The following is a 213,124-nucleotide window of genomic DNA, read 5'->3' on the forward strand; positions in this document are numbered from 1 at the left end:
ACCGCACCCCCCTCCACCGGGGACAACCGCACCCGCAGAGCAGAAGCCCCGGTCGCGTACAGGGACACCCCCTCCCACGAGAACGGCAGCCCACCCCGGGCCTCCTCGCCGAGCGGAACGAAGGAGGTCGCGTGGAGCGCCGCGTCCAGCAGCGCGGGATGCAGGCCGAAGGCGTCGGCCTCGGCCTCGTCGGTCCCGGGCAACGCGACCTCCGCGTACACCTCTCCGTCGCGCCGCCAGACCGCCCGCAGTCCCCGGAAGACCGGGCCGTACGCGAAGCCGTCCTCGGCCAGCCGGTCGTAGAGGCCGTCGATGGTGACCGGCTCGGCGCCGGGTGGCGGCCACTCGGCGGTGGCGGAGCCGGTGTGTCCGTGGGGTGTCTCCGCGGTGGTGAGTACGCCCGTGGCGTGCCGGGTCCACGGTGTGTCGTCGCCGTCCTCGGGCCGCGCGTAGACGTTGACCGTACGGCGGCCGGAGCCGTCCGGGTTGCCGATCCACAACTGGACCTGGATTCCGCCCTGTTCGGGAAGGACCAGCGGCGCGGCCAGGGTCAGTTCCTCGACGCGGTCGCAGCCGACCTCGTCGCCCGCCCTGATCGCCAGCTCCAGGAACGCGGTGCCGGGCAGCAGTGTCGTACCGCGTACGGTGTGGTCGGCCAGCCACGGGTGGGTCCGGAGCGACAACCGGCCGGTGAGCAGGGCGCCTTCGGAGTCGGCCAGGGAGACGGCGGCGGAGAGCAGCGGGTGGTGTGCCGCGCCGAGCCCGGCGGCGCGCAGCTCCGCGGGCTGGCCCTGGGCACCCTTGGGCCAGTACCTGCGGCGCTGGAAGGCGTAGGTGGGGAGGTCGACGCGGTGGGCGCCCGTACCGGCGAAGTAGCCGTCCCAGCGCACGGGGACGCCCCGGACGTGCAGTCCCGCCAGGGCGGTGGTGAGGGTGTGGACCTCCGGGCGGCCGGCCCGCAGAGCAGGCAGCACAACGGCGTCCGCACAGCCCTCGGCGGGCGCCGGGCCCGATGCGTCCGCCGGCGCCGCGGCCTCGATGGTCGGCGCGGACAGGGCCGCGTCGGGGCCGAGTTCGAGGAAGGTGGTGACGCCGTGCCCGGCCAGCCAGCCGATGCCGTCCGCGTACCGTACGGTCCTGCGGACATGGTCCACCCAGTAGTCGGCGGAGGTGACCCGGTCGACCGTCACGGGCTCGCCGGTGACATTGGAGACGAGCGGTGTCAGCGGGGCCTGGAGGGTGAGGCCCGCCACCACCTCGCGGAACGCGTCGAGCATCGGTCCCATGAGCGGCGAGTGGAAGGCGTGGGAGACCCGCAGCCGCTTCGTCCTGTGTCCCTCGCTCTCCAGCCGGGCCGCGATCCGGGCGACCGCGCTCTCCTCGCCCGCGAGGACGAGGGCGGAGGGGCCGTTGACGGCGGCGACCGCCACCGTGTCCGGGGCGTCGGCGAGCAGCGGTGCGACCTCGTCCTCCGTCGCCTGTACGGCGAACATGGCGCCGCCCGGGGGAAGTTCCCGCATCAGCTTGGCGCGGGCCGCGACCAGGGTGCACGCGTCGGCCAGCGACAGCACCCCCGCCACATGGGCGGCGGCGATCTCGCCGATGGAGTGGCCGGTCAGATAGTCCGGCTTGACGCCCCAGGACTCCACCAGCCGGTACAGCGCGACCTCCACGGCGAACAACGCGGGCTGGGCGTAGCCCGTGTCGTTGAGCGCTTCGGGGTCCTCGCCCCACATCACTTCGCGCAGGGGTCGGTCGAGCAGGGGGTCGAGGGCGGCGGTCGTCTCGTCCAGGGCACGGGCGAACTCCGGGAACCTGTGGTGGAGTTCGCGTCCCATGCCCAGGCGCTGGGAGCCCTGGCCGCTGAACAGGAAGGCGAGTTTCCCGTGCTCGGCCGAGGTTCCCCGGGTGGTGCCGAGCACCCGGTCGACGGTGTCGCCGCCCAGGCCGGAACCACCCGGGCCCGAAGCGTCCAAGCCCGAAGCATCCAAGCCCGAAGCGTCCAAGCCCGAAGCACCCGGATCGGAAGCCTCCTGCTCCGAAGCGTCCGCACACAGCGGGGCGAGCGCGGCGAGCGCGCTCGCCCGGTCGGTGGCCAGGAGGACCGCGCGGTGTTCGAAGCCCGTGCGGGTGGTGGCCAGGGAGTACGCCGTGTGGAGGACGGCGGCCGTGGGGTCGCTCTCCAGCGCGGACCGCAGTGCGGCGGCCTGTGCGCGCAGGGCCTGCGGGGTCCGGCCGGACAGCGCCAGCGGCACCACACCGGGCTCCGTCTCCACCGTACCGACGGGTGCCTCGGCACTCGTGTCGGGGGCCTGTTCGACGATGGTGTGCGCGTTGGTACCGCTGATGCCGAAGGAGGAGACGGCCGCGCGCCGGGGCGCTCCCGTCTCGGGCCACGCGGAGTTCTCGCGCAGAATCCGGACCTCGCCGCGTGTCCAGTCCACGTGCGAGGAGGGTTCGTCGGCCAGCAGGGTGCGCGGGAGTACCCCGTGGCGCATCGCCATGACCATCTTGATGACACCGGCCACACCGGCGGCGGCCTGGGTGTGGCTGATGTTCGACTTGACCGAGCCCAGCAGCAGCGGCCGGTCCGCGTCGCGGCCCTGTCCGTACGTCGCGAGCAGCGCCTGTGCCTCGACGGGGTCGCCGAGCACCGTGCCCGTACCGTGCGCCTCGACCACGTCGATCTCGGCGGCGGACAGCCGGGAGTTGATCAGGGCCTGCTGGATGACTTCCTGCTGCGAGGGGCCGTTCGGCGCGGTCAGGCCGTTCGACGCGCCGTCCTGGTTGACGGCGGAGCCACGTACCACCGCCAGGATCTCGTGCCCGTTGCGCTGGGCGTCCGAGAGGCGTTCCAGTACGAGGATGCCGACGCCCTCCGCCCAGCCGGTGCCGTCCGCGGTGTCGCCGAAGGAGCGGCAGCGGCCGTCCGCGGAGAGCCCGCCCTGCCGGCTGAACTCGACGAAGGTGCCGGGGCTCGACATGACGGTGACGCCGCCGGCCAGCGCGAGGGAGCACTCGCCCGCGCGCAGTGCCTGGGTGGCGAGGTGCACAGCGACCAGGGAGGACGAGCAGGCGGTGTCGATGGTGACGGCGGGGCCGACCGTACCGAAGGTGTAGGAGACACGTCCCGACAGGACGCTGCCGGTGTTGCCGGTGAGCTGGAAGCCCTCGGCACCGTCGGCGGGTCCGACGCGGTAGTCCTGGGCCATCGCGCCCAGGAACACACCGGTCTGGCTGCCCTTGACGGAGGCCGGGTCGATCCCGGCGCGTTCGAACGCCTCCCAGGCGGATTCGAGGACGACGCGCTGCTGCGGATCCATCGCGACGGCTTCGCGCGGTGAGATGCCGAAGAAGTCGGCGTCGAAGTCGGGGGCTTCGTGCAGGAAGCCCCCGGAGGTGGTGGTGGACGCGGCGAGCGCCTCGGTGTCCCAGCCCCGGTCGGCGGGGAACTCCGTGATGCCGTTCCCGCCGGCCTCGACCATACGCCAGAGGTCTTCGGGGCTGCTGATGCCGCCGGGGTAGCGGCAGGTCATGCCGATGATGGCGATCGGCTCCCGGGCCGCTGTCTCCAGCTCGTTCACCCGCCGCCGGGTCCGCCGGAGATCGGCGGTGGCAAGCTTGAGGTAGTCCCGGAGCTTCTGTTCGTTGTCCATCTCAACTCAACCCATCTCGACAGCCAGCGGCAGAACTTGAATCACTCGGGATATCTCGCGCTCGCCGTGCAATGCGAAAATCAGAAAGCCATACGGCTTCTCCACCGATGGCTTCTCAGCCGATGAAGAGAAGCCATCAGGCAAGTGTGGAACGGGACGCGGCGGTAATCACCTAGTTTCCGACGGCCCTTGGGCCCTTCACCAGCCGGAGGCCAGCAGCAGATCGCCGTATTCGTGTTCACGGGACACCTGCTTGAGGTCGGCGTCGACCATCATCCGCATGAGCGCCTCGAAGTCGACGGTGGGCCGCCAGCCGAGCCGGGAGCGGATACGGTGGCTGTCCGCGCAGAGGATCTCCACCTCGGCGGGGCGGACCAGAGCGGGATCCACGACAACATGCTCCTGCCAGTCGAGCCCGACATGGTCGAAGGCGATCCGCACCGCGTCCCGTACGGAGTGCATGGAGCCGCTGCCCACCACGTAATCGTCCGGCTCGTCGGGCTGGAGCATCAGATGCATGGCACGCACATAGTCGCCGGCGAACCCCCAGTCGCGTACGGCGGCGAGGTTGCCCAGATGCAGCTTGTCCTGGTGCCCGAGCTTGATCCGGGCGACGGCCAGGGAGATCTTCCGGGTCACGAACTCCGAGCCCCGGCGCGGGGATTCATGGTTGAAGAGCATCCCGGACACGGCGTACATCCCGAAGGACTCGCGGTAGTTGCGGGTGATGAAATGGCCGTACGCCTTGGCCGCCCCGTACGGGCTGCGCGGGTGGAAGAGCGTCGTCTCGCGCTGCGGGGTCTCGGCCGCCTTGCCGAACATCTCGGAGGACGACGCCTGGTAGAACCGGATCTGGCCGTGGCCGTCGTGGTGCTGCGAGGAGTTCAGCCCGCTCACCCGCCGGATCGCCTCCAGGACCCGGAGCACGCCCATACCGTTGACCTCGGTGACCAGTTCGGCCTGCTGCCACGACATCGGTACGAACGAGACGGCGCCCAGGTTGTAGACCTCGTCCGGCTGCACCTCGTCGATGGCGGCGACCAGGCTGCCCTGGTCCATGAGGTCGCCGTCGACGAAGGAGAGCGCCGAGGCGAGCCGGCTGACCCTCGACTTGCGCGGGTTCGCCTGTCCTCGGATCAGTCCCCACACCTGGTATCCCTCGGACAGGAGATGCTCGGCCAGATAAGAACCGTCCTGCCCGGTAATTCCGGTGATCAGCGCACGCTTGGTCATACCAAACCCCTTCTCGGCCATGGAGACATCGGCACACTCGCAAGCCGCCGACCACGCCGTCAAGAAATCCCGGGGTTACTAGGGGATTTCCTGGGCACGGACACTTTCCACCACCACGAGAGGCGTGAAGACTAGTAATTTTCGGGGACGCCAAGCGGTTTACTCGGTGCGCCGACATCAAGGTCGGCTCTGTCAACCGGAGTGTCTTTTCCGTGCTGTTCGGATTTCTGCGTACGCATGTACGCCCGTACCGCCGAGCCACCGCCCTGCTGATCCTCCTCCAAGTGGTGCAGATCCTGGGCACACTGCTGCTGCCGACGCTCGGCGCCGCGCTGATCGACAACGGTGTGGTGGCCCGCGACAGCGGTTACGTCGGGCGGATCGGGACGGTCATGATCGCCGTCGCCCTCGTACAGGTCGCCTCGGCGGTCGGCGCGGTGGCGCTGGCCGCCCGTACCGCGATGGCGATGGGCCGCGACATCCGCTCCGCCGTCTTCCGCGGCGTACTGGGCTTCTCCGCGCGCGAGTTGGGCCGGTTCGGTACGCCGACCCTGCTGACCCGTACGGTCAACGACGTCCAGCAGGTGCAGACCCTCGCGCAGTCGGGCTTCGGCATCGCGGTGGCGGCGCCCCTGATGTGTCTGGGCAGTGTGGTCCTGGCCTTGCAGCAGGACGTTCCGCTGGCACTGATCCTGGTGCTCCTCGTCCTGTCCGTCTCCGTCTCCTTCGGCCTTCTGCTGGCCCGGATGGGCGTGCTCTACGAGCGGATGCAGACCCATCTCGACCGGCTGGGCAAGCTGTTGCGCGAGCGGATCACGGGGGTGCGCGTGGTGCGTTCCTTCGTCAGGGACGCGTACGAGCGCGAGCGGTTCGTCCGCACCAACGACGAACTCCTCCAGGTCTCGCAGCGCGTGGGCCGGCTGATCGCGACCATGCTCCCCATGGTGCTGCTCCTCATGAACGGCTTCATGATCGTCATCCTGTGGGCGGGCGCCCACCGCATCGACGGCGGCACCATGCGGATCGGCGCGCTCAGCGCGTTCCTCAGCTATCTGTCGCTCATCCTGATGTCGGTCGTGATGGTCGCGTTCGTGTTCCTCGCGGTCCCCCGTGCCACGGTCTGCGCCGGACGGCTCCAGGCGGTCCTGGCCACCCCGGCCGGGGTGGCTCCGCCCCTGGAGCCGGTGCGGCCGGACCCCGCCGACACCGGGCGGATCGAGCTGCGCGCGGCGGAGTTCCGCTATCCGGGCGCCGAGAAACCCGTACTCCAGGAGATCGATCTGACCGTTGACCCCGGCGAGAACGTGGCGATCCTCGGCTCCACCGGGAGCGGCAAGACCACCCTGCTCAATCTCGTGCTGCGGCTGGCCGACGCCACCGCCGGGAGCGTGCGCGTCAGCGGGGTCGACGTGCGGGAGCTGGCCCCTGACACGCTCAGCGGGACCGTGGGCTTCGTACCGCAGAAGCCGTATCTGTTCTCCGGGACCGTCGCGACCAATCTGCGCTTCGGGAAACCCGACGCCACCGACGAGGAGCTGTGGCAGGCCCTGCGGACCGCTCAGGCCGCGGAGTTCGTCGAGCGGCTGCCCGGCGCCCTGGACGCCCCGATCGCCCAGGGCGGTACGAATGTCTCGGGCGGCCAGCGCCAGCGCCTCGCCATCGCGCGCACCCTGCTGCGCCGGCCCGCCGTCTACCTCTTCGACGACTGCTTCTCCGCGCTCGACTACGCCACGGACGCGGCCCTGCGCACCGCGCTGGCCCCCGAGACCGCGCGGGCGACGGTGCTGACCGTCGCCCAGCGGGTCGACACGGTGCGGTCCGCCGACCGGGTCGTGGTCCTCGACGGCGGCCGGATCATCGGCATCGGCACCCACGACGAGCTGCTGCGCTCCCACCCCACCTACCGAGAGATCGCCTTCTCCCAGCTCACCGAGGAGGAAGCCACCCATGGTCCCGCCGCCCGTCAGTGACCCGACGACCACCATCGAAGCCGTCCGCACCACCGGAGGCGCCGGCCCCTCCGGAGCCGAGCAGCCCCCGCCCCCCGGGCCCGGCCGCCGGCTGCTCGGGCTGCTCCGGCCGCACCGGCCCCGTATCGCCCTGGCGCTCGTCATGGGCATCGGCGGGATCGTGCTCACCTCCTGCGGACCACTGCTCCTCGGCAGGGCCACGGACCTGGTCGCCGAGGGGATCCTCGGGGGCCCCGCCGGCTCCCCCGCCCCGGGCGTCGACTTCGGCCGGGTCGGCCGGGTGCTGCTGCTCCTGCTCGCGCTGTATGTCCTGGCCTCGCTGTTCATGCTCGTACAGGGGCGTCTGACAGCCGATGTCGTACAGAAGGTGGTCTTCGGCCTGCGGCAGAAGGCGGCGGACAAGCTCGCCCGGCTGCCGCTGCGCTACTTCGACCGGCACCCCGCGGGCGAGGTGCTCAGCCGGACGACCAACGATGTCGACAATCTCCAGCAGACCGTGCAGCAGACCCTCGCCGAGCTGATCACCTCGGTCTTCTCCCTCCTGGTCATGCTGATCCTGATGCTGGTGATCTCGCCCTCACTGGCCCTGATCATGCTGGTGAGCGTGCCGCTGTCGGCCGTCCTCGCGGCGTGGATCAGCAAACGCGCCCACCCCCGCTACGCGGACCAGTGGGCCGCCACCGGCGCGCTCAACGCGCAGGTCGAGGAGGTCTACACGGCCCACTCGCTGGTCCGGGGCTTCGGCAGGCGCGACCTGGCCGAGCAGCGGTTCGACACGCACAACGAGGCGGTGTTCCGGGCGGGCGCCAAGGCCCAGTTCGCCTCCGGCACCATCGAGCCCGCCATGATGTTCATCGCCAACCTCGGCTATGTCGTGGTGGCGGTGGCCGGCGCGTGGAAGGTCATCGGCGGCACCCTGACCCTCGGGGAGGTACAGGCGTTCATCCTCTACTCCCGGCAGTTCAGCCAGCCGATCGTGCAGGTCGCGAGCGTGGCCGGGCGGCTCCAGTCCGGACTGGCCTCCGCCGCGCGGGTCTTCGCCCTCCTCGACGAGGAGGAGCAGACCCCCGACCCGGTGCGCCCCGCCGCCGCGCGACGCGCCATCGGCCGGGTCCGGTTCGACCGGGTCTCCTTCCGCTACACCCCCGAGACCCCGCTGATCGAGAAGCTGTCGCTCGTCGTGGAGCCGGGCAGCACGGTGGCGATCGTCGGCCCGACCGGTGCGGGGAAGACCACCCTGGGCAATCTCCTCATGCGCTTCTACGAGGTGGACGAGGGCCATATCCTCCTCGACGGGGTCGACATCGCGACGATGACCCGTGCCGAACTGCGCGGCCAGTTCGGCCTGGTCCTCCAGGACACCTGGCTGTTCGGTGGCACGATCGCCGAGAACATCGCGTACGGGCACGCCGGTGCGACCCGCGCGGAGATCGTCGACGCGGCCCGCGCCACCTGTGTGGACCGCTTCATCCGCACCCTGCCGGACGGCTACGACACCGTGCTGGACGACGGGGCGGCGGGCGTCAGCGCGGGTGAGAAACAGCTCATCACGGTCGCCAGGGCCTTTCTCGCCCAACCCGCGGTGCTGGTGCTCGACGAGGCGACGAGCGCGGTCGACACCCGTACGGAAGTGCTGATCCAGCGCGCGATGAACACCCTGCGCACGGGCAGGACCAGCTTTGTCATCGCGCACCGGCTCTCCACCGTCCGGGACGCCGACGTCATCCTCGTCATGGAGTCCGGCCGAATCACCGAGAGCGGCACCCACGACGAGTTGATCCGGCGGCGCGGCGCCTACGCGCGGCTGCATGCGGCCCGTACGGGATCTTCACCGGTATCAGAACTGTCGCCGCCGGCTTCCGCGTAACCTCGAAGAGTGAACCCGCCGGGCTCCCGGACCGGTGTTCGAGCCCGAGCAGAAGGACGGAACTGTGCCAGAAGGAAAACTCCTCGCCGTCAGCGATCTGCATGTCGTCTATGACGAGAACCGGCTGATAGCCGAGGAGCTGCGCCCCGAGTCGGACGACGACTGGTTGATCGTCGCCGGCGATGTCGCCGAGAAGTTCGCCGATGTCGAATGGGCGCTGCGGCTGCTCAGCGGACGGTTCTCCAAGGTCATCTGGGCCCCCGGCAACCATGAGCTGTGGACCCATCCGCAGGATCCGTGCGATCTGCGCGGTGAGAAACGCTATCTCCACCTGGTCGAGCTGTGCCGCGCGTTGGGCATCTCCACCCCCGAGGACCCGTACCCCGTGTGGCGCGGCGCCGGGGGTCCGGTGGTGGTGGCTCCGCTGTTCGTCCTGTACGACTACTCGTTCCGCGCGCCCGGCACCACCACCACGGTGGAGTCGCTGCGGGTGGCGCACGAGGCGGGCATCGTCTGCTCGGACGAGTACTTCCTGCACCCGGACCCCTTCCCGGGGCGGGACGCCTGGTGCTGGTCCCGGGTCGAGGAGACCGAGCGCCGGCTGTCCGCCGTCGACCCGTCCCTCCGTACGGTCCTGGTCAATCACTTCCCACTGGTACGGGACCCCACCCGCATCCTGCACTACCCGGAGTTCGCCCAGTGGTGCGGCACGGAGCTGACCGCCGACTGGCATGTGCGCTTCCGCGCCGCCTCGGTGGTCTACGGGCATCTGCACATCCCCCGGGTGACCTGGCACGACGGGGTGCGCTTCGAGGAGGTCTCGGTCGGCTATCCGCGCGAGTGGCGCCAGCGGCCACCACGGGTGCCGCTGCGTCAGGTCCTGCCCCAGCCCGCCGGGGAGGTCCGATGATCGCCGGAATCCTGCCCGCCTCGGTGGAGGTCGAGGCGGCGTACGAGGACTTCGCGCCGGAACCGTCCGAGACGCTGTTCCCGCAGGAGCGGGAGCATGTGGCGAAGGCGGTCGCCAAGCGGCAGCGCGAGTTCACGACCGTACGGTTCCTGGCGCGGCGCGCGCTGCTGCGGCTCGGGCAGCAGCCCGTTCCGCTGCTGCCCAACCGGCGGGGGGCTCCGCAGTGGCCGACGGGGATCGTCGGCAGCATGACGCACTGCGACGGCTACCGGGCCGCGGTGGTGGGCCGGTCGTCGGGGACGGCTGCGGTGGGTATCGACGCCGAGCCGGACGCGCCGCTTCCGGAGGGGGTGCAGGACTCCATCGCGCTGCCGTACGAGACGGATCGGCTCAAGGCGCTGCGGGAGTCCCATCCCGAGGTGAGCTGGGACCGGCTGCTCTTCAGCGCCAAGGAGAGTGTGTTCAAGGTCTGGTATCCGCTCACCGGGCGGGAACTGGACTTCTCCGAGGCGGAGATCGATATCGATCCGGTCGGCGGGACCTTCCGTGCCCGGCTGCTGGTGCCGGGGCCGCTGGTCGGTGGCCGGTCCGTCGGTGAATTCTCCGGCCGGTGGATCGCGGAGCGCGGACTGGTGGCCACCGCCATCCATATTCCGGCGCCGTCCTCCTCTCCCACCGCCCTCTCTCCCACCCTTTAACCCGAACAACGATACGAACAATAAAAATTACTTTCTGACGATTCATCGGCCGTCCGGACGCCATGCCGCAGTGAAGCTTGAGCAGAAGATCGATTAATCCTATGGTTGCCACGGCATCAGCGGGACCGATCTGCGCATGGATTGAGATGACCATGGTTCAGGTTTCCATTGTCGTACCGTGTTTCAACGAGAACGAGGTGGTCGGGTCCTTTCACACCGCCCTGGTGTCCGCACTCGAACCGACCCGGCGGACTTTCGAGATCTGCTACGTGGACGACGGCAGCGTCGACGGCACCAGACGCCGACTGGGCGCACTCGCCGACGCCGATCCCCGGGTCCGGTTCACCTCCTTCAGCCGTAACTTCGGCAAGGAGGCGGCCATGCTCGCCGGGCTGCGCATGGCCCGGGGTGACGCGGTCGTGCTCATGGACGCCGATCTCCAGCACCCTCCCGACCTGGTCCCCCGCATGCTGGAGCTGCACCGGCACGGCTACGACCAGGTCGTGGCCCAGCGCGACCGCGCGGGCGAGAGCGCCCTGCGGACCGCTCTCAGCACGGTCTACTACCGGCTGGTGCGCCGCTGTATGGAGGTTCAGGTCGTCGACGGCGCGGGCGATTTCCGGCTGCTGTCCCGGCGCGCGGTGGAGAGTGTGCTGTCGCTACCCGAGAGCAATCGTTTCTCCAAGGGAATCTTCTCGTGGATCGGCTTCGACACCGCCAGCTTCACCTATCGCAATGTCCAGCGGGCCGCCGGACATTCCAAATGGGGCGGCCGGAATCTGCTCAACTACGGGATCGACGGCCTGCTCTCCTTCAACAGCCGTCCGCTGCGGCTGGCGATCCACACCGGGCTGTGGCTTTTCCTCTCCGCGCTCTGCTACGCCCTGTGGATCATCGCGAATGTGGCGCTGAACGGGGTCGACGCGCCCGGCTACACCACACTGATGACCGCCGTCGTGGCACTGAGCGGAATCCAGCTCGCCACGCTCGGAATCATCGGGGAGTACGTCGGACGGATCTACCACGAGGCGAAACGCCGTCCGCACTATGTGGTCCGGGAGACGGACGAATCCCGGGGACGGTTCGAACACATCGCGAAAGGCAGTGGTGCACATGGCCACGGGCACACCGAGCGTCACCGCACCGAGACCGCCGGACGGCACTTCCCGGCCCTCTGACACGGATTCCACGGGTGCCCTCGGGAGCAGGGCGCCCGCGTGGACGAGGTACGGGGCGCCCGCCCTCGCGCTGCTGCCGCTCTCGCTGCTGGTCATGGCCGCGTGGCTCGGCCGTCATGTGCGGCCCGGCGCGGACGAGTGGTGCTTCCTGCCACAGGTCCGTGACCACGGGATCGCCGGGCTGATCGGGAAGTTCTACTTCCAGGACAACGGACGGCTCGGCAACGGGGTGCTGGTCGGGCTGTACGCGAAGTTCGGAGTGGCGGGCCACCAGTGGTTCGGGCCGGTCAGCGCCGTGGTGACGCTGGGGGTGCTGTGGGCCGTGATCGTCCTGGTGCTGCGCGCGGCCGGGCGGACGGCGCCGCGCGGGATCCCGCTGCTCGTGGCGGCGATGGCGACGGCGGTCTTCCTGCTCGCGACCGTCAACACGTACAAGACGTTCTACTGGCCGGGCTCCTCCGTCTCGCACACCCTGGCCCCGGTGCTGGCGTGCGCGGGGGCGATCCCGCTGCTGCGCGTCCGGTCCTCCCGCGCCGCCCGGCGGACCGCGGCGGGGATCGCCCTGGCCACGGGGGTCTTCATGGGCACGCTCTCGGAGGAGACATCGGTCGTCGCGCTGGTGGTCCTCGCGGCCCTGCTGATCAGCGGACGGGCCCTGTTCACCCCGGAGGTACGGTCGTACGCGCGCGTCTGGTGTCTGACCGGCGCGGCGGGGATCGTGGTGGGCACCGTCGTCCTGCTCACCTCGCCGGGATCGCTCGGCCGGCGCGACCGGTACGGCGCGCAGACCGCCTCACTGTTCGCGCCGGAGTCGCTGGGGGGGTCCCTGACCGGCTTTCTGGACATCCTGGGGACGGTCCTCACCAGCTGGAGCTGTCCGGGCGCGGCCGCGGCCGGGCTGCTGCTGGGGCTGCTCGTCCGGGAGCGGGGCGGGCGGGCGCCGGTGCTCCTGCCGGTCGGGCCGGGCCGTCTGCTGCTGGGGGGCGCCCTCACCTTCCTCGTCGCGGGATATCTCTGCACGCTCATCACCTTTCCGCTCTTCGGCCAGGGGGTGTCCCGGGCGTCCCGGACCTGGAACGACTACCTGCTGCTGTATGTCCTGCTGCTGGTGGGCGCGGGTGCCCTGCTGGGGCGCGCGCTGCGGTCGCGCGGGTGGTACGCCGGGGCCTCGACCGTACTCGGCGCGGCGGTGTGCGCCGCCGTGTGCGGGGGGCTGGCCGGGCCGCTCGGCGGGCTGGGGCAGGAGATGCGGGTGCGGGCGGAGCGGTGGGACCGCCAGGACCAGCGGCTGCGGGAGGGGGCCGCGCGGGGTGCGCGGGTCCTGCCGTACCAGCCACTGTCGGTCAGCGGGATGGGGGAGCCGTTCGGTGGAAAAGCTCACAGAGCGTGGCCGGCGAAGTGTGTCGCCGACTACTACCGGCTGGAGAAGATCACCTACGCGAAGCAGCTGCCCTGACCGGTGTTTTTCCCGTGTTCAATACAGCAATGCGACGCTTATCGACGGTCGTTTATACGGCCTCGGCAGGAAAATCCGGGTTCCCGGCCGGGAGTTCTTGTGGGATGCTGGGGTATCCGCATTTCCCCTTCTTCCCCCCGAGGCATTATGCGCTGCGTCATCGCCCGCTTCCCCTTCGAGCTGGTCAAGAGCGAGGTGCAGCAGTCGATGAAGGGCATCAAGCCCGAGCCCATCACCGGTGAGTCCGTGGTCATCGGCCGTCGGAGCTACCCGGTCAAGCAGGTGGGGGAAGTGATCACCCGCCAGGACCGCCGTGACTTCACCGCCTTCGAGATCACCAGGGCGCTGACCCGGCTCGGCTTCACCGTCCACGCCGTGCCCGCGCCGGTCGAGCCCGTGGCGCTCAGCCCGCTCGAAACCGCGTCGGCGCTGCTCGGGCCCGTCGCGCAGGACTGAGACTGAGTACGACAAGGGGCCCCGGTACCGATCGGTACCGGGGCCCCTTGTCGTACAGCCGTCGCTTACGCGGCGCTGCCGCGCGGCGCCTGGCGCTGTGCGGTGCCACTGCCGGTACGGGGCCCGGAGGAGCGGCGGGCGCCGGTGGAGCGGCCCCGGCCGCGCGACGGGGAGCCGCCGCGCTTGGCGCGCTCGGTGACCGGCGCGCTGATGGTGACGGGGACGCCCGAGGGGGCCTGGGCACCGGTGATACGGCTCAGCTCGGCCTCACCGGAGCGGACCTGGGTGGTCTGCGGGGTGATGCCCGCGTCGGCCATCAGCCGGGTCATCTCGCGGCGCTGGTTGGGCAGGACCAGGGTGACGACGCTGCCGGACTCGCCGGCGCGGGCGGTGCGTCCGCCGCGGTGCAGATAGTCCTTGTGGTCGCTGGGCGGGTCGACGTTGACGACCAGGTCAAGGTTGTCGATGTGGATACCGCGGGCCGCGACATTGGTGGCGACCAGCACCGTGACATGCCCGGTCTTGAACTGGGCGAGGGTGCGGGTGCGCTGGGGCTGGGACTTGCCGCCGTGCAGCGCGGCGGCGCGTACCCCGCTGTTCAGCAGGTGCTCGGTGAGCCGGTCGACCGCGTGCTTGGTGTCCAGGAACATCAGTACGCGGCCGTCGCGGGCCGCGATCTCGGTGGTCGTGGCGTACTTGTCGGCGCCGTGCACGTGCAGCACGTGGTGCTCCATCGTGGTGACCGCGCCGGCGGACGGGTCGACGGAGTGGACGACCGGGTCATGCAGATAGCGGCGGACCAGCAGGTCGACATTGCGGTCGAGGGTGGCCGAGAACAGCATCCGCTGGCCGTCGGTGCGCACCTGGTCGAGCAGGGCGGTGACCTGGGGCATGAAGCCCATGTCGGCCATCTGGTCGGCCTCGTCGAGGACGGTGATGGACACCTGGTCGAGCCGGCAGTCGCCGCGCTCGATGAGGTCCTTGAGGCGTCCGGGGGTGGCGACGACGATCTCGGCGCCGCCGCGCAGCGCGCCGGCCTGCCTGCCGATCGACATGCCGCCGACGACGGTGGCGAGCCGCAGCCGCAGCGAGCGGGCGTACGGGGTGAGCGCGTCGGTGACCTGCTGGGCCAGTTCCCGGGTCGGGACAAGGACCAGTGCGAGCGGCTGGCGCGGCTGGGCGCGCTGACCGGCGGTGCGGACGAGCATGGCCAGGCCGAAGGCGAGGGTCTTGCCGGAGCCGGTGCGGCCCCGGCCGAGAACGTCACGGCCGGCCAGCGAGTTCGGCAGCGTGGCCGCCTGGATCGGGAACGGGTCCTTGACGCCCAGACCGGTGAGCGTCTCCAGCAGTTCGGCGGGCATGTCCAGTTCGGCGAAGGAGGTGACCGCGGGCAGTCCCGGGGTGAGTGTCACCGGGAGCGCGAACTCCCCCTTCAGCGCGGCGGGGCGCCGACCGCCGCCGTAGCCACCGGAGCGGCCCGGAGCACCGGAGCGGCCGGGGGCTCCCGAGCCGAAGCGGGCGCCTCGTCCGGAACCGGCGGAACCGGTGGAGCCGCCACCCGTGCGGGTGCGGGAGTAGCGGTCATTCGTACGGGGTGTGCGGTTCATTCAGAACCTTTCTCGATGGGCACGTATCGAGAATTCCTGGCAGGAAGAACCGCACAAAGAATCGCAAGAACGAGCCGGTGGAATTACTGGGGACCGGACTGCCCGGCCGGACGGCGCGTGGAAAGCCGTCGGGGTGGGTTCGGTCCTGCGAAAAAAGCAACGAGCTGGGGCCCGCATCTCACGGTGCGGACCCCAGCTGCGTACAACGCTCAAGCGTCAGGCGGGAACGATGTTCTCCGCCTGCGGGCCCTTCTGGCCCTGCGTGACGTCGAAGTTCACCTTCTGGCCTTCCTGCAGCTCGCGGAAGCCCTGGGCGGCGATGTTCGAGTAGTGGGCGAAGACGTCAGCGCCGCCACCGTCCTGCTCGATGAAGCCGAAACCCTTTTCCGCGTTGAACCACTTGACGGTGCCACTGGCCATGATGATCTCCTTCGGGGCAATGCCCGGAGGTACCGCACTGTGCGGGACCCCACGTCGCCGCGATGATTACCCCGTCCGGAAAAACCCGGAAATACAAAAGCGCACCCACCGGCACATAAAGCCGGTAAGAGCACTTGAAGTCTTTGGGAACCACAACTGCAACTGAGATCAACAGTAGCACGGTACGAGCGGCGGGGTACGGCGGGCAATATCACCCCGTCCGGCGCACCACAAATATTCACCGCGTTTTGATCTTAGTTCCGTGTCGGTGGCCATGAATATTCCGGGCCGCCACCCGGACGGTGCCCGTTCCCGGGCCGCCCGGCCGACGCGCGCGTACGGTCGGGAGTCATGTGCTGGAGCGCGACGGCCGACCTGCTGGCGGGGGCCGCGATCACCACGGTCGGTGCCCTGTGCGTGGCCGGTGCGCGCCGGGTCCGGGAGCTGCCGCTCGCCGCGCTGCCGCTGCTCCTGGGCGCCCACCAGCTCGTCGAGTCGGCCGTCTGGCGGGCCGGCGGGGGCGCGGGCCCGGCGACCCTGGCCTGGGCCGTCATCGCGCTGCCGCTGCTGGCCGTGTGGGTGCCGTTCGCCGTGCTGCTCGCCGCGCCGGTGCCCGCGCGGCGCAGGCTGGTGCCGTCCGCCGTGGCCGGGGTGGTCACCGCCGCGTTCCTCTCGTACTGTCTCGCCGGCCGGACGGTGACGGCCGAGGTCCGCGGTCACACCATGGGCTATGTCGTCGATCTGCCGTACGCGCCGCTGGTCGTCGTGGGATATCTCATCGCCACGGTCGGCGCCCTGCTGCTGGGCGGCGACCGGCAGGTGCGGCTGCTGGGTGTGGCGGTCGCGGCCGGGGCGGCGTTCTGCGCGGCGCTGTGGCGGCTGGAATACGTCTCCACCTGGTGCGCGCTGGCCGCGGTGGCCTCCGTACTGCTGCTGCGCAGGGTACGCGGACCCGGGTGGTACGGGCCCGTGGACGGTTCTCCCGGCAGGTGAACAGGGAGGCGGACCTGCCCGTATCTCTGGGCGAGCCCCGTACCGGTGACGCGCGGCACTCCCCCGCCGGAGTTCCGCCCGAGACTCAGAGGATCAGCCCATGAACGACCGTAACAACGCTCCCCTGCACGCCCTGCCGGACGGGGAGGCCGAACTCCGGCTGGTGGTCCGGCTGGCATGGGAGGACGTGGCCGCGCTGGGGCAGGAGGCCAGTCGGCTGGCCGCGCAGGTCAAGCGTCCCGTCACCCTCGACGAGGCCGCGAGTCACCGGCTGCGCACCCGGTCCTCGGGCCACGCCAAGCCCGTACAGGACTGGCCCGTCGCGGCGGCGCCCACCGTGTCGTCGATCACGGCGCGCACCCCCGGCGAGCATGCCCGGCAGGCGATCGAGAAGATCACCGCGTCCGACGCGCCGCAGGCCCCGGTCCAGCCGGCCGTTCCCGCGCCCATACAGGTGCAGACGGCGGCCCAGCCCAGGCCGTGACCCGCGGGCACCGGTCGCCTCCGGGGTCCGGTCCGACATGCGGGCGCGGGGCCGGTGGGCGAGACTCGCGGGGATGGACAGGGACGACGACGACGCGTATCTGCCGATCGCCGAGCACGGGCTGATCGGTGATCTGCGGACGGCCGCGCTGGTGGGGACGGATGGCCGGATCGACTGGTTCTGCGCGCCCCGGTTCGACTCCCCCAGCGTCTTCGGGTCCCTGCTGGACGCCCGGCGCGGCGGCTTCTGGGAGATCGCGCCGGTGTCGGGGCCCGCGACCCGCAACCAGTTCTACTTTCCCGATACGAACATCCTGATCACCCGGATCCTCACCGACGAGGGCATCGTGGAGGTCCAGGACTTCATGCCGGTCGTACGGCAGCGGGATCCCGGGCACCGGCAGCGGCTGGTGCGGCGGGTGACCGGGGTGCGCGGGCGGATGCGGCTGGCGACACGGGTCGCGCCACGGCTGGACTACGGCCGCGAACAGCACCGGACGGCGCGGATGCCGGACGGCGTACGGTTCACCGGCACCGCCCTCACCCTGTCGCTGCGCTCCTCGGTCGAGCTGGAGCTCGACGGCGCCGACGCCCACGCGGAGTTCGAGCTGACCGGTGGCGAGTCGGTGCTCTTCGACCTGGAGACCGATACGGAGCCGGACACGGCCGCCCCGGGCTCGTGCGCGGTCGACGCGGCCGCCGCCGAGGAACTGTTCGAGGCCACCGTGGCCTTCTGGCGCGGCTGGCTGAGCCAGTCCACCTACACGGGCCGCTGGCGCGAGATGGTCCACCGCTCGGCGCTGACGCTCAAGCTGCTGACGCACGAGCCGACCGGCGCGATCGTCGCCGCGCCGACGCTCGGGCTGCCCGAGCGGGTCGGCGGCGGGCGCAACTGGGACTACCGGTACGTGTGGATCCGGGACGCGGCGTTCTCCCTGTACGCGCTGTTGCGGCTGGGCTTCACCCAGGAGGCGCAGGCGTTCATCGGCTGGCTGACCGAGCGGCTGCGTACCGCGACCGTCTGCGACACCGGGCCGCTGCGCGTCGTGTACTCGATCGACGGGAACGCGCACCTGCCCGAGGAGGTGCTCGGGCATCTGGAGGGGTACCGGGGCTCGCGTCCGGTGCGTACCGGCAATGACGCCAGCGGCCAGCGCCAGCTGGACATCTACGGCGAACTGATCGACTCGGTCTATCTGTTCAACAAGTACGGCGCCGGTATCTCGCACGACAGCTGGACCGATCTGTGCGCCATCCTGGAGTGGCTGCTGGAGAACTGGGACAGCCGGGACGAGTCCATCTGGGAGACCAGGGCCGGACAGCAGCACCACACCTATTCGCGGCTGATGTGCTGGGTCGCGGTGGAGCGCATGATCCGGATGGCGCGGCTGCGCGGGCTGCCGGGGGATCTGGGGCGCTGGACCGCGGCCCGCGACACCATCTACCACCAGATCATGGCGCGCGGCTGGGATCCCGGGACGCGTACCTTCGTCCAGCGGCTCTCGGCGGACTCCGACGGGCCGCCGGAGTCCATTCTCGACGCCTCGCTGCTGCTGATGCCGATGGTCAAGTTCCTCTCGCCGGTCGACCCCCGGTTCCGGTCCACGGTGGATGCCATCGGGGACCGGCTCGTGGTGGACAGCCTGGTGTTCCGGTACGACCAGGAGGAGGCCCCGGACGGGCTGGAGGGCGCCGAGGGGACGTTCTCCATCTGCTCGTTCTGGTGGGTCGAGGCGCTGGCCCGTACCGGTGAGGTGGAACAGGCGCGGCTCGCGCTGGAGAAGATGTTCACCTACGCCAACCACGTCGGTCTGTACGCCGAGCAGATCGGGCTGACCGGTGAGCACCTGGGCAACTTCCCGCAGGCGTTCACCCATCTCGCCCTGATCAGCTCGGCGATCAATCTCGACCGGGCGATGGGCTGACCGGGCGTCTCCCCCGGCCCCTCCCGAGTTCCACCCCCGGCGCCTCCCCGGGCGTCGACATGCGGGGTGGCGCGGCCGGGTGTTGCATGGCTACGGGACGGCTGGTCCCTCGTGCGGACGGGAGCGGAGCGGGCTCATGGAGACGTCTTTCCCTGTGATGTACGGGGTCCCGTGCTGGGTGGGGCTGATGGCGCGCGATCTGCGGGCGGCCCAGTCCTTCTACTCCGCCGTTCTCGGCTGGACCTACCGCCCCACCGAGCTGGGCCCGGAGTTCTCCGTCGCGCTCGCCGGGCGGCGGGCGGCCGCCGGGATCGGTGCGCTGGCGTCGAGCCTCCAGACGGCGGTCGCCTGGACGCCGTACTTCTCCGTCGCCGACGCCGACACGACCGCCGCGCGGGTCAGGGAGCGGGGCGCCACCGTCGCCGTGGGGCCGATCGCCATGCACCCGGGCCGTGCCACGCTCGCCGCAGATCCGGACGGCGCGGTATTCGGGTTCTGGGAGGGCAGGACGGTGCCGGGCTGGTCCGTGGGGCGGGGCGGCGCGCCCGCGCGGCTGGAGCTGCGGACCCGGGACGCGTTCGCCGCGGCCATCTTCTACGCGGAGGTCCTCACCTGGGGCGCGCAGGAGGCCGGCAGTTGCGAGGTGCGTTACGAGAACGGTTCCGTGCTGGTGCGCGATGCCACGCACACGGTCGCCGCGCTGCACGGCGGAGCGGTCGAGAGCGCGCCCGATCCACAGGTCAGGCCCCGCTGGCGGGTGTACTTCCGGGTGGCGGACGTGGACGCGGCGGCCGGTGCGGCGGCGGAGGCGGGAGGGGTCGTGGTGTCCGCCCCGGCCGGTCCGGCCGCCGGGCGGGAGGCCACGCTCCGGGATCCGGACGGCGGTCTCTTCGCCGTGACCGACGGCTGACGGCCGACGGCTGGTGGCGGTGTCCGCCGCCCCCCGATGCGCCAACAGGGTCCCCGGATAACGCACATGAGCCCTGACCGGGGGAAAGTCGCCATCCGTGACCGGGATGTGACGTGAGGACAGGCGCAGCGGATATACGATCCTCCGACAACGTCTGGCGATAAGGTAGTTCACCCCATGATCCAACCGCCTGGCCGCGATGGCGGCGCCCCGCCCTGTCGTTCAGCATTCCGGCGTCTGCCGGCCACACCGGTCCCGTACCACCTTCGCTCCCCGTGACAGCAGCCGGGTGAGATCAGTCTGACCACTTTTCAGCCAACTCGAAGGTTTCCCATGGCCCGTTCCTCCGCGCCCGCTCTCCCTCCCCCCGGGTCTCCGTGGCGCTGGCCCCTGGTACTGGTGGCGGTTCCCGTCGCGTTCGTCTCGGCGGTGGTGTCCCTCGCGTTCCAGCACACCGCGGCAGCCGTGATCTGCGGCGTCGTCGCCCTGCCGGTGCTGGTCGCACTGGTGGGGCTGCGCCGGCGCCAGTCGGGCGCCGAGGGGGAAGTGGCGCGACTCCGCGCCGAGTTGGCGGACCGGGAGGCCGAGACCGTACAGCGTCTGGCCGCTCTGGAGGCCGATTCCGTACGGCGTGAGGAGTACTGGCGCGATGAGGTGACGGAGCGGCTGACGCGCCAGGCGGAGCGGGTGCGGGCCGAGACCGAGCACCTCGTCGAGGAGCGGCTGCCCGCCGCGCTGGCCAGGACGGAGATCCCCGCGCCGCCGGACCGCCCGGACAGCGGTGACCTGCCGGACCCCTCGGTCACCGAGTGGTTCGACCGGCTGCTGACCGAGGTCTCCGGGGCGGTCGCGCACCGCGAGGAGTCGCAGCGGCTGGCGCTGGTGGAGCTGGCGAGCCGGGTGCAGACCTCGGCGCACCGGATCCAGGCGGCGGTGACCGGTCTCGCGGACCGCCACCCCGGCGATTCCGAGCTGCTGGAGACCACCATGCGGGTGGATCACGCGGCGACACAGCAGGCCCGGCACGCGCAGAGCCTCAAGGTGCTGTGCGGCGAGTGGCCCGGCCAGCAGTGGCAGAAGCCGCTGGCGATGGTCGATGTGGTCCGGGCCGCTTCGGGGCGGATCGTGGCGTTCAAACGGATCGAGGTCACCGGGGATCCGAACGTCGGGGTCGCGCCCTCGGTCGTCGAGCCGCTGATCCATCTGCTGGCGGAGCTGCTGGCCAACGCGACGGAGTACTCGCCGCCGCGCACCGGGGTGCCGGTGACCGTCCGTACGGTGCAGCGCGGCGCGGTCATCGAGGTGGACGACGGCGGTCTCGGGATGGACGAGTACCGGATGGCCCAGGTCCGCCCGATCGCCTCCGGGTGCCGGCTCCTGGGGGTCGGCGAGGTCGGGGAGATCCCGCAGACCGGTCTCGCGGTCGTGGGCCGGTTCGCCGACCGGCACGGCTTCCAGGTCGATCTGGGGCCCTCCCCGTACGGCGGTGTCCGCGCGGTGGTGCTGGTGCCCACGGAGTCGCTGGAAACCCTTGCCCCTGCGGGCAGTTCGGTCCCGGCCCCGCCCGCGTCCGGGGCTCCACGGCGCCCCGCCGCGCCGGTGGCGGCTTCGCCGGGTCCCGCCCCTTCCGTACCCACTCCGCCCGTATCCGCCCCCTCCGTACCCACCGCTGGCGAAACGGTACTTCCGGGTGCTTCCGGACCCGGCGACGCGGCGGAGCCCCAGCGGTCGCCCGCCCGTCGGCTGCCGCAGCGCCGGTCGCGACGCGACGCATACGCACCCGCGGTCGAGGCGGCTCCGACCGCCATCACACCGCCGGGCACACCGGAGCAAGCCGGTGACTGGATGGAGCAGTTCTTCGAGGGCGGCGTGTCCCTGCCGCCCCCGGGCTCCGTCCCGCACAAGGGCCAGGACGGCCCTTCATCCCCCACCACCGATTCACCGGAAGGACTGGTCTGAGTATGAGTTACGTGGAGAACCCCGAGCAGCGAAGCTGGATGATCGCCGAGGTCACGGCCGTACCGGGGGTGAGAGACGTGATCGTCTTCAGCGCGGACGGGCTGCTGCTGGCCAGCTCCGACGGGATGGACCGGGACTCGGCCGACCGGCTGTCGGCGAACTGTTCGGGGCTCCAGTCCCTCGCCCGCAGCCTGGGCAAGGAGTTCGGTGAGGACGGCGGGGCCGTGCACCAGCAGATGGTGGAGTTCAACGGCGGGTTCCTCTTCATGCGCAGCGCCCATGGTGCCCATCTCGCGGTGGTGACCGGGCCGGTGGTGGATCCGAAGCTGGTCGCGCGGCAGATGCAGGCGCAGGTCATGAAGATCGGCGCCGGGAATCTGAGCAGTCCGCCCCGGCAGGAATCCGCGCGGTGAGCACGCGGGAAACCCCGTCCGCCGGCGGGGAGTTCACGGACAGCGCGTTGCGCCCGTATGTGATCACGAAGGGGCGCTCCCGGCCGAGCCGTAACACGGTCGGTGTGGAGACCCTGCTCATCGTGGCCGATCCTCCGCGCGAACTGCCGGTCGTCGCCACCCGCGAGGAACGCGCCCTCGTGCGGATGTGCGAACAACTGCTGTCCTTGGTGGAGGCGGCCGCCCATCTCGGGCTGCCGGTGAGTCTGGTGAAGGTGCTGGCGTCCGATCTCGTCGACAGCGGCCATCTGTCCGCGCGTTCCGGCGTTCCCCAGGCGGTTCTGCCCGCATCGCAACTGCTCAAGGAGGTATTGGATGGTCTCCGTCGGCTCCGCTGACCGCTATCTGCCCGACACGGTCCAGCAGGCCGTCAAGATCCTCGTCGTGGGCGCGTTCGGCGTCGGCAAGACCACTCTGGTCGGTTCCGTCAGCGAGATCGAACCGCTGCGTACCGAGGAGGTGATGACCGAGGCGAGCGTCGGGGTGGACGATCTGGCCGGGATGGGCACCAAGACGACCACCACCGTCGCCATGGACTTCGGCCGGATCACCCTCAACCCCCGGCTGGTGCTCTATCTGTTCGGCGCGCCGGGGCAGCGGAGATTCTGGGACCTGTGGGACGGGCTGGCGGAGGGCGCGCTCGGTGTGCTCGTCATCGTCGACACCCGCAGACTGGAGGACAGCTTCGACGTACTGGAGCAACTGGAGCTGCGGGGGCTGCCGTTCGCGGTCGCCATCAACCAGTTCCCGGACAGCGACCAGTACACCGTGGACGAACTGCGCTCCTCGCTCGACCTGTTGCCCCAGACCCCTGTGGTGATGTGCGACGCGCGGAAGCGCCTCCCCTCGATGGAGGCGCTGATCGGTCTGGTCGAGTACGTGTCGTCCGCGAGCGCCGCACGGGCCAAGGAGACCGCGTCATGAACGGGCCCGCCACCTGCCCCCTGCGCTCCGCGCACTCCGGTACGGGTACGGAGCCGCCCGCGCTCTCGGCCGTGACCAGCTCCGCCGACCCCGGGGCGGTCTACCGGGAGCTGCGGGAGAAGCGGGGCAGTGTCGCGCGGGTGGAGCTGGAGCCCGGGGTGTTCGCCTGGCTGGTGATGGGCTACCGGGAGCTGCTGGCGGTCACCCGGCAGGAGCGGCTCTTCTCGCGGGACTCCCGCAACTGGCACGACCTCAACGACGGGGTGGTTCCGCCGCATTCGGAGCTGCTGCGGATGATGTCCTGGCGCGCCAATGTCGTCGGGGCGGACGGTCCCGAGCACCGCAGACTGCGCGCGCCGCTCGACGAGGGGATCGCGGGGATCGATCAGCGCGGGACGCGGCTGCGGGTCGGGGCGGTGTGCACGGAGCTGATCGAGGACCTCGCCGGGCGGGGGCGGGCCGATCTGGTGAACGAGTACGCCCTGATCGTGCCGATGCTGGCCCTCGCGTCGCTGTTCGGGATGGACGACCAGGAGGGCCGGGAGCTGCGGAACGCCCTGGAGGCGCTGTCCGCGTTGTTCAGCGACACCGGTGACGCGGCGGTGGGCCGCCGTCACTTCGAGCAGATCCTCCTCGACACCCTGCGTGCGCGGGAGCGCGCGCCCGCCGACGATCTGACGACGGCGTTCCTCCGCCATCCGAACCTCGAGAGCGAGACGGAGCGGGTCCAGTCGATGGCGGCGATGATCATGGCGGGGAACGAGTCGATCGCCGCCTGGATCGCTCACACCCTGCGGCTGATGCTCACGGACGCGCGGTTCGCCGCGCAGGTGCACGGCGGCAGGCTCGGGGTGGACGACGCCCTCGACGAGGCGCTGTGGCGCGATCCGCCGATGAGCAACATGCCGGCCCGGTTCGCACGGCGCGACACCGAGCTGGGCGGCCAAACGATCCGGCGCGGCGACGTGCTGATCCTGGGAATCGCCGCCGCCCACGACGATCCGGCGGTCCGGCCCGACGACAGCGTGGAGGGTCTGGGCAACCGGGCTCATCTGGCCTTCTCGGCCGGTCCGCACGCGTGTCCGGCGCGGGTGCCCGCACGGCTGATCACCCGTACCGCGGTGAACACCGTCCTGCATCTGCTGCCGGACATGAAGCTCACCGTCCCGGCCGGTGACCTGGTCTGGCGGCCCTCTCCGTGGGCGCGGATCCCGGTCGCGCTGCCCGTGGAGTTCTCCACGGCGGGGATCCCTCGGGCCCCGGCCCGCCACTGACCCGCCGCGGGCGACGTCCGCCGGGTGATCTCTCCGGGCGACCGGAGAGGCCGCCCGGCGGGCTCTCAGAGCCGGCCGGCCTCGACGATCCGCCGCAGGAACCGCTGGGTGCGTTCCTGCTGCGGGTCGCCGAAGATCCGCTCGGGCGTGCCGCGTTCCAGCACCACCCCGGCGTCCAGGAAGCACACCTGGTCGGCGACCTCGCGGGCGAAGCCCATCTCGTGGGTGGCCAGCACCATCGTCATGCCGTCGGCCTTGAGGTCCCGTACGACCGACAGCACCTCGCCGACCAGTTCGGGGTCGAGCGCCGCGGTGATCTCGTCGAGGAGCAGCAGCCGGGGGCGGACCGCGAGGGCCCGTACGATCGCGACGCGCTGCTGCTGTCCGCCGCTGAGCCGGTCCGGGTACTCCCCCGCCTTGTCGCCGAGACCGAGCCTGACCAGCAGCTCATGGGCCTGGGTCTCGGCCTCCTCGCGCGGGACGCCGAGGACCCGGCGCGGCGCGAGGGTGATGTTGTGCAGGACCGTCATATGCGGGAAGAGGTTGTACGACTGGAACACGACCCCGATCCGGCGGCGTATCGCGTCCGGGTCGGCGCGCGGGTCGGTGATCTCCTCGCCGTCCAGGAAGATCGCCCCGTCGTCGATCTCCTCCAGCAGGTTCGCGCAGCGCAGCAGGGTCGACTTGCCGGAGCCCGAGGCACCGATCAGCGCGGTGACGGTGTGCGGGGGCACATCGAGGGTGACATCGCGGAGAACGACCCTGTCCCGGCCGTAGGTCTTGCGTACGGCCTCCAGACGCAGCACGGGCGTGTCGGCGGCGGTCATACCGTTCCTCCCTGGGCGCGCCTGCGGTCGGTCCTGGCCGTGACCCAGTCGGTGAAGCGGGTCATCGGGATCGTCAGGGCGACGAAGACGAGGCCCGCGACCACGTACGGCGTGTAGTTGAAGTACTTCCCGGCCATGATCTGCGCCGCGTACACCGCGTCGACCGCTCCCGCGATGGAGACGAGGCCGGTGTCCTTCTGGAGCGAGACGAGGTCGTTGAGGAGCGGCGGCACCACGCGCCGTACTGCCTGCGGCAGGACGACGTACCGCAGCGTCCGCGCGTTCGACAGCCCGAGCGATCTGGCCGCCGCCCGCTGGGACGGGTGGACGGATTCGATGCCGGCCCGGAAGACCTCGGCGACATAGGCGGAGTAGGTCAGCACCAGCGCCGTGCCGCCGAGCAGTACGGGGTCGGTGGTGACCCCTTCCAGCCGGAGCGCGGGCACCCCGAAGACGACCATCAGCAGACAGATGATCAGGGGCAGTCCCCGGAAGAAGTCGATGTACGCCGTGGCCAGCAGCCGCAGGGGGAAGAAGACCGGGCCGCGCAGGGTGCGGGCGACGGCGAGCAGCAGCCCGAGGACCAGGACGCAGACACCGCAGACCGCCAGCAGCCGCAGGTTGAGCAGCAGCCCGTCGAGGACCAGGGGCAGCGCCTTCCGGGCGTACTCGGCGCTGAAGAACGTCTCCTGCGTGCGCTGCCAGCCGGGCGAGCCGGTGATGACGAGGAAGAGGACGCCGCCCGTCACCAGGGTGGAGAGCGCGGCGACAGCGGTGGCGCGGCGGGCTCGGGCGCGTTTGTGGCGCTCGCGCTCGATCCGGCGCGCCGACGGGGTGTAGCCGTCGTCGGTGCCGGGCTTCTCCAGCCGTACGGTTTCGGCGGTCATCGCAGCACCGGGGCGTCGACGGCCTCGGACAGCCACCGCTTCTCCAGGGCGGCGAGGGTGCCGTCCTTGCGCAGTCCGTCGACGGCCCGGGTGACGCAGGAGGTCAGCGCGCTGCCCTTGTCGAGGACGAGCCCGAACTGCTCGGCGTCGGCCGCGCCGTTCTCGAACTGGCCGACGACCTTCGCGTCGGTGAGCTCGGCCGAGGTGATGTAGAAGGCGGTGGGCAGATCGACGACGATCGCGTCGACCTGGCCGTTGCTCAGCGCGGACTTGGCGAAGTCGTTCTTCTGGAAGACGGCGGGCTGCCGGGTGGGCTTGATCAGGTCGTTGACCGTGTCGAGGCTGGTGGTGGAGACCTGGGCGCCGAGCTTGGCGCCCTTGAGGTCCGCGAGGGTCTTCGCCTTGGCGTACGGGGAGCTCTTCAGCGCGACGACGGCCTGGCGGACGTCGTAGTAGCCGGAGGAGAAGTCCACGGCCTGCTTGCGCGCGTCGCTGATGGAGATCTGGTTGAGGTCGAAGTCGAAGTTCTTCCTGCCGGGCGCGAAGGAGTTGTTGAACGGTACGGTCTGCCAGACGACCTGGTCCTTCCCGTAGCCGAGGGCCTTGGCGACGGCGTACGCGACAGCCGATTCGAAGCCCTTGCCGTTCGCCGGATCGTCGTCCTGGAACCAGGGCGCGTAGGCCGGTTTGTCGGTACCGACCGTCAGCTTCCCCTTCACCTGGGTGGACAGCCCGCCGGGGTCGCAGGTGCGCGCGGAGGCGGAGGCGCCGTCGGACGACGACGTGGTCTCCTGGGGGGCGCACCCGGTGGCGGCGGCGAGGGTGAGGACGAAGAGCGCGGGGAGAAGGCTCCGGACGGTGTTTCGCATGGCGGGAGAGTGACATCGAGAAGGGGTATTTGTCGAGATCAGAGCGTTGCGATCAGATGAATTCAGCTGATTTTGGACAGCGGTGCGCCCGCTGCCGTACGGCGGCGCCGGTGTCGGGGGCGGGTACGCGGCACCCGCCGTACGGCGGATCATCCCCGCCGTACGGCGCTGCCGGAAGGGCGGTCCCGTGAGGAACATGGAGATATCGGCTCACGGAGACATGACCGCGACACAAGGAGACCCCATGACCACCAGCGCGTCCTTCGAGAACCCTGTCGGCCCGCCCGTCCCCTTCGACCCTGAGCTGGCCGCGGCGCTCGGTGTCGTCCTGGGGCAGCTCGGGACCGCCCTGGAGCTGGACGACCTTCCGGCCGCGAGGGAGGCGGGGCCTCGTGTGCCCGACGACGAGCTGCGACGGGACGGCGCGTTCGACGTCGAGGAGCGTACGGTGCCGGGGCCGGCCGGCGAACCGGATATCTCCCTGCTGATCTGCCGTCCGGCCGGGGTCACCGGAACGCTGCCCGCCGTCTACCACATCCACGGCGGCGGAATGATCCTGGGGGACAACCGGACCGGGATCGAGGGGGTACTGGACTGGGCGCTGGAGCTGAACCTGGTCGTGGTGTCGGTGGAGTACCGGCTGGCCCCGGAGCATCCGTACCCCGCGGGGGTCGAGGACGCGTACGCGGGACTGGTCTGGACCGAGGCGCACGCCGGGGAGCTGGGGATCGATCCCGGCCGGATCGTGGTCGCGGGCGGCAGCGCGGGCGGTGGGCTGGCCGCCGGGGTGGCCCTGCTGGCCCGGGACCGGAAGGGCCCGGAGCTGCTGGGGCAGATACTGCGCTGCCCGATGCTCGACGACCGCAATGACACCCCGTCCAGCCTTCAGATGGCAGGGCTCGGGGTGTGGGACCGGGCGGCGAATCACCTGGGGTGGACGGCTCTGCTGGGTGAGGCGCGCGGCGGCCCGGACGTCCCGGTGTACGCGGCTCCGGCCCGTGCCACGGATCTGTCGGGACTGCCTCCGGCGTTCATCGACGTCGGCTCGGCCGAGACATTCCGGGACGAGGACGTGGCGTACGCGACCCGGCTGTGGCAGGCGGGCGGCCGGGCTGAGCTGCATGTATGGCCGGGCGGTTTCCACGGTTTCGACATGATGGCGCCGCAGGCCGCGCTCTCGCAGGACTCCCGGCAGGCCCCGCTGCGGTGGCTGCGCAGGCTGCTGGGAAGCTGATCCCGGCTTGGCACCGGCGCCCCCGGGCAGCAGGATGGAGGGGTGAAGGAGCTGGCGGGAAAACTCGCGGCGCTCGACCCCGACGCGAGCGCGGCGCTCCGGGTGATCGCCTACTTCGACCGGCTGGTCGAGGACCGGGCCACCCTGGAGGCACTGGTGCGCGGCGCGGCGGTGCTGTCGGGCGCTCCCGCCCGGCTGGTGGACGAGGAACGCGGCGTACGGATCCGGGTCACCCCCGACGGGGTACGGGCCGACGGCGCCGGGCCCGCCGAGGACGGGTGGATGTCGGCGCCGCTCGCGCCGGGCGGTCCCCCGGCGGTGTGGCTGGAGGGCGCGGGGCCGCCCGACGGGGTGCGCGCGATGGTGCTGGAGCGGACCGCCGCCGCCGCTCGGCTGGCCCTCGACCGGACCCGGGGCCGGGCGCCGGCGGGCGGCGCCGATCCGGCCTCGGTGGAGGTGCTGCTGGATCCGGGTGCCCCGGAGCACGCCCGGCGCCGGGCGGCCGGACGGCTCGGGCTCCGGGACACCTCTCTGGCCCGCGCGGTGGCACGGGCCGGCCGCCCGCCCTCGATCGAGGCGGTCCCCGCGTCGGGGGCCCTCCTGTTGCCGGACGGCGGTCCGCGCGCCGGGGTGGGGCCCGCCGTACCCGTACGGGAGCTGCCCGCGTCATGGGCGGCGGCCCGTACCGCCCTGCGGTTCACCGGCGAGGCGACCGAGCGCGACCCCGGCCCCCGGACGGTGTACGCGGACCAGTTGGGCGGGCTGGCCCTGCTGGCCGACGCGGTCGGTCCCGGGACGGAGCCGATCGCCGATGTCACCACGCTGGAACGGGCCTTCACGGCGGCGCCCTGGGCCGGGATCACCCTCCACACGGTGGCTTTCGCCCCGAGCCTGCGGGCGGCGGCCACCGAGCTGAACCTGCACCACTCGACACTCCAGGACCGGCTGTCCCAGGCGGAACACTGGCTCGGCTGGCCCGTACACGACCCCTACGGGCGGCTGCGCCTGCAACTGGCGCTCGTGGCGCGGCGCCTCCACCACGACAGGCCCTAGGGTCCTTTCCGGCAGATCCCGCCCGGCGCCGGTGCCCCTCCCGGCAACCTTTGCCCCGTCGCGCAGCCCATCACGCCCTCCCCCGGCCACCTCACCCGGACTCCGTCCGGGAGTACCCCCGGAGGCGCCCCCACGCGGCGTTGGCCAGAAGCGCTGGTAGCCCTGCCCCATAGCCTGAGGGCATGGGAGGCGCCCCCACCGAGGGCTCCCGGCCGCCTTGCGATCGCACGCACCGGACAACGCTCCTCACCGGGCAGACATCGCCGGTCACGGCGCTAGGGTGACGACGGTGTTCACCCCTCAGGGCCCGACCCTTCGCGAACTCGCCGTGCAGGCGCTCTCCTCCGTCGAGCACGGCTATGACCTGCTGGCGCCGAAATTCGACCGGACGCCGTTCCGGACGCCCGGCCCGCTGCTGGACGAGGTGGTGCGTGTCCTCGAACCGCTCGGGCCGTTCCGTACCGGGCTCGACATCTGCTGCGGGACCGGCGCCGGGGCGGGGGCGTTGCGGCGGCTGTGTACGGAGCGGGTCGTGGGGGTCGACTTCAGCGCGGGCATGCTCGCCGCCGCCGGGGACACGGCGTCCGGCGGGCCCGGCGCCCCGGCGGTGGAGTGGGTACGGGCCGACGCGCGCGCCCTGCCGTTCGCGCCGGCCTTCGATCTGGCGGTGAGTTTCGGGGCGTTCGGGCATTTCCTGCCCGCCGAGCGGCCCGCGCTCTTCGCCCGCGCGTACGCGGCGCTGCGCCCCGGCGGGCTGTTCGCCTTCCCGCTGCCGGCCCCGCCCCCGGTCGGCTCGGCGCTCTACTGGGGGCTGTGGGGCTTCGACACGGCGATGCGGGTGCGCAACGCGCTGTGGCGTCCGCGATTCGTCATGTACTACCGCACGTTCCGGCTGCCGGAGGTGTCGGCCGAGCTGACCCGGGCGGGGTTCACCGTGGAGCTTCTCCCGCTGACCGGTCTCGGCCGGCTCCCCGACGGCGGCCCGCGCTGCGCCCTGGTGGTGGCGCGCAAGGTGTGACCCGGGCCGGCGGTGCCCCGTCAGTCGTGTCCGCGCCGGAAGAAGCGGTCCATCATGGCGTTGCGGAAGACACCTTCGGGGTCGAGCCTCGCCGTCAGCGCCTCGAAGTCGGCGTAGCGCCCGTACACCTCCCTGACCCGGTCTGGGCCCATCGTGAACACCTTTCCCCAGTGCGGTCTGGCCCCGAACGGCGCCAGCGCCTCCTCGACGGCGGCGAGGACCGGGGTCACGGCGGCGAGGTCCGGGATCCAGGTGAAGTGGAAGGCCACCGAGTCCCGTCCGTACGCGGGGCTGAGCCACTGCGCGTCGGCCGCGACGGTCCGGATCTCCCCGATCTGGAGGACCGGTGCGATCCGCTCCCTGATCCGGGCGAGCGCGTCGAAGGCCGCGAGGCCGTCCTCCCCGGCCACGAAGTACTCGCTCTGGAGCTCCTCGCCGCTGCTGGGGGTGAACTCGGCCCGGAAGTGCGGCAGCCGCTCGTGCCACGGCCCGGGAACACCACCTTGCTCGGTGCAGTTGCGGGGGTCCATACCGGGTACGGGATGGCGAGGGCCGTCCGCCCGTACGGCGCCGTGCCAGCCGGCGGGCGCCTCGCCGGGCCGGGAACCGGGCTCCGGCCAGGGGGCGGCGTCACCGACGCGCTGCTTGAGCCACACATCCAGGGTGTCGGCGCGCCAGCCGGTGAACAGGCTCACGCTGTAGGCGGCGGAGAGCAGCTCGCCGAACCGCTCGCGCAGCGCGCCGTACGGCAGCCCCTCGTACACCCACTGCCGGATCGTGTACGCCGGGACGAGGTCGAGGGTCAGCCGGGTGACGATGCCCGCCGCGCCGAGCGAGACCACCGCTCCGCCGAAGTCCGGGGTGCCGCGTTCGAGGACCAGCGATCCGCCGTCCGCGGTGACGAGTTCCAGCGCGCGGACCGCCGAGGCGATGGTGCCGTTGCCGGTCCCCGATCCGTGGGTCCCGGTGGCGCAGGCCCCGGCGACGGAGATGTGCGGGAGCGAGCCCAGGTTGTGCAGGGCCAGCCCCGCCCGGTCCACCTCCGCGGTGAACTCGGCGAACCGCAGGCCCGCGCCGACCGTGACCGTGGCCGCGTCCCGGTCGACCTCGACCGTCCTGGGCAGTCCGGCGACCGAGACCAGATCGCCGTGCGTGTCCGCGATCGTGTTGAACGAGTGGCCGCTGCCGAGCGCCCGCACCGAGCCGCTGCCCGCGACGATCTCCCGCAACCGCTCGACGGACGACGGGGTGTGCGTACGGGCCGCGCCGAAGGTGATGTTGCCCGCCCAGTTCCTCACCACCGGGGGTATCGGCTCGCTGCGGGGGGCATCGGTCCGTCCGGGCGTGTGGGGCACGGAGAACTCCTTCGCGGGATCGGGGCGTGCTGACCATGCCCGTACACGCTCTTCCTATCAGGACTCCGACCCGCGCGGGGAACCGTCCGCCATCAGCTCCCCGACCCGCCGCAGCGCCTCGCGGACATTGGCCTCGGCGGTGGCCCCCGCCGCCCCGGCCGGGGTCATCCAGCGCAGTGGCGCGTCGGGCCGCTCCGGCCGGGCCGCGTCCGGTGCGGCCGTGGCCAGGACGAAGCGCAGGTCGGCGTGTTCGTGCGCGGGTTCGCCGCCGCCCGCGGGGACCGGCACGATCACCACCTGTACGGGAGGGACCGGGCCCGCCGAGCCGCCGGGGTGGGGGACCAGATCGGTGAGGCCGGTCTCCTCCCGGGCCTCCCGCAGCGCCACCTCCAGCGGATCGCTCTCCCCCGGGTCGCCGTGGCCGCCGACCTGGAGCCAGGTCCGCATCCGGGGGTGCCACCGCATCAGCACCCGGCCGCTGCCGGGGTGTGTGATCAGTGCGGAGGCGGTCACATGCAGCGGGGTGGAGCGCAGCCACGGATCATCGGTGGTACGGGCCAGTTCCTCGATCCGGAAGATATCGGCGGCCTCGGCCGCGTCCTGGCTCCGGTACCGGGACAGTGTTTCCACGATCGGTCTGCCTGCTGCCCGCATGCGTTTCTCCGTACATGTCGTACACATCGTCACAGGGATGGCGCGCGGTCGCCGCGCGGCACTCGGGAGCGTACGGATCACGGCCTCCGGTGTCCTCCGGGTTTCCGGTGGCGGTGGCCTGTGTGCCGGTGTGCATGGCCGGGCGGTCGGTTGCCGGTGCCCGCGCGACAGTGGGTGAGGCCCTGCGCATAGCATCGGTGACCGCATGGATATCACTTGGTGGGGATGGGTCGCGCTCGCCGCGGCGGCGACGCTCGTCGGCTTCTCGAAGACCGCGGTGAGCGGGGCGAACACGGTCAGTCTGGCGGTGTTCGCCGCCGTGCTGCCCGCGCGCGGGTCGACGGGCGTACTACTGCCGATTCTGATCGCCGGCGATGTGGTCGCCGTCTACACCTACCGGCGGCACGCCCACTGGCCGACCCTGTGGCGGCTGTTCCCGGCGGTCGCGGCGGGGGTGGTGGCGGGCGCGGTGTTCCTGCTGTGGGCCGACGACACCGCGGTCCGTACGTCGATCGGCGCGATCCTGCTGCTGATGGCCGGGGTCACCGTGTGGCGGCGGCGCGGCGAGACCCGGGCGAAGGCCCCGGACACGCCGGAGAAGTCCCACGGGGACGCCGACGACATGGACTCGGGGTCACCGGCCGGACGGCTCAAGGCCCGCTCGTACGGGGTGCTCGGCGGGTTCACCACGATGGTCGCCAACGCGGGCGGGCCCGTCATGTCGCTGTATCTGCTCTCGGCGGGCTTCCGGAAGCTCGGCTTCCTCGGTACGTCCGCGTGGTTCTTCCTGATCGTCAACACCACCAAGCTGCCCTTCAGCGTGGGGCTCGGGCTGATCGACGGCCCGTCCCTGCTGCTGGACGCCTCGCTGGTGCTCTTCGTCATCCCCGGCGCCCTCATCGGCAGGGCCTGTGTGAACCGGATCAACCAACGGCTCTTCGAGCAACTGGTGATCGGGGCGACCGTACTCGGCGGACTTCAACTGCTGTTGCGCTGAACGGGTGCGATCGGCCGGGGAGCGCAACCGGTGGGCGCGTTCCTGAGTCATCCCGGCTGACCGTCCGACTGACCGAAACGGGGAACCACCATGCGTATCCGTCGTGCTCTCGCCGTCCCGGGCGCCGCCGTCCTCACCACGCTCCTGGCCGCCTCCGGTGCCCGGGCGGCCGTCGCCGCGCCCGCCGTCTGCGCCGAGGGCTCGGTCCGGGTGACCGCGTCGGCGGGCGCCACCGCCCATGTCATCCGGATCCGGGTCACCAACGAGAGCCGCGCCGCCTGCGTCGTCGACCGGATCCCGGCCGTCACCTTCGGGACCCTGGACGGCTCGGCCCGGCCCGTCCCGCCGTCGCGGTCCGCGCCGTACCGGCTCGCCGCCGGGGGCTCCGGATACGCGGCGGTCCGCACCCTCGACCCGGCGGCGGAGCAGTCCCGTACCGTCGCGGACGTGTACGTCGCGGGCGACCCGTCGCACCGCGGCACCCGGTTCATCGCGGCCTCGGTGGGAGCGCCCCGGGGCGTCCGGGTCTGGGACCCGGTCACCACGCTGTGGCAGCCCACCCGCGCGGCGGCGGACGCGGCGCTCGATCGCGCCACCCGCTGACCGGGACCGGCGGGCGCGCCGTGGCCGAAGATCGCCGCCCGGGGAAAGAAGATCGCGGCCCGGCGGAGTAGAGACACCCGACAGCGGCAATACGTACGGGCAGGACGTGTCTGACGAGGGCGGAGTGAGCGTGCTGCGGGACAAAAGGGACTCACTATCGGTGGCCGGGGCTCCATGCTGGGTGACGCTTCTCTCGCGTGAACTGCCCGCGTCCCAGGCGTTCTACGGCGATGTGCTGGGCTGGACCTACCGGCCCACCGGGCTGGGGGACGACTTTCGTGTCGCGCTCGCGGGCGGGCTGCCGGTCGCGGGCATAGGGGCGCCGGCCACCTCGCTCCAGGTCGCCGTCGCGTGGACGCCGTACTTCGCGGTGAGCGATGTGGACGAGGCCGCGGCCCGGATCAGGGAGCGCGGCGCGACCGTGGCGGTCGGCCCGCTCGCCTTCCACATGGGCCGGGCGGCGCTGGCCACGGACCCGGACGGCGCGGCCTTCGGGATCTGGGAGGGCCCCGTGCCCTCCGAGTGGGCGGTGGGGCGCGGGGCCGCGCCCGCCTGGCTGGAGCTGCGGACCCGCGACACCGACGACGCGGCGCGGTTCTACAGCCAGGTCCTCGGCTGGGCGCCCGAGACGGCGGACGGTTTCACCCTCGTCCGCGAGGAGGGTCACGCGGTGCTGCGGCAGGACGACCACACGGTCGCCAGGATCCGGGACGGCGCCGTACCGGCCGCGGCCGATCCCCGGCTCAGGCCCCGGTGGCATGTGTACTTCCGGGTGCCGGAGGTGGCGGACTCCGTCGCCGCGGCTCTGAACAGCGGCGGAGCCCTTGCCTCTCCGCGGGACGTGCCCGACCCTCGGGAGGCCGCTCTCCAGGAGGCGACGCTGCGCGATCCGGACGGCGCGCTGTTCACCGTGACGGCGGGCTGATCCGCTCACCGGCGCGACGGGTCCGTGTCAGGCGGCACGCTCCGGGGGGATCCCCTCGACCTCGAAGACGACCTCGTCCTCGTAACACCACCACCATGCCTCGCCCGGTTCGTACGAACGGATGAGGGGGTGCCCGGACGCCTTGTGGTGCGCGGTCGCGTGCTTGTTCCTGGACGAGTCGCAGCAGCCGATGTGCCCGCAGGTCTGGCACTCCCGCAGATGCACCCAGGTGTCGCCGAGCGCGACACATTCCGGACAGCTGTCCTGGCTGTCCGGGGTGACCTGCTCGACATCCGCGAGATGACTACAGATGAGCCCGCCGATCCCCGGTTCGCTGTTCGCCATCACGCCACCCGTCCGACCGCACAGGTCACCATCGATCAGTCGCCCCTTTTTTCACCGTACGACCCGTCCCGCGCCACCGCCAGCAGGAGGGGACCGGCAGGGGACCCGACCGCGCCTTGGCGGCGGTCCGATATCGGATAAGCCTGGATATTCCGGCCCGCACGGAGGCCGGACGGGGAGCGGGGGCACAGAGTGTTTTTTCGCGCGCGCGAAGCTGCGCCTTCCAGAAGTTCGACGACGAGGCGGACTTCAGGACGGTCGAGGTCCCGGGCGGTACGCAGTACACCGTGCTGACCTTCTCGCCGGCCAAGACCATCGGCGGCAACGCCACCACCAGTGAGGTACCGGCCGACGCATTCCCGTCCTGACGGCCGGCCTCCCGTTCCGGCAGCTCAGCGGGGGCTCCGCGCGTGGTCCACGGTCCGCGCGCGGAGCGCCGCGGAGAACTCCTCGGCCCGCGTCAGCCGGGCCCGCAGATCCGCGATGTGCTCCTCGGTGGCCCGCTCGAACGCGCCGACGCGCTCCAGGAGCGCGTTCCGCTCCCCCGGCTCCGGGGGGTCGTGGGCGTCGAGCCGGTCGGTGGCGGTGAGCAGCGCGTGGATCTCGTCCAGCGAGAATTCCAGCGCCCTCATCCGGCGGACGAACATCAGCCGGGCCGCGTCCGACTCGGTGTAGAGGCCGAGGCCGCCCTGGCTGCGGGCGGAGGGCGTGACGAGTCCGGCCTGTTCGTACTGGCGGACGGCGCCCAGGGACAGCTCCGTACGGGCGGCCACCTCGCCGATGCGCATGTGATGGGAGTACACGTGGGGGACTTCCCTTCCGCTCCGGGCGCGGATGCCGCCGCCGCGGACGGCACCGCGCTCTGCTCTGGCGTCAGGCTAGGTACCCCGGAGGCCGGAGCGGGCACGCCGCACCGGTACCGGCCCGGACACTCCCCCCGTGTGGACGCGGCCATACGGGACCGCCACTGTCAGGGCTTGTAGACCTTGCCCGGCTCCGGGGCGCCCGGCGCCAGCAGCCCGGAGACGGTGACGAAGGTGTAGCCGCGCTTCTTCGGTCCGTCGATGATGCCGGGGACGGTGCCGTCGTAGATGTCGTGCAGCAGGATGATGCCGTCGCGGCCGGACCGGTCGAGTACGCGCTTCTCGATCAGGGCGGAGTCGGTCGTCGAGCAGTCCTTGCGGTGGCGCTCCACCGGACCCGGGCGAGGCCGAGTTCCCGGCTCACCCCGGCGACCTGGTCGTCGGTACGTCCCTGGGGCGGGCGCGTCAGCGTGGGCCTGTGTCCGGTGATCCTCTCCCGTGGCGCCTTGGGTGCGGGTCGGTTCCTCGCGGATGCCGTCGTCGTCGAGTGTTCGACGGCATGGCGGAGTTCCCCCTCGTTGCGGTGGGCCGTGCCGTACGGTCCAGGGCGCGTCCCGAACCATACATATGGCGTATACATGCGTTTTATAGCGGAACGGGGCACGCTACGGCCGGGAACGCGCGGCGCCGCCCCGCCGTTCCCGTACGGGGTCTCCCGCCCGGGTTCCCCCGACACCGCCGCCCGGAGGACGACATGACGCAGCGGTCCGGCGGCTTCGAGCCGGCCACCGGCGACGGCCCGCCGTCCGCCGCCCCGCCCGGGGAGCGGGCCGCCGAGGTGCTGGTCGCGTTCGAGGGGCTGCTCGGGATCCGGCGCCTCACCCACACCGGGCCGGGCGATCCGGCGGCCGGGCCCGCGCCCTGGGAGCGGCACAGTCCGGTGCGGGCCGTCGCGCTGGCGCTGGAGGCGGCCGGTCTGGCGGCCTCGGCGGTGGACGGCTCGGGCGAGCGGGTCGCCACCGGGTTCCGGGTGGCCCCCGGGGAGCGGCCCGCGACCGTACGGGTGGAGTGGCTCGGCCCGCGCGGCGGGGGCGCCGCCCAGGGGAGGAGTCCGCGCTGGCCGAGTGCGCCGCCGCGCTGACCCGGCTCGGCTGGGAGGCCCTGCTGTACCGGGGGCCGCGGCGGCGGCGCTTCCTGGAGGTCGAACCGGGCCCCGTGTGAGGGCCCGGCCGGTCAGGGGTAGCTGACGAGAGGGGCCACGCTGGTGGCCGCGTCCGACGGGCCGCCCCTGTCGTTGATCACATGCCGGATGGCGCCGACGCCGCCGCCCAGGGACACGGTCACCAGGCTGCGGAAGCGCACTCCGTCCCGCTTCGGCGCTTCGAACGCGCGGTCGGCGACGACCTTCTTGTCGACGTTGAAGAAGCAGTAGCTGCCGAGGCCGACGGCCTGATGGTCCGTCACGGAACCGGCGACCTTGTAGGCGGGGTAGCCCCGGGTACGTCCGTTCATCCACGCCTTCTGGCCCGGCGGGTCGTACGGCATCTCGTTCTGGTAGAAGTATGTCCGGCCGCCGTTGGCGTTCCAGACGGTCTGGTGCTTCTGGTAGTGCTCGACGAACAGTCCGTACATCGTGACATCGGCGCCGTTCACGACCAGTCCGGTGTCCGCCGTGTTGGTCTTCCAGCCGACGCCCTCCCCGTGGTCGGCACGCCAGAGCCACAGATGGTCGCCGATCACATCGCGGCTGTTGACGACCAGGCTGGTGGCCGCCCGGCCCGCTCCCGCGCCGCCGATACGGAAGAACACGTCGTGCAGCGAGGTGGGGTCGGCGGTGTGGCGTGCCGTGGAGCCGTCGGGCCCGACCGTCATCAGGCGGCGGGAGGTGACCGTACCCGCGTCGATGAGCAGTCCGGCGATCTTCACCCCGTCCACGTCGGCGACCGTCATGGCGGTGACGCCGTTGTCCGGGATCAGGGTGGCGAGTCCGAGGCCGAGGACGACGGTGCCGGGGCGGGTGACCTTCAGGGTCTCGTCCAGGTGATGGACGCCGGGGGTGACGAGCAGGTGTTTGCCCGCCGCGAGCGCGGTGTTCATCTCCCGGGCCGTCGCGCCGGGCCTGACGATATGGAACCGGTCCAGCGGGACGGAGTCCCCGGCGGGGGCGGTGCCCGACCAGGTCGTTCCCAACGAGTGGTCCCGCAGCGCGGGGACGAACACCTGGTAGGCGCCGGCGTCGTCCACGTACAGGAAGGGCTTCTCGCGGACGCGCGGGGTCCGGGCGACGGTGGTGTGGGGCGGGGCGGGGAAGCTGTCCGGGGGCGCGTTGCGGACGCCGACGAAGACCATGTTCCAACTGCCGCCGTCCCACTTCGACCATTCGGTGTTGCGGGACAGCCACTGCTGCTGCGTACCGGAGACCACCGTGCCGTCGATCTTCGAGTCGGCCATGAAGCCGCCGCTGGCCCAGCCGCCGTCGTCCAGCGCGAGATCGCCGCGCACATGCATCCGGCGGTACGGAGCGGCCTGCGAGACCGCCCACCGGTCGGTGCCGGTGGTGGGGGTGACGGAGAGGTTCTCGGCGCCGCGCCAGAAGTTCTGGGTGGCGTTCTGCGGCGGAAACCAGTCGGCCTCGACATGGACGGCGCCGCGGATGTGGACGTCGTCCGGGGAGAGCCCGAGGCCGGCGACCTGGGTGTAGAAGCCGACGTTGACATCGGCGTCGTAGGTGCCGGGCCGGAAGAGGAAGGCCGTGCGCCCCTGGCCGAACTGGTCGGTCTCCTGCTTGCGGAAGGTGGCGTCCAGCCGGGCCTGGATGGTGGCGGCGGGCATCGACGGGTCGAAGACGACCACGTTCGGGCCGAGATCCGGGGTGCCCGGGGGCGGCGGCGGGGTGGCGGAGGCCTCCGTTCCGTGGCGGGCCTCGCGCTCCGGCGGGTCGGCGGGCGGCGCGCAGGACGCGCAGAGGACGGCGGTCAGCAGCAGGACGACCGGGGCGAGACGGCGGCGGAGCCGGGGACGAGGGGCTCCGCCGCCGTACGCGAAGCCGCTCGGAAGGCGCGCAGAGCCGTACGGGAAGCCGTGGGGGAAACCGCGGGGGAACAGGTTCATGAGGTCTCCTTGCCCGGTCGGGCGGCGGATCGCGCGAAGTCTCGGACGAAGTCCCACTTCTGCCGGGTCCTCCATGGGATACCTTGACCTGCACATGACCGTCATGACGCGTTCACACGGATGTGCCTTCTCCGTGGAAGGCTCCCGCTGAATCGTTTCTTCACGACCACCACAGCGCCACCCCCCACTCTGCGGCCGTGCGCCACGGTGGTCCCCCCGGAGAGGACAGCTCCCCCATGTCCCGTCGCCAACGTCCCGTCGGACGCCTGCTGATGGCCCTCGGCGCCACCGTCGCCGTACTCGCCACCACCGCGGCGGCAGCGCCGGCCGGCGCGCCGTCCGAGACCTCGGTCGCCGCCGCGCCCGCGACTTCCACCGCGGCCGTCGCCGCACTTGACGACACGTACTACCAGAGCGCCCTCGGCAAGAGCGGCACCGCGCTCAAGTCCGCCCTCCACACGATCATCAAGGACCAGTCCACGGTGACCTACGCCCAGGTCTGGGACGCGCTGAAGAACACGGACCAGGACCCCGCGAACTCCTCGAACGTGCTCCTGCTCTACACCGGCCGGTCCCAGTCGAAGTCGAGCAACGGCGGTAACACGGGCAACTGGAACCGCGAGCATGTCTGGCCCCAGTCCCACGGCGACTTCGGCACCGCGGCCGGCCCCGGCACCGACCTGCACCACCTGCGCCCGGAGGACGTCACGGTCAACTCCATACGCGGGAACAAGGACTTCGACAAGGGCGGCAGCGCCGTCTCCGGCGCGCCGGGCAACTTCACCGACTCCGACTCCTTCGAGCCGCGCGACGCGGTCAAGGGCGATGTCGCGCGGATGATCCTCTACATGGCGGTCCGGTACGAGGGCGGCGACTCCTGGGCCGATCTGGAGCCCAACGAGAAGGTCAGCAACGGCTCCAGCCCGGCGGTGGGCAAGCTCTCCGTACTGAAGCAGTGGAACGAGCAGGACCCGCCGGACACCTTCGAGAAGCGCCGCAACGACATCATCGACAGCCAGTACCAGCACAACCGGAACCCCTTCATCGACCACCCCGAGTGGGTCGAGTCGATCTGGTGACCCCGGCGGCGCCGCTGCCGTGAGTCGACTTCCTGGACATGTGTCTATACTTCATGGACACATGTCCAGTTCTGTTGTCCGACGACTCACGAGGTGTTCCGCTCATGCAGACAGTCGCCCACGTCCTGGTCGGCCTGCTGGCCGCGCTCCACGTCTACATCCTGGTGCTGGAGATGTTCCTGTGGGAGCGCGCGCCCGGCCGCAAGTTCTCCGGATTCGACGCGGAGATGGCCCGTAGGACAGCCGGCCTCGCCGCCAACCAGGGCCTCTACAACGGCTTCCTGGCCGCCGGAATGATCTGGGGCCTGATCGCCGCCGATCCGACCGGGTACCGGGTGCAGATCTTCTTCGCGGGCTGTGTGGTCGTCGCCGGGGTGTACGGCGGGATCACCGCGAACCGGCGCATCCTGCTTGCCCAGGCACTGCCCGGCGCGCTCACCCTGGCGGCAGTCCTGGCGGCGGGATGACCTCCGCCGTACCGGCGGGCGATCCCCGTACGGCCAGGACGCGGGCCCGGCTGCGGCAGGCGCTGTTCGACGAGTGCGCGGAGCGTCCGTTCGAGGAGGTCGGGGTCGCGGCCCTGGTGCGCCGGGCCGGGATGGGCCGGGCCACCTTCTATCTGCACTACCCCGATCTCCAGGCGCTGGCCGTCGACGCCTGCGCGGAGGTGGTCAGGGACGCGGTGGACGCCCTGCACGCCTGGCGGGGCATCCCCGATCCACTCGTACCACCCCCCTCGCTCCCGGCATTCTTCACCGGACTCGTCCCGCACACCGCGCTCTACCGGACACTGCTGCGCCCGGGGGGCAGCGGCCCGCTGGGCGAGCTGCTCCACCGCGAACTGCGCGAGTACAGCCGCGCCGAACGCGCCCTGGCCGGGGCCCCCGCACCCGAGCTGATCGCCTCCGCCGTGGCCGCTACCTTCACCGGGGTACTGGCCGACTGGCTGCACGGGCTGATCGAGGACACCCCGGAGTCCATCGCGGTCCGGGTCTGGCGGCTGCTGGTGGGACTGCACCGGATGCCCGTCACCTGAGCGGGTGACACAAACACCGTACGCCGCGCGGGCGTTCGACGGACCCGCACAAGCGCGGGTTTCCCCCACAGCCTGCGGCATATGCCAGAAGCACCACCGGATCGAGTGTTGCCAAACGTCTTACGGGTGTGGCACGCCTGTGCCACAGTCGTAACCGGTCCACCCTTCAGCCACAGGCAGCGCCGCGCCCGTAACGGAGTACGAGATGTCGTCCCCCCTGTTCGCGGACCGTCCCGCCCCGCAGCATTCCGAGCGGGGGACAGTGGACGCCCTGATCAGCCAGACCCGTCGGCTGCGCGGGGAGCTGGCAGCGGTCCGCCGGGACGCCTCCGTCGCCGAGGACGACGCCCTGTGGCGCTGGCAGCGCGCGCTCCGCGATCTGGCGGTCCATCAACTGGACGACCTCGGCAGCCACCTGGACCAGCTCAAGGCTGGACGGCCCGTCGGCTCCGTACCGGACGTCACCGGGGGAACAGCGCAGGACGGAGGCCCCCGTCCACTGCCCGGCCGGGTCGGCAGCTCCGAGTGGAACCTCCTCACCGACGAGGTGAGCTGGTCCGCCGAGATGTACGAGATCCTCGGGCGGCCCGTGGCGCGCGGCCCGATGACACTGGACGAGCTGCCGTCGCTGGTCTTCGCCGAGGACTCCGCGCTGTTCACCGCGATGGTGACGGACTGCCTGATCGACGGGAAACCCATCGACGGCGAGATCCGTATCGTCAGGGCCGACGGCCAGGTGCGTACCGTACAACTGCGGGCCGAGCCGGTCCTCGACGCCGACGGCTGCACCGCCTCCATGTGGGCGGTGCTGCGCGATGTCAGCGCCCTGCGCCGCGGTGAGCGCGCGGTGCTCGCCTCCCGGGACTCGCTCAGCCACCGGCAGCAGGCCGCCCGCACCGAGCACCGGTTCGCGCGGGAGCTCCAGGACGCGGTCCTGCCGTCGTGGCGCCGCTCGTTGCGGCTGTCGCTGAGCGGCCCGGCCGCGCTGGAGCTGGCCGCGTCCCGGCTGCCGTCCGAGCCCCACCCGCTGACCGGCGGCGACTGGTGCGACGCGCTCGGACTGCCCGGCGGCGAGGCGCTGCTGGCCATCGGCGATCTGACCGGCCACGGTGTGGTGGCGGCCTCCTCCCTGGCGATGCTGCTGGGCGCGGTGCGCGGGATGGGGATGGCCGGCATCGGCCCGGGGCCGCTGCTGGGCCATCTCAACCAGCTGGTGGACAGCTCGGAGCAGCCCGTGCTGGGCAGCGCGCTCTGCGCCCGCTACGACCCGATGACGGGGATGTTCGCCTGGGCACAGGCGGGACACCCCGCCCCGCTGCTGTTCCGCGACGGGACGGGGCGCGCGCTGACACCGCCGGACGGTGTCCTGCTCGGAGCGACCTCGGGGGCCGTGTACGAACAGGCCGAGGTCCGGCTGCGCCCCGGTGATCTGCTGGTGCTGCACACCGACGGACCGGCGCGTCCCACCGACGCCACCGGGACGGGGGCGTGGCGGGACCGGCTTCTCGCGCTGGCGCCCCGGCTGGCCGGGACCCGTAGCGCGCGGGAGTGTGCCACGACGGTCGTCGAGGAGTTCGGCCGGTCCGAACGTACCGATGACGCCTGTGTGATGGTCGCCAGGATCGGCGGCTGAGGCCGGGGACGGAGCGCGGCGGCCCGATCCGTCCGGAGACCGGCGGTACGGCGTCAGATGTCGGTCTTCCCCGCCCTCTTGTTCTTGCCGGGGCTGTTCGGCATGGCCAGCCGGATCTCCTCGCGCAGCTCCTTGATCCTCGGGTGCTCCGCGTACCGGTCGGTGAGCCGGTACATCTCCTTGAGCCGGTCCCAGGTGCGGTGCGAGGAGGTCTCCCCCATCGACACCAGCGCCCGCCGCGCGTAGCGGTCGGCCTGTTCGGGGTCGTCCGCGATGAAGCAGGCGGAGGCCAGCGAGATGTAGTCGAAGATCTTGGAGCGTTGCTGGAGCCCTCCGTCGCGCAGCTCCAGCGCCCTCTTGGCATGGCTCTGCGCGAGGGCCGCCGCCGCCGGGTCCCGTTCGGCGAGGGTGCGGTAGGCCAGCGCCTGCATGCCGTGCAGATCCGCCTCGTTGAACATCTGCATCCAGGAGGGCGGCGGGACATCACCCTTGTCCGCCACGAAGAGGTCCTCCGCCTCGCCCAGGGTGCGGCGCATGGCCTGGCCGCGCCCCATGGACGCCTGGGCCCATGCCTCGATCGTGCGCAGCATGGCGCGGGTCCGGGGGAGGTTCTCCTCGCCCGATCCCGACGCGGCGAGCTTCATCAGATCGAGCGCCTCGCCGGGCCGGCCCAGATGGATCATCTGCCGGGCCGCTCTGGACAGGGCTTCGCCCGCGCGGGGCCGGTCGCCGCCCTCCCGCGCGGCGTGGGTGGCGATGACGAAGTACTTCTGGGCCGTGGGTTCGAGGCCGACGTCGTGGGACATCCACCCCGCTAGTACGGCGAGATTGGCGGCGACGCCCCACAGGCGCCGCTGGAGATGGTCGGGGTGACGGTAGGCGAGCATGCCGCCCACCTCGTTGAGCTGGCCCACCACCGCCTTGCGCTGGAGTCCGCCGCCCCGGGCGGCGTCCCAGGCGCGGAACACCTCGACGGAGTGCTCCAGCGCCTCGATCTCCTGCGATCCGATGGGCGCGGCTTCGTAGAGGTCGTACCCGGCGGGTTCCATGTCGAGGGGATCGCCGAGGTGTGGGGCGTCGGACGAGAGTGCGGGGTCGGAGTGCAGCCAGTCGTGCATGGCGCTGGTGAGTACTGAGCCTGTGGTGAGCGCGGCACCCGCGCCCACCAAGCCGCGGCGGTTGAGCATGAGGTCCATTCCCGTGAATTCGGTGAGGACCGCTGCCGTCCGGTCGGGTGCCCAGGGGAGGGCGTCGGGGTTGTCCGCGCTACCGGCTGCCCGTCGTTTCCCCGCGCGACCGTTCCGTACGAACCCGAGGTCCTCGATGGTCACGACACGACCGAGCCGCTCGGTGAACAGGGCTGCCAGCACTCTCGGCACGGGATCGCGCGGGGTCTCCCCCATGTCTATCCAGCGCCTCACCCGCGAGGTGTCGGTGGCCAGCTGCGGGTGGCCCATGGCCGCCGCCTGCCGGTTCACCAGCCGCGCGAGTTCTCCCTTGGACCAGCCGGCCAGGCCGAACAGATCCGACAGGCGGGTATTGGGTTCCCCGCTCACATCAAGCCCCCAGGTTCTCGGCTGAGTTGACAGTAGCCCTCGGTCAGATGCGTGGCGACTATTCGCCAGGGTTCGCCAGGGTCCGCCAGATGGTGTGCCACCCGCTCGCCGGTGTCGGGTAGGAACGCGCCACCCCGGCCCGGCAGCCGGACGTACTCCCCAGGGTGCTCCCGCATCTGCCGGGGCGGGTGGCGCACGTAACTCGTCGGCGCACGAAGGGATCCGTACCGCCCATGTACACAGCATCGTCCTCCGTGTCGGCCCCGCCCCGCTCGCGTACGGTCACTCCCGGCAGCGGGCCGTACCTCGACCCCACCCACGCGGGGCGGACCCGGCTCCGGACGGGGACGGTCGCCGGACCGCTCAGCGGGAGACTCGACTTGTCCGGTCCCCAGGGCGCTCAGCTGCGGATGGCGATCACCGCGGTGCACCGGATCTGCCCGGAGTTCAAGCCGGTGCAGGTGCTGCGGCGCAGCGGCCGTTCCGTCCTGCTCGTCGGTTCCACCGGGCGTACCACCGCGGTCGCCAAGTGTCTGCTGGACCACTCGTCGGTCTGGACCGAGCGGTTCCGGCACGAAATAGCTGTCTACCGCGCGTTCGTCCGGCACCGCCCGCCCGTGCGGGTGCCCCGGCTGATCGCGGCGGACCCGGAGAGCTGTGCGCTGGTGATCGAGCGGATGCCCGGCAGGGCTGCGGCGCTGACCCGTCATCCGGTGCAGGCTCCGCCGCGTACGGACGTACGGACCGCGCTCGGCGCCATCGCCAGGCTGAACACCTGGCGGCCGCCGGCCGGGCTGTTCGACAAGCCGCTCGACTACGCGTCCCGGATCACGCACTATCACGAGCTGGGGCTCTTCACCGACCGGGATCTGGGGGACCTCCAGAAGCTGCTGCACGGTCTGGCCGGTGCCCGCCAGGGCGTGGGCCAGTTCTGTCACGGTGACGCCCTGCTCTCCAACATCCTGCTGTCACCGGCCGGTCCGGTGCTCGTCGACTGGGAGCACGCGGGCTGGTATCTGCCCGGGTACGACCTGGCGACGCTCTGGACGGTGCTCGGCGACGCCCCGGCGGCGCGGCGGCGGATCAGCCAGCTCGCCGCGGAGAACGGTCCGGCGGCGCGGGACGCGTTCCTGGTCAATCTGATGCTCATCCTGACCCGGGAGATCCGGATGTACGAGACGGCGGTGCAGCGCGCGCTGCGGGAGGGGCCGTCGTCCGGGGCCGTGCCGTCGGCCCCGGTCGCGGGGGGCGGTCTGTCGACGGGTGAGGAGCAGCGGCTGCTGCTGCGCCGGCTGCACGACGACTGCGCGATGGCGCGGCGTGCGGTACGGGCGGCGGTCGGTACGCGCTGACCGGGGCGCGGGGTGCCCCGGTCGCCGGAACCATTCGTTCCTTTACTCCTCGTCACCCGTGTTGACGTGCGAAATTCCCTCTGTGGCGCCTGATTGACGGATCGTTCGGCAGCCGGTACCTCTGGAGACGATCCGGCCCGTCAGGTACGTCCCACGCACTACCCGTCACTGGAGGCTGCATTGCGAGAGCCCGTGCGAGAGCCCGTCCCCCCACGTCCGGGACTCCGTCGTCGCGCCCTCGGGTCCGGGGTGTTCGTCGCGTCCGCCGCCCTGCTGCTGCCGCTGGTCTCGGCGGGGCCCTCCGCCACCGCCGAGCGGCCCGGCCCCGGCTCCCTCCAGCGCGAGTTCGCCGCGGCGTCCGCCCGGTACGGGGTGCCGCAGAGTGTGCTGCTGGGCGTGTCGTACCTCCAGTCGCGCTGGGACACGCACGACGGCGCGCCGAGCGTCACCGGCGGCTACGGTCCGATGCATCTGACGGACGCCGAGGCCGCGCTCGCGCGGGCGGCCGGCCCCGAGCAGCACCACTCGGACGGATCGGAGGACGCGCGCGGTGACTCCTCCCGCCCGGCCGTCCGGCCCGTCCCCGGGACGGCCGGGTCCGCGAGGCCGCCGGAGAACTCCGAGCCGCCCGCCCGGCTGCGGACCCTGCACCGCGCCGCCGCGCTGACCGGGCTGGCCCCCGAGGAGCTGCGGCGGAGCCCCGGCGCCAATGTCCGGGGCGGCGCCGCGCTGCTGGCGGCGGCCCAGCGGGAGCTGGGCAAGCCGCTGAGCGCCGACCCCGCCGACTGGTACGGGGCGGTCGCCCTGTTCTCCGGGGCGGGCGACCCCTCGGCCGGCTCGGGGTACGCCAATGAGGTGTACGAGGTGATCCGGGCCGGCGAGCGGCGTACCACGGACAGCGGCCAGCGGGTGGTCCTGCGCGCGGTGCCCGGTCTGCCGCGTACCGACAGGACCGTACGGCCGGGAGCGCGCGCGGCGGGGACCGAGTGTCCCGCCACCGTCTCCTGCCAGTGGGCCCCCGCGGCGTACGAGCGGTTCGGCGAGGGCGACTACGGCAATCACGACCTGGCCGACCGGCCGCGTTCCCAGTCGGTCGACTACATCGTCATCCACGACGTCGAGGGGTACTGGGACGGCGCCCTCAGCCTGATCAAGGACCCGGAGTATGTGTCGTGGCACTACACGCTGCGCTCCTCCGACGGGCAGATCGCCCAGCACGTACGGACCAAGGACGTCGCCTGGCACGCCGGGAACTGGTACATCAACTCCACGTCCGTCGGGCTGGAGCACGAGGGCTTCCTCGCCGCGCCGGACGCCTGGTACACGGAGGCGATGTACCGCGCGTCCGCGCGGCTGGTGGTGTATCTGGCGGAGAAGTACGGTGTCCCGCTGGACCGGCAGCACATCCTGGGCCATGACACCGTGCCGGGGACGACCACGGCGACGGTCCCCGGGATGCACACCGACCCCGGCCCCTACTGGGACTGGGCACACTACTTCGAGCTGCTGGGCCGGCCGTTCGCGCCGGACGCGGGAGCGGACGCGCGGGTGGTGACGATCCGGCCCGACTACGCGTCGAACCAGCCGGTGTACACCGGGTGCGGGACCACCGGGCAGCTCTGCGCCGCGCACGGTTCGGGCGCGGTACGGCTGCACACCGCGCCGGACGCGAACGCGCCGCTGGTGAAGGACATCGGGCTGCGTCCGGGCGGCGACGAGTCCACCACCGGCGTCAATGACCTGGGCGCCCGCGCCACCACCGGCCAGCGGTACGCGGTCGCCGGACGCGAGGGCGACTGGACGGCGCTCTGGTACCTCGGCCAGAAGGCGTGGTTCCACAACCCGGCCGCGCGCCCCACCGCGGTGGGCACCCGGGCCGCGGTACTGACACCGAGGGCCGGGCTGACGGAGATCCCGGTGTACGGGCGGGCCTATCCGGAGGCGGCCGCGTACCCGGCGGGGGTGCCGGTCCAGACTGTCTCCGCACTGCCGTACAAGGTGCTCGCGGGCCAGCGTTACACGGTGGGCCGCCAGGTGCCGGGGGAGTACTTCTACGCGCCGACGTTCGAGACCTCGGGCCACCGGATGGTGCGGGGTACGGAGGCGTACTACGAAATCCAGTACGGGCACCGGATCGCCTTTGTGAAGGCGTCCGATGCCGAGGTACGTCCGGCGGACTGACCGCCGGGCCGGGGGAACCGGGCGTCATCGGCCACGGGGGTGCCGATGACGCCCGGCGCACACCGTTCGCGTACTCGGCGACACGAGCCTTCCGGGGCCGAACTCCCGGCGGTGCGGGGCGGCTTGACGGGGACACGCGACAGTGACGGGCGCGGCGGCGAACCTCCGCCCGCGCACCGCCGCCCGCGCATCGTCCTCGTGGGTCAGCCCTGCTGGAACAGCTCCGCCGGCAGCGGCTTCAGCAGTGCGTAGAGATCGTCCGTGATCGGCCGGTCCCAGCTGGCGATGGTGACCAGGACCTGGTCACTGCGGTCGAACTGGACACAGGAGATCCGGCTCTCGGAGAGCTTCAGCCGCCGGACGATCAGCAGGTTGTCGCCCTGCATCACCGGCATGTCCTCGCTGCCGACGACCTCGACCGGCTCCTCGTTCTCCAGCGCCAGCAGCAGCTGCGCCACCTCGAACGGGATCTGCCCCTCCGTCAGCTCACGGGCGGGTGAGCCCTCCGGGAGATTACCGATGACCATCGCGGGGCCCCGGCCGCCGAACAGGTCGTACCGGAGGAAGACACCCTGGCAGCTGCCGTCGGGCGCGGGCAGCAGCCCGGCGCCGAGATTGCCGGGCCAGTCACCCGGGTCCATGGCCAGGACATCGAAGTCCGGGCCCGCGGGTGTGGCGGCGCTGCGGCGGCGGAGAAAGGACATCCCACCATGGTACGTGTTCGCGCCACTCCACCGGAGCCGGGTGGACGTCAACGCACCGGTCGGGGGCACGCCATGGCGAGGTTTCCGTTCGCCGGGCCCGTGGTGTTCGTGGTGTCGGCCGCACGGAGGGGGGTACGGATCGCACGGGCTCCTCCGGTACGTACCGGAGGAGCCCGGCCCGCGCGGGGCGGGCCGTGTCAGGTGAGGTCGAACTCCCCGGCACGCGCGTCGATCACGAACGCCCGCCACTCGGCCGGGCTGAAGATCAGCGACGGGCTCTCCGGCCTGCCGCTGTTGCGCATGGCGATGAAGCCCTCGACAAAGGCGATCTGGACATCACCCGTCCCCCGGCTGCTCGACCGCCAGTCCGCGGTGCTCAGATCGAGTTCCGGCTTGTCCCAGCCCGTATGCGGCCTCTGGGTGGTGATGCTCTCGGCCATCTCCAGCTCCTCCCACTGCGCGTCGTCCCGGGCCAGCCTATCCACCGCCACCGGTCCCGGACAGGCCACACCCCGGCCCGCCCGGGGCGTAACCGGTCGGATCGGACGGGATGGAGCCGGACCGGGTCACGCCGCGCAGACGGAACGCAGCGAGCGGCCCAGCGCGGCCGTGTGGACGAGGTCCAGGTGCTCCTCGTTCCGTACCCGGGCCGCCGAGAGCAGCAGCGTGCCCTCGCAGTGGGACGCGGACCGCTCCTGCGCCGAGTCGGCGATCGCCCGTACGAGCGAGTCGTTGACGCGATTGATCTCGACGCGCACCACGGCCAGATCCGGCTTCTCCGTCGGAGCCTTCGCCGGATCGGCGTCCCAGCGGCGGTGCAGCGCCCGCTGGACGTCCTTGTTGGCCTCGATCTGGTCACGGAAGATCCGTACCGTCGCCGCCGGATCGGCTCCGAGTTCGTCCGCCTGCCGCGCGACCGTGTCGAGGACCTGCTGCTCGCGGGCGGGATCGTCGATGGGGCCGGCCGTGCCCCACTTCGCCGCCGCGACCAGATCGGCGATGGCCAGCCGCTGCGCGGACAGCTCCGCGACGGGCAGGAGGCCGTTGTACGAACCGAGGCCGTCGTACGAACCGACGGGGGCGGGTGCGGCGGTCGCCGCGGCGGCGCCGGGGCCGCCCAGGAGCGCGAGTGCGGCGGCGCTCGCCGCGAGCCAGGGGCGGACGGACCGGGACGGGCGCGCGGAACCGGGGCGCGGGGAACTCTGCTTCATGAAAACTCCTGAGGGGGGTGAAATCATTGATCTTACAAACCCCCGCTCACCCCGCCGGGAGCGCGGTCGGCAGCGCTCCCGCACCGTGATTCGTCCGCCCGCCCCTACGGGCTGATGGCGAGGAAGACGAACGCGGCGAAGATCCCCAGATGGACCCCGCCCTGGAGCAGGGTGGCGCGGCCGGGGGCGACGGTCAGGGCGCCGACCACCACGGTGAGGGCGAGCAGCACCATATGGGTGGCGTCCAGTCCGAGCACCAGCGGCCCGTCCAGCCAGATGGTGGCGAGCGCGATGGCCGGGATCGTCAGCCCGATGCTCGCCATGGCGGAGCCGAGCGCCAGATTGAGGCTCGTCTGGACCCGCTCGCGGCGCGCCGAACGTACGGCGGCGAGGGTCTCCGGCAGCAGCACCAGCAGCGCGATGACCACCCCGACGACCGCCTGTGGCAGTCCCGCCGAGTCCACCCCCGACTCGATGGTGGGCGAGACCGCCTTCGCGTCCCCGACGACGGCGACCAGCGCCACGAGGAGCATCACCATGCTGAGGACGGTCGCGCGCCGGGTGGGCAGCGGTGCGTGCGAGTCGGTCTCGCGGACCTCGCCGTCCTGCGTGACGGGCAGGAAGTAATCGCGGTGGCGCACGGTCTGTACGGCGACGAACAGCCCGTACAGAGCGAGCGAGGCGACGGCGGCGAAGCCCAGCTGTGCCGGCGAGAACTGCGGGCCCGGTTCGCTGGTGGTGAAGGTCGGGATGACCAGGGTGAGGGTGGCCAGCGTGGTCACATTGGCCAGCGCGGCGCCCGTGCCCTCGGCGTTGAACACGGCGACCCTGCTGCGCAACGCGCCGACCAGCAGACACAGACCAACGATCCCGTTGCAGGTGATCATGACGGCGGCGAAGACGGTGTCGCGGGCGAGGGTGGCGGTCTTGCCGCCGCCGTCGATCATGAGGGTGACGATGAGCGCCACCTCGATGACCGTGACCGCCACGGCGAGGATGAGCGCGCCGTACGGGTCGCCCACCCGGTGGGCGACGACCTCGGCGTGGTGGACGGCCGCGAGCACCGCGCCCGCCAGACAGAGCGCGACCAGACCGACGGCGAAGCCGGGCAGTTCCCGCCCCCAGCTGAGGATCAGGGCGACCAGCGCGAGCAGCGGCACCACCACGGTCCACTGCGCCAGCAGTGACCGGACGCTGATGCTCGGGCTCATGCGGCCCACGCTGCCAGAGGTGGCACGGACGCGCGCGGCGGGCTGCGCCGGACGGCCCGCCGGGGTCCCGTCCCTGATGCGCTCTCCGTCGCGCTGTGGTACGGAGGGGCATCGACGGCACTTCCCGGAGGAGGCTTCGCCATGACGGAGGACGCGGAGGAGACGGCCGGGGGCGCTTCCGGGGATGTCGCGGGGAGCGCCGCCGTGCCGTTCGCGGTTTCCCCCGCCCGCGCGGCGGCGGGAGCGGGGGCGGGGGCGGCGGCTTCGGGCGGGACGGTCCTGCGGCACGGCTCCGCCGCCCGCGCGGGGCTGCTCGCGGACCAGCTGGAGCGGCTGGCCGACGACGCGGCGGCCTTCCTCGGCCCGTCCCCGGTCCACCCCTGGTACGCGGGCGCCGTGCTGCTCGCCGGGCGCGGCGGGACCGTGGCCCTGCACCGGGCGATCGGCCACGCCCTGCGCTACGCGGCGTACGACGAGAGGACCGGCGCCGGGGTGGAGCTGGAGGCGGGGCGGCGGGTCGCGATGACCGAGGACACGGTCTTCGATCTCGCCTCCGTCTCGAAGCTGTTCACCTCGGTCCTCACGGTCCAGCAGATCGAGCGGGGCGCGCTGGAGCTGGAGGCGCGGGTCGCGGCGTACCTCCCGGAGTTCGGTGGGGGCGGGAAGGGCGCGGTCACCGTACGCCAGCTGCTGACCCACACCTCCGGTCTGCGCGCCTGGCTCCCGCTGTACCGGGAACCGACGCGCGAGGCCATGGTGCGGCGGCTGTGGGACGAGGCTCCGGCCCAGCCGCCCGGCACGGCCTATCTCTACTCGGACCTCAATCCGATCGTGCTTCAGCTGCTCCTGGAGAGGATCACCGGTCGCACTCTGGATGTCCTGCTCCACGACGAGATCACCGCTCCGCTCGGGATGCACCGCACTCGCTACAACCCGCCCGCCTCCTGGCGGCCCCTGATCGCCGCCACCGAGGACGCCCGCCCGCCGTGGTCCGGGCTCGACCGGGGGCTCGTGCGGGGCGAGGTCCATGACGAGAACGCGTACGCCCTGGGCGGGGTCGCGGGCCACGCCGGGGTCTTCTCCCGCGCCTGGGACCTGGCGATCCTCGCCCGTACGCTGCTCAACGGCGGAGTGTACGGCGGGACGCGGATCCTGGGCGCCCGGTCCGTGGAGCTGCTGTTCACCGATTTCAACACGGCCTTCCCCGGTGACGCCCATGGCCTCGGCTTCGAGCTGGACCAACGCTGGTACATGGGCGCGATGGCCGCTCCGGGCACGGCGGGCCACACCGGGTTCACCGGCACCGGTCTCGTCCTGGACCCGACGACCGACTCGTTCCTGATCGTCCTCGGCAACTCCGTCCATCCGGTACGGAGCTGGCGCTCGGGCAGCGCGCCCCGGGTGGCGGCGGCCGACCGGATGGCGCGCGCCGTCCCGGTCACCCCGGAGCATGGCCGGGCCGCCTGGTACTCCGGTATGGCGAGCGCGACGACGGCCACGCTCACGCTGCCCGAGGTCACCGTCGGCCCCGGTCCTGCCCGGCTGTGCTGTTCCCTGTGGTGGGACACCGAGCCGGACGCCGACACACTGTTCCTGGAAGTGCCGGAGGGCGACGGGTGGCGGCCGCTGCCCTTCACGACCGTACGCTCCGGGCAGGAGCCGCGCGTCCATCCGGACGGTGCGGTGACGGGCCGGTCGGGGCGGGTCTGGCACCGGCTGACCGCCGACCTCCCCGCCCTCCCCGGCGGCGGGGTGCGGCCGCGCTGGCGGTACACGACGGACCAACGGTACGTCGGGCGGGGCGTGTACGTGGACCGGCCCCGGATCGAGACCGGCGGCCGTACGGTCTTCGACGCGGCGCGGCCCGGGGACGCGGCGCGGATCGAGGCGGTGGGCTGGACCCTGTCGGCGGACTGACCCGCCGGACGGGCCGGGACCGGCCCCGCGCTCACCGTCCCAGCGCCGCCATCGCCGCGTTGTGGCCCGGCACACCGCTGACCCCGCCTCCCCGGACGGCGCCCGCGCCGCAGAGCAGCACATTGGCGTGCGCGGTCTCCACGCCCCAGCGGGCGGTGCCCTCCTGCGCGTAGGGGAACGCCAGATCGCGGTGGAAGATATGGCCGCCGGGCATCCGCAGTTCGCGTTCGAGGTCGAGCGGGGACTTCGCCTCGATACAGGGCCGGCCGTCCGCGTCGAGCGCCAGACAGTCCGCGATCGGTTCGGCCAGCCGGTCGTCCAGCTCCGCGAGAGTCGCGGCGAGCAGCTGGGTGCGTACGGTGTCGTGGTCGTCCGCGAACAGCCGCGCGGGGGTGTGGAGTCCGAACAGGGTCAGGGTGTGACAGCCCCGCTCGGCCAGTTCCGGGCCGAGGATCGACGGGTCGGTCAGCGTGTGGCAGTAGATCTCCGAGGGCGGCGCGGACGGCGGGCGGCCCTCGGCGGCCTCCCGGTAGGCGGTGGCGAGCTGGCCGTAGCTCTCGGCGACATGGAACGTACCGGCGAAGGCGTCCCGGGCGTCGACCGACCGGTCGCGCAGCCGGGGCAGCCGGCTCAGCACCATGTTGACCTTGAGCTGGGCGCCTTCCGCGGGGGCCGGGGGCGGGTCGCCGAGGAGGGCGGCGAGGGTCTGGGGCGACGCGTTCACCAGGACCTGGCGGGCCGTCACCGTACCCTCGCTCTCCGCCGTGCGGAACGTGACCTCGGCGTGCGCGCCGTCGGTCTCGATCCGGACCGCCTCATGGCCGGTGACGATCTCCGCGCCCGCCTCCCGCGCGGCCCGTGCCAGCTCGTCGGTGAGGGCGCCCATACCGCCGACCGGTACGTCCCAGTCCCCGGTGCCGCCGCCGATCACGTGGTGGAGGAAGCAGCGGTTCTGGACGAGCGAGGGGTCGTGGGCGTCGGCGAAGGTGCCGATCAGAGCGTCGGTCAGCACCACTCCGCGGACCAGGTCGTGGTGGAAGCGGTCCTCGATGGCGACGCCGATGGGCTCCTCGAAGAGGCTCCGCCAGGCGGTGTCGTCGTCGACGCGCGCCCGCAGCTCCTCCCGGGTGGGCAGCGGCTCGGTGAGGGTGGGGAAGACGCGCCGGGCGACCCGTCCCGTCATCCCGTAGAAGTCCTCCCAGGCCGCGTACTCCCGCCCCGAGCCGGTCAGCGCGGCGAAGGAGTCGCGCGTACGCCCGGCACCGACCAGCAGCCCGCCGTTCCCCGAGGGGGTGTACGAGGACACGGTCCGTCTGCGTACGGTGAAGCGGAGTCCCAGCTCGCTCACGATCTTCGGCGGCAGCAGGGACACCAGGTACGAGTAGCGGGAGAGCCGGGCGTCGAGCCCCGCGAAGGGGCGCCCCGAGACGGCCGCGCCGCCGGTGTCGCCGAGCCGTTCCAGTACGAGGACGGAGCGCCCGGCGCGGGCGAGATAGGCGGCGGCGACCAGACCGTTGTGGCCGCCGCCCACGATGACGGCGTCGTACGCGGTGTGTGCGGGCATGGTTCCTGGGTAGCACGCGGATGATCGCGCGGCCAGGGGGACGGCCCCGCCCCCGCCGGTCAGCGGATCCGGGCGCCGTGGTGCTGGCTCAGCGCCGACACCTGGCGGTACAGCTGTGCGGCCTCGGCTCCCCTGCCGAGCTGTTCGAGACAGTGGGCCTCGTCGTTACGGCTGGCCAGGGCGTCCGGATGGGTGGGGCCGAGGACCCGGGCGCGGGCGTCGGCGACGGTGCGGTAGACGGCGAGCGCCTCCGGCCAGCGGCCGAGCCAGCCGAGGCCCACGGCGATCTCCCGGCGGCTGACCAGGGTGTCGGGGTGGTCGGGGCCGAGAACCTGTTCCCGTGCGCCGCAGACGTCATGGGCCTCGGCGAGGGCCTCCTCCCAGCGGGCGAGGCGGCCGAGGTTGACGCCGTAGCCGTGGCGGGCGCGCAGGGTCTCGGGGTGGAGCGGGCCATGGGCGCGGGCGCGGTCCTCGACGAGGCCGCGGTACAGCTCCAGGGCCTCCGCGCTGCGGTCGAGGCGGCCGAGGCTGATGCCGACCTCGTAGCGGGCGGCCAGGGTGTCGGGGTGGTCGGCGCCCAGCGCGCGGGCGCGGGCGTCGGCGACGGCGCGGTAGACGGCGAGCGCCTCCGGCCAGCGGCCGAGCTGGCCCAGCGCGTAGGCCACCTCGTACTGGCTGACCAGCGTGTCGGGGTGGTCGGCGCCGAGGACCGAGGCGCGGGCGGTGGCGACCTCGTGGACCAGCCGGTGGGCGTCCTCCAGCCGGCCGAGGCGGCTCAGGTTGTGGGCGAGGTTGTGACGACAGCGCAGGGTGTCGGGGTGGTCGGGGCCCATGGTGCGCTCGCGGGAGGCGAGGACGGCGGCGAACACCTCGTGGGCCTCGAAGTGCCGACCGAGCTGGCCCAGGACATAGGCCGTCTCCTGCCGGGCGGCGAGCGTGTCGGGATGGTCCGCGCCCAGGGTACGGGTCCGCCCCTCGGCGACCCGGGTGAACTCGCGCAGCGCGTCGTCGGTCCGGCCCGTCCTGCTCAGGGTGAGGCCGACCTCGTAACGGCTGCCGAGGGTGTCGGGGTGGTCGGGGCCGAGGACCCGCTCGCGTTCGGCGGCGACCGCCCGGTGCACCTCCCCCGCCTCCTGCCAGTGGCCGAGCCGGCCCAGGCGCAGACCGTCGTTGTGCCGGTGGGCGAGGGCGGCGAGCTGCTCGGGCTGCGCGGCGGGCCGGACGATGAGCGCGTGCGTCCCCGCTGCGTACGGCCCGGCCGCGTACATCCCCGCCGTGTACGTCCCGGCGGGCGCCCCCGCGACGGGCGGTCCGGTGAGGGCGCGCGGAGCGGGCGGTCCCATGAGCGCGCGCGGGCCCACCGGACCGGTCCAGCCGCCGGTCAGGCCCGCCGCCGGGTCGGGCGGGGTGGGCCGCAGCACGGACACGCCGACCGCCTTGTGACCGGTGGTCATGGACCGGGTCCAGGACGGCAGCAGCAGGTCGTCCGAGCGCAGCACCCCGAAACCCGGCCCCGCCGGCAGCGCGAGCCGGCCGCCGCCCGAGCGCGCGGCGGCGATACGGCGGCGCAGCTCGCCCGCGTCGGCGGGCCGGTCCTCGACGTCCTTGGCGAGCAGGTCGAGGACGATCCGGTCGAAGAACCCGGGCAGCTCGGGGCGGTGCGTGCTCGGCGGCTCGGGGATGGTGTCGCGGTGGCCGACCAGCACCGACCAGGCGTCCTCCAGATCGAACGGCGGGGCTCCGGTGGCGATCTCGTACAGCACACAGCCCAGCGAGTACAGATCGCTGCGGTGGTCGACGGACAGACCGCCGGAGATCTGCTCGGGCGACATGTAGTGCGGGGTGCCCATGGCGATGCCGGTGGTGGTGAGCCGTGAGGTGAACCCGATGTCGTGGCCGAGGCGCGCGATGCCGAAGTCGCAGATCTTCACCGTGCCGTCGTGGAGCCGCATGATGTTGGCGGGCTTCAGATCGCGGTGGACGATGCCCTGTTCATGGGTGTACGCGAGGGCCTCCGCGACCTGCGCGGCGATATCGACGACATCGGGCACCGGCAGCGGGCGCTGGCCGATCCGGCCGTCGGGTCCCGGGCCCGCGTCCGGGTCCTCCAGCAGCTGGCTGAGGTTGCGTCCGTCGAGCAGCTCCATGACGAGATAGAGCAGCCCGTCGTACTCGCCGAAGTCGTGGACGACGGTGACACCCCGGTGTTGGAGGGCGGCCGCGACCCGCGCCTCGCGGCGGAACCGCTCGCGCATGATCCGGGTGAAGGAGAGGTCCTGCTGCGGGCCCACCGGTTTGAGGCATTTGACCGCGACCTGCCGGCCGAGGGATTCGTCGCGGGCCCGCCAGACTTCGCCCATCCCGCCGCGCCCGACCAGATCGAGCAGCCGGTAGCGGCCTTGGATCAGCCTGGTGTCCGCCATCGCCCGCTGTCGCCCCCGTCACCTCGCTGCGCCCTCCCCGGCCCGTCCAGTATGGCCGCCCCGCCGGGGAGTGTGTACGGGGAGGGACGGGTGTCGGGCCCGAGTCGTGCCATCGCCCGCTTGATATGTTTCGGCGGAAGCTGCCAGCGGACCCCGGAGGGGATGCGGCGCAGCACCTTGCCGACGGCGGTGAACCGCCGCGTCACGGTGTCGGGCGCGGGCGCGGACCGGCCGTACAGCTCGTGGGCGTAGCCCGGCAGCGACGCGTAGGCGAGCGCGGCGGCCCGCCCCCACAGCAGGGCGCGGGCCGGCACGAGCGGGGCGGGCACCGGTGGCCTGCGCAGGAACGCCTCGATGTCCCGGGCCTCGGGGCCACAGGCCAGCTCGGCCCGACCCGGGTGAAGTAGGCGGCCAGCTCCGCGGCGGTGGCGGGGGTCCGCGCCGGGTCGAGGCCGACCAGCCGGGCGCTCTCGCGGTGTTCGGTCACATAGCGGTCGGCCTGGGCGTCGCTCATCGGGATGCCGGACCGGCGCAGGACGTGGAGGTACGAGTCGACCTCGGCGCAGTGCACCCGGAGCAGCAGCGCGGGTTCGCCGACGGCGTAGCGCTCGCCGGTCACGGGGTCGGTGGCGCCGAGCCGACGGTGTATGCCCCGGACCCGGGCGCCGGCCCGTTCGGCGGCCTCGGTGGTGCCGTAGGTGAGGGTGCCCACGAATCCGGCCGTACGGCGCAGCCGCCCCCAGGTGTCGGCGCGGACGTCGCTGTTCTGGGTCACCCCGCGCAGGGTGCGGGGGTGCAGCGCCCGGAGATAGAGGCCACGGATGCCCGCGATCCACATCATGGGGTCGCTGTGCAGCTGCCAGGTCACCGAATCGGGCCCGAAGAGCCCGGGGTCGGGGGCGGTGCCGCTGTCGCTCATGGGCACAGGCCAACCGGGGCCGTGGCGCGCCCGGCGCGCGAACCCAGGCCGGGCGGCGGACGATGGATACATGCTGCTGGCACCGCTCGCCCATGTCTCCCGGGAGGTCGCCGCGACGTCCGCGCGGTCCCGGAAGGTCTCCCTGCTGGCCGGGCTCTTCCGTACCGCCGGTCCCGAGGATGTTCCGGTGGTCATCCCCTATCTGGCCGGGCGGCTGCCGCAGGGGCGGATCGGGGTGGGCTGGAACGCGCTGAAGGACCCGCCCCCGGCGGCGGACCGGTCCACGCTGACCGTGCACCGGGTCGACGACACGTTCACCGCGCTCGCGGCCGTCGCGGGCCCCGGGGCGCTGAAGGAGCGCAGACGGCTGGTGCGGGAGCTGCTGGGCGCGGCGACCGAGGAGGAGCAGCGGTTCCTGGTGGGGCTGATCTCGGGCGAGGTGCGCCAGGGCGCGCTGGACGCGGTGGCCGTGGAGGCGCTGGCCGAGACCTCGGGGGCGCGCGCGGACGCGGTGCGCCGGGCGGTGATGCTGGCGGGCTCGTTGCAGCGGGTGGCGGAGCGGCTGCTGGCCGTGGGGCCGCCGGTGCTGGAGGAGTTCCTGCTGACGGTGGGGCGGCCCGTACAGCCGATGCTCGCGCAGAGCGCGACGGATGTCGCGGAGGCGATCGAACGGCTCGGGGCGTGCGCCGTGGAGGAGAAGCTCGACGGTATCCGGGTGCAGGTGCATCGGGAGGGGACGGAGGTACGGGTCTTCACGCGCGCGCTCGACGACATCACGGAGCGGCTGCCGGAGGTGGTGGCCGCCGCGCGCGGGCTGGACGGTGACCTGTTCGTCCTGGACGGGGAGGTCGTCGCGCTGGACGTGGCGGGCCGGCCGCGTCCGTTCCAGGAGACCGCGGGCCGGGTCGGGTCGCACGCCCCGGGGAAGGACGCGGTGCCGCTGTCGGCCGTCTTCTTCGACATCCTCGCGGTCGGCGGCGAGGATCTGCTCGATCTGCCGTGCGCGGACCGGCACGAGGCGCTGGCGCGGCTGGTGCCCGAGCCGATGCGGGTGCGGCGGATCGTCGTCACGGACGGGGAGTCCGCGGCCGCCGAGGCGTTCTGGCGCGCCGCGCTGGACCGGGGGCACGAGGGGGTGGTGGTCAAGGCGCTCGACACGCCGTACAGCGCGGGCCGCCGGGGTGCGGGCTGGCTGAAGGTCAAGCCGGTGCACACGCTGGACCTGGTGGTGCTGGCCGCCGAGTGGGGGCACGGCAGGCGTACCGGCCTGCTCTCGAACCTGCATCTGGGCGCGCGGCGGGACGACGGCTCGTTCGCGATGCTCGGGAAGACCTTCAAGGGGCTGACGGACGCGACGCTGGAGTGGCAGACGGAGCGGCTGCGGGAGCTGGCGGTACGGGACGACGGCTTCACCGTGACCGTACGGCCCGAGCTGGTGGTGGAGATCGCCTACGACGGGCTCCAGCGGTCGTCCCGCTACCCGGCGGGGGTGACGCTGCGCTTCGCCCGGGTGGTGCGTTACCGGGAGGAGAAGCGGGCCGAGGAGGCGGACACGGTCGCGGCGGTGCTGGCGGCGCACGGCAGGGGCGGCCGGGAGGAGGGGGAGCGGGGCTGAGGGGCGCCGCTCGTTCGTCAACGTAGGAACACGGTTCGTCAACGTAAGACCACGAGAGAACGGGCGCGCGGAAACGGTGCCGCCCGCCTGGTTCGCGGCGGGGCGGCACCGTTTCCGCGGTCCCGGGGTACGGGTGCGCTACGGCAGCTGCTCCTCGATGGCGGCGCGGCCCCTCTCGGCCAGTCGCCGCCGGGCCCAGTCCATGCTCTGTGGGGTGACGTCACGGCCGGAGGCCAGCACCAGGTCCTCGGCCGTCACCCCGTCGTAGGCGCCGGTGTGCAGCAGCCGGTCGGGGGTCACGCCCTCGTGGTCCGGCCGTGCAGCGGGCTCTGCGTTCATGCCGCCTCCTCGTTCGTCCGTGTCGCCATTCTCATGCCCCGGGGCCCCGGCCGCATTCCGGAGAACGGGCCTACAGCGGGCCCGGTGCCGGGCGGGGCCGGGCGGTGGACTGGCGGCCCAGGAGTTCGGCGAGGCCCCGACGGGTGGCGGCCAGGACGACCCGGTCGCGGGGGTGCAGCACATAGCCGGGGTGCAGGTCCCAGACGAGCCCGTCCGGGCGGCGGGACGCGTGGTCCTGCCGGGTGTCCGACAGATCGGGGCGCCGCTCCCCCGGGTCCGCGGTGTCCAGCGCGATGATCCGCCAGGCGCCGGGCCGGAACACCTCCGCGACCGTCCGCCCCTCCAGCCGGGGGTGGCCCGCCACATCGATGACGGCGACCAGCAGGACCTTGCGCTCGACCGGGATCGCGCCGAGGATCTGGCGCCCCATCATGGCGATGGCGAAGGCCGGCGCGGCCAGGGTCGACACGCTGCGGCTGCGGGTGAGCGCCTCGGGGTGGGCGGCGCGCAGGGTGCGGTAGACGGCGGTGGCGAAGTCGTCGTCGTACAGCCGCAGCGCCACCCGCAGATCGGGGGCGACGGAGCGCGCGTACAGCGTGGCCTCCAGGTTGGTGGTGTCGACGCTGGTGAGGGCGAGCAGGGCGCCGGCCCGTTCGATCTTGGCGGCCTCCAGCACGCCCTCCTGGGTCACGTCGCCGAGGACGACCGGTACGCGCAGGCTGCGCGCGAGCGCGATGCCCCGCGCCTCGGGGTCCTCCTCGACGCACACGACGGGGATGGACAGTTCGCGGAGCCGGACCAGGACCCGGGTACCGATCTTGCCGAGTCCGAGCAGGACGACATGGCCGGAGAGGCCGCGCGGCGGGCGGCGCAGCGCGGAGGCGGCGCGGAAGGTGCCGAGTGCCTCCAGGACGGCCGCGAGCAGTACGGGCAGGAGCAGCAGCCCCGTGATCATGGCGAGGAGCTGGAGGATCTGGCGTCCGGCGCGTGCTCCCTCGGCGGCCTCGCCGATGGCGAAGAGGTCGAGCAGGGTGAGGTAGGTGGCGCGTACCGGTCCGGCGTCGGTGACGATCATGGAGGCGACGGCCAGCGCGCACACGGCGGCCAGGATGCCCGCGAACGACCAGCGCAGCCTCCGGGAGAAGAGCGAGGCCAGCGGGGCGCCCCGGGCCGAGAGCCGGCGCGTCGGCAGGTCGGGACCCGCGTGGGAGACCGCTTCCAGGACCACGGTGCCGCGTCCGGTGGCGGCGGCGGCGCTCGCGTCGTCGGGCAGCAGCCGCGGTCCCTCCTGCCCGCTGTTGTCGGAGCCCTCGGCGCCCGCCGGGTCCTGGGAGGTGGCGGAGAGCAGCGCGAGGGTGCACAGGCCGGGGTCGGCGACCTCGCCGGGTCCCGGCGGGTTGCGTTCGACGGCCCGCAGCAGCAGGCCGTCCGCCCTGACCACCTTGCTGGTGCCCGCGACGGCGGTGGCGGCCAGTGCGGGGGCGGCCGTGTCGGCGTCGGAGAGGACGGTGGTGGTGGCGTCGAGGGCGGCGCGGTCGAGGCCGGGGAGGGCGACTGCCGCCGCCTGGTCGAGCAGCTCCTCCAGGTGCTGGCCGAGCTTGCGGTTGTAGAGCCGGATGACCAGCCGCAGCTGGGGGTTGAGCCGGCGGGCGGCGAGCGCGGCCCGGATATTGGTCTCGTCGTCGTCGTGGACGAGGGCGAGTGCGGCGGCCTCCGTCACCCCGGCGTCCACGAGCACGTCCTCGTCGAGCTCGGCCGTCTCCAGGACCCGTGGCCCGTCCGCTCGCCCGCCCGGGTCCCCGACCGGATCGGGGAGCGTCGCGGCCGTACGGGCCATGGCGGCCGACATCCGGCCGAAGAAGGCGGTGGCCCTGCCGAGACCGGCGACCGGGGTGGGCGGCCGGCGGGCCGCGCGTACGGGCGGGACGACCAGCATGACCTGTTCGCCGTAGACGTCGCGCAGCTCGCCCGCCAGCCGGTGGGCCAGCGTGTCATCGCCGCAGACGATCATGTGGCCTGCGGGAAAGCCGCGTTGTACCTGGTGAGGAAGTGTGGACACGACAACAGTGTTACGGAAGGGGCGGGCGGAAGCGATAGGCCACCCGGCCCGCACCAGGTGCCACGGAAATCGGACAGGGCGTCAACCGCCGCCGCCGGAACGGGATCCGCCGCGCCATCGGGGGCCGGGCCGGCAGCGGAAAGCCCTCCGGTCGGCGCGGGTGCCGGCCGGAGGGCTTGGGGGGTCAGCGCTTGACGGCCCGCAGGATGACGAACTTCGGATCGCTCGTCACGGTCTCGCAGTTGCCGAAGAGCCGCCGCAGCTTGACGTGGTACCCGAGGTGCCGGTTGCCGACGACCCACAGCTCGCCGCCGGTCCGCAGCGCCGCGCGCGACCCGGTGAACATGCGCCACGCCGTCGCGTCGGTCGTCGCCTGGTGGGTGTGGAACGGCGGATTGTTCAGTACGAGGTCGACCGTGCCCGCGGCGACCTCCGTCAGGCTGTCGCCGAGGACGAACTCCGCCGCCGTGTCCGTGTCGATGTTCTTGCGGAAGGTGGCCTCGGCCGAGGCCACCGCCGAGAACGACTCGTCGATGAAGGTCACCCTGGCCGCCGGGTTGTCCAGCGCCACCGCCGTACCGACGACCCCGTTGCCGCAGCCGAGGTCGACCACGTGCTCGGCGCCCCGGCTCCGCGGCAGATGCCTGAGCAGGAACCGCGTACCGATGTCGAGCCGCTCCGCGCAGAAGATCCCCGCGTGGTTGACGACGGTACGTCCCGACATGGAACCGATCCCGTCGGGCAGCGCGTAGCTGTGCGGCCAGGGGCCGGCCGTCCTGGTCCGTCCGGCGGCGGGCCTGCAGAAGATCAGCCGGGCCTTCCTGACCGCGAGCGAGGTGGTGGTCGGGCCGAGGATCTGCTCGAACAGTTTCAGGGTCGAGGTGTGGATCTCGGTGACCCGCCCGGTGGCGATGACGACGGTCTCCGGACGGATCGCCGGGGCCAGCCGGTGCAGCTGGTCCTCCAGCAGCGCGAGGCTCCGGGGGACGCGGATCAGCAGGACGTCGACGCGCTCCGGCGGGGTGTCCCGGGCGGAGAGCAGCCGTACGGCGCCGGGGTCCGCGCCGGAGCGGCGGAGATTGGCGCGGGTCGCCTGCTGGGTCAGATACGAGTCGGTGATCTGTGTCAGGGGGGCGCCGCCGAGCTGTCCGAGCCTGCGGGCCGCCACCGCCGTGGTCAGCGCGCCCCACCGGTCGCCCACGACGACGACGGTGCCCGACAGGTCGACGGGCTCCGCGTCGATTCCTCCGAGGTGCCGCAGCAGGTAGTCGTCGGCGGCGTCCCACGCGCGCAGCGTCTCGCGGGGATGCTCGGGGAATCGGGTGAGGCCGAAGTCGCCCCAGGGTGTCGTCAAACGGTTCATCGTGTACTCAGGCTAACCGCCCCGGCGCCCGGCGGACGCCGCGATGCCTGCTCAGGGTGGTGATCCGGCGTCCGGCCGCGCCTCCCTGCGGGCCCGTTCGAGCGCCTCGCGGGCCTGGCCGACGGTGAGGACGGCGGCGAATTCCGTACGGGCGATCTCCAGGACCACGTCGGCGTCGGCCGGGGGGTGCGGATGGTCGCGCAGCGCGATGTCCGCGGCGGCCCGCGCCAGCAGATCGTCGTCCGGGGACGCCCCGGGCCGGGACATGGTCCGCAGGACCTGGTGCCAGAGTCCGGTCATCGCGTCATTCCCCTTCGTCTCCGTCCGCCTCGTCCGCCTCGTCCGCTCCGTCCGCCTCGTCCACTCCGTCCGCTCCGTCCACTCCGTCCGCTCCGTCGGTCCGGCCCGCCGCGGACGCTTTACCGGCGGGGGCGCCGGAGTCCTCCGGGGCGACGCCGAAGACCGCGAGGATGTGGTGGATCACCTCGTCGGCGAGTGCCTGCCGGGAGAACGAGGTGCTGTTACGGGACCAGTGGGCCACCAGTTCGTTGGTGGCCCCGATGAGGCCGACCATGGCGAGGGTGTGGTCGCGCGGCGCGGCCTCGCCCCGCGCCACCGCCCGCTCGGCCTCGCCCGCCAGGAAGTCGCTCCACAGGCTGCGCCAGAGCAACCGGTGCTCCTCCACCGCGCGCCCGGCGCCGATGACCTCGACGAAGGCCAGCCGGGTCCCCGCGGGATCGACGGTGACCGCCTCCACATAGGCGTGGGCGAGGGCGCCGATCCGGGCGCGGGCGCCGGCGGACTCCAGCGCGGGATCGCTGAGCACCGTCAGCGCCGCTTCCATCCCGGCGCGCGCGACATCGTTGTGGAGGGCGATCAGCAGGGCCTCCCGGCCATCGAACTCCTCGTAGAAGGCGCGGATGGAGACCCGGGCGGTGGCGCAGATCCGCTCGATGGAGGTGGCCGGATAGCCCCGGGTGGTGAACAGCTCGGTGGCGGTGGCGAGCAGCCGCTCCCGACGCTGTGCCCTGCGGTCCTGGCCGGTGGATGCCTGCGGGACGGCCGTGCGGGTCGTCGGCGTGTCTGCGGTTTTACGGCCCGGATCCATTCGGCCTCCCGGAATCGCCCTGTGAACGCGCGGTGTTGTCACTGGTGAGGGCGCTTATCGAGGATGCCACGCGGAACCGGCCGACACGCCCCGTTCCCCAAATGCCTTCCCGGCTCCCGGCTTCCCGTCTTCCTCACCTCTTCCTCGCCTCTTCCCCGGTTTCCCGGTGGCTTCTTCCCCCGGTTTCCCGGTGAATAGCTCCCCGTCGGGGAGGATGATCGTACTGGCGACTCGACTCCGTACAGCGAAGGACCTTCCATGACCGTTCGTCCGCCCCTGCCGCCCTTCACGCTCGACACCGCGCGGCAGAAGGTCCAGGCCGCCGAGGACGCGTGGAACACCCGCGATCCGCTGAAGGTCTCGCTCGCCTACACCCGCGATTCGCGCTGGCGCAATCGCGACACCTTCGTCACCGGCCGGGACGCCATCGTCGAGTTGCTCACCCGCAAGTGGGAACGCGAGCGGGGGTACGCGCTGCGCAAGGAGCTGTGGGCCTTCGACGACGACCGCATCGCGGTGCGTTTCCAGTACGAGAGCCATGACCCGGCCGGGCAGTGGTGGCGTTCGTACGGCAACGAGCTGTGGGAATTCGACGAGCACGGTCTGATGGCCCGTCGTGAGGCCAGCATCAACGATGTCCCCATCGAGGAGGCCGAACGCCGGATCCTCGGCCCACGCCCCTTCTCGGAACACGGGGTTCCGTTCCCCCTCGCGTGAACCACCGCGATCCACCGCCGGAACCGATGGAGGGCTTTGATGGGCGACCTGGTGACCGAGCGGCTCCTGCTGCATCCGCTGACCGTGCGGGAGGCCGAGCGGGTGACGGCCGGTGAGCCCGGCGCCGGGGACCGGTGGGCGCCCGGCTATCCCACGGAGGGGGACATCGTGGGGACCAGACGGTTTCTGACCACCTGTTCGATCACCGGGGATCCGCGGCCGTTCGGCCCGTACGAGATCCGCCGCCGCGAGGACGGCTGTGCGATCGGCGGCCTCGGCTTCCACGGCCCGCCGGACGACGATCTCGGGGTCACGATCGGCTACGGCCTGATCCCCTCGGCGTACGGCAGGGGCTACGCCTCCGAGGCGCTCCGCGCGCTGCTGCGCTTCGCCCGGGAGCACGGTGTCGCCTCGGTACGGGGCGACACGGACCAGGACAACACCGCGTCCCAGCGGGTGATGACGGCCGTGGGCATGCGGCTCGTCGCCGAGCACGAGCGGCTGAGGTACTACCGGATCGAGTGGAGCGACGACGACGGTACGGCGGACCCCGTCCCCCGGAGCTGAGTCCGCCCGCCCCCGCTCCCGCTCCGGACAGCCGGCGGGCCGGTCCGTCGGCCCGCCGCTGTCCGTACCGCGTCGCTCCTGCCGCCCGCGCCTAGCCCCGGCGCGGGGTGGGGGTACGGCGACGGGTCGGCGGCCGGTCGAAAAGGCTCTCCATCGTGGGCTCGTCCTCCCCTTCGCCCTCGGCCGGCGGCGGCAGTTCGACGGTGTAGCGGGGTTCGAGGAAGATGCCGTGGTGCTGCGGACGCGCGGTGGGCGCGTCCGCCGCGGTCTGTCCCCGCGTCGGATCCTGGCGGGAAGATGAGGAAGGCATGCACAACCGTTCGGAGAGTCGAGCGGCCGCGCGGCCCGAATGCCGATCGACCCGCTGCAAAGGTGTTTACCTCATCATTCCCCGTCCTGCACAACCCTGGGCGGCCGGACCCCCGCGCGGCATGCCCGCCGCACCACCCGGCGGGGGCGCCACTCGCCCACACGGCCCTGCCGGAACGGCCCGCGCGGTCCGATCGGGCCGCGCGCGGGAAGGGACGTTCCGTGCGTGATGTCCCCGAGTCGGTCAGGGCCCCGGTGGCCGAGCTGGTACGGCGTGGCCGGGCGCCCGCCGCCGTACAGGCGCTGCGCGCGACCGCCGCCGCGACCATCTCCTACGTGGTCGCGCTCCGGCTGAGCAGCGCGGCCGAGCCGCTCACCGCGCCACTGACCGCGCTGCTCGTCGTACAGGTCACTCTCTTCTCCACCCTCACCACCGGCATCCGCAGGGTGAACGCCGTGGTCACGGGGGTGTTGATGGCCAGCGCCTTCAGTGTGCTGGTCGGGCTGACCTGGTGGAGCCTGGGGCTGATCATCCTGGCCTCGCTGGTCGTCGGCCGTCTCGTCCGGGCGGGTGAGTTCGTGGCCGAGGTCGCGATCAGCGCGATGCTCGTCCTCGGGGTGACCCAGGTGGCGTCCACCGCCTGGGACCGGGTGCTGGAGACCCTGATCGGCGCGGTGGTGGGGCTGCTGTTCAACTTCCTGCTCGCGCCGCCCGTATGGGTCGGCACCGCGGGCCGGTCCGTCGAGGACCTCGCGCGCCGGATGCGTCAGCTGCTGCTGCGGATGGGGGAAGGGCTGACCGACCCCATCCCGGTGGAGCGCGCGGCCTCGCGGCTGCACGAGGCGCGCCGGCTCGACGACGACATCGGCGAGGTGGACGCGGCGCTGCGGCAGGCGGAGGACAGCGTCCGGTTCAACCCCCGGGTGAAGGAGGGGCCGCTGCACCGGGTGGTGCTGCGGACGGGGCTGGACACCCTGGAGATCTGCACGGTGGTGCTGCGGGTGCTCGCGCGGACCCTCACCGATCTGGCGAAGGAGCGTACGGGGGAGCCGCTGTTCACCCCGGAGCTGGGAACCGCGCTGGAGGATCTGCTCGCGCGGGTCGCCGATGCCGTCGTGAGTTTCGCGGTGCTGGTGGCCGCCGAGGTGAGCAGCAACGCGGAGACGGCGGAGAGGCGACTGGCCGAGGATCTGGCGGCGGCGCTCGTGAGCCGGGACCGGCTGGCGGGGCTGCTGTTGGAGGGGGTACGGCGCCATCCCCGCCAGTGGCAGCTGCACGGCGCGCTGCTGGCGGAGATCGACCGGATTCTCGACGAGCTGGACATGGAGCGCCGCGCCGGAAGGCTGCTGGAGGAACTCGACCGCGCCGCCCGCGAACAGCGCGAGCGCCACCCCCGGACGGCCGCGTTCCGGCAGTGGGCGCGGCGGGCGCTGCCGCGTCGGCAGCGGCGGTGAGCGGCGGCGCGTACCGGCCAACTCGCTGGCCGGAAGCGCTTGTTCCGGGGCCGGAGAGAGAGTTGAGACCCATTGTTGATGAAATCTTTACCTGAGATCGGACGGCCGGTCGCATATTCCGGCGAAGAAGCGGACGCTCAGCGACTTATCCCCCGTCACCACAGGCCCCATCAGCGGGAACGGCGTGATCGCGCCATCGGACGCGAAGCGACCGGGACCGCCGCTTTCGCCCTCTTCGCGAAGAGGGCGAACCGTCGCCCGCCGCCCGCGCGGTCCCACCCGGCGTACGGAGAGCGCGAGTTGGACGGCCCGGGTACAAGGCGGCGCGCCGATGGCGATACTGTGCGCGCGCGCCGCCATCGTGGGCGGCGCGTTACCCCGGAGGATTTTTCGTGACCCAATTCAGCAGATCGTGGCGGCGCAGAGGCGCGCTCATAACGATCGCGACGGCGGGTGCGCTCACCGTCGGCCTGTCGGCCGCTCCGGCCTTCGCCCACACGCCCACCTGGTCGGTGACGTGTGACGAGGTCAGTCTCGACCTGACCCGTTACGGCTACAGCGACCAGAACACGGTGACGGTCACCGTGGACGGCAAGGACCTCCTGCCGACCGAGAACTTCAGGAACAACTTCAAGAAGACTCTCGACCTGCCGGAGCACAACACCGAGCTGACCGTCCGCCTCATCCTGAAGGCGGCCGACGGCGACCGCTTCTCGAAGGACGAGACCAAGACCGCTCCCGTCTGCGAGGGCACCCCGCCCCCGGCGGAGGAGACGACTCCCCCGCCTGCCGAGGAGACGACTCCGCCGCCCGCGGAGGAGACCACTCCCCCCGCCGAGGAGACCACCCCTCCGGCCGAGGAGACCACGCCTCCCACCTCCGGGGAGAGCACGCCGCCCGCCGAGGAGACCACGCCGCCCGCCCCCAAGGACGACGAGAGCACCGAGCCTCCGGCCCCCTCGGACCAGCCGAGTTCGCCCGGCGACCTGGCCGAGACCGGTTCCTCCAGCGCCACTCCGATGATCGCCGGAGCCGCCGCTGTCGTCCTGGTCGCCGGAGCCGGCATCATGTGGGCCGCGCGCAAGCGCCGCTCCGTCCAGAACTGAACGACCGTTCCCCGCACCACCCCGCCGCCACGACCGGAACAGCCGTGACCAGGCTCGCCCACCACGTCCCGTCCGCCGCGCCACGCCGTCCGCCTGTCGGGAGCGGGGCACGCGGCGGCGCCCCTCCGGTCGGGGCCGGCCCCGACGACCCGCGCGACACCCGGTACGGCCGGTAGTACCCCGGCCCCGCCCCTCGTCCGCGCTCCTCGGCCGTGTGAGGCCCCGCAGCCACCGTCTGCGGGGCCTCATCACGTTCCGGCGAGATGCATCGGCACCCTTCGCACCGGACAATGAGGGTGATTCCGTCCGGCCGCCGACACGCTGGGGGTGCCCATGGATCCGGTGGAGGCACTCGACAGGATCGCCTTCCTGCTGGAGCGCTCACGGGCCGAGACCTATCGGGTACGGGCCTTTCGCACCGCCTCCGAGGCCGTGGCGGGCCTGGCGCCCGACGAGGTCGTACGGCGCGCCCGCGCGGGCACCCTCGGCCGGGTGCGCGGGATCGGCCCGAGGACTTCACAGGTGGTGGAGGCCGTGGTGGCGGGCTCCGTACCGGAGTATCTGGAGCGGCTGGAGCGGACGGCGGCCGAGCCGCTCGCCGAGCGGGGGCACGCGCTGCGCCGGGCGCTGCGCGGCGACTGCCATCTGCACTCCGACTGGTCGGACGGCGGCAGTCCGATCGAGATGATGGGCCGGACCGCGGCCGCGCTCGGGCACGAATGGGCGGTGCTGACCGACCACTCCCCCCGGCTCACCGTGGCCCGCGGGCTGACGGCGGAGCGGCTGCGCGAGCAGCTCGACGTGGTCGCGGAACTCAACACGCGGTGGGCGCCGTTCCAGCTGCTCACCGGGATCGAGTGCGACATCCTGCCGGACGGGACGCTGGACCAGGACCCCGCGCTGCTCGACCGGCTCGATCTGGTGGTGGCGTCCGTCCACTCGAAGTTGCGGATGGACGCCCGCGCCATGACCCGCCGGATGATCGCCGCCGTACGCGACCCGCTGACCGATGTCCTCGGGCACTGCACCGGACGGCTGGTGACCGCGCGCCGGGACACCGGGCGGGGGCGGCGGAGCGCTGGTACGGACGGCACCCGGCCCGAGTCGGAGTTCGACGCGGCCGCGGTGTTCGACGCCTGCGCCGAATCCGGTACGGCCGTGGAGATCAACAGCAGGCCCGAACGCCTCGACCCGCCGCGCCGGCTGCTGCGGCTGGCGGTGGCCGCCGAGGTCTTCTTCGCCGTCGACACCGACGCCCACGCGCCCGGTCAGCTCGACTGGCAGCTCCTGGGCTGCGCACGGGCCGAGGAGTGCGAGGTCCCGGCCGGGCGGGTCGTCAATACCTGGACGGCGGAGCAGCTGCGGGAGTGGACCCGGACCCGGCAGGCGCCGGACGCGAGCTGAGACCGTCGTACAGAAGCGCGGGTCACAGGCTCCAGGACAGCGTGCCGTCCGCGCCCACGAGGACGGCGAGGACGACCAGATCGGCCGCTCCGAGGAACAGCCCCAGCAGGGCGCGCCCCCGGCGCGCGGTCCCGCGCCACAGGGCGAGGGCCGCCAGCACCAGGGCCAGGGGGCCCAGCAGGAGGTTCATCACGAGCAGGCCGAGGAGCCCGAGAACGAAGGAGGCGACGGCCATGCCGTCGGCGTCCCGGGCGGGAGCGGATACGCGCGCGGACAGGGAGGCGGGAGCGGTGAGCGGCACGGGGTGCGGACTCCTTTCCGGCGGGGAGGTCAGCGGCGCCGGGCACGCGCCCGGCGCTCCCGGGCGGCGAACACGAGCAGCCAGCAGCCGATGAGGGTGGCGGCGATCAGGCTGACGGGGGCCGGGACCTGCGCCACCGTGCCCAGCAGCACGCCCATCAGCAGCAGGGCGGCGACGAGGAAGACCATCGGACGCGCCTCCTTGCGGGTCGTACGGAAACGATTTCGCGAGAACGGTTGTGCACTGAATCCGCAGCCGCAGTCTACGGTTCCGCACACCGGCGAACAGTTGTTTACTGAATGGCATGAGTCACACCCGGGGAATCCGTCAGGCGCAGAAACAGAAGACCCGTCGGGCCCTGCTGGACGCGGCCCTGCGCCTCCTGGCCGACCAGGGCCTCAGCAGCCTCGGGCTCCGCGAGGTGACCCGCGCCGTGGGCGTGACACCGACCGCCTTCTACCGGCACTTCCGGGACACCGCCGACCTCGGGACCGCCCTGGTCGAGGAGGCGCTCGGCAGCCTGCACGGCATGATCGGCGGCACGTTCGAAGAGGCGGCCGACAGCGACGAACGCATCGACCGCGCCGTCGAGGTGATACGGCGCCAGGTCCGCGCGTACCCCGCCCATGTCCGGTTCGTCTCGCGGGAGCGGCACGGCGGGGTACGGCAGGTACGGGAGGCCATCGCCGCCCAGCTGCGCCGCTTCTCCACCGAGGTGGCGACGGCGCTCGGCGCCCAGCCCGCGTCGGCGGGCTGGAGCGGGGACGATCTGCGGATGCTGGCCGATGTCTATGTCGACCACCTGGTGATGACCGCGTCGGCGTTCCTCGACGCCGCCGAGGAGGGGCCGGACGCCGAGGAGCGCGTGGCGTTCACGGCCCGCCGCCAGCTGCGGCTGATCGCCCTCGGCCGCCGTCACTGGCTCGACTGACGCCCGGCCGCTCTCAGCCATACGCCGGCGGCAGCCGCAGATGCGCCAGGTCCTCGGGGACCGGTCCTTCGGGGCGCAGCAGCGGCGCCGCCTCGCCGTCGGCCGCCGTGGCGGGCGCGTCGGTGAGCCGGAAGCGCTCGCGCAGCCGGGTGTAGAAGTCGGTGGGCCCCATCCTGACCAGGCGCAGCCGGTGCCTGGCCCCGTACACCGCGACCCAGTCGCCGGGCTCCAGCACCCCGCGCAGCTGGCCGTCGACGCTGAGCGCGACCTCCCCGGAGTGGGTCAGGACCCGGAGCGCGACCGGCTCGTCGGGGGCTGCCACGACCGTACGGTCGAAGGTCATGTGGGGGGCCACCGGGGTGAAGACCACGGCGTCCATGTGCGGGGAGAGGACGGGTCCGCCGGCCGCGAAGCTGTAGGCGGTGGAGCCGGTCGGGGTGGCGACGATGAGCGCGTCCGCCGAGTACGCCGCGAGCAGCCGTCCCGCGACATAGACCCCCAGATTGACCTGGTGGTCCCGGGCGAGCTTCTCCAGTACGACATCGTTGACGGCGGTGACATCGAGCGCCACGCCCCAGTCCGCTCCGGCGGCGGCGCCCGGCAGGACATGGGGCGGCGGCAGGACCGGTCCCCGGCCGTGGCTCAGCAGGGGCTCCACCCCGGGAGGCAGGGTCGGCGGCCTGGACGCCCGCATGGTCAGGGTCATGCGCTCCTCGATGGTGGCGCGGCCCTCGTCGACGGTGTCCAGCGCCCGGGTGACCTCCCCGGCGGGGACCTCGGTCAGGAAGCCCACCCGCCCCAGGTCGACCCCGAGCACGGCGGCGGCGCTCTTGGCGGCGATCCGGGCCCCGCGCAGAAACGTCCCGTCGCCGCCGAGGGTGACGACGAGGTCGGGGTTGCCCGCCGCCGATGCCTCCTCCTGTCCGCCGTGCCGGGGCGTGTGCCCCTCCCAGACATCGATCTCCGTGCAGGGAACGCCGTGCGCGTCGCACCAGCCACGCACCGCGCGGGCCGCCTCGACAGCGGCGGGGCGGCCCCGGTGCACCACCAGACCGATACGTCTCACCGTCATGATCACGCTCCGTGCGACAAGGACCGGACGGGGACCGGCGCGGTGCTCGAGCCGGCCTGCTCAAGCACTGCCAGGATGACCGGGAAAGGCATCCGGCCGCACTCCCACCGCCGTGCCCACCCCGCTTCCTGTTCACTCGAATGGCGGATACTCGCGGCGCGGCGCCGACCTGCGTGAAGGCGGTTCGGGCAGGGGTTCGCGGCACTGCCGGGACGGTGTGGGGGCATCTCTTCCGGTTGCCCCCGGACCCGTACGGATGCGCGATGGGATGGTGCGCGCCTGACCGTGAGGGGCCTGATCCCGCAGACGCGCTTCCCCCACGCGAGGAGTGATCGCTGATGTCAGCCGATGGCGTGTTCGACAACCCCAGCAGTCTGAACGGCAGAAGCGTGTACGACCAGGACGGCGACAAGATAGGCAACGTCGGAGAGGTCTATGTGGGCGACCGCTCGGGCCGCCCCGAGTGGGTCACCGTGAAGACCGGCCTGTTCGGCATGAAGGAAAGCCTCGTACCGCTCACCGGAGCCCGTCGCGCCGGCGAGGACATCCATGTCCCGTACGCCAAGGAGACCGTCAAGGAAGCACCGCGCCTGGACGCCGACGAGCATCTCGACCCGGGCCAGGAGAAGCAGCTCTACCACCACTACGGACTGACCGCTGCGGGCGGGATCGCCGCCGCCGGCATGGGTACGGCGGCGGGCACCCGCACCGGCACGGCGGCCGGCACCGGGATGAGCACCGGCCGCGCCGCCGCCGCGCCCGAGGCGCGTACGGGACGGCCCATGGCCGGTGTCCGCGGCTCGATGCCCACCGAGGGCAAGGAGGGCTACGAGGAACTCATCCGGTCCGAGGAGCAGCTGCACATCACCACCGAGGAGCGCGAGGTCGGCCACGCCCGGCTGCGCAAGGTGGTCGTGACCGAGAACGTGACCACCTCCGTGCCGCTCAGCCACGAGGAGGTCCGCGTCGTCCACGAGGCGATCTCCCCGGAGGACCGGGCGAACATCCGCGGCTCCCGTATCGGTGAGGCGCAGACCGAGGTGACGCTCCACGCCGAGCAGCCGGTCATCAGCAAGGAGTCCGTGCCCGTCGAGCGTGTCCGCATGGAGCGCGAGAAGGTGACGGAGCAGAAGGAGGTCACCGCCGAGGTCCGCAAGGAGCAGATCGAGTACGACACCGACCAGACCCAGGGCAAGGGGTTCGGCGGCAAGCGCGGCCCCGGTCACTGACCCGGCCCGCACCACAGGCGCCCCCGCCCACCACGCGTGAATGTGTGGCCGGCGGGGGCCGCCTGTCATCAGCGGACGGTGAGGGTCCCCTTCATGAAGGGGTGGATGGAGCAGAGGTACGGGTAGTCACCGGCCTTGGCCGGTGCGGTGAAGGTGACCGTCGCGCCGGGGTCGACGGTGCCGGTGTCGAATGCCTTGCCGGCCGTGGCGGTCACGGTGTGCGCGACGCTGTCCTTGTTGGTCACGGTGACCTTCGTACCGGGGTCGACGGTGAGGCGCGCGGGCGTGAAGGTGAAGTTGTCGATGGTGACCAGGGCCTGTCCGGCCGGTGCGGAGGGGGACATGGGGGCCGAGGAGGCCGGGGCGGGCGGGGTGCCGGCCGAGCCGCCGCCGTCACCGCTGCCGGAACAGCCGGCGAGGGTGATCAGGCAGACGGCGACGAGAGCGGCGGCCCGGCGGACAGGACCGGTGCCGCGCGACGAGAGCCTCAAAGCGGGGCCGGATCAGTAGCTGGGCGTCGGGCTGGGGCTGAGACTCGGCGGCGGGGTGGTGACCGCCTTGCCGTCGGCACCGACGACGTACCACTTGGCGCCGTACGCCTTCACATCCTGGCCATGGGTCTCCCCGGCCTTGAGATCCTTCTTGAAGGTGTACAGCGGGTGGCCGTCGTAGGTGACCTGCTCGGTGCCGTCGGCGCGGGTGATCGTGGCGAGCCAGGACGCCTTGACCGGGCCGGTGCCCGCCTCCGGCTTGTGGTGGACGGTCAGCGGGACCCAGACCTTCGCGCAGTCGCCCGTACAGGCCGACGTGTACTTCTTGGTGGTCGGGTCGAGCTTGTCGGCGGCGAAGAGGTAGAGGGTCCGGTCCTTGTGGTTGACCAGGATCTCCCCGTACATCCCGACCATCTTCGCGGACACCTTGCCCGCGTCGGCGGCGGGCGAGGACGCGGCCATGGGCGGGGACATGCTCGGGGAGGCGGAGGCCGCCGCCAGGTCGGCGGACACGTCCTCCTTGGTCGCCGAGGACCCGCTGCCGCTGCCGCTGCATCCGGCGACCACGGCGGCGCCCAGCGCGGCCGCGGCCAGCGCGGAAACGGTCCTGGTGTTGATCCTCATGAAGACTCCTCAGCTCAGAGCAGCCGCCCCACGGGCAGCACGGCGCCCGCCCGATCGCGGCCGCAGACCCACTACACGACAGGGGCAGGGGCCGGACCAGCTGACAGGGCCGTACGACGTACCGGGGGTAGCGAGAACGGCGGTACGAACGGCGGCCGGGTGTCCGGGAGGGCGCGCCCGCGGTGGGCCGGCCGGGTGAGGTAGCCTCGTGGACAGCGAAGGGGAGTAGCCCCGCGAACCGGTCGTCGACACACTGGAACCCCCGGGTTCCCGGTGGCCGGGCCTGTCCTGGTGACGGGTGGGCGAGACCTTCGGTCAGGCATGAAACGTGTCCGCGGTCCCGCGGGCGCACCCTCGTGCCGGGCCGAGTGGTCCTCCCGGCGCCTGATGGTGCTTCGCGAAGATCCGGGTCCGGCCCCCAGAGAAAGCCACCCGGAATGTCTCTCGACCCCCTGGCGATCCTCACCGCCTTCGGTCTCATCTTCCTCGCCGAACTGCCCGACAAGACCATGTTCGCGTCGCTCGCCATGGGAACGCGGATGCGTCCGCTCTACGTCTGGTTCGGTACCTCGACCGCGTTCCTCGTCCATGTCGCCATCGCCGTCGGCGCGGGCGGTCTCCTCGGGCTGCTGCCCGACTGGATCGTCAAGCTGGTCTCCGCGCTCCTCTTCGCCTTCGGCGCCTTCATGCTGCTGCGCGGCGGGAGCGACGATACGGACGAGGAGACCCCGGCCAGGACCGTCACCGGCTTCTGGCCGGTCTACTCCACCGCCTTCATGGCCGTGTTCATCAGCGAGTGGGGCGATCTGACCCAGATCACCACCGCGAATCTCGCCGCGAGCAACGGTGCCTGGTCGACCGCCATCGGTTCGGCCGCCGCGCTGATGTCCGTCTCCGCGCTGGCCCTGCTCGCCGGGCGGTTCATCGCCACCCGGGTCCCGCTGAAGACGGTCCAGCGCATCGGCGGGCTGTGCATGCTGGGGCTGGCCGTCTGGACGGTGACCGAGATCTTCGTGTGACGGACAGACCCGTGGCCCACGCCGCGCGGGCGGGGGCCACGGGTGGGGGGGTACGGCGTCAGCCGGTGGCCGGAATGTGCTTCTTGAGTACGGTCAGGACGTCACGGGCCGCCGTGGGGCCGGTGTTCAGATAGAAGACGTCGTCGTCGACCGCGACCGCGGTCCCGCCCGCGACGGCGGAGAGCGTCGGCCAGAGCGGCGCCCGGGTCAGCGCGGTCGCCCCGGTGCCGGCGCCCTGGACCCCGTAGAAGATCCAGTCGGCGTCGGCCCGGTCCAGCCGCTCGTTGCTGATGTCCTCGGAGATGTCGTCGAACCGCTGGCTCCCGGGCCTGCCGAGTCCGGCGTCCTCGGCGATGCCGCCGGTGAACGAGGGCACCCCGAAGATCCGCAGCCGGTCGCCGTTCAGCCGCAGGAACGACACGGTGACCGGCTTGTCGACCGTCCTGCCCCACGCGGCCGCGTCGGCGTGGAAGCCGTCGAGGATCTTTTGCGCCCGCGCGGTCCTGCCCAGGGCGTCCGCGACGAGCAGGAAGTCCTGCTTCCAGTAGAGGCCGGTGCCCTGGGTGGCGACGGTGGGGGCGATGGCGGTCAGCGCGGTGTAGAGGCTCTTGGCGTTCTTGCCCGCGATGTTCATCAGGATCAGATCGGGCTCGATATTGGCGATGGCCTCGATGTCCGGGGCGACCCGGGAGCCCACGTCGGCGACCTTCGCCAGCGCGGCGGCGTCCTTCGGATAGTCGTCCTTCAAGTACTGGGGTATGAGCTCGTCGGCGCCCTCGCCCCGGGTCGATCCCGCCGGGACCGTACCGAGGGTGAGCAGCGCGTCGGCCTGGCCGGTGGAGATGACCACGACCTTCTTGGGTTCGGCCGTGAGGACGGTCTTCCCCTCGAAGTGGCCGACTGTACGGGGGAACGTGCCGTCCGGTCGGCCACTGCCCATGCCCTGGGGCACGGTGCGGGGCGCGGTGGGCGCCGAGGCGTTCGACGCGGTCGTGGGTTCGGCGCTCGTGCCGTCGGCGGCGGGGCCCGACGAGCCCGAGCCGGTGGAACAGCCACTGAGCAGCAGGGCGCCGGCCACGACGGCGCCGCTGACGAGACGGGTGAGAGGGAGATCACTGAAGCGGTACACGTCGTTTAGCTTAGGCTTCCCTAAGTGTTGATGAGTAGGTATGCCGGTCATGCGATGGATCACACATCCGGAGGGACTGATTCCGATCAGCCGTCACGGGCCGTCGGGTCCCGGGGCGGTGGACCGAGGGGCGGGGTCGGGCGGGCCGTGGCGCTGGCGGTCTGTCTGGCCGTGGTCGTCGTTCTCGTCCTGGTCAGCCTGGGAGTGGGCGCACGGAGCGTCCCGCTGGGGACCGTGTGGCAGGTGCTGTTCCACGACGACGGCAGCGCGGACGCGATCATCGTCCGGCAGCTGCGGCTGCCCCGTACCGTTCTGGCGGTCGCGGTCGGAGCCGCGCTGGCTCTCTCCGGTGTGGTGATGCAGGCCATCACCCGCAATCCGCTGGCCGAGCCGGGGCTGGTGGGCGTCAACGCCGGGGCCTCGTTCGCGGTGGTGGTCGCGATCTCCGTGTTCGGGGTCACGACCGTGTCCGGCTACATCTGGTTCGCCTTCGGCGGGGCCGTACTGGCCGCGCTGGCCGTCTACTCGCTGACCAGCGGCGCGACCCGGAGCAGCCATCACACCCGGCTCGTGCTGGCGGGCGCGGCGCTGGCGGCGAGTCTGGGCGCCTGCACCGGCGTCCTCACCCTGTTCGACACCGCCGCCTTCGACTCGTACCGCTTCTGGGTGGTGGGTTCGCTGGAGAACCGGGGGACGCAGGCCCTCGTCGCCGCCGTGCCCTTCGTCGTCGCCGGGGCGCTGATCGCGCTCGCCCTCGGTCCGGCGCTCAACGCGCTGGCGCTGGGCGACGAGACGGGCGCGGCGCTCGGGCTGAGGGTGGCGTGGGTGCGGGCGGCCGGGTTCCTGTCGATCATGCTGCTGTGCGGGGCCTCGACCGCCGCCGCCGGGCCGATCGGCTTTGTCGGGCTGGTCGTGCCGCACGCGCTGCGGCTGCTGCTCGGCCCCGATCTGCGGTGGCTGCTGGTCTTCTCGCTGCCCGGCGGCGCCGCCCTGCTGCTGGTCAGCGATATCGCGGGCCGGGTGGTCGTCCCGCCGGGCGAGCTGGAGGCCGGGATCGTCACCGCGTTCATCGGGGCCCCGGTGCTGCTGTGGCTGGTCGTCCGGCGCGCGGAGGTCCGGGCATGAGCGCCCCGCCGCGTACCGCCGCGCCGGCCGGGGTCCTGCGGCTGCCGGGCGGGATCACGGTCCGTCACTCGGGCCGGGCCGCCGCCGTGGCGGCCGTACTGCTGCTGGGGTGCGCGGTGGTGTGGACGGTCACCGTGTTCACCGGTACGTACCGGATCGACGCGGCACGGGTCGCCGAGGCGCTGTTCACCGGGGGCGGTTCGGACACCGACCGGTTCATCGTCCTCGGCCAGCGGCTGCCGCGGGTCTGCGCCGCGCTGCTCGTCGGGGCGGCCCTCGGGCTGTCCGGGGCGCTGTTCCAGAGCCTGTCGCGCAACCCCCTCGGCAGCCCGGACGTCATCGGCTTCACCACCGGGTCCACCAGCGGCGCGCTCGTGGTGATCCTGGCGGGCGGCGGCGCGGCCGGGATCGGCGTCGGCGCGGGGTCGGTGCTCGGCGGTCTGCTGACGGCCACGGCCGTGTACGGGTTCACCGCGTCGCGCGGTGTCTCCGGCGGGCGGCTCGTCCTCGCGGGCATCGCGGTGGGCGCCATGCTGGCCTCGGTCAACGACTATCTGATCACCCGGGCCGATCTGGAGTCCGCCGAGGCGGCCAAGGCGTGGACGTTCGGCAGCCTCAACGCCGTCTCCTGGCCGCAGGTGACGCCGCTGGCGCTCGCCCTGCCCGTACTCGCCGTGGCGGCGGTGGTCGTGGGCAGGCCGCTGCGGCTGATGGAGATGGGCGACGACACCGCGGGCGCCCTCGGGGTGGACGTCCCGCGCGTCCGGGCGGCCACACTGCTGCTCGGGGTCGCCCTGGCCGGTACGGCCATCGCCGTCGCGGGCCCGATCGGCTTCCTCGCGCTGGCCGCCCCCCAGCTGGCCCGCAGGATCACCCGGTCCCCCGGCCCCCCGATCGCCTCGGCCCTGCTGACGGGCGCGCTGATCCTGGCCACGGCGGATCTGCTGGCGCAGCGGCTGCTGGCCCCCTTCCAGATCCCGGTGGGACTGGTCACCGGGGCACTGGGCGGGCTGTATCTGCTGTGGCTGCTGTCACGGGAGAAGGACCGGAGCTGACGCCCCGTCGGCGGTGTGTTCGGATGGCCCCATGCGACGGTCGGCGGACAGCGGGAGGCGCGCCCCCGGGGCGCGGGGGCCCCGCTTCCGCCGCTCGTGCTCGGTGTGATCGCCGGTCTGCCGGCGATGCACGGCATGGCGCGGACCGAGCGGGCCGAAGGGTCCCACCGGGGCGCCAAGGAGATGGCAGACGCCATCATCACGTCCGGACCGACGAGATCGCCCGGATGAGGGCGCTGCTCGGCTCGTAACACGTCCGTACGCGGCAGACGCGCCGCCCGGGAGCCTGCCGGAGCCGTTCCAGCAGGCCCCCCAGCCCCCGGCGCCCCGACCCGCGAGGGTCAGACGACCGGGATGAGCAGCTCGGGCCGGTCCCACATGACGGCAGGCGGACTGGCGGCACGGGTGCCGGTCCGCCGGGCGCCCACGCTCCGGTAGAAGCCCTCGGCCGGCGGGTGCGCGATCACCGGGACGGCGTCGAGACCGGCCTCGCGCGCCCGGTCCCGCATGTGCGCGACGAGCAGTCGGCCGATGCCGAGCCCCTGGGCGTCGTCGGCGACGAACATCAGGTCGAGTTCGGGCGGATCGAGGACCAGGGAGTAGAAACCGAGCCGCCGCCCGTCCGCCCCCACAGCGACGTGGACCTCATGGGTCTCGATGTAGTCGGGCCCCACCCGGTACCCGGCGACCATCGGGGCGTACGGCCCCTCATAGGCGCGTGCCCCCCTGACCAGCGCGGTGAGCCGCTTGGCATCCCCGGCCACGGCCCGCCGTACCGCTATGCCCCTCTCCGCACCCGTAAGTCTCGATCTCATACGGTGAGTATTACCCACCCTCCCGGGCCGCCCGCAACCCCCGATCCCCCCGGGGCGGGTGCGGCCACCGGGACGACGGCAGCTCCCTGGCACGGCCGACCGGCGAGAAGACCAGGATCAACCCGGCGAGCGGCACCCCGGCGGTGGCGACCCACATCGCGGCACGTGGACCGAGCGCGGCCCCCAGAGCGCCGCCGAGCAGTGCGCCGAGGGGGATCGTCCCGTAGTTGAGGAAGGCGGCGCTCGCGGTGAGCCGTCCCAGCAGTTCCGGTGGGCAGTAGCTCTGCTGAAAGCCCGTCTTGATGACATTGCCGGCCACGACACCCGCCGAGACGCAGAAGCCGCCCACCGCGTAGCACAGAACACCCGCGCCGTCGGTGGTCAGCGGGATGAGCAGGGCGAAGGCGGGCAGGCCCAGCTCAAAGAAGAGGGTCGCGTGGGCCGTCCCCGTCCGGGCGGCGACCCGGCGCGCGGCGAAGGCCCCGACGATGCCGCCCGCACCGGCCGTGGCGATCAGGCCGCCGACCGCGCCGGGCGTCAGCCCGACATCCCGGACCAGAAAGACCACCTGGATCGACTGGTAGCCCATGAGCGCCAGGTTGGAGGCCGCCCCGAAGAGCGTCAGCGTACGGAGCCAGGGGTCGTCCGCGACCAGCCGCAGCCCCTCCCGCACCTCGGCTCCCAGCGCGCGGGGGCGGCGGACGGCGGGGTCGGTACGCGGCTCGCGGTACCGGATGCCCAGCAGACAGAGCAGCGAGAGGAGAAAGGTCAGGGCGTGGACGAACATGCCGTTGACCGCGCCCGCCAGCTGCGCGATCAGCCCGCCCGAGCCGAGCCCGGCGATCTGCGCGGCGGAGGCGCTGCCATGGAGCTTGGCGTTGCCCTCGGCCTGGTCCTCGGGGCCCAGGAGCGAAGGGAGATAGACGGTGTAGGCGGTCTGGAAGAAGACCGCCGCCGTGCCGGTCAGCAGGGCGACGGCCAGCAGCAGACCGATGCTCAGCCCACCCGCCCACGCGGCGACCGGGACCGAGGCGTACAGCACGAGGGAGACGGCGGCGGCGCTCAGCATGACCGGACGGCACGGCAGCCGGTCCACCCAGACCCCGGCCGGAAGCCCGATGACCAGCCAGGGCAGCCAGCCCGCGGCGGCCAGCAGACCGGCTTCGAAGGGGCTCGCCCGCAGCTGGGAGACCGCGATCAGCGGCATCGCCACCCCGGTGATCGACGCACCGAACTTGCCCGCGGTCTCGCCGCACCAGAGCAGCCGGAAGTCACGGTGGCGGCACAGCAGTCCGCCGCGTATCCCCCCGCTCATGAGCGGTCGCGCTCATGGCGGGGGAACGACTGGAGCTGTACGACGACGGGGAGTGCCCCGGCGTCGGATCCGGCGTCGGGCGCCGGGGTGTGGCGGGCGATGACCTCCATCAGCTCCTGGTTGAGGGCTTCGAGCTGGGAAGGCGTCAGCCGCAGCTCGCTCCAGTCACTGATGGTGCCCGCGGCGCGCCACTCGTCCCCCCAGTCGTCGTTGACGTAGTCCATGACGCGATGGAACTGCTGGGTCACCACTTCGTGGGTGAAGACCGCGACGGCTCCCCTGGTATCGGGGTTGTCACGGAAGTCCCGGGTGTTCAGCTCGTTCCTGGCCCCGGCCGCCCGCCACCAACGCTCACGCCGGGTGCCGCGGCCGGTCTCCTCCTCGATGAAGCCGTGCTCGGCGAGCTGCCGCAGATGCCAGCTGACGGTGCCGGTGTTCTGCCCGAGGCGTTCGGCCAGTCCGGTGGAGGTGGCGGGGCCGTCGAGTCTGAGCAGTTCGAGGATGCGCATCCGCAGGGGGTGGGCCAGTCCGCGCAGGCTGTGCGCGTCGAGGCGGCGGACGGGAGGCGGGACATGCTCGGGTTCGTCAGGGGACATACCCGCACCCTACAATTACAGAGAACCCTCTGCAAAGGGTTCTCTGTAATTACGTTCCGCCGGTTCCCGGTCAGTCCTCCGTCCGCTCCGTACGGTCGTGGCGGACCGTCAGCGGTTCGAAGGTGATGCGGGTCGTCGATCCGTCGTCCGCCCAGCGCACCTCGACGCTGTTCCCCGCCGTGTTCACCTCGGTCACCGCGGCGGACAGCGGGGCCGTTCCGGGGTGGGTCGTGAGGGTGGCGAGGGCCGCGAAGAGGGTGGTGCCCTCGGCTTCGCCGGTCAGTCGGGGGACGTGGGCCCAGCGGGTGAAGGCCGTGCCCTGAGGGGCGCGTTGTTGGTCCTGGGTGTGCCAGCCGTGCAGGCCGTACAGCTCGGAACGTACGGTGTCGTCGGGGCCGGTCGCCCAGCCGGTCTGGCGGATCCGTGTGCCGGGCGGGGCGCCGGTCACTCGGTGGGCGCGCAGTTCGTATCCGCCCCGGGCCACGGTGACGCTCTCGACCCGCAGGCCCGGCACCATCGGCGGGCCCGACGGGAAGACCGGCCGGTGCCAGGAGGCGGCCCAGCCCCAGCCGTCGCCGTGTCCGGCGCCGAGCGGGCGGATCCGGCGCCGGCCGCTGGGGACGCCCGCGATCTCGACGGCGAGATGGTTGTCGGGGACGTTGGCCACCGCGGTGGGGCCAGTGGCGGTGGAGTAGGAGTGGCGGCTGTAGTGCGGGTCGTCCCCCACCTCGGCCTCGCCCTCGTGCGGGCGGAGGTGGTCGCTGCCGTGGTTGTGCAGCCGTACGATCCCGTCCGCCGCGGTGGACTGCACCAGCAGCCCCGGCGCGGGCAGGGCGAGCACCCGGTCGGGGCCCTCACTGGGGGCCGGTTCCTCGGTGGCCGTCCACAGCGGATGGTCCCCGGGCGCGAGCAGCGCGACGAACGCCTTGGCCGCCCAGTACGGCGAGGCGGGGCCCGAGTAGTGCTGGAGGGTCGCGGCGTGGGGGCCGTGCCAGCCGAGGCTGAGCAGGCCGTCCTCGCCGGTCGCGCCCCGGTCGAGGAAGTAGCGCAGGGAGCCGCTGACCAGCCGCCGTGAGACACCCGGGGCCAGCGGGGTATGTCCGGTGACGGCGCCGAGCGCCACTGCCGCGCCCGCCGCGAAGCGGTAGGACAGCGAGCGCCCGAAGTGGATCGGCGCACCGTCCGCGCCGAACAGCAGGGAGAAGCCCTCCAGGTGCTCGCGCAGCCGGGCGCCGTAGTGCGCGGACAGCGCGGTGTCGCCCGCCAGATGGGTGTGGAGTACGGGGTAGAGGTGCAGGGCCCAGCCGTTGTAGTGGTCGAAGGCACGGCTGTCGCCGTCCGCGTACCAGCCGTCGCCCCGGTACCAGCCCTCCAGCAGGGCGAGCGCCCGGTCCTTGGCGCGTGCCGTCTGCGCGTCGCCCCGGCCCACCGACTCCAGGAATCCGGCCACGGAGTAGGGGAACAGATACCAGTTGTTGGGCGCGGGCGTGTGCCGCAGCGTGCCCCGCAGCCACTCCTCGGCGCGGTCCTGTACACCGGGGTCGAGCCGGTCCCAGAGCCAGGGCGCGGTCAGCCGCAGTCCGAGGGCGACGGACGCGGACTCGACCATCGGCTGGCCCTGTACGTGGTGGTCGAGGATCAGCGGCCAGGACTCGGTGTCGTCGCGGCCCGGGGTGCGGGTGCCGACGGCGAGGCCGTCCGCGTACCGGTCGAGCCAGCCGTGCGGGTCCGCGCCGCCCGCGCCCGCCACCCGGAAGGCAGCGGCGAGGAACGTACGGGCGTACCCCTCCAGGCCGTCCGAGCGCACCCCCGATCCCGAGGGCCGGCCCGGCAGGTCGAGGAGGGCGCGGCCGGGGGTGGCCCACCGCCAGGCGGCGCCGAGCAGTCCGTCGGCGGCGGCCTCCCAGTGGGCCCGGGTGTAGCCGGTGCGCGGGCTCAGCGCCCGGTCGTCGGCGGGGAGCGGGAAGCCTGCGGAAGATACGGTCATACGAGGAAGGCCAGCCTTTCGCCGCTCCGGTGGGGGACACCGGGAATCCTGATCGGCCGATCGGTACTGGTCAAGAGACCGCTCAGAACCGCTCAGAAGAAGATCGAAGCGGTCAGACGCTCAGGTTTCCGCGGGTGTTTCCGCGGGTGTTTCCGCGGGTGTTTGGTGGGTGTTTGGTGGGCTGAGGACCCACCGAGACCTCCGGCTCGGCGGCGTGCGACTGGCTCGGGTGAGCGCTTCGAGCCCGCGGCGCAGCGATCGGCCCGGCTCCGACGGGACCGGCTGAACGGATGAACGTCCGGCTCCGTAATCTCTCGGTACGTACACGACCCACCCGAGCGAGACCGAAGGACAACCCGGTGACGGCCTACCGCCCCCTTGCCGCACGCACGACCAAGCTCCTCGCAGCCGGGCTGCTGTCCTCCTTGCTCCTCGGCTGCTCGAACGACCCGGGCGGTACGGAGAGCGAGGCGCGCCCCACGGCGTCGGCGTCCGGCGCCGCCCCGCTCGCTCCCCCGAACGTCGAGATGATCGCCACCCTGACGGGCTGCGAGGCCACCGTCCGTATCGAGGCGAAGGAACTGCGCGAGGGGGTCTGCACCACCCCGAGCGGCAAGTGGATCGTGACGACGTTCCCCGCCGAGAAGTACAAGCTGACCTGGCTGGACACCGCGGCGATGTACGGCGGCACGTATCTGGTCGGCACCCAGTGGGTCATCGCGGGCAAGGTGGAGGTGCTCAAGACGCTGCGCGGGAAGGTCGGGGGCGAGTTGCAGAAGCTGCGCGACATGAACACGCCCGTGAGCCCGAGCGCCGGCTGATTTCTCCTTCCCCTTCCCCTTCCTCTTCCCCTTCCCCTTGCCCTCTCTCCTTCCCCGCGGTTCGATGGCCCGGCGGCCCGGTGGCCCCGGGCGATGTTTGTCGTGCGAGGCCGTTGACCTCCTCGTACCACGCACTTACCGTTTCGGCGTTCGGAATCACAGATGGCGTTCGATATCTCGGACGCGCGCCTCCGCCCACCGGAAAGGGATCCTGCATGAGCCGCAGTGACGTCCCCAGCCGCAGAGTCGTGCTGAAGGGAGCGCTGGCAGCGGGTGCACTCACCGCGATGCCCGGCGCCGCCCTGGCCGCCTCCCCGGCCGGTCCCCCCACTGCCCGTCCCGGTTCCACGTACCGCAATCCACTGGTCGAGCAGCGCGCCGACCCGTTCGTCCACCGTCACACCGACGGCCATTACTACTTCACGGCCACCGCGCCGGAGTACGACCGGATCATCCTGCGCCGCTCCCGCACCCTGCGGGGGCTGGCGACCGCCGAGGAGTCGGTGATCTGGACCAAACACACCAGCGGTGACATGGGCGCGCACATCTGGGCGCCCGAGATCCATCACATCGACGGGAAGTGGTACATCTACTTCGCCGCGGGCCGCACCGACGACGTGTGGAAGATACGCATCTGGGTGCTGGAGAACGAGAGCCCGGACCCCTTCCGGGGCACCTGGACGGAGAAGGGGCAGCTCACCACCGCGTGGGACACCTTCTCCCTCGACGCCACCACCTTCACCCACCGCGGCACCCGCTATCTCTCCTGGGCGCAGCACGAGCCCGGTATGGACAACAACACCGCGGTCTTCCTCTCCGCGATGGCGAATCCCTGGACCCTGAAGGGTCCTCAGGTCCGGCTCACCACACCGGAGTTCGACTGGGAGCTGATCGGCTTCAAGGTCAACGAGGGACCGGCCGTCATCAAGCGCAACGGCCGGATCTTCCTGTCGTACTCGGCGAGCGCCACCGATCACCACTACTGCATGGGGCTGCTGACCGCCGACGCCCGCGCCGATCTGCTCGACCCCGCCTCCTGGCACAAATCCACCGTGCCGGTGTTCGCCGGCGACGAGACGACCGGGCAGTACGGTCCCGGCCACAACTCCTTCACCGTGGCCGAGGACGGGCGGACCGATGTGCTCGTCTATCACGCCCGGCAGTACAAGGAGATCACCGGCGATCCCCTGAACGACCCCAACCGGCACACCCGTATCCAGAAGCTGGGCTGGAAGCGGGACGGTACACCGGACTTCGGTGTGCCCGTGGCCGATGGACCGATCCGGTGGCTGCCCGAATCCCCGGGCTCCGCCGCTCACTTCACCACATCGAGGGAGGGCGTCTGATCATGCGCCGGATACACACACTGCTGCTCGCGTTCTGTGTCGCTCTCGCGGCCCTGTTCCTGCCCGGGGGTGCCGCCGTGGCCGTTCCCCGGCCGGCCGGGTCCGCGCCCACCGAGGAGCTCGGGCCGGTCACCCTCACCAATGGCGGCCAGTTCACCGACACCACGGGCGCGCTGGTGCACGCCCATGGCGGCGGGGTCATCCAGGTCGGCTCCTACTACTACTGGTTCGGTGAGAACCGCAACGCGGACAACACCTTCCGCTATGTCTCCGCGTACCGTTCCACCGACCTCAAGACCTGGGAGTTCCGCAGGCATGTCCTGACCCAGGCCACCGATCCCGAGCTGGCCTCCGCCAATATCGAACGCCCGAAGGTGATCTACAACCGGGCGACCGGCCGGTTCGTGATGTGGATGCACAAGGAGACCGCGACGGACTACAGCCAGGCGCGCGCCGCCGTGGCCACCTCCTCGACGATCGACGGCGACTACAGCTGGAAGGGCAGCTTCCGGCCGCTCGACACCCATATGTCGCGTGACATCACACTGTTCACCGACACCGACGGCACCGGTTACATGGTGTCGGCCGCCCGGGAGAACTACGACCTCCAGATCTACCGCCTCACCGCCGACTACACCGCCATCGACAGCCTGGTCGCCAACCCCTGGCCCGGTGGCCATCGCGAGGCCCCGGCGCTGTTCAAGCGCAACGGTGTGTATTTCATGCTGACCTCCGGCGCCACCGGCTGGAACCCCAACCAGCAGCAGTACGCGACCGCCACCTCGCTCGCCGGGCCCTGGAGCGCGATGCGCAATGTGGGCGACTCGACGGTATACGGTTCCCAGACCGCGTACGTCCTGCCGATCCAGGGCGCGTCGGCCACCTCGTACCTCTACATGGGCGACCGGTGGGGGAACTCCTTCGGCCAGAAGGTCAACGACTCGCGCTATGTCTGGCTGCCGCTGGCCTTCCCGACGAGCACCTCGATGACCATGGAGTGGTACCCGGAGATCACCATCGACACCGCCGCCGGTACGGTGACGGGGTCGGGCGGCCCGTACGAGACGCTCACCGCCCGGCACAGCGGCAAGTGTGCCGATATCCCCAGCCAGTCGATCATCGAGGGCGCTCCGCTCGCGCAGTACACCTGCAACGGGGGCGGCAACCAGAAGTTCTGGTTCAAGAACACCGGTGACGGCTATGTCCGGTTGATGGCGCGGCACAGTTCGCTCTGTCTGACCGAGACCGCCGCCGAGGTCCAGCAGCAGAGCTGCGGGAGCGCGCCCGAGCAGCAGTGGCGGGTCACCCCCCTCGCCGGCGGGTACCTCACACTGACCGCCCGCGCGAGCGGCGAGTGCCTCGATGTGTCCGGCGCGTCCACCGCCGACTCGGCCAGGGTCATCACCCACGCCTGTGGCGGTGGCACCAACCAGCAGTGGACCCGCACCGGCTGACCCGGCGTCCGGACCGGTACGGAAACCTCGGCGAAATCTCCGGGAATTCCGTGCCGGTCCGGTGACAACCTTTCCCGCACGGGCGGCGACTGGAGGGCACAGGGGCTTGAATCCCCCCACCCTCTGGAGGAACTTTCCGTGCGGTCTAGAGTCGATTCGTACGCAACACATCCGGGACGCCGCCCGGAATCGCGCGGGTCCGGCCCCCGCGCCTGGACGCTGCCGGCCGTACTCGCACCGGCCTGCGCGCTCCTCACCGGTCTGCTCGTCCCGGCGCCGAGCATGGCGGCGGACATGGCGCCGGGCACCGAACGGGTCTCCGTCGCCGCCCAGTTGGAGCGGCTCGACCGGGGCCTGGTCAGTGTGCACACCGGCAATGACAACCTGGTGAGCTGGCGCTGGCTGGCCACCGACGCGGACAGTGTCACCTTCAATCTCTACCGGGGCTCGGTCAAGGTCAACACCGCCCCGATCACCACCACCAACTATCTCCACAAGGACGCGCCCAACTCGGCGGACTACACCGTGCGCGCCGTGGTCAACGGTACGGAACAGGCGGCGTCCCCCAGCGCCACGCAGTTCCGTTCCGGCTATCTCGATGTGCCGATCTCGGTCCCCGCGGGCGGTTCGGACTACACGTACGAGGCGAACGACGCCTCCGTCGGCGACCTCGACGGGGACGGCGACCTCGACATCGTCCTGAAGTGGCAGCCCACCAACGCCAAGGACAACTCGCAGTCCGGTGTCACGGGCAACACCATCGTGGACGGCTACACCCTTCAGGGCCAGCGGCTGTGGCGGATCGATCTGGGCCGCAACATCCGCTCCGGCGCCCACTACACCCAGTTCCAGGTCTTCGACTACGACGGCGACGGCAGGGCCGAGGTCGCCATGAAGACCGCGGACGGTACGGTCGACGGCACCGGCCGGGTGATCGGCAGCGCCTCCGCCGATCACCGCAACTCCTCCGGATACGTACTCGACGGACCCGAGTTCCTGACCGTGTTCGACGGCCGGACGGGTGCCGCGCGCTCCACGGTCGACTATGTCCCGCCGCGCGGCACCGTCTCGTCCTGGGGCGATTCCTACGGCAACCGGGTGGACCGCTTCCTGGCCGGGACCGCCTATCTGGACGGCAACAAGCCCTCGCTGATCATGGCGCGCGGCTACTACACCCGTACGGTGATCTCCGCCTGGGACTTCGCCGGCGGGACGCTCACCCGCCGGTGGACGTTCGACACCAACAGCTCCACCAACACCGGCAAGGGCTACGACGGCCAGGGCAACCACGCGCTGACCATCGGTGATGTGGACGCCGACGGCAGGGACGAGATCGTCTACGGTTCGATGGCCGTGGACGACAACGGCTCCGGGTTGTGGACCACCCGCAACGGCCACGGCGACGCCGCCCACCTCGGTGACCTCGACCCGTCCCGTCCGGGGCTGGAGTACTTCAAGGTGGACGAGGACTCGTCGAAGCCGTCGTCGTACTTCGCCGACGCCCGGACCGGTCAGGTGCTGTGGCAGACACCGGCGTCCGGTGACAACGGCCGCGGTGTGGCCGGGGACATCTGGGCGGGCAGCGCCGGCGCCGAGATGTGGTCGGCTGCGGACGGTTCGCTGCGCGGCCCGAGCGGCGCCGCGATCGGACGCAAGCCGTCCTCGATCAACTTCCTGGCCTGGTGGGACGGCGATCCGGTACGTGAGCTGCTGGACGGCACCCGGATCGACAAGTACGGCACCTCCTCCGACAGCCGGTTGCTGACCGCCTCCGGGGTGCACTCCAACAACGGCACGAAGGCGACCCCCGCGCTCTCCGGCGACATCCTCGGCGACTGGCGCGAGGAAGTCGTCTGGCCCACCGCCGACAACACCGCGCTGCGGATCTACTCCACACCGCACCTCACCGACCGGAAGATCACCACACTCCTGCACGACCGGCAGTACCGCACAGCGCTGGCCTGGCAGAACACCGCGTACAACCAGCCGCCGCATCCCAGTTTCTTCCTCGGCGACAACATGCCCACGCCGCCGAGGCCGGCCATCACCACCCCGTAACACACGCACATCCCCGCCCGTACGTCCTTCCCCTCACAAGGAGTGTTCCGGCATGCCCGAACAGCAGGACAGGCAACTCGGCAGCAGGAAGCGGCGGGTGATCACCGGAGGTATCGGTGCCCTCGCCCTGACGCTCAGTACGATCGCCACGGGTCTGACACTGCCTACCGCCGCGGCCGCCACCTGGCCGTCGTCGAACGGCAGTGAGGCGGTGACCGCGACCAAGAGCGTCAGCGGTTCCGTCGACGGAGGCATGAAGCGCTACTACGGCTCCGGTGCCCTCGGCACCGGCGGCCAGAACGAGGACCAGGACCCGCTCTTCAAGCTCGCCGACGGCGCGACGCTGAAGAACGTCATCATCGGCGCCCCCGCGGCCGACGGTATCCACTGCTCCGGTAGCTGCACACTCCAGAACGTGTGGTGGGAGGATGTCGGCGAGGACGCGGCCACCTTCCGCGGCAGCGGCAAGACGTTCCATGTCATCGGCGGGGGCGCGCGCAAAGCCGCGGACAAGATCTTCCAGTTCAACGGCGGCGGCACACTGAACATCTCCAACTTCGCCGGCCAGGACTTCAAGACCTTCGTCCGCTCGTGCGGCAACTGCTCCACGCAGTACAAGCGCACGATCAATGTGACCAATACGGAGATCACCGCGCCCGGCACGGTGATCGGAGGGATCAACACCAACTACGGCGACTCCCTGACCCTGCGGGGGATCACCATCATCGGGGACAGCAGCAAGAAGATCGTGCCGTGCCAGAAGTACATCGGCAACAACACCGGGGCCGAGCCGTCGAAGAACGGCTCCAACGCGGACGGTACGTACTGCAAGTACGCGTCCTCGGACCTCACCTACCGGTAGGCCCGCCGGCCTTCCCCGACCGCCGGGGCTTCCGGCGCACCCCGGCAACGGGTGCGCCGGGAGCCCCGGAGCCGGTCTGGGCGGTGGGGCGCGGTGGGGTTATTCGGCGGAAGTCCTGAGGATCCTCCGCGGATTGGGTTTATCTTTACGAGACGACAACCGGCCATACGTTCGAAGTGCCTGTTTCCGTGGGGCGGACCCGCACGCCTGGTCAGCCGTCCTCGCCCAGGGGCGAGGACCACCGAGGGCGCCCGTTCCGCGTGGCGTCCGGGTAACGGGCTCTTCGTACCGTCATGAGCCGAGTGACCGTCCACGAAGGAGCGCCGCCCGTGACCGCACCGAATCCGCAGGCCGGCCGTACCGAGCGGGTGCGCACCGTCTGCTCGTACTGCGGTGTCGGCTGCGGGATCGTGCTCGATGTCGCGACGGGGGCCGACGGCCGGCGCGAGGTGCTGAAGGCGTCCGGGGACAAGGAGCATCCCGTCAACGCGGGTCGGCTGTGCACCAAGGGGGCCACCGGCGCCGAGCTGCTCGCGGCGCCGGGACGGCTCACCCACGCCGTCGTACGGGAGGGGCGTGGCGCCACGCCCGTCCCGCTCGCCATGGACGCGGCGATCGAGGAGACCGCCGGGCGGCTGCGCGCGATCCTCGACACACACGGCCCGGACGCCCTCGCCCTCTATGTGTCGGGGCAGATGAGCCTGGAAGCGCAGTACCTCGCCAACAAACTGGCGAAGGGCTTCGTACGCACCAACCAGATCGAGTCCAACTCCCGGCTGTGCATGGCCAGCGCGGGCAGCGGCTACAAGCTGTCGCTCGGTGCGGACGGCCCGCCCGGCTCGTACGAGGACTTCGAACACGCCGATGTGTTCCTCGTCATCGGCTCCAACATGGCCGACTGCCACCCGATCCTCTTCCTGCGGATGATGGAACGCGTCAAGGCGGGCGCGAAGCTGATCGTCGTCGATCCGCGGCGCACCGCCACCGCGGCCAAGGCCGATCTCTTCCTCCCCGTCGGACCGGGCACGGATCTCGCGCTGCTCAACGGAGTGCTGGCGCTGCTGGTCGACAACGGCCGCACCGACCCGGAGTTCATCGCCGAACACACCGAGGGCTGGGAGGCGATGCCCGGCTTCCTCCAGGAGTACTCCCCCGCCCGGGTCGCGGAGATCACCGGCCTCCCGGAGGCGGACCTCCGGCGCGCCGCCGAGTGGATCGGCGGCGCCGACAACTGGATGAGCTGCTGGACGATGGGGCTGAACCAGTCCACCCACGGCACCTGGAACACCAACGCGCTGGTCAATCTGCATCTGGCCACCGGCGCGATCTGCCGCCCCGGCAGCGGCCCCTTCTCCCTGACCGGACAGCCCAACGCGATGGGCGGCCGCGAGATGGGCTACATGGGCCCCGGGCTGCCCGGCCAGCGCTCGGTGCTGGTGGCCGAGGAGCGGGCGTTCACCGAGGACCTCTGGGGGGTCGCGCCCGGGACCGTACGGGAGGACGGGTTCGGCAAGGGCACCGTGGAGATGTTCCGGCGGATGGCCGACGGCGAGATCAAGGCGTGCTGGATCATCTGCACCAACCCCGTCGCCTCGGTGGCCAACCGCAGGACCGTCATCGAGGGGCTGGCGGCGGCGGAGCTCGTCATCACCCAGGACGTCTTCGCCGAGACCGAGACCAACGCGTACGCCGACATCACCCTGCCGGCCGCCCTGTGGGCCGAGTCCGAGGGCGTGGTCATCAACTCGGAGCGCGGGCTCACCCTCGGCAGGCGCGCCGTCGACCCGCCCGGCGAGGCCTGGCCGGACTGGCGGATCATCGCGCGGATCGCCTGCGCGATGGGGTACGGGGACGCCTTCGGCTATGACAGCGCCGAGGAGATCTTCGAGGAGATCAGGCGCGCCTGGAACCCGAAGACCGGCTACGACCTGCGCGGGGTGAGTTACGAGCGGCTGCGGCGCGGCCCCGTGCAGTGGCCCAGCGCGCACGAGGACGGGCCCGACCGCAACCCGGTCCGCTACCTCAACGACGGGATCAGCCGGACCGCGGTGGTACGGGAGGACGGCAGCCGCCCCCGGCTGGTGTTCCCCACCGCCTCGGGGCGCGCCGTGTTCTTCGCCCGCCCCCACCTGCCCGCCGCAGAACTGCCCGACGACGACTTCCCGTACGTCCTGAACACCGGCCGCCTCCCGCACCAGTGGCACACCCTCACCAAGACCGGCAAGGTCGCCAAGCTCAACCGGCTCAACCCCGGCCCCTTCGTGGAGATCCATCCCGAGGACGCGCGGGCGCTGTCCATCGCGGAGGGCGACTCCGTCGAGGTGGCCTCGCGGCGGGGGCGGGCCGTGCTGCCCGCCGTGGTGACGGACCGGGTGCGGCCCGGGGACTGTTTCGCACCGTTCCACTGGAACGATCTGTTCGGCGAGTACACCTGTGTCAACGCGGTCACCCATGACGCGGTCGACCCGCTCTCGTTCCAGCCCGGCTTCAAGAGCTGCGCGGTGTCACTGACGGGGCTCGGCGCGGTGGTGGGAAACGGTGTGCGGGCAGGCGACATGGTGGGAAACGGTGTGCGAGCAAGCGACGCGGCGGCAGGCGGTGCCCTGGGCAGCGACGCGATGGCGCGGGCCGCCGGGGTCTTCGGGATCACCGGCACCGCCCCGCCGGTCCTCACCTCCGAGGAGCGCCGCTGTCTGTCGGGCTTCCTCACCGGGCTGGCGGCGGGCGGCGCCGGTACGCCCGTACTGCCGGAGCACGCGCCCTTCGCGCCCGAGCGCGCCCTGTGGGTCAACGGCGCGCCGGCCGGGATGTTCTCGCGCGACGGGCACCCCGCCCGTACCACCGCCGCGCCCGGCCGTGAGGTCGTCGTCCTGTGGGCCTCGCAGACCGGGAACGCCGAGGAGGTCGCGGCCCTGGCCGCCGAGCGGCTGGCCGACGACGGGCGGCCGGCGCGGCTGGCCTCCATGGACGACAGCCCGCCCGACACCCTGCCGCGCACCGCCGATCTGCTCCTGGTCACCAGCACCTTCGGCGACGGCGACGCCCCCGACAACGGCTCGCACTTCTGGGCGGCCCTCGGCGCGCCCGACGCCCCCCGGCTGGAGGGCGTGCGGTACGCCGTACTCGCCCTGGGCGACTCCTCGTACGACGACTTCTGCGGCCACGGGCGCAGGCTCGACGAGCGGCTCGACGAGCTGGGCGCGCGCAGGCTGGTGGCGCGCACCGACTGCGAACCGGAGTACGAGCGGCCCGCCGGGCAGTGGCTGGACCGGTTGCTCGGCGCGCTCGCCGCCCCCATGGAGCCGGTGGCCGCGCCTGCCCCTGCCCCGGTCACACGGGCCGCGCCGGTGCGTACCACACCATCGCAGGCAGTGTCCGCCGTCGCCCGGCTCACCGGGAACCGGCTGCTGAGCCGGGCGGGCGCCACCAAGGAGGTGCGCGAGTTCACCTTCGACACCCGTGACAGTGGGACGCCCCTCGACTACCGGGCCGGGGACGCGCTCGGCGTACAGCCGCTCAACTGCCCTGATCTCGTCGCGGAGTGGCTGTCCGTCACCGGCCTCGACGCCGACTCCGCCGTCACCGTCACCGGCGGTCCGCGGTCCGCTCCGGTGGAGGTGGCGTTCGGTGAGGCGCTGCTCCGCCATCTGGACATCGCGCGGATCACCCCGGCGCTGCTCCGGCTGGTCGCGGACCGCGCCCAGGACGACCGTACGCTCAAGAAGCTGCTGCGCCCGGACAACAAGGGCGAGCTGGCGCAGTGGACCTGGGGCAGGCAGGCCGTGGATGTCATCGCCGAGTACGCGGTCCACGCCACCGCCGCCGAATGGACGGCCGCGCTGGCCCGGCTGCGGCCCCGGCTCTACTCGATATCCTCCAGCCCGCTGACCGACCCGGCGCTGATCCGGCTCACGGTCTCCGTTGTCCGGTACGACAACCACCACGGCCGTCCGCGCAAGGGCGTCGCCTCCGCCTTTCTCGCCGACGCCGCCCCGGGCAGCCCGGTGCCGGTGCGCGTCCAGCGCTCGGCACACTTCCGGCCGCCGGCCGATCCCACCGTCCCCATGGTGATGGTGGGGCCCGGCACCGGGGTCGCGCCGTTCCTCGGCTTCCTCCAGGAGCGGCGCGCCCTCGGCCACCGGGGAGCCAACTGGCTGTTCTTCGGCGAACGGCGCCGGGCCACCGACTTCTACTACCGCGAGGAGCTGGAGGAGCTGCGCCGTGGCTCCGCGCTGGCCCGACTGGACACCGCCTTCTCCCGCGACCAGCACGCCAAGGTCCATGTCCAGGACCGGATGCGCGAGCACGGCGGACGGCTCTGGTCCTGGCTCCAGGACGGCGCCCACTTCTATGTCTGCGGCGACGCCTCCCGGATGGCCAAGGACGTCGACCGCGCACTGCGCGAGATCGCCGTGGCACACGGCGATCTCGACGAGGACGCGGCAGCCGCGTACGTCGAACAGCTCGCCGCCGACAAGCGCTATGTCCGCGACGTGTACTGAAAGGGTGTGCGGTCTCAGCGGACCAGCCGGTCCTTGAGGAGCCCGCGTCCGCGCAGTTCGCCGAGGACCAGGGAGGCGAACTCGGTGGCTCCGCGTACCGAGGTGTGGGTGTTGTCGCGCTTCTCGTCGTAGAGGAAGAGCGCCTTGGACGCCTCGGGTCCCAGCTCCTCGACCCGCTGTCTGGTCAGGGCGGTGAGATCGATGAGCGGGATTTTCAACTCGGCTGCCAGCGACCGCATTTCGGCCGGGAGGTCCACCCCGAGACCGTTGACGTGGAGGGCGGTGCCGTTGTCGAGCGTACCGTCCGCGTTGAACCAGCGACGGACGATCGGGGTGACGAGGACCGGCTCGCCGCCCCGGGCCCGCACCCGCTCGGCCATCGCCGTCAGGTGGGCGCGGTAGACATCGGCCGGGGTCGTCTTGTCGTTGTGCGCGAGCTGGAAGAGCACCGGATCTCCCCGGCGCACCCGGGATTCCACGGCGGCGAAGAGCGCCGGGTTGTCCAGAAAGGACTGCGAACCCTCACCCGAATCACTGTAGTTGGCGACCGACACACCGCTCTTCAGGAACTGCGGCAGCTCCTGTCCCCAGCCGGTGTAGGGCTCGCCCGCCTGGTCGCACACCGTCGAGTCCCCGGCCAGGAAGAGCTGGGGTGTGCGCGGCGCGGGGGTCACCCGTACCCCCGCGAGCAGCGGCGCCGGACCGTCGAACCGCAGATCGAGGCCGGGGCTGCCGCTCGGCCCGGTCGGCTCGCCCTCCGGTTCGCGTACGTTCACGGTGAAGCCGCGCCGCACCAACTGCCCGGCCTCCGTAGCGGTTTGGGCGAGCATTGTCCGGCGGGTCTCGGCCGAGATCCCGGTGGAGCCTGCCGTCCGCCCGCCGAGGAGCACCGAGACCTCGTACGTACCCGGCGGGACGTCGAAGTGGCAGACCACCGGGGAGGTCCCGGCACAGCGGCCGGGCGCGGTGTGTGCCCACGCCGGTACCGCGGACAGCCCGGCCAGCGCCGTGAGGGCCGCCAGCAGCGCGGCGGTGCGCCCGCCGGGGATCACGAGGGCATCCTGTCGCCGACCAGGGCGAGGTTCTGGATGGCGGCGAGGCCGAAGAGCGCGGTCTCGTTGCTGTTGATGCGGAGGTTCTCGTAGCCGGGTTCGAGGACGGTGGGGCCTTCGAGCGGCTTCTTGTCCCAGACCATGGCGGCGGTGAAGGCGTCGCTGTTGTAGAACTTGTCCCAGGCGCGGGCAGCCAGCCCGGCGTCACCCAACTGGGCTGCCGCGTAGGCGTCCTGGCGGGAGTGGCCCTGGAAGAGCAGCAGGCTGCCGAAGTGGGATCCGTACCGGGCCGCCTGTTCGGTCCTGGTGGCGTTGAAGTAGCGGCAGTAGTCCAGCCAGGCTTCCTTGAACGCCGGCATGTCGACCAGATCGATCACCTCGGCGCACATCTCGACCAGCCCGAACATCGACGAGAGATGGGAAACACTGACAACGGGCGTGTCGGCGACCGCGAACCTCCCGGTGTCGAGGTCGTAGAGGCCGGAGCCCTGGACGAACCCGTTGGGCTGGGCGGCGATGGTCTCCATGGTGGAGCGCAGCCGGGCCTCGGCCTTGGCGGCCTTGGGGCCGTTGCGCTCCCACTCGGTGAGCCAGGCGGCGGCGAGTCCGCTCCAGTCGGTGCCGAAGCCGATGGACAGGGCGTTGCGGTCGGGTTCGTACGGCTCGGTACGGATCTTGCGCAGGGGGTCGAGGGCGAGGAAGGTCTCGTCCGAGTCCACGAGGGCGTGCATGAGATCGCCCACGCGTTCGTCCGCCGTGAGGTAGTAGTACGGCCGCCGGTAGACGGCGGTGGAGATGCGCTGCTGCTTGGCGCTGTCGGCGTAGTGCTGTACGCCGTGCCGGGTGCCGAGCCCGGCCCATTTGCCGAGGTGGTAGACATCGACCTCGCCGGTGTGCCGGGTCAGGGCCTCGGCGAAGCGGAAGATGTCGGCGCGGCCGGAGCGCAGATAGGCGTACCAGAGCCAGAGGTCGGGCGAGAGTTCGGAGTTGTCCCAGGCGTAGCCGCCGACGTCGTACCGCCACTGATGGCGGTCCTCGTCGTAGGTGTGCATGAAGTCGCCGTAGTCCCAGAAGCCGTACCAACGGCGCTGCTCCACCTGGTCCTTGTAGTACGTGAAGAGGAAGTCGAGCTGGTCCTCGATCTTCGCCTTGGCGGGGACGGAGCGGTCGACGGGTGCGAACAGTCCGCCGAACACCCCTGCCCGGTAGAGGGTTTCGGGGGCAGCGGCGAGCTGCGGCGGAGTGCGGACGGCCTCGGACTGGGCGACCAGCTCGTCGGCGGTGGGGGTGGCCCCGTTGGCCCAGAACATCAGCTCGCTGGTGCGCGCGATGCCGTACGGGGTGCCGAAGCCGGGCTCGTGGTCCTCATAGGTGATGTTGAGGCCCTCCAGCTGCTGCGGGAAGGTGTCCTGGCCCATGCCGTCATGGTAGAAGCGCAGGTCCATCGGCTGGGACTCGGGCGACCAGAGCCAGAGGGTGACCTCGGCCTCGTCGCCCGCGGCGCCGCGGATGTCGAGCTGGGCGGGGTGTTTGTGCCAGAAGTCGCGCAGCCCGAAGGAGAGTCCGCCGCCGACCCCGCCGACATAGCCGAAGCCGTTCGCACGGCCGCCGCCGCCCGCGGTGATCCAGCCGTGTCCCGGCTTGGTGCGCTTGCGCAGGGTGAAGCCGTCGGCGGAGAGCTGGGCCAGTGTGTAATCGCCCCACGTGGGAATGTACTGGAGCCGGGTGGTGACCCGCTGGTCCCAGGTAGCGGGGTCGGGCAGCTTCTCGCCCTTGACCTGCGCGGTGCGGACGGCGGCGCCCGGGTCGCGGCGCAGTCCCGTGATGCCCTTGACCGCCTCGGTGAGGAAGCCCTTGCCCTCGCCGGCGATACGGATGTGGCGGTCGTACGCCTCGTCGCGCATCGGTACGGTGAAGCGGACCCCGAGGCCACGGATGAAGTCGCCCTTGTTCCTGCCGGGGGTCTGCTCCCCGTCGTAGACGATGGTGTGCACCATACGGAAGGACTCGGCGTCGGCGTAGAAGTAGAGCCGGACGGTGAAGGGGACCCAACGGCGGCTCCCCCGGCGGTGTTTGCCGTCGAGGCGCACCACCGCGCGTACGGGGCCGTCCTGTTCGACCTTGGCGCCGCCGATCTCCCCGTCGAACCGTTCCCACTTGGCGGTGGCGTGTTCGCCGTCGTCGAGTTCGCCCTGGCGGAGCAGGACGAGACGGCCGTCGGTGGCGATCCTGGTGGCGCCCCGGGTGACGGATTCGACGAGCCTGTTGCCGTCCTTGCCGATCACCACCTTGATGACGCCGGTGTCGACGGTGATCCTGCGCTGGTTCTGGGTGACGGTGACCTTCCTGCCGGGGGTGGCGGGGGCGCCCGCGACCAGGCTGAACCGCTCGGCCCCGGCAACCTGCGCGCCGACCGCGTGGGCGGTCCACTTGAGTGTGCCGTCCGGCCAGTAGGCGGTGGGCCAGGTCTGTACGGGGACGGCCGCGCCGTCCGCGGTGGCCAGGGCGAAGGCCGTACCGGCGGCGTGTACGCCCTGCGGCCAGGGCACCCCGAAGGTGGAGCCGGGCGCGGCTCCCAGTCCGTCGTCCTCCAGCCAGCCGACGGAGACGGGTTCACCGGCCGCGGCGGCCCTGGCCTCCGCCGCCCGGGCGGTGTCCCGGCCGAGCGCCCAGCTGAACTGTGTGGTGGCGCCGGCGACCGCGGCCACTTTGAGCAGAGACCTGCGAGGGATCGGAGACATCGAGTTCCTTTCATGCGCATGACACGCAATGGGTACGGATGCGGGAAGGGCCTCGCGCGCGGCGGCGGGGTCCCACCGGGGCGGTTCAGTGGTGCCGGTAGCGCCGGTCGACGGCGAGCGCGCCCGCCGCGACCACCCCGAGCGCGGGAGCGGCGAGCGGCGCGGCGAACCACGCCGAGGCCGGCACCACGGCCAGTCCGCAGACCAGCAGCAGGGACCCGGCGGGGTCCCGTACGGTACGGCGGGCCGCGGCCCGCAGCAGCGCGCGCCAGGAGGCCCCGGGCCGCCAGCTCGCGGCGGCCCGCACCCCGGCGACGAGCACACCGAGCATGGCCGACACCCCGACCGCGCCGACGAACGCGCCGCCGGGCAGCCCGGCCCGTACCACCGTCAGATCGGCCCACAGCAGCCAGAGCGCCGCCCACCCGGCCAGTCCGACCAGCCAGCCACGCCGGGCGGCCGACCGCCAGTCCGCGGCGAACTCCCGCCAGGTGGCGGCCTCGTGGGCCAGCACCCGGCGCAGATGCGCGGAGCCCGCGGCGAACGCGGCGGGCAGGGTGAGCAGCGGCAGCGCGGCCAGCGCGATCCACACTCCGGTGAGCAGAGACTCGGCGAAGACGGTGAAGCCCCGCAGGACGGCGGACTCCCGCCGGGGGGCCGTGCCGATGGTGTCCGTCGCCCTCGTGGTCGCGCTCATACCGGGGTCAGCCCTTCAGTCCCGAGGTGGCCATGCCGTCGATCAGATACCGCTGGAAGGCGAGGAAGAAGAGCAGGACGGGCAGCAGGGCGATCAGCGACATCGCGATCATCCCGCCGTAGTTGGCCACCCCGTCCTGGTCGACGAACATCTTCAGCCCGAGGGAGACGGTGTACTTCTCCGGCTCGTTGAGATAGATCAGCGGGCCCATGAAGTCGTTCCAGGCGTTGATGAACGTGAAGATCGCGCTGGTGATCAGCGCGGGCCGGCCCAGCGGCAGCACGATCGACCAGTAGATCCGCAGATGCCCACAGCCGTCCAGCCGCGCGGCCTCGTCCAGTTCCTTCGGCAGGTTCCGCATGAACTGCATCATCAGGAAGACGAAGAACGCGTCCACCGCCAGATACTTGCCCAGCAGCAGCGGTGTGTAGGTGTTGATCAGACCGAGCTTCTGGAACAGCACGTACTGCGGGATCAGCAGGACGTGGTACGGGAGCAGCAGGGTGCCGATCATCAGTGTGAAGAGCAGGTCGCGCCCCGCGAACCTGATCCGGGCGAAGGCGTAGGCCGCCAGCGAACAGGAGATCAGCACACCGACGACCGAACCGAGCGCCAGTACCGTGGAGTTGACGAAGAAGGTGGAGATCGGAATGTCCGCGATGCCCTCGGCGAGCCGGCTGTAGTTCTCGACGATCGGGGCGGTCGGGAACAGGTCCAGACTGCCGACGATGTCGTCGTTGGGTTTGAACGAACCGCCGATCACCCATACCACCGGGTACAGCACGATCGCGAGGACCGCGAGGGACCCGAGGTGCCAGGCGAGTGAACCCGCACCGTAACGGCGGAACGCCGCCATCTGCCCCTGACTGCTCACCGGGCGGCCTCCTCGTAGTGCACCCAGCGTTTCTGGGACCAGAACAGCACCGCGGTCACCAGTCCGACCGCGAGCAGCAGCATCCAGGCCATGGCAGAGGCGAGACCCATCCGGCTGTTCTCGAAGCCCTGGACATAGAGATAACAGGTGTAGACAAGTGTGGCGTCGGCCGGACCGCAGGTGCCCCCGGCGCCGCCGAGGATGTAGGCCGAGCCGAAGATCTGGAAGGAGTGGATGGTCTCCAGCAGCACATTGAAGAACAGCACCGGGGAGATCATCGGCAGCGTGATGCTCCAGAACCGGCGCAGCGGTCCCGCGCCGTCGACCTCCGCCGCCTCGTACAGCGAGCGCGGGACCTGCTTCAGACCGGCGAGGAAGATCACCATGGGGGCGCCGAACTGCCAGACGGTGAGCGCCACCAGGCTGTAGACGATCATGTCGGGATCGCCGGTCCAGCCGCCGGCCGGCAGCCCGAGGAACCGCTGCGCGCGGTCGACGACGGCGTCGTCCGAGAAGATCGCCTTCCAGACGATGGCGATGGAGACACTCGCGCCGATCAGCGACGGCGCGTAGAACGCGGCCCGGTAGAAGGCCTGTCCCCGACGCTTCTGGCTGAGCAGCAGCGCCACCCCGAGCGCCGCCGCCAGCTTGAGCGGGGTGCCGATCACCACGTACCACAGGGTCACCGAGACGGAGTGGCGCCAGCGGGCGTCGCCGAACATCTCGGTGAAGTTGTCCAGCCCGATCCACTTCGGCGGATCGAAGAGGTCGTAGTCCGTGAAGGCGAAGTAGAGGGACGCGACCATGGGTCCCGCCGTGAGCAGCAGAAACCCCGCGATCCAGGGGGACATGAAGAGATAACCGGCCAGGTTCTCCCGGCGGCCCGACCGCTGGGCGGCGGGGCGTCCGGAGCGGCCCTGGCCGGGCCGTGGCGTCGAGTCACCGGGGAGGGGCTCGGCCGCGGCGGTCCGGCCGGGTGCCACCGTGGATCCCATCAGAAGCCGATGGCCGTCTTCGACTCGGTGAAGAACTGCTTCACCGAGTCGTCCACCGACCGCTTGCCCAGGGCGAGTTCCTCGGCGAGCCGGAGGAACGCGGACTCGGCGATGTCGGCGCCGGAGGGGTGCGGGGTGATGGGCTCCAGGACACCGGTGTCGACGAGTTGCTTCTCGTACGCGGCGATCTTCCGGTTGACCTCATCGGTGGGTTTGAATGCCTCGTACTGCGCTGTGGTCGTGGGCACTCCACGGTCGTAGCCCATGATCTTGGCGACTTCGGGGTCGTGCACCATGAAGTCGATGAACTGGGCTACTTCCTTGGGGTGTTCGGTCCTCCGGGAGCCGCTGAGCATCAGCGAGCCCAGATACTGGCCCGTCTTCCCGCCGTCCGTGGTGGGGATCGGCGCGAGGCCGTAGGTGCTCTTCCCCTCCGAGGTGTAGCGCACGGTGAAGTTGTCCCAGGTGAACTCGGAGCCCGCCAGTTCGGCGGCGAGCGCCGACTTGGGCTTGATCTGCGCGACCTTCTTCGGGTCCGAGGAGAGGCCCGACTTCACACCCTCGTACCCCTTGGTCCACCACTGCTCCAGGTCGGCCTCGGTGAATCCGAGCCCCTTCTCGGTGAAGAACGCCTTGCCCTGCTGGCGGAGGTAGAGGTCGTAGAGGTACATGACCCCGTAGTAACCGCTGTCACCCGCCCGGCCCTGGGTGTCGCGGATCTTCTTCATCGCGGCGTGGAAGTCGTCCCATGTCCAGCCGGGTTCCGGGGTGATGCCCGCCTTCCTGAACACGGCCTCGTCGATGACCAGGGCCATCGAGTTGCTGCCGACGGGGACGCCGAGGAGTTTTCCGTCGATCTCCCCGAACGTGTCGAGGCCGGCCCGGAAGTCGTCCATGCCGAGGTTGCCCGCCTCGACCTGTGCGCCGAGGTCGAGCAGGACGTTCTTCTCGTCGTACTTGCGCAGGAAGCCGATCGCGTTCTGGAAGACATCCGGTGGATTGCCGCCGGATGCCTGGGTGTTGAACTTCTTCCAGAAGTCCAGATAGGGCTGGAAATCCGTCTTGACCTTGATCTTCGGGTACTTCTTCTCGAAGAGCGCGATCGTCTCGTTGATCCGCTTCGCGCGGTCGTCGGAACCCCACCAGGCGTACCGGATCGTCACCGTGCCGTCGCCCGACCCGCTCCCCGTACCGCAGCCGGCCGCCGTCAGACCGAGAGCGGCCATGGAGCCTCCCACGGTCTTGAGCAGGCCCCGCCGGTCAACACTCCCGGTTCCGGACACAGTCCACCCTCCCCGTTCCATCATTTGAATCGTTTTAGGTAAGCGCTTGCCGGTAGAAGTTAAGGACCCTCGCGGTATACGTCAACGGTTCGGACGACATCCGTTGAATCGTTCGCGCTCCTGGTCCGCCCCAACAGCCTTGGACCACAGGGAACTTCCGCGCGAAGCATTGACGAAACACGACGGCGGACCCTAACTTCATCGCGTCGTACTTCGTACGTCATATACGAGACACGAGATCTGAGAGCGCCGATGGCCTTCGCCCCGAGCCCGATCCCCTCCCGCACCCAGTACGTTCTCGAAGCGATCAAACACTCCATCCTCACCGGCGGACTCACCCCCGGTCAGGCCCTGGTCGAGACCGAACTGGCCGCGCAGTTCGGCGTGTCGAAGACCCCCGTCCGGGAAGCGCTCAAAACACTGGCCGGCACCGGACTCGTCGTCATGAGCCAGTTCAAGGGCGCCACCGTGCGGACCGTCGACGCCGCCATGGCCCACCAGGTCTACGACGTACGGATGCTGCTGGAGCCCGAGGCGCTGCGCCGCTCGCTGGCCCGCCGGGCCTCGCTGGAGAACGCGCGGGAAGCACTGCTCAGGGCGGACGGGGCCACGGACCGGGCCGAACGTTCCCTGGCCAACCGGGAGTTCCACCGGTCGCTGTATCTGTCCTGCGGCAATCCGCTGCTCACCAGAGTACTCGACGAGGTACGCGACCAGGCGGCCCTGGTCTCCACCGTCGCCTGGGCCGCGGTCCCGTCCTGGGAGCGGGAGGCCGACGAGCACCGGGAGATCCTGCGGCTCGCGCTCGCGGGTGACATCGACGGCGCCGCCCTTGCCCTGCACGATCACATCGCCTCTTTTGTACAGCGGGCGTTCCCCGAGGGAGACCACGTATGAACAGCCCCGATCTCACGTCGTCGCGGGACGCGCTCGCCGATGTCGTGGCCATCCCGGTGACCCCGTTCACCAGCGACGACACCATTGACACCGCCGCGCACCGTGCCCTGTTGCGCCGACTGCTGGACGGTGGCGTACGTACACTCACACCGAACGGGAACACCGGCGAGTACTACGCGCTCAGCCCCGACGAGCGCCGCGCGGTCACCGAGCTGACCATCGAGGAGACCGCGGGCCGGGCCGCGATCCTGGTGGGAATCGGCCTGGAGGTGCCCACCGCCGTGGCCGCCGCCGAACACGCCCGCGCCGCCGGGGCGGGCATGGTGATGGTCCATCAGCCGGTCCACCCCTATGTGTCGCAGGAGGGCTGGATCGACTACCACCGCGCCATCGCCGAGGCGGTGCCGGAGCTGGGGGTCGTCCCGTACATCCGTAATCCGCAGCTGAACGGCGAGAGCCTCGCGGTCCTCGGCGAGCTGTGCCCCAATGTCATCGGGGCGAAGTACGCCGTGCCGGACGCCGCGTGCTTCGCGGCCTTCGCGCGCGACGCCGGGCTCGAACGCTTTGTGTGGGTCGCGGGACTCGCCGAGCTGTACGCCCCCTCCTACTTCGCGGGCGGGGCCACCGGATTCACCTCCGGACTGGTCAATGTCGCACCGGCCGTCTCGCTGGGGATGCTGGAGGCACTGCGGGCCGGGGACTACGCGGGCGCCATGAAGGTGTGGGAACAGATCAGGCCCTTCGAGGAGCTGCGCGCCGCCCGGCAGTCCGCCGACAATGTGACGGTGGTGAAGGAGGCGCTGGCCGCCCTCGGGCTGTGCCGCCGCGACATCCGCCCGCCCAGCCGTGAACTGCCCGAGGACCAGCGTGCCGCCGTCGCGTCGCTCGTGGCGGGGTGGGCGATATGACCGTACGGCCCGAGGACCTGCGCAGCCGGCAGTGGTACGGCGGTGACATCGCGTCCGGACTGCGCTCCTTCAGCCACCGCGCCCGCACCCGCCAGCTCGGCTATCTCCCCGAGGAACACCTCGGCAAGCCGGTCATCGCGATCCTCAACACCTGGTCCGACATCAACCCCTGCCATGTCCATCTGCGGGACCGCGCGCAGGCGGTGAAGCGGGGGGTGTGGCAGGCCGGCGGTTTCCCGCTGGAGTTCCCGGTCTCCACACTCTCCGAGACCTTCCAGAAGCCCACCCCGATGCTCTACCGCAATCTGCTGGCGATGGAGACGGAGGAGCTGCTGCGCTCCTATCCGGTCGACGGCGCGGTGCTGATGGGCGGCTGCGACAAGACCACACCGGCGCTGCTGATGGGCGCGGCCAGTGTGGACCTGCCGTCGGTGTTCGTCCCGGCCGGGCCGATGCTGCCGGGACACTGGCGCAACGAGGTCCTCGGCTCGGGGACCGACATGTGGAAGTACTGGGACGAGAAGCGGGCCGGGCTGATCGGCGACGCCGAGCTGGCCGAGCTGGAGAACGGGCTCGCCCGGTCGCCCGGCCACTGTATGACCATGGGCACCGCCTCCACCCTGACCGCCGCCGCCGAGGCGCTGGGGGTCACTGTGCCCGGGGCGTCGTCGATCCCCGCCGTCGACTCCGGCCACGACCGGATGGCCGCCGCCTCCGGCCTGCGGATCGTCGGTATGGTCCTGGAGGATCTGAGGCTCTCCAAGCTGCTGACCAGGGAGGCGTACGAGGACGCCGTGGCCACCGTCCTCGCACTGGGCGGCTCGACCAACGCGGTGATCCATCTGATCGCGATGGCCGGACGCTCGGGGATCCGGCTGACCCTGGACGACTTCGACCGGATCGCGCGGACCGTGCCGGTGCTCGCCAATCTCCGTCCGGGCGGCCGGTACCTGATGGAGGACTTCCACTTCGCGGGTGGGCTGCCGGGCTTTCTGACCCGGCTGACGGACATCCTCCATCTGGACCGGCCCACCGCCGCCCACCCCACACTGCGGGATCAGCTCGACGGCGCTCTCGTACACGATCCGGAGGTCATCCGGCCACGGGAGAACCCGCTCGCGGCGGAGGGCGGTGTGGCGGTGCTGCGCGGCAACCTCTGCCCCGACGGCGCGGTCATCAAGCACATCGCCGCCGATCCGAACCTCCTCAAACACACCGGCCCCGCCGTGGTCTTCGAGGACTACCGCACGATGCAGCGAACCATCAACGACCCGGCACTCGGCATCACCCCGGACCATGTGCTGGTGCTGCGGGGCTCCGGTCCCAAGGGCGGTCCCGGCATGCCCGAGTACGGAATGCTGCCGATCCCGGACTACCTGCTGAAGCAGGGGGTGCGGGACATGGTGCGGCTCTCCGACGCCCGCATGAGCGGGACGAGTTACGGGGCCTGTGTGCTGCACATCGCGCCCGAGTCCCATGTCGGCGGGCCCCTCGCGCTCGTCCGTACCGGGGACTCGATCACCCTGGACGTCGAGGCCCGTATCCTCCATCTGCACCTCGAAGAGGAGGAGTTGGCTCGCCGCCGGGCCGAGTGGACCGCGCCTCCCGAGCGTTACGGACGCGGCTACGGCGCCCTCTACAACGAACAGATCACCCAGGCCGACACCGGCTGCGACTTCGCCTTCCTGGCGAAGCCGGGCGAGGTGCCCGACCCCTACGTGGGCTGATCGGGCATGCGCCCCATTCACCGAAGGAACGGAGTAGCGGTCATGGCCCCAGCTGTGGCGCAGGATTCATCAGGGGCGCCGCCCCTGTCGCCCAAGACCCCGGCGCCCAGGTCCCCGGCGCCGAAGAAGCCGGCGCGCCGTACCGGAGTGTCACCGCGCCATCTCCCGTATCTGCTGATCGCCCCCGCCGGGCTGCTGATGCTGGGCTTCATCGCCTATCCGATGCTCAGCGTCTTCTACTACAGCCTCCAGAACTACAACCCCACCAAGCCGTGGCGGAACGGCTTCGCGGGCCTGGACAACTTCAAGCGCATCCTCACCGACGACCCGCTGTTCTGGGACAGTCTCGTCTTCAGCGGCAAGTGGGTCGTCACCGAGGTCACGCTCCAGCTGGCCTTCGGTCTGATCCTGGCGCTGCTGGTCAACCAGACCTTCGTGGGCCGGGCCGTCGCCCGCGCCCTGGTCTTCTCGCCGTGGGCCGTCTCCGGCGTCCTGACGACCACCATCTGGCTGCTGCTCTACAACCCCTCTACCGGTGTGGGCCGTTATCTCGCGGACGCGGGCATCGGCACCTACGGGTCGTCCGTGCTCTCCGATACCGGCACCGTCTTCTGGGCGGCGGTTCTGGCCGAACTCTGGCGCGGCGTACCGTTCTTCGCGATACTCATCCTCGCCGATCTCCAGTCCATCCCCGGGGATCTGTACGAGGCCGCGTCGGTCGACGGCGCGAACAGGTTCCGGCAGTTCGTCCACATCACACTGCCGCATCTGCGGGACGCGATCATCCTGTCCACCCTGCTCAGGGCGGTATGGGAGTTCAACAACGTCGATCTGCTGCTGACCCTCACCGAGGGCGGTCCGGCCGGCGTCACCACCACACTGCCGCTCTATGTCGCGGTCACCGGGTTCGAGGCACACGACTTCGGCTACGCCACCGCCCTGACCACCGTCGCCTTCGCGATCCTCCTCTTCTGCTCGATCCTCTATCTGCGCCTGAGCAAGTTCGGAGGCGACAACAAGTGACCGCCGTGATCACCGAGAAGGGCGCCCCCGCACCGCCCCTGGACGGCGGCCCGACGCCCCCGCCCGTACGCCGGAAGCGGCGCGAGCGCGCCTTCGACGAGGTGCCCCGGTGGCAGATCCATCTGCCGCTCGGCCTCTATCTGCTCTTCACCCTCGTCCCCTTCTACTGGATGTTGCTGTTCTCCCTGCGGCCCGCGGGCTCCGACGCGCTCGTGCCGTGGCCGATGACCTTCGAGCACTTCGAAAAGGTGTGGAACGAGCGCGCGTTCTCCGTGTTCTTCCAGAACAGCGCGCTGATCGGGGTGTTCACCCTGATCTGTACGACGGGTGTCGCGCTCGCCGGGGGCTATGCCCTGGCGCGCTTCGACTTCCGTATCAAACAGGGCTTCATGCTGGCGCTGCTGTGCTCGCAGTTCATCCCGGGCGCGCTGATGCTGGTGCCGCTCTTCCAGATCTTCAAGAACCTCCAGCTGATCAACTCCATGGGGAGTGTGATCATCGCGGAGACGGTCTTCCAGCTGCCGCTGTCGATCATCCTGATCAGCGGTTTCATCAAGAACGTCCCGTACTCCCTGGAGGAGGCGGCCTGGGTGGACGGCTGTTCGCGGTTCCAGGCGTTCCGTATCGTCGTGCTGCCGATGCTGCGACCCGGTCTGATCGCCGTCGGTTCCTTCGCCTTCGTGCACAGCTGGAACCACTTCCTGTTCGCCCTGATGTTCCTGATGGACCAGGACAAGCAGACGATCCCGGTCGGTCTGTCCACCCTCATCGGCGCGGACAGTGTGGACTTCGGCGCGCTGGCGGCGGGCGGTGTGATCTCGGCGGTGCCGGTGGTCATCGTCTTCGCCTTCATCCAGAAGTGGCTGATCACCGGCTTCAGCGCGGGCGCGGTGAAGGGATGAACGCCTCCGGCGGGACGGCCCTGCCCCTGGTGCTGGCCGGGGCGCGTGGCCATGGCCGTACCCATCTGGCGAACATCCGGCGGCTCGAACAGGCCGGGCTGGTACGGCTCGTGGGCGTCTGTGAGCTGAACCCGCTGAGCCCGGCGGAGCTGGCGGGGTTCGCCGCGCCCGAGCAGTCCGCCGACTTCGGCGCCCTGTTGGAGCGGACCGGCGCGCGGGCCGCCGTCATCTGCACGCCCATCCATACCCACACCGATCTGGCGCTCACCGCGGCCGCCCACGGTGTGCACACCTTGCTGGAGAAGCCGACCACCCCCTCGTACGCCGAGTACGAACGACTGCTGGCCGGACTCGACGCGTACGGCACCGCCTGCCAGGTCGGGTTCCAGTCGCTGGGCTCCCATGCAGTGGAGGTGATAAGGGAGTTGGTCGCGGACGGTGCGATCGGGCCGGTGCGCGGGATCGGCGCCGCCGGGGCATGGGTGCGGGACGAGGCGTACTACGCGCGGGCGCCCTGGGCCGGGCAGCGCACACTGGACGACCGGGACGTGGTGGACGGGGTGCTGACCAACCCGCTGGCGCACGCCGTCGCGACCGCACTGCGCATCGACGGCAGCGACGGGGCCGACGACATCGGCGCGGTGGAGCTGGAACAGTTCCGCGCCCATGACATCGAGGCCGACGACACCAGCTGTCTGCGGCTGCGGACGGCCGCGGGCACCCCGGTCACGGTCGCCGTCACCCTCTGCGCGGAGCGCGCCGGGGAACCGTACGTCCTGATCCACGGCGCCTCCGGGCGGATCACCTTCTGGTACAAGGAGGACCGGGTGCTGCTCCAGCGGGTGAACCGGGGCCCGGTCCAGACCGTCCACACGCGTACCGATCTGCTGGAGAACCTCGTCGCGCACACGCGCGGGGAGGCCGGACTGCTCGTACCGCCCCGGCGCACCGGTGGTTTCATGCGAATCGTCGAGGCCGTCAGAACCGCCCCGCTGCCCGTGCGGCTGCCCCCGGGTGCCTGGTACGGGGCGCCGGGCGACAAAGCACCGCGCCGGATCGTCAAGGGCATCGACACACTGGTCGAAGAAAGCGCGGAAACACTCTCCACATTTTCCGAACTGGGCGCGGACTGGGCCGCGCCCCCGGCGGAGGTGCACTCATGAAGAGCCTGACGCGCATGGACCGCGCCGCGGCGGCGACCGTGCTGCACTGTGACAGCGGCCCGGTGGCCACCTACGTACACCGGCCGCACCCACCGCACCGGGAGGAACTGCCCGGGAGCCCCTCGGTGCCCTCCCCCCGTCCGTATCTGCATCCCGTACGCACACTCGGCGGTGTCACGGTCACCGAGGTGCGGCCCGCCGACCACCCGCACCATCTGGGGGTGTCGATGGCGGTTCCGGACATCTCGGGGGCGACCTTCCCCACCGTGAACTTCTGGGGCGGCCGGACGTACGTACGCGACCGGGGGCCCGTCGCGATGGACAACCACGGTACGCAGGAACACACCGGCTGGCTGCTGCGGGACCCCGACGGGTGTGTGGAGGAGCTGTCCTGGAAGCGCTCCGGGTACGAACTGCTCAGGGAACGGCGCACGATCAGCGCCCTCGCACTCTCCGCCGACGCGTGGGCCCTGGACTTCACCACCGCGCTGACCAACGTATCGGGCGAGGAGCTGTCCATCGGGAGCCCGGCCACCAACGGGCGCCCGGAGGCGGGTTACGGCGGGTTCTTCTGGCGCGCGCCCAAGCAGCGCCCGGGGGATCCGGCGCCGGATGTCTTCACCGGGGACGCGACCGGCGAGGCGGCGGTGCACGGGCACACCACCGACTGGCTGGCGCTGGCCGGGCAGGGGTGGACCCTGCTCTTCTGCGGGGCGAACGAGGCGACCCGGAACGACCCGTGGTTCGTACGTACCACCGAATACCCCGGGGTCGGCTCCGCCCTCGCCTGGGGGCGGCGGCTGCCACTGCCCGCCGGGGGGAGTGTCGCCCGGCGTGTGGTGACCGTCGTGGCGGACGGCCGGCTCGACCGGCGGGCCGCCGCCGCGCTCGCCCGCAAGGCGGTGACGGCGTGAGCGCGCCCCCGCCCGGCCCCCCGTAACCCCCCTGTGAGGAGAGCCCCGATGGCACACCCGCGCACCACCCGTCCGCGGACCGGAACGATCGGTCTGACCGCCCTGGCCGCCCTGCTGGCCGTCTTTGTCACCACTCCGGCGTCCGCGTCGGTGTCTGTCGCCTCGTCCGTTTCCGCGGCCGTTCCGGCGTCCGCGCACACCGCGCCCCGGCCCTCGGGGAGCGTGCTGCACGTCCCCGCCGACCATCCCACCGTGCAGGCCGCCGTGGACGCGGTGCCCGTGGGCAACACCGAACAGGTCACGATCGCCATCGCTCCCGGTACGTACCGGGAGCAGGTACGGGTCCCGGCGACCAAGCCGCATCTGGTCTTCCAGGGCACCGGACACGACCGGTCCCAGTCCGTCATCGTCTTCGACACACCGAACGAGTACGGCGGTTCGAGCGGCAGCGCCACGGTCCTGATCGCCGCGAACGATGTCACCGCCCGCAATCTGACCTTCGTCAACGACTTCGACGAGGCCGCGCACGACCTGCGGAGCGAACAGGCCCTGGCCATGAAGACGACCGGCGACCGGATCGTCTTCGAGAACACCGCCTTCAAGGCCAATCAGGACACCCTGATGACCGACAGCCCCCGGCTGACCGCGGTGAGCCGGGTCTATATCCGCGACTCGTACATCGAGGGCGATGTCGACTTCGTCTACGGGCGGGCCACCACCGTCATCGAGCGCTCGCTGATCAAGGCGCTCAGCCGGGGCTCGGACACCAACAACGGCTACATCACGGCCGCTTCGACCTGGAAGGGCAATCCGTACGGCTTCCTCATCACCCGTAGCCGTGTCATCAGTGACGCGCCCGCGCAGACCTTCCATCTGGGCCGGCCGTGGCATCCGGGCGGCGAGCCGGACGCCATCGCCCAGGTCCTCTTCCACAACACCGAACTGCCCGCGGCCGTCAAGCCCTCGCCATGGACCGATATGAGCGGGTTCTCGTGGAAGGACGCCCGCTTCGCGGAGTACCGCACCTACGGACCGGGCGCGACCGTGACGGCCGACCGGCCGCAGCTGCCGGCCGCCGACGCCGCCCGCCACCGGGTCGCGGACTATCTGGCGGGCGCGGACGGCTGGGCTCCGCACACCTCCGTACGTACCCACCAGCACTGAACCGGCACCGTCGAGTCACCCCGTCACCCCCGTCCCCGTCACCCCCCGTCGCGCCACCCGTTCCCGTGGTTCGCCGCACCCGCATTCGCTCGACCTATTCCCAGAGACGTGAGAGAGAAGAGCCGACCATGAGCATCACGAAGGCATACCGAGGGCGGACGGCCGCGGCCGTCTCCCTGTCCGCCGTACTCGCCCTGACGGCGACCGCGTGCGGTGACGACGGCGGTGGGACCGGGGCCGAGGGGTCCGGCACGGGCGAGATCACCCTCTGGGACAACAACACGGGTGAACGCAGGGATATCTGGGCACAGATCATCAAGGACTTCGAGAAGCAGAACCCGGACATCAAGGTCAAGTACGTCGGCATCCCGATCGACCAGGTCCAGCAGAAGTACGACACGGCGATCGACGGCGGCGGGCTCCCGGACGTCGGCGGTGTCACCACCGCCTATCTCTCCAACCTGGTGATCCGGGATGTCCTGGACCCGGTGGGCGACCGGATCGAGAGCAGCAGCCTCAAGGGCAAGCTCGTCCCGGTCATGGCGGACGGTGTGAAGGCGGCGGGCGGCCGGGGCGACGAGATGTACTCGGTGCCGACCTCCAGCAACAACGGCACCCTGTGGTACCGCACGGACCTGTTCTCCCGGGCCGGTCTCGAACCACCCACCACCTGGGCGAAGTTCTACGCGGCGGCCGAGAAGCTCACCGCGGCCGGCAAGAACCAGTTCGGCTACACCATCCGGGGCGGCGCGGGCTCGATCGCCCCGGCCATGGACGCGATGTACGGGCAGTCCGGCATCACGTCCTTCTGGGACGGCGACAAGACCACACTCAACGACCCGAAGAACATCGCGGCGCTGGAGAAGTATGTCGCGCTGTACAAGAAGGTGACACCGTCCGCCGACGTCAACAATGACTTCATCAAGATGGTCGCGCAGTGGGACAACGGCACGATCGGGATGCTGACCCATAACCTCGCCTCGTACCAGAACCATGTGAAGGCGCTCGGTCAGGCGAAGTTCAAGGGGTTGCCGTACCCGACGCAGGACGACGGTTCGCGGATCCAGGTCTCCAACCCGGTGGACGGTCTGGGCCTGTTCAAGAACAGCAAGAACAAAGCGGCGGCCTGGAAGCTCATCGAGTTCGCCGCGTCCCACAAGTCGAACAGCGCGTGGAACGAGTCGGCGGGCTCCATCCCGGCGAACACCGACGCCGCGGCCGATTCCTGGATCACGGCGGCCGAGCCGACCGACTCCGCGATGAAGGCGCTCAGCAACGGCTCCACGAAGATCGTCAACCTGCCGTACTACCTGCCCGACTGGAACACCATCAGCAAGAGCGGCAACGAGCCGAACTTCCAGAAGGTGCTGCTCGGTGACATGTCCGCGAAGGAGTTCGCCGACAAGGTCGCCAAGGAGCTGAACGACGCCCAGGCCGAGTGGAAGGAGCAGAACAAGAGCTGACCCACCGAAAGCCGAGCGGGCCGGCGGTGGCCCACCACCATCGTCGGAACACACCGCCGCCGCCCCGCTCCGGCACCCGACGACACGCACACACCGCGCACCCGCACACACCCGCGTGCCTCGCGCCCTCGCGTGCCTCGGCACACCACACCCGTTACGTCCACACCTTCACTCCTCGGCGCCGCACCCAACCCCCCGCGCCTCCGCACATCTGCGACACCCGTGACACCCGTGACACCCACTCTCGTACCTTTCGACGAAGTGAGGCAGGCCGGAATGTCCATGACGCGTAGACAGGCCGCGACGGCGCTCGCCGCCACGCCGCTGGGGGTGACGGCACTCGCCTCCCCCGCGGCGGCCGGCTCCCCCGGCAAGCGACGCCGTACCAGAACCGTTCACATCGCCGGCGACTCCACGGCCGCCGCCAAGTACGCCCGCGCGGCCCCCGAGACCGGCTGGGGCATGGCACTGCCCTTTCTGCTGGGCAGCGGGCTCACCGTGGCCAACCACGCTGTGAACGGCCGCAGTTCGAAGAGTTTCATCGACGAGGGACGGCTCGCCGCGATCCTCGGTGCCATCCGTCCCGGCGATCTGCTTCTCGTCCAGTTCGGACACAACGACGAGAAGACCGCCGACCCCACGCGCTACACCGAACCCTGGTCGACGTACCAGGACTGTCTGCGGCAGTACGTGAAAGGCGCGCGGGACGCCGGGGCGCGGCCGGTGCTGCTGACCTCCGTGGAGCGCCGCAGATTCGACGCCTCGGGCGACGCGGTCGCGACACACGGCGAGTACCCGGCGGCGGTGCGCGCACTGGCCGCCGCCGAGCGGGTGCCACTGCTCGACCTCCAGGCCATGTCGCTGGCGCTGTGGCAGCTGCTGGGCCCGGAGGCGTCGGCGGCGTACTTCAACTGGCTCTCGCCGGGCGAGTCGCCGAACTACCCCGACGGCGTGTCGGACAACACGCATCTGCGTCCGAAGGGCGCTGTCGAAGTGGCCCGTCTGGTGGCCCGCGCCCTGCGGGACGAGCGGGTGCTCGCCCCCCACGAACTGCGCCGGCTCGATGAAGAGATCCCCGAATCCTGGCTCATCTGGCTCGACGACTGAGGAGCGTACCGATCATGTCCTTTTCCAGAAGTCATGCTCGCCTCATAGTGACGACGCTGGCGTGCGGCATGGCGCTGACCTCCCTCGCGGTCCCGGCGCAGGGGCAGCCCCGGGGGCCCGCCGTGCCCGTGGAGCGGGCGGTCCTCCCCGCGAACGACGGCTGGGCCTCCGACAGCGGTGGTACCACCGGCGGCAGCACCGCCGAGGCCGACCATGTCTACACCGTGACCACCTGGGCCGAGTTCAGAACGGCGCTGGCCGCCGCCAAGGACACGCCCTCCATCATCCGGGTCAAGGGCACCCTCGACGCGCTCTCCGACAGCGCGGGAAACACCCATACCTGTGACGACTACGCCGTGCCCGGCTACGACTTCGACAAGTATCTCGCCGCGTACGACCCGGCGGTGTGGGGGTACGAGAACGAGGTGAGCGGCGAGCAGGAGGATCTGCGGGCCGCGTCGGCCAAACGTCAGGACGCGCAGATCAAGGCGTCCGTACCGGCCAACACCACGATCGTCGGTGTGGGCAGGGACGCCCGTATCCTCGGCGGCAGCCTCCAGGTCAGGGGTGTCGACAACGTCATCATCCGCAACCTCACCTTCGAGGACGCGTCCGACTGCTTCCCGCAGTGGGACCCGACCGACACCGAGCTGGGCAACTGGAACTCCGAGTACGACAATCTGGTGCTCTACGGGTCCACGCATGTGTGGGTGGACCACAACACCTTCACCGACGGCCGCCGCCCAGATGGCCAACAGCCCTATTACTTCGGCCGGTTGTTCCAGCAGCACGACGGCCATCTGGATATCGTCCGGGGCGCCGACCTTGTCACCGCGTCCTGGAACGTCTTCACCGACCACGACAAGACGATGCTGATCGGCAACAGTGACAGCGCGTCCGCCACCGATCGCGGGAAGCTGCGGGTCACCCTGCACCACAACCAGTTCAAGAACCTCGTCGAGCGCGCCCCCCGGGTCCGCTTCGGCCGGGTCGACGCGTACAACAACCACTATGTCGTCCAGAAGTCGGGCTACGGACACTCCTTCGGAATCGGCATCGAATCCCAACTGGTCGCCGAGAAGAACGCGTTCACGATCCCCCGGGGTGTGAACCGCGGTCTGATCCTGAAGAAGTGGAAGGACGCGCCGGTCACCACCTCGGGCAACTACGTCAACGGGCGGTACGTCGATCTGCTCGCCGTCCACAACGCGCGGATCCCCGAGGAGACCCTGCGCCCCGACGCGGGCTGGATCCCGGTGCTGCGGACGGCGGTCGACAACCCGCGCGTGGTGCCGCTCATCGTCGACAGCTGGGCCGGCACCGGAAGGATCCGCTGACCCGGGTCCGCCGAAGGCAGGGGGCCATCCCCTTTTCGTACATCTGCCCGCCGGGGGCGGAGTTCCGGACCAAACCCCGGTCGGCTCCGCGCGCCACGACGGCCCGGAATCCGGTCTTGCCACCGGCCGCCGCGCCGTGCCGCAGGGCGGGGAGCGGCCGTATACGAACGGAGCGCGCAGGAGCGGATACGGAACCGGCTTCTCCGGGCCACCGGGCAAGGCGCCTTCCGGACTTTTCCCGATGGTCCGGATATCTCCCGCCGAGCCGATGGCGCGCTGGTGACGCCGGGGGCGCTGCCGCACGATGGCGCTGCCGGTGGAACGCCCGTCGATCACGGCGGGGGCCGGTGCGGCGAAGGGAGCACATCATGAACGAGGAAATCGAGCAGGTCGAGGAGACGGAACTCCCCGAACTCGCGCTCATGGTCGACATTCCCGACCTCGACGGCAGCTGACACACCACGCGCGGCGGGCTCCCGGGCCCGCCGCGCGTCTCGTCACCGCGCGAACGTCGACCACCGAAACACCGCACGCGAAGCACCGAGCAACCGGGCGCCGGAGCCCGAAGAGCCGAGACCGGGAAGACGGGAAGAGGGGGAACACACCATGCGTGTCGAGCCCGACGCACGAGAGGCCGTGGACGACCGGAGGGAGCTGCTGGAGCGGATGCGTACCGTACTCGACAGAGCGGACCTCGCGGACCCCTCCGGTTCCCTGCCTCTCCCGCCGCCGGACGGCATACTGCGTCACCCCGCCGCGATCGAGGCCGTACACACCGCACAGCACGCGCTGCGGTCGGGCCCGCTGACGGCGGAGCGGCGCGCGGCACTCGCGTCCGTGCTGGCCGGGGTCGCCGGGGAGGAGCCGCCCGGCTTCGGCCCCGCCCCGCCGCAAGATCATCTGCGGCGCTCGGTGGCCCGCGCCCTGCGGTCCATCCCGCCCCGTACGGGAGCGGGCGGCGCCCCGGTCGTGGCAGACGTCGCCCCGTGGGACGCGGACGAACAGCAGGCGCTGGTACGGGCCATGGCCCTGCTCGCCGAGGCATGGCCCGAGATGGTCGGGGAGTTGGCGGAGACCGTCACCGAAGTCGCGCTGCTGGACGGCGACGCCATCGACGGATTCACGGACTTCACCGTGCACGGCGCGGTGCTCATCCACCGGAGCCGGCTGACGGCCAACGCCGCCGGACTGCCGGGACCGGTGCGCTGCGCCGAGGCGCTCGTCCACGAGGGTACGCACACGAGGTGCAACGCGGCCGCCGTGGCCGAGCCGTTCCTGCTGCCCGCGCCGGCACCGGCCGACGAGGGCCCGGAGCGCTCGGCGGGCGCGCCCGGGGCGCTGCTGGTCGCCACTCCACTGCGCGCCGATCCCCGGCCGCTCAGCGGGCTCTTCCAGCAGACGGTGGTCCTGGCCCGCAGCGTACTGCTCTATCAACGACTCGACCGGCTCAGCGAGTTACTGGCCGCCGAGCCGGCCGCCGCCGCGCGGAGAGCGCGCCTGACCGCCTCCGCGCGCCAGGCCGTGGACACACTGGGCCGCCACGCCGACGCGCTGACCGAAGCGGGCCGGTCCGTGCTCGGCCAGTGCGAGGCGGTACTCCGGGAGCCCGGTGCCCAGGGACCCGGCGCGCAGGAACCCGTTCCACAGCAGCCCGGCCCCCAGCGGTCCGGCACACGGAGCCCCGGTCCACAACGGCCCGGCCCCCGGGAGCCTGAATGAGCGCCTGGGCCCCGCAGGTCTTCACCCCGTACCCCGACCAGCCACGGCTGCTGCTCGCCCGGATCGCCGCGCGCTCCGCCGAGTTCGAGGGGACGAGTGCCGCGGGCGGCGCCCCGGTCCTCATCGGCAGCTCCGCGGGCCACGACCGCGAACAGGTCACCATCGGCGCCCGGGGAGAGCTGCTGGAGCGGATGGGCAATGTGCTGGCCGGACGGGAGGCCGAGGCCGCCGCCTCGACGGTCTCCACCTACGACGAACTGGTGCGCGCGGGCGTTCCCGTACGCAGGCCGCCCGTCAGGCCCCGGGCCAGACGGCTGTGGGTCAGGGCCCGGACGACCACGGGCGAGCCCCGGTTCGTCCCGGCGGCCTCCGTCTATCTGCACCACCGCCCGCCGGCCGGCTGCGACCCCGAGCCCTCGGCGGGCTCCACCGGCCTGGCCGCCCACCCCAACCGGGTGGCGGCGGCCCGGCACGCCGCGTGGGAGGTGCTGGAACGCGATCTGGTACGACGCAGCTGGTACGGGCTGGCCGGGGCGCCACCACGGCTGATCCCGGCCGACACTCCGGCTCTGGCCGGCGCTGCCCTGCTCCCGGGGCTGACGGCGACGGCCTTCCTCGTGCCCGCCCCGGCCGGGACGGCGTGCGCGGTGGTCTGTCTGCACCGGCCAGACGGCACCGGCCAGACCTTCGGCGCGCGCTGCGGCCCCTCCGACACCGTCCCGGCCCTGGTCGAGAAGGCGTCGTACGAGGCGGTCATGGTGCGCTGGAGCATGGACAGCCCCGTGGCGCGGCGCACCTGGGAGAGCTGGCGCGGCGCGGGCCCGCCCGTCACCGCCGTACAGCACGCGCTGTGGGCCTACCACCGGCAGGACAGCCTGGCGTTGTGGAACGTACGGCCGGCCACCGGGGCGGCGGACGGGCACCGCCCGCGTACCGACCCGCTGTTCGTCCTGGCCGAACACACCGGACAGCAGGTGCTGCTCGTCGACACCACAGGAAAGCCCGCCCGGGACGCGGGAGTCCGGGTGGTCCGGGTGCTGGCGCCGGGCACTCTGCCACTGCCCTCGGGCGCCGGTCCCGGCCATCCCCACCCCTTCGGTTGAATCCCCTTCGGTTGAATCCCCTCCGGCTGAAATCGCCTCGACGAGGAGCCCCATGCGTCCTGCGGAGCAGTCCCCGCGCCCCGGTTACACCACCGAGTTCGCCGAGGAGTACGACCGCTGGTTCGGGAAGCCCAGAACGACCGGTGCCACCGTGACCGCGCTCGCCGCGCTCGCGGGCGACGGCCCCGTACTGGAACTCGGCATCGGGACCGGCCGGATCGCCCTGCCGCTGCGTGAACGCGGGCTGCCGGTGTACGGCGTCGACAGCTCCGCCGAGATGGTACGCCAGTTGCGCGCCAAGCCACTGGGCTCCGAAATCCCGGTGACCGAGGGGGACTTCGCGGACGTACCCGTCACCGGGCGGTTCACCCTGATCTATCTCGCGGGCGGCACCTTCGGTGAACTGCGCGACCAGGAGAGCCAGTCGCGCTGTTTCGTCCGGGCGGCCGGGCATCTGGAGACCGGCGGCGTGTTCGTCCTCGACGGCCATGTCCCCGAGGCCCTCGCGGCGGCCACCGGTCCCGACATCGTCTCGGAGGGCGACGGCCATCTGGTGCTGTGCTACCGCAGACTCGATCCGGCGGTCCAGCACTACCGCTCGCACTACGTCATCCACGAGGACGGCCGCACCCGCCATCTGCGGGTCGACTTCCGGTACGCGGGCTGCGGCGAACTCGACCTGATGGCCCAACGCGCCGGACTGCGCCTCAAGGAGCGCTGGGGCGACTGGAGCGGCGCGCCCTTCACCCGGGACAGCGCCTCCCATGTCTCCGTGTACGAACGCCCCTGAGCAGCACCCCCGTTCCTGTTCGCCTTCACATGAAGACAGAAGCAGAAGAGACAGCAGAGACAGAAGAGAGAGCCGATGGAGAGTCACAGGTACCGCCGGACCGGGGAGATCCGGCGGTTCCCCTTCCCCCACCGGGACGGGCTCGACCCGTTGCCCGAATTCGCCGAACTGCGCCAGTACGAGCCCGTCGTACGGGTCCGGCTGCCCAGCGGTGACACCGCCTGGCTGGTCACCCGCCACTCCGACGTACGGCGGGTCCTCACCGACCCGCGGTTCAGCCGGGCCCGCGCGACACGGGGCACCGGGCCCCGGATCAGCCGTACGACCACACTGCCCCACTCCGTCCTGGCCGCCGATCCGCCCGACCACACCCGGCTGCGCAAGCTGATCGCTCCCGCGCTGACCGCCCGGCGCGCCGAGTCGATGCGCCGGTCCATCGCGAGCCTGGTGGACGGGCTGCTGACCGGACTCGCCGCGCTCCCCCAACCCACCGATCTGGTCACGCACTTCACCCGGCGGCTGCCGCTGGCCATCATCTGCGATCTGCTCGGCACACCGCACGAGGACGGTGAGCGGCTGGATCACTGGTGCGAGGCGTTGCGCAGTGTCACCGCCATGACGGACGACCGGGTGGACTCGGCGGTGGAGGAGATGACCGGCTATCTGGCGGGGCTGGTGAGCGCCAAACGCGCCCACCCCCGCGACGACATGCTCAGCGCCCTCATCGCGGCACGGGACGACGACGACCGGCTGAGCGAGGACGAACTCGTCTCCTTCTGCGTCGTCCTGCTGGCGGGCGGCTACGGCACGACCGCCAACCGCCTCGCGAGCATGGTGTATCTGCTGCTGGAGCGGCCCGAACGGTACGAGCGGCTGTGCCGCGAGCCCGCCCTCGTCCCCGGCGCGATCGAGGAACTCCTGCGGTACGCCCAGAACACCGTGGGCGGCAACCTCCGGGTGGCGACGGAGGAAATGGCGCTGGGCGGTGTGATCATCCGGGAGGGCGAGGCCGTGATGGCGGTCACCGGATCGGCCAACCACGACGAGCGCGCGTTCCCCCACCCCGATCTGCTCGATCTCACCCGAGATGTCCGCTCACACCTCAGTTTCGGCCACGGTGCCCACTTCTGTGTCGGCGCCCAGGTCGCCCGCGTCCAGCTCCACGAGGCGCTGGCGGGGCTGACCGCCCGCTTCCCGACGCTGTACGCCGCCGCTCCCGCCACCTGGAAGAGCGGGCTGATCAGCCGGGCCCCGCGCTCGCTGCCGGTGGGCTGGTGAGCGCGGATGACCCGTCGGATCACCCTCGACCGGGACGTCTGCATCGGGTCGGGGCTCTGTGCCGCGACCGCGCCGCGCCACTTCGTACTCGACCGGGACCGGCGCTCCGCGCTGCTTCCCGGGGCGGGTGAGCCCGACGGCAGCACGGAGGACGCCGTGGCGCTCTGTCCGGTGGAGGCCATCTCCCTCGTACCCCCACCGGCCGCCGGCTGATCAGCGCCACCGCGGCGGAACCGTGCGGCGGGCTCGCGGCCGACAGCTTCACGTCCGGTCGGTCAGGATTCCTCGAAGTAGGCGTCCAGGACCGTGTCGAGCTCCGCCGTCCACTCCTTGAGGGTGCTTCTGGCCGGTGCCTCGACCTCGGCGGTGAACCAGCGGCGGGTCGACAGATGGGCCGTGACCGTGAACCGCCGCGCGAAACGCGGGGAGTTCACCTCGACGGCGCCGAGTTCGTCCCAGCGGAAATCGGCCTCCTCCTCGTCGAGCCGGAACCGGATGCCGTCACGGTCCGCGGTGATCGAACCGCGCCGGTCGCTGACCTCGAAGACCGGGCCGTCGGCCACGTCCGCGACGGTGTCCTCGGCCGCGTCCTCGCTCTCGGCCTTCGCCTCTCCCTTCGCCTTCGCCTCTCCCTTCGCCTTCCCTTTCTCCTCTTCCTCTGCCGACTGCTCCTTCTCCGTACGGACGGCCTTCGCGTTCCCGGAGACGGCCTCGGAGACGGCCTCGGGGACGGCCTCGGGGACGGCCTCGTCCTCGGTGACGGCCTCGGACCGCTCCGGGTCCGTGTCCTTCGCCCCCGCGGGGGGCGCGGCCAGCAGGCCGGGGACATATGCCGGATCTGTCCCGACGGTGTACTCGGGCTGGATGTTCGGATCTATGCGCTGCTCCACGGCGGGAGTATGGACTACCAACCTGTACGAGGCCAGTGGACCCCTCGCCCATACGCCTCCCGGCATGGCTCGGCCCTCCCGTGGAGAGGCCGGGAGGGACGGCCGGAGCCGCGGGAAACCGGTTGCCGCACGGCAAGTCTGATCACGGACCTCCCGGGTGGCAAGGGCCGGGACACAGCGGAGTACGCCGGGGTCGCGGCGCCCCGTACGGCTCCCGGGTACGGGCCCGCACCCGGGAGCCGTACGGTCAGAGCCCGCCGGTGTACAGCAGCCGGTTCGGCGAGCCCGTGCCGATCGGGGACACCACGTCCTTGGTGGACGTGGTGGTGAGCCAGGTGTCGATGTCCTGCGGACCGGCGTTCGGGTACCTCTCCTTGAAGAGCGCGACGACCCCCGCCACATGGGGGCTGGCCATGGAGGTGCCGCTGAGTGTGCTGAAGCCCCCGCCGAGCTTCGCGGAGACGATGGCGACACCGGGGGCGTAGCCCGACAGACACGTACCGTAGTTACTGAAACCCGCCTGTCGGTCCTGGCTGTCGGTGGCGCCCACGGCGAACGCCTTCGCGGCCCTCGCCGGGGAGGCGCCACAGGCGTCCTTGGCGTCGTTCCCGGCCGCGACGACGGGCAGGACGCCCCGGTCCGCGAGGGCGTTGACGGCGACGTCCGTGGCCCGGGAGGCCCCGCCGCCGATGGAGGCGTTCACCACCGCGGGCTGCCGGGCATTGGCCGCGACCCAGTCGAACCCGGCGACGACCCCGGCCGTTTCGCCCCGGCCCCCGCAGTCGAGTACGCGGACGGCGACGAGGGAGGCGTCGGGGGCCACCCCATGGGTCGCGCCGCCGACGGTGCCCGCCACATGGGTGCCGTGGGAGTGGCAGTCCTGCCCGTTGTGTCCGTCGCCCAGCGCGTCGAACCCGACGGTGGCGCGCCCGCCGAACTCACTGTGCGCGGTCTCGATGCCCGTGTCGACGATGTACGCCGTCACGCCCTTGCCCGTGGCCGTCACGTCGAAGCGGCCGTCGAGCGGCAGCGCGCGCTGGTCGATCCGGTCCAGCCCCCAGGTGGCCGCCGGACGCGCGGCACGGACGGCCGCCCGGCTCTCGGCGCCCACACTGAGGGTGCCGTTCTCCTCGACCGCGCTGACCCCGGGGAGCGCGCGCACGACCCGCAGCTGCTGCGCGGTGAGAGGCGCGGCGAACCCGTTCAGCGTGTGCCCGTACGTGAACATCGGCCTGACGCCCAGCTGCCGCACCACGACGGCCGGGGAGAACGCGGGCTTGAGGGTGACGATGTACTCGCCGGGAACGGCGCGCGGGGAACGCTCGACCGGTACGAGGCTCCTGGCCTGGTCGGCCGTGGCCTCGGTGGTGCCGGTGACGCTGATCAGAGGGGCGAGTAGCAGAAGGGCGACCGGTGCCCAGCGCGCGCTCAGGCGCATATGTGCTCCTTGAAGGGTACGGAACCGTTCACGGACCCGCCGGGGACGGGTCGCGAACGACGAACACCCTTCCTTCGTCCCGGACCCGCCCACGACTTGAGCGGCACCGACCGGATGGAGCAGCCGCACAGTTCAGGAATCGAGATCACCGAGGGCGGGAGGGCGCGGGCGGCCCCGGGTCTCTCCGTACGTCGCCGGGCCGGAGACAGAAGCGCGGTCGCCGTCCGGCACCCCGGATACGACGACCGCGCCAGGTGCGGGCGTTACGCGCCGCTGGCCTCGATCATGTCCTCGCGCTCGACGATCTTGACGCGGTCGCGGCCCTGCGGCTCGCCCAGCGCCTTCTCCGCGGCGTCCAGCCGGTACCAGCCCTCCCAGGTGGTGAAGCGGACGTTCCGCTCACCGAGGAACGCGTCCACGCTCTCCGGGGCGGGCGAGGAGGGCGTGTGCAGACGGCCGTTGGTGCGGTCGTCCAGCAGGCTGGCGACCGTCTCGTTGGCGTCACCCTTGGTGTGACCGATCAGGCCCACGGGACCGCGCCGGATCCAGCCGGTGACATACGTCGACCGGAGGTGCTCGCCGGTCTCCCCGATCACCCGGCCGCCCTGGTCGGGGACGGTGCCCGACTCGACGTCCCAGGGCAGCTTGGGCAGCTTGTCGGAGAGGTAGCCGACCGCGCGGTAGACCGAGGTGATGTCCCAGTCCTTGAACGTGCCGGTGCCCTTGACGTTGCCGGTGCCGTCGAGGACGGTACGTTCCGTGCGCAGGCCGACGACTTCGCCGTTCTCGCCGAGGATCTCGGTCGGCGACTCGAAGAAGTGCAGGAACAGCTTGTGCGGCCGGTCGCCGACATCGCGGATGGCCCAGTTCTCGAGGGTCTTGGCGACCATGTCGGCCTGCTTGTTGCCGCGCCGGGTCGCGATCGAGCCGTCGTCGTAGTCGATGTCCTCGGGGTCGACGATGACCTCGATGTTCGGCGAGTGGTCCAGCTCGCGCAGCTCCATCGGGCTGAACTTCGCCTGCGCCGGGCCCCGGCGACCGAAGACGTGGACCTCCAGGGCCTTGTTGGCCTTGAGGCCGTCGTACACGTTCGGCGGGATCTCGGTCGGCAGCAGTTCGTCCGCGGTCTTGGCGAGGATCCGCGCCACGTCGAGCGCGACATTGCCGACGCCGAGGACGGCGACCTTCTCCGCCGTGAGCGGCCAGGTGCGCGGGACGTCGGGGTGACCGTCGTACCAGGAGACGAAGTCGGCCGCGCCGTACGAGCCGTCGAGGTCGATGCCCGGTATGTCGAGGGCCCGGTCGGCCGTCGCGCCCGTGGAGAAGATCACGCCGTCGTAGAAGGCGTGCAGGTCGTCCAGGGTGATGTCGCTCGGGTAGTCGACATTGCCGAAGAAGCGGACCTGGGGCTTGTCGAGGACCTGGTGCAGGGCCGTGATGATGCCCTTGATGCGCGGGTGGTCGGGGGCGACGCCGTAACGGATCAGGCCGAACGGGGCCGGCATCCGCTCGAAGAGGTCGATGGACACACCGGGTTCGGCCGCCACTGCGGACTTCAGCAGCGCGTCGGCAGCGTAGATCCCGGCGGGGCCGGCTCCGACAATGGCTACCCGCAGAGGGCGAGACATGTTCAGGTTCCCTTCGAACGGCGAGTGACTCAACGGGAAAGCCTAAACTAAGGCAATCCTTAGTCGGTAGTCGGCTTGGACCTATGCCCTCATAAGCTGGTCTTATGAGCTGCCAGTGGCCGGAAACGCGCCGTCCCGCGGCCCTCCCGCTCCCACCGCAGCCTCGTTCACCGGCCTTGTCACCGGAAGAAAGCATGCCGTCCGCCCGGCCCCCGCGTCCGGTACGTCACCGACCTCGCCTACGAGCCGGCGACCGCCGCAACCGCGACGAGGACATCTTCCTCGCCTCCCGGCGCACCACGCGCGCGGGGTCGCCGTCGTCGAACGGCGGTTCCAGCTCGGCTGTGGAGGCGGCGCACCACGCGCGCGGGGTCGCCCTTCGCCACGACGTCGTCCCACCGGCTGTCCAGCGCGGGCCACAGGTCGAAGCCCGGGTCCCCCGCGAGCGGCTCCGGGTCGATCGCGAGCCAGGGCGCGCGCTCCCCGGCGAGGACGTTGCCGTAGTGCAGGTCCCAGTGCAGCATCCGGGCGCCCGGCTCGCCCACCAGCTCGGCGACCGCCGATGCCCAGCCGCGCAGGAGCCGCCGGTCGTCGGGGTCCGCCGGCGCCGTGACCGCCCGCGGCACCTGGTCCAGCATCCCGGCGGCGATATCGCCGAGGCTCCGCAGCCCCGGGGGCGCGGGGACGGCGACCAGCCGCGTCAGGAGCCCGGCGAGGATGCCGAGCGCGGCGTCGTCGTCCTCGACCGAGGCCAGGGTGCGGGAGCCGTCCAGCCGCTCCAGGAGCATGGCACCGCTCCCGGGATCGCCGTGGAGCAGCCGCACCGTCCCGTCGCCGTTCCAGGTCCGCAGCCCGATGAGCACGGCGGTGGTCTCCTCCCGGGGCTGCTGGAGCCGGAGGACCGCGCGGGTGCCGTCCGCCCGCAGGACCGGCAGCGCCAGGAGGCTTCCCCCGCCCCGGCCGCGCCGTCGCGTACCAGCTCCCAGCGGTCCAGGAACTCCGCCGCCAGCGCGGGCAGTCCGGCGATCCATTCCTTCCCCGCCCCGTCGCCGCCCCGGGTGTACGACGCCGCCGGACCGTCCGGGATCTCGACCGCTCTCCCCGTACCCGTACCGCACCTCCTCTTCCTGATGGGCTGCGTTCCGGTCACCGGGCCGGCAGGAGCCGCTCGTACATCCTCATCCTCCGGCCACGGACCTGCGCGTCCGTCACCGGTGTGAAGTACTCCGCCAGTACGGAGGTCTTCACCCGGTCCCGCTCCCCCGCCACCGGCTTCGCCACCCGCGCCGCGTCCGATACCAGCAGTATCCGCCGCTGGTCCAGCATCGCGGCCCGAATCCGGGCGGGTTCCGCCTCCACACCCTTCAGCGTCCCGGACTCCTCCGGGCCCTCCGCCAGGGCGATGTCCCGCAGACCGGCGAAGGCGTCGGGAGAGACCAGCCTGGTGTCCCGCCGTGCCGCCGGTACGTAGAGCACGGCGGCCCCGGCCTTCTCCAACCGCCGCACCTCTTCCGCCACCGCCAGGACATCGTCCACCCGACTCTCCGGGGACCGCTTGGCCAGCGACTGCGGCAGCAGCGCCACCACCACGACGGCGGCCAGCACCGGGGGAATCCACACCGGCGCTCCCGGGAAACGCGGCACGGCCACCCGTGCCAACGCGCCGGGAAACACACCGATCAGCAGCGCCAGACCCAGCAGGCTGAACAGTACATACCGGTCCAGGAACAGCGGCTGGACCAGGGAGAGGCCGATCAGACCGATCTGTGGCACCACCAGCAGTGGCAGCCCGACAGCCGCCACCGACAACTCGCCCGTCCGGGGCCGGTCCAGTAGGGCGCCGAGCCCGCCGATCGCCAGCAGGACCGCCGGGCCGATCATCATGTGCCAGGTCAACGGCGGTATCCAGGAGACCTGTTCGGACTGGCTCCGACTGAAGAGGACCAACGGCAGCACACCCGCCACAGCGACCGCCGAGGCCACCGCCCAGCGTATCCACACCCCGCGCCCGACGCGCGCCCGGACCAGGGTCACCAGATGCGCCGAAAGGACCATCAGCGAGAGCCAGTTCAGCAGCCCGCACATGAGGACCGTACCGCTGTAGGCCACCCAGCACACCGCCCGGCCGCGTTCCTGGACCACGGTCACCAGCAGCAGTGTCGAGATCCCCGCCCCGGCCGCGACCAGTGCGTACGGGCGGCCCTCCTGAAGGTAGAACTGCACGGCCGGAAGCAGCCCGAACACCAGTCCTCCCGCCAGTCCCACCCGGACCCCGGCCAGCCGGTACCCGATGGCCGCCACACACGCCGCCGCCACCGCCATGGCCAGCACGGAGGGCAACCGCAGGGTCGCGGTGCCGGGGCCGAAACAGGCGAAGAGCCCATGCATGAACAGGTAGTAGAGCCCATGCACAACGTCGACATTCCCCACCATACGCACGATATCGCCCGTGGACCGCTCGGCCACCTGCCAGGTCGCGGCCTCGTCCCGCCACACACTGCCCTGCCGGGACAGCCCCCACAGACCGAGGGCGAGAGTCCACAGCATCGGTATCAGCCATATGGCCGGCCCTCTGTGAAGAAAGCTTCGGATCAAGGCTGTTGGGGATGTCATCAACGTTTTCCGGCCCTCGGGCAGTCGTCCGAACAGTGATGCCACTCACCGGTCGGAAAGGGCACGCGCCCCAGCCTGCACCAGTTCGAAACCCACTGAACAGCGGCGCGACCGGGGCCGCCACGGAATTTCGCGCCCCCGGCGGGCCGGTGTGGAGTTCACCGACTCCGCCAGGGGCGTGCCTCCTTACGGTTCCGGTCAGGCGGCGCTCGCGCCACTGCGGCGCCTGAACCACCACAGGCCGCCGACGACGAGGGCGGCGACGGCTACCGCGAGAGCGATGATCAGGGCGGTTTTCGAGCCGCCGTCGCCCTTGCCCACCGGGGTGGTGGTGCCGGTTTCCGTGGGTGACGGTGTGTTCGGCGACGCGCTCGTGGCCGGGGCGGACGGTGTGGCCGGGGCGGGCTCGGTGGCCGGGCCGGGGCCGATGGGCTTCGCGCCGGGCGCCGCGGGCTTGAGCGCGAGGGTCGGCGCGAGGTTGCCGTTCACTCCGCTCGCGGGCTTCTCCAGTTCGATCCAGCGGTCGGTGTTCCCGTCGCTGTAGGTCTGGAGGGTCTTGAAGGCCAGGGACTCGACATCCGGGAGCTGACGCACCGTCACGGTGAACTCGGCGTCCTCACCAGCTGCCAGCGCGGGGCCGGACACGGTGTAACCCCGCTCCGTGGCCGCGTACTTCCAGCCCTTGGGGCCTTCCTCGTAGCTGACGTCGGACGGCGCGATGCCATCCGGGAGGACCACCTCCAGCTTGGTGATCCCCGACTCCGACTCCGACTCGGCGTTGAAGGCCAGGGTGACATTCTCGGCGAGGGCGACGGCCGAGCCGCCTTCCACCTCGACCTCCACATGGGCGGACGCCGGAACGGCGAGAGCGAGTGAGGCCGCTACGGCGAGGACGGTGACGGTGGACAGCCGCTGCACGGCGCGCGGCAGCCGGTGGGTACGGGGCACTGGTGACTCCTGTGAGGTAACGGTGTTGCGGGCACGCCGAGGCGCGCCCCGAGGTCGTACTGCTGGACGGCGGGGACTGCGCCCGCCGGGGGACCTCGGCGCACCACGGCGTGCGCCAGCACCAGGGAGTTGCTCGGAGGCGGCTGTGCCCACGCCCCCGCGGGCCGCAGGACGCGCGGTGCCGCGAAGGGCGGTACGGCCGGAACCAGCCGTACGAGAAAGCCGACGATCACCTTGCCGGCGCGTTCGCCCAGCTCCCCCAGGGCCCGGCAGGCGGTGTCCGCCCGCTGGAGGCACCAGGCCACGAGCAGGGCCGCCGCGATATGGGCGGCGGTCATCGACACCCCGTGATGGCCGGCGTGCCACGCCTCGTGCACACCGCCGGAGACATCGTGGCGGTCCATCGAGTGCGGCGCCCGCGCGGAGTGCGCGTAGGACCGTGTGAGCCAGTGATGCAGGGCAGCCTGCGCGGCACCGGTCGCGACCATCGCCGTGGGCAGCGAACTCGGCCCGCGGGCAACGGGAACGGCCAGCAGGAAGAGCAGGACCAGAGCGATTCCCGTGCCAGGCCAGGGCACCGGATGCCCCGATGCCAGGTGGTGCCCGGTGAGCCCGAGCCCCGTACTCACCACGCTGAACACCCCGGCGCGGGCAGCGGCGGCCGGCACGCCTGTCACCGGACTCGGCTGACTCGGCGCGCGGCGCGGGCACCTCGCATGCATGACATGGCGGCCCCATCATGCGCCATGATCCCGAATCACTGGAACGCGCTTCCGATATGTCCACCAGTGGGCGCTGCGGGCGGCCCCACCGCATTCATACCCCTCACTGGGAAACCACCGACGATCGCACGCGAGAAAGTGCAGTGGTTCGTCACCATCTACAACCCTGTGGGCGAGAAATGCAGCGGGGCTCTCACCTCGAAAACGCGCATCGCCACGGCGGAGCGCTGCGTCGCTGATTCCTCCGGGAAGGTCCACAAGGGGGAATTCCAAGTACTCCTGGGGGCCTTCTCCGACTACAAGCAGTCCGCGACGACCAAGGACGCGCGTGTTCTGAACCGTAAGACGGACGTGGCCATGCTTGTTCTTCCCGCCGGGATGAAAGGAGCCGGCATCCCGACCGTCTCCAGGACGGAGCCTGAGAGAGAGCGGAACGCGACCCTGTACGGCAGCGGACGGACACCTCAGGACACGGAAGGAAAGCTGATCCACTCCTTGGACGTCGGGGTGTCCCGGGCGGGTGAGGGGTCGTCCGAGGTCCAGACCGGGGGCAAACGGCACTGTGCGTGTGACGGAGACTCCGGAGGTCCCCTGGTCCGGAAGGTCGGCGGCAAGTACCAGTTGCTGGCGGTGATTCACGCGTCGAATCTCAAGCAGGGTGAGTGCCCCGAGAAGTCCGCTGAAGAGAGGCGGACCGTGGTTGGCACAACCGCCGCCTACTACGAGCAGCTCACGGCGGGATGACGTCCGGGCCGCCGTCCCGCGAGGGGGGTCTCAACTGGCGAACAGGACGCTGCGGAAGTGGCTGTTCCGGACCGTTCCACGGGCGGGGATCTCTGCCGTGTGGGTGCCTGCGCAGCCGGTTCTCTCGTACAGCAGAACAAGGTCGTCGGTCGCGTTCGACGCCTTGCCCTCGCCTTCGATGTCGAAGCAGTGGTTCGACGTCGGGTTGTCCAGCGCTCGCGGAGACGAGGCGACGCTGTAGGAGAAGTAGCCGATGGCATCGGCGGTGAACCGCACGCTGCGAAAGGCGGCCTTCCGGCTCTGAGTCGAGGCCAGGACATGGCGTGTCCCTGAGCAGTTCGGGCCGCTGAAGAGTTCGGCCTCCTGGTCGGTCCCGTTCACCGTGGGGCCGGAAGCGTCGAGGTAGCTGTAACAGCGCGCCGCTGTAGGGTTTTCGATCATCTGTGAGGCGGGCGGCGGCGTGTACGTGAAGGTGCCCCTCGCCGCCCACGCGGTCACGGGCTGGGCCGCCAGGCACAGGGCGGCGAGTAGACAGAAAGCCGGGGAGAAACGGGACATGTGAAGCCTTTCGCGATGGCCCGGCGGGCTGAGGATGTCGTAGAAGCCGCTTGGCATTCCGGGCATTCCACGGGCCCGCGTCGGCCGGGCGTCGTACGGTCCGGCATGGCGATGAGGCGGCCCGAGCGGCAGGCCCCTGGTTCGGGGGCCTGCCCGAGCTGAGAGTCGATCAGTCGATGAACTCCAGGCTTGCGAACTGCACGTCGAAGGCGCCGGTGTGCGGCCGGATCACCTCGGCGTGGCTGCCGACACATCCCGGCCTCTCGAAGAGGAGCGCGGTCTTGCTGGTGTTGTTCTGGGCGCGGCCGTCGCCGGTGACGGTGTAGCAGTGGCCGAGCCGGGGGTTGTCGATGGTCTCCAGACCGGTGGTGGGGTTGGTGTAGATGAACTCCCCCCCAACCGCGGCGTAGGAGCCGCCGGCTCCTCCGAAGGTGAGCGCGGTGGCGGCGCCAAGGGCGGCCAGGGCAAAGGTGATACGCCTCATTGGTTCTCCATTTTCGGGTCGTCCGCGTGGCCGCACGGTGGATACGCGGACGGAGCGGCCAGGGCCTGGTCTGAACAGCCGAAGCGGTGGCTGACGGGAACCAGCCTGACAGCCCGAAACAGAAGAGGATCGATTCAGCAAATATCATACTTTGGGACGCCGTGAGCACGTTCTCGTGCTGCTCCTCGCTCACGCCCTGGGCACACTCCCAGAGCGCGATAAGGTTCACGGCCCGTCTGCCGCCTGCCCGCGTACCGCGACACCGGCCGCGTACCGCAATACCGGGGACGGGGAGCGTCGGGGACGAGTGGGATCCCACGAGCCATGACCAGCCCAGCACCGTCGCGATCGTGCCGATCACTCTCATCGGCCTGGCCGTCGCGGCGGCGATGGCCGTATACGGCTGCGCCGCGCCGGCCCGGCACGGCATTCGACGTCGGGCCCCGGTGTCCGGCTGCGCGCGGGCGCCGCGATAGCCGTGGCGGCGGTTCCGATGTACGGCTGGGACGCCCTGCGTCTCGTTCGGGACGAGACGATGACGGACCAGGCGTGCAAGGCCGAGGTGTCCTCGGCGCAGGCGGCGCACATCGTCGGCGTCGCTGTCTCCTACCTGCCGCCGCACCTGAACTGCCTTGCCACAGGAGGGGGTTCGCATGCCGCCGCCGTACCGGGCTACGTCAACCCCGCCATGACAGCCCCGTTGAGCGCGAGGGCGAGGAAGACCAGGCCGGCTTCGGCGAGCCGGGCGGACAGCGCGACGATTCGGATCTTGGCGCCCCGGTGGAACAGGGCACGGTGCAGTGCGACCGGAGTGGCAAGGATCGCCGAGGAGACCACCGTGAGCAGCAGGGTGACCACGTACGTGGTGCGTTCGAAGGTGTCGAGGTATGGAAACCTGCTGGTGAAGGCCACTCCGAGGAGAAAGGCGAAGACGATCTGGACGCCGGTCCGAACGACTCTCAGTTCCTGGAGGAGCTCGATCAGGTTGCGGTCGGCCCGCTCCGCGGGTGTCTCCCCGCCGGACGGAGCCGGACCGTCACCCGGCGGGACAGGCGTATGAGACATGAGGTCATTGTTCTCCGGCCGTCCCGGCCGCATCGCGCGGCACACCGGCGGTCGGCTTTACCTCTCCTTGTCCCTGCGTGCGATGGCTTCGGTTGCGGAGCGATGCGGGTGAAGCGCAGGCCCATACCGGGCAGTGGGACCCTTGACCCTCGGGTCTGGCCCCGTTGCTCACCCGGCTGTCCGCCACGGCGGACAGCCGGGTGAGCAACGGGGCGCTTCCACTCTGCGGTCTGCCGTCGGCTGGAGGCAATGTCATGAACAGCATTACCCGGGAGACATCCGCTCTCGGGCCGGTGGTCGCCGGTACCGACGGTTCGGAGAAAGCGATGGAGGCGGTGTTGTGGGCGGCCGGTGAGGCGGCGGCACGGAAGCAGCCTCTGGCCGTGGTCCACGCGATCGGCGTCGAACAGGCCGGTTACGTGGCCCACGACGAGTCCCATCGCGTCCTGGACACCGCCAAGGAGGTTCTCGATGATGCCGCGACGCTGGTGTCGCGGTGGTAACCCCAGGTGGCCGTGTCCACGGTGCTGAGCCGGGACGAGCCGGCGGAGAGCCTGCTGGAAGCCGCGGGCGGCGCGGGCACGATCGTGGTCGGCTCCCGCGGGCTCGGTGGTTTCGGCGCGCTGCTGCTGGGTTCGGTCGGGCTCCGTGTCGCGGCCCGCGCGCGGGCCGGTCGTTGTCGTACGGGACGCGGTCGAGGCCCCGGCGGGCGTCGTGCTCGCGGCGGTACGGGACGACGGGGACCGCGGCACGCTGCGGTTCGCGGCGCGGACGGCGCCGCCGCACGGCACCTCGCTGCGGGTGGTGAGCGTCTGGATGTTCCCGCAGAACATGGGCAGCAGGGTGCCGATGGTCGATGATGTGAGCGGCGTCGCACGGGCGGAGGCCCGCGCCGTGGTTCCCCGCCGACAGCCGGGTCCTCGACGGCCCGCGCGGCTTCAGCGGGGGCTGATCGGAACCGTCCACACCAGCCGTGTACCGCCCTTCCCCGGTGTGGTGACCGTCATTTCCCCGCCCAGGCTCTCCGCCCTGCTCGCGAGGTTTTCCAGGCCGCCGCGGTGGCCGCCCGGCGCGATGCCCGCGCCGTTGTCCGTGACCGCAAGGGTCAGCAGGCCGTCCCGTACGACCAGTGCCACCTCCGCGCCGGTGGCGTGCGCGTGCCGGGCGACATTGCTCAGGGCCTCGCTCAGTACGGCGACGGCGTGTTCGCCCACCTCGTGCGGCACATCCGTGTCGATGAGCCCCTCCATGCGCAGCGCGGGGGTGAAACCGAGGGAGCGTACGGTCTGCTCCACCAGCAGGGTGATCCGCAGCCGCAGCCCCTGCCGTGCGGCTCCGGTGCCGTGGGCGCGGAGGCCGAAGATGGTGGAGCGGATGATCTTGATGGTCTCGTCCAGGTCGTCCACCGCGCGCAGCAGCCGTTCCCGCGCCGCCGGGTGATCCACGAACCGTATGGTGCTCTGGAGCGTCATTCCGGTGGCGAACAGCCGCTGAATGGCCAGGTCGTGCAGGTCACGGGCGATCCGGTCGCGGTCCTCCAGCAGTGTGAGCTGCTCGGCGGAGCGTCGGCGCCCGGCCAGTTCCATGGCCAGCGCGGCCTGCCCGGCGAAGGCGAGCAGCGGCGCCGTCTCGGTCTCGGTGAACGGAGGCCCGCCGCGCACCCGGGCCAGCAGCAGTACGCCCCGTACCCCGTCGTCGGCGCCCATCGGCACCGCGACGGCGGGCCCGAGCCCCGCCCACCTCGGCGGCCCGGTGGTGATCCTCGGGTCGTGCTCGACGTCGGAACTGATCAGTGGGCGCCGCGCGTGCAGGGCGGCGCCCACGAAGGAGCCCTCCCGGGGCAGCACCAGCCCGTCGTGGGCATCCGCGTCGACCCCGGCGGCCAGCGCGACCCGCAGGATGTCCCCGGCCTGCTCGGGAAGTGCCAGAACCCCCAGGTCCGCGGCGAGGATACGGCGGGAGTGGTCCACGATCAGCGGCACGACCTGTGTCTCGTCCGCCCCGGAGAGCAGACTTGCCACGATCTCGGCGTTGGCCTCCAGCCAGCGCTGCCGGTCCCGGGCCCGCTCGTACAGCCGGGCGTTCTCGATGGCCGCTCCGGCGGCCTCGGCCAGGGTGGCGAGGACGGTCTCGTCCTCACTGCCGAAATCCTCGCCCCCGCGTTTCTCCGTGAGGTAGAGGTTGCCGAAGACTTCGTCGCGTACCCGCACCGGCACTCCGAGGAACGAGTGCATGGGCGGATGGTGCGGCGGAAAACCGCGTGACGCGGGGTGGCGGGCCAGCTCCTGGAGCCGCAGCGGCTCGGGGTGCCGGATCAGTTCGCCCAGGAGCCCGTGGCCCTCGGGAAAGTGTCCGATGGCCCGGATCTGCTCCTCGGTGAGACCTACCGGGACGAACCGGGACAGTCCGGTGTCCTCTCCGATGACTCCCAGAGCGCCGTACTCGGCGTCCACGAGGATCACGGCGGCCTCCACGATATGCCGCAGCACCTGTGCCAGATCCAGTTCGCGCCCGATCGAGAGCACGGCTTCCAGCAGACTCTGTACGGACTCGGGGGTGCCGTGCTGTACGGCGTCCAGATGGGCCTGCAACTCATCCGGCAGAGTGTCGGCCCGCCGTCCCTCCGCGGCGAGCCGTCCGCTCGGGTTGTCGCCCACGTTTCCTCCGCCGGGGTCGGCCACCCGTTCCCCGGGCTCACTTCCACGGTAGCGACCCATGGCGTCCCGGCATCCCGGACCCGACCGGCCCTACCCCCGACGCGCGGGGGCGCGAAGACTCGGTGGTGTGACCCCGAAGGCCCGAGGGAGCGACGACAGGAGTGCCAACCATGCGTACCAAGCAGTGGACCGTGCAGATCTACCTCACGGAAGACGACGACAACACCCGGGCTCGCGCGGTCCTGACCACCGGGGACACCTCGCGCATCGCGGGGAACGGAGTGGCCCGGCGCAATCCGGTCGACCGTGCCGTCCCGGAGATCGGTGACGAACTCGCGGCCGGCCGCGCGCTGGAGGATCTCGCCATCCGCCTGCACGACGTCGCCTCGGACGACATCATGGAACTGGCCGCCCGCTTCCGGCCCGTCTGACGTGACGGAAGCGGGCGGCTCCCCGGCCGGTGGCCGGGACGTCAGGCGGCTGGAACGCACACGTCAGTGGCTGTGGCGTACGGAGATCCGGCCTCCGGTGACCTGCCGGGGGAATGCCGATCCACAGTCCCCGGTCGCCGCCCGCCCAGGGCGCCCGCTCCTCCAGCCGGAGCACCTGTCCCGGGTCGGTGACCACCTGCGCGGCGCCGACGACCAGGACGCTCCATCCCTGGCTGAGGGGGTCGTCGATGTGGTCCACCTCGAAGGCGACCGACCGGCCCACCGCCGCCGCGGGGGCGGCACCCGGTGCCGTACGGAACGCGACCAGGTCACCGTCGACCGTGTAGTTCACCGGGAAGACCGCGGGATCGCCGCCGACGGTCACCACCACCCTGCCCACCCCGCGGGTCGACAGGAGCGTATGGCACTCCTCGGGACTCAGCGGGACGGGTACCGGGTGAAGGCCCGCCCTGCCGACACCGACCGGCAGATCGGCCGTGGCACCCACCAGTTCCTCGGCGGTGGTCTCCAGCGCGTCCGCCAGGCGCAGCAGAAAGCCGGTGCCAGGCGCCGCCGATCCCTCCTCCAGATACTGGATGTATCCGGGGGCCGAGCCCGCCCGCAACGCCACGTCCTCGCGCGTGAGCCCCAGCTCCGTACGCCGTGCCACGGCCCGGCGGCCCAGGTCGGACCGTGCCCGCGTGTTCTCCGGGCCTTCGGGGCCTCCGGTGGCTTCCGGTTTCTCCGGCATGGTGCCCGCCTTTCTCCGGCCGCCTTCGTCACGCGGCGGTACGTTCCAGTACGACTTTCAGGGCTCCGCTGTCGGTCTCGGCCGAGAACACGCCGTACGCCTCCTCCATCCGGTCGAGGGCGAAACGGTGCGTGACCAGTGAGGAGGCGGGCAGCCGTCCCGCGGCCGCCATACCCAGCAGCATGGGCGTGGAAGAGGTGTCCACCAGACCGGTGGTCAGGGTGAGGTCCTTGATCCAGAGGTCTTCGAGATGGAGCACCGCCGGTTTGCCATGGACCCCGATGTTGGCGACGTGGCCGCAGGGGCGCACCATCCGTGTGCACATCTCGAAGCTCTCCGGCACGCCCACCGCCTCGATGGTCACATCCGCTCCGGCGCCCGCGGTCAGCTCACGGACCAGGCTCTCGGGGTCCTCGGCGGCGTTCGCGACGGCGTCGGCGCCGAGCCGGCGCGCGTGCTCCAGGCGGGACGGTGCCAGGTCGACCGCGATGATCCGGCCGGGACTCAACAGCCGGGCCGTCGCGATCACGGCCAGCCCGATCGGTCCCGCGCCGACCACCACGACGGTATCGCCGGGCCGCACAGAGCCGTTCAGCACCCCGACTTCGTAGGCGGTCGGGAAGATGTCGGCGAGAAGCACGGCGTCCCCGCTGTCCAGGGCGGCCGGCAGGGGATGGACGCCGAGGTCGGCGAAAGGCAGCCGGGCGTACTCGGCCTGGGTGCCGTCGATCAGATGGCCCAGCACCCAGCCCCCGCCGCCGAGACACTGCCCGTAACGGGCCTCACGGCAGAACCGGCAGCGTCCGCACGCCGAGATACAGGAGGCCAGCACCCGGTCCCCGGGACGTACGGAACGTACCTCGCGCCCCACCTCCACCACTTCCCCCACCGCTTCGTGCCCGAGCACGGTACCGGCGGCGACTTCGGGGACATCCCCCTTGAGGATGTGGAGATCGGTGCCGCAGATGGTGGTGGCGTCGACCCGGATGATCGCGTCGGACGGGTCCGTGATCGCGGCGTCGGGGACGTTGTCCCAGGAGGACTGTCCGGGACCGTGAAAGACGAGTGCCTTCATGATGTGCCTCCTGCTGTACTAAGTGCGGTTGCGCCCCGGCAGGCTCCGTGGCTCATCCGTACGGGACGATCACCACCGGGCAGGCCGCGTGGTGCACTGCCGCCGAGAGAACGTGCCCGACCTTGGGCGCGAACACGGGTCTGGTCCTGCGGCGGCCGACGACAAGCAGTCCGGCGCCCGCGGCGCCCCGGACCACCGCGCGGGCCGGGCTCTCCATCCGTACGGTGTCGGTCGTGCGTACACCGGGGAACTTCTCGCGCCAGGGACGCAGGGCCTCGGCCAGTTCCCGCCCGGCGTCCTTCGCCGCTTCCTCGGTGGGGTACGGATCCGGGCCACCCCGGGTGCACGCGGGCGCGGGAAGGTTCCTGCCGTGGACGGCGCGCAGCACGGCACCGCGCCGGGCAGCGCTGTCGAAGGCGAACGCGAGCAGTTCGTCGCAGGGCCCGCGCAGTCCCAGCGCCACCACCACCTCGCCGTCGTCCGGGCCGGGCACGGTGTCCTGGCCGGCCCGGACGAGAGCCGTCGGGGTGACGGAGCGTGCCATGACGTTCATGCCGATGTCCCCCAGGAAGTAGCCGGCCAGGGGTGCCAGGTCCCGGGAACCTAGGACCAGCAGCTCCGACTCGGCGGCGGCTTCGAGGAGGGCGTGCACCGGGTCCACAGCCACCAGTTCCTCGACGATGGACAGCTCCGGGCAGTGTTCCTCCACCGTGGCGAGTGCCTCCCGCAGGATCCGCTCGGACCAGTAGTTCTGGTCGTAGTGCCGAGCGCTCGCCGGTTTTCCCTCGGCCGGTTCGGTGTCCAGCAGCACCCACGCGTGCAGCAGACGCAGGGTCGCGCCCCGGGACTCGGCTTCCCGCGCGGCCCAGTGGGCGGCGGACAGCGATTCCGGGGTGCCGTCCAGCCCCACGGTGACGACGGGGTTCATGACCGGGCCCCTCCACCGCGAGCCCCACTGGTGGCGCCCGCCGGGTGCGTGAGTTCGGGGGTGACCGAGACGACGCCGTCGACGCCGGCGCACAGCCGTACCAGCACGGGGATCAGGCGCCGTTCCGCCACTGTGCCGCGCAGTGTCACCTGGCCCTCCTTGACGTCTGCTGTGACGGCGCCGGGTGCCAGTCCCAGCGTTCCCGCCAGGACGTCGTGGGAGATCTCCTCCCGGATGGCGTGGTCCTGCCGCAGGAACACCCGCAGCAGATCACGGCGGCTGACGATGCCCAGCAGCCGGTCCGCCTCGTCCACCACGGGCAGCCGTTTGACGTTCTGCACCGCCATGAGACGGGCGGCCTCCACCACGGTCCACTCAGGACGCGCGCAGATCACCGGAGCGGACATGATCTCCTCGGCGGTACTGCCCTCGGCCCTGGCGCGCTCCCACGCCTCGAAGCGGGGCAGGGGCGTCAGCCCCGACGGATCGGGCCGGCCGGCCGCTTTGCGCAGCAGATCCGCCTCGGACACGAGCCCGGCCGGGCGGCCCGCCTCGTCGAGTACCGGCACGGCACTCACTCCGTTGTCCGTCAGCGCCCTGGCGATCTCCTTGAACGGTGTACCGAGTCGTACGGTGACGACATCGCGGGTCATGAGTTCACCGATTCTCCGGTGTTCCATGTCCTCACTCCCTTCCCAGGCCGCTGACCGCGGCAGCCGCGGCCGCCCCTCCAGGGTCCGCGCCGTCGCGACCGCGCGGCATGAGCCACTCGGCCCCCGCGGGGGCCGAGTGGTCTCGCGGCGGGGCCCCACCGGCCCCTGCCGGGATCCCCGTCAGGCCGCCACGGTGGAGGCAGGGACGGAAATCACCTGGGAGGCACCCGTGCTCGCACAAGGACTCGACACGACGACGGTGACCGGTCTCGTATCCGACGCCACAGCCGCGCCGTCGATGCACAACGCGCAGCCGTGGCGGTTCCGCTACACGACGGGCGACGGCGGCTTCGCGCTCTTCGCGGATCCCGAGCGCGTCATGCCGTACGCGGACCCCACCAGGCGCGGCCTGCACATCGGCTGCGGCGCGGCCCTGCTGAACCTGCGGGTCGCCGTCGCGCACGCGGGCCGGAACCCGGTGACGGCACTCCTGCCCGACCCGGCGGTTCCGGAGCTGCTGGCGACCGTACGAACCGACGCGCCGTCGACCGGGCCACCCGGCGAACCGGCCGGGCTGTACCCGGCCATCCGGGACCGCCACACCAGCCGGTACCCCTTCACCGACCAGGAGATACCGCAGGACGTCAGGACCGCGCTCCGCCACGCCGCCCGTACGGAGGGCGCCGAACTCGCCTTTCTGCGGGGACCGCACCTCCAGGCCGTACTGGATCTAACCCGCGACGCCGAGGGCTACGACCTCATGGACGCCGACAAGAACGCGGAGACGGAGCACTGGACCCGGGACACCCACACCGAGGCGCCCACCGACGGGGTGCCGGACTACGCCCTCGGGCCGCGCAAGCGGGGCGGAGCGGCGCCCACCCGTGACTTCGCGGGCCGGACCGCCCACCCCGGCCGCCCACTGGCCGACTTCGAGAAACATCCCCACCTGGCGCTGCTGAGCACACCGGCGGACGGCCCCGCCGACTGGCTGCGAGCGGGCCAGGCACTGGAGCTCGTCCTGTTGACGGCCACCCTGCACGGGCTGGTCGCCTCCTTCGCCACCCAGGCCATCGAACGGCCGGACCTGCGGTGGCTGCTGCGCGACCCGGTCTCGGGCGCCGGACACGCCCAGATGATTCTCCGGCTGGGATACGGCCCCCGGGGACCCCGCACGCCACGCCGCCCCGTACGGGAGGTACTGACGATCCAGGACCGACCGGGCTGACCGGCACCGACAAGACCGGCAGCCGTTTTCGCAAGACCGGCAACCGTTTCGAGGAAGGCGGTGGGCGCGATGGAGCTTCCCGTGGTCGTGGGCATCGACGGATCGGAAGGCAGCCTGTGGGCGGTCGACTGGGCGGCCGCCGAGGCGGAACGTACCGGCCTGCCGTTGCGGCTGGTCCACGCTTCCCTCTGGGAGCACTACGAAGGGATATGGCCCCGGCGTTCCCCGGACCGCCCCTCCGAGCAGATCTACGCCGAGAACCTTGTCGCGTCCGCCGAGCAACGGGTGAACCGGCTCGCCCCGGACGTGAAGGTGTCCACCGGCATACAGCCGGAGGACCCGGTGGCCGCCCTCCTCGCAGAAGGGCGGGAAGCGGCCCTGCTCGTGGTGGGACCACGCGGCCACGGCACGGTCGCGGGCATGCTCCTGGGCTCCGTGGGCCTGGCCGTCGCCGCCGGGGCCCGCTGCCCGGTCGTGGTGGCCCGCGGCGAGGAACCCAACCGCCGGGGCGCCTTCCGACGGGTGGTCCTGGGCGTCGGGGAGTCCACCGGGTCCACCGTCGCCGCGCACTTCGCCTTCCGCGCGGCCCGCGCACGCGGCTGCGAACTCCTCGCCGTACGCGCCTGGCGCAGCCCGGCCCGCGAGAACATGCCCTACCCCCAGCCGGGCGGCGAGCAGGAGAGGAACTGCCACCGGCAGGCGGACGAGTACATGGACCGGGTGCTGGACGTCGTCCTCCATACGTACCCGGAGGTGGAGCTGCGCCGAAAAACCGTGCACGGAACGACGCATCAGACCCTGCTGGAGGAGGCGGCCGACGCCGATCTGCTCGTGGTCGGTGCCAGACGGCGGCACGGAGCCCTCGGCCTCCAGCTCGGACGCGTCAACCACGCGATGCTGCACCACGCTCCGTGCCCGGTCGCCGTCGTCCCGGCCCCGAGCCGACCATGAGGATGTGACCACCATGCCCGACCAGGAAACCGTCCTCGGCACGCGGATCGCCACCCGCCGTCAGCACCTGGGGCTCACCCGTGAGGCGGTGGCCGAACTCGTCGGATCCACCCCCGGCTATCTGCGGTACGTGGAGGAGGGGCAGGCCCTGCCGAGCGCCGGATTCATGGTGCGGCTGGCCCACACCCTGGAGACCACGGTCGGTGCGCTGGCAGACGGCGGACCGGACGGACCTTCCCCCGCCGACGGGGACGCGCGCGCACCGAGACTCAAGTCCCTGAACCATGAAGAATGCCGCGCGCTGCTGCCCACGTACGGGATCGGCCGCCTGGCGGTCCGGGCACGGAGCGGGCCCGCGATCATCCCGCTCAACTACGTGGTCGCCGACGGTACGGTGGCCTACCGGACGGCCCGGGGCAGCGTCGCCGCCTCAGCGGCGGAACACGAGGTCGTGTTCGAGGTCGACCAGGTCGACGAGGTCTCCCGACAGGGCTGGAGCATCAACGTCGTAGGCGTCGCCCGTGCCGTCACCGGGGACGCGGCCGCACGCGGACTCGACCAGCTGGCCCCCGCCCTGCCCTGGGCCGGCGGTGACCGCCGCCTGTGGCTGTCCATCGTCCCCACCCGTATGACGGGCCGGCGCATCGAGTTCGAGTCGGCCTCCGACTGACCGCGAACGCCGTACCGGACCGTGCGTCGGCCGGTGTGTACCCCGTCCGTACGGACCGGTGTGTACCGGGCCGTACGGACCGGCGCTCAGCGCGCTCCGTGTCCGTGGCCGGGGGCATCGGGGCGCGGTACGGCCCGGGTGGCGAGAACCGCCGCCTGGATGCGCCGCTCCACTCCGAGTTTGGCCAGCAGGCGCGAGATGTGGTTCTTGACCGTCTTCTCCGACAGATAGAGGCGCTCGCCGATCTGGCGATTGGTCAGTCCCTCCCCGATCAGGCCGAGGATCTCCCGCTCCCGCGGTGACAACCCGCTCAGCACCTCGGGCGCCGCTTCCCGCCCCTCCTCCGGGTCCCCGCCACGCAGGCTGTTCATCAGCCGGGTCGTCGTGGCCGGGTCCAGCATGGACCGGCCGGACGCGACCGTGCGCACGGCGGCCACCAGATCCGCTCCCTTGATCTCCTTCAGTACGTATCCGGCCGCGCCCGCCATGATCGCGTCGAGAAGCGCGTCGTCGTCGTCGAACGAGGTGAGCATCAGACAGGCCAGACCGGGCAGCTGTGAGCGCAGCTCCCGGCAGACGGTGATCCCATCGCCGTCCGGCAGCCGTACGTCCAGAACGGCGACGTCCGGCCGGAGCGCGGGCCCCCGGGCCAGCGCGTGGTCGGTCGAGCCCGCGTCGCCCACCACCTCGATGTCCGGCTCCGCGTCGAGCAGATCCTGTACCCCGCGCCGGACCACCTCGTGGTCGTCGACCAGGAACACCCGTACCGGCCGCCGCGGTGAGAACTCCCGTACCTCGTCCATGTCGTTCCTCCGCGCTGCCGAGGGGCCGTCCACCCGGCCCATTCCCATCCTGACCCGCTCCCCGGAGGCGTGCCAGGGGCCGAACGGGCCCGGCACCACGCCGGACGGGTTTCACCGGGCCGGGCCGCTGCCCTGCGGTCCGTAGAGATCCAGCAGCCGGGTACGGCTCGCCCCCAGCCGCTGGGCCACGACCTCGGCGACGCCCCGGTAAACGGCGCGTCCGAACACCGGATCCGCCTCGCACAGGGCCCGTACGACCCTCGCGTCGAACTCCTGCGCCTCGACCGGGCGGACCGCTTCGGCGCCGAGGCGCCAGACGTACGGCGGCAGAAGCCAGGACCAGCCGAGCAGATCACCGGAGCCCAGCGTGTCGACCACAGCCGCGTGGCGACCGGGAACATGCAGGTCGAGCGCCACCTGGCCGCTGCGTACGATCCAGAACCGGTCGGCCCAGCGGCCCTCCTCGAAGATGCGTGTGCCGTCCGGGAAGGACACGACCGTGGCGAGCCGCCGCAGCCTCTCGCGTCCTTCGGCGGGCAACTGGTCGAACACGTACCTCGTCGTGGTCATGGCGCGCACCTCATCCCCTGCATCCCCTGCATCCCCTGCATCCCCTGCATCCCCTGCATCCCCTGCGGCAGGACAGCACCTCCAGCGTCGGCCGCGCGCGGCCGCGCCGCATGGGCCGACCGGGGTGGGACACGGGGCCGTCCCACCCCGGTACGGCACCGCCCGGTGCCCCGAACGGCCCTACTAGCGGGACGGCCCGGTCTGCCGGTCGGGAGACCCGCGACAACGCGCTGTGGCTGGACCCGGCACCCCTGCCCCAGCCGTCGAAGTTCGGATCGCGGTCCGCTACCGCGACCACTGGAACGTCGACCTGCGCATCGGCACACAGCGGGGCAGGATCGGCGTACCGGACTCGGCCGGGACACCCGTCCACATCATGCTCGCGGACCGCGAGTTCACCGTCGCTCCGGGCACCACGCGCCGGCTCGCCCTGCCCGGCACCTGAACGGTCACCCGTCAGCCCGTGGTGGCGGGAGTGTCAGGGTGAACACGGTGTGCCCGGGGGCGCTCTCCACCTGGATCGTGCCGTTGTGGGCGGCCACCACCGCGTGGACGATGGCGAGCCCCAGTCCGGTGCTGCCACCCGTTCGGGAGCGGCCGTGGTCGGCCCGTACGAACCGGCCGAAGACCTCGGGCAGGAGTTCCCCGGGGATGCCGGGGCCGTTGTCCGCCACCGTCAGCCTGACAGCGTCCGTGTCTGCCGAGAGCCGGACGGAGACCTCGGTGCCGGCGGGTGTGTGGGAGCGGGCGTTGGCGAGGAGGTTGCCGATGGCCTGCTGGAGGCGGTGTTCGTCCCCCTCGACGATCACCGCGTCCTCCGGCAGGTCGAGCAGCCACCGGTGACCGGGGCCCGCCGCTCGGGCGTCGTCCGTCGTGTCGAGCACCAGCCGGGTGAGATCCACCGGGCCGTGGTCGAGGGCGCGGCCCGCGTCGATACGGGCGAGTAGGAGCAGGTCGTCCACGAGCCGGCTCATGCGTTCCGATTCGGCCTGGATACGGTCCAGTGCCCGCCGGACCCCGGGCGGTACGGGCCCTTCGTGGCGCAGGGCGAGTTCCGCGTGACCGCGGATGTTGGCCACCGGGGTGCGCAGTTCGTGGCTGGCGTCGGCGGCGAAGTGCCGCAAGCGTTCCTCGCTGGCCTGGCGCCGCTCCAGGGCGTCGCCGACGTGGCCGATCATGCGGTTCACGGCGGTGCCGACCCGGCCGACCTCGGTCCGCGGGTCGGTGACCACGACAGGGGTTGGCATGGCGACGTCCCCACCGGCCAGAGGCCGTTCGGCGACGCTCATGGCGGTGGCGGTGACCCTGCGCAGCGGGCGCAGCGAGAACCGTACCCACAGCGCCGCGACCGTACCGGTGACGGCGAGCGCGATGCCGAAGACCGCCGCCTCGACCCCCTCGAGACGGTGCACCGTCTCCTCGACGGGACGCAACGGCAGGCCGGTGATCAGGACATCCTTGTCGTCCCCGGTGACGGCGGAGAGCCGGTACGCGCCCAGGGCGGACAGCCGCAGCGTGTGCCCTCTCCCGTCGACGGGCAGCGCGGCCAGGGCCCGGCGGTCGCCGGAGGTGAGCGGCACCGCGCTGTCCGCCTCGTCCTTGACGACGGCCGCCCGGGTGGCGCTGCCGCCCAGCAGCCGCGCTCCGAACGTGCCCTCCGACTGACCGCGGGTATCGGGCCGGTTGTCGGTGTCCGGCCTGCTCTCGTGCTCCAGACTGGCCGCGAACCGCCCGCCGGACGCGGAGAGCTGCTGGTCGAGTCGGCGTACGAGGAACCCTTCGAGCGCGACGACCGTGGTGACGCCCACCGCCAGACACGCCAGCGCGAGCAGCGCGACGAGCCCGGTGGTCAGCTGTCCGCGCAGGGTACTCGGGAGGAGGCGTCTCACCGGGGTCCCGGCTTCAGCACGTAGCCCACACCACGCACGGTGTGGATCATCGCGGGGCGTCCCGCGTCGATCTTCTTGCGCAGATAGCTGATGTAGAGCTCGACGACGTGGGCCTGGCCGCCGAAGTCGTACGACCAGACCCGGTCGAGGATCTGTGCCTTGGACAGCACACGGCGGGGATTGCGCATCAGGAACCGGAGCAGTTCGAACTCGGTACGGGACAGATCGACGAGATCCCCGCCGCGGGTCACCTCCCTGGCCTCCTCGTCCATCATCAGATCGCCGACCATCAGCAGATCCCCGGCCGGCTCACGTGCCACGCCCGCGCGACGCAGCAGGCCACGCAGCCGGGCCAGCACCTCCTCCAGACTGAACGGCTTGGTCACATAGTCGTCACCGCCCGCCGTGATGCCCGCGATACGGTCCTCGACGGAGTCCCGGGCGGTCAGGAACAGCACGCACACGTTCTCCAGTTCCGCGCGCAGCGCACGCAGCAGGCGCAGGCCGTCCGTGTCCGGCAGCATCCAGTCCAGGACGACCGCGTGCGGACGGAAGACACGGGCCTCGGCGAGGGCGGACGCGCCGTCCCCCGCGGTGCGGACCTGCCAGCCCTCCGCCGTCAGGACACCGGAGAGGACCTCGGTGAGGTCGGGCTCGTCGTCCACGACCAGGATCCGTACGGGCTTGCCGTCCCCGCCGAGCAGGCGGGGCGGTGTGTGGTGGTTGTCCATGGTGTGTCCAGCATCCCCCGCCGGGAGACGGGTCCGGCTCAGGGCTCGCTCTGAGTTTCCTCTCAATCCGCGCCGGGGCGGTCGGCTTCAGAGAGTCCTCAGAGGTCGCGTTGCGACGCTGGCGGTCCACCACGTCGGAGAGAGGCTCCATGAGTACCGGAACCCACGCGCGCCACGGTACGGACCGCGCCCCGCGTCCGGGACCACGACTGTCCGGCCGGCCGTGCTCGCTCGTACCGCTGCTGGTGCTGTGCGTGATCTGGGGCGGGGCCGCCGGGGTGCTCGGTCTGTGGTGGAGCGACACGACATCGGTGGTGGGCGCGGCCGGATGGCTGACGGACGCGGGGCGGATCACCGGGCTGCTGGCGGGGTACGCGTGTGCCGTGCTGGTGGCGCTGATGGCCCGCGTCCCGCTCCTGGATCACAGCATCGGCAGCGACCGGCTGGCGCGGTGGCACGCGATGGGCGGCCGGTACACGATCTCCCTGGTCGCTGCCCACATTCTGCTGATCATCTGGGGCTACTCCCTCACCGCGCACACCGGTGTGGTGGACCAGACGACCACGCTCGTCCTGCACTACCCCGACATGCTCAAGGCCACCGCCGCCACCCTGCTGCTGCTCGGGACGGCGTTCGTGTCGGCGCGGGCCGCGCGCCGCAGACTGCGCTACGAGACCTGGCACCACCTCCACCTCGCCACGTACCTCGCGGTGTTCCTCGCCTTCTCCCACCAACTCAGCAACGGCGCCGACCTCGTGGGCAACCGCCCCGCCCAACTCACCTGGTACGCCCTCTACCTTGGGGCGGCGTCCCTGATCCTCTGGTACCGCTTCCTCGCGCCCGTACGGCAGAACCTGCGCCACCGGCTGCGCGTCACCCAGGTCGTCCCCGAGGCGCCGGGCGTCGTCTCCGTCCATCTCACCGGAGACCGGCTCGACGAACTGGGCGCGCTGCCCGGACAATTCTTCCGCTGGCGCTTCCTCGCGCCCGGGATGTGGGCGAGCGCCAACCCGTACTCACTGTCCGCACCGCCGCGTCAGCATCTGCTGCGCATCACGGTGAAAGAGTCGGGTGACCACAGCGCGGCCCTGGCCCGGCTGAAGCCCGGCACCCGGGTGTGGGCGGAAGGGCCGTACGGAGCGTTCACCGAGGTACGACGCCGCGCGCCGAAGGTGCTGCTGCTGGCGGGCGGGGTCGGGATCACACCGCTGCGCGCCCTGTTCGAGATCCTGCCCGGTGAGGTCACACTGGTCTATCTGGCCCGCCGGTCCGAAGACCTGGCGCTGCGGGGAGAACTCGACGCGATAGCCGCCGCGCGCGGCGCCACCGTCCACTGCTTCGTCAGCGAACCCGCGGCCCACTCGCTGCCGCTGACCGCCCGCGCGCTGAACACGCTGGTGCCGGACCTCGCCGCGCACGAGGTGTATCTGTGCGGCCCTCCCGGGATGACGGACGCCGCCAAGCGGGCCTTGCACCGGGCCGGGCTACGGCGCCGCCACATCCACCACGAGTCGTTCGAGTTCTGAGGAGAACCCCGTGCGCAGAGCCGTTCTCACCGCCGCGTCGACCACGACCCTGGTCGTCCTGTTGCTGGCCCTCAAGCCCCACCAGAGCGACCGGCAGACCATAGCGGTACCCGCACCGGCACCGAGCGGCACGACGGCGGCTTCCCCCGCGCCGAGCACATCCCCACAGGGCGGCACGTCCGCGGCCGGGGGTACGTACACCGGCGACCCCGTGAACACCCAGTACGGCGCGGTCCAGGTATCCGCCACGGTACGAGCGGGGAAACTGACCGCCGTCACGGTCCTCCAGGTCCCCTCCGGGGACGGCCACAGCCGGCGGATCGCCGACTACGCGGTGCCACGTCTGACCCAGGAGGCGCTGACCGCCCACAGCGCGCACATCGACTCCGTCTCCGGCGCCAGCTACACCAGCCAGGGCTACATCGAGTCCCTCCAGAGCGCACTGGACAAGGCCGGTGCCTGACCAGGGGCGCGGCCTGCGCCATGTCGAGCACGTGATGGGCACGGTCTTCTCCTTCGATATCCGCGCCCCGCGCACCCCCGCGATCCACCGGGCCCTGCGCGAGGCGGTGCTCTGGCTCCACCACGTCAACGCGACCTACTCCACCTACCGCCCCGACAGCACCATCAGTCGCCTCGCACGCGGCGAACTGACCCCCGACCGCTGCTCCCCGGAGGTACGCGGCGTCCTCGCCCTGTGCGACGACGCCGCACACACCACCGACGGCTGGTTCAGCCCGCTGGCGAGCGGCACACTCGACCCGTCCGGGCTGGTCAAGGGCTGGGCCGTGGAACACGCCTCACAGATCCTGTACGAGGCCGGCGCCCACAACACCTGCGTCAACGGCGGCGGCGACCTCCAGGCGCGCGGCGAGCCGTCCCCCGGCACCCCCTGGCGCATCGGCATCGCCGACCCCCTGCGCCCCGGCGCCCTGAGCACCGTGGTGACCGGCCGCGACTTCGCCGTCGCCACCTCCGGTACGGCCGAACGCGGCGCCCACATCCTCGTCCCCCACCACGGCACCCCTGCGGTGGGGCCCGCCTCCCTGACCCTGACCGGCCCCCGGCTCACCATGACCGACGCCTACGCGACCGCCGCCTACGCCATGGGCACCCGGGCACAGGACTGGCTGGAGAACCTTGACGGCTACGAAGGCTTCGCCCTCGCCCGCAACGGAACCACCTGGCACACCAGCGGATTCCCCGGCGCCACGCCCCCAGCGGCGGATCAGAGCTGAGGCACCGCGCCGGGCGCCTCCATCGAGGTCGCACGCGGCCCGACAAGAGCGCATTCAACGTCCACGCCCCCTCGACCGCCCTGACCAGCCGCGCGGCCACCGGAACGAGCGCCGTGTCCTGGACGGTACCGCTCTGCGTGACCACACCGTCGGTGACGAAGACGTCCACGTTCTCCCGCGACACCCGGAAGAGCTCCTCAACCACGTCCCGCCGTACCGCTTCCGCGAGATTCTCGTCCGACCGGAGAAACACCCTGAAGCCCGACGACCGCACGGCAAGCCGGGCAACTCGCCGAGGGCCCTGCACAGTCCACCCACAGCCGGCCTCGAATCGCCCCGACCACGGACTCCTGCCCCTCAGTCCCTGTTCAGGGAAGCGTGAGAGCCGCCGGGTATGAGTTACGGCCTTGCTGTCCGGGAAGGCGAACGGCCGACGGACGACAAGACCGCCTGTCGGATGCGACGGGCTGATCTGTTACGACGTCCAGCAGGACCGGCTCCGGCCCCGAACAGGGTGGCCACTCGCCGGTAGCCGATGCGCGATGCAACTACATCGACAAATTCCCGGCTGGCTGGGCCCCTGGGAACCAGCCGGCACCTCACCCCGCGACCAAGCCCTGACGTCGCATGCCGTGCTACTTGGCCGGGTTCGATCGATACTGGATCTGCGCGGCGGATCGCCGAGCCGGACCGTCTCGCAAGGAGCTGGCAACGCATCAGGAGAGTCAGCATCAGTACCGTCGGAACCCGCTTCGGACCGCCGGGCACCGCCAAGATCACAAAGCGGCTATACATGATCCGACCTGCAAAACCACTGTCAGAGGCAGAGTTGCTGGCCTACCTGGGAGGCACCCGTGAAGATGTTGATCAACGTGCCGGAGACCGTTGTCGCGGACGCGCTGCGGGGGATGGCGCTCGCCCATCCCGAGCTGGTCGTCGATGTGGAGAACCGGGTGGTGGTACGGAGGGACGCGCCGGTCGCCGGGAAGGTGGGGCTGGTTTCCGGTGGCGGGTCCGGGCACGAGCCGTTGCACGGGGGGTTCGTGGGGCCGGGGATGTTGTCCGCCGCCTGTCCGGGGGAAGTGTTCACGTCGCCCGTGCCGGATCAGATGGTGCGGGCCGCCGCGGCGGTGGACAGCGGGGCCGGGGTGCTGTTCGTCGTCAAGAACTACACGGGCGATGTCCTGAACTTCGACATGGCGGCCGAGCTGGCCGAGGACGAGGGCATCCAGATCGCGAAAGTCCTGGTCAACGACGATGTGGCGGTGGCCGACAGTCTGTTCACGGCGGGGCGGCGCGGTACGGGCGCGACGCTGTTCGTGGAGAAGATCGCGGGAGCGGCGGCGGAGGAGGGGGCTCCGCTGGAGCGGGTGGAGGCGATCGGGCGGCGGGTGAACGAGAGCGCGCGGAGTTTCGGGGTGGCGCTGAGCGCCGTCACCACGCCCGCCAAGGGCAGCCCGACCTTCGATCTGCCCGAGGGGGAACTGGAGCTGGGCATCGGGATCCACGGGGAGCCGGGGCGTGAGCGGCGCGCGATGATGACCTCGCGGGAGATCGCCGATTTCGCGGTCGACGCCGTCCTGGAGGATCTGCGTCCGACGAGTCCGGTGATCGCCCTGGTCAACGGGATGGGCGCGACGCCGCTGCTGGAGCTGTACGGATTCAACGCCGAGGTGCAGCGGGTGCTGGGCGAGCGGGGCGTCGCGGTGGCCCGTACGCTCGTCGGCAACTATGTGACCTCGCTCGACATGGCGGGCTGCTCGGTGACCCTCTGCCAGGTCGACGAGGAGCTGCTGCGGCTGTGGGACGCGCCGGTGGAGACCGCCGCGCTCCGTTGGGGCCGCTGAGCATCCCGGTGGGTGGGATCCTCGGCAGCACGGGGACACGGCACGGAACGACTACGGGGTGAGGAGATCACGTGACCGACCAGACAGCCGACCAGGTATCCGACCGGAGACTCGGCGCCGTTTTCTTCCGCGGCTGGCTGACCGCTACGGCCGCCGCGGTGGAGCGCGAGGCGGAGCGGCTCACCGAACTGGACTCGGCCATCGGGGACGCCGACCACGGCAGCAACCTCCAGCGCGGCTTCCGGGCCGTCATCGCCGTACTGGAGAAGGAGGCACCGGCCTCGCCCGGCGCCGTGCTGACGCTGGCGGGACGGCAGCTGATCTCCACGGTGGGCGGCGCGGCGGGGCCGTTGTACGGGACGCTGCTGCGGCGTGCGGGAAAGGCGCTCGGTGACGCGGCCGAGGTCACGCCCGCGGAGCTGACCGGGGCGCTGCGCACCGGGGTGGCCGCGGTGGCGCAGCTGGGCGGCGCCAAGGCCGGGGACAAGACGATGCTGGACGCGCTGGAGCCGGCGGTCGAGGCGCTCGGGACCTCGTTCGCGGCGGCGGCGCGGGCGGCCCGGGACGGCGCCGCGGCGACCGTACCGCTCCAGGCGCGCAAGGGCAGGGCCAGCTATCTGGGCGAGCGGAGCATCGGGCACCAGGATCCGGGCGCGACCTCGTCCGCGCTGCTGATCACCGCGCTCGCGGAGACGGCGGAGGCGGCGGAGGCGGCGGAGGCGGCGGAGGCAGCGGAGGCGACGAGGTCCGCAGGACCCACCGGCGCCCCGGGGGCGACGGCGTGAGCGTCGGGGCGCCGGTCGGCATCGTGCTCGTGTCCCACAGCGGCCCCGTCGCCACGGCCGTCGCCGCGCTGGCCCAGGGGCTGGCGGGCGGCGGGGCGACCGCGCCGGTGGCGGCGGCCGGGGGTACTCCGGACGGCGGTCTCGGCACCAGCTCGGAGCTGATCTCGGCCGCCGCGGCCGAGGTGGACCGGGGTGCGGGCGTGGCGGTCCTGGTGGATCTGGGCAGTGCCGTACTGACGGTGAAGGCGCTGCTCGCCGAGGGCGACGAACTGCCGGAGCGGACGCGGCTGGTGGACGCGCCCTTCCTGGAGGGCGCGGTGGCCGCGCTGGTCACCGCTTCCGCGGGCGGGGATCTGGACGCGGTGGAGGCGGCGGCCTCGGAGGCTTACCAGTACCGCAAGGGGTGAGGCCGTCCGGGCGCCGCACGGCGGGCCCCCGGCCGGGTCGTCGCCGTACGGCGGAGACCTCCCGGACCGACCGGGCGTTCCAGAACGGCGCATACTGGTCGTGATCCGGCCATCACCCACCGGAATACTGGTGTCTGTACGGAGGCGGCACGCGCCGCCTCACCCCAGGCTCCGGAGGTACGCATGGTGGACTCGGCGGGCGCGCGGCCCGGCACGCACGACGGCGCGGGGGACGGTGCGGACGGCCACCCGCCCGTCCCCTCCCCAGGACGCCGGGCGCGCCATGTCGTGATCATCGGCGGCAGCATCGCCGCCCTGCTGACGGCCCGGACCCTGAGCGACCACGCGGACCGGGTGACCATCATCGAGCGCGACCGTCTTCCGGCCGGGCCCGAGCCGCGCGCGGGTGTCCCGCAGAGCCGTCACACCCACGTCCTGCTGGAGGGCGGGGCGCGGGCGCTGGAGGAGCTGCTCCCGGGGATCCTCGCCGAGCTGCGCGCGCAGGGCTCGCCACGGGTCGGGATGCCCCGCGACCTCGTGCACTGGCAGTCCGGGCGCTTCTACCGGCGGACGGCCAGCACCCACCATCTCCTCACCGGCACCCGGCCGGCGCTGGAGTGGCTGGTGAGGCGCCGGGTGCTGGCCGATTCCCGGATCACGGTGGTGGAGGGCACGGAGGTGGTGGGGCTGCTCGGCGACGCCTCCCGGGTCCGGGGGGTGCGGGTGCGTGAGCGCGGGGCACGCACCAGGACCGAGGTGCGGTCGTTTCCGGCCGATCTGGTCGTGGACGCCTCGGGCCGCGGTTCCCGGGCGCCCGACTGGCTGGCCGGTATCGGCGCGGACCCGGCGCACGAGGAGACGCTCGACACGGGGCTCGCCTATGCGACACGGCTGTTCCGGGGCGCGGACGGGCCCGACGGGGCGGAGTGCCCCGCCTACAACTTCACCCCGGACGGCCGCCATGTGCGGGGCGCGGTCGTCCTCCCCGTCGAGGACGGCCGTCATCTCGTCACACTCTCCGGGCTGCGCGGGAACGAACCGCCCTCGGAGGAGGACGGGTTCACCGGGTTCGCCGCGGGGCTCGGCCATCCCGTCGTACACGACTGGCTGCTGAAGGCACGGCCCGAGTCGCCGGTCCACGCGTTCCGCGCGACGGCCAGTGTGCGGCGGCGGTACGACCTGCCGGGCCGTCGTCCGGCCGGTTTCCTCGCGGCGGGCGACGCGCTGTGCTCGTTCAACCCGGTGTACGGGCAGGGCATGTCGGTCGCCGCGCTGGGGGCGCTCGCGCTGCGGGACGCGCTCGCCGATCCTCGCCGTACGCCCACGACCCGCCGAGTGCAACGGGCGCTGCTCGATGCCTCGCGGCAGGCGTGGAAGATCGCGTCGGGGGCCGACCGCGAACTGCCGGGGGCCCGGGGCAACGCGACCGGGACGCGGTGGGTGGACCGGCCGGGTGCCTGGTACCTCGCCCGGGTGGTGGAGCGCGCGCCCGGCGATCCGGTCGTCGGCGCCGCGTTCCGCGCGGCGCTCGCGCTGACCTCGTCCACCGCGGTGCTCTTCGCGCCACCGGTGCTGCGCGCGGTGCTGTTCGGTCCGGTACGTCCGACACCGTCGGCGCCGCCGGCGAACCCCGAGCCGGCGGCCGGCTGAGCCGTACCCCCGTTCACAGCGGGGTGGCGGCCTTGAGGACGAGGAACAGCGTGACCGTCGCGTTCGCCGAGGACAGGGCCGAGCCCAGCGTCCCGGCGGCGGCGGCCCAGGCGGCCAGGCCCACGGCGGTGAACACCGGCGGCCAGCTGACCGCCGAGGGCGCGGGTCCCAGCAGGGCCGCCACCCGGCGTGGGACCGGCCCCGGGCCGGGGGCGGCGAACCCGGCCAGCGTCGGGGTGGGGGTGCCCCGGGAGATGAGCGCGGCCTTGCCGATGGCCCGCGCCACGACCGTGCGCTCCCCCGTCACCCGGGCCGCCTCCTCGTCCGCCCAGCGCTCGGTGGTGTAGGCGACGGCGGTCCGCAGCGGGCGCAGCAGCGGGTTGGCCCGTGCGGCGAGCCGTACCGTCAGCAGGAACCGGTGGTGGCGGCCGCCGAGATGGGCGCGCTCGTGGGCGATCAGCGCCTTGCGCTCCTGGGGCCCGAGGCAGGCGAGCATGGCGGTGGACACCACGATCCGGCCGCGCGCGCCGGGGCCGTCGCGCCGGTCCGCCCCCGGTGCGGCGCCGGGCAGGGCGTAGGCGTACGGCGACTCGTCGGTCAGTACGGCGACTTCGCCGTCGGGCAGCCCGGACAGGGCGCGCTGCGCCCGGCGGCGGACCCGGCGGTGGCGCGCCGCCGCCGCCGAGCAGCTGATGACGACCGCGGTGAGGGCCACCATGGCGACCTTGCCCGCTATCTCGTCGTACGGCACGGCCTTGCGCACCTCGGGGTCCGACCAGGCGTCGGGCAGTGGGTTTCCGGCCAGTTGCGCCGTACCGACCACCACCAGCAGTCCCAGGCAGAGCGTGCTGCACACGGCCAGGACGGCGGCGAGCGCCGACAGCAGACGGGTGGCGATCCGGGGATGGAGATGCAGTTCGGCGAGGCGCGCGATGGGCAGCGCGGTCAGCGGCAGGACGAGTGGCAGAAAGACGAACACCCCCATTTTCCGTCAGTCCTCCACCCTGTCCCCCGTGGCACGGTCCCCGCCCGGACCACCGTCCACCCGGTCCCCGCCCGGCGGCCCCTCCTCGGCGAAGCCGAGCAGATCGCGCAGCAGCCGCTCGTCGTCCGGGGAGAGCGTGGTGACGAACCGGGCCAGTACGGCCTCCCGGTCCGCCTCCGCGTCCAGCACCCTGCGCATCCGCAGGGCGGCGAGCCCCGCCTCGTCCGACGCCGCGCGCCACTCGAACGAGCGTCCCGCCCGCTCGCGGGTGACGGCGCGCTTGGCGTGCAGCCTGGTGAGGATGGTCATCACGGTGGTGTACGCCAGATCCCCGCCCAGCCTGCCCTGCACCCAGGCGGCCGTGACCGGTCCCGGCGCCTGGCCGAGGGCGGCGAGGACCTGGGCCTCCAGCTTCCCCTGGCCACGCCGTTGCGGACGCTCGTCCGGACTGCCGTGCACCCTCACGATGGACTCCCTCCAGCCGCGCGGCCGCGCCACGGGACAACCATCCATGCTACTGAGCCGGGCGTCCGCGACGGTGGCGCGGATGGCACTCCCGCACGCTTCTACACTGCTGTAGATTTAAGTTCGGGCCGGTGGTGGCCGCTTCCCACCGCCGACTGGACGGTATGGCACGACATGGCATGACATGGAACGATTCAGTACAGCTCAGGAGGAGCAGCGTGGGAGTTTCCCTGTCCAAAGGCGGCAATGTCTCGCTCAGCAAGGAGGCGCCAGGACTGACCGCGGTCATCGTCGGCCTCGGCTGGGACGTCCGGACGACCACCGGCACGGACTACGACCTGGACGCGAGCGCCCTGCTGCTCAACGAGTCCGGCAAGGTCGCCTCCGACCGGCATTTCGTCTTCTACAACAACCTGACGAGCCCGGACGGTTCGGTGGAGCACACCGGTGACAACCTGACCGGTGAGGGCGAGGGCGACGACGAGACGGTGAAGGTGAATCTGGCGGCCGTCCCCGCCGACATCTCCAGGATCGTCTTCCCGGTGTCGATCCATGACGCCGGGTCCCGAGGCCAGAGCTTCGGCCAGGTCCGCAACGCCTACATCCGCGTCGTCAACCAGTCCGGCGGCGCCGAACTCGCCCGCTACGACCTCAGCGAGGACGCCTCGACCGAGACCGCCATGGTCTTCGGCGAGCTGTACCGCAACGGCGCCGAGTGGAAGTTCCGCGCCATCGGCCAGGGCTACGCCTCCGGACTCGCCGGAATCGCCTCCGACTACGGCGTCGGAGTCTGACACCGGCCACCGGGACACCCGGGGCCCGAGGCACCGGGAAGCCGGGGACCCGCCCGGCCGGACCCGGCACACGAACGGGGGCACAGGGCGCAGGGCGCGCGTCCTGTGCCCCTCTCGGTCACGGGCCACCACCGGGAAGCCGCCCGGCGGGAGCCGGTCAGCCGTGGCGGGGAGCCGGGTCGGCCGTCCCCGACGGAGCCGAGGTCTCCGACGGCTCGGGCTTCTCCCGTACGACGGACTTCTCCGGTACGGACCGCTCCACGGCCCCGGTCGCGGACCCGCTCTCCACGCTCCCGGTCTCCACGGCTCCCGCCTCCGCGGGCGCGGTCTCCACGGACGCGACCTCCCCGGCCGGGGACACCGGCGCGGGCTTCCGCGTGGTGATCCGGCGCGCCAGCGGCTCCGTCCAGCGGGCGGCCAGCGGGCCGAGGATCACCAGGATCAGCACATACGCGGTGGCCAGCGGCCCGACGCGCGGCTCCACCCCGACCGCCAGACCGGCGATGACGATGGAGAACTCGCCGCGCGCCACCAGCGTGCCACCGGTACGCCAGCGGCCCGCCGTCCTGACTCCGGCCCGCTTCGCCGCGTACCACCCCGTACCGATCTTGGTCAGTGTGGTGACCGTCGCCAGAATGAGCGCCGGGACCAGCACCGGCGGAATGGCGGCCGGGTCGGTGCTCAGGCCGAAGAAGACGAAGAAGACGGCGGCGAACAGGTCACGCAGCGGGGCGAGCAGATTGTGCGCGCCCTCGGCGACCTCGCCCGAGAGCGCGATACCGACGAGGAACGCGCCGACGGCCGCCGAGACCTGGAGCTCCTGGGCGACCCCGGCGACCAGCACGGTCAGCCCGAGGACCACCAGCAGCAGCATCTCCGGGTTGTCCGAGGAGACCGCGCGGCTGATCAGCCGGCCGTGACGCAGCGCCAGATAGAGGACGGCGCCGACCGTGCCGAGCGAGATCAGCAGCGTCACGCTGCCACCGGCGATGCTGAGTCCGGCGAGCAGGGCCGTGAGCAGCGGCAGATAGACCGCCATGGCGAGGTCTTCTATGACCAGGACGCCGAGGATCACGGGGGTTTCGCGGTTGCCGAGCCGGCCGAGGTCGCCGAGGACCTTGGCGATCACGCCCGAGGACGAGATCCAGGTGACACCCGCCAGCGCCACGGCGGCGACCGGGCCCCAGCCCAGGATCAGCGCGGCGGCGGCGCCCGGCACGGCGTTCAGTACGAAGTCGACGATGCCGGAGGGGTACTGGGTCTTGAGGTTGGAGACCAGTTCGGAGGCGCTGTACTCCAGCCCCAGCAGGAGCAGCAGCAGGATGACGCCGATCTCGGCGCCGGTGGCCACGAACTCCTCACTGGCGTTGAGCGGAAGCAGGCCACCGTGGCCGAAGGCGAGTCCCGCGAGCAGATAGAGCGGGATGGCGGAGAAGCCCATCCGGCCGGCGAGCCGGCCGAGTATCCCGAGGCCCAGGATGATGGCCCCGAGTTCGATGAGCAGTGCGGTGGTCTCGTGCACGGGCGCTTTATCCTCCGGTGATCAGTTCGGCGACGGCGTCCACGCCTTCCCGGGTGCCGACGACGACGAGCGTGTCCCCCAGGGCGAAGCGGAAGTCCGGGGTGGGCGAGGGGAAGGCGTCGGTACGGCGCAGGACGGCCACGATGGAGGCGCCGGTACGGCTTCGCACCTGGGTGGCGCCGAGCGTCCGACCCACGTAGGGGGACCTCTTGGTGACGGGGATGTGCTCGGTGAGCAGGTCGATCTCAAGGTGCTGATGCAGATGCGCGACGGGGTCGGGCGTCAGCAACTTGGACAGCGCGTTCGCCTCGTGGGGGGCGAGGGGCGCGGCGTCCCGACAGCTGTCGTCGTCCTCGGGATCGTGGAAAGCGAGAATGCGCCGCCCGTCCTGGTGCACGACGACCGACAGGTGCTTTCCGGCTTCGGTGTTCAGGTCATAGCGGGTACCGACCCCGGGCAGGGCGGTCTTGCTGACGTGAGCTGTGGGCTCCATAGGAAATGCTCCAGGCGGGCGCGGCGTGACGGTCTACGGGTGTGACGACCCCCGGCAGGGCGGGCCGGACAATCGGGCGGCGGGCCGCACCGAGCGGCCGCCACCGGAGCAGGAATTCTCCCTCATACGCCGCGGGGAAGCACCGTCAAAGGCGCCCTCGGCTGGAGTGGCGCCGCGTCGGCCGGTCGGCCCGGGAGGGTGAACAGAGGTGCGCGCACCGCGTACCGCCCCCTTCCGCCCCCGCGCCTGTCGACCGGCCGCCTCGCATTCGACGCCATGGGCACGCCATCGCCGTAAAGAAGCGCTGGTCACCCGCACACCATTTTAACGTAAAATAAAATGTGCGGATTAGGGTATTTCAAGGGGGAAAGCCGGTCCCTGCCGGGACTATCGGGAGTGCGGCGCGATGCCCTGGCGTACCCGGTGGCGGTCCGGATCGAAGAGATGCGCGGCGGCGCCCGCCAGCACCAGCCCGCCCGCGATGAGCAGTCCGTGTCCCACGGCGATGCCGAGGCTCAGGCCCCCGAGTGCCACGGCCAGCAGGAGCCAGGCCGTACCGTGGCGGTATTCGCGCGGGCGGCACGGGGTTCCCGTACGCATGGCGTCCGCGAAGCGGGGGTCGTCCTGGCGCAGCCGCTCGGCCAGGTCACCGAGTCGCCGGTCCTCGTCCGTCGCCATGACCGTCCTCCCCTGCCGAAATCCGTCGCGCGATCCGCCACGCACGTACGTTCTCGCGTCTCGTACGTTCTCGCGTCACGCGCGCCCGTCCTGTCCGTCACGCCGATACGCCGCGCCTCCACGATCGCCCGGCGGGGCGCCCCGCCGCTATCGGCAGTGGCACCCAAATCCGGGGGCGGCCGGCATGCAGAGGGCAGCGGGGCGGCACCCATGGGGGCCGTCCTGTCCGGCCCGCCGGGCCCGGCGGGCGATAGTGGGGAGCGTCCATCGCGAGGAGGCCCTGCTCCGTGTCCCTGTTCTGGCGGATCTTTCTGCTCAACGCCGCGGTGCTGTTCACGGCGACCGCCCTGCTGCTGCTCGGCCCTGTCACCATCTCCGCTCCCGTCCTGCTGACCGAGGCCCTGGTCATGGCGCTGGGGCTGGCGGCGATGCTCGTCGCCAACGCCGCGTTGTTACGTATCGGGCTGGCGCCGTTGCAACGGCTCACCCGGGCCATGACCACGACCGATCTGCTGCGCCCCGGCCGCAGGCCCGCGGTGTCGGGACACGGCGAGATCGCCGAGCTGATCATGACGTTCAACACGATGCTCGACCGGCTGGAGGCGGAACGGGCGGCCAGCAGCGGGCTCGCGCTCTCCGCCCAGGAGGCCGAACGCCGCAGGGTCGCGCGGGAGTTGCACGACGAGATCGGCCAGACCCTCACCGCCGTCCTGCTCGAACTGAAGCGGGTCGCCGACCGGGCGCCCGAACCGCTCCGGGGCGAGCTGCGCCACGTACAGGAGACGACCCGCGGCAGCCTGGACGAGATCCGCCGGATCGCACGCCGACTGCGTCCCGGGGTCCTGGAGGAGCTGGGCCTGATCAGCGCGCTCAAGGCGCTGACCAACGAGATCGCCTCGCACAGCCGGCTGCCGGTCCGGTGCCGCTTCGACAGCGCGCTGCCCCGGCTCGGCGAGGATGTGGAACTGGTCCTCTACCGGGTCGCCCAGGAGGGACTGACCAATGTCGTCCGGCACGCCGACGCCCGGCGGGTCGATCTCGCGCTCCGGCGCACCCCGACGGGCGTCGAGCTGCTCCTCACGGACGACGGCCGAGGCATCGGCACGGCGACCGAGGGCGCGGGCATCCGCGGCATGCGGGAACGTGCCCTCCTCATCGGCGCCGAGCTCACCGTGGACCCGGCTCCGGGACGCGGCGACGGCACCGAGGTACGGCTGCGCGTCCCGATCGCCGGGGACGGCACCGAGGCCGAGGCCGGCCCTCAGGCCGGGGCCGAGCGGACCGAACGAACCGACGCCGAACGGACCCACCGAAACGGAAGCGACTGACCATGGCCGAGACGGCACAGACCCGCATCCTCCTCGCCGACGACCACGCCCTGGTCCGCCGGGGCGTGCGGCTGATCCTCGACAACGAACCGGATCTGACCGTGGTCGCCGAGGCGGGCGACGGCGCGGAAGCCATCGAGTTGGCTCGTTCCCACCGGCCCGACCTGGTGATTCTGGACATCGCGATGCCCCGGCTGACCGGTCTTCAGGCCGCGCGTGAACTCTCCCGGCTCCAGCCGGAGACCCGCATCCTGATGCTGACCATGTACGACAACGAGCAGTATTTCTTCGAGGCGTTGAAGGCCGGGGCGAGCGGCTACGTCCTCAAGTCCGTCGCCGACCGGGACCTGCTGGAGGCGTGCCGGGCCGCGATGCGCGACGAGCCGTTCCTCTATCCCGGGGCGGTGACGGCCCTGATCCGGAACTATCTCGACCGGGTACGGCAGGGCGACTCCCTCCCTGACAGCGCGATCACCCCGCGCGAGGAGGAGATCCTCAAGCTCGTGGCGGAGGGCCACACCTCGAAGGAGATCGCCGGCCTGCTCCTCATCAGCGCCAAGACCGTCGAACGGCATCGCGCGAACCTGCTGCAGAAACTCGGCCTCAAGGACCGGCTTGAACTGACCCGTTACGCGATCCGGGCCGGTCTGATCGAGCCTTAGAGGTTTGAACAGCGCGCAAGGGAGTCCGCGCGCCCCGTGCTGGGCAGAGAGAGGGAGGAGCGCGCGCACGAACTCACGTACGGAAGCCGTTCAGGGCACCGGCGCCAACACGAGTGGAACGAGGCGAGGCATGAACCCGGGCAACAGCTGGGAGTTCACGGACGACCGCGGCCATCCGGCCGTGGCACGAAGCCACCCGGCGCGGGTGGTGGCCTACATACAGGCGGGCGCGACGCTGTGGGACCACGGTCTGCGTCCGCTGGGCATCTTCGGTTCCCACCACGACGGGGACAGCCCGGATCCGGCGAAGGCGGGCGAGCTGCCGCTGGCCGAGCTGCGGCACTTCGGCGCGGGCAGCGCCCTCGACCTGGACGCCCTCGTCGCGGCCGAGCCGGATCTGGTGGTCGCCGTCAGCTACGGCGGCGGACAGGTGTACGGCATCGATCCGGAGGCGGCCAAGGTTCTGGAGGAGCAGATACCCGTGGTCGTCCTCGACGTGGGGAAGGACCGCTCGCTGGACGGTATCAGGGACCGGTTCACGGCCCTGGCCCGCTCGTTGCGTACGCCGGTCCGGCCCGCCGAGGCGGAGCTGGAGCGCGCGCAGGCCCGGCTGCGTGGCCTGACGGAGCCGCCGGGCGGACCCAAGGTGCTGGCTCTCTCGGCCGCCGGACCGGACAGCGCGTATCTGGCCCGGCCGCTGACCTGGCCCGATCTGCGGGCCCTGACCGAGCTGGGGGTGGGGCTGGTCGAACCGGCGGCGGACAGCGGGGCCAACTGGCGTACGGCCGAATGGTCCGAGGCCGCCGCGCTGGAGCCGGACATCGTGCTCATGGACGTACGGGTGAACGCGGCGCCGCTCGCACAGCTCCGGGGCAACGCGCACTGGCGCGCGGTCGAGGAGCGGGCGCGGATCGTGCCGTGGAACCCGGAGGCGCCGGGCAGCCACCGCGCGCACGCCCGGTTCCTCGGCGCGGTCGCGGACGCCGTCGACGCGGTCACCGCCGGGAGGGCGTGACACATCCCGGGCACGGGCACCGTATAGGCGCCGTGTCGGCCGTGTGTCGGCACGGGCCGACAGCATCGCCCCTATGGCAGACACCACGAACCCGCTGCGGCTCATCGAGGTCACCCGGGTCACGCGGATCTCACCGCGCATGACCCGGGTCACCTTCGGCGGCCCCGCCCTCGCCGACCTCGCCCTGACCGGGCCCGACCAGCAGGTGAAGCTGTACTTCCCGAGGCCGGGGCAGACCGTACCGCTGCTTCCCACGATGGGACCGGACGACGATGTGATGCGCTGGTACGGCGCGTTCCAGGCACTTCCCGAGGAGGAGAGGCCCTGGTCACGCAGTTACACCCTGCGCGCCCACGACCCGCTGCGCGCCACGGTCGACATCGACTTCGTGTTGCACGGAGGTACGGGTCCCGGCGCGGGGCCCGCGACCTCGTGGGCGCGATCGGCCGCGCCCGGCGCCGTACTGGGCATGTTCGGGCCGTCGGCGTACTTCGCGACACCCGTGCCGGTCGGGACGACCGACTGGACGCTGCTGGTGGGGGACGAGACGGCCCTGCCCGCGATCGGCACCCTGATCGAGGCGCTGCCCGTCGGCGCCCGCGCGCTGGCCTGGATCGAGGTCGCGGACGCGGCGGAGGAGCAGCGGCTGCGTACGGCGGGGGATGTGACGGTGCGCTGGCTGCACCGCGGTACGTCCCCGGCCGGGGACGGCGGCCCGCTGCTGGCGGCGGTGCGCGGCGCCCGGTTCCCTGAGGGTTCGGCCCTCGCCTGGCTGGGCGGCGAAGCGAGTACGGTACGGGCGCTGCGGCGCCACCTCGTCGGCGAGCGGGGCCTCGACCGGCGGTCGGTGCATTTCTCCGGCTACTGGCGGCTCGCCCTGACCCAGGACGACCCGCCGACCGAGGCGGACCTGGCGGAGGCGCGCGAACGCCTCGCGGACGCGCGACCGGAGGGGACGGAGGGGACAGAGGGCGACTGAACCAAGGGGTCTGGGCTGGGGTCTGGGCTGAGGGGCTGGGCTGAGGGGCTGGGCTGAGGGGCTGGGGTGGGTCGGGCCCCGGCGCCCCTTCGGGCAGTGGCGGCGCAGGTTGGCGGCGAGAACGCGGTCGATCGTACGGTCGGACAGTACCTGGCCCAGGCGCATGCCCAGGGCTCCATCCCGGCCTGCGGTGTAGCGGGTACGTGGTCTGGGGGGGGCGTCACGGCCTTCGTGATGCCCCGGGCGGCGGCGTCGGCGGTCGGCCGGTTCGCTGTCTCGATCCTGCGGGCGGCCGCCTCCGTACGGATGCCGCCGGGCTCGACCACGATCACCTGTACGCCCAGCGGCGCGACCTCGCGGCGGAGCGAGTCGCTGACCGCCCCCAGGGCGAACTTCGCGCCGGCGTACGCGCTGTAGGTCGCCATGGCGACTTTGCCACCGATCGAGCTGATATTGATCACACGGCCCTTGCCGCGCAGCAGCGCGGGGAGGAGCGCCTGTGCGACGGCGATATGGCCGAACAGGTTGACTTCGAACACCTGCCGCCACTGCGCCTTGGGAAGCGCGCGGGCAGGCGTGAACCGGGGAGCGCCGTACCGGTACTCCACGGGCAGGGACACTCTGCTGACCGCCGTCACGACCGAGGGCCGGCAGCGGATCGGCGACCAGGTCCACGCTTCGAGGGCCGATCCGGCCCTGCCGACGCCGACAAGCTGCGCGGTGCTCTGCGTACCCTCGTCGGCGTCGGCAGGGACCAGCCGCACCTGTACCAGATGCTGTTCAGACGCCCCGGACACCGCCCCGAAGAACTCGGCGAAGGACTCGATCGCGTCCGGCGTCAGCTATGCGGACCGGCGCACGACCCGGCCGCGGACCGCGTCCGCGCGGCCGGACGCTTCCCGGGCACGTTCCTGGTCATCGTCACCGGCCTGGTCGGGGAGCGGAACACACGGCACTGCGGCGCGCTGCTGCTCACCAGCGCCCACCGCATCGCGGATATGGAGCTCAGCGGCCACTTGGACACAGGAAAGTTGCGCACCACCGCCGCCCAGCTCATCGACACCCTCGTCCGCATGGTCACCGGCACCGGCAAAATGGCATAGCGGCGCCCAGGCCGCATAGATGCGGGCTCGACGGGCGGCATCGCAAGGCCCGGCGCTGTCCGCCTCCCCCACCTCGTCCGCCGACTCACCACGACACGCCACACCGATCAATCACTCGGACACGGTGCGGCCCCGGCCCGAGGACCCCGCGCGCGGCGGGCGGATCAGGGCCGCGGCCTCCTCCACGGTGAGGGCCGCGCCCTCCGCGTGGGCGTGGGCGAACGCCCGCTCGTCCAGTACGGCACGGACCGCCGACTCCGCCGACGCGCGGGTCTCCCGGTCGGCCGAGGGAGGGAAGGCGGCGATCCTGATGCCCTCCGGCTCCCCGGTGTGGTGCGCGTACGCGCCGAGCAGGCGGGCCGCGTCCCGCGCGGCCCCCAGCCGGGCCTTGGCCCAGGCGGCGCAGAGGAACTGGTGGACCATCAGATGCGGGGTGACCAACCGGGCCAGGAAACCCAGGCGTTCCACCGCTTCCCCCAACCGCTCCTCCGCCCGCCCGAACCGTCCGTCGAGGCAGTCCAGCCAGCCGTACATGCCCGCGACCAGCCCGTCGTACAGCGGCAGGTCCACAACGGCGATCGCCCGCTCGGCGGCGCGCAGCCGCTCCCGCGCCTGCTCCGTACGGCCGGTGCGGCCGTAACGTCCGGCCAGCAGGAGCAGGGCCGTCCCGGCGCTGCGGCCCGCGCCCTCGCCGGCCTCGTCCGCCGCGCGCAACAGCAGCCGCTCCGCGCGCTCCTCCGCCGCCGTGTCCCCGGCCGCCATCGCTGCCTCAAGGCGTACGGAGGCCAGCCGGGCCCGGAACAGGGGCGCTTGGGCATGGATGCCGATGCCGGCGAAGCCGTCCATGGCCCGTTCGAAGTCGGCGGCCGCCTCCTCGTACCGGCCCAGGCGCTCGGCCGTCTCGCCGCGCACCCAGAGCGCCTGCGCGATCGTATGGAGGTCCCCCGCCTTCTCGAACCCGGCCAGCGCCTCGTCCGCGTCGCGCGCGGACCGCGCCGGGCCGTCCGGGCGGCCGTCCACCAGCTGGGCCCGGAGCGTCAGCGCCACGGCGAGGTCCCAGTCGCCGCCCCGCTCCCGGCACTCCCGCACCTGGGCGTCGAGGGTCTCGGCCAACCCGGGGAACCCGCCCGTCATCAGCGTGGCGATGAACCACATGGAGCCCGGCTGCCGACAGATCTGTGGCAGCCCCGGGCGGTAGGCCGCCGCCATCGCGCGCAGTCTGCTCCGGGCCACGGGGCCCTCCAGCGCGGCGCCGTCGCCCTCCACGCTCGCCAGGGACAGCAGCGCCGCCCCTCGCCTCGCCTCCCACAGCTGCTCCTCGGACCAGGGCGGCGCGAGCGCGGTGCACGGCCGCTCCAGCGGGACGGCGGGCCGTACGGGGGCGGCGAAGGGGTCGGGGCCGAGCGCGGCGGCCGCAGCGAACCAGGAGCGGATATCGGCCCGGTGGGCGCGCAGCTGCCAGAACCAGCTCATCGCGTGCACGAGACAGAGCGCCTCCTGCTCCTCCTCATGGTCCAGGGCGGTGCGCAGCGCGGTCCGTATGTTGTCGTGCTCCCGCTCGAACCGCTCCAGCCAGCGCACCTGATCGGGGCCGCGCAGCTCCGGGTCACCGGTACGGGCCAGTTCGCGGTAGGCGGCGAGATGGCGGCGCTCGACGGCCGTGCGCTCCCCCGAGGCGTCCAGCCGCTCGGCCGCGTACTCCCCGACGGTCTCCAGCAGCCGGTAGCGCATGCCGTCCGCACCGTACGGCTCGGCGACGACCAGCGACTTGTCGACCAGGGAGGCGAGCGGCCCGAGGACACCGGGGCCGGGACCGCCGTGCTCGGGGACGCCAGGGCCGGGACCGCCGGGGCCGGGACCGCCGGGGCCGTTCTCCGCGCGTTCGGCGCTGTCCGCGCACACCGCTTCGGCCTCGGCGAGGGCGCAGCCACCGGAGAAGACCGACAGACGTCGCAGTACGGCGCGTTCGGCGTCGCCCAGCAGATCCCAGGACCAGTCCACGACGGCCCGCAGGGTCCGCTGCCGGGGCAGGGCCGTTCTGCTGCCGCTTCCGCTGCCGAGCAGCCGGAACCGGTCGTCGAGCCGGTCCGCGAGCTGACCCGGCGCGAACGTCCGCAGCCGGGCGGCGGCCAGTTCGAGGGCGAGTGGCAGGCCGTCGAGCCTGCGGCAGATCTCGGCGCAGGCCACCGGGTCGTCGTCGGTGGAGAACCCGGGACGGGCGGCGGCGCCGCGCTCCGCGAGCAGCCGTAGCGCCATGTCCTGCGGCAGCGGTCCGACCGTGTGCACGGTCTCGCCGGGCACCCCGAGCGGCTCGCGGCTGGTGGCCAGGACGCTCACGCCGGGGCAGCGGGTGAGAACGGCCTCGGCCAGCCCGGCCACCGCGCCGATCAGATGCTCGCAGTTGTCGAGGACGATCAGCATCCGCCGCCTCCCGCAGTGCTCGACCAGCCGGGTCAGGGGGGCGCCGGGCCCCGCCTCCCCGGCCGGTGGGCCGCCGACGCCGGTCTCGCGGGCCCCGAGCACGCCGAGGACCGTCTCGGCCACGGTCCCCGCGTCGTGTACGGGCGCCAGCTCGGCCACCCAGACGCCGTCCGGCCATGAACCGGCCACCGCACGTGCGGCTTCCAGGGAGAGCCGGGTCTTGCCCGCGCCGCCGGGTCCGGTGAGTGTGACGAGCCGCGCGGTCCGCAGACCGGTGGCGAGCGCGGCCAGCTCGGGTTCGCGCCCCACGAAGGAGGTGAGCGGGGCCCGGAGGCCACCGGGAGCCGTCCTGCCGTGCCCAGGAGGACCGGGCGTGGCCGGTGGCTCGTCACCGGCGAGCAGCTCGGCGTGCAGGGCGCGCAGCTCGCGGCCGGGATCGGTACCGAGGCGTTCGGCGAGGCGGCTGCGTATCTCGTCGTACGCATGGAGCGCCTCGGCCGGCCTGCCGGAGGCGCGCAGGGCGCGGATGCGCAGCGCCTGGAGCGGCTCGTCCAGCGGCTGCTCGGCGGCGAGCGCGGCGAGGCCGGCCAGGGCGCGTTCCGGCCGGCCCCGCGCGATGTCGGCGGCCAGCCGGGCACGGCGGGCCTCGGTGTGCCGCCGCTCGGCCCGGACCGCCCTCGGGTCGCTCCCGTGGCCGGGGAGGTCGGCCAGCGCGGCGCCGTCCCAGAGCGCCAGGGCCTCGTCCAGCAGCGCGACGGCCTGCCCGGCGTCGCCCCCGCTCAGCGCGGCGGTGCCCTCCACCGTGAGCCGTTCGAACCGGAAGAGGTCGATGTCGTCGGGCGGGGCTGCCAGCCGGTACCCCCCGGGCACCGAGGCCACGGCCGCGCCGCCGAGGGCCCGTCGCACGCGCCCGACCAGCGCCTGGAGCGCGGCGACCTCGTCGGCGGGGGCGCTCTCCTCCTCGCCCCACACCTGGCCCACCAGCTGTCCCGTGCGCACGGACCGGCCGCCCTCCGCGGCGAGCGCGGTCACCAGCGCCCGGAGCCGCGCTCCGCTGAGCGGTACCTCGGTCCCGTCCTGGCGCAGCGCCCGGGTGGGGCCGAGTACGCGATAGCGGTAGGTCACCCGGCCATTATTCCTGCGGCTCACGGGTCACCTGGCCGGATTTTCAGCGCCGTACGGTCATAGCGGGCCTGAGCGTCCTCGCCCGAAGCCGCATGGTGGTCCGGGGCATCATGGCCCGAAGCCGCATGGTGGTCCGGGGCATCATGGCCCGAAGCCGCGTGGCGCTCCGGGGCATCGTCGACGGTGACGGCTCTGGACAGGGCTTCGATGGTGGTCTGGACCACAGTCGTCGGCCCCGGCCGCCCCGTCTCCGCCGGACCGGCCCCGGCGAACTGGGCCGGCTCCGCCGTCGCGTTGCGGACGATCCGGTACGGGCGACGCCGGTCGTCGCGCAGGATCCGGCCCCGCACATGGGTCCACTGACGCATCCCCGTGCGACGGGTCAGCCGGAAGTACGAGCCGTACGAGCTCCGGCCGCCACGAATCTCCGCGTTCACTACGGCGTCGAGGCGCAGTCCCTCGTCGGGCGGAACCCGTGAGATCAGGGACGAGGCCATGCCGTCGTATGCGCCGGGGCGCGGGTCGAACACGGCGAGCCCCGCGTCGTCGAGCTCGAAGGTCCCGCTTTCGAGGTCCCCGTCGAAACTGCCCATCCGGTTCAGCGCGAGTCTCTCGTCCGCGCCGATCACCGGCCGGTCCCGGCCCCGACTATGTCCTGCCATGCGCCCGCTCCGGAGGTGGGGCGGCAGCCCTGCCGGACGGCCGGACTGGGCGCTGGGGTTCATGCGTTCGAACCCATGTAGCGCAGCTTTCCCGGCCAAACCTCGCATTACGGAGAATCGCGCCTCACGGAATGCCCCGTATCCGCGCCTCAGGAGACAAGGACCGCCTGGACGGTCTTCCCGCCACCCGGCCCACCGAGCACGGAGAACCGACAGGAAAGCTCGCGGACCATCGCGATGCCTCTGCCTCCCTCCGCGGTCGCATCCGGCAGGCAGAGCCTCGGGGGCGCCGGATTGTGGTCGTGGACCTCGACGATGACGCGTCCGTGCCGCACACTCAACTGGAGTCGGCAGTTGCCGTGGCCGTGCCGGGTGGCATTGGTGACCAGCTCCGACACCACGAGTGTCACGTCGTCCACCTGGCCCGCCGGGACAGGTTCGCCACAGCCGTGGTTGAGATAGGCGGCGGTCAGATGCCGCGCCCAGCGGGCGGACGTCTCCGACGGCGGCAGGATGTACGAGGCGCGTGCGGACCGCCGTCGTGCGCGTCCGTACGCACGCATGGAAATCACTCCTCTCGTCGAAGACCGGCGTCTCTCCCGAACGGCCCTGCCGCCGGGGGCCCTCGTTCAGCGACCGGTCCGTCTTCCCGCCTTCTGATTCCCGGGTTGGATGATCGGCAATCACGCGCACCCGCCCCGGACGGAGAGCCGGTGGTCCGATAGGGGCGAGCACGGGCCTGAGACGTGACGCGCCGACGCCTCTCGTGAAGTCCCGGTCCGGGAAGCCGCTTTCGGGCAGGGGGCCACGGGCAGCAGCCACACGGCCGCCCCGCACGGCGGCCTCGGCGATACGACGGAGCGCCCGGTCGAGGACCATTCCCTCGGTGGGCCAGCAGCTCTCGGCCGGGCCCCAGCCGTGGAGGACCGCGGTGGACGCGTCGTCGAAGGTGGGGCGGTACACGCCCTGCTCGCTGCCACCACGCAGCCGGTCCACCCCGGCCGGCCCGCGCCCAGGACCGAACGCCTCGCGGGCGACAGCCGTCAGCGCTTCCCTGGTGACATCCGTTCGTACAGCATCCACGCCATGCCTCCCCGCCATTGCCTGATAGCACCGTTACGGTCCGATTGATAGCGTTCTTTCCATGAGTACGCGAGCACGCATTCTTGAGGTGGCCGCCGATCTGCTGGCGAAGTCACCCAACGGGGACATCTCCACGCGGGCGGTCTGCGACGCCGCCCAGGTGGGAGCTCCGGCGCTCTACCGGCAGTTCGGCGACAAGGAGGGGCTCCTCTCGGCCGTCGTCGACCACGAGTTCGACGCCTATCCGGCGGCCGGACGCTCCCGCGAACCGGGCGACGACCCCGTCCAGGATCTGCGCGACAGCTGGGACAGCCATGTCGGGTTCGCGCGGGCCCATCCGAATCCGTACCGCCTGACGCACTCCCCCGTCATGCGCAAGCCGCCCGCCTCCACCCTGGCGTTCCATCAGATCCTCGTCCGCGATCTGGAGCGCGCGGCGGCCCGGGGACAGCTGCGCGTCTCTCCCGAACTCGCCGCGCAGATGGTGCTGTCGGCCAATATCGGTGTGGCACTGACGCTCGCCGCCCGCCCCGCCGCCTCCACCGACCCCGAGCTGTCGCGACGGGTCCGTGACGCGGTGCACGGCTCCGTCTTCACCCCCGAGGCGATGCGCGCGGACCCCCCGGAGAAGGGCGAGGAGAGCGCGGACAACGGATCCGACACGGCCACCACGAACCCCGACGGCGGGACCCCGGTAGCCGCGGCGCGGCTGCGGGCCCTGCTGCGGCGGACACCGTCGTCATCACTGACCGCCGTCGAGGCCGCGCTACTGGCCGAGTGGCTCGAACGCGTCGCGAACGACCCCGCGGGCGACGCCTCCCCCGCCGTCCACCACACCCTGCCGTAGGAGCGACCGCCCCCGCATCCACCGCCCATGGCCATGCCCCCTTCCGGCCGGGGCACGCCTCCCGCACCCCCGACGTATCGACGCTAACACTCAACCGTTACCATCGATACCCTCGCGCCCCAGCTACCCCCGTACAGCCCAACCATTCATACGATCGGCCCGGTGGCGCCGCCCCGGCGACGTAACGCCTCTACCCCACCCACGACCGGTCCCGGCCTGCGACACGCCGTCACCAAGCACCGCCGAGCGCCTCGTTCTGCACCGGCGTTCGAATGGCGACTCCGTTTGCCCCTGAACAGACTGACGGCATGTCGGGCAAACGAAGCGCGGGACTCCTCGTGTACCGGGTCAGGGACTCCGGTCCCGAAGTGCTTCTCGGGCACATGGGCGGGCCGTTCTGGGCCGGTCGCTCCACCGCCGCCTGGTCGGTTCCCAAGGGCGAGTACGGGCCCGACGAGACGCCGGAGGCGGCGGCGCGCCGGGAGTTCCGGGAGGAGCTGGGGCTGCTGCCGCCCGAGGGGCCCTGGATCCCGCTCGGCGAGTCCGTCCAGCGGAGCGGCAAGACGGTCACCGTCTGGGCCGTCGAGGGGGACCTCGATCCCGAGCGGGTCGTGCCCGGCATGTTCACCATGGAGTGGCCGAGGGGCTCGGGCGTCCTGCGCGAGTTCCCCGAGCTGGACCGCGTCGCCTGGTTCCCGGCGGCGGACGCGGTGGAGCCCCTGGTGGCGGGTCAGCGTGTGTTCCTCGGCCGGCTGCTCCCGCACATAGCCGACGGCCGCGCCCTGTCACAACCCGGCGACTGACCCGGGGCCCCTACGCCCTGCGTCCCTTGCCCGGCGCCCCGCGCTCGCGCCTTCGTGCCCCCACACCCCACACCTCCGCGCTTGGCGCCCCCGCATCACCCCGTTTCCCTCACCCCGTTTCCCCGAAGCCGCGGGATCCCCATGCCCGCGCCCGGTCCGTGAAAGGGACTTCTCCGTGCGCTCTCGCACCCACTCGTTCGTCACCGTCGGCACGGCACTGCTGGCCGCGGCGGTCATCCCCGCCACCATCCTTCCGGCCCTGGCCGTCCCCTCCCCCGCCCGCCCGTCGCCCCGGCCGCCCGGACAGGAGGGGGCCGCGGGCCCGCCCGCCGCCATGGAACGGCCCCGGACCGGCGGACACGTACGGGAGGGGACGGTCAGCGCGGCCGCCCTGCTGGCGAGGGCCGGCGACTGCGTCCAGGTCTCCCAGGGCCTCTACCGGACCCGCGACAGCACTCCGGCCACGGTCCCCGTGTGCGACGCGAAGGGCGCCGTCTTCTGGAAGGCCGACATGGACATCGACTGCGACGGCCAGATCACCGAGCACTGCAACCTCGGGACCGATCCCTATTTCCAGGACACGACCGCCTACACCCAGTCGGACGGCAGACCGCTCAACGCCGAGACGCTCCCCTACATCGTCGTACCGACCCCTGGCTGGATCTGGAACTACCGCTCGTCGGGCATCCGGGGCGGGTCCGTCGCTGCCGTCATCCACGCCAACAAGGTGCAGTACGCCGTCGTCGGCGACACCGGGCCGTCCGGGATCATCGGGGAGGCGTCGTACGCCACGGCCCGCGCCCTGGGCATCACCGCCGACCCCTCGGGGGGCGGCGTCCCCTCGGGGGTGACGTACATCGTCTTCAAGGACTCCAGGGTCTCTCCACTGGAGGACCACGACGCCGCCGTCCGGCTGGGCAACGAACTGGCGCGGAAGTTCGTCGAGGAGAACTGAAGCGGCGGCCGGTACACGCGACATGCCCGAGGAGATACAACGCGCGGCGGGGCCGGCCCCGCCGCGCCGCCCACCGCGTCCGCCGGCCACCCACCCAGCCGGACGGACGGACGGTCGGTCGGTCGGTCGGTCGGTCGGTCGGTCGGATGCGAACGCGCGCTGGGCGCCGCACCGGGAATCAGACGATCCACTCGGAGATCTCCGTCTGCTCGCGGGCGCTGCCGTACGGCTGGGGCGCGCTGTACGCGCCACGGGCGATGTACCACCACGCGGTCGCCAGGACCAGCACGGCGGCCAGGGCGATCACCGCGTAGTTCATCGTGCCGACGTTCACCGGGTTGCTCTGCGGCAGGCAGAAGAGCACCGCGACCGCGGCGCCGCGGCCGACCGCGATCCAGCCGACCCGTCTGCTCCAGCGGCCCAGGTTCCAGGGGCCCGGCGCGAAGCGGTCCTTGGCACGCAGTTTCAGGACACCAACCCCCGGGAACGCACCTGCCACCGTCACCCCTGGGGACCCTGCTGCCGCGAACGGCCCCGGCGCTCCACGCCGCACCGAACGGAATGTAATCGAACTGGGATCTGCGCAGGCACCTCGGGCGCGGCGCACACCCCCGGGCACGACGCCGTCACCACCGCCCCCGCCGCTTCCCTCCCCGGTGAACGGTGAGTGACCGATCGTGGTCCACCGGCCGTGCGGGCGGCGACAGTTCGCCGTCGTCGGTGATTCCTGTGCGGTGATGGGCGTGGACCGTTGCGGCGCCGTTCATAAGCAGGTCACACCCGGTGCCGACCATCGAGGAGCAGCCGGAGGGCCGTCCCCGGCACGCTTGCTGATGCGCTCGCACTCAGGGAGACCGCACCATGACACGCATACGCTCCGCAGCCGTCGACCGCCGCTCCTTCCTCACCGCCACCGGAGCAGTCGGCGTCTCTGCGGGCATCGGGCTCGCGCTCGGCACGGGCGGCGCTTCCGTGGAGGCCGCCGCCGCGCCCGGAACGGCCGTCCCCGCGCCCCGCGCCCCGGCCGCCGCCACCCCGCTGCGTACCGTCGCCGCCCGTACGACGCTGGACTCGGTCGCCGCGCCGCGTGACACCTCGGTGGCCTTCCGCCGGCTCCACGACGGGCCCGGTTGGCGCAGGGTCGTCCGCGAGGGGCTCGGCGCGCCCCGGGCGGGCCGTGCCGAGCGGCGTACCGTGCTCAGCTCCTTCGTCCAGCTCACCGATCTGCATCTGGTCGATGTGCAGCACCCGGTGCGCACCGAGTATCTGCGCTCCCAGCAGCTCTCGGGATGGCGTCCGCAGGAGGCGCTCACCGTGCCGGGTGCGGTGGCGCTGATCGAGCAGGTCAACGCGCTGAAGGCCGGGCCCGCGACCGGGGCTCCGCTCTCCTTCGCGGTGACGACCGGCGACAACACGGACAACAACTCCAAGGCGGAGCTCGACTGGTTCCTCACCGTGATGAGCGGTGGCCGCGTCTCCCCCAACACGGGTGACGCCCGGCGCTACGAAGGGGTGCAGAACTCCGCCGAACGGCTGTTCTGGCACCCGGAGGACGCCCTGCGCGACACCGACAAGCGGCTCGGCTTCCCCCGGATAGACGGCTATCTGGCGGCCGCGATCCGCGCCGTCGACAGCCCCGGGCTGCGCATCCCCTGGTACTCGACCGTCGGCAACCACGACGGGCTGGCCAGTGGCGCGATGGCCGACAGGACCGGGTTCCTCGCGGAGTTCGCCGTCGGCTCGAAGAAGCTGTACGGGATCCCCGACGCCGAGGCCAAGGAGATGCTGCGGCTGCTGTCGAAGGGCGACGACCCCGGTGGCGCCCGGCTGATCGCCCTGCTGCGCCGTTCGAAGCGGCTGATGCGGTCGATCACCCCGGACCCGGGCCGGGCCCCGTTCACCCCGCACGACTATCTGACCGCGCATCTCGATCCGGCGCGTACGGGCGCGGGGCCGGTGGGGCACGGCTACACGACGGCCCATCTGGGGAGCGACACGCTGTACTACACGTTTCCGATGGGCGAGAACGTCATCGGGATCAGCCTCGACACCACGGACCGCGGCGGCCACTACACCGGTTCGCTGGGCACCGCGCAGCTGAACTGGCTGAAGCGGACGCTCAAGGAGCACCGGGACGCGTACGTCGTCGTGTTCAGCCACCACAACAGCTGGACGATGACCAACACCCACCCCGACCCGGCGCGTCGGGGCGAGGCCCGGCACAACGGCGAGGAGGTGCTCGGCCTGCTGAGGAGGAACCGCAATGTGCTGGCCTGGGTCAACGGGCACAGCCACCGCAACTCGATCCTGCCGCACGGCACGTTCTGGGAGATCTCGACCGCCTCGCACATCGACTTCCCGCAGCTCGCGCGGGTCATCGAGATCGCCGACAACCGGGACGGCACACTGTCGCTGTTCACCACACTGATCGAGTCGGCGGCGCCGCACGGAACCGACTTCCGTGATCTGTCGCAGACCGGTCTCGCCGCGCTCTACCGGGAGCTGTCGCACAACGCGCCGGGCTCCACCACCGCCCCGGCGGGCAGGGCGACGGACCGCAACACCGAGTTGCTGCTCAGCCGTTGACCAGGGCTCCGCTCAGTGCCGCGCAGGTGCCGCGCAGCCGTTGATCAGGCACTGGAGCGCGGGCGCGCAGAGATCCGCGAGGCGCTCCGGTAGGGTCACCTCGGCGTACGGACCGAGAGCGAAGGCCCGGCGCGCCGGACGGCGGCCCGGCCCGTACCCGCGTCCGTGGTGTCCGTTCCCCCGGCGGGCTGTCCGTTCACGCGTCCTCCGTACGGTCGTGGCCCGGCCCGCGCCCCGGGGTGACGCACGCGGGGTGCGCAGCCGTTCACCTCCCAGGCGAACACTTGTACACCCCCGTCCGCTTCGGTATGTCCCGTACGACCGGCACACTGTTCCAGGGCGGGTATACGAACCACCCCCTTCGCTCACCCCCTGGGAGGCACGATGGCGCTACAGATCAGCGCGACCAATCCGGAGCAGCCGGCCGTGCTCCTGGACCTGCCGTGGAACACCCCGCTCGACCAGTGGCCCGAGGAGTGTCTCGTCGCGCTCCCGCGCGGTATCTCGCGCCATGTGGTGCGTTTCGCGTCCGCCGGGCCCGAGGTGATGGCGATCAAGGAGATATCCGAGCGGGGCGCGGTGCGCGAGTTCGGGCTGCTGCGCGATCTGCACCGGCTGGGTATCCCCGCCGTGGACCCGGTGGCGGTGGTGACCGGACGGCTGGACCAGGAGGGTCTGCCGCTGGAGCCCGCGCTGATCACCCGGCACCTCAAGGGGTCCCTGCCGTACCGCGCGATGTTCGAGTCGACGATGCGCCCCACCACCGTGAAGCGGCTCATGGACGCCCTGGCCGTGCTGCTGGTCCGGCTGCATCTCGCCGGGTTCGCCTGGGGCGACTGCTCCCTGTCCAACGTCCTGTTCCGGCGGGACGCGGGCGCGTACGCCGCCTATCTGGTGGACGCCGAGACCGGACAGCTCCAGCAGAACCTGAGCCAGGGACAGCGTGACTACGACATCGAGCTGGCCCGGGTGAACATCGCCGGGGAGCTGATGGACCTGGAGGCCTCGGGCGCACTGCACCCGTCCGTCGACCCGGTGCCGTTCGGCGCGGCGATCGTCCGGCGCTACGAGGACCTGTGGCACGAGGTGACGCGCGAGTCGGTGTATCCGGTGGGCAAGCGGCACTACATCGACCGCCGGATCCGCCGGCTGAACGATCTGGGCTTCGATGTGGCGGAGATGCAGATCAAGCGCTCGCCGCAGGGCGACACCGTCACCTTCCTGCCGAAGGTGGTGGACGCGGGCCACCACCAGCGGCAGCTGCTGCGGCTGACCGGGCTGGACGCCGAGGAGAACCAGGCCCGGCGGCTGCTCAACGACCTGGAGAGCTGGATGGCGGGGGAGGACGACTACGCGCCGGGCGATCCGCTGGGGGCCAGGCCGGAGGTGCTGGCGCACCGCTGGGTCCGCGATGTGTTCCGGCCGACCGTACGGGCCGTGCCGCTGGAGCTGCGCGGTGAGATGGACACGGCGCAGATCTACCACGAGGTGCTGGAGCACCGCTGGTACCTGTCGGAGGAGGCGGGCCACGATGTGGGGCTCGACGCGACGGTCGAGGACTACAGCGCCCATGTGCTGCCGCATACGGTGAAGGCGATGGCGCCGTCGTCCACGCACTCGGCGGCGGAGCTGTCCCCCTGACGGCCGGGGCCTACTGGAGGGCGCGTACCGCCGCCGTGAAGACGGAGGGCAGCCGGGCCGCCGCGGGCACGATCAGCCGGGCGCCCGCCGGGCGGCCGCTGATCCGCAGCAGCCCTTCGGTCAGCAGCCGGTGGCGCCGGGAGAGGTCGCGCCACCGGCGGTCGTAGTCCTGGGGCCGGCCCGCGCGCAGACACCGCACGGCCGCCTCGGCGGACGCCAGCGCGAGCGCGACGCCCTCGCCGGTGAGCGCGTCGACATAGCCCGCCGCGTCGCCCACGAGCAGCACCCGGCCCGCGCTCCGGCTCCGTACGCGCTGGCGCAGCGGGCCCGCGCCGCGCACGGCGGTCGCGGGCTCGCCGTCCAGTCGGGCGAGCAGTTGGGGGAAGCCCGCGAGATGGTCGTCGTAGCCGCGTCTGACCGTGCTGAGGACGGCCACTCCGACGAGGTCGTCGGCGACCGGGGTCACATACGCCTCGCCCGCCCCGGCGTGTCCCCGCGACGACGGCCAGTGCACCTCCACGAAGTCCGTCCAGGGCCGCACGCGGTAGTGCCGCCGCTGGCCGTAGCGCCGGGGCCGCCGGTCGGGCAGGTCCAGGCCGAGGCCACGGCGTACGGGCGAGTGGAGTCCGTCCGCCGCCACCAGCCAGCGCGCCCGCAGCCCGCCCGCCGTCACCTGGTCGGCGCTCTGCTCGACCGCGCCGACCCGGCCGGTCACGAACCGCGCCCCGGCCTCCGCGGCCCGCCGCGCCAGCGCCCTGTGCAGTTCCGTACGGCGTACGCCGAGCCCCGTACCGTCGCCGAAGGGCGCCTCGGCCGTCCGTGATCCGTCGACGTAACGGATCCCGCGCAGCGGCCGGCCTGCGGGAAGGGTGAGTCCGAGCGCGGTCAGGGCGCGTACGCCACGGGGCATGACGCCCTCGCCGCACGCCTTGTCCACCGGGGTGGCGCGCGGTTCGATCACCACGGTCTCCAGTCCGGCGAGCGCGGCGTGGACGGCGGTGGCGAGTCCGGCGGGCCCGCCGCCCACGACGATCAGGTCGATCACGGGCGGGCGCCGAGGGCGGCGGGGGCACCGAGGCCGAGCGCCCGGTTCTCGCAGCGCAGCCGGACCGTGAGCAGCCACGCGTTGAGCGCCGTGAACACCAGCGCGGTGATCCAGGCACCGTGCACGAGCGGCAGGGCGATCCCCTCGGCCACCACCGCCACGTAGTTGGGATGGCGCAGCAGCCGGTACGGTCCGCGCGCCACCAGCGGCAGCCCCGGCACCACCAGCACCCGGGTGTTCCAGCGCGGCCCCAGGGTGCGCACGCACCACCAGCGCAGCGCCTGCGCGGCCATGACGACGGCGAGCATGGTCCCGCCGACCGCCGGGGCGAAGGGCCGGTCCGCCGCTCCGGCTTCGACCAGACAGCCCAGCAGCAGCGCGGTGTGCAGGGCGACCATCGGCGGGTAGTGCCCCCGGCCGTGCTCGACGGCGCCGCGCTCCAGGCTCCAGCGGGCGTTACGCCGGGCGACGGCCAGCTCGACGCAGCGTTCGGCGCCGACCGCGAGGATCAGCGCGGTGTACCAGATCATGTCTTCGCCTCATCTCCCAGCGGACTCTTCGACGGGCCGCTACCGGAGCGGGCACTACCGGAAACGGGCCACTACCAGCGGAGCAGCACCAGCTCGGTGCAGAATCCCGGCCCTATGGCGAGCAGCAGTCCCGCGCTGCCGGGCGGCGGGGGCCGCTCGGCGAGGGTGTCGCGCAGGACGTGGAGGACCGAGGACGACGACAGGTTTCCCACCGCCGCCAGGGACCGCCAGGTCAGGTCGAGGGCCCCGGCCGGCAGGTCGAGGGCCTCCTCGACGGCCTCCAGGACCTTCGGCCCGCCGGGATGACACACCCACGCGGTGATGTCGCGGCGGGTCAGGCCGTGGTCCGCGAGGAATCCGTCCACCTCTGCGGGGAGGTTCTTGCGTACGACGTCGGGGACGCTCGCGTCCAGCACCAGCCGGAAGCCGGAGCCGGTGATGTCCCAGCCGAGCGCCCGTTCGGTGTCCGGGTAGAGATGGCTGCGGGTGTCGACGACGACGGGCCCGCCGGCCGCGCGGGGGCCGACCGGCCCGCGCCGGGCGCCGCAGGCGACGACGGCGCCCGCACCGTCCCCGAAGAGCGCGGTGCCGATGAGGTTGGCGGGCGAGCTGTCGTCGCGCTGGAAGGTGAGCGAGCACAGTTCGACCGAGAGCAGGACGGCCACATCGTCGGGCCGCCCGAGCAGATAGTCGTGCAGCCGGGCGATCCCCGCCGCGCCCGCGACGCACCCCAGGCCGAAGACCGGCACTCTTCTGACGTCGGGGCGCAGCCCGAGGAGTCCGGCGAGCCGCGCGTCGACGGAGGGCGCGGCGATGCCGGTCACCGAGGTGAACATCAGCAGGTCGACATCGCGCGGGGAGAGCCCCGCCGTCTCCAGCGCGCCGGTGACGGCCTCGGCCCCGAGCGGTACGGCGGTGGCGATGAAGGCGTCGTTGACCGCGCCGAAGTCCTTCAGCCCTGCGTAGTGGTCCAGCGGCAGGGCGGTGTGCCGGGTGGCCACCCGCGCACCCCGGTGCAGCCGGTCCAGCACCCTGCGGTCGGCGCCCTCGGGCAGACACGCCCGCGCGACCATGTCCGTGATGTCGTGCTGGCTGTGCCGGTGGGGAGCCAGGGCTCCGTGGACAGCTGCGATACGGGTCATCTGCGGTCCGGGTTCGGGGGCGGGGGACGTGGCATCCCTCCCCGCGTACCACCGCGCCACACGCCAAGTCGCCTGTACGGCCGCACCGGCCCGCCCGTGCCTACGATGAGCGCGTGGACGCCATCGACCAGGCAGTACGTACGTCCGTACAGGCTCCGCCGGGCCGGCCGGTCGCCCTGCTGAGGGCCTGTCACCCGGTGCCCACCGTGGTGGTGACCCTGCTGGTCTCGGGGGTCGCGGGGGCGTCCGGGCAGGGTTTGCCCGGGTGTGTTCTGGCCACCGCCGCCGTGCTGGCGGGGCAGCTGTCCATCGGCTGGAGCAATGACGCGGTGGACGCGGCGCGGGACATCGCGGCGGGCCGGAGCGACAAGCCCGTGGCGACCGGGGCGCTGCTCCCCCGTACCGTACGGATCTCGGCGCTGGTCGCGCTGGCGGTGTGTGTGCCGCTGTCCCTCGCGTACGGGGTGCTCGCCGGGACGGTGCATCTGGTGGGTGTGTCCGCCGCCTGGCTGTACAACCTGTGGCTGAAGCGGACGGTGCTGTCCTGGCTGCCGTACGCCGTCGGGTTCGCCTCACTGCCCGCCTTCGTGACGCTCGGGCTGCCGGGGCAGCCCCGGCCCGACGGGTGGACCGTCACCGCCGCCGCGCTGATCGGGGTCGGCGCGCATCTGGGCAATGTGCTGCCGGACATCGGGGGCGATCTGGCCCTCGGGGTACGGGGCTGGCCGCAGCGGCTGGGCCCGGCCGGGGTCCGGCTGCTGCTGCCCGTCCCGCTGGTGGCGGCGACGGTGCTGCTCGCGCTCGGCCGGCCGTCCGTCCCCGGCGCGGCGGCCGTCGCACTGGCCCTGGCCGTCGCCGTGGGCGGGGCGCTGCTGGGACGTCACCGGCCGGGGGCGGCCTTCCTCGCGGCGATCCTGGTCGCGGCAGCGGATGTGGCACTGCTGCTGCGCCAGGGACCGCCGTCCGGCTGAGAGCCTGTCGGGTGACCTTCGATCGCCCGGCTCGGAGGCAACCCGACAGGCCCTGAGGGGTCAGCTCGCGAGCTGCTCCCGCAGGAAGGCGAGCGTGCGCTCCCACGCCAGCGCGGCGGAGTCCGCGTGGTACGCCTCGGAGCGGCCGTCGTTGAAGAAGGCGTGGCCCGCGCCCGGGTAGACGTGGAGGACCGGGGCGGTGCCCGACTGGGACTCGATGGTCGTCCTGAGCTCTTCGAGGGCCGCGAGCGGCACGGTGTCGTCCAGCTCGCCGTAGTGGCCGAGGATCTGCGCCTTGAGGCGCGAGAAGTCGGGCACGCCGTCCTTGTTGACCCCGTAGAACGGGACGGCGGCGGAGACCCGCTGGTCCTCGGCGGCCAGGCTGAGGACGAATCCGCCGCCCATGCAGAAGCCGACGGTGCCGACCGTGTCGCCGTCGGTCTCGGGGCGGTCCAGCAGATAGCCGACGGCTCCTTCGAGCAGCTCCACCCCGCGGGCGGTGGGCAGTTCGAGCATCATGCGCAGCGCCTCCTCGGAGTCGTGGGCGACCTCGCCGCCGTACAGGTCCGGGGCGAGCGCCACGAAGCCCGCCTGCGCGAAGCGGTCGGTGATGTCCTTGATGTGGGCGGTCAGGCCCCACCACTCCTGGATGACGATGACGCCGGGGCCGTGTCCGGCGGGCGGGACGGCGAGATAGCCGTACGCGGTGGTGCCCGCGCTCGGGAAGGACACGTTCTGCGGGGTGGGCTCGTTGGCCATGGGGGGTCCCAACTGTTGTCGGTTGACGGTGACATCGGGATGGTACGGAGGCGGCGCACCCGGGTTCTGTCCCACCCCCCGGGCTGGCGTGTCAGGCGGCCGGGGCGGTGAGGAAGGCGCGGATGTCGTCGAGCTCCCCGGCGCCGATCGCGTGGCCCAGCGCCGGGTACAGGCGTTCGTCCAGCGCGGCGCCGGACTTCTCGCGCAGCCACACGCGGGTTCCGGCCACCAGGTCCGAGGGGATGACCGTGTCAGCCTCGTCGCGTCCCCAGAAGACCCGGACACCGTCGAGCCTGCCGGGGCCGGCGGGCAGTCCGGCGTCCAGGGGCAGGGTGCCGGAGAGCAGGACCGCCGAGGCGAACCGTTCCGGCCGGGCCAGCAGCAGCCCGCCGGCCATCGCCATGCCGCCGGAGAAGCCGAGCAGGCCGACGGAGCTGTGCTGCCCGGCCACGGTGTCCAGCCAGCCGAAGATCCGCTCGGAGCTGTCCGCGAGGGACTCGGCGACCGGCCGCCCGATCCCCCGGTTGGCGAACCAGGCGTATCCGTCGCCCTCCGCGATCGGGGCGCGGACGAAGGCGACGGTGGTGCCCTCGGGCAGGTACGGGGCCAGCTCGGAGAAGGTCCGCTCGTCCGAGCCACGACCGTGCAGCGCCACGAGGAGCGGGGTGCCGTCCCGGGCGTCCTCCGGCCGGGACCAGCGGACGACCAGGGGATTCTGTTCTGCGTACGGCATGCCGGGCTCTTCTCTCTACCAGGTACGGGCAGCGTGTACGGGACCGTGGCCGACGGACGAGCGGCGCACCGCCACGGTCCCGCCCGCCGCGTCCGTCAGGCAGCGTACGCCTTGTCATTGAAGATTCAAGCACTGCATGGGGCGAAGCTCGGGGCGAAATATGTGACGAAGCCATGGCGAAGCGCCGGGACCCTGCGGGTCTTCCTCAACGTACTCGAAAACGCGCTCGACCTCGGTCCCTGTCCATCCGGATTCCTCATTCCTCCACCCGGGCACGCGACGGCGCTCCCGCGCGTTGTGGGAGTGGCTCTGTGTGACACCTGAGGAGAGATGACGGAATGGCTCTGTGGGACCGGTTCAAGGAATCCGCCGCGACGATGCAGACGCAACTCATGGCGAAGAAGAACGACTTGAAGAGTGGCGCCTTCCGTGACGCGAGCATGGCGATGTGCGCCCTGGTCGCGGCGGCGGACGGCTCCATCGACCCCGTGGAGCGGCAGCGGGTCGCCTCTCTGATCGCCACCAACGAGGTGTTGCAGAACTTCCCGGCGGACGACCTCCGGCGTCGCTTCGACGACTATCTGAACAAGCTGACCGCCGACTTCGCGTTCGGCAAGGTCAGCGTCCTCCAGGAGATCGCGAAGGCCAAGAAGAAGCCCGCGGAGGCGCGGGCGGTCGTCCAGATCGGCATCGTCATCGGCGGCGCCGACGGGGACTTCGACCAGGCGGAGCAGGCCATCGTCCGCGAGGCGTGCTTCGCGCTGGATCTGCCGCCGCACGAGTTCGACCTCTGATCGAGCACGACCTCTGATCGAATGCGACCTCTGATCACGGCGGACGCGTGTGGGGCGGTGGCCATCGGCCGCCGCCCCACGCGCCCGCTCAGTCCCGCTTCCTGAAGGCCCAGGCCATCTCCGGCTCCAGCGCGAAGCGGAAGACCCGCCGCACCGGCGCCGTACAGAGCAGGGTCACGGCCGCGGCGGCGAGGACCGTCACCAGGACCGCGCCCGCCGGTCCGTCCGGCACGCCCTTGCCGTACCAGCCCCAGATACCCGCGCTCTGGGCGAGGAAGCCGTGCAGCAGATAGCCGCAGAGCGTGCCCGCGCCGAGCGCCGTGAACCACGTACGGCGACCGGGCACCCAGGCGAAGAAGCAGGCGGTCAGCACGAGGGAGCAGCCGAACAGGGCGAACGACATCAGGACCCCGACCCACCAGGGCGCGCCCATCTCCTGGGCGCTGTTGCGGTGGAAGAACCACGCCATGTTCATCCGGACGACCGCCCAGTAGGCGAAGCCGACGGCGCACACGAAGACCGGCACGGCCAGGATCCGCACCTCCTTGCGCCGTACCAGTTGGAAGTGCTCGGGCTTCATCACGAGCCCCAGCACGAAGAACGGCAGGAACTGAAGCACCCGCTGGAGATCGAGGTCGTCCCCGATGTCCGGTGAGGTGGTGGCCAGCGCGGCGATCACCAGCGCGAGCGGGAGGGGCCAGCGGACCTGCCGCCAGATCGGCACCGTCATCCGCCAGACGAACAGCGCGAGCAGGAACCAGGTCAGATACCAGGGGTCCAGCAGGGTGATCTGCATCGACGGATCGTCGGCCGCCCATCGGCGGAAGAGGCTGTACGTCACCTCGAACACGATGTACGGGACGGCGATCCCGGTGAGCAGCCGGCGCACCCGGCCGGGGCCGAAGTCGAAACTCCGCGAGAAATAGCCGGAGATGATGATGAACGCCGGCATGTGGAAGCTGTAGACGACGATATAGAGCGCCGAGACCAGTCGGCTGCCGTCCCTCAGCGGCTCCCAGGCGTGCCCGATCGCGACCAGCACGATCGCCAGATATTTCGCGTTGTCGAAGAAGGCGTCCCGCTTCTTGGCCGGCGCCGCGGCCGACTCGCGCACCTCCGGTCCGGCGTCGGTGCCCCTTGTCCGATCAGCGAGTTTCTCGGTGGTTTGAGTCACATCGCCTCCCCGAGGGAACCCGGGGTGCGCTCGGCGACTCTTAGCAAGTTCGTGGAGGGAAACAGCAGAGCAAACATTCGAGGCACCCTAACCCCGAAGTCCGCCGCCCCTCCACTCGGGTCACCGGCCACCTCGGCGGAGCATCGCGTGTTTCGGCCGCCCCGGGGAGGTGAACACTGTCCCGGAGTGGCCGAATCCTCCTGGTGACAACGGGGCAACGGAGGCTTCATAGTGGGAAGTTGGGGCATTCCCCGCCGATTCCGCCAGCCCGGCGGCACCGGTCGGCGCAATCGGCCCCGCTGCACCGCGCGACAGCACTGCGACAGCACGCACAAGCACTGCGGCCAGGCCATCAGGCCCCACAGGACGGCGCAAGGAGAGCGGCCGTGCATGATGAATTCCTGTGCCATGTCACCGCGTACGGAATCTGCGGCGGACAGCGTATCGGCGTCCCCCTGGGCACCTATCGCGCCCCCACCCTGGCGCTCGCGCTGTGGTGGTTACGGGACCGGGCGACCTGGATCGCGGAACGGCTCGATCCGAGCCCCGAGAGCGGGCACTTCCCGGCCCGGGCGCTCGCGCCCGTGGCGGACACCGTGCCGGACGTACCGGCGACGCTCCGGATCTGGCGGGACGACGTGGCCCATCAGGACCTGATCGCGGAGCATCTGGCCGCCGGACGGCTGATCCGCGTCGCCACCCGCGACGACACCACGGAGTACGAACTGCTCGCGGAATCGGTGGACGCGCTGAGAATGGACCGGGCGCTCCCGGTCCTGATCACGCCGGCCCCGGCCGCCGACGGCTCCTGGGAGCGCGCGCTCGCCACCTCCTCGCCCGCCGCGCACGAATACCATGGCGACACCACGCGCCCCGGACCGCCGTACGGCCGCTCCTGAGCCCGGGAACCGGACGCCGCCCCGTCTCATCGCGGCGCGGCCGCCTCCCCCTGGGCGATCTCGATATGCGCGTGCAGATCGTCGGCCGCCCCGACCGCCGTGGCTCCGGAGACCAGCAGACAGAGCAGCAGTACGCCCGCGACCAGCCGTCCGGCCCCCGGCAGGACGGGCCGCGTCGCCGCGTCGGCGTCCAGTAGCGCGGCGACCCGGCGCGGCACCGGCCCCGCCGTCGCCGCCGGCACGGAGCCCGGCCTGACCGGCGCGGCGGTACGGGAGCGGCGGGCGGCCAGCGCGGCCCGGCCGATCGCGCGGGCGGCGAGCCGCCGGTCGCCGACCGCCGCGGCGGCGGTCTCGTCCGCGTCGCGCTCCAGCGCGTAGCCGAGGGGCTCGCGCAGAGCGCGCAGGGCGGGGTGGCAGCGGGCGGCCGCCTCCGCCGCCAGGAGGAAGAGATGGTGGCGGCCGCGCAGATGGGCGCGCTCATGGGCGAACAGCGCCTCCCGTTCGGCGGGCTCCAGGGCGCGCAGCATGCCCGTGGTGACGACGATCCGCCCCGGCCGGCCCGGCAGCGCGTACGCGTCCGGCACGGCGTCCCGTACGACGGCCAGCTCCCCGTCCGTACCACCGTGGGCGGCCCCGGCCCGGCGCAGCCAGGTCAGGTCGCGCCGGAGCGCCGCGCCGAGCGAGCCCACGACCCCGGCGAGCAGGGCCCCGGCCACCGAGGCGAGCGCGATGGTGACGGCGGGCGGCCCCGCCGTCAGCGGCTCGACCAGCTCACCGAGGACCGCGACGGCCGGCAGATACGACGCGCCGGGGACGACCAGCAGCGCCAGCGCGGCCGAGCTGCTCCCGGCCAGCGTCAGCGCGACGCCGGTGAGCAGCCACACGGCCCGGCGGGGCGGGAGTCCGGCCGCGACCCGGCGGGCGGCGGGCGCCGCGAGGAAGGGCGTCAGCAGCGGCACCCAGACGAGGAGGATCATTCGGCCCCACCGTCCAGCAGGGAGCGCAGCAGCGCCTCGTCCTCGTCGTTGAGCTGGGAGACGAAGCGGGCCAGGACCGCGCCGCGGTCCTCGTCCTTGGCCAGCTCGGAGTGCATCCGGCGGGCGGTCAGGCCCGGCGCGTCCTCGGTCGGGGTGTACGCGTAGCCACGCCCGGCCCTGACCCGGGTGACGCTGCCCTTCTCGTACAGCCGCGAGAGGATCGTGGTGACCGTGGTGCGGGCGAGCGGCGCTCCGAGCGCGCGCTGGACCTGGCCGGGGGTCAGTGGCCCGTCCGCGGCCCAGAGGGCAGCCAACACACCGGACTCCAGCTCGCCGGCCGGTCGCCGCTCCAGGCTCTCGTCGCCCATGGAACGCTCCTCCCGTTTTCTTCGTCTACAGTGAAGTAGACCGTCTACAACACTGTAGTCGGCCAGTTGTCGCGCGGGTCTCCCTGCCGACCATTATGGGAGCGGCCCCTCCATGAACGTTTCCGGTGGCGAGCGCTGGTTCGACGACGGCCTGTACCGATCCATCACGGAGCTGGCGCACCGCTCCCCCGGCCGGCTGGACAGCGCGGTCGCCGCCTGGTCGACGTACGGCCTCGCCCTGTTCGGCGCGCTGCTGCTCGCCGCGTGGTGGCGGGCCAGATCCGTCTCCCCGGGGCGGGCGGCGCTGGCGCTGGCCGCGCCCGTGGCCGTACTCCTGGCGTTCGCCGTCAGTACGGGGCTCAAGTCGGCCCTCCAGGAGCAGCGGCCCTGCCGGACGCTGCGCCTGATCACCGTCGAGGTCTGCCCCCCGGCGGGTGACTGGTCGCTGCCGAGCAATCACGCGGTGATCGCGGCGGCCGCCGCCGTGGCGCTGCTGTTCACCGACCGCGCGCTCGCGGCCGTCGCGGTGCCCGCCGCCGTGGCGATGGCGGCGTCCCGGGTGTGGGTCGGGGTCCACTATCCGCACGATGTGGCGCTCGGGCTGGCCGTGGGCGCGGCCGTGGCCTGGGCGCTGATGGCCGCCGTACGGCGGACCGCGCCGCGCGCCGAGGGGCTGCGCGCGACCCGGCTGCGCCCGCTGCTCGCCCGGCGGTGAACGCGCTCGACCCGGCTGCGCCCGCTGCTCGCCCGGCGGTGAACGCGCTCGACCCGTGACGGGCGCGGGTCCCTGGGCCGCGGGGGCCCGCCGGGTACTGTCCTGGAAATCGGGTATCCGGAGGCCGGAGAGGTGGCACAGTCATGTTCGGGCACCGATTCCTGGAGCTGCGCCGCAGGGTGTCCGTCCCGTACGCCGCGCTCGCCTGGAACCGCGGCCGCGAGATGGAGTTGATGCACCGGTCGATGAGTTTCGCCGCGCTCGGCTTTCTGACCCTGGTGCCGCTGCTGATCCTCGTCGCGGCGGCCGATCCCGCGAGCGGCCAGGGGTTCGCGCGCTGGCTCGGGCAGGGGCTCGGGGTGTCCGCGTCGTCGCAGGAGGAGATCCAGCAGCTGTTCAGCAGACCGGTCCAGGCGTTGCAGCGGACGACGGCGTTCGGACTGGCCGCCCTCGCCGCGTTCGGGCTGACCTTCGGGGGCGCGGTGCAGACCGGTTACGAGCGGGTCTGGGAGCTGCCGACGGCGCGCTGGCACACGATGTGGCGGCACGTGCTGTGGCTGGCGGTGCTGGTCGTCTTCCTCGTCCTCTTCGTCAATACGACGGTCTCCTCCGACTCCACGCTCCAGGCGCTGGTCACCGTGGGCGATGTGATCGGGACCCTTCTCTTCTTCTGGTGGTCCCAGTACATCCTGCTCGCGGGCCGGGTCCGCTGGCGGGCGCTGCTGCCCGGCTCCATCGCCATCGCCCTGGGGCTACTGGGGCTGCGGGTGTTCTCCCGGGTCGTCTTCTCCCCGCTGATCGCCTCGAACGCCGTCACCTACGGCCCGTTCGGCACGGTGCTGGTCCTTCAGTCCTGGCTGGTCGGGGTCGGGTTCGTCGTGTACGGCGGGGCGCTGGTGGGACGGCTCTTCCACGAGCACCGCACCCATCTGCGGCTGCGGCGGCGGCTGGAGGAGGAGGCCGCGGCGGAAGAGGCCGCAGGGACCGGTGACTGACGCCCCGGGTGCGGGTACGGTGATCGTCCCCGCGCGAGCCGTCGCTGTCTCCGCACCCTCGCGCCCGCTGGAGAGCCGCCTCCTATGACATCGACGTCGACCGCCGCCCCCGCCGCCGTGCGGCGCGGGGCCTGGCTCACGGATCTGCCCGTTCTGCTGGTCGCCGTGGTCTGGGGCGGCAGCTATCTCGCCGCGAAGGACATCGCCACCGCCGATACGGTGATCGCCGTTCTGGTACTGCGGTTCGGGATGGTGCTGCCCGTACTGGCCGTCGTGGGGTGGCGGAGGCTGCGGGCACTCGACGCGGCCCAGTGGCGGGGGGCCGGGCTGCTCGGGCTCGTCCTGAGCGGGATCTTCCTGCTGGAGACCTACGGCGTCGTCCACACCTCGGCGACCAACGCCGGACTGATCATCAGCCTGACCATGATCGTGACCCCGCTCGCGGAGGCCGCCGTCACCAGGACCCGGCCGCCCGGGTCCTTCGTCGCCGCCGCCGGGCTCTCGGTCACCGGGGTGGTGCTGCTGACCCGGAACGGCGGGTTCACCGCGCCCTCGGCGGGCGATCTGCTGATGCTGCTGGCCGCCCTCGCCCGTACCGTCCATGTGCTGGCGATGGCCCGGATCAAGGCGGTGCGGGAGGCCGACCCGCTGTCGCTGACCACCGTGCAGCTCGGCGGCGCGGTCGTGGTCTTCGCGGTGCTGGCCGCGGCGCCGGGCACGGGCGCCGCGCCCTGGACCGCGGCGGCCGCTTTCGGCCCCCGCGAGTGGGCGGTGCTGCTCTTCCTGTCCGTGTTCTGCACGCTCGGCGCGTTCTTCGTACAGATGTGGGCGGTACGGCGCACCTCGCCGTCGCGGGTGAGCCTGCTGCTCGGCACGGAACCGCTGTGGGCGGCCGCGGCCGGTGTCGCGATCGGCGGCGAGTACCTGGGGACGGCCGGGGTACTGGGGGCCGTACTCGTTCTGACGGGCACGACCTGGGGCCGCCGGGCGGCGGACGGCCGGGGGCGTGCCGTGGAGTCCACGGCACGCCCCGGTTCATGACTCAGAGGTCGAACTCGCTGGGCGCGATACCGACCGCGTAGCACGCCTCGCGGACGACCGCCTGCTCCGTCTTGTCGAAGTCACCGTCGGCGCCGCCGATGACGATGCCGATCTGGATGACCGCGCGGGCCTCGGTGGGCTTCTTGGCGACCTTGCCGATGGTCTGGAGGACGGCGACCTTGCCGAAGTCGAAGTCGGCCGTCAGCTTCTGGCAGTAGTCGTTGAAGCGGGCCTGCAGATCCTCCGCGGGGAAGTTCTGGAGCACGTCGTTGGTCATGATCAGCGCGGCGACGCGCTGGCGCTCCGAGGCGTCGATGGAGCCGTCGGCGGCGGCGACCAGGGCGCACATGGCCATGCTGGCGTCACGGAAGGCGCCGCTCTTGAGGTCGTTCTTCTTCGCGTTGAGCTGCGCCTGCATCGTCGAGGCGGAATCCTTGATGCGGTCCCACAGGGCCACGTGAAATCTCCTGGCTGGCGTGTCGTGCCGGTTGGTGTGTCGTAGGGAGTGGTCGGCGTGTCGTACGGGACGCGTGGTGTCCCGTACAGGCTCAGAGATGCGGGGTCACGGCCGGCATCAGGTCCTGGAAGGTGCGGCCCTCGGCGGGGCTGCCGATGGCGGACATCTGCCAGCCGCCACCGGAGCGGTACACCTTGGCCATGATCTGGGCGGTGTGCGTGCCGCCGCCGGTGAGGGTGTAGCGGGCCAGCTCCTGGCCGTTGGTCTCGTCGACCAGGCGGCAGAAGGCGTTCTCGACCTCTTCGAAGGTCTGGCCGGTGAACGAGTTCACCGTGAAGACGATCTGGTCGACATGGACGGGCACCCGCTGGAGGTCCACGACGATCGACTCGTCGTCGCCGCCCTCGCCCGCGCCGCCGACCCGGTTGTCACCGGTGTGCTGCACGGAACCGTCGTCACTGGTCAGATGCTGGAAGAAGACGACATCGACGGCCTCCTTGCCGGCGAAGAGCAGCGCCGAGGCATCGAGGTCGATCTCGCGGGCGGTCATCCGGGCGAAGAATCCCTTGCGGGCGGCCTGCCAGCCCAGTCCCATCCGGACGACGGTGAGTTCACCTCCGCCGGACTTGGTCAGGCTGATCTGCTGGCCCTTGGTGAGGTTGACGCTCATCGTTGGCTCCTGGTGGTTGTGTCCGTACGGCCGGAGCGCGGCTGTACGGGCGCGGTGAGGGGACGGCTACGGAGGTCAGACGTTGACGCCGTAGTCGGAGGCGATTCCGGCGAGTCCGGAGGCGTAGCCCTGGCCGATGGCGCGGAACTTCCACTCGGCGCCGTTGCGGTACAGCTCGCCGAAGACCATGGCGGTCTCGGTCGAGGCGTCCTCGCTGAGGTCGTAGCGGGCGAGTTCGGCGCCGCCGGACTGGTTGACGACGCGGATGTAGGCGTTGCGGACCTGGCCGAAGCTCTGGCCTCGGGACCCGGCGTCATGGATCGACACCGGGAAGACGATCCTGGAGATGTCGGCGGGGACGGCCGCCAGATTCACCTTCACCGTCTCGTCGTCGCCCTCGCCCTCACCGGTCAGGTTGTCACCGGTGTGCTCCACCGAACCGTCCGGGCTCGTCAGGTTGTTGTAGAAGACGAAATGCCGGTCGGAGGCGACCTTCCCCGACGCGTCGAGCAGCAGGGCGCTCGCGTCCAGATCGTGATCGGCCCCGGTGGTGGTCCGCACGTCCCAGCCCAGCGCGACCAGCACGGCTGTCAGACCGGGAGCCTCCTTGCTCAACGAGACGTTGCCGCCCTTGGCGAGGCTCACACCCATGTTGTTTCCTTCCGTCCGTAACCGAGCACGCCGAACGCCCCGGCGCGCCGAGATGCCGTGTGACACCATCTTAAATCTACAACACTGTAGAAATTGGCTGGATCGAAGGCCGCACGGACCGCAACAACCGTACGAGCGCCGGAAAACCCCTGGTTACGATGGCCCGTCACCGGGGCGGCAGCGTGGGAGGAGGCCACTTCGTGGTCGGGAACGCCGGGAACGTCGGGAACCTCGGGAACAGAGGCGACAGGGACGACCGCGCGTCCCGCACCCGCAGACGCGGCCAGGGCCAACTGGAGGCTCAGGTACTGGCGGTTCTGGGCTCGGCGACCGCTCCCGTGGCGGCGACCTGGGTGCAGGAACGGCTGGACGGCGAGCTGGCGTACACCACCGTGATCACCATCCTGACCCGGCTCCTCGGCAAGCAGGCCGTGACCCGCAGCCGCTCGGGCCGCTCCTTCCTGTGGACGCCGGTGGCGGACGAGGCGGGGCTCACAGCCCTGCGGATGCGCCGGCTGCTCGACGAGCGGGACGACCGCGACGCGGTGCTGTCCAGCTTCGTCTCGGCGCTCTCCCCCCACGACGAGCAGGTGCTCCGCTCGCTCCTGCGGGACGCCGATCCGGCGCCCCGGACGGAGGGCTGACCCATGGGCGTCTTCGTCTTCCTGCCGCTGATCCTTCCGCTGACCGCGCTGCCGATCGCGCGCCTGGCCGAACAGCATCTCCATCCGCGCAGCGCCGCCCTGCTGCTGACCTCCGTCAGCGTGGTGCTGGCCACGTGCAGCACGTTCTGCCTCGGCTTACTGATGGTGGTGGGCACCGCCCAGCTCCCGGGCAACCCGCTGCCGGACAGCTGGTCCGATCCCGAGGTACGCGACGCCGTGCCGTACGACGAGGTGGCGGGCAAGGCCGCCATCGCCGCGCTGGCCGCCGTCGTGGTGGCGTGCGCCCTGACCGTACGGCGCCATACGCGCTTCCGCGCCCGCGCCCACAGCGCGCTGGCCGGGCTGCCGCCCTCCGAGGTGGCCACCCTGGAGGACGAGCTCCCCTACGCGTACGCGCTGCCCGGCTCCCCGGGCCGGATCGTCGTCTCGACGGGGATGCTCTCCTGCCTCGACGAGGGGGAGCGCCGGGCGCTGCTCGCCCATGAACGCGCCCATCTGGCCGGCCACCACCACCGGCTGCTGCTGGCCGTGCGGCTGGCGGGGTGCGCCAATCCGTTCCTGCGTCCGATACGGGCCGCCGTGACGTACAGCACCGAACGCTGGGCGGACGAGGAGGCGGCGCGCGCCACGGGCGACCGGCGGACGACGGCGCGCGCGGTGGGCAAGGCCGCGCTGTTCTCGCACCGCGTCCCGGCTCCCGGGCTGGCCGCGTTCGCCGCGGCGGGTCCGGTGCCGCGCCGGGTGGCCGCCCTGCTCGGCCCGGTGCCGCCGCGCCGGAGCTGGCCGCCGGCGCTGACCCGCGCGGGGATGGCCGCCTATGTCGCGGCGGCCGGTACGGCCGCGTCCACCGCGTCGGCGCTGAACGCGGCCTCCGCGCTGTTCCTGGTGCTGGAGGCCGCGACGCCGCTGTGACACGCGGGCCGCGCGGCCGCATCCACCCGCCGCCCTCTACACCTTTGTAGAACCAGTAGAGTTCACGCGTCGCACAGGGCGATGGCCGGTCCGTCCGACCGGAGGACAGGCCGGGTACGGGGCACGGAGGATCAGCGTGGGCAAGGAATCCAGGGGGCGGCGCGACCGTACGTCCGGTACGGGTCACCGCGCCGAGGGCGCGGCGACAGGGACCAGACTGACCCGCCGGGGCCGAATAGCCGTGTGGACCGGCGGCGGTCTCGCCCTGCTCCTCATCGGCGCCGGGGGGACCGGGGCCTGGGTCTACCAGAGCCTCGACGGCAATATCCACTCCGCGGACGTGGACGACCGGCTGGGCGGCGACCGGCCGGTCAATTCGAGCCCCGGCTCCAAGAACATCCTGGTCGTCGGCTCCGACTCGCGGGACGGCGACAACGGGAAGTACGGCAGCGGGCTGACCACCATGCAGTCGGACACGCTGATGGTGCTGCATCTGGCCGCCGACAGGAAGTGGGCCACGGTGGTCTCGCTCCCCCGCGACTCCTGGGTGAACATCCCGTCCTGCGACCGGGGCGACGGCAGCGAGTCCGCCCCGCACCACTTCAAGATCAACGAGTCGTTCGCCATCGGCGGTACGAACGGCGAGGTGGCCGGCGCCGCCGCCTGCACCATCAGGACCGTGGAGCAGAACACCGGGCTGCGCATCGACCACTTCATGTCGGTCGACTTCCAGGGCTTCAAGGGGATGGTCAACGCCCTGGAAGGCATCGAGGTCTGCCCCGAGACAGCGATCCACGACAAGAAGGCCCATCTCGATCTGGAGGCCGGCTGCCAGACGGTCAGGGACGAGAAGGCCCTGGGCTACGTACGGACCCGCTACAGCGTCGGGGACGGCTCCGACCTGGGCCGGATCGGCCGGCAGCAGGAGTTCATGCAGGCCCTGGCGGCCAAGGCCCAGCAGAAGCTGACCAGCCCCGCCGCGCTGTACGGATTCCTGGACTCCGCGACCAAATCGCTGACCACGGACAAGGAGATAGCGGGGATCAAGCCGCTCTCCGCCCTCGCCAACGAGCTGAAGGACATCCCGAGCGACCGGCTGACGTTCCTGACCGTGCCGAACTATCCGCGCGAGGCGGATGTCGCGACCGACCGGGCCAACATCGTCTGGCAGTATCCGCAGGCCGCCGACCTGTTCACCTCCCTGGCCGCCGACGAGGAGATCGACAAGGAGAGGCTGGAGGCCGACTCCGAGAACCCGGTGTACGCGCACACGGTCCGCGTCCAGGTCCTGAACGGGACCGGTGTCCCGGGGCGCGCGGCCAAGGTCGCGGACACCCTGCGCACCGCCGGATTCACGGTCGCGGGCGTCGGCAACGCCCCGGAGTCCGCGAAGAGGACCGCGGTCGGCTACGCGCAGGGACAGGAGGCGACGGCGCGGGTACTGGCCACCCGGCTGCCCGGAAGCACCACGCGGCGGGACGAGGGCGCCACCCCGGGGGTGCTGACCCTGACCGTGGGCCAGGACTTCGAAGCGCTCCGCTGAGCCCGGCACCCTCCCGCCGCCCCCGGGCGGCCCGGGGGCGGCGGCCCTCGAGCGCGATGGCAGACTTCTTGGATGCGGCGGCAAATATCAGCCACCGCGTTGCCTAGTTTTGCGATTCCTTTACTATTGATCGAACGGGGCTCCCGCCCCGTACGGAGAGCGTCCGTCGCTCTCCCCCGACCGGAGCACTCGACGCAGTGCCCCACGACCGAAGAAGGAGCCACAGTCCCGCAATGGGTGAGCCTCCCAGTACGAGCCGTGCCATTCCCGCCCCGTCGAGCAATGGGCCGGAGGTGGCACGGTGACCGAAGTGCTTCTGCTGCTCCTCGCCCTCGCGCTCACCCTCGCCTGTGCGGTGTTCGTCGCGGCCGAGTTCTCTCTGACCACCGTCGAGCGCGGCGAACTCGAACGCGCCGTCGCCGCCGGTGAGCGCGGAGCCGTCAGCGCGCTGGAGGCGGCCAAGCGGCTGACCTTCCAGCTCTCCGGCGCCCAGCTGGGCATCACCGTGACCTCCCTGGTCATCGGTATGCTCGCCGAGCCCTCGCTGGCCTCGCTGCTGCGCGGCCCGCTGGAGGCCGTGGGCCTGCCGTCCGGAGCGGTGTCCACGGTCGCCACCCTGCTCGGGGTCAGCCTGTCCACCGTCGTGCTGATGGTGGTCGGCGAGCTGGTCCCCAAGAACTGGGCGATCTCCAGCCCGCTCGCCGTCGCCAAGGTCGTGGCGGGGCCGCAGCGCGGCTTCACCGCCGCCTTCGCCCCGCTGATCCGGCACCTCAACAACACGGCCAACCGCGTGGTGCGCAAGTTCGGCATGGAGCCCGCCGAGGAGCTGGCCTCCGCCCGTACCCCCGAGGAGCTGGTCGCCCTGGCGCGGCACTCGGCACGCGAGGGCGCCATCGAGGCGGACTCCGCCGAGCTGTTCGTACGAACGCTGCACCTGGCCGAGCTGACCGCGGAGAACGTGATGACGCCCCGGGTGGACGTCCGCGCCCTGGAGGCGCACGCCACCGCCGCGGACGCGGCCAACCTGACCCTCGCCACCGGGCTGTCCCGCTTCCCCGTCTACCGTCACAGCCTCGACGAGGTCATCGGCACCATCCATATACGCGACGTCCTGGCGCTCGACGAGAGCCTCCGGGACCGTACCCCCGTCACCGAGCTCACCACCGAACCGCTGCTCGTCCCCGACTCGCTGCCGGTCGACCGGCTGCTGCGGCGGCTGCGGGAGTCGAGGACGATGGCCGTGGTGATCGACGAGTACGGCGGCACCGCCGGGGTGGCCACCATGGAGGACATCGTCGAGGAGGTCGTCGGGGAGGTACGCGACGAGCACGACCCCCACGAGACCCCGGACCTGGCGACCTGCGCGCCGACGGACGACGGACGCCCCGTCTGGGAGGCGGACGGTTCCCTCCGGCTCGACCAGCTCGAAGAGATCGGCTTCGACGCGCCGGAAGGCCCGTACGAGACGCTCGCCGGGCTGCTCGCGACCCGGCTGGAGCGGCTGCCCGTGCTCACCGACACCCTGGAGATCGAGGGCTGGCGCTTCGCCGTCCTGCGGATCGACCACCACCGCGCCGACCGGGTCGGGATCACCGCGCCCGCCCGCGCCACCCAGCTCGCGGAGGATGTCCGATGACCGGCCTGCAACTCGCCATCGGCGTGCTCACGCTGTTCACCAACGCGTTCTTCGTCGGCGCCGAGTTCGCTCTCATCTCCGTACGGCGCAGCCAGATCGAGCCCCTGGCCGTCAAGGGCAGCCGCCGTGCGAAGAGCACCCTGTGGGGTGTGCAGCATCTGTCCGCCGCGATGGCCACCGCCCAGCTCGGTATCACGATCTCCTCGCTGGTGCTGGGCGCCGTCGCCGAACCGGCCATCGCGCATCTGCTGGAGCCGCCGTTCGAGGCGGCCGGTGTGCCGCAGGCGCTGATCCATCCGATCGCGTTCGTGATCGCGCTGGCCCTGGCGACCTATCTGCACATGCTCATCGGCGAGATGATCCCCAAGAACATCGCACTGGCCGCGCCCGCTCCCACCGCGCTCGCGCTGGCGCCCGCCCTGGTCTGGCTGACCCGGGCGCTGCGTCCGGCGATCTTCGGGATCAACGCGTTCGCCAACTCCATCCTGCGGCTGCTGAAGGTCGAGCCCAAGGACGAGGTCTCCTCGGTCTTCACCGACGACGAACTCGCCCGGCTGGTCACGGACTCCAGCGAGGCGGGGCTGCTCGACCCGGCCGACGGCGAGCGGCTGCGGGACGCCCTGGAGCTGGGCACCCGCCCGGCGGGCGAGGTGATGGTCCCGCTCAACCGGACGGTCACCGTCGACCACCGCACCACCCCGCAGCAGTTGGAGCGCGCCGCGGTGTCCTCCGGCTTCTCGCGGCTGCCGGTCACCGGGCCCGACGACACGATCCTCGGCTATCTGCACATCAAGGACGCCCTCGGCGCCGCGGACCGGACGCGGCCCTTCCCGCGCGGCTCGCTGCACCGGGTGGTCAGGGTCGAGATCGACACCCCGCTCGACGACACCATGACGGCCATGCGCGCCGCCGGTACGCATCTGGCGGCCGTCACCGGTGACAAGGGGACCGTCATCGGCTTCGTCACGATGGAGGACGTCCTGGACGAGCTGGTCGGTCCCGCCACCGGCACGCCGGAGCCCGCGGTGTGACGCGCCGCGTGGAGCGGCCGGTGCCCAGCCCCGGGCACCGGCCGCTTCGTTTTTCCGCCCTCTTCACCACAGAGCTCCACCGGCTCGGGCTTTCGGCATCCGAACTCTGTTCGATCTACGTATCTTTAGGTGCACACGCACGGTCCGCAAGAAAATAGGTTCAGCTGATGCCCCACGGGACGAGTCGATTACTGTCACGGACTCTCGCCGACCGCAGCAGACGCGTCATCGACTCCGACGGCTTCGGCATCACGGTGTTCGCTCTGATCATCGGCAACGCCTGCCTGCTGGGCATCGAGACCTATACCGGCGCGTGGCACCAGTGGTACGAAGAGCTGAAGCTCGCGGAGCACTTCTTCCTCGCCGCGTTCACCGCGGAGATCCTGCTGCGCGCCACCGCGTACACCGACCGTCCCAAGGATTTCTTCCGCGACCCGTGGAACGTCTTCGACCTGGTGGTCATCTCGCTGGCGTACACGCCGTTCGCCCGGGAGAACGCGACCGTCCTGCGGCTTCTGCGGCTCGCCCGGGTGCTGCGGGCCGCGCGCTTCCTGCCGCAGCTGCGGATCGTGATCGTCGCCGTCGGCAAGAGCCTGCCGGGCACCGCGAGTTTCGTACTGATCGGGGCGCTGCTGCTGTATGTGTACGCCATGGTCGGCTGGGTGTTCTTCGCCCGTGCGGACCCCGAGCACTACGGGTCGCTCGGCCGCGCCGCCCTCACGCTCTTTCTGCTGATCACCCTGGACGGTCTCGGGGACGCGGTGCGCGGCGGGCTGGAGGTGTCCCGCTGGACCATCGTCTACTTCGCCTCGTTCGTCCTGCTGGGGTCGTTCCTGCTCGTCAACCTGCTGATCGGGGTGGTCATCAACTCCCTGGAGGAGGCCCGGGAGCAGGAGACCGACGCGGCCCGGGACAGGGCGCTGCCGCTCGTACGTCCCGGGGAGCCGCACGCGGTGCTGCTCGGCCGGCTCGCCGCCGCCCGCCGGGCGCTGGACGAGGCCGAGGCCGCGCTGACGGTCTCGGTCCAGCAGGCCAGGATCGCCGCGGCGTCCGAACACCGGCAGATACCGCAGCCGAACGCGCCGGACCGGGTGGGGTGACGACGCCTTCCGGGCGGCCTGTGCGTCCCTCTGCCGTACGCGCGCGCCCGTACGCGTCACACACACGCACGGGCCCGCGCGTGGAGAACGCGCGGGCCCGTGCCCACCATGCCCGGTGGGTCGTTTCTCAGCGGGTCACTTGACGTTGACCGCGGTCCAGGCGGCGCCGACCGCCTTGTACTCGGCGCTGGTCGTGCCGTACAGGTCGCCCGCCGCGCTCAGCGTCGCGGTGCGCGCCTTCGCGTAGTTGGTGGTGGACGTCATGTACGTGGTGAGCGCCTTGTACCAGATCTTCACGGCCTTGTCCCGGCCGATGCCGGTGACCGTGGAGCCGTCGGAGGTGGGGCTGTTGTAGCTCACCCCGTTGATGGTCTTCGCGCCGCTGCCCTCCGACAGCAGGTAGAAGAAGTGGTTGGCCGGGCCCGAGGAGTAGTGGACGTCGAGGTTGCCCAGGGTGGACGACCAGTTGTCCTTCGAGCCGCCGTCCTTGCTCGGCTTGTCCTGGTAGCGCAGCGGCGTACCGTCGCCGTTGATGTTGATCTTCTCGCCGATGAGGTAGTCACCGGGGTCGCTGGAGTTGTTGGCGTAGAACTCGACGGCGGTGCCGAAGATGTCGGAGGTCGCCTCGTTGAGACCGCCCGACTCGCCGCTGTAGTTGAGACCGGCGGTCGCCGAGGTCAGACCGTGGCTCATCTCGTGCGCGGCCACGTCCAGCGAGGTCAGCGGGTCGGCGTTGCCGTCGCCGTCGCCGTACGTCATGCAGAAGCAGCTGTCGTCCCAGAACGCGTTCACATAGCTGTTGCCGTAGTGGACGCGGGAGTAGGAGGCCACGCCGTTGTTCTTGATGCCGTTGCGGCCCAGCACGTTCTTGTAGAAGTCCCAGGTCGTCGCGGCGCCGTAGTGGGCGTCGACGGCGGCGCTCTGCCTGCCCCCGCCCCAGACGTCGTCGGCGTCGGTGAAGAGGGTGCCGGTGCCGGAGGAGGTGCCCTGGTTCAGGTCGTACGTCTTGTGGCCGCCGCGTGCGCCGTCGGTCAGGCTGTAGGTGCTGGTGCCCTTGGTGGTGCCGAGGGTGACCGTGCCGTTGTAGTCGCCGGTGCCGGTGCCGGTCTCGATCTCCTCGTTGCGGAAGAGTTCCTTGCCGGTGACCGCGTCGGTGATGACCTGGAGCTTGCTCGGCGTGCCGTCGGGCTGGACGCCCTCGACCAGAGCCTCCCAGGCGAGTACGGGCTTGCCGTCGGCGGCCCAGACGACCTTGCGGGGGGCCTTGTCCGTTGCCGCGCTGTCGGTCTTCTCGGCCGAAGCGGCCTTCAGCGCCGTCGCCTTGGCGGTCGACGGGGCGACCTCGGGGGTGGTGGACGGCACGGATATCCGGGCCGTGACCGCCTTGGTGACGCTGTCGGCGCCCGCGGCCGTCTCGTGGACGACGAGGTCGCCGCCGAGGACGGGCAGACCGGCGTAGGTCCGCTCGTAACGGGTGTGGACCGTGCCGTCGGCGTCCTTGATGACGTCCCGGACGACCAGCTTCTCCTGGGCGCCGAGCCCGAGGGACTTGGCCTCGCTCGCGGTGTCCGCCTGCGCGTCCTTGATGGCCGCGACGCGCTGGGCCGGGGTGAACGGCACAGCGGTGGCGCCGGACGCCCTGCTGCCGCGGACGGAGTCGGGCTGGGCACTGGCGGTGCCCGACTGCACTCCGACGACCACCATGGCGGCGGAGGCGACGAGCGCCGCGACCCGCACGGTGTTCTTGCGAGCGGCGTTCTTGCGGGGGGTGGAAGCTACGAGTCTCACTCAGTCTCCAAGAGTGCCGGGCCGCCGAGTGGGCGGCCCTGTATGGGGAAGCGGCGGCCTTGGGTGGGACCACCGCCCGGTGATGCTGAGCCGTGCGAGTGCCAGAGGCTGACCCACCGCCAGGTCTACGCGCGGTGAGTCCGGACTGAGATTCGCACTTGGGAGACTCGTTCGAACAGGCCGAAAACCAGAACTTGACCGTGGCTTGTCAATTTAGTGACACCAAACAGCTACCAAACGGTCATATCTGTAGGTCACTTCGGTCGCGGAACCCGGGAACAGCCCCGGAACGTGGAGAGCGGAGGGTCCCGGCGGGCGACAGCCGGGACCCTCCGCAGTCGAAGGGGTCGTGCTCCCCCGAGCCCCGCACCGGGGGCTCGGGGGGGCGCGCTACTCGAAGAGATCGGAGTACGAGCCGAAGGCCAGCGCGATGTCCGCCTGTGCCCAGAACCGGTGGTACGTGAACGTCGGCGCGGCGCCGCCGCGCAGATACGCCTCGATCTTGGACCAGGACGGGTCGCTCTTGTAGAAGGACCGGAGCGACACGAAGGTGGAGGACGAGTTGATCGTGTCCCCGTTGGGCATGGCCCCGGTCCAGCCGCTCGGTACGTAGACCGGGTCGTCGAACCGGCTGTAGTCGGCGCGGGTTTCGGGGACCGCGATGCCCAGGGCGTCACGGTGGTGGTCCCACATACCGTCCAGCAGCGCCTTGGCGGTGGTCTTCGCCGCCGCGTGGCCGGACTTCGCCGCGTAGTACGAGAGGGTCTTGGCGTACGCGGCGGCCACACCGACGTCATTGGTGTAGTCGGCGACGGTGACATGCAGTCCGGTGTTGGCGCCGGGGCTGGTGGCGTTCCAGGTGTCCGGCTTCCCGGACCACTGGAGGGTGGACGGGATCTGGTACGTACCGTCCGGGTTGATGGTCGTCTTGGACAGGGCCCAGGTGACCCACTTGTCCAGTACGGCCTTGGCGGCGGCGTCACCGGTCTGGTGGTAGTACTCCGCGACGCGCTCCATGGACCAGGCCTGGAAGCCGAACCACTGGTTGGACGGCGGGTCGTGGTAGACCGGGGCCTCGTCGTAGTACATGCCGTAGAACGTCGACGTCCCGGCCGGCGGCTGGGCGTAACGGCCCTGCCAGCTGTTGGTGGCGCCGCCCGCGATCCCGCCCTCGGCGGACTGGAGCCAGCGGTAGAACTCCACCTGCCGCTTGAGACTGGTGGTCCAGTCCTGCTGGCCGGTGGCCGACTTGGGCTTCAGATCGGCGTACGCGCTGAGCGCCCAGGCCGCCATCGGGTTCTGGTAGCCGCTGTGGCTGAAGCTGGAGCCGATGCGCCAGGCCCAGCCGGCCGAGGCGTCGGTGGCGCCGCCCCAGGCGTAGTACCAGGAGAGCAGATAGTGCGAGCTGTTCTTCCCGCTGCCCGCCGGGCAGGTACTCTCGCCCGCGCAGTCGCCGACCTTCTTGAAGTACTTGTCGTACATGGCGTAGCGGAGGTAGTCACCCATCTTCGCGGCCTTGGCGACATTCGCCGCGACCTGGCCGCCCTTGCCCTGCTCCTTGGCCCATTCCGAGGCCCAGTAGGCGGCCTGGACGACCCGGGCGTCGGCGTCGGGGGCGTTGGTGAACTTCCACTGCTTGGCGTAGGACGCGTCCTTGGTGAACAGGTCCAGATAGCCGTTCGTACCGCCGTACTTGAAGGAGTCGCAGGTCGGCTGGGTCACGGTCTCCCAGACGGACTCCTGCGGTCCGCGCTGGAAGGTGTTGATGTAGGACGGCCCCTGGTCGGCGGGTCCGGCCGTGCACTTGCCGGGCGAGTTGCCGAAGCCGTAGACGTTGTCCACGTCCTGGATCCAGTGCATGCCGTAGATGTCGTCGGTGCCGTAGGCGCTCTTCAGCTCACCCGCGATCGGGTCGTTGCCGACGGGGATGTTGCTGTTGAGCTGGGAGGGGTACTGCGAGGGCAGATCCTGCTCGGGCGCGTAGGTGGCCGGCTTCGACGCGTTGTAGAAGCTGTTGGTGGGCTGGTCCGCGTGCGTGGGGATCATGTACTTCTCCATGATGTCCCACGCGCCGTTGAACTTGGTCCAGTCCCCCGTGACCTTGCCGTACATGGCCTGGAGCCAGATCAGATAGCTGTACGCCTCGGAGGTCGTCTCATGCCCGTGGTCGGGCGCCTCGACGATCAGGGTCTCGACCGAGTGGTACGGGATGCCCTCGGGCGAGAAGTACCCGGCCGCCGGGTCGGTGATCTTGCCGTACAGCTCCAGGAACCGCGCGTCGTACGCGCCGCTCGCGGCCAGCTGGGTGACGGTGACATCGGCCTTGGTCTGGCCCGGCGCGGTCGCGGTGAAGGTCGCGGCGCCGGTGCCGGTGGCCGCGGCGGTGATGGTCACCTGCTGGGCGGTGTTCCAGTTGGCGGTCGTGAAGGTGAGGTTCGCACCGCCGGTGACACTGAGGCCGGTGTTGCCCGCCGTGCGGGCGACGGCGACATTCACGCCGGCCGTCGGCTGCGCCGAGAGCTTCACCCCGAAGGTGCCCGTCTTCCCCTGCTGTACGCCCAGTTGGGACGGGGTGGCGACCAGTGAGGGGCCCGAGACGACCCGTACCCCGACCGGTGTGGACTCGGCCGAGGCTCCCAGACCGTCGTACGCCTTGGCGTAGAGGGAGAGGTCACCGGCCGGAACGTTGGTGTAGTCGAAGGTGTACGGCGAGGTCGTGTCGGTGCCCAGCAACGTCGTGTCGCTGTAGAACTCGACCTTGGTGACGCCGGCGCCGTCCGCGGCCGCCGCGGTGGCGGCCATGGGGATGGTGCCGCCCGCGGTGAACACCGCCCCGGGGGCGGGGCTGCTCAGCACGGTGATCGGCGGCTGGTGCGCTCCGGTACAGGTCACACCGTTGACGGCGAAGACGGTGGGGGCGGCGTTGGCGCCGCTGTAGGTGAAGTTGCCGCCGGTGGTCGCGGCGGCGCCGGGGGCGATCCTGCCGTTGTGCGAGGCGCTCCGGACGGTGACGTTCTTGCCGGACTGGGTCCAGGTGCCGTTCCAGCCGTTGGTGAGCGTCTGGTTCCCGGCGTAGCCGTAGGTGAGCGTCCAGCCGTCGATGACGTCCGTACCACGATTGGTGATCGTCAGGTCGGCGGTGAAGCCGGATCCCCAGTCGTTCGCCTTGTAGTCGACGCCGCATTGGACCGCGGCGGCGTGCGCGGGGGTGCTGTTGACCGCGGTCAGACCGAGCGGGAGGGACAGGGCGGCCGCCAGGGCGGTGAGCAGCCGTCGGGTACCGCGCGGCCTGCGGGCCCTGCTGAACGGGGGTGGTGCGCCTGGTGGGGAGCCTCGTAAACCGAGCATGGAGGGGTCCTCCTCGCGGTCCGGTGCGGGTGGGGGGCGGGGATACGAACCAGTGGGAGCGCTCCCAAGCGTCGAGCGGGTCGGTGCACCTGTCAAGACTTTGAACAAGACGCACGTCCGGAGGAGTTGACAGGTAAAAGAATTCAACTGGACTGTTGACTCACGCCACTTCGGCGCTAACGTCGAACACAACCAGTGGGAGCGCTTCCATCAGTCATACGCCGTGTCAGGCGGCGTATCGGCATCGAGGAGTCGCTCCATGCGAGCACCACCGCGCCTCGGCGCGCTGCTGTCCGCCGCGGCCCTGGCCGTGGCGGGAACCGCCCTTGTACCGACGACCGCATCGGGAGAGGCGGCTGCCGCGTGCACCGTCGAGTACGGCATCACCAGTCAGTGGGACAACGGCTTTCAGGGCAGTGTCACACTGACCAACAACGGACCCGCGACCGGGAGCTGGACGCTCACGTTCGACTTCCCCGGAAGTCAGAAGGTGACCCAGGGCTGGAACGGAAAGTGGTCGCAGTCCAGCAGGACCGTGACCGTCGCCAACGAGAACTGGAACGGCACAATCCCCACCGGCGGCTCGCTCGCCGCCGGCTTCGTCGCCTCCGGTTCGGGCCCCGCACCCACCGCGTTCGCGCTGAACGGGGTGGCGTGCAACGAGGATCCGGGACCCGGCGGTCCCACCGATCCACCGACCGACCCGCCGACCGATCCCCCGTCCGGGGCGCCCCCGAAGCTCCGGGTCTCCGGCAACAAGCTGGTCGACGAGAACGGCGCCACCCGCCGCATGCTCGGAGTCAACCGCTCCGGGGGCGAGTACATGTGCATCCAGGGCCACGGCATCTTCGACGGCCCGGTCGACGACGCGTCCGTGAAAGCCATCGCGGACTGGAAGGTGAACACCGTACGGGTACCGCTCAACGAGGAGTGCTGGCTCGGCCTCTCCCATGTCAACCCGGCCTACGCCGGGGCGAATTACATCGCCGCGGTCAAGGCGTACGTGGCGAGGCTGGAGGCCCGCGGGATCACCCCGGTCATCGAACTGCACTGGACCAACGGCACCTACACGGGCGGCGACAGCCACTGCCCCGGCAGCCAGTACGCCACCTGTCAGAAGCCGATGCCGAACGAGAGGTACACCCCCGCGTTCTGGACCTCGGTCGCGCAGACCTTCAAGAACGACGCGGCCGTGGTGTTCGATCTGTTCAACGAGCCCTTCCCGGACCGGGCGACCAGCAGCCTGGACGCCGCCTGGACCTGCTGGCGCGACGGCGGCAACTGCCCGGGAATCGACTTCCGGGTCGCCGGGATGCAGTCCCTGGTGGACGCGGTACGGGCCACCGGCGCCCAGAACCTGGTGCTGATCCCCGGCATCGCCTACTCGAACGACATGCGGCAGTGGCTGAAGTACCGGCCCACCGATCCGGCGGGCAACACGGCCGCCGCCTGGCACACGTACAACTTCAACACCTGTTCCAACGAGAGCTGTTGGAACGAACAACTCGCCCCGGTCATGGCGCAGGTACCGCTGGTGGCGGGCGAGATCGGCGAGAACACCTGCGCACACGGCTATATCGACCGGGTCATGGCCTGGCTGGACGGCCGGGGCGGCTCGTACCTCGGCTGGACCTGGAACACCTGGGACTGTTCCTCGGGCCCCGCTCTGATCAGCGACTACAACGGCACACCGACCAACTTCGGCGTAGGACTCCGTGACCATCTGAAGGGACTCTCATGAGCCGCACCACCATCCCCCGCCACCGGGCGCGAACGGCGGTACTGGCCGCACTCTCGCTGGTCGCCGCCGCGGCCGGGTCGGCGACCGTGTTCGGCGGAAGCGCCGGTGCCGCGGCGGCCGGCTGCACCGTCGACTACAAGATCCAGAGTTCGTGGTCCGGCGGCTTCAGCGCCAATGTCGGTGTGACCAACACAGGTGACGCGATCAGTTCCTGGAAGCTGGAGTGGAGCTTCGCCGGGAACCAGCAGGTGACCCAGGGCTGGAACTCCACGATCAGCCAGAGCGGTACGGCGGTCACCGCCAACAGTGTGTCCTGGAACGGCGCCCTGGCCACCGGTGCCTCCGCCTCCTTCGGCTTCAACGCCAACGCCACCGGGACCAACGCCGTCCCCACCACCTTCAAGCTCAACGGTGTGACCTGCAACGCGCCGGGCGGTCCCAGCGACCCCGGCCCGAGCAACCCACCCGGAGGAGGCGCCAAGGTCGACAACCCGTACGCGGGCGCCAAGGTGTACGTCAACCCCGAGTGGTCCGCCAAGGCCGCGGCCGAGCCGGGCGGCAGCAGGGTCGCCAACCAGCCCACGGGCGTCTGGCTGGACCGGATCGCCGCCATCCAGGGCACCAGCAGCGCCAGGGGGCTGCGCGCCCATCTCGACACCGCGCTGACCCAGGCCGCGGGCAGTCCGCTGGTCGTCCAGCTCGTGATCTACAACCTGCCGGGCCGTGACTGCTCCGCGCTCGCCTCCAACGGAGAGCTGGGCCCGACGGAGATCGGTCGCTACCGCACGGAGTACATCGACCCGATCGCCGCGATCCTCGCCGACGCCAAGTACTCCAGTCTGCGGATCGTGACGACCGTCGAGATCGACTCGCTGCCCAACCTGGTCACCAATGTCACCCCCCGGCCCACCGCCACGCCCGAGTGTGACGTGATGAAGGCCAACGGCAACTACGTCAAGGGGGTCGGCTACGCGCTGAACAAGCTCGGCGCCATCCCCAACGTCTACAACTACGTGGACGCCGGACACCACGGCTGGATCGGCTGGGACGACAACTTCAACGCCTCGGCGCAGATCTTCAAGACGGCCGCGACCGCCGAGGGCAGCACCCTCAACAACGTGACCGGCTTCATCGTCAACACCGCCAACTACGGTGCGACGAAGGAGGATCACTTCGCGATCGGCGACAGCGTGGCCGGCAAGTCGGTGCGTGAGTCGACCTGGGTGGACTGGAACCGCTACGTCGACGAGCAGTCGTTCGCCCAGGCGTTCCGCCAGGAACTGATCAGCGTCGGCTTCAACTCCAACATCGGCATGCTGATCGACACCTCCCGCAACGGCTGGGGCGGTACGGCACGGCCCTCCGCGGCCGGCCCCACGACCAGTGTGGACACCTATGTCGACGGCGGACGCTACGACCGCCGGATCCACCTGGGCAACTGGTGCAACCAGTCCGGAGCCGGGCTCGGTGAGCGGCCGAAGGCCGCCCCCGCCGCCGGGATCGACGCGTACGTCTGGATGAAGCCTCCGGGCGAGTCCGACGGTGCGAGCCGGGTCATCCCGAACGACCAGGGCAAGGGATTCGACCGGATGTGCGACCCGACGTACACCGGCAACCCGCGCAACAACAACCACATGTCCGGGTCCCTCGCCAACGCGCCGCTCTCGGGTGACTGGTTCTCCGCGCAGTTCCAGGAGCTGCTGAAGAACGCCTACCCGGCGCTGTAGTCCCGCACCGCACCACCGCACGCACAGCACACCACGCACAGCACGGCACACCTCGGATCCCCACCGGACCGGCGGACCCCACCTCGGAGTCCGCCGGTTCGCCGTTGTCATGGGTTACTCGTGCGTAGTCCACGTCCGGGAGATGACATCGGCGACTGTCACACCATCCCGGCGGATGACAACGTTGGGTCTGTCAACAGCCGAGGGGGATCGTGTGAACAAGGGATACGCCGTATTCTGCGACGCGGACCGGCACTTCTACGACGCGCCGCACCGGCTGCCGTCCGCCGGGGGCGCGGGACACGGGGCCCTGTACGAAGCCGCCCACCGTCCGGTCCCCGAGGGCTGGCAGCGCCATCGCGCCGGGGACTGGCTGGCCTGGCGTCCGCTCGACGCCCAACTTCCCCCGCAGGGCTGGAAGATCCACGTCTCGGCGGTCCTGGACAACGCCGAGTCGATCCTCGAACGGGTCATGGACTACTGCGTGCCGAGGGGCATCGCCTTCAAGTTCGTCCCGAGCCGGTATCTGCTCCACACCCGCAACGCCAAGTACGCGGACCGCGCCGCCAGCGGGAAGTTCATCACCGTCTACCCGGCCGACGACACGCGCTGCCGGGTCGTCGCCGAGGAGCTGTCCGCGCTGCTGGCCGGCGAGGTGGGCCCGTACATCCTGAGCGATCTGCGCTGGGGCGACGGTCCTGTCCATCTGCGGTACGGCGGCTTCACCGAGCGCGGCTGCTACGACGCCGAGGGCCATCTGCGCCCGGCCGTCGAGGACGCCACCGGCAAGCTCGTACCGGACCAGCGCGGCCCGTCCTTCCGCATACCCGACTGGGTGACCCCGCCCGCCTTCCTCCGGCCGCATCTCGACGCGCGGAACGCGACGACCGTCACCGGTCTGCCGTACACCGTCGAGCGGGCGCTGCACTTCTCCAACGGCGGCGGTGTGTACATCGGCCGGCACAACGAGACCGGCGAGAAGGTGGTGCTGAAGGAGGCCAGGCCGTACGCCGGGCTGGCCGCCGACGGGGCCGACGCCGTGACCCGGCTGGAGCGTGAACAGGACGCGCTGGAAAGGCTGTCGGGGCTGCCGTACACCCCCGAGGTACGCGACAGCCTGACCCTCGGCGGACACCGCTTCCTGGTGCTGGAGTTCATCGAGGGCAAGCCCCTCAACTCCTTCTTCGCCCGCAGACACCCACTGATCGACACCGATCCCGACCCGCGGGCTCTCGCCGAGTACACCGAGTGGGCGCTGCGGATCCACCGGCTGGTGGAGGAGGCCGTCGAGGCCGTACACGCACGCGGTGTGGTCTTCAACGATCTGCATCTGTTCAACATCATGGTCGCCGAGGACGAGTCGTCGGTGGTACTCCTCGACTTCGAGGCGGCGGCCCATGTCGACGACAACAGCCGCCAGACCGTGGCCCATCCGGCGTTCGTCGCCCCGGCCGACCGGCGCGGCTTCGATGTCGACCGCTACGCCCTGGCCTGTCTGCGCCTGGCCCTCTTCCTCCCGCTGACCAGCCTCCTCATCATCGACCGGGCGAAGGCCCGGCATCTGGCGGAGGTGGCGGCCGAGCGGTTCCCGGTCGACCGCGCGTTCCTCGACGCGGCCGTCGCCGAGATCCTCCGCGATACCGGTGACCCGGCTGCCGGAAACGCCAACAGCCCTTCCGGGACAGATGATTTCCTCCCCGTCCGGCCCGCCGACTGGCCGCGCTCACGGGACTCCATGGCGCGGGCGATCCTCGCCTCGGCGACACCCGACCGGGAGGACCGCTTCTTCCCCGGGGACATCGCCCAGTTCGCCACACCCGGCGGAGGCATGTCGTTCGGGTACGGGACGGCCGGTGTGCTGTACGCGCTGGCCGAGAGCGGCGCCGAACGGTGTGTCCCGGCCGAGGAGTGGCTGCTCCAGAAGGTGAAGGAGCCCGCCTCCGGCACCCCGCTCGGGTTCTACGACGGCCTGGCGGGCGTCGCCTGGTCCCTGCACCGGCTCGGCCACACCCAACCCGCCCTGGAAACAGTCGATCTGATCCTTGATCAGCCCTGGCGGGAACTCCCGCCCGACCTGCACAGCGGGACCGCCGGACTCGGCCTCGTCCTCGGCGGGCTGGCGGCCGACACCGGGGACCCCGCGCTCTACGAGGCGGCGCTGCGCTGCGCCGAACTGGCCGCCACCGCGGTGGCCGGCGGGCTGCCGCGCGCCGGTCTGCTGCACGGCGCCACAGGGGTCGCGCTGCTCCTGATCCGGCTGTACGAACGCACCGGTCAGGACGGTCTCCTCGATCTCGCGGCCGACGCGCTGCGCCGCGATCTGGCCCGCTGCAAGCCCAGCGTCGGCGGCTCCCTCCAGGTCGACGAGGGCCGGCGCACCATGCCGTACGTGGGCGAGGGCAGTGTGGGCATCGGCATGGTGCTCGACGACTATCTCGCCCACCGCCCCGACGACGACTTCGAGCAGGCGCGCGGCCAGATCGTCCGGGCGGCGCAGTCCCACTTCTACGCGCAGCCCGGTCTCTTCCGCGGAGCCGCCGGCATGGCGCTCCACCTCGGCCGCACCACGGCGCCGGGTCCGGGCACCGGCACGGCCGGCGTACAGCGCCAGCTCACCACCCTGGGCTGGCACGCGATGACCTACCGGGGCCAACTGGCCTTCCCCGGCGAGCAGATGATGCGGCTGTCCATGGATCTGTCCACCGGCACCGCCGGTGTGCTCCTGGCGCTCGCCGCGGCCTCGCCCGACTCGACGGCACACCTGCCGTTCCTCCCGCCGCTCCGGCGGCCCTGAAGCCGGCTCCATCCAGGAGCCGTAACCGACACACCGTCCCCATGAAGGAAAGGAAACACCATGAACCTTCTCGACCTGCAGTCGATGGAGATCTCCCAGGAGGAGGGCGTCGGCGAGACGGCCACCGCCAGCCAGGCGAGCCTGCTGCTCTGCTTCGGCAGCGCGCTGAGCGTCATCACCTGCTGACGTCTCGTCGGGGGATACCGCGAGGCACCGCCTGATCCACGGTGTCCGGCGCTCCCGCCGCGTCGCCGGAGCCGGCCGCGTACGTGTCCCGTACGAGGCCACCGCTCCGCCCCGCGCGCGGCGCACCGGACGCCGTGACCCCCGCACCCGGGACCGGGGGAAGGCACCGCTTCCGCGCTGTGTCCCAGCGACCGAGGCCCCGGGCGGTTCTGCCGCCCGGGGCCTCGGCCCGTCCCCACCTCTCGTTCCGTCCTCCGATCCTGTCCCGTCCCTGGTCCCGGTCCGCAGGAGGCCCTCCCCGATGGTGTTCCCTCGTCGCGGAGCCCGCGGCACATCCGCCGACGCCCCGGCAGGCGCCGGTCTGCTGCTCGGAGCGGCCCGGCACAGCGCGGGCCGTACCGCCACCGTGTTCCTCTGCTCCGCCCTGTCGGCGGGCGCCTCGCTCGCGCTGCCCGCGGTGACCGGCCGCACCCTCGACGCCCTGCTCGGCCAGGAGGGCGGCGCCCGGTGGTGGCTCCTCGTGTGCGCCGCCGTGATCACCGCCGAGGTGGCGCTCGACGCCCTGGTGGCCCTGGTCAGCGGGGTGACGAACGCCCGGTCGACCGCCTGGCTGCGGACGCGCGCGCTGACCGGGCTGCTCGCCGCGGAGCCGGGGCGCGCCGCGCGGCTGTCCCCCGGCGAGGTGGCCTCCCGGCTGTCCGCCAACGCGACGGAGGCCGGGAACGCGCCCGCGACCGCCGCCTCCCTCGCCGCCTCGCTGCTCGCCCCGGCCGGGGCGCTCGTCGCGCTCTTCCTCATCGACGTGTGGACGGCGCTCGCCTTCCTCGCCGGGCTGCCCCTGCTGGTGCTGGTACTGCGCGCCTTCACCCGTGGCTCCTCCGACAGCGTGGCCCGTTACCAGCGGGTGCAGTCGGACATCGCGTCCCGGCTCGTCGAGGCGCTGGCCGGGGCCCGTACCATCGCCGCCGCGGGCACCGAGGAGCGCGAGCGCGACCGTATCCTCGCGCCGCTGCCCGAACTGGCCGTCCAGGGACGGCGGATGTGGCGGGTGCACGGCCGGGCCGTCGCGCACAGCGGGGTCCTGATGCCGCTGCTGACGACCGGTGTGCTGGCCGTCGGCGGAATCGCGCTGGCCGCCGGCCGGATCAGCGTCGGCGAGCTGCTGGCCGCCTCCCGGTACGCGGCGCTGGCCGCCGGGATCGGCGCGGGCACCGGACTGCTGGCCTCGCTGGTACGGAGCCGGTCGGCCGCCCGCAGGACCGCCGAGCTCGTCACACTGCCCGCCATGGCGTACGGGAGCACACCGCTGCCGCCCGGTGGCCCCGGCACACTCGAACTGCGCGGGGTACGGGTCGTACGCGACGGCCGGACCCTGCTCGGCGGGGTGGACCTGGTGGTCCCCGGGGGCACCTCGGCGGCCGTGGTGGGGCGGTCCGGCGCGGGCAAGTCGACGTTGGCGGCCGTCGCGGGACGGCTGGCCGATCCTGACGGGGGGCAGGTCCTGCTCGACGGCGTACGGCTGGAGTCCGTCCCGCACGGACAGCTGCGCCAGGAGGTCGGGTACGCGTTCGAGCGGCCCGTGCTGTTCGGTGACACGATCGGCGAGGCCCTCGCCTCCGGCGTCGAGCGCGCGTCCGCGAGCCGGGTGCGGGAGGCGGCCGTGGCGGCGAGCGCGGACGCCTTCGTCACCCTGCTGCCCCGGGGGTACGACACCCCGCGCGCCGAGGCCCCGCTGTCCGGGGGCGAACTCCAACGGCTGGGGCTGGCAAGGGCGTTCGCCCACGCCGGGCGGCTGCTGGTCCTCGACGACGCGACCTCCAGCCTGGACACCGTCACCGAACGCCAGGTGGAGCGCGCCCTCTCCCACGATGTCCGCGCGGGCACCCGACTGATCATCGCCCACCGGCTCTCCTCCGCCGTACGGGCCGATCAGGTGATCTGGCTGGAGGAGGGGCGGGTACGGGCGGTGGGACCGCACACACTGCTGTGGCGGTTCCCGGACTACCGCGCGGTCTTCGCGACACCCGACACACCGCTGGAGACGGGACCGGGCACACCATCGGACACGGCGGAGGACCCCTTCCTCAAGCGGACCGGGCGGTGACGGACATGCCGAAACACACCGAAGCGCCGGAACACACCGGCACCGCGGCGGGCCGGGGGATGCTGCACCGGGTCCTCCCCCAGGGCCGGCGGTTCCTGTCGCGCAGGAAGCGGGTGCTGGTCGCGCTGGGCGGCTGGTCACTGCTGGAATCCGCGCAGACCTTCCTCGGCGGCTACTGCCTGGCGCGGGCGCTGGACCGGGGGTTCCTGGCGGGGGACACCGGCACCGGCCTGGTTTGGCTGGCCGTGGCGGCGGGCGCGATCCTGGTCGGCGGGCCGCTCGTCCGCGGGGTGTTCGGCCGGCTCGCCGAGCTGGTGGAGCCCCTGCGGGACGCGCTGGTCCGCCGGGCGGTGGGCCAGGCCCTGTCCCGGGCGGTGGCCGATCCGGCGCGTACGGACGGCGGGGCGGTGTCCCGGGTCACGCATCAGACCGAGATCGTCCGGGACAGCTTCGCCGGGCTGGTGCTCACCGCGCGCTCCTTCGTCTTCACGGCGCTGGGCGCGCTGGCCGGACTGCTGGCGCTGGCACCGCAGTTCCTGCTGGTGGTCGTGCCACCGCTGGTCCTCGGGCTGGCGCTGTTCCTGGCCACACTGGTGCCGATGGCCGCCGCCCAGCGCTCCTTCCTCGACCTCGACGAGGCCGTCGCCGACCGGGCGGGGGCGCTCGGCGCGGGACTGCGCGACATCGCGGCATGTGGTACGGGGGCGCGGATCGCCGGGCGTACGGGCGGGCTGATCGACGCGGCGGCCGGGTCGTCGCGGGTGCTGGCCCGCTGGGCGGCCGTCCGTACCCTCGCGCTCGGTGTGGCGGGCCAGCTCCCGGTGATCCTGCTGCTCTTCGCCACCCCCTGGCTGCTGCGCCAGGGGGTCACGGCGGGGGCGCTGGCGGGGGCGCTGGTCTATCTCCTCCAGTCACTGCTGCCCGCCCTGCACACCCTGATGACCGCGCTGGGCGCCGCGGGCACCCGGCTGCTCGTGGTGCTGGACCGGTTCGTGGAGGGGCCCGGCGCCGTTTCCGTACCGCTGCCCGCTCCCGTCCCCCTGCCGCCCGCACGGGTGCGGACGGCGGGCCGGGGCGGGGACCGGCCGTCCGCGCCCGCCGTGGAGGTCAGCTCCGTGACGGTGGCGTACGGTCCCGGCGCGCCGCCGGTGCTGGCGGGGCTGGATCTGCGGGTCGAGCGGGGCGAGCACGTGGCGGTGGTGGGCCCGAGCGGTATCGGCAAGTCGACGCTCACCAGCGTGGTCGCGGGGCTGCTGGCGCCCGGCCGGGGCGGTGTGTTCCTGGCGGGCGAGCCCGTGTCCGGCCGGAGCGCGCGCGAGCTGGCGGCCTCGCGGGTCCTGGTGCCGCAGCAGGCGTACGTGTTCACCGGCACCGTCCGCGACAATCTGCTGCATCTGTCCCCCGGGGCGCCGATGTCCGCGATCGTCCGGGCGGTCGGCGCACTGGGGCTCGACGGGCTGGTCGGGCGGCTCGGCGGGCTGGACGCCCCGGTGGATCCCGCCGCCCTGTCCCAGGGCGAGCGCCAGTCGCTGTCGCTGTGCCGCGCGTATCTGTCCCCCGCGCCCCTGCTGATCCTCGACGAGGCCACCTGCCATCTGGACCCGGTCGCCGAGGCGCGCGCGGAGCTGGCACTCGCCGCGCGTCCCGGGACGCTGATCGTGGTCGCGCACCGGCTGTCGTCGGCGCGCCGGGCGGACCGGGTGCTCGTACTGGACGGCACCAGGCCCGAGTACGGGACGCATGACGAGCTGCTCGGCCGGTCCGCCCTCTACCGCGATCTGGTGGGGCACTGGCAGGGCGCCTGAACCACCGGGCGCGGGCCGGTCAGAGCCAGCCCGCGCCCTGGGATATCCGTATGGCGTCCATGCGGTTGCGCCCGCCGACCTTCCGTATCGCGGCGGCCAGATAGTTGCGTATCGTGCCGTTGGACAGATGCAGGGATCTCGCGATTTCCTCGATCGGCGCGCCTTCCGCCGCCAGTGAGAGGACGCTGAGTTCTCTGGGGGTCAGCGGCATATTTCCCGCTTGAATAAAATCGAAAGCGAGTGATTCATCGACGAATCGCTCACCTCGCGCGACTTTGTGGATGGCCTCCACTAACCTCCCCGGCTCCCCGTCCCTGCTGACGTATCCGAGCGCTCCCGCCTCAAAGGCCTTGCGGAGGGCGCCGGGCTTGCGGGCACTGGCGAGCACCAGCAGCGCCGGGTCGTAGCCCAGCTCATCACGGGTGAATCTGGATCCGTGGACGTTCTCCGTACCGCCGGTGCGCCCCGGCGGGTCCAGACAGTCGATATCGGCGACATAGACGTGGGGCGGAACACCGTAGGCCCCACGGAATGCCGTACGACTGGTGTTCGAAGAAACATCGAACACATCTTCGGAACGCAACAGGGCCACCAGGGCCGAGCGGAACAGCCCCATTCCGTGCACCACATGAACTCGGATCATGCCATGGTCTCCTTTTCGCCTTCGGCCACTCCAGAGAACATGGTGGTCAATTACCGGCGCGTCACACGGCTCAATGCGCGGATAAAGCAGTGAGAAACGCGACACCGGCAGCACAGCGAGCACCTTTCTGTACACCGTGAGCCCCCGCTTGCAGCAGTGCGCCACCGTGCGCCCCTGGCGAGCCGGGGCGCCGGGCGTTCCGGACACCTCCGAACCCTCTCTATATCTCCCGTTTGCTCCGTTTCGACGGGAAAGGAGGAAAATGGCAGAGGACGGAGCCACTGGAGGCGCACGATGAAGCAGAACCGCTACACCCCGGACCGCGGCCTGACCACACGCATGGTCACCACCATGTTCCTGATCGGCCTGCTGTACGTGGTCCTGGTCGGGGTGCTGCTCGCGGTGCTGAGCAAGGCATGGCCGATCATCCTGATCATCGCGGGAGGGATGTTCATCGCCCAGTTCTGGTTCAGCGACAGGATCGCGGCGTTCAGCATGGGGGCGCGCGAGGTCACCCCCGAGGAGGCGCCCGAACTGCACGGGGCGATCGACCGGATCTGCGCGCTGGCCGATATGCCCAAGCCGAAGGTGGCCATCGCGCACAGCGACCTGCCGAACGCCTTCGCCACCGGCAGGAGCGAGCGCACCGCCCTGGTCTGCGCGACCACCGGACTGCTGCGCCGGCTGGAGCCGGAGGAACTGGAGGGCGTGCTCGCCCATGAGATGTCCCATGTCGCCCACCGCGATGTCGCCGTCATGACCATCGCCTCGTTCCTCGGGGTGCTCGCGGGACTGATCACCCGGGTCGCGCTCTGGAGCGGTCTGTCCCGGAACCGGGACTCCTCCCCCGTCGGTATCGCGCTCATGCTGATACCGCTGGTCAGCGCGGTGGTGTACGCGGTCGGCTTCCTGCTGACCCGGCTGCTCTCCCGCTACCGCGAACTCTCCGCGGACCGGGCCGCCGCACTGCTCACCGGCCGGCCCTCGGCGCTCGCCTCGGCGCTGACCAAGGTGAGCGGGCAGATGTCCCGGATCCCCACCGAGGACCTCCGGAAGGCGGAGCCGTACAACGCCTTCTTCTTCGTCCCCGCGTTCGCCTCCAAGGAGAGCCTGGGGCGGCTGCTCTCCTCCCACCCGACGCTCGAACAGCGACTGGACCAGCTCGCCAGGATCTCCGCCGAACTGGCCCGCCCGTAAAGCCTGTTCGCAACCACTCTTGCAACCGCTCGTTCGTAACCGCTCGTTCGTGAACCCGACAGTGAGGAAACGGTCCTGTGGGCCTTCTCGACGCCATCCTCGGCCGGAGCAAACCGGTCCGTCCCGATCTCGACCAGCTCTTCGCGCTGCCCTCCGCCGCGCTCACACTCCAGGCGGGCGCCGGATACACCCCCACCGGTCTGGGCTCCGTCTGTTTCGCGGGGGTCGAGGGCGGTGGGTTCGCCCGGATCCGGCGGGACGTACAGGAGTTGCTCGACGCGGACACCGGCAGGACCGGGCCGCCCGTGGCGTTCAGCCAGGACGCGTACGGCTACACCTGGCTGCTCGCCCAGCGAGCGCCCGACGACACGGCCGCGCTGGTCAACGATCTGCACGCGGCCAACACACTGCTCCAGGACGGCGGCTTCGGGCCGCAGCTCCTGTGCTCGCTGATCGGCTTCCGGGACACCGAGCAGCGTCCGCTGGCCCTCGTCTATCTCTACAAGCGCGGCAGCTTCTACCCCTTCGCGCCCCTGCCCGGCAGCCAGGAGAAACGCGACAACCAACGAGAACTCCAGGTCAGGGCGGTGCTCGGCGACGACCTGCGGATCGAGCCCGACCTCGCCCGGTGGTTCCCCGTCTGGGGAGCGCCCGGACTCTGACGCACCAGGCGCCCGGCCCGCGCACTCACCCGACGTACGACGTACTAGTGAGCTGGTTGTGAGGTGCTTCCTCACCACGTGAGTCGTTTTGCGTACCAGTTCGTGGGTTTGGCTGACGGGTGCCGGTTGGGTTCGGTCTGCTGTCGTTCATGGGTGACAGCAGGCTGGAGCCGCTGGTCCTGAGTGAGGCCGAGCGGCAGGTGTTGGACAACTGGGTCAAGCGCCGGACGACCGCGCAGGGTCTGGCCCTGCGGGCAAGGATTGTGCTGGCGTGTGCGGATGGCGGGCCGAACCTGGCGATCGCCGCCCGGCTGGGAGTGAACCGGGGCACCGTCGCCAAGTGGCGGACCCGGTTCCTGCGTCACCGGCTGAATGGCCTCGCGGACGAGCCGCGGCCCGGGGTGCCGCGGACCATCACCGACGCCCAGGTGGAAGAGGTCGTGGTCCGCATGACGGCGGTCTCCGTAAGCTCCCCGTGTGCGGCCAAATACCGCGCAATTTATGGCCACGGGTTTCCCCGCGTACGGCCAGATCTTCTCCCCGCT

At 71.7% G+C, this 213,124-nt stretch carries 188 protein-coding genes and 9 pseudogenes; 110 read left to right on the forward strand and 87 right to left on the reverse strand.

Annotated features, from left to right (window positions below):
- Together ACIP8W_RS16725 and ACIP8W_RS16730 are read right to left on the reverse strand one after the other, a co-directional pair.
- The coding region (locus ACIP8W_RS16725) for a type I polyketide synthase (RefSeq protein WP_402203492.1) at nt 1-3,656 on the reverse strand (3,656 nt) is incomplete at its 3' end.
- A gap of 198 nt (nt 3,657-3,854) precedes the next feature.
- On the reverse strand, nt 3,855-4,889 hold the full coding sequence (locus ACIP8W_RS16730) for a GDP-mannose 4,6-dehydratase (RefSeq protein ID WP_401948444.1): 1,035 nt from the start codon (nt 4,887-4,889) through the stop codon (nt 3,855-3,857).
- A 212-nt stretch (nt 4,890-5,101) separates the two neighbouring features.
- Between ACIP8W_RS16730 and ACIP8W_RS16735 the strand changes: the two genes are divergently transcribed.
- The 7 genes from ACIP8W_RS16735 to ACIP8W_RS16765 all read left to right on the forward strand — a co-directional run bounded on the left by ACIP8W_RS16735 (nt 5,102) and on the right by ACIP8W_RS16765 (nt 13,424).
- Nucleotides 5,102-6,859 carry an ABC transporter ATP-binding protein gene (locus ACIP8W_RS16735; RefSeq protein WP_402203494.1) on the forward strand — a complete coding sequence of 586 codons (1,758 nt, stop codon included), beginning with the start codon at nt 5,102-5,104 and terminating at the stop codon, nt 6,857-6,859.
- A complete protein-coding gene (locus ACIP8W_RS16740) occupies nt 6,837-8,726 on the forward strand; it encodes an ABC transporter ATP-binding protein (protein ID WP_402203496.1) in 1,890 nt (629 codons plus the stop codon). Before ACIP8W_RS16735 ends, ACIP8W_RS16740 begins: the two co-directional genes overlap by 23 nt.
- A 64-nt stretch (nt 8,727-8,790) precedes the next feature.
- Complete coding sequence (locus tag ACIP8W_RS16745; protein ID WP_402203498.1) at nt 8,791-9,636, forward strand: metallophosphoesterase family protein; 846 nt, start codon at nt 8,791-8,793, stop codon at nt 9,634-9,636.
- A complete protein-coding gene (locus ACIP8W_RS16750; protein WP_401948432.1) occupies nt 9,633-10,334 on the forward strand; it encodes a 4'-phosphopantetheinyl transferase in 702 nt (233 codons plus the stop codon). The genes ACIP8W_RS16745 and ACIP8W_RS16750 overlap by 4 nt, the downstream gene beginning before the upstream one ends.
- 152 nt (nt 10,335-10,486) lie before the next feature.
- Nucleotides 10,487-11,512, forward strand: a complete 1,026-nt coding sequence (locus ACIP8W_RS16755) for a glycosyltransferase family 2 protein (RefSeq protein ID WP_402203500.1) — start codon at nt 10,487-10,489, stop codon at nt 11,510-11,512.
- On the forward strand, nt 11,448-12,968 hold the full coding sequence (locus ACIP8W_RS16760; RefSeq protein WP_401948427.1) for a DUF6056 family protein: 1,521 nt from the start codon (nt 11,448-11,450) through the stop codon (nt 12,966-12,968). Before ACIP8W_RS16755 ends, ACIP8W_RS16760 begins: the two co-directional genes overlap by 65 nt.
- 147 nt (nt 12,969-13,115) lie before the next feature.
- On the forward strand, nt 13,116-13,424 hold the full coding sequence (locus ACIP8W_RS16765; protein ID WP_401948424.1) for an SCO5918 family protein: 309 nt from the start codon (nt 13,116-13,118) through the stop codon (nt 13,422-13,424).
- Between the two features lie 65 nt (nt 13,425-13,489).
- Here the strand turns inward: ACIP8W_RS16765 and ACIP8W_RS16770 are convergent, their stop codons facing one another.
- On the reverse strand, nt 13,490-15,031 hold the full coding sequence (locus ACIP8W_RS16770) for a DEAD/DEAH box helicase (protein ID WP_401948421.1): 1,542 nt from the start codon (nt 15,029-15,031) through the stop codon (nt 13,490-13,492).
- A gap of 216 nt (nt 15,032-15,247) precedes the next feature.
- Nucleotides 15,248-15,451, reverse strand: coding sequence for a cold-shock protein (locus ACIP8W_RS16775; RefSeq protein WP_014061102.1), 204 nt, complete (start codon nt 15,449-15,451; stop codon nt 15,248-15,250).
- Nucleotides 15,452-15,802: 351 nt separating this feature from the next.
- Here ACIP8W_RS16775 and ACIP8W_RS16780 point away from each other — a divergent pair, with 351 nt between their 5' ends.
- The 9 genes from ACIP8W_RS16780 (at nt 15,803) to ACIP8W_RS16820 (ending at nt 24,371) form a co-directional block, all read left to right on the forward strand.
- A complete protein-coding gene (locus ACIP8W_RS16780) occupies nt 15,803-16,444 on the forward strand; it encodes a DUF6629 family protein (protein ID WP_401948418.1) in 642 nt (213 codons plus the stop codon).
- 100 nt (nt 16,445-16,544) lie between these two features.
- Nucleotides 16,545-16,928, forward strand: a complete 384-nt coding sequence (locus ACIP8W_RS16785; RefSeq protein WP_401948416.1) for a hypothetical protein — start codon at nt 16,545-16,547, stop codon at nt 16,926-16,928.
- Nucleotides 16,929-17,001: 73 nt separating this feature from the next.
- Entirely contained in the window at nt 17,002-18,852 is a 1,851-nt protein-coding gene (locus ACIP8W_RS16790) for a glycoside hydrolase family 15 protein (RefSeq protein ID WP_401948413.1), read from the forward strand.
- Nucleotides 18,853-18,988: 136 nt separating this feature from the next.
- Entirely contained in the window at nt 18,989-19,762 is a 774-nt protein-coding gene (locus tag ACIP8W_RS16795) for a VOC family protein (protein ID WP_401948410.1), read from the forward strand.
- Between the two features lie 399 nt (nt 19,763-20,161).
- Nucleotides 20,162-21,721 (forward strand): ATP-binding protein, encoded by a 1,560-nt coding sequence (locus ACIP8W_RS16800; protein WP_401948407.1) that lies wholly within the window; start codon nt 20,162-20,164, stop codon nt 21,719-21,721.
- A gap of 2 nt (nt 21,722-21,723) precedes the next feature.
- Nucleotides 21,724-22,134 carry a roadblock/LC7 domain-containing protein gene (locus tag ACIP8W_RS16805; protein ID WP_401948404.1) on the forward strand — a complete coding sequence of 137 codons (411 nt, stop codon included), beginning with the start codon at nt 21,724-21,726 and terminating at the stop codon, nt 22,132-22,134.
- A gap of 47 nt (nt 22,135-22,181) precedes the next feature.
- Nucleotides 22,182-22,511 carry a DUF742 domain-containing protein gene (locus ACIP8W_RS16810; RefSeq protein ID WP_401948491.1) on the forward strand — a complete coding sequence of 110 codons (330 nt, stop codon included), beginning with the start codon at nt 22,182-22,184 and terminating at the stop codon, nt 22,509-22,511.
- Nucleotides 22,489-23,097 carry a GTP-binding protein gene (locus ACIP8W_RS16815; RefSeq protein WP_401948402.1) on the forward strand — a complete coding sequence of 203 codons (609 nt, stop codon included), beginning with the start codon at nt 22,489-22,491 and terminating at the stop codon, nt 23,095-23,097. Before ACIP8W_RS16810 ends, ACIP8W_RS16815 begins: the two co-directional genes overlap by 23 nt.
- Nucleotides 23,094-24,371: a cytochrome P450 gene (locus ACIP8W_RS16820; protein WP_402203504.1), complete on the forward strand. Its 1,278-nt coding sequence runs from the start codon at nt 23,094-23,096 to the stop codon at nt 24,369-24,371. Before ACIP8W_RS16815 ends, ACIP8W_RS16820 begins: the two co-directional genes overlap by 4 nt.
- Nucleotides 24,372-24,436: 65 nt before the next feature.
- Here ACIP8W_RS16820 and ACIP8W_RS16825 read toward each other — a convergent pair whose 3' ends face one another.
- The 3 genes from ACIP8W_RS16825 to ACIP8W_RS16835 are packed head-to-tail and all read right to left on the reverse strand — an operon-like array spanning nt 24,437 to nt 26,954.
- Nucleotides 24,437-25,198: an amino acid ABC transporter ATP-binding protein gene (locus tag ACIP8W_RS16825; RefSeq protein WP_401948396.1), complete on the reverse strand. Its 762-nt coding sequence runs from the start codon at nt 25,196-25,198 to the stop codon at nt 24,437-24,439.
- Nucleotides 25,195-26,085 (reverse strand): amino acid ABC transporter permease, encoded by an 891-nt coding sequence (locus tag ACIP8W_RS16830; RefSeq protein WP_402153267.1) that lies wholly within the window; start codon nt 26,083-26,085, stop codon nt 25,195-25,197. The genes ACIP8W_RS16825 and ACIP8W_RS16830 overlap by 4 nt, the downstream gene beginning before the upstream one ends.
- A complete protein-coding gene (locus ACIP8W_RS16835) occupies nt 26,082-26,954 on the reverse strand; it encodes an ABC transporter substrate-binding protein (protein ID WP_401948390.1) in 873 nt (290 codons plus the stop codon). The genes ACIP8W_RS16830 and ACIP8W_RS16835 overlap by 4 nt, the downstream gene beginning before the upstream one ends.
- Nucleotides 26,955-27,198: 244 nt before the next feature.
- Here ACIP8W_RS16835 and ACIP8W_RS16840 point away from each other — a divergent pair, with 244 nt between their 5' ends.
- The 3 genes from ACIP8W_RS16840 (at nt 27,199) to ACIP8W_RS16850 (ending at nt 30,259) form a co-directional block, all read left to right on the forward strand.
- Nucleotides 27,199-28,188 (forward strand): alpha/beta hydrolase, encoded by a 990-nt coding sequence (locus ACIP8W_RS16840; RefSeq protein WP_401948387.1) that lies wholly within the window; start codon nt 27,199-27,201, stop codon nt 28,186-28,188.
- A 42-nt stretch (nt 28,189-28,230) separates the two neighbouring features.
- Nucleotides 28,231-29,241: a helix-turn-helix domain-containing protein gene (locus tag ACIP8W_RS16845; RefSeq protein WP_402153271.1), complete on the forward strand. Its 1,011-nt coding sequence runs from the start codon at nt 28,231-28,233 to the stop codon at nt 29,239-29,241.
- A 289-nt stretch (nt 29,242-29,530) separates the two neighbouring features.
- Complete coding sequence (locus ACIP8W_RS16850; protein ID WP_402153273.1) at nt 29,531-30,259, forward strand: class I SAM-dependent methyltransferase; 729 nt, start codon at nt 29,531-29,533, stop codon at nt 30,257-30,259.
- Nucleotides 30,260-30,279: 20 nt separating this feature from the next.
- Here the strand turns inward: ACIP8W_RS16850 and ACIP8W_RS16855 are convergent, their stop codons facing one another.
- Both ACIP8W_RS16855 and ACIP8W_RS16860 read right to left on the reverse strand, forming a co-directional pair.
- Complete coding sequence (locus tag ACIP8W_RS16855) at nt 30,280-31,569, reverse strand: D-arabinono-1,4-lactone oxidase (protein ID WP_401948488.1); 1,290 nt, start codon at nt 31,567-31,569, stop codon at nt 30,280-30,282.
- Nucleotides 31,570-31,671: 102 nt separating this feature from the next.
- Entirely contained in the window at nt 31,672-32,268 is a 597-nt protein-coding gene (locus tag ACIP8W_RS16860; RefSeq protein WP_402153275.1) for an NUDIX hydrolase, read from the reverse strand.
- 205 nt (nt 32,269-32,473) lie between these two features.
- Between ACIP8W_RS16860 and ACIP8W_RS16865 the strand changes: the two genes are divergently transcribed.
- The 3 genes from ACIP8W_RS16865 (at nt 32,474) to ACIP8W_RS16875 (ending at nt 34,793) form a co-directional block, all read left to right on the forward strand.
- Complete coding sequence (locus tag ACIP8W_RS16865) at nt 32,474-33,265, forward strand: sulfite exporter TauE/SafE family protein (RefSeq protein WP_401948377.1); 792 nt, start codon at nt 32,474-32,476, stop codon at nt 33,263-33,265.
- 90 nt (nt 33,266-33,355) lie between these two features.
- Entirely contained in the window at nt 33,356-33,868 is a 513-nt protein-coding gene (locus tag ACIP8W_RS16870; protein ID WP_401948375.1) for a DUF4232 domain-containing protein, read from the forward strand.
- 181 nt (nt 33,869-34,049) lie between these two features.
- Entirely contained in the window at nt 34,050-34,793 is a 744-nt protein-coding gene (locus tag ACIP8W_RS16875) for a VOC family protein (protein WP_401948372.1), read from the forward strand.
- Nucleotides 34,794-34,820: 27 nt separating this feature from the next.
- On the opposite strand, the gene ACIP8W_RS16880 is transcribed toward ACIP8W_RS16875, so the two are convergent.
- Nucleotides 34,821-35,138, reverse strand: a complete 318-nt coding sequence (locus ACIP8W_RS16880) for a UBP-type zinc finger domain-containing protein (protein WP_401948369.1) — start codon at nt 35,136-35,138, stop codon at nt 34,821-34,823.
- Between the two features lie 116 nt (nt 35,139-35,254).
- On the opposite strand from ACIP8W_RS16880, the gene ACIP8W_RS16885 reads away from it, so the two are divergent.
- The gene (locus ACIP8W_RS16885; protein ID WP_401948366.1) at nt 35,255-35,506 is read left to right on the forward strand and encodes a hypothetical protein; all 252 of its coding nucleotides are present in this window, start codon (nt 35,255-35,257) and stop codon (nt 35,504-35,506) included.
- Between the two features lie 24 nt (nt 35,507-35,530).
- Here ACIP8W_RS16885 and ACIP8W_RS16890 read toward each other — a convergent pair whose 3' ends face one another.
- Together ACIP8W_RS16890 and ACIP8W_RS16895 are read right to left on the reverse strand one after the other, a co-directional pair.
- On the reverse strand, nt 35,531-35,926 hold the full coding sequence (locus ACIP8W_RS16890) for a MerR family transcriptional regulator (RefSeq protein WP_401948364.1): 396 nt from the start codon (nt 35,924-35,926) through the stop codon (nt 35,531-35,533).
- Nucleotides 35,927-36,108: 182 nt separating this feature from the next.
- Nucleotides 36,109-36,465 (reverse strand): annotated as a pseudogene (locus tag ACIP8W_RS16895) (polysaccharide deacetylase family protein); the annotation flags it as partial.
- A 230-nt stretch (nt 36,466-36,695) separates the two neighbouring features.
- Between ACIP8W_RS16895 and ACIP8W_RS16900 the strand changes: the two are divergent.
- Nucleotides 36,696-37,162, forward strand: a pseudogene (locus ACIP8W_RS16900) (hypothetical protein).
- Between the two features lie 12 nt (nt 37,163-37,174).
- Here ACIP8W_RS16900 and ACIP8W_RS16905 read toward each other — a convergent pair.
- A complete protein-coding gene (locus ACIP8W_RS16905) occupies nt 37,175-39,052 on the reverse strand; it encodes a coagulation factor 5/8 type domain-containing protein (protein WP_401948359.1) in 1,878 nt (625 codons plus the stop codon).
- Nucleotides 39,053-39,288: 236 nt separating this feature from the next.
- On the opposite strand from ACIP8W_RS16905, the gene ACIP8W_RS16910 reads away from it, so the two are divergent.
- From ACIP8W_RS16910 to ACIP8W_RS16925, 4 genes are all read left to right on the forward strand, one after another.
- Nucleotides 39,289-40,131, forward strand: a complete 843-nt coding sequence (locus ACIP8W_RS16910) for an endonuclease I family protein (RefSeq protein WP_402203508.1) — start codon at nt 39,289-39,291, stop codon at nt 40,129-40,131.
- 104 nt (nt 40,132-40,235) lie between these two features.
- Nucleotides 40,236-40,598 carry a DUF1304 domain-containing protein gene (locus tag ACIP8W_RS16915; RefSeq protein ID WP_401948353.1) on the forward strand — a complete coding sequence of 121 codons (363 nt, stop codon included), beginning with the start codon at nt 40,236-40,238 and terminating at the stop codon, nt 40,596-40,598.
- Nucleotides 40,595-41,167, forward strand: coding sequence for a TetR/AcrR family transcriptional regulator (locus ACIP8W_RS16920; RefSeq protein ID WP_401948351.1), 573 nt, complete (start codon nt 40,595-40,597; stop codon nt 41,165-41,167). The genes ACIP8W_RS16915 and ACIP8W_RS16920 overlap by 4 nt, the downstream gene beginning before the upstream one ends.
- Before the next feature lie 205 nt (nt 41,168-41,372).
- Entirely contained in the window at nt 41,373-42,800 is a 1,428-nt protein-coding gene (locus tag ACIP8W_RS16925; protein ID WP_402203510.1) for a PP2C family protein-serine/threonine phosphatase, read from the forward strand.
- A gap of 53 nt (nt 42,801-42,853) precedes the next feature.
- Here the strand turns inward: ACIP8W_RS16925 and ACIP8W_RS16930 are convergent, their stop codons facing one another.
- Nucleotides 42,854-44,356, reverse strand: coding sequence for a hypothetical protein (locus tag ACIP8W_RS16930; RefSeq protein ID WP_401948345.1), 1,503 nt, complete (start codon nt 44,354-44,356; stop codon nt 42,854-42,856).
- Nucleotides 44,357-44,589: 233 nt separating this feature from the next.
- Between ACIP8W_RS16930 and ACIP8W_RS16935 the strand changes: the two genes are divergently transcribed.
- Together ACIP8W_RS16935 and ACIP8W_RS16940 are read left to right on the forward strand one after the other, a co-directional pair.
- Nucleotides 44,590-45,708 carry an aminoglycoside phosphotransferase family protein gene (locus tag ACIP8W_RS16935; protein WP_401948343.1) on the forward strand — a complete coding sequence of 373 codons (1,119 nt, stop codon included), beginning with the start codon at nt 44,590-44,592 and terminating at the stop codon, nt 45,706-45,708.
- A gap of 249 nt (nt 45,709-45,957) precedes the next feature.
- Nucleotides 45,958-47,889: an N-acetylmuramoyl-L-alanine amidase gene (locus tag ACIP8W_RS16940; RefSeq protein WP_402203512.1), complete on the forward strand. Its 1,932-nt coding sequence runs from the start codon at nt 45,958-45,960 to the stop codon at nt 47,887-47,889.
- Between the two features lie 203 nt (nt 47,890-48,092).
- On the opposite strand, the gene ACIP8W_RS16945 is transcribed toward ACIP8W_RS16940, so the two are convergent.
- The 4 genes from ACIP8W_RS16945 to ACIP8W_RS16960 form a co-directional block, all read right to left on the reverse strand.
- Nucleotides 48,093-48,593 (reverse strand): hypothetical protein, encoded by a 501-nt coding sequence (locus tag ACIP8W_RS16945; protein WP_401948337.1) that lies wholly within the window; start codon nt 48,591-48,593, stop codon nt 48,093-48,095.
- 197 nt (nt 48,594-48,790) lie between these two features.
- Complete coding sequence (locus tag ACIP8W_RS16950) at nt 48,791-49,033, reverse strand: DUF397 domain-containing protein (protein WP_401948486.1); 243 nt, start codon at nt 49,031-49,033, stop codon at nt 48,791-48,793.
- 126 nt (nt 49,034-49,159) lie between these two features.
- Nucleotides 49,160-49,804 (reverse strand): chorismate mutase, encoded by a 645-nt coding sequence (locus ACIP8W_RS16955; protein ID WP_401948334.1) that lies wholly within the window; start codon nt 49,802-49,804, stop codon nt 49,160-49,162.
- 104 nt (nt 49,805-49,908) lie between these two features.
- The gene (locus tag ACIP8W_RS16960; protein WP_401948331.1) at nt 49,909-51,015 is read right to left on the reverse strand and encodes a calcium:proton antiporter; all 1,107 of its coding nucleotides are present in this window, start codon (nt 51,013-51,015) and stop codon (nt 49,909-49,911) included.
- A 141-nt stretch (nt 51,016-51,156) separates the two neighbouring features.
- Between ACIP8W_RS16960 and ACIP8W_RS16965 the strand changes: the two genes are divergently transcribed.
- Nucleotides 51,157-52,932 (forward strand): serine hydrolase, encoded by a 1,776-nt coding sequence (locus ACIP8W_RS16965; protein ID WP_402203514.1) that lies wholly within the window; start codon nt 51,157-51,159, stop codon nt 52,930-52,932.
- Nucleotides 52,933-52,963: 31 nt separating this feature from the next.
- Here ACIP8W_RS16965 and ACIP8W_RS16970 read toward each other — a convergent pair whose 3' ends face one another.
- The 3 genes and pseudogenes from ACIP8W_RS16970 to ACIP8W_RS16980 all read right to left on the reverse strand — a co-directional run bounded on the left by ACIP8W_RS16970 (nt 52,964) and on the right by ACIP8W_RS16980 (nt 57,838).
- Complete coding sequence (locus tag ACIP8W_RS16970) at nt 52,964-54,496, reverse strand: phytoene desaturase family protein (protein ID WP_401948327.1); 1,533 nt, start codon at nt 54,494-54,496, stop codon at nt 52,964-52,966.
- 59 nt (nt 54,497-54,555) lie between these two features.
- Nucleotides 54,556-56,919, reverse strand: a complete 2,364-nt coding sequence (locus tag ACIP8W_RS16975; RefSeq protein WP_402203516.1) for a tetratricopeptide repeat protein — start codon at nt 56,917-56,919, stop codon at nt 54,556-54,558.
- Nucleotides 56,901-57,838: pseudogene (locus ACIP8W_RS16980) on the reverse strand (oxygenase MpaB family protein). The gene ACIP8W_RS16975 and the pseudogene ACIP8W_RS16980 overlap by 19 nt, the downstream one beginning before the upstream one ends.
- A gap of 70 nt (nt 57,839-57,908) precedes the next feature.
- On the opposite strand from ACIP8W_RS16980, the gene ACIP8W_RS16985 reads away from it, so the two are divergent.
- A complete protein-coding gene (locus ACIP8W_RS16985) occupies nt 57,909-59,453 on the forward strand; it encodes an ATP-dependent DNA ligase (protein WP_401948323.1) in 1,545 nt (514 codons plus the stop codon).
- Between the two features lie 138 nt (nt 59,454-59,591).
- On the opposite strand, the gene ACIP8W_RS16990 is transcribed toward ACIP8W_RS16985, so the two are convergent.
- The 5 genes from ACIP8W_RS16990 to ACIP8W_RS17010 all read right to left on the reverse strand — a co-directional run bounded on the left by ACIP8W_RS16990 (nt 59,592) and on the right by ACIP8W_RS17010 (nt 64,322).
- On the reverse strand, nt 59,592-59,792 hold the full coding sequence (locus tag ACIP8W_RS16990; RefSeq protein ID WP_401948320.1) for a hypothetical protein: 201 nt from the start codon (nt 59,790-59,792) through the stop codon (nt 59,592-59,594).
- A 70-nt stretch (nt 59,793-59,862) separates the two neighbouring features.
- Entirely contained in the window at nt 59,863-61,803 is a 1,941-nt protein-coding gene (locus ACIP8W_RS16995; RefSeq protein ID WP_401948483.1) for an NAD-binding protein, read from the reverse strand.
- Between the two features lie 232 nt (nt 61,804-62,035).
- Nucleotides 62,036-63,214: a methyltransferase gene (locus ACIP8W_RS17000; protein WP_401948318.1), complete on the reverse strand. Its 1,179-nt coding sequence runs from the start codon at nt 63,212-63,214 to the stop codon at nt 62,036-62,038.
- A 51-nt stretch (nt 63,215-63,265) separates the two neighbouring features.
- Entirely contained in the window at nt 63,266-63,514 is a 249-nt protein-coding gene (locus tag ACIP8W_RS17005; RefSeq protein ID WP_401948315.1) for a hypothetical protein, read from the reverse strand.
- 4 nt (nt 63,515-63,518) lie between these two features.
- Nucleotides 63,519-64,322 carry a TetR/AcrR family transcriptional regulator gene (locus ACIP8W_RS17010; RefSeq protein ID WP_402203518.1) on the reverse strand — a complete coding sequence of 268 codons (804 nt, stop codon included), beginning with the start codon at nt 64,320-64,322 and terminating at the stop codon, nt 63,519-63,521.
- Between the two features lie 258 nt (nt 64,323-64,580).
- Between ACIP8W_RS17010 and ACIP8W_RS17015 the strand changes: the two genes are divergently transcribed.
- Complete coding sequence (locus tag ACIP8W_RS17015) at nt 64,581-65,039, forward strand: nuclear transport factor 2 family protein (RefSeq protein WP_401948309.1); 459 nt, start codon at nt 64,581-64,583, stop codon at nt 65,037-65,039.
- A gap of 39 nt (nt 65,040-65,078) precedes the next feature.
- On the forward strand, nt 65,079-65,606 hold the full coding sequence (locus tag ACIP8W_RS17020) for a GNAT family N-acetyltransferase (RefSeq protein WP_401948307.1): 528 nt from the start codon (nt 65,079-65,081) through the stop codon (nt 65,604-65,606).
- Between the two features lie 91 nt (nt 65,607-65,697).
- Here ACIP8W_RS17020 and ACIP8W_RS17025 read toward each other — a convergent pair whose 3' ends face one another.
- Nucleotides 65,698-65,916, reverse strand: coding sequence for a hypothetical protein (locus ACIP8W_RS17025; protein WP_401948304.1), 219 nt, complete (start codon nt 65,914-65,916; stop codon nt 65,698-65,700).
- 221 nt (nt 65,917-66,137) lie between these two features.
- Here ACIP8W_RS17025 and ACIP8W_RS17030 point away from each other — a divergent pair, with 221 nt between their 5' ends.
- The 3 genes from ACIP8W_RS17030 (at nt 66,138) to ACIP8W_RS17040 (ending at nt 69,880) form a co-directional block, all read left to right on the forward strand.
- Nucleotides 66,138-67,370, forward strand: coding sequence for an aromatic acid exporter family protein (locus tag ACIP8W_RS17030; protein WP_401948302.1), 1,233 nt, complete (start codon nt 66,138-66,140; stop codon nt 67,368-67,370).
- Nucleotides 67,371-67,762: 392 nt separating this feature from the next.
- Nucleotides 67,763-68,476, forward strand: a complete 714-nt coding sequence (locus ACIP8W_RS17035; protein WP_401948300.1) for an LAETG motif-containing sortase-dependent surface protein — start codon at nt 67,763-67,765, stop codon at nt 68,474-68,476.
- Nucleotides 68,477-68,809: 333 nt separating this feature from the next.
- A complete protein-coding gene (locus ACIP8W_RS17040) occupies nt 68,810-69,880 on the forward strand; it encodes a PHP domain-containing protein (RefSeq protein ID WP_402203521.1) in 1,071 nt (356 codons plus the stop codon).
- 22 nt (nt 69,881-69,902) lie between these two features.
- Here ACIP8W_RS17040 and ACIP8W_RS17045 read toward each other — a convergent pair whose 3' ends face one another.
- Both ACIP8W_RS17045 and ACIP8W_RS17050 read right to left on the reverse strand, forming a co-directional pair.
- Entirely contained in the window at nt 69,903-70,181 is a 279-nt protein-coding gene (locus ACIP8W_RS17045) for a DUF4190 domain-containing protein (protein WP_401948295.1), read from the reverse strand.
- A gap of 29 nt (nt 70,182-70,210) precedes the next feature.
- The gene (locus tag ACIP8W_RS17050) at nt 70,211-70,369 is read right to left on the reverse strand and encodes a hypothetical protein (RefSeq protein WP_401948292.1); all 159 of its coding nucleotides are present in this window, start codon (nt 70,367-70,369) and stop codon (nt 70,211-70,213) included.
- A gap of 116 nt (nt 70,370-70,485) precedes the next feature.
- Here ACIP8W_RS17050 and ACIP8W_RS17055 point away from each other — a divergent pair, with 116 nt between their 5' ends.
- Nucleotides 70,486-71,112, forward strand: coding sequence for a TetR family transcriptional regulator (locus tag ACIP8W_RS17055; RefSeq protein ID WP_402203523.1), 627 nt, complete (start codon nt 70,486-70,488; stop codon nt 71,110-71,112).
- A gap of 13 nt (nt 71,113-71,125) precedes the next feature.
- Here the strand turns inward: ACIP8W_RS17055 and ACIP8W_RS17060 are convergent, their stop codons facing one another.
- On the reverse strand, nt 71,126-72,184 hold the full coding sequence (locus ACIP8W_RS17060) for an NAD(+)/NADH kinase (RefSeq protein WP_401948286.1): 1,059 nt from the start codon (nt 72,182-72,184) through the stop codon (nt 71,126-71,128).
- Nucleotides 72,185-72,522: 338 nt separating this feature from the next.
- Here ACIP8W_RS17060 and ACIP8W_RS17065 point away from each other — a divergent pair, with 338 nt between their 5' ends.
- Nucleotides 72,523-73,413: a DUF2382 domain-containing protein gene (locus tag ACIP8W_RS17065; RefSeq protein WP_401948283.1), complete on the forward strand. Its 891-nt coding sequence runs from the start codon at nt 72,523-72,525 to the stop codon at nt 73,411-73,413.
- A 68-nt stretch (nt 73,414-73,481) separates the two neighbouring features.
- Here ACIP8W_RS17065 and ACIP8W_RS17070 read toward each other — a convergent pair whose 3' ends face one another.
- Both ACIP8W_RS17070 and ACIP8W_RS17075 read right to left on the reverse strand, forming a co-directional pair.
- Nucleotides 73,482-73,904 (reverse strand): cupredoxin family copper-binding protein, encoded by a 423-nt coding sequence (locus ACIP8W_RS17070; RefSeq protein ID WP_402152628.1) that lies wholly within the window; start codon nt 73,902-73,904, stop codon nt 73,482-73,484.
- Nucleotides 73,905-73,916: 12 nt separating this feature from the next.
- On the reverse strand, nt 73,917-74,528 hold the full coding sequence (locus ACIP8W_RS17075; protein ID WP_401948278.1) for a hypothetical protein: 612 nt from the start codon (nt 74,526-74,528) through the stop codon (nt 73,917-73,919).
- A gap of 437 nt (nt 74,529-74,965) precedes the next feature.
- On the opposite strand from ACIP8W_RS17075, the gene ACIP8W_RS17080 reads away from it, so the two are divergent.
- Nucleotides 74,966-75,547, forward strand: a complete 582-nt coding sequence (locus ACIP8W_RS17080) for a TMEM165/GDT1 family protein (protein WP_401948275.1) — start codon at nt 74,966-74,968, stop codon at nt 75,545-75,547.
- Nucleotides 75,548-75,605: 58 nt separating this feature from the next.
- Here ACIP8W_RS17080 and ACIP8W_RS17085 read toward each other — a convergent pair whose 3' ends face one another.
- On the reverse strand, nt 75,606-76,676 hold the full coding sequence (locus ACIP8W_RS17085) for an ABC transporter substrate-binding protein (protein ID WP_401948273.1): 1,071 nt from the start codon (nt 76,674-76,676) through the stop codon (nt 75,606-75,608).
- 147 nt (nt 76,677-76,823) lie between these two features.
- Here ACIP8W_RS17085 and ACIP8W_RS17090 point away from each other — a divergent pair, with 147 nt between their 5' ends.
- Together ACIP8W_RS17090 and ACIP8W_RS17095 are read left to right on the forward strand one after the other, a co-directional pair.
- Entirely contained in the window at nt 76,824-77,801 is a 978-nt protein-coding gene (locus ACIP8W_RS17090) for a FecCD family ABC transporter permease (protein ID WP_401948270.1), read from the forward strand.
- A complete protein-coding gene (locus ACIP8W_RS17095) occupies nt 77,798-78,856 on the forward strand; it encodes a FecCD family ABC transporter permease (RefSeq protein ID WP_401948267.1) in 1,059 nt (352 codons plus the stop codon). Before ACIP8W_RS17090 ends, ACIP8W_RS17095 begins: the two co-directional genes overlap by 4 nt.
- 341 nt (nt 78,857-79,197) lie before the next feature.
- Here the strand turns inward: ACIP8W_RS17095 and ACIP8W_RS17100 are convergent, their stop codons facing one another.
- The 4 genes from ACIP8W_RS17100 to ACIP8W_RS17115 form a co-directional block, all read right to left on the reverse strand.
- Nucleotides 79,198-79,671: a GNAT family N-acetyltransferase gene (locus ACIP8W_RS17100; protein ID WP_401948263.1), complete on the reverse strand. Its 474-nt coding sequence runs from the start codon at nt 79,669-79,671 to the stop codon at nt 79,198-79,200.
- A 10-nt stretch (nt 79,672-79,681) separates the two neighbouring features.
- Nucleotides 79,682-80,986, reverse strand: a complete 1,305-nt coding sequence (locus tag ACIP8W_RS17105) for an MFS transporter (protein ID WP_402203527.1) — start codon at nt 80,984-80,986, stop codon at nt 79,682-79,684.
- Nucleotides 80,983-81,582 carry an ArsR/SmtB family transcription factor gene (locus ACIP8W_RS17110; protein WP_402203528.1) on the reverse strand — a complete coding sequence of 200 codons (600 nt, stop codon included), beginning with the start codon at nt 81,580-81,582 and terminating at the stop codon, nt 80,983-80,985. Before ACIP8W_RS17110 ends, ACIP8W_RS17105 begins: the two co-directional genes overlap by 4 nt.
- A 70-nt stretch (nt 81,583-81,652) precedes the next feature.
- Nucleotides 81,653-83,569, reverse strand: a complete 1,917-nt coding sequence (locus tag ACIP8W_RS17115; RefSeq protein WP_402203530.1) for a DUF2264 domain-containing protein — start codon at nt 83,567-83,569, stop codon at nt 81,653-81,655.
- A 359-nt stretch (nt 83,570-83,928) separates the two neighbouring features.
- Here ACIP8W_RS17115 and ACIP8W_RS17120 point away from each other — a divergent pair, with 359 nt between their 5' ends.
- From ACIP8W_RS17120 to ACIP8W_RS17145, 6 genes are all read left to right on the forward strand, one after another.
- Complete coding sequence (locus ACIP8W_RS17120) at nt 83,929-84,390, forward strand: hypothetical protein (protein WP_401948257.1); 462 nt, start codon at nt 83,929-83,931, stop codon at nt 84,388-84,390.
- Between the two features lie 215 nt (nt 84,391-84,605).
- Nucleotides 84,606-85,736, forward strand: coding sequence for a family 43 glycosylhydrolase (locus ACIP8W_RS17125; RefSeq protein WP_401948254.1), 1,131 nt, complete (start codon nt 84,606-84,608; stop codon nt 85,734-85,736).
- A gap of 2 nt (nt 85,737-85,738) precedes the next feature.
- Entirely contained in the window at nt 85,739-87,190 is a 1,452-nt protein-coding gene (locus ACIP8W_RS17130; RefSeq protein WP_402203532.1) for an RICIN domain-containing protein, read from the forward strand.
- Between the two features lie 138 nt (nt 87,191-87,328).
- Complete coding sequence (locus tag ACIP8W_RS17135; protein ID WP_402203534.1) at nt 87,329-89,248, forward strand: rhamnogalacturonan lyase; 1,920 nt, start codon at nt 87,329-87,331, stop codon at nt 89,246-89,248.
- A 52-nt stretch (nt 89,249-89,300) separates the two neighbouring features.
- Complete coding sequence (locus ACIP8W_RS17140; RefSeq protein ID WP_401948246.1) at nt 89,301-90,110, forward strand: pectate lyase; 810 nt, start codon at nt 89,301-89,303, stop codon at nt 90,108-90,110.
- A 293-nt stretch (nt 90,111-90,403) separates the two neighbouring features.
- Nucleotides 90,404-94,612, forward strand: a complete 4,209-nt coding sequence (locus ACIP8W_RS17145) for a molybdopterin-dependent oxidoreductase (RefSeq protein WP_402203536.1) — start codon at nt 90,404-90,406, stop codon at nt 94,610-94,612.
- 14 nt (nt 94,613-94,626) lie between these two features.
- Here the strand turns inward: ACIP8W_RS17145 and ACIP8W_RS17150 are convergent, their stop codons facing one another.
- The 6 genes from ACIP8W_RS17150 to ACIP8W_RS17175 all read right to left on the reverse strand — a co-directional run bounded on the left by ACIP8W_RS17150 (nt 94,627) and on the right by ACIP8W_RS17175 (nt 102,275).
- The gene (locus ACIP8W_RS17150) at nt 94,627-95,664 is read right to left on the reverse strand and encodes a rhamnogalacturonan acetylesterase (RefSeq protein WP_402203538.1); all 1,038 of its coding nucleotides are present in this window, start codon (nt 95,662-95,664) and stop codon (nt 94,627-94,629) included.
- Nucleotides 95,661-98,405 carry a Tat pathway signal sequence domain protein gene (locus ACIP8W_RS17155; protein WP_402203540.1) on the reverse strand — a complete coding sequence of 915 codons (2,745 nt, stop codon included), beginning with the start codon at nt 98,403-98,405 and terminating at the stop codon, nt 95,661-95,663. The genes ACIP8W_RS17150 and ACIP8W_RS17155 overlap by 4 nt, the downstream gene beginning before the upstream one ends.
- An 85-nt stretch (nt 98,406-98,490) precedes the next feature.
- Entirely contained in the window at nt 98,491-99,102 is a 612-nt protein-coding gene (locus tag ACIP8W_RS17160; RefSeq protein ID WP_401948236.1) for a hypothetical protein, read from the reverse strand.
- Nucleotides 99,103-99,109: 7 nt separating this feature from the next.
- Complete coding sequence (locus ACIP8W_RS17165) at nt 99,110-99,958, reverse strand: carbohydrate ABC transporter permease (RefSeq protein ID WP_402203609.1); 849 nt, start codon at nt 99,956-99,958, stop codon at nt 99,110-99,112.
- A 14-nt stretch (nt 99,959-99,972) separates the two neighbouring features.
- Nucleotides 99,973-100,971 carry a carbohydrate ABC transporter permease gene (locus ACIP8W_RS17170; RefSeq protein ID WP_401948233.1) on the reverse strand — a complete coding sequence of 333 codons (999 nt, stop codon included), beginning with the start codon at nt 100,969-100,971 and terminating at the stop codon, nt 99,973-99,975.
- Nucleotides 100,971-102,275 (reverse strand): ABC transporter substrate-binding protein, encoded by a 1,305-nt coding sequence (locus ACIP8W_RS17175; protein WP_401948479.1) that lies wholly within the window; start codon nt 102,273-102,275, stop codon nt 100,971-100,973. The genes ACIP8W_RS17170 and ACIP8W_RS17175 overlap by 1 nt, the downstream gene beginning before the upstream one ends.
- A 231-nt stretch (nt 102,276-102,506) precedes the next feature.
- Between ACIP8W_RS17175 and ACIP8W_RS17180 the strand changes: the two genes are divergently transcribed.
- From ACIP8W_RS17180 to ACIP8W_RS17255, 16 genes and pseudogenes are all read left to right on the forward strand, one after another.
- Complete coding sequence (locus ACIP8W_RS17180) at nt 102,507-103,151, forward strand: GntR family transcriptional regulator (RefSeq protein ID WP_401948230.1); 645 nt, start codon at nt 102,507-102,509, stop codon at nt 103,149-103,151.
- Nucleotides 103,148-104,059 (forward strand): dihydrodipicolinate synthase family protein, encoded by a 912-nt coding sequence (locus tag ACIP8W_RS17185; RefSeq protein WP_401948227.1) that lies wholly within the window; start codon nt 103,148-103,150, stop codon nt 104,057-104,059. Before ACIP8W_RS17180 ends, ACIP8W_RS17185 begins: the two co-directional genes overlap by 4 nt.
- On the forward strand, nt 104,056-105,786 hold the full coding sequence (gene araD / locus ACIP8W_RS17190) for an L-arabinonate dehydratase (protein ID WP_402152273.1): 1,731 nt from the start codon (nt 104,056-104,058) through the stop codon (nt 105,784-105,786). Before ACIP8W_RS17185 ends, araD begins: the two co-directional genes overlap by 4 nt.
- Nucleotides 105,787-105,828: 42 nt before the next feature.
- Nucleotides 105,829-106,809 (forward strand): carbohydrate ABC transporter permease, encoded by a 981-nt coding sequence (locus tag ACIP8W_RS17195; protein WP_401948222.1) that lies wholly within the window; start codon nt 105,829-105,831, stop codon nt 106,807-106,809.
- Nucleotides 106,806-107,711, forward strand: a complete 906-nt coding sequence (locus ACIP8W_RS17200) for a carbohydrate ABC transporter permease (RefSeq protein WP_401948220.1) — start codon at nt 106,806-106,808, stop codon at nt 107,709-107,711. The genes ACIP8W_RS17195 and ACIP8W_RS17200 overlap by 4 nt, the downstream gene beginning before the upstream one ends.
- Nucleotides 107,708-108,874 (forward strand): Gfo/Idh/MocA family protein, encoded by a 1,167-nt coding sequence (locus ACIP8W_RS17205; RefSeq protein WP_401948217.1) that lies wholly within the window; start codon nt 107,708-107,710, stop codon nt 108,872-108,874. The genes ACIP8W_RS17200 and ACIP8W_RS17205 overlap by 4 nt, the downstream gene beginning before the upstream one ends.
- Nucleotides 108,871-109,788, forward strand: coding sequence for a PmoA family protein (locus tag ACIP8W_RS17210; RefSeq protein ID WP_401948214.1), 918 nt, complete (start codon nt 108,871-108,873; stop codon nt 109,786-109,788). The genes ACIP8W_RS17205 and ACIP8W_RS17210 overlap by 4 nt, the downstream gene beginning before the upstream one ends.
- 171 nt (nt 109,789-109,959) lie before the next feature.
- Nucleotides 109,960-110,952, forward strand: a pseudogene (locus ACIP8W_RS17215) (pectinesterase family protein); the annotation flags it as partial.
- A gap of 128 nt (nt 110,953-111,080) precedes the next feature.
- The gene (locus ACIP8W_RS17220) at nt 111,081-112,415 is read left to right on the forward strand and encodes an ABC transporter substrate-binding protein (RefSeq protein WP_401948212.1); all 1,335 of its coding nucleotides are present in this window, start codon (nt 111,081-111,083) and stop codon (nt 112,413-112,415) included.
- 276 nt (nt 112,416-112,691) lie between these two features.
- Nucleotides 112,692-113,522 carry a rhamnogalacturonan acetylesterase gene (locus tag ACIP8W_RS17225; RefSeq protein ID WP_401948210.1) on the forward strand — a complete coding sequence of 277 codons (831 nt, stop codon included), beginning with the start codon at nt 112,692-112,694 and terminating at the stop codon, nt 113,520-113,522.
- Between the two features lie 14 nt (nt 113,523-113,536).
- The gene (locus ACIP8W_RS17230; protein WP_402203544.1) at nt 113,537-114,859 is read left to right on the forward strand and encodes a polysaccharide lyase family 1 protein; all 1,323 of its coding nucleotides are present in this window, start codon (nt 113,537-113,539) and stop codon (nt 114,857-114,859) included.
- A gap of 606 nt (nt 114,860-115,465) precedes the next feature.
- Nucleotides 115,466-116,578 (forward strand): aKG-HExxH-type peptide beta-hydroxylase, encoded by a 1,113-nt coding sequence (locus tag ACIP8W_RS17235; RefSeq protein ID WP_402203546.1) that lies wholly within the window; start codon nt 115,466-115,468, stop codon nt 116,576-116,578.
- Entirely contained in the window at nt 116,575-117,681 is a 1,107-nt protein-coding gene (locus tag ACIP8W_RS17240) for a YcaO-like family protein (RefSeq protein WP_401948204.1), read from the forward strand. Before ACIP8W_RS17235 ends, ACIP8W_RS17240 begins: the two co-directional genes overlap by 4 nt.
- 52 nt (nt 117,682-117,733) lie before the next feature.
- Nucleotides 117,734-118,471, forward strand: coding sequence for a class I SAM-dependent DNA methyltransferase (locus tag ACIP8W_RS17245; RefSeq protein ID WP_402149856.1), 738 nt, complete (start codon nt 117,734-117,736; stop codon nt 118,469-118,471).
- A gap of 75 nt (nt 118,472-118,546) precedes the next feature.
- A complete protein-coding gene (locus tag ACIP8W_RS17250; protein ID WP_401948199.1) occupies nt 118,547-119,749 on the forward strand; it encodes a cytochrome P450 in 1,203 nt (400 codons plus the stop codon).
- A gap of 6 nt (nt 119,750-119,755) precedes the next feature.
- Complete coding sequence (locus ACIP8W_RS17255; protein WP_402149855.1) at nt 119,756-119,962, forward strand: ferredoxin; 207 nt, start codon at nt 119,756-119,758, stop codon at nt 119,960-119,962.
- Nucleotides 119,963-120,024: 62 nt separating this feature from the next.
- Here ACIP8W_RS17255 and ACIP8W_RS17260 read toward each other — a convergent pair whose 3' ends face one another.
- The 7 genes and pseudogenes from ACIP8W_RS17260 to ACIP8W_RS17290 form a co-directional block, all read right to left on the reverse strand.
- Nucleotides 120,025-120,639, reverse strand: a complete 615-nt coding sequence (locus ACIP8W_RS17260; protein WP_402203548.1) for a hypothetical protein — start codon at nt 120,637-120,639, stop codon at nt 120,025-120,027.
- Nucleotides 120,640-120,886: 247 nt separating this feature from the next.
- Nucleotides 120,887-122,077: a S8 family peptidase gene (locus ACIP8W_RS17265; protein ID WP_402203550.1), complete on the reverse strand. Its 1,191-nt coding sequence runs from the start codon at nt 122,075-122,077 to the stop codon at nt 120,887-120,889.
- A 263-nt stretch (nt 122,078-122,340) separates the two neighbouring features.
- Nucleotides 122,341-123,705, reverse strand: coding sequence for an FAD-dependent oxidoreductase (locus ACIP8W_RS17270; RefSeq protein WP_401948190.1), 1,365 nt, complete (start codon nt 123,703-123,705; stop codon nt 122,341-122,343).
- Nucleotides 123,706-124,001: 296 nt separating this feature from the next.
- Nucleotides 124,002-124,837, reverse strand: a pseudogene (locus tag ACIP8W_RS17275) (aminoglycoside phosphotransferase family protein); the annotation flags it as partial.
- A gap of 14 nt (nt 124,838-124,851) precedes the next feature.
- A complete protein-coding gene (locus tag ACIP8W_RS17280; RefSeq protein WP_402203552.1) occupies nt 124,852-126,252 on the reverse strand; it encodes a hypothetical protein in 1,401 nt (466 codons plus the stop codon).
- Between the two features lie 264 nt (nt 126,253-126,516).
- Nucleotides 126,517-127,266, reverse strand: a complete 750-nt coding sequence (locus ACIP8W_RS17285; protein WP_402203554.1) for a DUF1775 domain-containing protein — start codon at nt 127,264-127,266, stop codon at nt 126,517-126,519.
- Complete coding sequence (locus tag ACIP8W_RS17290) at nt 127,200-127,934, reverse strand: hypothetical protein (RefSeq protein ID WP_402203556.1); 735 nt, start codon at nt 127,932-127,934, stop codon at nt 127,200-127,202. Before ACIP8W_RS17290 ends, ACIP8W_RS17285 begins: the two co-directional genes overlap by 67 nt.
- 78 nt (nt 127,935-128,012) lie before the next feature.
- On the opposite strand from ACIP8W_RS17290, the gene ACIP8W_RS17295 reads away from it, so the two are divergent.
- Complete coding sequence (locus ACIP8W_RS17295; RefSeq protein WP_402203557.1) at nt 128,013-128,732, forward strand: trypsin-like serine protease; 720 nt, start codon at nt 128,013-128,015, stop codon at nt 128,730-128,732.
- A gap of 30 nt (nt 128,733-128,762) precedes the next feature.
- On the opposite strand, the gene ACIP8W_RS17300 is transcribed toward ACIP8W_RS17295, so the two are convergent.
- The 3 genes from ACIP8W_RS17300 to ACIP8W_RS17310 all read right to left on the reverse strand — a co-directional run bounded on the left by ACIP8W_RS17300 (nt 128,763) and on the right by ACIP8W_RS17310 (nt 130,839).
- Nucleotides 128,763-129,347 carry a hypothetical protein gene (locus ACIP8W_RS17300; RefSeq protein WP_402203559.1) on the reverse strand — a complete coding sequence of 195 codons (585 nt, stop codon included), beginning with the start codon at nt 129,345-129,347 and terminating at the stop codon, nt 128,763-128,765.
- Nucleotides 129,348-129,459: 112 nt separating this feature from the next.
- Complete coding sequence (locus tag ACIP8W_RS17305) at nt 129,460-129,774, reverse strand: hypothetical protein (RefSeq protein WP_402203561.1); 315 nt, start codon at nt 129,772-129,774, stop codon at nt 129,460-129,462.
- Between the two features lie 672 nt (nt 129,775-130,446).
- Nucleotides 130,447-130,839 (reverse strand): DUF6328 family protein, encoded by a 393-nt coding sequence (locus ACIP8W_RS17310; RefSeq protein ID WP_402149839.1) that lies wholly within the window; start codon nt 130,837-130,839, stop codon nt 130,447-130,449.
- A gap of 254 nt (nt 130,840-131,093) precedes the next feature.
- Between ACIP8W_RS17310 and ACIP8W_RS17315 the strand changes: the two are divergent.
- A pseudogene (locus tag ACIP8W_RS17315) lies at nt 131,094-131,699 on the forward strand (universal stress protein).
- 78 nt (nt 131,700-131,777) lie between these two features.
- Here ACIP8W_RS17315 and ACIP8W_RS17320 read toward each other — a convergent pair.
- Nucleotides 131,778-133,556 (reverse strand): GAF domain-containing protein, encoded by a 1,779-nt coding sequence (locus ACIP8W_RS17320; protein ID WP_401948175.1) that lies wholly within the window; start codon nt 133,554-133,556, stop codon nt 131,778-131,780.
- 110 nt (nt 133,557-133,666) lie between these two features.
- On the opposite strand from ACIP8W_RS17320, the gene ACIP8W_RS17325 reads away from it, so the two are divergent.
- Nucleotides 133,667-133,927 carry a DUF1876 domain-containing protein gene (locus tag ACIP8W_RS17325; protein WP_401948173.1) on the forward strand — a complete coding sequence of 87 codons (261 nt, stop codon included), beginning with the start codon at nt 133,667-133,669 and terminating at the stop codon, nt 133,925-133,927.
- On the opposite strand, the gene ACIP8W_RS17330 is transcribed toward ACIP8W_RS17325, so the two are convergent.
- From ACIP8W_RS17330 to ACIP8W_RS17345, 4 genes are read right to left on the reverse strand one after another with little or no spacing between them, the layout of a single operon-like run.
- Nucleotides 133,893-134,678, reverse strand: coding sequence for a helix-turn-helix domain-containing protein (locus tag ACIP8W_RS17330; protein ID WP_401948170.1), 786 nt, complete (start codon nt 134,676-134,678; stop codon nt 133,893-133,895). The genes ACIP8W_RS17325 and ACIP8W_RS17330 overlap by 35 nt on opposite strands.
- A gap of 28 nt (nt 134,679-134,706) precedes the next feature.
- Entirely contained in the window at nt 134,707-135,753 is a 1,047-nt protein-coding gene (locus ACIP8W_RS17335) for an alcohol dehydrogenase catalytic domain-containing protein (RefSeq protein WP_401948167.1), read from the reverse strand.
- Nucleotides 135,754-135,805: 52 nt separating this feature from the next.
- The gene (locus ACIP8W_RS17340) at nt 135,806-136,681 is read right to left on the reverse strand and encodes a universal stress protein (RefSeq protein ID WP_401948164.1); all 876 of its coding nucleotides are present in this window, start codon (nt 136,679-136,681) and stop codon (nt 135,806-135,808) included.
- Complete coding sequence (locus ACIP8W_RS17345; RefSeq protein ID WP_402149833.1) at nt 136,678-137,361, reverse strand: CBS domain-containing protein; 684 nt, start codon at nt 137,359-137,361, stop codon at nt 136,678-136,680. Before ACIP8W_RS17345 ends, ACIP8W_RS17340 begins: the two co-directional genes overlap by 4 nt.
- Nucleotides 137,362-137,563: 202 nt before the next feature.
- Here ACIP8W_RS17345 and ACIP8W_RS17350 point away from each other — a divergent pair, with 202 nt between their 5' ends.
- The 3 genes from ACIP8W_RS17350 to ACIP8W_RS17360 all read left to right on the forward strand — a co-directional run bounded on the left by ACIP8W_RS17350 (nt 137,564) and on the right by ACIP8W_RS17360 (nt 140,183).
- Nucleotides 137,564-138,562 carry an Acg family FMN-binding oxidoreductase gene (locus tag ACIP8W_RS17350; RefSeq protein ID WP_401948160.1) on the forward strand — a complete coding sequence of 333 codons (999 nt, stop codon included), beginning with the start codon at nt 137,564-137,566 and terminating at the stop codon, nt 138,560-138,562.
- Between the two features lie 69 nt (nt 138,563-138,631).
- A complete protein-coding gene (locus ACIP8W_RS17355; protein WP_401948157.1) occupies nt 138,632-139,513 on the forward strand; it encodes a universal stress protein in 882 nt (293 codons plus the stop codon).
- 13 nt (nt 139,514-139,526) lie between these two features.
- Nucleotides 139,527-140,183, forward strand: a complete 657-nt coding sequence (locus tag ACIP8W_RS17360; protein ID WP_402203565.1) for a helix-turn-helix domain-containing protein — start codon at nt 139,527-139,529, stop codon at nt 140,181-140,183.
- Nucleotides 140,184-140,269: 86 nt separating this feature from the next.
- On the opposite strand, the gene ACIP8W_RS17365 is transcribed toward ACIP8W_RS17360, so the two are convergent.
- Both ACIP8W_RS17365 and ACIP8W_RS17370 read right to left on the reverse strand, forming a co-directional pair.
- Complete coding sequence (locus ACIP8W_RS17365) at nt 140,270-140,986, reverse strand: response regulator (RefSeq protein ID WP_401948473.1); 717 nt, start codon at nt 140,984-140,986, stop codon at nt 140,270-140,272.
- A 111-nt stretch (nt 140,987-141,097) separates the two neighbouring features.
- Nucleotides 141,098-141,556: a Crp/Fnr family transcriptional regulator gene (locus tag ACIP8W_RS17370; RefSeq protein ID WP_402203567.1), complete on the reverse strand. Its 459-nt coding sequence runs from the start codon at nt 141,554-141,556 to the stop codon at nt 141,098-141,100.
- 232 nt (nt 141,557-141,788) lie between these two features.
- Between ACIP8W_RS17370 and ACIP8W_RS17375 the strand changes: the two genes are divergently transcribed.
- Nucleotides 141,789-142,001 carry a hypothetical protein gene (locus tag ACIP8W_RS17375; RefSeq protein WP_401948149.1) on the forward strand — a complete coding sequence of 71 codons (213 nt, stop codon included), beginning with the start codon at nt 141,789-141,791 and terminating at the stop codon, nt 141,999-142,001.
- A 4-nt stretch (nt 142,002-142,005) separates the two neighbouring features.
- Here ACIP8W_RS17375 and ACIP8W_RS17380 read toward each other — a convergent pair whose 3' ends face one another.
- A complete protein-coding gene (locus ACIP8W_RS17380) occupies nt 142,006-143,445 on the reverse strand; it encodes a sensor histidine kinase (RefSeq protein WP_402203569.1) in 1,440 nt (479 codons plus the stop codon).
- Nucleotides 143,442-144,176, reverse strand: a complete 735-nt coding sequence (locus ACIP8W_RS17385) for a response regulator transcription factor (protein ID WP_401948145.1) — start codon at nt 144,174-144,176, stop codon at nt 143,442-143,444. Before ACIP8W_RS17385 ends, ACIP8W_RS17380 begins: the two co-directional genes overlap by 4 nt.
- 149 nt (nt 144,177-144,325) lie before the next feature.
- On the opposite strand from ACIP8W_RS17385, the gene ACIP8W_RS17390 reads away from it, so the two are divergent.
- Genes ACIP8W_RS17390 through ACIP8W_RS17400 form a run of 3 tightly spaced genes read left to right on the forward strand, consistent with a single transcriptional unit; the run spans nt 144,326 to nt 146,940 of the window.
- Nucleotides 144,326-145,702: a ferric reductase-like transmembrane domain-containing protein gene (locus ACIP8W_RS17390; protein ID WP_401948142.1), complete on the forward strand. Its 1,377-nt coding sequence runs from the start codon at nt 144,326-144,328 to the stop codon at nt 145,700-145,702.
- Between the two features lie 10 nt (nt 145,703-145,712).
- The gene (locus ACIP8W_RS17395; RefSeq protein WP_401948140.1) at nt 145,713-146,165 is read left to right on the forward strand and encodes an FMN-binding protein; all 453 of its coding nucleotides are present in this window, start codon (nt 145,713-145,715) and stop codon (nt 146,163-146,165) included.
- 34 nt (nt 146,166-146,199) lie between these two features.
- Nucleotides 146,200-146,940, forward strand: coding sequence for an FAD:protein FMN transferase (locus tag ACIP8W_RS17400; RefSeq protein ID WP_401948470.1), 741 nt, complete (start codon nt 146,200-146,202; stop codon nt 146,938-146,940).
- Between the two features lie 70 nt (nt 146,941-147,010).
- Here the strand turns inward: ACIP8W_RS17400 and ACIP8W_RS17405 are convergent.
- Nucleotides 147,011-147,247 (reverse strand): annotated as a pseudogene (locus ACIP8W_RS17405) (BON domain-containing protein); the annotation flags it as partial.
- 547 nt (nt 147,248-147,794) lie between these two features.
- On the opposite strand from ACIP8W_RS17405, the gene dhaK reads away from it, so the two are divergent.
- The 4 genes from dhaK to ACIP8W_RS17425 all read left to right on the forward strand — a co-directional run bounded on the left by dhaK (nt 147,795) and on the right by ACIP8W_RS17425 (nt 151,629).
- Nucleotides 147,795-148,787 (forward strand): dihydroxyacetone kinase subunit DhaK, encoded by a 993-nt coding sequence (gene dhaK / locus ACIP8W_RS17410; RefSeq protein ID WP_402203572.1) that lies wholly within the window; start codon nt 147,795-147,797, stop codon nt 148,785-148,787.
- Between the two features lie 71 nt (nt 148,788-148,858).
- Entirely contained in the window at nt 148,859-149,572 is a 714-nt protein-coding gene (gene dhaL, locus ACIP8W_RS17415; RefSeq protein ID WP_402203574.1) for a dihydroxyacetone kinase subunit DhaL, read from the forward strand.
- On the forward strand, nt 149,569-149,979 hold the full coding sequence (locus tag ACIP8W_RS17420; RefSeq protein WP_401948133.1) for a PTS-dependent dihydroxyacetone kinase phosphotransferase subunit DhaM: 411 nt from the start codon (nt 149,569-149,571) through the stop codon (nt 149,977-149,979). The genes dhaL and ACIP8W_RS17420 overlap by 4 nt, the downstream gene beginning before the upstream one ends.
- Nucleotides 149,980-150,162: 183 nt before the next feature.
- Complete coding sequence (locus tag ACIP8W_RS17425) at nt 150,163-151,629, forward strand: FAD-dependent oxidoreductase (RefSeq protein WP_402203576.1); 1,467 nt, start codon at nt 150,163-150,165, stop codon at nt 151,627-151,629.
- A gap of 13 nt (nt 151,630-151,642) precedes the next feature.
- On the opposite strand, the gene ACIP8W_RS17430 is transcribed toward ACIP8W_RS17425, so the two are convergent.
- Complete coding sequence (locus ACIP8W_RS17430; protein ID WP_401948128.1) at nt 151,643-152,614, reverse strand: M56 family metallopeptidase; 972 nt, start codon at nt 152,612-152,614, stop codon at nt 151,643-151,645.
- A gap of 6 nt (nt 152,615-152,620) precedes the next feature.
- On the reverse strand, nt 152,621-153,079 hold the full coding sequence (locus tag ACIP8W_RS17435; protein ID WP_401948126.1) for a BlaI/MecI/CopY family transcriptional regulator: 459 nt from the start codon (nt 153,077-153,079) through the stop codon (nt 152,621-152,623).
- A 218-nt stretch (nt 153,080-153,297) separates the two neighbouring features.
- Here ACIP8W_RS17435 and ACIP8W_RS17440 point away from each other — a divergent pair, with 218 nt between their 5' ends.
- The gene (locus tag ACIP8W_RS17440; protein ID WP_402203578.1) at nt 153,298-153,873 is read left to right on the forward strand and encodes a TerD family protein; all 576 of its coding nucleotides are present in this window, start codon (nt 153,298-153,300) and stop codon (nt 153,871-153,873) included.
- 157 nt (nt 153,874-154,030) lie between these two features.
- Here ACIP8W_RS17440 and ACIP8W_RS17445 read toward each other — a convergent pair whose 3' ends face one another.
- The 3 genes from ACIP8W_RS17445 to ACIP8W_RS17455 all read right to left on the reverse strand — a co-directional run bounded on the left by ACIP8W_RS17445 (nt 154,031) and on the right by ACIP8W_RS17455 (nt 156,566).
- A complete protein-coding gene (locus ACIP8W_RS17445) occupies nt 154,031-155,395 on the reverse strand; it encodes a cation:proton antiporter (protein ID WP_401948120.1) in 1,365 nt (454 codons plus the stop codon).
- 7 nt (nt 155,396-155,402) lie between these two features.
- Nucleotides 155,403-155,888: a cation:proton antiporter regulatory subunit gene (locus ACIP8W_RS17450; protein WP_401948117.1), complete on the reverse strand. Its 486-nt coding sequence runs from the start codon at nt 155,886-155,888 to the stop codon at nt 155,403-155,405.
- Between the two features lie 387 nt (nt 155,889-156,275).
- Entirely contained in the window at nt 156,276-156,566 is a 291-nt protein-coding gene (locus ACIP8W_RS17455) for a DUF3040 domain-containing protein (protein ID WP_401948114.1), read from the reverse strand.
- A 287-nt stretch (nt 156,567-156,853) separates the two neighbouring features.
- On the opposite strand from ACIP8W_RS17455, the gene ACIP8W_RS17460 reads away from it, so the two are divergent.
- The 4 genes from ACIP8W_RS17460 to ACIP8W_RS17475 all read left to right on the forward strand — a co-directional run bounded on the left by ACIP8W_RS17460 (nt 156,854) and on the right by ACIP8W_RS17475 (nt 160,550).
- On the forward strand, nt 156,854-157,894 hold the full coding sequence (locus ACIP8W_RS17460; protein WP_401948111.1) for a histidine kinase: 1,041 nt from the start codon (nt 156,854-156,856) through the stop codon (nt 157,892-157,894).
- 2 nt (nt 157,895-157,896) lie between these two features.
- Entirely contained in the window at nt 157,897-158,556 is a 660-nt protein-coding gene (locus tag ACIP8W_RS17465) for a response regulator (protein WP_401948109.1), read from the forward strand.
- Between the two features lie 130 nt (nt 158,557-158,686).
- On the forward strand, nt 158,687-159,571 hold the full coding sequence (locus ACIP8W_RS17470; RefSeq protein WP_401948106.1) for an ABC transporter substrate-binding protein: 885 nt from the start codon (nt 158,687-158,689) through the stop codon (nt 159,569-159,571).
- 73 nt (nt 159,572-159,644) lie between these two features.
- The gene (locus ACIP8W_RS17475; protein ID WP_402203581.1) at nt 159,645-160,550 is read left to right on the forward strand and encodes a siderophore-interacting protein; all 906 of its coding nucleotides are present in this window, start codon (nt 159,645-159,647) and stop codon (nt 160,548-160,550) included.
- On the opposite strand, the gene ACIP8W_RS17480 is transcribed toward ACIP8W_RS17475, so the two are convergent.
- On the reverse strand, nt 160,433-161,347 hold the full coding sequence (locus ACIP8W_RS17480; protein WP_402203583.1) for an SDR family NAD(P)-dependent oxidoreductase: 915 nt from the start codon (nt 161,345-161,347) through the stop codon (nt 160,433-160,435). The genes ACIP8W_RS17475 and ACIP8W_RS17480 overlap by 118 nt on opposite strands.
- On the opposite strand from ACIP8W_RS17480, the gene ACIP8W_RS17485 reads away from it, so the two are divergent.
- Nucleotides 161,324-161,653 carry a hypothetical protein gene (locus ACIP8W_RS17485; RefSeq protein WP_401948101.1) on the forward strand — a complete coding sequence of 110 codons (330 nt, stop codon included), beginning with the start codon at nt 161,324-161,326 and terminating at the stop codon, nt 161,651-161,653. The genes ACIP8W_RS17480 and ACIP8W_RS17485 overlap by 24 nt on opposite strands.
- Before the next feature lie 111 nt (nt 161,654-161,764).
- On the opposite strand, the gene ACIP8W_RS17490 is transcribed toward ACIP8W_RS17485, so the two are convergent.
- The 3 genes from ACIP8W_RS17490 to ACIP8W_RS17500 form a co-directional block, all read right to left on the reverse strand.
- Nucleotides 161,765-165,223, reverse strand: a complete 3,459-nt coding sequence (locus tag ACIP8W_RS17490; RefSeq protein ID WP_401948098.1) for a BTAD domain-containing putative transcriptional regulator — start codon at nt 165,221-165,223, stop codon at nt 161,765-161,767.
- Complete coding sequence (locus ACIP8W_RS17495) at nt 165,220-165,861, reverse strand: PAS domain-containing protein (RefSeq protein WP_401948095.1); 642 nt, start codon at nt 165,859-165,861, stop codon at nt 165,220-165,222. The genes ACIP8W_RS17490 and ACIP8W_RS17495 overlap by 4 nt, the downstream gene beginning before the upstream one ends.
- Nucleotides 165,862-166,010: 149 nt before the next feature.
- Entirely contained in the window at nt 166,011-166,424 is a 414-nt protein-coding gene (locus tag ACIP8W_RS17500; protein ID WP_401948092.1) for an ATP-binding protein, read from the reverse strand.
- A gap of 581 nt (nt 166,425-167,005) precedes the next feature.
- Between ACIP8W_RS17500 and ACIP8W_RS17505 the strand changes: the two genes are divergently transcribed.
- From ACIP8W_RS17505 to ACIP8W_RS17515, 3 genes are all read left to right on the forward strand, one after another.
- A complete protein-coding gene (locus ACIP8W_RS17505; protein WP_401948090.1) occupies nt 167,006-167,791 on the forward strand; it encodes a TetR/AcrR family transcriptional regulator in 786 nt (261 codons plus the stop codon).
- Nucleotides 167,792-168,099: 308 nt separating this feature from the next.
- Nucleotides 168,100-168,594, forward strand: a complete 495-nt coding sequence (locus tag ACIP8W_RS17510) for an NUDIX domain-containing protein (protein ID WP_401948087.1) — start codon at nt 168,100-168,102, stop codon at nt 168,592-168,594.
- Between the two features lie 175 nt (nt 168,595-168,769).
- A complete protein-coding gene (locus ACIP8W_RS17515; protein ID WP_401948085.1) occupies nt 168,770-169,549 on the forward strand; it encodes a glycoside hydrolase family 75 protein in 780 nt (259 codons plus the stop codon).
- A 178-nt stretch (nt 169,550-169,727) separates the two neighbouring features.
- Here the strand turns inward: ACIP8W_RS17515 and ACIP8W_RS17520 are convergent.
- A pseudogene (locus ACIP8W_RS17520) lies at nt 169,728-170,090 on the reverse strand (amino acid permease); the annotation flags it as partial.
- Between the two features lie 320 nt (nt 170,091-170,410).
- Here ACIP8W_RS17520 and ACIP8W_RS17525 point away from each other — a divergent pair.
- Together ACIP8W_RS17525 and ACIP8W_RS17530 are read left to right on the forward strand one after the other, a co-directional pair.
- Nucleotides 170,411-172,135 (forward strand): TIGR03767 family metallophosphoesterase, encoded by a 1,725-nt coding sequence (locus ACIP8W_RS17525; protein ID WP_401948082.1) that lies wholly within the window; start codon nt 170,411-170,413, stop codon nt 172,133-172,135.
- A 384-nt stretch (nt 172,136-172,519) separates the two neighbouring features.
- Nucleotides 172,520-173,776: a DUF4032 domain-containing protein gene (locus ACIP8W_RS17530; protein WP_401948078.1), complete on the forward strand. Its 1,257-nt coding sequence runs from the start codon at nt 172,520-172,522 to the stop codon at nt 173,774-173,776.
- Between the two features lie 10 nt (nt 173,777-173,786).
- On the opposite strand, the gene ACIP8W_RS17535 is transcribed toward ACIP8W_RS17530, so the two are convergent.
- The 3 genes from ACIP8W_RS17535 to ACIP8W_RS17545 form a co-directional block, all read right to left on the reverse strand.
- Nucleotides 173,787-174,821: an NAD(P)/FAD-dependent oxidoreductase gene (locus tag ACIP8W_RS17535; protein ID WP_402203587.1), complete on the reverse strand. Its 1,035-nt coding sequence runs from the start codon at nt 174,819-174,821 to the stop codon at nt 173,787-173,789.
- Nucleotides 174,818-175,351 (reverse strand): isoprenylcysteine carboxyl methyltransferase family protein, encoded by a 534-nt coding sequence (locus ACIP8W_RS17540; protein WP_402203589.1) that lies wholly within the window; start codon nt 175,349-175,351, stop codon nt 174,818-174,820. Before ACIP8W_RS17540 ends, ACIP8W_RS17535 begins: the two co-directional genes overlap by 4 nt.
- A 71-nt stretch (nt 175,352-175,422) precedes the next feature.
- Nucleotides 175,423-176,493 carry a type III polyketide synthase gene (locus ACIP8W_RS17545; RefSeq protein ID WP_401948069.1) on the reverse strand — a complete coding sequence of 357 codons (1,071 nt, stop codon included), beginning with the start codon at nt 176,491-176,493 and terminating at the stop codon, nt 175,423-175,425.
- A gap of 113 nt (nt 176,494-176,606) precedes the next feature.
- Here ACIP8W_RS17545 and ACIP8W_RS17550 point away from each other — a divergent pair, with 113 nt between their 5' ends.
- On the forward strand, nt 176,607-177,464 hold the full coding sequence (locus ACIP8W_RS17550) for a UbiA family prenyltransferase (protein ID WP_402203590.1): 858 nt from the start codon (nt 176,607-176,609) through the stop codon (nt 177,462-177,464).
- Between the two features lie 60 nt (nt 177,465-177,524).
- On the opposite strand, the gene ACIP8W_RS17555 is transcribed toward ACIP8W_RS17550, so the two are convergent.
- Both ACIP8W_RS17555 and ACIP8W_RS17560 read right to left on the reverse strand, forming a co-directional pair.
- The gene (locus ACIP8W_RS17555) at nt 177,525-178,223 is read right to left on the reverse strand and encodes a dienelactone hydrolase family protein (RefSeq protein WP_401948064.1); all 699 of its coding nucleotides are present in this window, start codon (nt 178,221-178,223) and stop codon (nt 177,525-177,527) included.
- Between the two features lie 91 nt (nt 178,224-178,314).
- On the reverse strand, nt 178,315-178,956 hold the full coding sequence (locus tag ACIP8W_RS17560) for an alpha/beta hydrolase (RefSeq protein ID WP_401948061.1): 642 nt from the start codon (nt 178,954-178,956) through the stop codon (nt 178,315-178,317).
- A gap of 338 nt (nt 178,957-179,294) precedes the next feature.
- On the opposite strand from ACIP8W_RS17560, the gene ACIP8W_RS17565 reads away from it, so the two are divergent.
- Nucleotides 179,295-179,750, forward strand: coding sequence for a tellurite resistance TerB family protein (locus ACIP8W_RS17565; protein WP_401948059.1), 456 nt, complete (start codon nt 179,295-179,297; stop codon nt 179,748-179,750).
- 88 nt (nt 179,751-179,838) lie between these two features.
- On the opposite strand, the gene ACIP8W_RS17570 is transcribed toward ACIP8W_RS17565, so the two are convergent.
- Nucleotides 179,839-180,924, reverse strand: coding sequence for an acyltransferase family protein (locus ACIP8W_RS17570; RefSeq protein WP_401948057.1), 1,086 nt, complete (start codon nt 180,922-180,924; stop codon nt 179,839-179,841).
- A 386-nt stretch (nt 180,925-181,310) separates the two neighbouring features.
- Here ACIP8W_RS17570 and ACIP8W_RS17575 point away from each other — a divergent pair.
- Nucleotides 181,311-181,712 (forward strand): annotated as a pseudogene (locus ACIP8W_RS17575) (hypothetical protein); the annotation flags it as partial.
- Between the two features lie 137 nt (nt 181,713-181,849).
- Here ACIP8W_RS17575 and ACIP8W_RS17580 read toward each other — a convergent pair.
- Together ACIP8W_RS17580 and ACIP8W_RS17585 are read right to left on the reverse strand one after the other, a co-directional pair.
- Complete coding sequence (locus tag ACIP8W_RS17580; protein WP_401948055.1) at nt 181,850-182,800, reverse strand: M56 family metallopeptidase; 951 nt, start codon at nt 182,798-182,800, stop codon at nt 181,850-181,852.
- Entirely contained in the window at nt 182,797-183,168 is a 372-nt protein-coding gene (locus ACIP8W_RS17585; RefSeq protein ID WP_401948052.1) for a BlaI/MecI/CopY family transcriptional regulator, read from the reverse strand. Before ACIP8W_RS17585 ends, ACIP8W_RS17580 begins: the two co-directional genes overlap by 4 nt.
- Before the next feature lie 112 nt (nt 183,169-183,280).
- Here ACIP8W_RS17585 and ACIP8W_RS17590 point away from each other — a divergent pair, with 112 nt between their 5' ends.
- The 3 genes from ACIP8W_RS17590 to ACIP8W_RS17600 all read left to right on the forward strand — a co-directional run bounded on the left by ACIP8W_RS17590 (nt 183,281) and on the right by ACIP8W_RS17600 (nt 185,919).
- A complete protein-coding gene (locus tag ACIP8W_RS17590) occupies nt 183,281-183,883 on the forward strand; it encodes a phosphatase PAP2 family protein (RefSeq protein ID WP_402203593.1) in 603 nt (200 codons plus the stop codon).
- Nucleotides 183,884-184,026: 143 nt separating this feature from the next.
- Entirely contained in the window at nt 184,027-184,878 is an 852-nt protein-coding gene (locus tag ACIP8W_RS17595) for a YhjD/YihY/BrkB family envelope integrity protein (RefSeq protein WP_402203595.1), read from the forward strand.
- A gap of 84 nt (nt 184,879-184,962) precedes the next feature.
- Complete coding sequence (locus ACIP8W_RS17600) at nt 184,963-185,919, forward strand: DMT family transporter (protein WP_402203597.1); 957 nt, start codon at nt 184,963-184,965, stop codon at nt 185,917-185,919.
- A gap of 1 nt (nt 185,920) precedes the next feature.
- Here the strand turns inward: ACIP8W_RS17600 and ACIP8W_RS17605 are convergent, their stop codons facing one another.
- The 3 genes from ACIP8W_RS17605 to ACIP8W_RS17615 all read right to left on the reverse strand — a co-directional run bounded on the left by ACIP8W_RS17605 (nt 185,921) and on the right by ACIP8W_RS17615 (nt 187,697).
- Nucleotides 185,921-186,376, reverse strand: a complete 456-nt coding sequence (locus tag ACIP8W_RS17605) for a tellurite resistance TerB family protein (protein WP_402153782.1) — start codon at nt 186,374-186,376, stop codon at nt 185,921-185,923.
- Nucleotides 186,377-186,467: 91 nt separating this feature from the next.
- The gene (locus tag ACIP8W_RS17610; RefSeq protein ID WP_402153780.1) at nt 186,468-187,046 is read right to left on the reverse strand and encodes a TerD family protein; all 579 of its coding nucleotides are present in this window, start codon (nt 187,044-187,046) and stop codon (nt 186,468-186,470) included.
- Between the two features lie 75 nt (nt 187,047-187,121).
- Nucleotides 187,122-187,697 (reverse strand): TerD family protein, encoded by a 576-nt coding sequence (locus ACIP8W_RS17615; protein WP_401948040.1) that lies wholly within the window; start codon nt 187,695-187,697, stop codon nt 187,122-187,124.
- Between the two features lie 200 nt (nt 187,698-187,897).
- On the opposite strand from ACIP8W_RS17615, the gene ACIP8W_RS17620 reads away from it, so the two are divergent.
- The 6 genes from ACIP8W_RS17620 to ACIP8W_RS17645 all read left to right on the forward strand — a co-directional run bounded on the left by ACIP8W_RS17620 (nt 187,898) and on the right by ACIP8W_RS17645 (nt 194,584).
- Entirely contained in the window at nt 187,898-188,341 is a 444-nt protein-coding gene (locus tag ACIP8W_RS17620; RefSeq protein WP_402203599.1) for a BlaI/MecI/CopY family transcriptional regulator, read from the forward strand.
- A gap of 3 nt (nt 188,342-188,344) precedes the next feature.
- Nucleotides 188,345-189,274: a M56 family metallopeptidase gene (locus tag ACIP8W_RS17625; protein ID WP_401948035.1), complete on the forward strand. Its 930-nt coding sequence runs from the start codon at nt 188,345-188,347 to the stop codon at nt 189,272-189,274.
- A gap of 235 nt (nt 189,275-189,509) precedes the next feature.
- Complete coding sequence (locus ACIP8W_RS17630) at nt 189,510-190,817, forward strand: LCP family protein (protein WP_401948467.1); 1,308 nt, start codon at nt 189,510-189,512, stop codon at nt 190,815-190,817.
- Nucleotides 190,818-191,118: 301 nt separating this feature from the next.
- On the forward strand, nt 191,119-192,453 hold the full coding sequence (locus tag ACIP8W_RS17635) for a hemolysin family protein (RefSeq protein WP_402153640.1): 1,335 nt from the start codon (nt 191,119-191,121) through the stop codon (nt 192,451-192,453).
- Complete coding sequence (locus ACIP8W_RS17640) at nt 192,450-193,484, forward strand: hemolysin family protein (protein ID WP_401948030.1); 1,035 nt, start codon at nt 192,450-192,452, stop codon at nt 193,482-193,484. Before ACIP8W_RS17635 ends, ACIP8W_RS17640 begins: the two co-directional genes overlap by 4 nt.
- Nucleotides 193,485-193,651: 167 nt before the next feature.
- Nucleotides 193,652-194,584 (forward strand): ion transporter, encoded by a 933-nt coding sequence (locus ACIP8W_RS17645; protein WP_401948028.1) that lies wholly within the window; start codon nt 193,652-193,654, stop codon nt 194,582-194,584.
- A gap of 135 nt (nt 194,585-194,719) precedes the next feature.
- On the opposite strand, the gene ACIP8W_RS17650 is transcribed toward ACIP8W_RS17645, so the two are convergent.
- Both ACIP8W_RS17650 and ACIP8W_RS17655 read right to left on the reverse strand, forming a co-directional pair.
- Entirely contained in the window at nt 194,720-196,288 is a 1,569-nt protein-coding gene (locus tag ACIP8W_RS17650) for a M4 family metallopeptidase (protein WP_401948465.1), read from the reverse strand.
- A 474-nt stretch (nt 196,289-196,762) separates the two neighbouring features.
- Nucleotides 196,763-199,720 carry a glycoside hydrolase family 48 protein gene (locus ACIP8W_RS17655; RefSeq protein ID WP_402203602.1) on the reverse strand — a complete coding sequence of 986 codons (2,958 nt, stop codon included), beginning with the start codon at nt 199,718-199,720 and terminating at the stop codon, nt 196,763-196,765.
- A 259-nt stretch (nt 199,721-199,979) separates the two neighbouring features.
- On the opposite strand from ACIP8W_RS17655, the gene ACIP8W_RS17660 reads away from it, so the two are divergent.
- The 6 genes from ACIP8W_RS17660 to ACIP8W_RS17685 all read left to right on the forward strand — a co-directional run bounded on the left by ACIP8W_RS17660 (nt 199,980) and on the right by ACIP8W_RS17685 (nt 210,077).
- A complete protein-coding gene (locus ACIP8W_RS17660; protein WP_401948023.1) occupies nt 199,980-201,461 on the forward strand; it encodes a cellulase family glycosylhydrolase in 1,482 nt (493 codons plus the stop codon).
- On the forward strand, nt 201,458-203,188 hold the full coding sequence (locus ACIP8W_RS17665) for a glycoside hydrolase family 6 protein (RefSeq protein WP_401948020.1): 1,731 nt from the start codon (nt 201,458-201,460) through the stop codon (nt 203,186-203,188). Before ACIP8W_RS17660 ends, ACIP8W_RS17665 begins: the two co-directional genes overlap by 4 nt.
- A gap of 214 nt (nt 203,189-203,402) precedes the next feature.
- Nucleotides 203,403-205,982 (forward strand): class III lanthionine synthetase LanKC, encoded by a 2,580-nt coding sequence (lanKC, locus tag ACIP8W_RS17670; RefSeq protein WP_402203604.1) that lies wholly within the window; start codon nt 203,403-203,405, stop codon nt 205,980-205,982.
- A 60-nt stretch (nt 205,983-206,042) separates the two neighbouring features.
- The gene (locus tag ACIP8W_RS17675) at nt 206,043-206,168 is read left to right on the forward strand and encodes a SapB/AmfS family lanthipeptide (protein WP_401948015.1); all 126 of its coding nucleotides are present in this window, start codon (nt 206,043-206,045) and stop codon (nt 206,166-206,168) included.
- 301 nt (nt 206,169-206,469) lie between these two features.
- On the forward strand, nt 206,470-208,272 hold the full coding sequence (locus ACIP8W_RS17680; protein ID WP_402151759.1) for an ABC transporter ATP-binding protein: 1,803 nt from the start codon (nt 206,470-206,472) through the stop codon (nt 208,270-208,272).
- A gap of 5 nt (nt 208,273-208,277) precedes the next feature.
- A complete protein-coding gene (locus tag ACIP8W_RS17685; RefSeq protein ID WP_402151762.1) occupies nt 208,278-210,077 on the forward strand; it encodes an ATP-binding cassette domain-containing protein in 1,800 nt (599 codons plus the stop codon).
- Between the two features lie 19 nt (nt 210,078-210,096).
- Here the strand turns inward: ACIP8W_RS17685 and ACIP8W_RS17690 are convergent, their stop codons facing one another.
- A complete protein-coding gene (locus ACIP8W_RS17690) occupies nt 210,097-210,720 on the reverse strand; it encodes a DNA-binding response regulator (protein WP_401948008.1) in 624 nt (207 codons plus the stop codon).
- A gap of 294 nt (nt 210,721-211,014) precedes the next feature.
- Here ACIP8W_RS17690 and htpX point away from each other — a divergent pair, with 294 nt between their 5' ends.
- The 3 genes from htpX to ACIP8W_RS17705 all read left to right on the forward strand — a co-directional run.
- Nucleotides 211,015-211,917: a zinc metalloprotease HtpX gene (htpX, locus tag ACIP8W_RS17695; RefSeq protein WP_401948005.1), complete on the forward strand. Its 903-nt coding sequence runs from the start codon at nt 211,015-211,017 to the stop codon at nt 211,915-211,917.
- Between the two features lie 77 nt (nt 211,918-211,994).
- Nucleotides 211,995-212,579 (forward strand): hypothetical protein, encoded by a 585-nt coding sequence (locus tag ACIP8W_RS17700; protein WP_401948002.1) that lies wholly within the window; start codon nt 211,995-211,997, stop codon nt 212,577-212,579.
- Between the two features lie 149 nt (nt 212,580-212,728).
- On the forward strand, nt 212,729-213,124 hold a 396-nt coding region (locus ACIP8W_RS17705; RefSeq protein WP_402203606.1), incomplete at its 3' end, for a transposase.

Source organism: Streptomyces sp. NPDC088554 (genome assembly GCF_044752945.1).
Lineage (GTDB): Bacteria > Actinomycetota > Actinomycetes > Streptomycetales > Streptomycetaceae > Streptomyces.

What these genes read in the sequence shown, in the direction of transcription:
- ACIP8W_RS16730 (WP_401948444.1), bottom strand. Translation starts at nt 4,889, where the DNA reads ATGACCAAGCGTGCGCTGATCACCGGAATTACCGGGCAGGACGGTTCT.
- ACIP8W_RS16740 (WP_402203496.1), top strand. Translation starts at nt 6,837, where the DNA reads ATGGTCCCGCCGCCCGTCAGTGACCCGACGACCACCATCGAAGCCGTC.
- ACIP8W_RS16750 (WP_401948432.1), top strand. Translation starts at nt 9,633, where the DNA reads ATGATCGCCGGAATCCTGCCCGCCTCGGTGGAGGTCGAGGCGGCGTAC.
- ACIP8W_RS16755 (WP_402203500.1), top strand. Translation starts at nt 10,487, where the DNA reads ATGGTTCAGGTTTCCATTGTCGTACCGTGTTTCAACGAGAACGAGGTG.
- ACIP8W_RS16760 (WP_401948427.1), top strand. Translation starts at nt 11,448, where the DNA reads ATGGCCACGGGCACACCGAGCGTCACCGCACCGAGACCGCCGGACGGC.
- ACIP8W_RS16765 (WP_401948424.1), top strand. Translation starts at nt 13,116, where the DNA reads ATGCGCTGCGTCATCGCCCGCTTCCCCTTCGAGCTGGTCAAGAGCGAG.
- ACIP8W_RS16770 (WP_401948421.1), bottom strand. Translation starts at nt 15,031, where the DNA reads ATGAACCGCACACCCCGTACGAATGACCGCTACTCCCGCACCCGCACG.
- ACIP8W_RS16775 (WP_014061102.1), bottom strand. Translation starts at nt 15,451, where the DNA reads ATGGCCAGTGGCACCGTCAAGTGGTTCAACGCGGAAAAGGGTTTCGGC.
- ACIP8W_RS16780 (WP_401948418.1), top strand. Translation starts at nt 15,803, where the DNA reads ATGTGCTGGAGCGCGACGGCCGACCTGCTGGCGGGGGCCGCGATCACC.
- ACIP8W_RS16785 (WP_401948416.1), top strand. Translation starts at nt 16,545, where the DNA reads ATGAACGACCGTAACAACGCTCCCCTGCACGCCCTGCCGGACGGGGAG.
- ACIP8W_RS16790 (WP_401948413.1), top strand. Translation starts at nt 17,002, where the DNA reads ATGGACAGGGACGACGACGACGCGTATCTGCCGATCGCCGAGCACGGG.
- ACIP8W_RS16795 (WP_401948410.1), top strand. Translation starts at nt 18,989, where the DNA reads ATGGAGACGTCTTTCCCTGTGATGTACGGGGTCCCGTGCTGGGTGGGG.
- ACIP8W_RS16805 (WP_401948404.1), top strand. Translation starts at nt 21,724, where the DNA reads ATGAGTTACGTGGAGAACCCCGAGCAGCGAAGCTGGATGATCGCCGAG.
- ACIP8W_RS16815 (WP_401948402.1), top strand. Translation starts at nt 22,489, where the DNA reads ATGGTCTCCGTCGGCTCCGCTGACCGCTATCTGCCCGACACGGTCCAG.
- ACIP8W_RS16820 (WP_402203504.1), top strand. Translation starts at nt 23,094, where the DNA reads ATGAACGGGCCCGCCACCTGCCCCCTGCGCTCCGCGCACTCCGGTACG.
- ACIP8W_RS16825 (WP_401948396.1), bottom strand. Translation starts at nt 25,198, where the DNA reads ATGACCGCCGCCGACACGCCCGTGCTGCGTCTGGAGGCCGTACGCAAG.
- ACIP8W_RS16830 (WP_402153267.1), bottom strand. Translation starts at nt 26,085, where the DNA reads ATGACCGCCGAAACCGTACGGCTGGAGAAGCCCGGCACCGACGACGGC.
- ACIP8W_RS16835 (WP_401948390.1), bottom strand. Translation starts at nt 26,954, where the DNA reads ATGCGAAACACCGTCCGGAGCCTTCTCCCCGCGCTCTTCGTCCTCACC.
- ACIP8W_RS16840 (WP_401948387.1), top strand. Translation starts at nt 27,199, where the DNA reads ATGACCACCAGCGCGTCCTTCGAGAACCCTGTCGGCCCGCCCGTCCCC.
- ACIP8W_RS16860 (WP_402153275.1), bottom strand. Translation starts at nt 32,268, where the DNA reads ATGCGGGCAGCAGGCAGACCGATCGTGGAAACACTGTCCCGGTACCGG.
- ACIP8W_RS16865 (WP_401948377.1), top strand. Translation starts at nt 32,474, where the DNA reads ATGGATATCACTTGGTGGGGATGGGTCGCGCTCGCCGCGGCGGCGACG.
- ACIP8W_RS16870 (WP_401948375.1), top strand. Translation starts at nt 33,356, where the DNA reads ATGCGTATCCGTCGTGCTCTCGCCGTCCCGGGCGCCGCCGTCCTCACC.
- ACIP8W_RS16880 (WP_401948369.1), bottom strand. Translation starts at nt 35,138, where the DNA reads ATGGCGAACAGCGAACCGGGGATCGGCGGGCTCATCTGTAGTCATCTC.
- ACIP8W_RS16890 (WP_401948364.1), bottom strand. Translation starts at nt 35,926, where the DNA reads ATGCGCATCGGCGAGGTGGCCGCCCGTACGGAGCTGTCCCTGGGCGCC.
- ACIP8W_RS16905 (WP_401948359.1), bottom strand. Translation starts at nt 39,052, where the DNA reads ATGAACCTGTTCCCCCGCGGTTTCCCCCACGGCTTCCCGTACGGCTCT.
- ACIP8W_RS16910 (WP_402203508.1), top strand. Translation starts at nt 39,289, where the DNA reads ATGTCCCGTCGCCAACGTCCCGTCGGACGCCTGCTGATGGCCCTCGGC.
- ACIP8W_RS16915 (WP_401948353.1), top strand. Translation starts at nt 40,236, where the DNA reads ATGCAGACAGTCGCCCACGTCCTGGTCGGCCTGCTGGCCGCGCTCCAC.
- ACIP8W_RS16920 (WP_401948351.1), top strand. Translation starts at nt 40,595, where the DNA reads ATGACCTCCGCCGTACCGGCGGGCGATCCCCGTACGGCCAGGACGCGG.
- ACIP8W_RS16925 (WP_402203510.1), top strand. Translation starts at nt 41,373, where the DNA reads ATGTCGTCCCCCCTGTTCGCGGACCGTCCCGCCCCGCAGCATTCCGAG.
- ACIP8W_RS16935 (WP_401948343.1), top strand. Translation starts at nt 44,590, where the DNA reads ATGTACACAGCATCGTCCTCCGTGTCGGCCCCGCCCCGCTCGCGTACG.
- ACIP8W_RS16945 (WP_401948337.1), bottom strand. Translation starts at nt 48,593, where the DNA reads ATGTCCTTTCTCCGCCGCCGCAGCGCCGCCACACCCGCGGGCCCGGAC.
- ACIP8W_RS16950 (WP_401948486.1), bottom strand. Translation starts at nt 49,033, where the DNA reads ATGGCCGAGAGCATCACCACCCAGAGGCCGCATACGGGCTGGGACAAG.
- ACIP8W_RS16955 (WP_401948334.1), bottom strand. Translation starts at nt 49,804, where the DNA reads ATGAAGCAGAGTTCCCCGCGCCCCGGTTCCGCGCGCCCGTCCCGGTCC.
- ACIP8W_RS16960 (WP_401948331.1), bottom strand. Translation starts at nt 51,015, where the DNA reads ATGAGCCCGAGCATCAGCGTCCGGTCACTGCTGGCGCAGTGGACCGTG.
- ACIP8W_RS16965 (WP_402203514.1), top strand. Translation starts at nt 51,157, where the DNA reads ATGACGGAGGACGCGGAGGAGACGGCCGGGGGCGCTTCCGGGGATGTC.
- ACIP8W_RS16970 (WP_401948327.1), bottom strand. Translation starts at nt 54,496, where the DNA reads ATGCCCGCACACACCGCGTACGACGCCGTCATCGTGGGCGGCGGCCAC.
- ACIP8W_RS16975 (WP_402203516.1), bottom strand. Translation starts at nt 56,919, where the DNA reads ATGGCGGACACCAGGCTGATCCAAGGCCGCTACCGGCTGCTCGATCTG.
- ACIP8W_RS16985 (WP_401948323.1), top strand. Translation starts at nt 57,909, where the DNA reads ATGCTGCTGGCACCGCTCGCCCATGTCTCCCGGGAGGTCGCCGCGACG.
- ACIP8W_RS16990 (WP_401948320.1), bottom strand. Translation starts at nt 59,792, where the DNA reads ATGAACGCAGAGCCCGCTGCACGGCCGGACCACGAGGGCGTGACCCCC.
- ACIP8W_RS16995 (WP_401948483.1), bottom strand. Translation starts at nt 61,803, where the DNA reads ATGATCGTCTGCGGCGATGACACGCTGGCCCACCGGCTGGCGGGCGAG.
- ACIP8W_RS17000 (WP_401948318.1), bottom strand. Translation starts at nt 63,214, where the DNA reads ATGAACCGTTTGACGACACCCTGGGGCGACTTCGGCCTCACCCGATTC.
- ACIP8W_RS17005 (WP_401948315.1), bottom strand. Translation starts at nt 63,514, where the DNA reads ATGACCGGACTCTGGCACCAGGTCCTGCGGACCATGTCCCGGCCCGGG.
- ACIP8W_RS17010 (WP_402203518.1), bottom strand. Translation starts at nt 64,322, where the DNA reads ATGGATCCGGGCCGTAAAACCGCAGACACGCCGACGACCCGCACGGCC.
- ACIP8W_RS17015 (WP_401948309.1), top strand. Translation starts at nt 64,581, where the DNA reads ATGACCGTTCGTCCGCCCCTGCCGCCCTTCACGCTCGACACCGCGCGG.
- ACIP8W_RS17020 (WP_401948307.1), top strand. Translation starts at nt 65,079, where the DNA reads ATGGGCGACCTGGTGACCGAGCGGCTCCTGCTGCATCCGCTGACCGTG.
- ACIP8W_RS17025 (WP_401948304.1), bottom strand. Translation starts at nt 65,916, where the DNA reads ATGCCTTCCTCATCTTCCCGCCAGGATCCGACGCGGGGACAGACCGCG.
- ACIP8W_RS17040 (WP_402203521.1), top strand. Translation starts at nt 68,810, where the DNA reads ATGGATCCGGTGGAGGCACTCGACAGGATCGCCTTCCTGCTGGAGCGC.
- ACIP8W_RS17050 (WP_401948292.1), bottom strand. Translation starts at nt 70,369, where the DNA reads ATGGTCTTCCTCGTCGCCGCCCTGCTGCTGATGGGCGTGCTGCTGGGC.
- ACIP8W_RS17055 (WP_402203523.1), top strand. Translation starts at nt 70,486, where the DNA reads ATGAGTCACACCCGGGGAATCCGTCAGGCGCAGAAACAGAAGACCCGT.
- ACIP8W_RS17060 (WP_401948286.1), bottom strand. Translation starts at nt 72,184, where the DNA reads ATGACGGTGAGACGTATCGGTCTGGTGGTGCACCGGGGCCGCCCCGCC.
- ACIP8W_RS17065 (WP_401948283.1), top strand. Translation starts at nt 72,523, where the DNA reads ATGTCAGCCGATGGCGTGTTCGACAACCCCAGCAGTCTGAACGGCAGA.
- ACIP8W_RS17075 (WP_401948278.1), bottom strand. Translation starts at nt 74,528, where the DNA reads ATGAGGATCAACACCAGGACCGTTTCCGCGCTGGCCGCGGCCGCGCTG.
- ACIP8W_RS17080 (WP_401948275.1), top strand. Translation starts at nt 74,966, where the DNA reads ATGTCTCTCGACCCCCTGGCGATCCTCACCGCCTTCGGTCTCATCTTC.
- ACIP8W_RS17095 (WP_401948267.1), top strand. Translation starts at nt 77,798, where the DNA reads ATGAGCGCCCCGCCGCGTACCGCCGCGCCGGCCGGGGTCCTGCGGCTG.
- ACIP8W_RS17100 (WP_401948263.1), bottom strand. Translation starts at nt 79,671, where the DNA reads ATGAGATCGAGACTTACGGGTGCGGAGAGGGGCATAGCGGTACGGCGG.
- ACIP8W_RS17105 (WP_402203527.1), bottom strand. Translation starts at nt 80,986, where the DNA reads ATGAGCGGGGGGATACGCGGCGGACTGCTGTGCCGCCACCGTGACTTC.
- ACIP8W_RS17110 (WP_402203528.1), bottom strand. Translation starts at nt 81,582, where the DNA reads ATGTCCCCTGACGAACCCGAGCATGTCCCGCCTCCCGTCCGCCGCCTC.
- ACIP8W_RS17115 (WP_402203530.1), bottom strand. Translation starts at nt 83,569, where the DNA reads ATGACCGTATCTTCCGCAGGCTTCCCGCTCCCCGCCGACGACCGGGCG.
- ACIP8W_RS17125 (WP_401948254.1), top strand. Translation starts at nt 84,606, where the DNA reads ATGAGCCGCAGTGACGTCCCCAGCCGCAGAGTCGTGCTGAAGGGAGCG.
- ACIP8W_RS17130 (WP_402203532.1), top strand. Translation starts at nt 85,739, where the DNA reads ATGCGCCGGATACACACACTGCTGCTCGCGTTCTGTGTCGCTCTCGCG.
- ACIP8W_RS17140 (WP_401948246.1), top strand. Translation starts at nt 89,301, where the DNA reads ATGCCCGAACAGCAGGACAGGCAACTCGGCAGCAGGAAGCGGCGGGTG.
- ACIP8W_RS17145 (WP_402203536.1), top strand. Translation starts at nt 90,404, where the DNA reads ATGAGCCGAGTGACCGTCCACGAAGGAGCGCCGCCCGTGACCGCACCG.
- ACIP8W_RS17155 (WP_402203540.1), bottom strand. Translation starts at nt 98,405, where the DNA reads ATGTCTCCGATCCCTCGCAGGTCTCTGCTCAAAGTGGCCGCGGTCGCC.
- ACIP8W_RS17160 (WP_401948236.1), bottom strand. Translation starts at nt 99,102, where the DNA reads ATGAGCGCGACCACGAGGGCGACGGACACCATCGGCACGGCCCCCCGG.
- ACIP8W_RS17165 (WP_402203609.1), bottom strand. Translation starts at nt 99,958, where the DNA reads ATGGCGGCGTTCCGCCGTTACGGTGCGGGTTCACTCGCCTGGCACCTC.
- ACIP8W_RS17170 (WP_401948233.1), bottom strand. Translation starts at nt 100,971, where the DNA reads ATGGGATCCACGGTGGCACCCGGCCGGACCGCCGCGGCCGAGCCCCTC.
- ACIP8W_RS17175 (WP_401948479.1), bottom strand. Translation starts at nt 102,275, where the DNA reads ATGGAACGGGGAGGGTGGACTGTGTCCGGAACCGGGAGTGTTGACCGG.
- ACIP8W_RS17180 (WP_401948230.1), top strand. Translation starts at nt 102,507, where the DNA reads ATGGCCTTCGCCCCGAGCCCGATCCCCTCCCGCACCCAGTACGTTCTC.
- ACIP8W_RS17185 (WP_401948227.1), top strand. Translation starts at nt 103,148, where the DNA reads ATGAACAGCCCCGATCTCACGTCGTCGCGGGACGCGCTCGCCGATGTC.
- araD (WP_402152273.1), top strand. Translation starts at nt 104,056, where the DNA reads ATGACCGTACGGCCCGAGGACCTGCGCAGCCGGCAGTGGTACGGCGGT.
- ACIP8W_RS17195 (WP_401948222.1), top strand. Translation starts at nt 105,829, where the DNA reads ATGGCCCCAGCTGTGGCGCAGGATTCATCAGGGGCGCCGCCCCTGTCG.
- ACIP8W_RS17205 (WP_401948217.1), top strand. Translation starts at nt 107,708, where the DNA reads ATGAACGCCTCCGGCGGGACGGCCCTGCCCCTGGTGCTGGCCGGGGCG.
- ACIP8W_RS17210 (WP_401948214.1), top strand. Translation starts at nt 108,871, where the DNA reads ATGAAGAGCCTGACGCGCATGGACCGCGCCGCGGCGGCGACCGTGCTG.
- ACIP8W_RS17220 (WP_401948212.1), top strand. Translation starts at nt 111,081, where the DNA reads ATGAGCATCACGAAGGCATACCGAGGGCGGACGGCCGCGGCCGTCTCC.
- ACIP8W_RS17225 (WP_401948210.1), top strand. Translation starts at nt 112,692, where the DNA reads ATGTCCATGACGCGTAGACAGGCCGCGACGGCGCTCGCCGCCACGCCG.
- ACIP8W_RS17230 (WP_402203544.1), top strand. Translation starts at nt 113,537, where the DNA reads ATGTCCTTTTCCAGAAGTCATGCTCGCCTCATAGTGACGACGCTGGCG.
- ACIP8W_RS17235 (WP_402203546.1), top strand. Translation starts at nt 115,466, where the DNA reads ATGCGTGTCGAGCCCGACGCACGAGAGGCCGTGGACGACCGGAGGGAG.
- ACIP8W_RS17240 (WP_401948204.1), top strand. Translation starts at nt 116,575, where the DNA reads ATGAGCGCCTGGGCCCCGCAGGTCTTCACCCCGTACCCCGACCAGCCA.
- ACIP8W_RS17245 (WP_402149856.1), top strand. Translation starts at nt 117,734, where the DNA reads ATGCGTCCTGCGGAGCAGTCCCCGCGCCCCGGTTACACCACCGAGTTC.
- ACIP8W_RS17250 (WP_401948199.1), top strand. Translation starts at nt 118,547, where the DNA reads ATGGAGAGTCACAGGTACCGCCGGACCGGGGAGATCCGGCGGTTCCCC.
- ACIP8W_RS17255 (WP_402149855.1), top strand. Translation starts at nt 119,756, where the DNA reads ATGACCCGTCGGATCACCCTCGACCGGGACGTCTGCATCGGGTCGGGG.
- ACIP8W_RS17265 (WP_402203550.1), bottom strand. Translation starts at nt 122,077, where the DNA reads ATGCGCCTGAGCGCGCGCTGGGCACCGGTCGCCCTTCTGCTACTCGCC.
- ACIP8W_RS17270 (WP_401948190.1), bottom strand. Translation starts at nt 123,705, where the DNA reads ATGTCTCGCCCTCTGCGGGTAGCCATTGTCGGAGCCGGCCCCGCCGGG.
- ACIP8W_RS17280 (WP_402203552.1), bottom strand. Translation starts at nt 126,252, where the DNA reads ATGCTGTGGACTCTCGCCCTCGGTCTGTGGGGGCTGTCCCGGCAGGGC.
- ACIP8W_RS17295 (WP_402203557.1), top strand. Translation starts at nt 128,013, where the DNA reads ATGATCCCGAATCACTGGAACGCGCTTCCGATATGTCCACCAGTGGGC.
- ACIP8W_RS17300 (WP_402203559.1), bottom strand. Translation starts at nt 129,347, where the DNA reads ATGCCAAGCGGCTTCTACGACATCCTCAGCCCGCCGGGCCATCGCGAA.
- ACIP8W_RS17305 (WP_402203561.1), bottom strand. Translation starts at nt 129,774, where the DNA reads ATGAGGCGTATCACCTTTGCCCTGGCCGCCCTTGGCGCCGCCACCGCG.
- ACIP8W_RS17310 (WP_402149839.1), bottom strand. Translation starts at nt 130,839, where the DNA reads ATGTCTCATACGCCTGTCCCGCCGGGTGACGGTCCGGCTCCGTCCGGC.
- ACIP8W_RS17320 (WP_401948175.1), bottom strand. Translation starts at nt 133,556, where the DNA reads ATGGGTCGCTACCGTGGAAGTGAGCCCGGGGAACGGGTGGCCGACCCC.
- ACIP8W_RS17325 (WP_401948173.1), top strand. Translation starts at nt 133,667, where the DNA reads ATGCGTACCAAGCAGTGGACCGTGCAGATCTACCTCACGGAAGACGAC.
- ACIP8W_RS17330 (WP_401948170.1), bottom strand. Translation starts at nt 134,678, where the DNA reads ATGCCGGAGAAACCGGAAGCCACCGGAGGCCCCGAAGGCCCGGAGAAC.
- ACIP8W_RS17335 (WP_401948167.1), bottom strand. Translation starts at nt 135,753, where the DNA reads ATGAAGGCACTCGTCTTTCACGGTCCCGGACAGTCCTCCTGGGACAAC.
- ACIP8W_RS17340 (WP_401948164.1), bottom strand. Translation starts at nt 136,681, where the DNA reads ATGAACCCCGTCGTCACCGTGGGGCTGGACGGCACCCCGGAATCGCTG.
- ACIP8W_RS17345 (WP_402149833.1), bottom strand. Translation starts at nt 137,361, where the DNA reads ATGGAACACCGGAGAATCGGTGAACTCATGACCCGCGATGTCGTCACC.
- ACIP8W_RS17355 (WP_401948157.1), top strand. Translation starts at nt 138,632, where the DNA reads ATGGAGCTTCCCGTGGTCGTGGGCATCGACGGATCGGAAGGCAGCCTG.
- ACIP8W_RS17360 (WP_402203565.1), top strand. Translation starts at nt 139,527, where the DNA reads ATGCCCGACCAGGAAACCGTCCTCGGCACGCGGATCGCCACCCGCCGT.
- ACIP8W_RS17365 (WP_401948473.1), bottom strand. Translation starts at nt 140,986, where the DNA reads ATGGACGAGGTACGGGAGTTCTCACCGCGGCGGCCGGTACGGGTGTTC.
- ACIP8W_RS17370 (WP_402203567.1), bottom strand. Translation starts at nt 141,556, where the DNA reads ATGACCACGACGAGGTACGTGTTCGACCAGTTGCCCGCCGAAGGACGC.
- ACIP8W_RS17385 (WP_401948145.1), bottom strand. Translation starts at nt 144,176, where the DNA reads ATGGACAACCACCACACACCGCCCCGCCTGCTCGGCGGGGACGGCAAG.
- ACIP8W_RS17390 (WP_401948142.1), top strand. Translation starts at nt 144,326, where the DNA reads ATGAGTACCGGAACCCACGCGCGCCACGGTACGGACCGCGCCCCGCGT.
- ACIP8W_RS17400 (WP_401948470.1), top strand. Translation starts at nt 146,200, where the DNA reads ATGGGCACGGTCTTCTCCTTCGATATCCGCGCCCCGCGCACCCCCGCG.
- ACIP8W_RS17425 (WP_402203576.1), top strand. Translation starts at nt 150,163, where the DNA reads ATGGTGGACTCGGCGGGCGCGCGGCCCGGCACGCACGACGGCGCGGGG.
- ACIP8W_RS17430 (WP_401948128.1), bottom strand. Translation starts at nt 152,614, where the DNA reads ATGGGGGTGTTCGTCTTTCTGCCACTCGTCCTGCCGCTGACCGCGCTG.
- ACIP8W_RS17450 (WP_401948117.1), bottom strand. Translation starts at nt 155,888, where the DNA reads ATGGAGCCCACAGCTCACGTCAGCAAGACCGCCCTGCCCGGGGTCGGT.
- ACIP8W_RS17455 (WP_401948114.1), bottom strand. Translation starts at nt 156,566, where the DNA reads ATGGCGACGGACGAGGACCGGCGACTCGGTGACCTGGCCGAGCGGCTG.
- ACIP8W_RS17465 (WP_401948109.1), top strand. Translation starts at nt 157,897, where the DNA reads ATGGCCGAGACGGCACAGACCCGCATCCTCCTCGCCGACGACCACGCC.
- ACIP8W_RS17470 (WP_401948106.1), top strand. Translation starts at nt 158,687, where the DNA reads ATGAACCCGGGCAACAGCTGGGAGTTCACGGACGACCGCGGCCATCCG.
- ACIP8W_RS17475 (WP_402203581.1), top strand. Translation starts at nt 159,645, where the DNA reads ATGGCAGACACCACGAACCCGCTGCGGCTCATCGAGGTCACCCGGGTC.
- ACIP8W_RS17485 (WP_401948101.1), top strand. Translation starts at nt 161,324, where the DNA reads ATGCTGTTCAGACGCCCCGGACACCGCCCCGAAGAACTCGGCGAAGGA.
- ACIP8W_RS17495 (WP_401948095.1), bottom strand. Translation starts at nt 165,861, where the DNA reads ATGGCAGGACATAGTCGGGGCCGGGACCGGCCGGTGATCGGCGCGGAC.
- ACIP8W_RS17500 (WP_401948092.1), bottom strand. Translation starts at nt 166,424, where the DNA reads ATGCGTGCGTACGGACGCGCACGACGGCGGTCCGCACGCGCCTCGTAC.
- ACIP8W_RS17505 (WP_401948090.1), top strand. Translation starts at nt 167,006, where the DNA reads ATGAGTACGCGAGCACGCATTCTTGAGGTGGCCGCCGATCTGCTGGCG.
- ACIP8W_RS17510 (WP_401948087.1), top strand. Translation starts at nt 168,100, where the DNA reads ATGTCGGGCAAACGAAGCGCGGGACTCCTCGTGTACCGGGTCAGGGAC.
- ACIP8W_RS17525 (WP_401948082.1), top strand. Translation starts at nt 170,411, where the DNA reads ATGACACGCATACGCTCCGCAGCCGTCGACCGCCGCTCCTTCCTCACC.
- ACIP8W_RS17530 (WP_401948078.1), top strand. Translation starts at nt 172,520, where the DNA reads ATGGCGCTACAGATCAGCGCGACCAATCCGGAGCAGCCGGCCGTGCTC.
- ACIP8W_RS17540 (WP_402203589.1), bottom strand. Translation starts at nt 175,351, where the DNA reads ATGATCTGGTACACCGCGCTGATCCTCGCGGTCGGCGCCGAACGCTGC.
- ACIP8W_RS17545 (WP_401948069.1), bottom strand. Translation starts at nt 176,493, where the DNA reads ATGACCCGTATCGCAGCTGTCCACGGAGCCCTGGCTCCCCACCGGCAC.
- ACIP8W_RS17555 (WP_401948064.1), bottom strand. Translation starts at nt 178,223, where the DNA reads ATGGCCAACGAGCCCACCCCGCAGAACGTGTCCTTCCCGAGCGCGGGC.
- ACIP8W_RS17560 (WP_401948061.1), bottom strand. Translation starts at nt 178,956, where the DNA reads ATGCCGTACGCAGAACAGAATCCCCTGGTCGTCCGCTGGTCCCGGCCG.
- ACIP8W_RS17565 (WP_401948059.1), top strand. Translation starts at nt 179,295, where the DNA reads ATGGCTCTGTGGGACCGGTTCAAGGAATCCGCCGCGACGATGCAGACG.
- ACIP8W_RS17580 (WP_401948055.1), bottom strand. Translation starts at nt 182,800, where the DNA reads ATGATCCTCCTCGTCTGGGTGCCGCTGCTGACGCCCTTCCTCGCGGCG.
- ACIP8W_RS17585 (WP_401948052.1), bottom strand. Translation starts at nt 183,168, where the DNA reads ATGGGCGACGAGAGCCTGGAGCGGCGACCGGCCGGCGAGCTGGAGTCC.
- ACIP8W_RS17590 (WP_402203593.1), top strand. Translation starts at nt 183,281, where the DNA reads ATGAACGTTTCCGGTGGCGAGCGCTGGTTCGACGACGGCCTGTACCGA.
- ACIP8W_RS17595 (WP_402203595.1), top strand. Translation starts at nt 184,027, where the DNA reads ATGTTCGGGCACCGATTCCTGGAGCTGCGCCGCAGGGTGTCCGTCCCG.
- ACIP8W_RS17600 (WP_402203597.1), top strand. Translation starts at nt 184,963, where the DNA reads ATGACATCGACGTCGACCGCCGCCCCCGCCGCCGTGCGGCGCGGGGCC.
- ACIP8W_RS17610 (WP_402153780.1), bottom strand. Translation starts at nt 187,046, where the DNA reads ATGAGCGTCAACCTCACCAAGGGCCAGCAGATCAGCCTGACCAAGTCC.
- ACIP8W_RS17615 (WP_401948040.1), bottom strand. Translation starts at nt 187,697, where the DNA reads ATGGGTGTGAGCCTCGCCAAGGGCGGCAACGTCTCGTTGAGCAAGGAG.
- ACIP8W_RS17625 (WP_401948035.1), top strand. Translation starts at nt 188,345, where the DNA reads ATGGGCGTCTTCGTCTTCCTGCCGCTGATCCTTCCGCTGACCGCGCTG.
- ACIP8W_RS17640 (WP_401948030.1), top strand. Translation starts at nt 192,450, where the DNA reads ATGACCGGCCTGCAACTCGCCATCGGCGTGCTCACGCTGTTCACCAAC.
- ACIP8W_RS17645 (WP_401948028.1), top strand. Translation starts at nt 193,652, where the DNA reads ATGCCCCACGGGACGAGTCGATTACTGTCACGGACTCTCGCCGACCGC.
- ACIP8W_RS17650 (WP_401948465.1), bottom strand. Translation starts at nt 196,288, where the DNA reads ATGGTGGTCGTCGGAGTGCAGTCGGGCACCGCCAGTGCCCAGCCCGAC.
- ACIP8W_RS17655 (WP_402203602.1), bottom strand. Translation starts at nt 199,720, where the DNA reads ATGCTCGGTTTACGAGGCTCCCCACCAGGCGCACCACCCCCGTTCAGC.
- ACIP8W_RS17660 (WP_401948023.1), top strand. Translation starts at nt 199,980, where the DNA reads ATGCGAGCACCACCGCGCCTCGGCGCGCTGCTGTCCGCCGCGGCCCTG.
- ACIP8W_RS17665 (WP_401948020.1), top strand. Translation starts at nt 201,458, where the DNA reads ATGAGCCGCACCACCATCCCCCGCCACCGGGCGCGAACGGCGGTACTG.
- ACIP8W_RS17675 (WP_401948015.1), top strand. Translation starts at nt 206,043, where the DNA reads ATGAACCTTCTCGACCTGCAGTCGATGGAGATCTCCCAGGAGGAGGGC.
- ACIP8W_RS17680 (WP_402151759.1), top strand. Translation starts at nt 206,470, where the DNA reads ATGGTGTTCCCTCGTCGCGGAGCCCGCGGCACATCCGCCGACGCCCCG.
- ACIP8W_RS17685 (WP_402151762.1), top strand. Translation starts at nt 208,278, where the DNA reads ATGCCGAAACACACCGAAGCGCCGGAACACACCGGCACCGCGGCGGGC.
- ACIP8W_RS17690 (WP_401948008.1), bottom strand. Translation starts at nt 210,720, where the DNA reads ATGATCCGAGTTCATGTGGTGCACGGAATGGGGCTGTTCCGCTCGGCC.
- htpX (WP_401948005.1), top strand. Translation starts at nt 211,015, where the DNA reads ATGAAGCAGAACCGCTACACCCCGGACCGCGGCCTGACCACACGCATG.